This is a genomic window from Qipengyuania proteolytica (assembly GCF_019711565.1).
In the GTDB taxonomy this organism is placed as follows: domain Bacteria; phylum Pseudomonadota; class Alphaproteobacteria; order Sphingomonadales; family Sphingomonadaceae; genus Qipengyuania; species Qipengyuania proteolytica.
Map to the genome: position 1 here is coordinate 846,791 of NZ_JAIGNN010000001.1, position 224,797 is coordinate 1,071,587.

218 protein-coding genes, 6 tRNA genes and 3 rRNA genes (1 of these 227 only partly in view) are annotated in these 224,797 nt (G+C 64.9%); 117 read left to right on the forward strand and 110 right to left on the reverse strand.

All coding sequences use genetic code 11. From position 1 onward, the window contains the following. Positions 1-436: the start of a S41 family peptidase gene (locus tag K3172_RS04125; protein ID WP_221587231.1), read on the reverse strand. Its footprint begins 989 nt before the window's first position; the window shows 436 of its 1,425 coding nt (coding positions 1-436); it begins with the start codon at positions 434-436; the stop codon falls past the left edge of the window. Between the two features lie 231 nt (positions 437-667). Between K3172_RS04125 and K3172_RS04130 the strand changes: the two genes are divergently transcribed. Beyond that, complete coding sequence (locus K3172_RS04130; protein ID WP_221587233.1) at positions 668-1,252, forward strand: YbhB/YbcL family Raf kinase inhibitor-like protein; 585 nt, start codon at positions 668-670, stop codon at positions 1,250-1,252. Between the two features lie 25 nt (positions 1,253-1,277). After that, positions 1,278-1,529, forward strand: coding sequence for an SWIB/MDM2 domain-containing protein (locus K3172_RS04135; protein WP_160608914.1), 252 nt, complete (start codon positions 1,278-1,280; stop codon positions 1,527-1,529). A gap of 3 nt (positions 1,530-1,532) precedes the next feature. Here K3172_RS04135 and K3172_RS04140 read toward each other — a convergent pair whose 3' ends face one another. From K3172_RS04140 to K3172_RS04150, 3 genes are read right to left on the reverse strand one after another with little or no spacing between them, the layout of a single operon-like run. Further along, positions 1,533-1,931, reverse strand: coding sequence for a DoxX family protein (locus K3172_RS04140; RefSeq protein ID WP_221587235.1), 399 nt, complete (start codon positions 1,929-1,931; stop codon positions 1,533-1,535). Next, the gene (locus K3172_RS04145) at positions 1,928-2,365 is read right to left on the reverse strand and encodes a cupin domain-containing protein (RefSeq protein WP_221587236.1); all 438 of its coding nucleotides are present in this window, start codon (positions 2,363-2,365) and stop codon (positions 1,928-1,930) included. Before K3172_RS04145 ends, K3172_RS04140 begins: the two co-directional genes overlap by 4 nt. After that, positions 2,362-2,652 carry a DUF427 domain-containing protein gene (locus K3172_RS04150; RefSeq protein ID WP_221587238.1) on the reverse strand — a complete coding sequence of 97 codons (291 nt, stop codon included), beginning with the start codon at positions 2,650-2,652 and terminating at the stop codon, positions 2,362-2,364. Before K3172_RS04150 ends, K3172_RS04145 begins: the two co-directional genes overlap by 4 nt. A gap of 70 nt (positions 2,653-2,722) precedes the next feature. Here K3172_RS04150 and K3172_RS04155 point away from each other — a divergent pair, with 70 nt between their 5' ends. Next, a complete protein-coding gene (locus tag K3172_RS04155; RefSeq protein ID WP_221587240.1) occupies positions 2,723-3,991 on the forward strand; it encodes a dipeptidase in 1,269 nt (422 codons plus the stop codon). A gap of 10 nt (positions 3,992-4,001) precedes the next feature. On the opposite strand, the gene K3172_RS04160 is transcribed toward K3172_RS04155, so the two are convergent. The 9 genes from K3172_RS04160 to K3172_RS04200 all read right to left on the reverse strand — a co-directional run bounded on the left by K3172_RS04160 (position 4,002) and on the right by K3172_RS04200 (position 11,640). Further along, entirely contained in the window at positions 4,002-4,193 is a 192-nt protein-coding gene (locus K3172_RS04160; RefSeq protein ID WP_221587242.1) for a DUF3008 family protein, read from the reverse strand. Continuing rightward, positions 4,193-4,420, reverse strand: coding sequence for a hypervirulence associated TUDOR domain-containing protein (locus K3172_RS04165; protein WP_221587244.1), 228 nt, complete (start codon positions 4,418-4,420; stop codon positions 4,193-4,195). The genes K3172_RS04160 and K3172_RS04165 overlap by 1 nt, the downstream gene beginning before the upstream one ends. 16 nt (positions 4,421-4,436) lie before the next feature. Next, positions 4,437-4,763, reverse strand: coding sequence for a hypothetical protein (locus K3172_RS04170; RefSeq protein ID WP_247717919.1), 327 nt, complete (start codon positions 4,761-4,763; stop codon positions 4,437-4,439). An 83-nt stretch (positions 4,764-4,846) separates the two neighbouring features. Next, positions 4,847-5,671: a 2,3,4,5-tetrahydropyridine-2,6-dicarboxylate N-succinyltransferase gene (gene dapD / locus K3172_RS04175; RefSeq protein ID WP_221587246.1), complete on the reverse strand. Its 825-nt coding sequence runs from the start codon at positions 5,669-5,671 to the stop codon at positions 4,847-4,849. Between the two features lie 47 nt (positions 5,672-5,718). Further along, positions 5,719-6,798 (reverse strand): phosphotransferase family protein, encoded by a 1,080-nt coding sequence (locus K3172_RS04180; RefSeq protein ID WP_221587248.1) that lies wholly within the window; start codon positions 6,796-6,798, stop codon positions 5,719-5,721. Beyond that, entirely contained in the window at positions 6,798-7,886 is a 1,089-nt protein-coding gene (locus tag K3172_RS04185) for a Zn-dependent alcohol dehydrogenase (protein WP_221587250.1), read from the reverse strand. Before K3172_RS04185 ends, K3172_RS04180 begins: the two co-directional genes overlap by 1 nt. Then, entirely contained in the window at positions 7,886-9,220 is a 1,335-nt protein-coding gene (locus K3172_RS04190; protein WP_221587252.1) for an acyl-CoA dehydrogenase family protein, read from the reverse strand. The genes K3172_RS04185 and K3172_RS04190 overlap by 1 nt, the downstream gene beginning before the upstream one ends. A 90-nt stretch (positions 9,221-9,310) precedes the next feature. After that, positions 9,311-10,780 carry an MFS transporter gene (locus tag K3172_RS04195; protein WP_221587254.1) on the reverse strand — a complete coding sequence of 490 codons (1,470 nt, stop codon included), beginning with the start codon at positions 10,778-10,780 and terminating at the stop codon, positions 9,311-9,313. Beyond that, positions 10,780-11,640 (reverse strand): SDR family NAD(P)-dependent oxidoreductase, encoded by an 861-nt coding sequence (locus tag K3172_RS04200; RefSeq protein WP_221587256.1) that lies wholly within the window; start codon positions 11,638-11,640, stop codon positions 10,780-10,782. The genes K3172_RS04195 and K3172_RS04200 overlap by 1 nt, the downstream gene beginning before the upstream one ends. A gap of 179 nt (positions 11,641-11,819) precedes the next feature. Between K3172_RS04200 and K3172_RS04205 the strand changes: the two genes are divergently transcribed. The 3 genes from K3172_RS04205 to K3172_RS04215 all read left to right on the forward strand — a co-directional run bounded on the left by K3172_RS04205 (position 11,820) and on the right by K3172_RS04215 (position 15,071). Next, a complete protein-coding gene (locus K3172_RS04205) occupies positions 11,820-13,004 on the forward strand; it encodes an acyl-CoA dehydrogenase family protein (protein WP_221589005.1) in 1,185 nt (394 codons plus the stop codon). Between the two features lie 3 nt (positions 13,005-13,007). After that, entirely contained in the window at positions 13,008-14,147 is a 1,140-nt protein-coding gene (locus K3172_RS04210) for an acyl-CoA dehydrogenase family protein (RefSeq protein WP_221587258.1), read from the forward strand. 117 nt (positions 14,148-14,264) lie between these two features. Next, the gene (locus tag K3172_RS04215) at positions 14,265-15,071 is read left to right on the forward strand and encodes an SDR family NAD(P)-dependent oxidoreductase (protein WP_221587260.1); all 807 of its coding nucleotides are present in this window, start codon (positions 14,265-14,267) and stop codon (positions 15,069-15,071) included. 45 nt (positions 15,072-15,116) lie between these two features. On the opposite strand, the gene gmk is transcribed toward K3172_RS04215, so the two are convergent. From gmk to K3172_RS04230, 3 genes are read right to left on the reverse strand one after another with little or no spacing between them, the layout of a single operon-like run. After that, on the reverse strand, positions 15,117-15,764 hold the full coding sequence (gene gmk, locus K3172_RS04220) for a guanylate kinase (RefSeq protein ID WP_221587262.1): 648 nt from the start codon (positions 15,762-15,764) through the stop codon (positions 15,117-15,119). A 37-nt stretch (positions 15,765-15,801) separates the two neighbouring features. Next, positions 15,802-16,215: a hypothetical protein gene (locus tag K3172_RS04225; protein ID WP_221587263.1), complete on the reverse strand. Its 414-nt coding sequence runs from the start codon at positions 16,213-16,215 to the stop codon at positions 15,802-15,804. Between the two features lie 40 nt (positions 16,216-16,255). Next, complete coding sequence (locus tag K3172_RS04230) at positions 16,256-16,759, reverse strand: SspB family protein (RefSeq protein ID WP_221587265.1); 504 nt, start codon at positions 16,757-16,759, stop codon at positions 16,256-16,258. Between the two features lie 114 nt (positions 16,760-16,873). Here K3172_RS04230 and hisB point away from each other — a divergent pair, with 114 nt between their 5' ends. The 14 genes from hisB to pal all read left to right on the forward strand — a co-directional run bounded on the left by hisB (position 16,874) and on the right by pal (position 25,353). Further along, positions 16,874-17,467, forward strand: a complete 594-nt coding sequence (gene hisB / locus K3172_RS04235) for an imidazoleglycerol-phosphate dehydratase HisB (RefSeq protein ID WP_221587267.1) — start codon at positions 16,874-16,876, stop codon at positions 17,465-17,467. Next, positions 17,460-18,086 (forward strand): imidazole glycerol phosphate synthase subunit HisH, encoded by a 627-nt coding sequence (gene hisH / locus K3172_RS04240; protein WP_221587269.1) that lies wholly within the window; start codon positions 17,460-17,462, stop codon positions 18,084-18,086. Before hisB ends, hisH begins: the two co-directional genes overlap by 8 nt. Before the next feature lie 109 nt (positions 18,087-18,195). Next, a complete protein-coding gene (gene hisA, locus K3172_RS04245) occupies positions 18,196-18,924 on the forward strand; it encodes a 1-(5-phosphoribosyl)-5-[(5-phosphoribosylamino)methylideneamino]imidazole-4-carboxamide isomerase (protein ID WP_221587270.1) in 729 nt (242 codons plus the stop codon). Beyond that, positions 18,921-19,145 (forward strand): hypothetical protein, encoded by a 225-nt coding sequence (locus tag K3172_RS04250; RefSeq protein ID WP_221587272.1) that lies wholly within the window; start codon positions 18,921-18,923, stop codon positions 19,143-19,145. Before hisA ends, K3172_RS04250 begins: the two co-directional genes overlap by 4 nt. Further along, positions 19,142-19,915, forward strand: coding sequence for an imidazole glycerol phosphate synthase subunit HisF (gene hisF / locus K3172_RS04255; protein ID WP_221587274.1), 774 nt, complete (start codon positions 19,142-19,144; stop codon positions 19,913-19,915). The genes K3172_RS04250 and hisF overlap by 4 nt, the downstream gene beginning before the upstream one ends. A 70-nt stretch (positions 19,916-19,985) precedes the next feature. Then, on the forward strand, positions 19,986-20,147 hold the full coding sequence (locus K3172_RS04260) for a hypothetical protein (protein ID WP_221587277.1): 162 nt from the start codon (positions 19,986-19,988) through the stop codon (positions 20,145-20,147). 35 nt (positions 20,148-20,182) lie between these two features. After that, the gene (locus K3172_RS04265) at positions 20,183-20,497 is read left to right on the forward strand and encodes a phosphoribosyl-ATP diphosphatase (protein WP_221587279.1); all 315 of its coding nucleotides are present in this window, start codon (positions 20,183-20,185) and stop codon (positions 20,495-20,497) included. Continuing rightward, a complete protein-coding gene (locus tag K3172_RS04270; protein ID WP_221587280.1) occupies positions 20,497-20,877 on the forward strand; it encodes a histidine triad nucleotide-binding protein in 381 nt (126 codons plus the stop codon). The genes K3172_RS04265 and K3172_RS04270 overlap by 1 nt, the downstream gene beginning before the upstream one ends. 71 nt (positions 20,878-20,948) lie before the next feature. Next, positions 20,949-21,401, forward strand: coding sequence for a YbgC/FadM family acyl-CoA thioesterase (locus K3172_RS04275; RefSeq protein WP_221587282.1), 453 nt, complete (start codon positions 20,949-20,951; stop codon positions 21,399-21,401). Next, the gene (gene tolQ / locus K3172_RS04280) at positions 21,398-22,096 is read left to right on the forward strand and encodes a protein TolQ (RefSeq protein WP_221587284.1); all 699 of its coding nucleotides are present in this window, start codon (positions 21,398-21,400) and stop codon (positions 22,094-22,096) included. Before K3172_RS04275 ends, tolQ begins: the two co-directional genes overlap by 4 nt. Beyond that, on the forward strand, positions 22,097-22,576 hold the full coding sequence (locus tag K3172_RS04285; RefSeq protein ID WP_221587286.1) for an ExbD/TolR family protein: 480 nt from the start codon (positions 22,097-22,099) through the stop codon (positions 22,574-22,576). A 9-nt stretch (positions 22,577-22,585) separates the two neighbouring features. Then, complete coding sequence (locus tag K3172_RS04290) at positions 22,586-23,389, forward strand: energy transducer TonB (RefSeq protein WP_221587288.1); 804 nt, start codon at positions 22,586-22,588, stop codon at positions 23,387-23,389. Then, on the forward strand, positions 23,359-24,768 hold the full coding sequence (gene tolB, locus K3172_RS04295) for a Tol-Pal system beta propeller repeat protein TolB (protein WP_425594700.1): 1,410 nt from the start codon (positions 23,359-23,361) through the stop codon (positions 24,766-24,768). Before K3172_RS04290 ends, tolB begins: the two co-directional genes overlap by 31 nt. Before the next feature lie 75 nt (positions 24,769-24,843). Further along, positions 24,844-25,353 (forward strand): peptidoglycan-associated lipoprotein Pal, encoded by a 510-nt coding sequence (gene pal / locus K3172_RS04300; RefSeq protein ID WP_221587292.1) that lies wholly within the window; start codon positions 24,844-24,846, stop codon positions 25,351-25,353. Between the two features lie 83 nt (positions 25,354-25,436). Here the strand turns inward: pal and K3172_RS04305 are convergent, their stop codons facing one another. After that, positions 25,437-25,586 carry a hypothetical protein gene (locus K3172_RS04305; RefSeq protein ID WP_221587293.1) on the reverse strand — a complete coding sequence of 50 codons (150 nt, stop codon included), beginning with the start codon at positions 25,584-25,586 and terminating at the stop codon, positions 25,437-25,439. Between the two features lie 156 nt (positions 25,587-25,742). Between K3172_RS04305 and K3172_RS04310 the strand changes: the two genes are divergently transcribed. Continuing rightward, the gene (locus K3172_RS04310) at positions 25,743-26,276 is read left to right on the forward strand and encodes a J domain-containing protein (RefSeq protein ID WP_221587295.1); all 534 of its coding nucleotides are present in this window, start codon (positions 25,743-25,745) and stop codon (positions 26,274-26,276) included. Between the two features lie 6 nt (positions 26,277-26,282). Here K3172_RS04310 and K3172_RS04315 read toward each other — a convergent pair whose 3' ends face one another. The 4 genes from K3172_RS04315 to K3172_RS04330 all read right to left on the reverse strand — a co-directional run bounded on the left by K3172_RS04315 (position 26,283) and on the right by K3172_RS04330 (position 31,872). Beyond that, entirely contained in the window at positions 26,283-28,115 is a 1,833-nt protein-coding gene (locus tag K3172_RS04315; RefSeq protein WP_221587297.1) for a DUF1963 domain-containing protein, read from the reverse strand. A 51-nt stretch (positions 28,116-28,166) separates the two neighbouring features. Next, positions 28,167-28,898, reverse strand: a complete 732-nt coding sequence (locus K3172_RS04320; RefSeq protein ID WP_247717920.1) for an ATP-grasp domain-containing protein — start codon at positions 28,896-28,898, stop codon at positions 28,167-28,169. A 152-nt stretch (positions 28,899-29,050) separates the two neighbouring features. After that, on the reverse strand, positions 29,051-30,313 hold the full coding sequence (locus tag K3172_RS04325; protein WP_221587298.1) for a cystathionine gamma-synthase family protein: 1,263 nt from the start codon (positions 30,311-30,313) through the stop codon (positions 29,051-29,053). Between the two features lie 146 nt (positions 30,314-30,459). Next, positions 30,460-31,872, reverse strand: a complete 1,413-nt coding sequence (locus K3172_RS04330) for an SLC13 family permease (protein ID WP_221587300.1) — start codon at positions 31,870-31,872, stop codon at positions 30,460-30,462. 124 nt (positions 31,873-31,996) lie between these two features. Between K3172_RS04330 and K3172_RS04335 the strand changes: the two genes are divergently transcribed. After that, positions 31,997-33,925 (forward strand): S9 family peptidase, encoded by a 1,929-nt coding sequence (locus tag K3172_RS04335; RefSeq protein ID WP_221587302.1) that lies wholly within the window; start codon positions 31,997-31,999, stop codon positions 33,923-33,925. Positions 33,926-33,998: 73 nt separating this feature from the next. On the opposite strand, the gene infC is transcribed toward K3172_RS04335, so the two are convergent. Continuing rightward, entirely contained in the window at positions 33,999-34,517 is a 519-nt protein-coding gene (gene infC / locus K3172_RS04340) for a translation initiation factor IF-3 (RefSeq protein ID WP_221587304.1), read from the reverse strand. Positions 34,518-34,616: 99 nt separating this feature from the next. Beyond that, a complete protein-coding gene (gene pdeM / locus K3172_RS04345) occupies positions 34,617-35,321 on the reverse strand; it encodes a ligase-associated DNA damage response endonuclease PdeM (protein ID WP_221587306.1) in 705 nt (234 codons plus the stop codon). A gap of 123 nt (positions 35,322-35,444) precedes the next feature. Here pdeM and hemF point away from each other — a divergent pair, with 123 nt between their 5' ends. The 3 genes from hemF to K3172_RS04360 are packed head-to-tail and all read left to right on the forward strand — an operon-like array spanning position 35,445 to position 38,311. Then, on the forward strand, positions 35,445-36,302 hold the full coding sequence (hemF, locus tag K3172_RS04350; protein ID WP_221587307.1) for an oxygen-dependent coproporphyrinogen oxidase: 858 nt from the start codon (positions 35,445-35,447) through the stop codon (positions 36,300-36,302). A 25-nt stretch (positions 36,303-36,327) separates the two neighbouring features. Next, positions 36,328-37,659, forward strand: coding sequence for a TrkH family potassium uptake protein (locus K3172_RS04355; RefSeq protein ID WP_221587309.1), 1,332 nt, complete (start codon positions 36,328-36,330; stop codon positions 37,657-37,659). After that, entirely contained in the window at positions 37,649-38,311 is a 663-nt protein-coding gene (locus K3172_RS04360) for a potassium channel family protein (protein WP_221587311.1), read from the forward strand. Before K3172_RS04355 ends, K3172_RS04360 begins: the two co-directional genes overlap by 11 nt. 15 nt (positions 38,312-38,326) lie before the next feature. Here K3172_RS04360 and K3172_RS04365 read toward each other — a convergent pair whose 3' ends face one another. Next, positions 38,327-39,190, reverse strand: a complete 864-nt coding sequence (locus K3172_RS04365) for a glycoside hydrolase family 16 protein (protein ID WP_221587313.1) — start codon at positions 39,188-39,190, stop codon at positions 38,327-38,329. Between the two features lie 176 nt (positions 39,191-39,366). Here K3172_RS04365 and K3172_RS04370 point away from each other — a divergent pair, with 176 nt between their 5' ends. The 3 genes from K3172_RS04370 to K3172_RS04380 all read left to right on the forward strand — a co-directional run bounded on the left by K3172_RS04370 (position 39,367) and on the right by K3172_RS04380 (position 44,873). Next, positions 39,367-41,259, forward strand: a complete 1,893-nt coding sequence (locus tag K3172_RS04370) for a M1 family metallopeptidase (protein ID WP_221587315.1) — start codon at positions 39,367-39,369, stop codon at positions 41,257-41,259. 128 nt (positions 41,260-41,387) lie between these two features. Continuing rightward, on the forward strand, positions 41,388-42,689 hold the full coding sequence (locus K3172_RS04375) for a FecR family protein (RefSeq protein WP_221587317.1): 1,302 nt from the start codon (positions 41,388-41,390) through the stop codon (positions 42,687-42,689). A 27-nt stretch (positions 42,690-42,716) separates the two neighbouring features. Then, a complete protein-coding gene (locus tag K3172_RS04380) occupies positions 42,717-44,873 on the forward strand; it encodes a CHASE2 domain-containing protein (RefSeq protein WP_221587319.1) in 2,157 nt (718 codons plus the stop codon). Here K3172_RS04380 and K3172_RS04385 read toward each other — a convergent pair. The 4 genes from K3172_RS04385 to K3172_RS04400 all read right to left on the reverse strand — a co-directional run bounded on the left by K3172_RS04385 (position 44,864) and on the right by K3172_RS04400 (position 47,727). Beyond that, on the reverse strand, positions 44,864-45,412 hold the full coding sequence (locus K3172_RS04385; RefSeq protein ID WP_221587321.1) for a hypothetical protein: 549 nt from the start codon (positions 45,410-45,412) through the stop codon (positions 44,864-44,866). The two genes, K3172_RS04380 and K3172_RS04385, sit on opposite strands and share 10 nt — an antisense overlap. A gap of 25 nt (positions 45,413-45,437) precedes the next feature. Beyond that, complete coding sequence (locus K3172_RS04390; RefSeq protein WP_221587323.1) at positions 45,438-46,130, reverse strand: response regulator transcription factor; 693 nt, start codon at positions 46,128-46,130, stop codon at positions 45,438-45,440. Between the two features lie 608 nt (positions 46,131-46,738). After that, positions 46,739-47,086: an ArsR/SmtB family transcription factor gene (locus K3172_RS04395; protein WP_221587325.1), complete on the reverse strand. Its 348-nt coding sequence runs from the start codon at positions 47,084-47,086 to the stop codon at positions 46,739-46,741. Further along, entirely contained in the window at positions 47,083-47,727 is a 645-nt protein-coding gene (locus tag K3172_RS04400; protein WP_221587327.1) for a peroxiredoxin, read from the reverse strand. The genes K3172_RS04395 and K3172_RS04400 overlap by 4 nt, the downstream gene beginning before the upstream one ends. A gap of 76 nt (positions 47,728-47,803) precedes the next feature. Here K3172_RS04400 and K3172_RS04405 point away from each other — a divergent pair, with 76 nt between their 5' ends. The 9 genes from K3172_RS04405 to K3172_RS04440 all read left to right on the forward strand — a co-directional run bounded on the left by K3172_RS04405 (position 47,804) and on the right by K3172_RS04440 (position 55,575). Next, the gene (locus K3172_RS04405; protein WP_221587329.1) at positions 47,804-48,736 is read left to right on the forward strand and encodes an MBL fold metallo-hydrolase; all 933 of its coding nucleotides are present in this window, start codon (positions 47,804-47,806) and stop codon (positions 48,734-48,736) included. Beyond that, entirely contained in the window at positions 48,733-49,179 is a 447-nt protein-coding gene (locus tag K3172_RS04410) for a YeeE/YedE family protein (RefSeq protein ID WP_221587331.1), read from the forward strand. Before K3172_RS04405 ends, K3172_RS04410 begins: the two co-directional genes overlap by 4 nt. Beyond that, positions 49,179-49,589 (forward strand): DUF6691 family protein, encoded by a 411-nt coding sequence (locus tag K3172_RS04415; protein WP_221587332.1) that lies wholly within the window; start codon positions 49,179-49,181, stop codon positions 49,587-49,589. The genes K3172_RS04410 and K3172_RS04415 overlap by 1 nt, the downstream gene beginning before the upstream one ends. A gap of 13 nt (positions 49,590-49,602) precedes the next feature. After that, the gene (locus tag K3172_RS15725) at positions 49,603-49,935 is read left to right on the forward strand and encodes a protein tyrosine phosphatase family protein (protein WP_345725588.1); all 333 of its coding nucleotides are present in this window, start codon (positions 49,603-49,605) and stop codon (positions 49,933-49,935) included. Between the two features lies 1 nt (position 49,936). Beyond that, on the forward strand, positions 49,937-51,160 hold the full coding sequence (locus K3172_RS04420; RefSeq protein ID WP_345725589.1) for an NAD(P)/FAD-dependent oxidoreductase: 1,224 nt from the start codon (positions 49,937-49,939) through the stop codon (positions 51,158-51,160). Positions 51,161-51,167: 7 nt separating this feature from the next. Continuing rightward, positions 51,168-52,922: a SulP family inorganic anion transporter gene (locus K3172_RS04425; protein ID WP_221587334.1), complete on the forward strand. Its 1,755-nt coding sequence runs from the start codon at positions 51,168-51,170 to the stop codon at positions 52,920-52,922. A 72-nt stretch (positions 52,923-52,994) separates the two neighbouring features. After that, positions 52,995-54,455, forward strand: a complete 1,461-nt coding sequence (locus K3172_RS04430) for a cytochrome ubiquinol oxidase subunit I (RefSeq protein ID WP_221587336.1) — start codon at positions 52,995-52,997, stop codon at positions 54,453-54,455. Next, entirely contained in the window at positions 54,452-55,453 is a 1,002-nt protein-coding gene (cydB, locus tag K3172_RS04435; protein WP_221587338.1) for a cytochrome d ubiquinol oxidase subunit II, read from the forward strand. Before K3172_RS04430 ends, cydB begins: the two co-directional genes overlap by 4 nt. Next, positions 55,453-55,575 carry a DUF2474 family protein gene (locus K3172_RS04440; RefSeq protein WP_221587340.1) on the forward strand — a complete coding sequence of 41 codons (123 nt, stop codon included), beginning with the start codon at positions 55,453-55,455 and terminating at the stop codon, positions 55,573-55,575. Before cydB ends, K3172_RS04440 begins: the two co-directional genes overlap by 1 nt. Positions 55,576-55,585: 10 nt before the next feature. On the opposite strand, the gene K3172_RS04445 is transcribed toward K3172_RS04440, so the two are convergent. Together K3172_RS04445 and K3172_RS04450 are read right to left on the reverse strand one after the other, a co-directional pair. Then, a complete protein-coding gene (locus K3172_RS04445; protein WP_221587342.1) occupies positions 55,586-56,533 on the reverse strand; it encodes an acetoacetate decarboxylase family protein in 948 nt (315 codons plus the stop codon). A gap of 10 nt (positions 56,534-56,543) precedes the next feature. Continuing rightward, a complete protein-coding gene (locus K3172_RS04450) occupies positions 56,544-58,670 on the reverse strand; it encodes an NAD(P)-binding protein (protein WP_221587344.1) in 2,127 nt (708 codons plus the stop codon). Between the two features lie 143 nt (positions 58,671-58,813). On the opposite strand from K3172_RS04450, the gene K3172_RS04455 reads away from it, so the two are divergent. From K3172_RS04455 to K3172_RS04465, 3 genes are all read left to right on the forward strand, one after another. Continuing rightward, on the forward strand, positions 58,814-62,281 hold the full coding sequence (locus K3172_RS04455) for an AAA family ATPase (RefSeq protein WP_221587346.1): 3,468 nt from the start codon (positions 58,814-58,816) through the stop codon (positions 62,279-62,281). Between the two features lie 63 nt (positions 62,282-62,344). Further along, positions 62,345-63,370: a GTP 3',8-cyclase MoaA gene (gene moaA, locus K3172_RS04460; protein ID WP_221587348.1), complete on the forward strand. Its 1,026-nt coding sequence runs from the start codon at positions 62,345-62,347 to the stop codon at positions 63,368-63,370. Next, a complete protein-coding gene (locus K3172_RS04465) occupies positions 63,367-64,551 on the forward strand; it encodes a molybdopterin molybdotransferase MoeA (RefSeq protein ID WP_221587350.1) in 1,185 nt (394 codons plus the stop codon). Before moaA ends, K3172_RS04465 begins: the two co-directional genes overlap by 4 nt. A gap of 141 nt (positions 64,552-64,692) precedes the next feature. Here the strand turns inward: K3172_RS04465 and K3172_RS04470 are convergent, their stop codons facing one another. Further along, positions 64,693-64,932: a hypothetical protein gene (locus K3172_RS04470; RefSeq protein ID WP_221587352.1), complete on the reverse strand. Its 240-nt coding sequence runs from the start codon at positions 64,930-64,932 to the stop codon at positions 64,693-64,695. On the opposite strand from K3172_RS04470, the gene K3172_RS04475 reads away from it, so the two are divergent. Then, a complete protein-coding gene (locus K3172_RS04475; protein WP_221587354.1) occupies positions 64,919-65,701 on the forward strand; it encodes an alpha/beta hydrolase family protein in 783 nt (260 codons plus the stop codon). The genes K3172_RS04470 and K3172_RS04475 overlap by 14 nt on opposite strands. Positions 65,702-65,704: 3 nt before the next feature. On the opposite strand, the gene K3172_RS04480 is transcribed toward K3172_RS04475, so the two are convergent. From K3172_RS04480 to K3172_RS04490, 3 genes are all read right to left on the reverse strand, one after another. Continuing rightward, a complete protein-coding gene (locus tag K3172_RS04480; RefSeq protein WP_221587356.1) occupies positions 65,705-66,646 on the reverse strand; it encodes a porin family protein in 942 nt (313 codons plus the stop codon). 98 nt (positions 66,647-66,744) lie between these two features. Further along, the gene (locus K3172_RS04485; protein ID WP_221587358.1) at positions 66,745-68,463 is read right to left on the reverse strand and encodes an ABC transporter ATP-binding protein; all 1,719 of its coding nucleotides are present in this window, start codon (positions 68,461-68,463) and stop codon (positions 66,745-66,747) included. Further along, entirely contained in the window at positions 68,460-69,710 is a 1,251-nt protein-coding gene (locus tag K3172_RS04490) for a P-loop NTPase family protein (RefSeq protein WP_221587360.1), read from the reverse strand. Before K3172_RS04490 ends, K3172_RS04485 begins: the two co-directional genes overlap by 4 nt. A 346-nt stretch (positions 69,711-70,056) precedes the next feature. On the opposite strand from K3172_RS04490, the gene K3172_RS04495 reads away from it, so the two are divergent. After that, the gene (locus K3172_RS04495; protein WP_221587362.1) at positions 70,057-70,962 is read left to right on the forward strand and encodes a hypothetical protein; all 906 of its coding nucleotides are present in this window, start codon (positions 70,057-70,059) and stop codon (positions 70,960-70,962) included. Between the two features lie 2 nt (positions 70,963-70,964). On the opposite strand, the gene K3172_RS04500 is transcribed toward K3172_RS04495, so the two are convergent. Both K3172_RS04500 and acs read right to left on the reverse strand, forming a co-directional pair. Beyond that, positions 70,965-72,146 (reverse strand): CapA family protein, encoded by a 1,182-nt coding sequence (locus K3172_RS04500; RefSeq protein WP_221587364.1) that lies wholly within the window; start codon positions 72,144-72,146, stop codon positions 70,965-70,967. Positions 72,147-72,286: 140 nt separating this feature from the next. After that, positions 72,287-74,236: an acetate--CoA ligase gene (gene acs / locus K3172_RS04505; protein ID WP_221587366.1), complete on the reverse strand. Its 1,950-nt coding sequence runs from the start codon at positions 74,234-74,236 to the stop codon at positions 72,287-72,289. Between the two features lie 140 nt (positions 74,237-74,376). Between acs and K3172_RS04510 the strand changes: the two genes are divergently transcribed. Beyond that, positions 74,377-74,799 carry a hypothetical protein gene (locus K3172_RS04510; protein WP_221587368.1) on the forward strand — a complete coding sequence of 141 codons (423 nt, stop codon included), beginning with the start codon at positions 74,377-74,379 and terminating at the stop codon, positions 74,797-74,799. Between the two features lie 71 nt (positions 74,800-74,870). Here the strand turns inward: K3172_RS04510 and cysN are convergent, their stop codons facing one another. Together cysN and cysD are read right to left on the reverse strand one after the other, a co-directional pair. Continuing rightward, a complete protein-coding gene (gene cysN, locus K3172_RS04515) occupies positions 74,871-76,778 on the reverse strand; it encodes a sulfate adenylyltransferase subunit CysN (RefSeq protein WP_221587370.1) in 1,908 nt (635 codons plus the stop codon). Further along, positions 76,778-77,719: a sulfate adenylyltransferase subunit CysD gene (gene cysD / locus K3172_RS04520; RefSeq protein WP_282098603.1), complete on the reverse strand. Its 942-nt coding sequence runs from the start codon at positions 77,717-77,719 to the stop codon at positions 76,778-76,780. The genes cysN and cysD overlap by 1 nt, the downstream gene beginning before the upstream one ends. Before the next feature lie 59 nt (positions 77,720-77,778). On the opposite strand from cysD, the gene K3172_RS04525 reads away from it, so the two are divergent. Beyond that, complete coding sequence (locus K3172_RS04525; RefSeq protein ID WP_221587374.1) at positions 77,779-78,789, forward strand: helix-turn-helix transcriptional regulator; 1,011 nt, start codon at positions 77,779-77,781, stop codon at positions 78,787-78,789. 181 nt (positions 78,790-78,970) lie between these two features. Here K3172_RS04525 and K3172_RS04530 read toward each other — a convergent pair whose 3' ends face one another. Together K3172_RS04530 and K3172_RS04535 are read right to left on the reverse strand one after the other, a co-directional pair. Continuing rightward, positions 78,971-79,717: an acyl-CoA dehydrogenase family protein gene (locus tag K3172_RS04530; protein WP_221587376.1), complete on the reverse strand. Its 747-nt coding sequence runs from the start codon at positions 79,715-79,717 to the stop codon at positions 78,971-78,973. Between the two features lie 11 nt (positions 79,718-79,728). Then, positions 79,729-80,865, reverse strand: coding sequence for an acyl-CoA dehydrogenase family protein (locus K3172_RS04535; protein WP_345725590.1), 1,137 nt, complete (start codon positions 80,863-80,865; stop codon positions 79,729-79,731). A gap of 138 nt (positions 80,866-81,003) precedes the next feature. On the opposite strand from K3172_RS04535, the gene K3172_RS04540 reads away from it, so the two are divergent. Beyond that, complete coding sequence (locus tag K3172_RS04540) at positions 81,004-82,425, forward strand: aldehyde dehydrogenase family protein (protein WP_221587381.1); 1,422 nt, start codon at positions 81,004-81,006, stop codon at positions 82,423-82,425. Positions 82,426-82,492: 67 nt separating this feature from the next. On the opposite strand, the gene K3172_RS04545 is transcribed toward K3172_RS04540, so the two are convergent. The 6 genes from K3172_RS04545 to K3172_RS04570 are packed head-to-tail and all read right to left on the reverse strand — an operon-like array spanning position 82,493 to position 89,899. Beyond that, complete coding sequence (locus K3172_RS04545) at positions 82,493-83,131, reverse strand: isochorismatase family protein (protein WP_221587383.1); 639 nt, start codon at positions 83,129-83,131, stop codon at positions 82,493-82,495. Then, positions 83,131-84,327 (reverse strand): CaiB/BaiF CoA transferase family protein, encoded by a 1,197-nt coding sequence (locus K3172_RS04550; protein ID WP_221587385.1) that lies wholly within the window; start codon positions 84,325-84,327, stop codon positions 83,131-83,133. The genes K3172_RS04545 and K3172_RS04550 overlap by 1 nt, the downstream gene beginning before the upstream one ends. After that, positions 84,324-86,219: a hydantoinase B/oxoprolinase family protein gene (locus tag K3172_RS04555; RefSeq protein WP_221587387.1), complete on the reverse strand. Its 1,896-nt coding sequence runs from the start codon at positions 86,217-86,219 to the stop codon at positions 84,324-84,326. The genes K3172_RS04550 and K3172_RS04555 overlap by 4 nt, the downstream gene beginning before the upstream one ends. Positions 86,220-86,229: 10 nt before the next feature. Continuing rightward, a complete protein-coding gene (locus K3172_RS04560) occupies positions 86,230-88,278 on the reverse strand; it encodes a hydantoinase/oxoprolinase family protein (protein ID WP_221587389.1) in 2,049 nt (682 codons plus the stop codon). Continuing rightward, complete coding sequence (locus tag K3172_RS04565; RefSeq protein ID WP_247717921.1) at positions 88,278-89,222, reverse strand: hydroxymethylglutaryl-CoA lyase; 945 nt, start codon at positions 89,220-89,222, stop codon at positions 88,278-88,280. Before K3172_RS04565 ends, K3172_RS04560 begins: the two co-directional genes overlap by 1 nt. Next, positions 89,219-89,899 carry a GntR family transcriptional regulator gene (locus K3172_RS04570; protein WP_221587391.1) on the reverse strand — a complete coding sequence of 227 codons (681 nt, stop codon included), beginning with the start codon at positions 89,897-89,899 and terminating at the stop codon, positions 89,219-89,221. Before K3172_RS04570 ends, K3172_RS04565 begins: the two co-directional genes overlap by 4 nt. Before the next feature lie 114 nt (positions 89,900-90,013). Here K3172_RS04570 and K3172_RS04575 point away from each other — a divergent pair, with 114 nt between their 5' ends. Beyond that, positions 90,014-92,530, forward strand: coding sequence for a TonB-dependent receptor (locus K3172_RS04575; RefSeq protein WP_221587393.1), 2,517 nt, complete (start codon positions 90,014-90,016; stop codon positions 92,528-92,530). 11 nt (positions 92,531-92,541) lie between these two features. Here K3172_RS04575 and K3172_RS04580 read toward each other — a convergent pair. Further along, positions 92,542-92,633, reverse strand: a tRNA-Ser gene (locus K3172_RS04580). 206 nt (positions 92,634-92,839) lie between these two features. Here K3172_RS04580 and K3172_RS04585 point away from each other — a divergent pair. The 4 genes from K3172_RS04585 to K3172_RS04600 all read left to right on the forward strand — a co-directional run bounded on the left by K3172_RS04585 (position 92,840) and on the right by K3172_RS04600 (position 96,381). After that, complete coding sequence (locus K3172_RS04585; RefSeq protein WP_221587395.1) at positions 92,840-93,631, forward strand: DUF1134 domain-containing protein; 792 nt, start codon at positions 92,840-92,842, stop codon at positions 93,629-93,631. Between the two features lie 117 nt (positions 93,632-93,748). Continuing rightward, on the forward strand, positions 93,749-94,930 hold the full coding sequence (locus tag K3172_RS04590) for an amino acid aminotransferase (RefSeq protein WP_221587397.1): 1,182 nt from the start codon (positions 93,749-93,751) through the stop codon (positions 94,928-94,930). Between the two features lie 6 nt (positions 94,931-94,936). Beyond that, positions 94,937-95,476, forward strand: coding sequence for a GNAT family N-acetyltransferase (locus K3172_RS04595; RefSeq protein ID WP_221587400.1), 540 nt, complete (start codon positions 94,937-94,939; stop codon positions 95,474-95,476). Positions 95,477-95,610: 134 nt separating this feature from the next. Then, positions 95,611-96,381 carry a hypothetical protein gene (locus tag K3172_RS04600; RefSeq protein WP_221587402.1) on the forward strand — a complete coding sequence of 257 codons (771 nt, stop codon included), beginning with the start codon at positions 95,611-95,613 and terminating at the stop codon, positions 96,379-96,381. A 37-nt stretch (positions 96,382-96,418) separates the two neighbouring features. Here the strand turns inward: K3172_RS04600 and K3172_RS04605 are convergent, their stop codons facing one another. From K3172_RS04605 to K3172_RS04630, 6 genes are read right to left on the reverse strand one after another with little or no spacing between them, the layout of a single operon-like run. Next, positions 96,419-97,036 carry a riboflavin synthase gene (locus K3172_RS04605; RefSeq protein WP_221587404.1) on the reverse strand — a complete coding sequence of 206 codons (618 nt, stop codon included), beginning with the start codon at positions 97,034-97,036 and terminating at the stop codon, positions 96,419-96,421. A gap of 18 nt (positions 97,037-97,054) precedes the next feature. Further along, positions 97,055-98,029 carry a bifunctional diaminohydroxyphosphoribosylaminopyrimidine deaminase/5-amino-6-(5-phosphoribosylamino)uracil reductase RibD gene (gene ribD, locus K3172_RS04610; protein ID WP_247717922.1) on the reverse strand — a complete coding sequence of 325 codons (975 nt, stop codon included), beginning with the start codon at positions 98,027-98,029 and terminating at the stop codon, positions 97,055-97,057. Next, positions 98,010-98,459: a hypothetical protein gene (locus tag K3172_RS04615; RefSeq protein WP_221587408.1), complete on the reverse strand. Its 450-nt coding sequence runs from the start codon at positions 98,457-98,459 to the stop codon at positions 98,010-98,012. The genes ribD and K3172_RS04615 overlap by 20 nt, the downstream gene beginning before the upstream one ends. 59 nt (positions 98,460-98,518) lie before the next feature. Continuing rightward, positions 98,519-99,241 (reverse strand): M48 family metallopeptidase, encoded by a 723-nt coding sequence (locus K3172_RS04620; protein ID WP_221587410.1) that lies wholly within the window; start codon positions 99,239-99,241, stop codon positions 98,519-98,521. After that, the gene (locus tag K3172_RS04625; RefSeq protein WP_221587412.1) at positions 99,238-99,720 is read right to left on the reverse strand and encodes a YcgN family cysteine cluster protein; all 483 of its coding nucleotides are present in this window, start codon (positions 99,718-99,720) and stop codon (positions 99,238-99,240) included. Before K3172_RS04625 ends, K3172_RS04620 begins: the two co-directional genes overlap by 4 nt. Beyond that, positions 99,708-100,328, reverse strand: a complete 621-nt coding sequence (locus tag K3172_RS04630) for an SCO family protein (protein WP_221587414.1) — start codon at positions 100,326-100,328, stop codon at positions 99,708-99,710. Before K3172_RS04630 ends, K3172_RS04625 begins: the two co-directional genes overlap by 13 nt. Before the next feature lie 71 nt (positions 100,329-100,399). Here K3172_RS04630 and K3172_RS04635 point away from each other — a divergent pair, with 71 nt between their 5' ends. From K3172_RS04635 to K3172_RS04660, 6 genes are all read left to right on the forward strand, one after another. Further along, positions 100,400-101,002 (forward strand): ankyrin repeat domain-containing protein, encoded by a 603-nt coding sequence (locus K3172_RS04635; protein ID WP_221587416.1) that lies wholly within the window; start codon positions 100,400-100,402, stop codon positions 101,000-101,002. 2 nt (positions 101,003-101,004) lie between these two features. Continuing rightward, positions 101,005-101,664: a COQ9 family protein gene (locus tag K3172_RS04640; RefSeq protein ID WP_221587419.1), complete on the forward strand. Its 660-nt coding sequence runs from the start codon at positions 101,005-101,007 to the stop codon at positions 101,662-101,664. A gap of 56 nt (positions 101,665-101,720) precedes the next feature. After that, a complete protein-coding gene (locus tag K3172_RS04645) occupies positions 101,721-101,960 on the forward strand; it encodes a FeoA family protein (protein ID WP_221587421.1) in 240 nt (79 codons plus the stop codon). After that, complete coding sequence (feoB, locus tag K3172_RS04650; protein WP_221587423.1) at positions 101,957-103,831, forward strand: ferrous iron transporter B; 1,875 nt, start codon at positions 101,957-101,959, stop codon at positions 103,829-103,831. The genes K3172_RS04645 and feoB overlap by 4 nt, the downstream gene beginning before the upstream one ends. Positions 103,832-103,930: 99 nt before the next feature. Next, positions 103,931-104,473: a single-stranded DNA-binding protein gene (gene ssb / locus K3172_RS04655; protein ID WP_221587425.1), complete on the forward strand. Its 543-nt coding sequence runs from the start codon at positions 103,931-103,933 to the stop codon at positions 104,471-104,473. A gap of 170 nt (positions 104,474-104,643) precedes the next feature. Continuing rightward, positions 104,644-105,225: a hypothetical protein gene (locus K3172_RS04660; RefSeq protein ID WP_221587427.1), complete on the forward strand. Its 582-nt coding sequence runs from the start codon at positions 104,644-104,646 to the stop codon at positions 105,223-105,225. Positions 105,226-105,275: 50 nt separating this feature from the next. Here K3172_RS04660 and K3172_RS04665 read toward each other — a convergent pair whose 3' ends face one another. Further along, complete coding sequence (locus tag K3172_RS04665) at positions 105,276-105,812, reverse strand: YceD family protein (RefSeq protein ID WP_221587429.1); 537 nt, start codon at positions 105,810-105,812, stop codon at positions 105,276-105,278. Then, positions 105,809-106,327 carry a ubiquinol-cytochrome C chaperone family protein gene (locus tag K3172_RS04670; RefSeq protein ID WP_221587431.1) on the reverse strand — a complete coding sequence of 173 codons (519 nt, stop codon included), beginning with the start codon at positions 106,325-106,327 and terminating at the stop codon, positions 105,809-105,811. The genes K3172_RS04665 and K3172_RS04670 overlap by 4 nt, the downstream gene beginning before the upstream one ends. A 158-nt stretch (positions 106,328-106,485) precedes the next feature. Between K3172_RS04670 and K3172_RS04675 the strand changes: the two genes are divergently transcribed. From K3172_RS04675 to K3172_RS04695, 5 genes are read left to right on the forward strand one after another with little or no spacing between them, the layout of a single operon-like run. Beyond that, entirely contained in the window at positions 106,486-106,944 is a 459-nt protein-coding gene (locus K3172_RS04675) for an outer membrane protein assembly factor BamE (protein WP_221587433.1), read from the forward strand. A gap of 44 nt (positions 106,945-106,988) precedes the next feature. Continuing rightward, a complete protein-coding gene (gene hslV / locus K3172_RS04680) occupies positions 106,989-107,549 on the forward strand; it encodes an ATP-dependent protease subunit HslV (protein ID WP_221587435.1) in 561 nt (186 codons plus the stop codon). An 8-nt stretch (positions 107,550-107,557) separates the two neighbouring features. After that, positions 107,558-108,856 carry an ATP-dependent protease ATPase subunit HslU gene (gene hslU, locus K3172_RS04685; RefSeq protein ID WP_221587437.1) on the forward strand — a complete coding sequence of 433 codons (1,299 nt, stop codon included), beginning with the start codon at positions 107,558-107,560 and terminating at the stop codon, positions 108,854-108,856. 1 nt (position 108,857) lies between these two features. After that, the gene (locus K3172_RS04690; protein WP_221587440.1) at positions 108,858-109,262 is read left to right on the forward strand and encodes an ACT domain-containing protein; all 405 of its coding nucleotides are present in this window, start codon (positions 108,858-108,860) and stop codon (positions 109,260-109,262) included. Then, the gene (locus tag K3172_RS04695; protein ID WP_221587441.1) at positions 109,259-110,104 is read left to right on the forward strand and encodes a glycosyltransferase family A protein; all 846 of its coding nucleotides are present in this window, start codon (positions 109,259-109,261) and stop codon (positions 110,102-110,104) included. The genes K3172_RS04690 and K3172_RS04695 overlap by 4 nt, the downstream gene beginning before the upstream one ends. A gap of 6 nt (positions 110,105-110,110) precedes the next feature. Here K3172_RS04695 and K3172_RS04700 read toward each other — a convergent pair whose 3' ends face one another. The 5 genes from K3172_RS04700 to K3172_RS04720 form a co-directional block, all read right to left on the reverse strand. Continuing rightward, entirely contained in the window at positions 110,111-111,604 is a 1,494-nt protein-coding gene (locus tag K3172_RS04700; protein ID WP_221587443.1) for a SulP family inorganic anion transporter, read from the reverse strand. Between the two features lie 153 nt (positions 111,605-111,757). Continuing rightward, a complete protein-coding gene (locus tag K3172_RS04705) occupies positions 111,758-113,572 on the reverse strand; it encodes an ABCB family ABC transporter ATP-binding protein/permease (protein ID WP_221587445.1) in 1,815 nt (604 codons plus the stop codon). A gap of 47 nt (positions 113,573-113,619) precedes the next feature. Further along, positions 113,620-114,558 (reverse strand): retroviral-like aspartic protease family protein, encoded by a 939-nt coding sequence (locus tag K3172_RS04710; RefSeq protein ID WP_221587447.1) that lies wholly within the window; start codon positions 114,556-114,558, stop codon positions 113,620-113,622. Positions 114,559-114,635: 77 nt separating this feature from the next. After that, positions 114,636-116,093 (reverse strand): lipopolysaccharide biosynthesis protein, encoded by a 1,458-nt coding sequence (locus tag K3172_RS04715; protein ID WP_221587449.1) that lies wholly within the window; start codon positions 116,091-116,093, stop codon positions 114,636-114,638. Positions 116,094-116,104: 11 nt separating this feature from the next. After that, positions 116,105-116,998 (reverse strand): glycosyltransferase family 2 protein, encoded by an 894-nt coding sequence (locus tag K3172_RS04720; protein ID WP_221587451.1) that lies wholly within the window; start codon positions 116,996-116,998, stop codon positions 116,105-116,107. A 697-nt stretch (positions 116,999-117,695) separates the two neighbouring features. Here K3172_RS04720 and K3172_RS04725 point away from each other — a divergent pair. The 8 genes from K3172_RS04725 (at position 117,696) to K3172_RS04760 (ending at position 126,713) form a co-directional block, all read left to right on the forward strand. Further along, positions 117,696-119,181 (forward strand): 16S ribosomal RNA (locus K3172_RS04725). Between the two features lie 196 nt (positions 119,182-119,377). Continuing rightward, a tRNA-Ile gene (locus K3172_RS04730) sits at positions 119,378-119,454 on the forward strand. A gap of 17 nt (positions 119,455-119,471) precedes the next feature. Further along, positions 119,472-119,547: transfer RNA gene (locus tag K3172_RS04735), tRNA-Ala, on the forward strand. 266 nt (positions 119,548-119,813) lie between these two features. After that, positions 119,814-122,605, forward strand: a 23S ribosomal RNA gene (locus tag K3172_RS04740). Positions 122,606-122,721: 116 nt separating this feature from the next. Then, positions 122,722-122,836, forward strand: a 5S ribosomal RNA gene (gene rrf, locus K3172_RS04745). The 16S, 23S and 5S rRNA genes sit together here with 3 tRNA genes alongside, the layout of an rRNA operon. Before the next feature lie 112 nt (positions 122,837-122,948). Next, positions 122,949-123,025, forward strand: a tRNA-Met gene (locus K3172_RS04750). 246 nt (positions 123,026-123,271) lie between these two features. Continuing rightward, complete coding sequence (locus K3172_RS04755) at positions 123,272-124,354, forward strand: AAA family ATPase (protein ID WP_221587453.1); 1,083 nt, start codon at positions 123,272-123,274, stop codon at positions 124,352-124,354. Further along, complete coding sequence (locus K3172_RS04760; protein WP_221587455.1) at positions 124,260-126,713, forward strand: S8 family peptidase; 2,454 nt, start codon at positions 124,260-124,262, stop codon at positions 126,711-126,713. The genes K3172_RS04755 and K3172_RS04760 overlap by 95 nt, the downstream gene beginning before the upstream one ends. Positions 126,714-126,776: 63 nt before the next feature. Here the strand turns inward: K3172_RS04760 and K3172_RS04765 are convergent, their stop codons facing one another. From K3172_RS04765 to K3172_RS04775, 3 genes are all read right to left on the reverse strand, one after another. Beyond that, the gene (locus K3172_RS04765; protein WP_221587457.1) at positions 126,777-127,925 is read right to left on the reverse strand and encodes a hypothetical protein; all 1,149 of its coding nucleotides are present in this window, start codon (positions 127,923-127,925) and stop codon (positions 126,777-126,779) included. Between the two features lie 121 nt (positions 127,926-128,046). Next, on the reverse strand, positions 128,047-128,259 hold the full coding sequence (locus tag K3172_RS15820; protein WP_425594693.1) for a helix-turn-helix domain-containing protein: 213 nt from the start codon (positions 128,257-128,259) through the stop codon (positions 128,047-128,049). Between the two features lie 337 nt (positions 128,260-128,596). Beyond that, positions 128,597-129,742, reverse strand: a complete 1,146-nt coding sequence (locus K3172_RS04775) for a tyrosine-type recombinase/integrase (protein ID WP_247717923.1) — start codon at positions 129,740-129,742, stop codon at positions 128,597-128,599. Positions 129,743-130,087: 345 nt separating this feature from the next. Here K3172_RS04775 and moaC point away from each other — a divergent pair, with 345 nt between their 5' ends. Continuing rightward, positions 130,088-130,579, forward strand: a complete 492-nt coding sequence (gene moaC, locus K3172_RS04780; protein WP_221587463.1) for a cyclic pyranopterin monophosphate synthase MoaC — start codon at positions 130,088-130,090, stop codon at positions 130,577-130,579. Positions 130,580-130,582: 3 nt separating this feature from the next. Here the strand turns inward: moaC and K3172_RS04785 are convergent, their stop codons facing one another. Next, positions 130,583-131,218 carry a TetR/AcrR family transcriptional regulator gene (locus K3172_RS04785; protein WP_221587465.1) on the reverse strand — a complete coding sequence of 212 codons (636 nt, stop codon included), beginning with the start codon at positions 131,216-131,218 and terminating at the stop codon, positions 130,583-130,585. A gap of 73 nt (positions 131,219-131,291) precedes the next feature. Here K3172_RS04785 and K3172_RS04790 point away from each other — a divergent pair, with 73 nt between their 5' ends. The 4 genes from K3172_RS04790 to K3172_RS04805 are packed head-to-tail and all read left to right on the forward strand — an operon-like array spanning position 131,292 to position 135,571. Continuing rightward, on the forward strand, positions 131,292-132,425 hold the full coding sequence (locus K3172_RS04790) for an ABC transporter permease (protein ID WP_221587466.1): 1,134 nt from the start codon (positions 131,292-131,294) through the stop codon (positions 132,423-132,425). Continuing rightward, positions 132,425-133,168 (forward strand): ABC transporter ATP-binding protein, encoded by a 744-nt coding sequence (locus K3172_RS04795; RefSeq protein ID WP_221587468.1) that lies wholly within the window; start codon positions 132,425-132,427, stop codon positions 133,166-133,168. Before K3172_RS04790 ends, K3172_RS04795 begins: the two co-directional genes overlap by 1 nt. A gap of 1 nt (position 133,169) precedes the next feature. Beyond that, positions 133,170-134,165 carry an efflux RND transporter periplasmic adaptor subunit gene (locus tag K3172_RS04800; RefSeq protein ID WP_221587470.1) on the forward strand — a complete coding sequence of 332 codons (996 nt, stop codon included), beginning with the start codon at positions 133,170-133,172 and terminating at the stop codon, positions 134,163-134,165. After that, complete coding sequence (locus K3172_RS04805; protein ID WP_247717924.1) at positions 134,162-135,571, forward strand: efflux transporter outer membrane subunit; 1,410 nt, start codon at positions 134,162-134,164, stop codon at positions 135,569-135,571. Before K3172_RS04800 ends, K3172_RS04805 begins: the two co-directional genes overlap by 4 nt. Positions 135,572-135,580: 9 nt before the next feature. Here the strand turns inward: K3172_RS04805 and K3172_RS04810 are convergent, their stop codons facing one another. From K3172_RS04810 to K3172_RS04825, 4 genes are all read right to left on the reverse strand, one after another. Beyond that, positions 135,581-136,345 (reverse strand): SDR family NAD(P)-dependent oxidoreductase, encoded by a 765-nt coding sequence (locus K3172_RS04810; protein WP_221587472.1) that lies wholly within the window; start codon positions 136,343-136,345, stop codon positions 135,581-135,583. Positions 136,346-136,426: 81 nt separating this feature from the next. After that, a complete protein-coding gene (locus K3172_RS04815; protein ID WP_221587474.1) occupies positions 136,427-139,438 on the reverse strand; it encodes a TonB-dependent receptor domain-containing protein in 3,012 nt (1,003 codons plus the stop codon). 157 nt (positions 139,439-139,595) lie between these two features. Further along, positions 139,596-141,632 (reverse strand): 3-hydroxyacyl-CoA dehydrogenase NAD-binding domain-containing protein, encoded by a 2,037-nt coding sequence (locus K3172_RS04820; protein WP_221587476.1) that lies wholly within the window; start codon positions 141,630-141,632, stop codon positions 139,596-139,598. Further along, positions 141,629-142,867 carry a serine hydrolase domain-containing protein gene (locus K3172_RS04825; protein ID WP_221587477.1) on the reverse strand — a complete coding sequence of 413 codons (1,239 nt, stop codon included), beginning with the start codon at positions 142,865-142,867 and terminating at the stop codon, positions 141,629-141,631. The genes K3172_RS04820 and K3172_RS04825 overlap by 4 nt, the downstream gene beginning before the upstream one ends. Before the next feature lie 176 nt (positions 142,868-143,043). Here K3172_RS04825 and K3172_RS04830 point away from each other — a divergent pair, with 176 nt between their 5' ends. Then, positions 143,044-144,780 carry a class I adenylate-forming enzyme family protein gene (locus K3172_RS04830; RefSeq protein ID WP_221589013.1) on the forward strand — a complete coding sequence of 579 codons (1,737 nt, stop codon included), beginning with the start codon at positions 143,044-143,046 and terminating at the stop codon, positions 144,778-144,780. Beyond that, a complete protein-coding gene (locus tag K3172_RS15730; protein ID WP_221587479.1) occupies positions 144,777-146,003 on the forward strand; it encodes a TetR/AcrR family transcriptional regulator in 1,227 nt (408 codons plus the stop codon). The genes K3172_RS04830 and K3172_RS15730 overlap by 4 nt, the downstream gene beginning before the upstream one ends. 19 nt (positions 146,004-146,022) lie before the next feature. Here K3172_RS15730 and K3172_RS04840 read toward each other — a convergent pair whose 3' ends face one another. From K3172_RS04840 to K3172_RS04895, 12 genes are all read right to left on the reverse strand, one after another. Then, positions 146,023-147,093 carry an acyl-CoA dehydrogenase family protein gene (locus K3172_RS04840; protein WP_221587481.1) on the reverse strand — a complete coding sequence of 357 codons (1,071 nt, stop codon included), beginning with the start codon at positions 147,091-147,093 and terminating at the stop codon, positions 146,023-146,025. Between the two features lie 19 nt (positions 147,094-147,112). Next, entirely contained in the window at positions 147,113-148,324 is a 1,212-nt protein-coding gene (locus tag K3172_RS04845; protein ID WP_221587483.1) for an acyl-CoA dehydrogenase family protein, read from the reverse strand. 98 nt (positions 148,325-148,422) lie between these two features. Continuing rightward, on the reverse strand, positions 148,423-149,151 hold the full coding sequence (locus K3172_RS04850; protein ID WP_221587485.1) for a 3'(2'),5'-bisphosphate nucleotidase CysQ: 729 nt from the start codon (positions 149,149-149,151) through the stop codon (positions 148,423-148,425). Positions 149,152-149,239: 88 nt separating this feature from the next. Further along, positions 149,240-150,655 (reverse strand): sugar MFS transporter, encoded by a 1,416-nt coding sequence (locus K3172_RS04855; RefSeq protein ID WP_221587487.1) that lies wholly within the window; start codon positions 150,653-150,655, stop codon positions 149,240-149,242. A gap of 122 nt (positions 150,656-150,777) precedes the next feature. Then, a complete protein-coding gene (locus tag K3172_RS04860) occupies positions 150,778-153,174 on the reverse strand; it encodes a glycoside hydrolase family 3 protein (protein WP_221587489.1) in 2,397 nt (798 codons plus the stop codon). 82 nt (positions 153,175-153,256) lie between these two features. Further along, a complete protein-coding gene (locus K3172_RS04865) occupies positions 153,257-154,453 on the reverse strand; it encodes an MFS transporter (RefSeq protein WP_221587491.1) in 1,197 nt (398 codons plus the stop codon). After that, positions 154,440-155,501, reverse strand: coding sequence for a LacI family DNA-binding transcriptional regulator (locus tag K3172_RS04870; RefSeq protein WP_221587493.1), 1,062 nt, complete (start codon positions 155,499-155,501; stop codon positions 154,440-154,442). The genes K3172_RS04865 and K3172_RS04870 overlap by 14 nt, the downstream gene beginning before the upstream one ends. Before the next feature lie 68 nt (positions 155,502-155,569). Continuing rightward, positions 155,570-157,072, reverse strand: coding sequence for a tryptophan halogenase family protein (locus K3172_RS04875; RefSeq protein WP_221587495.1), 1,503 nt, complete (start codon positions 157,070-157,072; stop codon positions 155,570-155,572). After that, entirely contained in the window at positions 157,069-158,100 is a 1,032-nt protein-coding gene (locus K3172_RS04880; protein ID WP_345725591.1) for a cupin-like domain-containing protein, read from the reverse strand. The genes K3172_RS04875 and K3172_RS04880 overlap by 4 nt, the downstream gene beginning before the upstream one ends. Then, entirely contained in the window at positions 158,093-158,812 is a 720-nt protein-coding gene (locus K3172_RS04885; RefSeq protein ID WP_221587499.1) for a SapC family protein, read from the reverse strand. The genes K3172_RS04880 and K3172_RS04885 overlap by 8 nt, the downstream gene beginning before the upstream one ends. After that, positions 158,809-160,359, reverse strand: a complete 1,551-nt coding sequence (locus K3172_RS04890; RefSeq protein WP_221587501.1) for a tryptophan halogenase family protein — start codon at positions 160,357-160,359, stop codon at positions 158,809-158,811. Before K3172_RS04890 ends, K3172_RS04885 begins: the two co-directional genes overlap by 4 nt. A 113-nt stretch (positions 160,360-160,472) precedes the next feature. Then, the gene (locus K3172_RS04895; protein WP_221587503.1) at positions 160,473-163,454 is read right to left on the reverse strand and encodes a TonB-dependent receptor; all 2,982 of its coding nucleotides are present in this window, start codon (positions 163,452-163,454) and stop codon (positions 160,473-160,475) included. A gap of 223 nt (positions 163,455-163,677) precedes the next feature. On the opposite strand from K3172_RS04895, the gene K3172_RS04900 reads away from it, so the two are divergent. From K3172_RS04900 to K3172_RS04925, 6 genes are all read left to right on the forward strand, one after another. Further along, entirely contained in the window at positions 163,678-164,286 is a 609-nt protein-coding gene (locus tag K3172_RS04900; RefSeq protein ID WP_345725592.1) for a flavin reductase family protein, read from the forward strand. A gap of 57 nt (positions 164,287-164,343) precedes the next feature. Then, complete coding sequence (locus tag K3172_RS04905) at positions 164,344-165,321, forward strand: NAD(P)H-dependent flavin oxidoreductase (protein WP_221587505.1); 978 nt, start codon at positions 164,344-164,346, stop codon at positions 165,319-165,321. A gap of 3 nt (positions 165,322-165,324) precedes the next feature. Beyond that, on the forward strand, positions 165,325-166,467 hold the full coding sequence (locus K3172_RS04910) for an acyl-CoA dehydrogenase family protein (protein WP_221587507.1): 1,143 nt from the start codon (positions 165,325-165,327) through the stop codon (positions 166,465-166,467). A 10-nt stretch (positions 166,468-166,477) separates the two neighbouring features. Next, positions 166,478-167,215, forward strand: a complete 738-nt coding sequence (locus tag K3172_RS04915) for an SDR family NAD(P)-dependent oxidoreductase (protein WP_221587509.1) — start codon at positions 166,478-166,480, stop codon at positions 167,213-167,215. Positions 167,216-167,426: 211 nt separating this feature from the next. After that, the gene (locus K3172_RS04920) at positions 167,427-168,449 is read left to right on the forward strand and encodes an aldo/keto reductase (protein WP_221587511.1); all 1,023 of its coding nucleotides are present in this window, start codon (positions 167,427-167,429) and stop codon (positions 168,447-168,449) included. Positions 168,450-168,554: 105 nt separating this feature from the next. Further along, positions 168,555-169,229 (forward strand): response regulator transcription factor, encoded by a 675-nt coding sequence (locus K3172_RS04925; RefSeq protein WP_345725593.1) that lies wholly within the window; start codon positions 168,555-168,557, stop codon positions 169,227-169,229. A 527-nt stretch (positions 169,230-169,756) separates the two neighbouring features. Here the strand turns inward: K3172_RS04925 and K3172_RS04930 are convergent. Further along, positions 169,757-172,501, reverse strand: a complete 2,745-nt coding sequence (locus K3172_RS04930) for a TonB-dependent receptor domain-containing protein (protein WP_221587513.1) — start codon at positions 172,499-172,501, stop codon at positions 169,757-169,759. Between the two features lie 113 nt (positions 172,502-172,614). After that, entirely contained in the window at positions 172,615-174,192 is a 1,578-nt protein-coding gene (locus K3172_RS04935; protein WP_221587515.1) for a hypothetical protein, read from the reverse strand. A gap of 253 nt (positions 174,193-174,445) precedes the next feature. Here K3172_RS04935 and K3172_RS04940 point away from each other — a divergent pair, with 253 nt between their 5' ends. The 10 genes from K3172_RS04940 to K3172_RS04985 all read left to right on the forward strand — a co-directional run bounded on the left by K3172_RS04940 (position 174,446) and on the right by K3172_RS04985 (position 185,831). After that, on the forward strand, positions 174,446-174,820 hold the full coding sequence (locus tag K3172_RS04940) for a hypothetical protein (protein ID WP_221587517.1): 375 nt from the start codon (positions 174,446-174,448) through the stop codon (positions 174,818-174,820). A gap of 160 nt (positions 174,821-174,980) precedes the next feature. After that, complete coding sequence (locus K3172_RS04945) at positions 174,981-175,610, forward strand: lytic transglycosylase domain-containing protein (protein ID WP_247717925.1); 630 nt, start codon at positions 174,981-174,983, stop codon at positions 175,608-175,610. Positions 175,611-175,616: 6 nt separating this feature from the next. Continuing rightward, positions 175,617-175,916 (forward strand): TrbC/VirB2 family type IV secretion system protein, encoded by a 300-nt coding sequence (locus tag K3172_RS04950; RefSeq protein WP_221587519.1) that lies wholly within the window; start codon positions 175,617-175,619, stop codon positions 175,914-175,916. A 1-nt stretch (position 175,917) separates the two neighbouring features. Beyond that, on the forward strand, positions 175,918-176,202 hold the full coding sequence (locus tag K3172_RS04955; RefSeq protein ID WP_221587522.1) for a VirB3 family type IV secretion system protein: 285 nt from the start codon (positions 175,918-175,920) through the stop codon (positions 176,200-176,202). Next, positions 176,192-178,636, forward strand: coding sequence for a VirB4 family type IV secretion/conjugal transfer ATPase (locus tag K3172_RS04960; RefSeq protein WP_221587524.1), 2,445 nt, complete (start codon positions 176,192-176,194; stop codon positions 178,634-178,636). The genes K3172_RS04955 and K3172_RS04960 overlap by 11 nt, the downstream gene beginning before the upstream one ends. Next, on the forward strand, positions 178,633-179,808 hold the full coding sequence (locus tag K3172_RS04965; protein ID WP_221587526.1) for a TrbL/VirB6 family protein: 1,176 nt from the start codon (positions 178,633-178,635) through the stop codon (positions 179,806-179,808). Before K3172_RS04960 ends, K3172_RS04965 begins: the two co-directional genes overlap by 4 nt. Next, positions 179,808-180,584, forward strand: coding sequence for a TrbG/VirB9 family P-type conjugative transfer protein (locus K3172_RS04970; RefSeq protein ID WP_221587528.1), 777 nt, complete (start codon positions 179,808-179,810; stop codon positions 180,582-180,584). The genes K3172_RS04965 and K3172_RS04970 overlap by 1 nt, the downstream gene beginning before the upstream one ends. Further along, positions 180,584-181,717 (forward strand): TraB/TrbI/VirB10 family type IV secretion system protein, encoded by a 1,134-nt coding sequence (locus tag K3172_RS04975; protein ID WP_247717926.1) that lies wholly within the window; start codon positions 180,584-180,586, stop codon positions 181,715-181,717. Before K3172_RS04970 ends, K3172_RS04975 begins: the two co-directional genes overlap by 1 nt. Before the next feature lie 13 nt (positions 181,718-181,730). After that, positions 181,731-182,756, forward strand: coding sequence for a P-type DNA transfer ATPase VirB11 (gene virB11, locus K3172_RS04980; protein WP_221587530.1), 1,026 nt, complete (start codon positions 181,731-181,733; stop codon positions 182,754-182,756). A gap of 180 nt (positions 182,757-182,936) precedes the next feature. Beyond that, positions 182,937-185,831 carry a TonB-dependent receptor gene (locus K3172_RS04985; RefSeq protein ID WP_221587531.1) on the forward strand — a complete coding sequence of 965 codons (2,895 nt, stop codon included), beginning with the start codon at positions 182,937-182,939 and terminating at the stop codon, positions 185,829-185,831. A gap of 69 nt (positions 185,832-185,900) precedes the next feature. On the opposite strand, the gene K3172_RS04990 is transcribed toward K3172_RS04985, so the two are convergent. Further along, positions 185,901-186,635, reverse strand: coding sequence for a queuosine precursor transporter (locus K3172_RS04990; protein WP_221587534.1), 735 nt, complete (start codon positions 186,633-186,635; stop codon positions 185,901-185,903). Positions 186,636-186,696: 61 nt separating this feature from the next. Here K3172_RS04990 and K3172_RS04995 point away from each other — a divergent pair. Continuing rightward, positions 186,697-186,773, forward strand: a tRNA-Arg gene (locus K3172_RS04995). Positions 186,774-186,887: 114 nt separating this feature from the next. Here the strand turns inward: K3172_RS04995 and K3172_RS05000 are convergent. Continuing rightward, complete coding sequence (locus K3172_RS05000) at positions 186,888-187,574, reverse strand: type 1 glutamine amidotransferase domain-containing protein (RefSeq protein WP_221587536.1); 687 nt, start codon at positions 187,572-187,574, stop codon at positions 186,888-186,890. Between the two features lie 249 nt (positions 187,575-187,823). Here K3172_RS05000 and K3172_RS05005 point away from each other — a divergent pair, with 249 nt between their 5' ends. Genes K3172_RS05005 through K3172_RS05020 form a run of 4 tightly spaced genes read left to right on the forward strand, consistent with a single transcriptional unit; the run spans position 187,824 to position 192,623 of the window. Further along, entirely contained in the window at positions 187,824-188,453 is a 630-nt protein-coding gene (locus K3172_RS05005; protein ID WP_221587538.1) for a TetR/AcrR family transcriptional regulator, read from the forward strand. Next, positions 188,450-190,135, forward strand: coding sequence for an MFS transporter (locus K3172_RS05010; protein WP_221587540.1), 1,686 nt, complete (start codon positions 188,450-188,452; stop codon positions 190,133-190,135). The genes K3172_RS05005 and K3172_RS05010 overlap by 4 nt, the downstream gene beginning before the upstream one ends. Before the next feature lie 41 nt (positions 190,136-190,176). Next, the gene (locus tag K3172_RS05015) at positions 190,177-191,253 is read left to right on the forward strand and encodes an HlyD family secretion protein (RefSeq protein ID WP_247717927.1); all 1,077 of its coding nucleotides are present in this window, start codon (positions 190,177-190,179) and stop codon (positions 191,251-191,253) included. A 2-nt stretch (positions 191,254-191,255) separates the two neighbouring features. Further along, positions 191,256-192,623: an efflux transporter outer membrane subunit gene (locus K3172_RS05020; RefSeq protein ID WP_345725594.1), complete on the forward strand. Its 1,368-nt coding sequence runs from the start codon at positions 191,256-191,258 to the stop codon at positions 192,621-192,623. A 236-nt stretch (positions 192,624-192,859) separates the two neighbouring features. Here the strand turns inward: K3172_RS05020 and K3172_RS05025 are convergent, their stop codons facing one another. The 9 genes from K3172_RS05025 to leuC all read right to left on the reverse strand — a co-directional run bounded on the left by K3172_RS05025 (position 192,860) and on the right by leuC (position 199,275). Then, on the reverse strand, positions 192,860-193,642 hold the full coding sequence (locus K3172_RS05025; protein ID WP_221587544.1) for an NUDIX hydrolase: 783 nt from the start codon (positions 193,640-193,642) through the stop codon (positions 192,860-192,862). Between the two features lie 542 nt (positions 193,643-194,184). Beyond that, positions 194,185-194,514: a Grx4 family monothiol glutaredoxin gene (gene grxD, locus K3172_RS05030; RefSeq protein WP_221587546.1), complete on the reverse strand. Its 330-nt coding sequence runs from the start codon at positions 194,512-194,514 to the stop codon at positions 194,185-194,187. A 37-nt stretch (positions 194,515-194,551) separates the two neighbouring features. After that, positions 194,552-194,785 (reverse strand): BolA/IbaG family iron-sulfur metabolism protein, encoded by a 234-nt coding sequence (locus K3172_RS05035; protein ID WP_221587548.1) that lies wholly within the window; start codon positions 194,783-194,785, stop codon positions 194,552-194,554. Positions 194,786-194,789: 4 nt separating this feature from the next. Then, positions 194,790-195,113, reverse strand: coding sequence for a DUF1476 domain-containing protein (locus K3172_RS05040; RefSeq protein ID WP_221587550.1), 324 nt, complete (start codon positions 195,111-195,113; stop codon positions 194,790-194,792). A 69-nt stretch (positions 195,114-195,182) separates the two neighbouring features. Further along, positions 195,183-196,181: an NADPH:quinone oxidoreductase family protein gene (locus K3172_RS05045; RefSeq protein ID WP_221587552.1), complete on the reverse strand. Its 999-nt coding sequence runs from the start codon at positions 196,179-196,181 to the stop codon at positions 195,183-195,185. Next, complete coding sequence (gene leuD / locus K3172_RS05050; protein WP_221587554.1) at positions 196,178-196,783, reverse strand: 3-isopropylmalate dehydratase small subunit; 606 nt, start codon at positions 196,781-196,783, stop codon at positions 196,178-196,180. The genes K3172_RS05045 and leuD overlap by 4 nt, the downstream gene beginning before the upstream one ends. Continuing rightward, on the reverse strand, positions 196,783-197,619 hold the full coding sequence (locus K3172_RS05055; RefSeq protein WP_221587556.1) for an N-acyl homoserine lactonase family protein: 837 nt from the start codon (positions 197,617-197,619) through the stop codon (positions 196,783-196,785). The genes leuD and K3172_RS05055 overlap by 1 nt, the downstream gene beginning before the upstream one ends. A gap of 31 nt (positions 197,620-197,650) precedes the next feature. Beyond that, positions 197,651-197,809, reverse strand: a complete 159-nt coding sequence (locus tag K3172_RS05060) for an isopropylmalate isomerase (protein ID WP_221587558.1) — start codon at positions 197,807-197,809, stop codon at positions 197,651-197,653. Between the two features lie 14 nt (positions 197,810-197,823). Next, a complete protein-coding gene (gene leuC, locus K3172_RS05065) occupies positions 197,824-199,275 on the reverse strand; it encodes a 3-isopropylmalate dehydratase large subunit (RefSeq protein WP_221587560.1) in 1,452 nt (483 codons plus the stop codon). 89 nt (positions 199,276-199,364) lie between these two features. Here leuC and K3172_RS05070 point away from each other — a divergent pair, with 89 nt between their 5' ends. Then, positions 199,365-199,769, forward strand: coding sequence for an acyl-CoA thioesterase (locus K3172_RS05070; RefSeq protein WP_221587562.1), 405 nt, complete (start codon positions 199,365-199,367; stop codon positions 199,767-199,769). A 45-nt stretch (positions 199,770-199,814) separates the two neighbouring features. Beyond that, positions 199,815-200,336, forward strand: coding sequence for a sterol desaturase family protein (locus K3172_RS05075; protein ID WP_345725595.1), 522 nt, complete (start codon positions 199,815-199,817; stop codon positions 200,334-200,336). Positions 200,337-200,370: 34 nt separating this feature from the next. On the opposite strand, the gene K3172_RS05080 is transcribed toward K3172_RS05075, so the two are convergent. From K3172_RS05080 to K3172_RS05145, 14 genes are all read right to left on the reverse strand, one after another. Beyond that, positions 200,371-200,529, reverse strand: a complete 159-nt coding sequence (locus K3172_RS05080) for a YqaE/Pmp3 family membrane protein (RefSeq protein ID WP_221587564.1) — start codon at positions 200,527-200,529, stop codon at positions 200,371-200,373. Between the two features lie 76 nt (positions 200,530-200,605). Continuing rightward, positions 200,606-200,956, reverse strand: a complete 351-nt coding sequence (locus K3172_RS05085; RefSeq protein ID WP_221587567.1) for a YbaN family protein — start codon at positions 200,954-200,956, stop codon at positions 200,606-200,608. Between the two features lies 1 nt (position 200,957). Then, the gene (locus K3172_RS05090; RefSeq protein ID WP_221587569.1) at positions 200,958-201,365 is read right to left on the reverse strand and encodes a SufE family protein; all 408 of its coding nucleotides are present in this window, start codon (positions 201,363-201,365) and stop codon (positions 200,958-200,960) included. Between the two features lie 45 nt (positions 201,366-201,410). Next, positions 201,411-201,587, reverse strand: a complete 177-nt coding sequence (locus tag K3172_RS05095) for a hypothetical protein (protein ID WP_221587571.1) — start codon at positions 201,585-201,587, stop codon at positions 201,411-201,413. Next, positions 201,584-201,817, reverse strand: a complete 234-nt coding sequence (locus K3172_RS05100) for a hypothetical protein (protein WP_221587573.1) — start codon at positions 201,815-201,817, stop codon at positions 201,584-201,586. The genes K3172_RS05095 and K3172_RS05100 overlap by 4 nt, the downstream gene beginning before the upstream one ends. A 40-nt stretch (positions 201,818-201,857) precedes the next feature. Then, positions 201,858-202,136 carry a hypothetical protein gene (locus K3172_RS05105; RefSeq protein WP_221587575.1) on the reverse strand — a complete coding sequence of 93 codons (279 nt, stop codon included), beginning with the start codon at positions 202,134-202,136 and terminating at the stop codon, positions 201,858-201,860. Next, positions 202,133-202,444 (reverse strand): hypothetical protein, encoded by a 312-nt coding sequence (locus K3172_RS05110; protein WP_221587577.1) that lies wholly within the window; start codon positions 202,442-202,444, stop codon positions 202,133-202,135. The genes K3172_RS05105 and K3172_RS05110 overlap by 4 nt, the downstream gene beginning before the upstream one ends. Further along, positions 202,444-202,758 (reverse strand): hypothetical protein, encoded by a 315-nt coding sequence (locus tag K3172_RS05115; protein WP_221587579.1) that lies wholly within the window; start codon positions 202,756-202,758, stop codon positions 202,444-202,446. Before K3172_RS05115 ends, K3172_RS05110 begins: the two co-directional genes overlap by 1 nt. After that, entirely contained in the window at positions 202,758-203,096 is a 339-nt protein-coding gene (locus K3172_RS05120; RefSeq protein ID WP_221587581.1) for a hypothetical protein, read from the reverse strand. The genes K3172_RS05115 and K3172_RS05120 overlap by 1 nt, the downstream gene beginning before the upstream one ends. Continuing rightward, positions 203,096-203,401: a phage shock protein B gene (locus K3172_RS05125; RefSeq protein ID WP_221587583.1), complete on the reverse strand. Its 306-nt coding sequence runs from the start codon at positions 203,399-203,401 to the stop codon at positions 203,096-203,098. The genes K3172_RS05120 and K3172_RS05125 overlap by 1 nt, the downstream gene beginning before the upstream one ends. Positions 203,402-203,423: 22 nt before the next feature. Further along, the gene (pspC, locus tag K3172_RS05130) at positions 203,424-203,798 is read right to left on the reverse strand and encodes an envelope stress response membrane protein PspC (protein WP_221587584.1); all 375 of its coding nucleotides are present in this window, start codon (positions 203,796-203,798) and stop codon (positions 203,424-203,426) included. Next, positions 203,795-204,091: an envelope stress response membrane protein PspB gene (gene pspB, locus K3172_RS05135; protein WP_221587586.1), complete on the reverse strand. Its 297-nt coding sequence runs from the start codon at positions 204,089-204,091 to the stop codon at positions 203,795-203,797. Before pspB ends, pspC begins: the two co-directional genes overlap by 4 nt. 3 nt (positions 204,092-204,094) lie before the next feature. Then, a complete protein-coding gene (gene pspA, locus K3172_RS05140) occupies positions 204,095-204,922 on the reverse strand; it encodes a phage shock protein PspA (RefSeq protein ID WP_221589028.1) in 828 nt (275 codons plus the stop codon). A gap of 92 nt (positions 204,923-205,014) precedes the next feature. Further along, complete coding sequence (locus K3172_RS05145) at positions 205,015-205,167, reverse strand: hypothetical protein (protein ID WP_221587588.1); 153 nt, start codon at positions 205,165-205,167, stop codon at positions 205,015-205,017. 180 nt (positions 205,168-205,347) lie between these two features. Here K3172_RS05145 and pspF point away from each other — a divergent pair, with 180 nt between their 5' ends. The 15 genes from pspF (at position 205,348) to K3172_RS05220 (ending at position 220,270) form a co-directional block, all read left to right on the forward strand. Beyond that, on the forward strand, positions 205,348-206,382 hold the full coding sequence (gene pspF / locus K3172_RS05150) for a phage shock protein operon transcriptional activator (protein ID WP_221587590.1): 1,035 nt from the start codon (positions 205,348-205,350) through the stop codon (positions 206,380-206,382). An 82-nt stretch (positions 206,383-206,464) separates the two neighbouring features. Continuing rightward, complete coding sequence (locus K3172_RS05155) at positions 206,465-206,800, forward strand: hypothetical protein (RefSeq protein ID WP_221587592.1); 336 nt, start codon at positions 206,465-206,467, stop codon at positions 206,798-206,800. Positions 206,801-207,188: 388 nt separating this feature from the next. After that, positions 207,189-208,001 (forward strand): hypothetical protein, encoded by an 813-nt coding sequence (locus K3172_RS05160; protein ID WP_221587594.1) that lies wholly within the window; start codon positions 207,189-207,191, stop codon positions 207,999-208,001. 209 nt (positions 208,002-208,210) lie between these two features. Beyond that, positions 208,211-208,774: a ribosome maturation protein RimP gene (gene rimP / locus K3172_RS05165; RefSeq protein WP_221587596.1), complete on the forward strand. Its 564-nt coding sequence runs from the start codon at positions 208,211-208,213 to the stop codon at positions 208,772-208,774. After that, entirely contained in the window at positions 208,774-210,438 is a 1,665-nt protein-coding gene (gene nusA / locus K3172_RS05170) for a transcription termination factor NusA (RefSeq protein ID WP_221587598.1), read from the forward strand. Before rimP ends, nusA begins: the two co-directional genes overlap by 1 nt. After that, positions 210,419-211,132 carry a DUF448 domain-containing protein gene (locus tag K3172_RS05175; RefSeq protein ID WP_221587600.1) on the forward strand — a complete coding sequence of 238 codons (714 nt, stop codon included), beginning with the start codon at positions 210,419-210,421 and terminating at the stop codon, positions 211,130-211,132. The genes nusA and K3172_RS05175 overlap by 20 nt, the downstream gene beginning before the upstream one ends. Positions 211,133-211,168: 36 nt before the next feature. Next, complete coding sequence (infB, locus tag K3172_RS05180) at positions 211,169-213,673, forward strand: translation initiation factor IF-2 (protein ID WP_221587603.1); 2,505 nt, start codon at positions 211,169-211,171, stop codon at positions 213,671-213,673. Continuing rightward, positions 213,670-214,086, forward strand: coding sequence for a PaaI family thioesterase (locus K3172_RS05185; RefSeq protein WP_345725596.1), 417 nt, complete (start codon positions 213,670-213,672; stop codon positions 214,084-214,086). The genes infB and K3172_RS05185 overlap by 4 nt, the downstream gene beginning before the upstream one ends. A 3-nt stretch (positions 214,087-214,089) precedes the next feature. Beyond that, on the forward strand, positions 214,090-214,491 hold the full coding sequence (rbfA, locus tag K3172_RS05190; protein WP_221587606.1) for a 30S ribosome-binding factor RbfA: 402 nt from the start codon (positions 214,090-214,092) through the stop codon (positions 214,489-214,491). After that, on the forward strand, positions 214,491-215,069 hold the full coding sequence (locus K3172_RS05195; protein WP_221587608.1) for a thymidine kinase: 579 nt from the start codon (positions 214,491-214,493) through the stop codon (positions 215,067-215,069). Before rbfA ends, K3172_RS05195 begins: the two co-directional genes overlap by 1 nt. A gap of 24 nt (positions 215,070-215,093) precedes the next feature. Next, positions 215,094-215,786, forward strand: coding sequence for a site-2 protease family protein (locus K3172_RS05200; RefSeq protein WP_221587610.1), 693 nt, complete (start codon positions 215,094-215,096; stop codon positions 215,784-215,786). Next, positions 215,783-216,781 (forward strand): tRNA pseudouridine(55) synthase TruB, encoded by a 999-nt coding sequence (truB, locus tag K3172_RS05205; protein ID WP_221587612.1) that lies wholly within the window; start codon positions 215,783-215,785, stop codon positions 216,779-216,781. The genes K3172_RS05200 and truB overlap by 4 nt, the downstream gene beginning before the upstream one ends. Before the next feature lie 4 nt (positions 216,782-216,785). Next, complete coding sequence (gene rpsO / locus K3172_RS05210; protein ID WP_221587614.1) at positions 216,786-217,055, forward strand: 30S ribosomal protein S15; 270 nt, start codon at positions 216,786-216,788, stop codon at positions 217,053-217,055. A 174-nt stretch (positions 217,056-217,229) separates the two neighbouring features. Then, on the forward strand, positions 217,230-219,521 hold the full coding sequence (pnp, locus tag K3172_RS05215; RefSeq protein WP_221587616.1) for a polyribonucleotide nucleotidyltransferase: 2,292 nt from the start codon (positions 217,230-217,232) through the stop codon (positions 219,519-219,521). 68 nt (positions 219,522-219,589) lie between these two features. Beyond that, positions 219,590-220,270 (forward strand): spermidine synthase family protein, encoded by a 681-nt coding sequence (locus K3172_RS05220; RefSeq protein WP_221587618.1) that lies wholly within the window; start codon positions 219,590-219,592, stop codon positions 220,268-220,270. Positions 220,271-220,282: 12 nt separating this feature from the next. Here K3172_RS05220 and K3172_RS05225 read toward each other — a convergent pair whose 3' ends face one another. Both K3172_RS05225 and K3172_RS05230 read right to left on the reverse strand, forming a co-directional pair. Continuing rightward, entirely contained in the window at positions 220,283-220,810 is a 528-nt protein-coding gene (locus K3172_RS05225; protein WP_221587620.1) for a DUF1993 domain-containing protein, read from the reverse strand. A 71-nt stretch (positions 220,811-220,881) separates the two neighbouring features. Further along, positions 220,882-221,556 carry a GcrA family cell cycle regulator gene (locus K3172_RS05230; protein WP_221587622.1) on the reverse strand — a complete coding sequence of 225 codons (675 nt, stop codon included), beginning with the start codon at positions 221,554-221,556 and terminating at the stop codon, positions 220,882-220,884. A gap of 71 nt (positions 221,557-221,627) precedes the next feature. On the opposite strand from K3172_RS05230, the gene K3172_RS05235 reads away from it, so the two are divergent. Further along, positions 221,628-222,527, forward strand: coding sequence for an ABC transporter permease (locus K3172_RS05235; RefSeq protein WP_221587624.1), 900 nt, complete (start codon positions 221,628-221,630; stop codon positions 222,525-222,527). 19 nt (positions 222,528-222,546) lie between these two features. Here K3172_RS05235 and hspQ read toward each other — a convergent pair whose 3' ends face one another. Further along, complete coding sequence (hspQ, locus tag K3172_RS05240) at positions 222,547-222,927, reverse strand: heat shock protein HspQ (RefSeq protein WP_221587626.1); 381 nt, start codon at positions 222,925-222,927, stop codon at positions 222,547-222,549. Positions 222,928-223,088: 161 nt separating this feature from the next. On the opposite strand from hspQ, the gene K3172_RS05245 reads away from it, so the two are divergent. Both K3172_RS05245 and K3172_RS15825 read left to right on the forward strand, forming a co-directional pair. Next, positions 223,089-223,178: transfer RNA gene (locus K3172_RS05245), tRNA-Ser, on the forward strand. A 941-nt stretch (positions 223,179-224,119) separates the two neighbouring features. Next, entirely contained in the window at positions 224,120-224,767 is a 648-nt protein-coding gene (locus K3172_RS15825) for an Ig-like domain-containing protein (protein WP_221587628.1), read from the forward strand. Positions 224,768-224,797 lie beyond the last annotated feature (30 nt).

The window sequence follows — 224,797 nt, forward strand, 5'->3', positions numbered from 1 at the left end:
GCGCAAAGGCCGGGGCGCTCTCGAACGCCTCGACGACGAACACGCGGCGCGCGGCGGTGTCGTAGCTGAGGCGAATGCCGAAACCGGCGTTCGAGCCGTTCTGGATGAGGTCGTTCTCTTCCTGGATGGAGGTGATGTAAGTGAAATAGCGATCGCGGTTCTGCGCCCGCGCGGGCTGGACGAGGGCGTCGATATACGACTGTACGTCGTCATAATTCGCCTTGTTGACCGCTGTGTCGAGCAGATCCGGGAACAGGTACCACTCGTTCAGCTGGGACAGGACCCAATCCTGGCGATCGCCGAGCGAGCATCCGCTGCCGCCGGTATTGCCGCCTCCGCCACCGACGGTCCCGCCGCCTCCACCGTTGCCGCCGCCCCCGCAGGCTGAGAGCGAGAGGGCGAGTGTGGCGCTCAGAATGGTGCGACCCATGGTCATGGCATTGGCTCCCGGACTGTATGCGAACGACGTCGCTGCAGCCCTCTTCGATGCGCGATTAACCCGGGCTGATCAAGCAGAGCTGCGATTTCCGCTTCCGTCGAGGGCGATTTCGACGATTTAAGGGGGAAAACCCTGCAAATTTACCTCCGACGCATGGTTTTCGCTTCCTGCGTGTGCCTTAGTCCCGCCTCGAAGGGCCTAAGACGCGCCCTCGCCAGAGGAGTTGGGATGTCGAGCGGAGTACCGGGTTGGGTCGAACAGGCTGTCGGCGGAGGAGCGGTGCCCGCGGCGCTGACCCTTGCCAGGGTGGCCGACGAACGAGTCATGGGCCGTTCGGGCTTCGCCCTCACCAGCGTCGCCTTCCGCCATGGCGGAGAGCTCGACCCGTCGTTCACTGCCTGCGAAGAGGACTCGGTCGCGCCGCCGCTCGAATGGACAGCGCCGCCACCCGGCTCGCAGGAAATCGTGCTGGTGGTGGAAGATGCCGACAAGGGGCATGTCCACTGGACGGTTTGGGGCCTGCCGCCGCAAAAGGGCAAGTTGCTCGAAGGCGAGGTGCCCCCGCGCACGGGCAAGAACGCGCACGGCAATTCCGAATGGCTGCTGCCCGACCCGCCGCTGGGCGAAGAACACCGCTACGTATTCCAGCTTTTTGCGCTCGACCTCCCGCTCACATTGATGCCGGGGGCGACGCATGAGGAACTCGTCCAGAACCTGGACGGACACGTGACCGCCGCCGCGGTCCTCACCGCCCGTTTCGAAGGCCATGAGGTCGAGGAATGGGACGCTGATGATCTCGGCGACGATGACTGAAGCATAGCCAAGGAAAGGATTAGTCATGGCTGGCAAGAACAACGCACTGCAGAAGCCGGTGAACCTGACGCCGGAACTCGAAGCCGTCGTCGGCAAGGGGCCGATGACCCGCGCCCAGGTGACGTCGAAGGTGTGGGATCACATCAAGGCGAACAACCTGCAGGATTCCAAGGACAAGCGCATGATCAACCCCGACGCCAAGCTCGGCGCGGTGATCGGCAAGGACCAGATCTCCATGTTCAAGATGACGGGCGCCGTCTCGAAGCACATGAGCTAACGGTCATCGGCGGCGTAGCGGCCAGTCCGTTACGCCGCCGGTCCACAGCGCCAGCCAGACGAGGATCGGCTGCGCGAACATCCTCGGCACGTGATAGCCGAGCCCGAACCCGCCATCCGGGCGCGCCATGTCGAGCGCGAAGTGATGGATATTCGCGGGGAATACGCAGACCGCATAGGCGGCTAGCCCAATCGCCCCGGCCTTTCGAAGACTGGTGGAGAATGGCTGCAGCAGGGCAGCGGCTCCCAGCAATTCTGCGATCCCGGTCCACAGCACGATGGCCTCGGGCTCCGGCACCCATGGCGGCATGATCAGCAGAAACGGGTCGGGCCTCGCGGTATGAGCGTAACCCGCGAAAGCGTAGAAGATCGCCAGGAGCCAGCGAAGCGCGGAGCGGATCATGGGCCCGGTTCCCAGTCAGCTTCGGCCAGTTCGAAGCCCGCGAATTCGAAGCCCGGCGAGACTATGCACGAGACGAGCGTATAGCCATGCAATCCTTCCAGCGGTCGCGCAGCCTGCCACCAGCCCGCAGGGATGACATGCTGAGGGGTCTGTCCGGCAAGCACATCGGGGCCGAGTTCGATCGTCTCGGGAGCTGCCGCATCACCTTCGGCCAGGCCCAGGGCAATCGGGTCGCCCGTGTGCCACAGCCAGATTTCGGCGGCATCGACCTTGTGCCAGTGCGAGGCTTGCCCTGGTTCGAGCAGGAAGAGGATCGCCGTCGCACTCGCCCGCTCGCGATCGCCGGAGGGCGCGCGCCAGGTCTCTCGGTACCATCCTCCCTCGGGGTGCGGCTGAAGACCGAGCCGTTCGATGATCGCGCGAGCTTCGCTCACTCCTCGAGGACCTCGACGCCCTTCCAGAAGGCGATTCGGTCCTTGATCTCTGCGGCGGCCTCCTTGGGGCTGGGATAATACCACGCCGCGTCCGTGTTGATCGCGCCACCGGCGTTGATCGAATAGTAATGCGCGGTGCCTTTCCAGGGGCAGACGGTGGTGGTCTCTCTCGGCGCCAGCACGCCGCGCGCCACGTCGCTCGCCGGGAAATAGTGGTTGCCCTCGACGACCACCGTGTCGTCGCTCCGGGCCAGAGTTTCGCCGTTCCAGCTTGCAGTTACCGTCATCGTCGAAATCCTTTTCTTGCGCTGCGGGTTTGCTAGGACAGCCCGCAAGAAAGCCAGGGGTTCCTCAGACATGCGCCATTTCGCCCTCGCCGCCGCCGTCCTGCTCGCCGCCAGCCCGGCCATGGCGAAGGACACGCCCGAACAGGTCGCGGCAAGGGCGCTTGAGGCGGCGCCTGTGTGGGACGGGCATAACGACGTGCCGATCCAGCTGCGCGGCCGGTTCGGCAACCGGATAAACGGCTTCGATTTCGCCGATACGCTAGACACGGCCACCGCAGACAGCAAGGCCATGCACACCGACCTTGCGCGCCTGCGGATCGGCAAGGTCGGGGCGCAATGGTGGTCGGTCTATGTCAGCGCCAGCCTGCCGGAAGCCGAGGCGGTCCAGGCGACGATCGAGCAGATCGACGTCACTAAGCGACTGGTCGCGCGCTATCCCGAAGCCTTGCAGATGGCCCTGACGGCGGACGACGTCGAGGCGGCGATGCAGGCGGGGAAAGTTGCCTCGCTCATGGGCATGGAAGGCGGCCACTCGATCGGCTCGAGCCTGGCGGTGCTCCGCCAGATGTACGATCTCGGCGCGCGGTACATGACGCTGACCCACGGCAAGACCCTCAGCTGGGCCGATAGTGCAACCGACGCGCCGAAGCATGACGGGCTCAATGCCTTCGGCATGGACGTGGTGCGCGAAATGAACCGCATCGGCATGCTGGTCGATCTCAGCCACGTCAGCGAAGCAGCGATGCATGATGCGCTCGACGTGGCGCGTGCCCCGGTGATCTTCAGCCATTCGGGCGCGCGCGCTATCAACGGCCACCTTCGCAACGTTCCCGACAGCGTCCTTGCGCGCCTGCCGCAGAACGGGGGGCTGGTCATGGTGGTGGCGTTGCCGGCGTTTCTTACCGAGGACGTTCGCCAGCAGTCGGCAAATCGAGCGGCGGAGGAGGCGCGTCTCAAAGTGCTTTATCCGGGCCTGCCAGACGAGGTAGAGTCGCAACTTGCCAAGTGGGATGCCCAAAACCGTCCGCCCGTTTCCAGCATCGCCGACATGGCCGACCACATCGACCATATCCGCGATGTTGCGGGGATCGATCATATCGGCATCGGCGGGGATTACGACGGAATGCCCAACGGGCCGGTGGGGATGGAGGATGTGACCGGATATCCGGCGCTGTTCGTCGAACTCGCCAAGCGTGGGTATTCACAGCAGGATCTCGAAAAGATCGCCTCGCGCAACATGCTGCGCGTGATGCGAGGGGCGGAGGCCGTTGCCGCGAGCCAGACCCGGGTAGCGCCCATCGAATATCCGGCAGGCGAGCCGCGCGAGGCGGGCGACTGACGGCACCGGCTCAGTCGTCGCTGGCGGTGTCCGGCAAATCGGAGCGTTCGGTCGAGGCCATGTCTTCCAGCTCGGCTTCGGTCATGCTGTCGTACATATCCCCGGACGCACCCTGCAGGTCGCCGACATCGGCTTCGCCGCGCTTTGCGGCGAGTGCCGCGCCTGCAGCCTGCTGTTGCGCCTTGCTCCGCGCCTTTGCCATCAGCTGGCGGCCGACAGTTCCGAGCCGAGCTTGAGGACTTCGTCCCCGTCCTCCTGCTCGATCAGGTAGGCCGGGTCGTCTTCGGAGCCCTTGCGAGTTACTTCGCTCCCCTTCAGCGTGCGGGTCACCTTGCGCTCGAAGCGTTCCTTGACCTGCCCCTTGGCAGTCCCGCTGCCCCAGTCCCACTCGACGTGCTGGCTGGTTCGATACCTGTTGGAATTGCTCATGCGACCTCTCGGGTTATCAGTTTTCGATGACTTCGATCCCGTCTTCGGTCGTGGTCTGGTCCCCGATCGTCGGCTGGGTATCGTCGCCGAGATCGGTCGTGGGAGTGGTGCCGACAATGCTGTCGGTCCCATCGCCTTCGTCTTCCATCGACTGGATTTCACCGCTGACGGTGGCTTCTTCCTCGACGTCGCCCTGCATCAGCGCGGGGACGATCCAGGTGATCGACAGCAGGATGATGGCGAGCAGCAGGCCGCCGGCAAGGACCCAGCGAACCACGCCCTCTTTCGAGCCGCCGCTGGCTTCCTCTTCATCGAGATGTACGTGTCCGTCGTGTCGTTCCATGGCGTATAGCCCTCCCTTGTTGTGCGACCACAGCAGGCTTTACGCCCGGAATCGGCGAATGTTCCCCGTGCTGGGGCGTCAATTCAATCGCGCAGCAGGTCGTTGATGGCGGTCTTCTCGCGGGTTTGCGCGTCGACCGTCTTGACGATGACCGCACAGGCGAGGCCCGGGCCGCCGTCCTTGCCGGGCATCGAACCGGGGACGACGACCGAGTAGGGCGGAATGTGCCCGCGGATCACTTCGCCGGTGTCGCGGTAGACGATCTTGGTCGACTGGGTGATGAAGACGCCCATCGCGACCACGCATCCTTCGCCCACGATGACGCCTTCGACGATTTCGGAACGCGCCCCGATGAAACAATTGTCGCCGATGATCGTGGGGTTGGCCTGCATCGGCTCCAAGACGCCGCCGATTCCGGCCCCGGCCGAGATATGGCAGTTCTTGCCGACCTGCGCGCACGATCCCACCGAGGCCCAGGTGTCGATCATCGTCCCTTCGCCGACATAGGCGCCGATGTTGACGAAGCTGGGCATCAGCACGCAGCCGGGCGCGATGTAGGCGCCCTCGCGAGCGATCGCTCCGGGCACGACGCGGAAACCGGCCTCGCGGAAACGGGCATCGTCCCAGCCGGCGAACTTGCTCGGCACCTTGTCGAAGGCGGGGTGCCCGGCGCTGCCGCCGTCGATCACGCGGTTGTCGTTGAGCCGGAAGCTGAGCAGCACGGCCTTCTTGAGCCACTGGTTGACCTGCCACCCGCCCTGGCCGTCGGGCTCGGCCACGCGGCCCTTGCCGCTGTCGAGCAGCGCCAGAGCGGCCACCACTGCCTCGCGCACGTCGCCCGATTGCGGCGTGACGTTGGCGCGGTCGTCCCACGCGGCTTCGATGCGGCTTTCGAGGTCGGCGCTCATGTCATTCTCCGTCTGTGTGCGGAGCATCCGTTAGCAGGCGCGCCGCGCTAGTCCATCCCCGCGGCTTGCGCGAACTGGTAGGCGCGCTCGACCAGCGGCGCGACACGCTCGGACATCGACTTCGCATGGGCCGAAGACGCCGTCCCGTCGATCACGCGCTTCTTGATCCCCTGCATGATCCCGGCGAGCCGGAACAGGTTGTAGGCGAAATACCAGTCCATCGGCGGCACCGGATAGCCGGTCTTCGCGACATAGCGATCGACCGCTTCCTGCTGCGAAGGGATGCCAAGCGCATTGAGATCGAGCCCGAGCAGACCTGCGCGCCCGTCATGCGGATTGTGCCAGTTGAGCATGAGATAGCTGAAGTCGGCGATCGGATCGCCCAGCGTCGAGAGCTCCCAGTCGAGCACCGCGAGCACGCGGTTGGCGTCCTTCTCGAAGATCATGTTGTCGAGGCGGTAGTCGCCATGGACCACGCTGCTCTCGTGCTGCGGCGGGATGGTCTGCGGCAACCACTCGATCAGCCGCTCCATCTGCGGCATGTGCTCGGTTTCGGAGAGCTTGTACTGCTTCGACCAGCGCGAGATCTGGCGCGCGCAATAGTCGGTCGGCTTGCCGAAGTCGGACAGGCCGATTGCGTCGGGCTTGCGCAAATGCAGTTCGGCCATGGTGTCGATCATGGCGTTGTAGATTTCGCGCCGCTCTTCGGGCGTATTGTTGGGCAGCGACCCGTTCCACAGGCTCCGTCCGTCGGCGAGGCCCATCACGAAGAACTTGGAGCCGATGACCTCGGGATCTTCGCACAGGCCATAGGTTTTCGGCACGGGGAAACCCGTCGGGCCGAGCGCGTGCATGGCCTTGTATTCGCGGTCGACCGCATGCGCGCTGGGCAGCAGCTTGCCGAAAGGCTGGCGGCGCAGCACGTATGACCTGTTCGGCGTATCGATCCGGTAGGTCGGGTTCGACTGCCCGCCCTTGAACTTCGAATAGCTGATCGGCCCCTCGAAGCCCTCGACATTGGCCTCGAACCAGGCGGTCAGCGCACCCAGGTCCATCTTGTCCGCCTCGGACACCTCGGTCGTGCCGACCATTTCCTTGTCGAAATCGATCGCCTGCTCGTCCGCCATCAGTCGAACACCACCACGCTGCGGGCGGAGGTGCCCTGTTTCATCTTCTCGAAACCCTCGTTGATCTTCTCGAGCGGGATCCGCTCGGCGATGATCGTGTCGAGGTCGAGCAGGCCGCGCATGTAAAAGTCGACAAGGCGCGGCAGGTCGACGGGGAAGTGGTTCATTCCCATGATCGCGCCCTGCAGCTTCTTGCCGGAAAGCAGGTCCATCGCCCCGAGCCCGACTTTACAGTCCAATGGCATCATGCCGAGGATCGTCGCCGTGCCGCCGCGGCGCAGGACCTTGACCGCGAGGTCTGCCGAAGCCTGCCGGCCGACGGCTTCGATCGCATGGTGTACACCCCCGCCACTGATCTTCATCACCTCGTCGACCGCATTGTCGGCCATGGCATCGACCGTGTGTGTTGCACCGAGCACTTCGGCGAGGTCGCGCTTCTCCTTGATCGGGTCGATCGCGATGACCTTTCCCGCGCCGGCGATCTTGGCCGCATTAATGGCGGCCAAACCGACGCCGCCGCAGCCGACCACCGCCACGCTTTCGCCGGGCACCACTGAGCAGGCGTTGAAGATCGTGCCGGCACCGGTCGTCACCGCACAGCCGATCACGGCGGCCCGGTCCAGCGGCATGTCCTTGTCGATGGCGACGCAGGCGTGCTCGTGGATCAGCATCTGTTCGGCAAAGGCCGACAGGTTGAGCATCTGGGCGACAGGACCGCTGCCATCCGCGCGCATGATGCGCGGTTTGGCATCGGGGGCGCGGCGCGTATCCGCGCCCATGCACAGCGCCATCCGGCCGGTGACGCAGAACTCGCAGTGGCCACAGAAGGCCGAGAGGCAGGAGACCACGTGATCCCCCGGCTTCACGGTCTTCACTTCGCTGCCGACCGCGCGCACCACGCCCGCCGCTTCGTGACCTGGGATCGCGGGAAGCGGGTGCGGATAGGCGCCGTCGATGAAATGCAGGTCCGAATGACACAACCCGCAGGCCTTGGTGTCGATCAGGACCTCGTGCGGACCTGGATCGGCGAGCTCGACCTCGCCGATCGTGAGCCCGCCGACCTGCTCCAGGATTGCAGCCTTGGCCATCAGCGCGTCGCCCCCATGTCGCCCGAGCTGAGGTTGTCGTTGCCCGAGGTCGGGACAGCGCCTTCGCGCAGGGCATTGGCGGTCGGGCCCTGCTCCGGCATGTGCTTGGCGAATTCCATCCGCGCGATCGAGCGGGCGTGGACTTCGTCCGGCCCGTCGGCAAGCCGCAGGGTGCGCTGGTGGGCATAGGCACTGGCGAGACCATAGTCCTCGCTCACGCCGCCGCCGCCATGCGCCTGGATCGCATCGTCGATGATCCGCAGCGCCATGTTGGGCGCCTGCACCTTGATCATGGCGATTTCCTGCTTGGCGGACTTGTTGCCGACCTTGTCCATCATGTCCGCAGCCTTGAGACAGAGCAGGCGGGTCATGTCGATGTCGATGCGGGCACGCGCCACGCGCTCTTCCCAGACCGAGTGCTTGTAGATCGGCTTGCCGAAGGCCTCCCGCTCCTGGAGGCGCTTGCACATCTTTGCCAACGCTTCCTCGGCTACGCCGATGGTGCGCATGCAGTGGTGGATGCGGCCCGGGCCGAGGCGGCCCTGCGCGATCTCGAAACCGCGGCCTTCACCCAGCAGCATGTTGGTGACGGGCACGCGAACGTCCTTGAGCTCGACTTCCATATGGCCGTGCGGTGCGTCGTCATAACCGAAGACGGGCAGGTGGCGGATGATGTTCACGCCCGGCGCGTCGTTCGGCATCAGCAGCATCGATTGAGCGGCGTGGCGACCGGCGAAAAAATCGGTCTTGCCCATGACGATCGAGACCTTGCAGCGCGGATCGCCGAGGCCGGACGACCACCACTTGCGGCCGTTGATGACGTATTCGTCGCCATCGCGTTCGATACGGGTTTCGATGTTCGTGGCGTCGGAGGAGGCGGTGAAGGGCTCGGTCATGAGGAAGGCGGAGCGGATCTCGCCGTTCATGATCGGGGTGAGCCACTGCTCCTTCTGCTCGCGGGTGCCGTAGCGATGGAAGACTTCCATGTTGCCGGTGTCGGGGGCGGAACAGTTGAACACTTCGGAGGCGAAGCCGATCCGGCCCATTTCCTCCGCGCACAGCGCATATTCGAGGTTCGTCAGGCCCGGGCCTTCGAATTCGTAGGTCTCGTCGACATGGTGGTGCCCGTCGTTGCGCGGCGGCATGAACAGGTTCCAGATGCCTTCGTTCTTGGCCTTGGCCTTGAGCTCCTCGACAATCGGGATGACCTTCCAGCGGTCGCCCTCGGCATCCTGCGCCTTGTACGTCGGCACGGCGGGGCGGATGTGATCCTCGATGAAGTTCTTCACCCGGTCGCGCCAGTATGCTTGCCTCTCAGTGGGTTCGAAATCCATCGTCTTGGTCCTCTTCTCTCTTGATTCCGTTGCTAGGTGAAACTGGCACGCCCTGAAGGCCGCGCCAAGCCATGTTTCAGGTCAGGCGCCTCACGGGTGCATCCCTTCGGCGTCCGGGTCCATGCGCGCGGCGCCGCTCAGGATGGCGAGCCGTTGCTCGTGACTGGCGCGATCGATCGGGAAGCGGCGCAGCACGAACAGGCCGGTCACCCCGACCGCGACCAGCGCGATCACATAACCGAGCGCGAGATTGGCGATGATGCCTCGCGAGACTTCGCCCGGTGCCGAACCGATCGGGAAGGCGGCCCAGCTGATGATCTGCCCGGCCAGGAAGATGCCTGCCCCGGTCGCGCATTTCTGCATGAAGAAATAGCCCGCGAAGAACAGGCCTTCGCTGCGGCGGCCCGTTTCGGCCTGCGACGCCTCGACGACGTCGGCCATCATCGAGCTCGACAGCACCATCAGCACGATTGCGCCTGTGTTCACGAAGAAGGTCATAGCGAACATAGCCACCACCGACGGCTTGTCCGGCAATCCCGGGAACAGGTCGAAGTAATACAGCAGGAACAGCGATGCGTTGAAGGCCAGCGAGGTCGCGCCCGCCACCATCGCCGCTTCGCGCTTGCCCAGCCGTTTTGCCAGCGGCGGGATGATGACGAAGGCAGTCAGCATCGTTGCGAACAGCAGCAGGCCGTAAAGGACCTTCTCCAGCTGGGTAAACTGCCACAGGAAGCCGAGGAAGTAATTCGTCAGCGAGAAGGCGATGCCCTGGTTGGTGAAGGCGAAGAGCGCCGCGAACACCAGCCACAGGAACGCCCGGTTGGAGAGCGTCTTGCGCATTTCGCGTGCCACTTCGCGCAGCCCGCCCGCCTGCCTCGGCTGGGGTGGCGAGGGGTGGGCCACGCGCTTGTGCTGGCCCATTGCGGACACCAGCACGGCGACGGCCATCAGCGTCGCGCAGGCGATCGCATAGGGGCCGTAGCCGCGCGGGTCGGTCTCGCCTGCTTCGCGGAAGAACACGCCATAGGCGAGGATCAGCATGAGCAGACCGCCGGCCCAGCCGAACAGGAAGCGATAGCGCATCAGCACCGTGCGCTCGTCGTAATCGCTGGTCAACTCGGGCACGAGCGCGACCGAGGGAACCTCGCACATGGATACGAGCGAGCGGACCACGATCGCCCAGCCGATCAGCCAGGTGAGGACGAAGGCCGTGCTGCCTTCGGGCGGGCTCCACAGCATCATCCAGGCAAGCGCGAGCGGGATGGGCGCGGCATAAAGCCACGGCAGGCGGCGACCCCAGCGGGTGTTGGTGCGGTCGGTCAGCTCGCCGATCACCGGATCGACGAAAGCATCCGCGATCAGCGCGACCATGATGGCTGCGCCGACCAGGCCTGCGTCGATGCCGACCACCTGGTTGTAGAACAGCAGCAGGAAGGTGGCGAAGCCGTTTTCCTTCACGCCATAGGCGATCGACCCGAAGCCGTGGAACAGCTTGAGCCGCGTAGGCAGCTGCTCCGCCGGCGGCGGGGCGATCGTATCACGGGGAGCGGCGGTTGCCATCAGCCGGCTTGCTGGGCCTGTCTGGCCTGCTCTTCCATCGCCTCGAGCGCCGCGAACAGGCCCGGCTCTTCGGGGTCCCAGCTATGCCGCGGGCCGAGCGTGATGCCGCCGTCGACGATCATCGAGGCCCCGGTCATGAAGCTGGCCGCATCGCTGGCAAGGAAAGCTACCGCATTGGCGATGTCGATCGGCTGGCCCCCGCGGGCGACGGGCTGCGCGTCGGACGACATCTGGGCGATGGCGGCCTTGGCCATGTCCTTCATCTCGCCCGTGATCTCCAGGCTGGAGGTGAAGATGTTGGTGTTGATGAAGCCCGGCTGGATCGCGTTTACGCGAATGCCGAACTGCGCGAGGTCGGTCGCGGCGCATTTGGTGAGGTGCAGCACGCCCATCTTGGCGACGGCGTAGGCGGTGGGCGAATAGCCGGGGCCGACCGCGGCGACGCTCGAGACATTGACGATGCTCGCCCCCTTGCGCCCTTTCATGTGCGGCACGGCATAGCGGATGCCCATCGCGACGGACCGCAGCAGCAGGTCCATCGTGCGGTCCCATTCATCCGGCTCGATCTCGTAGATTGGCGGACGCGCGCCGCCTGCACCCGCATTGTTGAACACCACGTCGATCCCGCCGGTCTCGCTGGCCGCACGGTCCATCAGCGCCCTGATCGCCGCCGGATCGCAGACGCTGCATTCCACGAAGCGCACGTCGCCGTCGGTCTCCGCAGCCAGTCTCTCGCCGCCTGCAGTGTCGATATCGCTCGCGAAAACGGTCGCGCCTTCGCTGGCGAAAAGCCGCGTGGTTTCCGCGCCGATACCCGATGCGGCGCCGGTTATGACGACCGTCCTGCCAGAGAATCGCATGCCTACTCTCTCCCCGAATTTCTCCGCCGCCAGCTTAAGCGCGCTGCCCTGCTCGTCAACGCATTCCGGCTGACGCTACGGCAATGCGAGGCGTCGCGAGGGCCCTTGCACCGCTCATGCGAATCACCCTAACGTAAGCGTCAACATACCGGACTTTTAGAAGAGAGAGGATTCGGATGATGTCCGATAGCGACCTAGAGACCTTCCGCGCCGAAACGCGCGCCTGGCTCGAAGCCACTTGCCCACCCGAAATGCGCGAACCGGTCGAGACCGAGGACGACGTTTACTGGGGTGGTCGCAACGCGACCTTCAAGAACGACGCGCAGAAGGCCTGGTTCGAGGCCTGCCGCGACAAGGGCTACACCGTGCCGAGCTGGCCCAGGGAATACGGCGGAGCCGGTCTCTCGCCCGCCGAAGCCAAGGTGCTGCGCGAGGAAATGAGCCGCATCAACGCCCGCAGCCCGCTCCACAGCTTCGGCATCTGGATGCTCGGCCCGGCGCTGCTGCACTTCGGCACGCACGAACAGAAACTGCGCTTCCTCAACGAAATCGCGCGCGGGGAAATCCGCTGGTGCCAGGGCTATTCGGAACCGGGTTCGGGATCGGACCTCGTGTCCCTGCAGACCTTCGGCGAAGACAAGGGCGACCACTGGGTCGTCAACGGCCAGAAGATCTGGACCTCCTACGCGGACAAGGCCGACTGGATCTTCTGTCTCGTCCGCACCGACAAGGGAGACAAGTACCAGGGCATCACCTTCATGCTGTTCGACATGGCGAGCCCCGGCGTGTCGACCAAGCCGATCCTGTTGATCAGCGGCAGCTCGCCGTTCTGCGAAACCTTCTTCGACGATGTGAAGGTGCCCAAGTTCTATGCCGAAAACGTGCCGGCGCAGGCGGGCGAGGTCAATCGCGGCTGGGATGTCGCAAAGTATCTGCTCGGCCACGAGCGCTCGATGATCGCCGAAACCGGCGGCAACGATCGCGCCGTCTCGCTCGGCTCGATGCTGTCGCGCAACATCGCGCCCGATCCGGTGCTCCGCGCCGAACTCGCCCAGTTCGATGTCGACGCACTGGCCTTCACCGCCATGACCGAAAAGTTCATGGACGAGGCCAAATCGGGCAAGGGCCATCCCGCCCAGCCCAACATGTTCAAATACGCCGGGACCGAGCTCAACAAGCGCCGTCTCGAACTGGTGATGGCAGCGGGCGGCAGCGCCGCGCTGGAATGGGAGAGCGAGGCGACCGCCGGCGGCAAGTCGGCGCGCGACTGGCTCCGCACCAAGGCGAACAGCATCGAGGGCGGCACGTCCGAAGTGATGCTGAACGTCGTCGCCAAGCGTATCCTCGACCTTCCGGGAGCCTGATCCATGCCGCTTTATTACGACGACGACCAGACGATGCTGGCCGAAACCGCCAGCCAGTTCATGGCCGAGGAAGGTTCGATCAAGAAGCAGCTGCGCCATTGGCGCGACCGCAATTGCAAGGACGGGTTCGGCCACGGGCTGTGGCAGCAATTCGCCGAAATGGGCTTCACCGGCATGCTGGTGGGCGAGGATGACGGCGGGCTCGGCATGGGCCAGGTCGAAGCGGGCATCGTGCTCGAAGAGATCGGTCGCAATCTGACGCCCTCACCGTTCCTCTCGTCCTCCGTGCTGGCGGCGACGGCCCTGAAGCACGGCAGTGCCGATGTGAAAGGCCGCTGGCTGCCCGGACTGATCGCGGGCGAGAAGGTCTATGCCGTCGCGATCGACGAAGGGCCCAAGCATCGGCCGGAACGCATCGCCTGCAAGGCGGAGCGTTCGGGCAACGGCTTCCGCTTGTCGGGCAAGAAGGACTTCGTGGTCTATGGCGCATCGAGCGAGATGATCGTCGTGGCGGCCCGCACCTCGGGTAGCGAAGCGGATAGCGACGGGGTGACGCTGTTCGCCGTGCCGCAGGATGCGGCGGGCATGAGCCACGACAGCGTCCGCCTGGTCGACAGTTCGATGGCCAGCCACGTGACCTTCGACGGTGTCGAGCTCGATGGCGATGCGGTGATCGGCGAGGTCGACGGTGGTCGCGAAATCCTCGATGCCGTGCTGCGTGCCGGCCGGGTCGGCGCTGCAGCCGAAGGCGTCGGCGTTGCGCGCGGTGCGATGGACATGACCGTCGACTATATCAAGCAGCGCAAGCAGTTCGGCCGACTGATCGGCGAATTCCAGGCGCTGCAACACCGCGCGGCGCACCTCTACTCCGAGGTCGAGATCGCCCGCGCGGTCACCGTCAAGGCGGCCCAGCTACTCGATGCAGGCGACGAGAAGGCCGACCTCATGGCGAGTGTCGCGAAGGCCAAAGTGGCCAAGGCCGCCGGCCTGGCGGTCCGCGAAGGCGTGCAGATGCACGGCGGCATCGGCATGACCGACGAATACGACATCGGCCTCTACATGAAGCGTGACCGGGCGCTGCAGGAGTTCCTCGGCGACCAGTATTACCACGCCAACCGCGTGGCCGAGATGAGCGGCTACTAGGTCGTTCCTGATCCTTCGACAGGCTCAGGATGAGCGGTGTTGGGGCTCAGGCACCCCTTCCGCTCAGGCTGAGCTTGTCGAAGCCCACGCTTTACGGAATTCCCAGGGAGTTATGCAATGAACCTGCAAGACCTGTTCGGCCTCGAAGGCCGTGTCGCCGTCGTGACCGGCGGCAGCCGCGGCATCGGCAAGATGATCGTCGAAGGCCTGCTCGCCGCCGGTATCGCGCGCGTCTACATCGTCGCCCGCAAGAAGGAGCAGGTCGACGAAACCAGCGCCGAACTGGGCGAGAAGGTTATCGGCCTCGTGGGCGACCTCAGCCAGATGGACGGCATCCAGCAACTGGCCGACGAGATTGCCGCACGCGAGGACAAGCTCGACATCCTCGTCAACAACGCCGGGGCCGCCTGGGGCGAACCGTTCGAGGAATTCAGCGAGGCGGGCTGGCACCGCACGATGGACCTCAACGTCAAGACGCCCTTCTTCCTGACGCAGAAGCTGCTGCCGCTGCTCAAGAAGGCCGGGACCAAGGAGCGTCCCGCGAAGGTGCTGATGATCGCCAGCATCGACGGGATGAAGGTCAATCCCTGGCCGACCTATCCCTACCAGGCCTCGAAGGCCGGACTGATCCACCTCACCCGCCGCATGGCCGCCGAGCTGATCGAGCACAACATCGTGGTCAACGGCATCGGCCCGGGGGCCTTCCCCAGCGCGATGAACCGCGCGGCGCGCGACCATACCGAAGCGGTCGAGCGCGGCATCCCCTCGCACCGCGTCGGGGTGACCGAGGACATGGCAGGCGGGGCGGTCTACCTGCTGAGCCGCGCAGGCGATTATGTCGTCGGTACGACGCTTGCGATCGATGGCGGCGTGGTGAACGCCAACATGGGCGCGGGCAATTTCGTGGATCCTTCGGGGCACTAAGGAGGTTTCGCGCCGGGTTAGGGATCCGGCGCGGTTTGTCCGCGCTCAGCTCATCAGTTCGCGGACGAAGGGGATAAGCCCGGTCTGCCGCTGGCGCTTCATGCGTTCGGCGTCGAGGATTTCGCGGACCTTGGCGAAACACGCGTCCACATCCTCGTTGATCACGACATAGTCGTAGGCGTCCCAGTGGCTGATTTCGGCGCGGGCGCGTTCCATGCGGGCCTCCACGACATCCTCAGCGTCGGTCCCGCGGCTGCGCAGCCGGCGTTCGAGTTCGGCGATGCTGGGCGGCAGGATGAACACCCGCACCACGTCCTGCTGGTCCTTCTGGTAGAGCTGCTGCGTGCCCTGCCAGTCGATGTCGAACAGGAAGTCCTGACCTTCCTTCAGCGCGTTGCGGATGCGGCCCTTGGGAGTGCCGTAGCGATGGCCGAAGACGTGCGCCCATTCGTAGAAGTCGTCCTCCTCGACCATCCGGTCGAACTCGGCGTCGTCGACGAAATAGTAGTGGACGCCGTCCACCTCGCCCGGGCGTGGGGGGCGGGTGGTGACGCTGACCGACAGCTTGATCTCGTCGTCGGCCTCCAGCAGCATGCGGCTGATCGTGGTCTTCCCCGCGCCGCTGGGCGAGGAGAGGATGAACATCAAACCGCGCCGGGCGAGCTTGTCGGTGGGGGTCAGGGAATCGGCCATGTGCGCCTTTGGGCCAAGGCGCAGGGGCAAATCAAGGCTACTCGTCGGAGTTTGCTTGCTCGATCAGTTCGCGGTCGCCCTCCACTTGTTGGCGACGTTTGGATTTGCGGCGGTCGTACAGCGCCTTCGCGGCCGCGCCGCCACCGACGATCAGCGCGCCCGGCAGGCTGCGGCTGGCGACCTTGGCGAGACCGTAGGACACGACTGTCTGGCCGAGCGTGCGATTGCTCAGGATGTCGCTGGCGGTCTGCTTGCCGTAGCGACCCTTGAGGAAGCCCTTCTCGACGGTGCGGCGGACGATGTAGCTGCCCGCCCGGATGGCGACATCCGCCAGCATGATATTGGTCGCCGGATTGTCGGTCGGGCCCGGCACCTTGCGCTCGTCGTCGCGCTTGCGCCGGCGATCGCGCAGCTTCTGCCGCATGCTGGTTCTCGATGGCATTTTGGCCATGGTCCTGCCCCTCTTTCTGCCGGGACCGGCGCCCTGGCGCTTACTTCTTGCGGCCGAAATCGACCGTTACGACGTTGGAACCGTCGTCCGCTCCCTTAACGGCTTCACCATCCACCTGTTCCGACCCGTCGTTCTCGGGATGCTCGGTCGGGGCCGGAGCCATGTCGGCCACCGTCGCCTGGAACTGGAGGCCGAAATCGACCGCCGGATCGACGAACTGGGTGATTGCGGCGAAGGGAATGTCCAGCTCCGCCGGGACCTGGTTGAAAGAGAGTCCGACCGAGAATCCGTCTTCGCGCACGTTGAGGTTCCAGAACTTGTTCTGGAGCACGATGGTCATCTCGTCGGGGAAGCGTTCGCGCAGGCTGGCAGGGATCGTCACGCCCGGTGCATGCGTCTTGAAGGTGATGTAGAAGTGATGCGCACCCGGCAGCTCGCCGCCGGTATCCTCGATCTCTCCCAGCACCCGGCCGACCACTGCGCGCAGGGCCTCCTGCACGATGGAGTCGTAGGGGATCAGGCTGTCGGGCGTGTCGTCGCTCATGCGGGCCTAGGTGATACCCCGCGGCCCTCCGGTCAAGCGGTTTAAGGCGGACTTTACCCTGCAAGTAGGTGCATTTTCTTGCGCATTCGCCCCCGCGCCTCTAGCGCGGCCCCCATGCGAACAGGCCGTATCGAGCGCAACACTGCGGAAACGAAGATTCTGGTCGAGGTCAATCTCGACGGGACGGGCGCCTATGATGTCGCGACCGGCATCGGCTTCCTCGACCACATGGTCGAACAATTCGCCAAGCATTCGCTCGTCGATGTGACGATGAAGGTCGATGGCGATCTGCATGTCGACCAGCACCACACGACCGAGGACAGCGCGCTGGCGCTGGGCCAGGCGCTGGCCGCCGCGCTCGGCGACAAGGGTGGGATCGCGCGTTACGGCAGCGCCTATTCGCCGATGGACGAGACGCTGGCGCGCGTCGCGCTCGATATTTCGGGTCGCCCCTATCTCGTGTGGAAGGCCGGGTTCAGCCAGGAAAGACTGGGCGAATGGGATACCGAGCTGATCGAGCACTGGTTCCACTCGGTCGCGCAGACCTGCGGGCTGACGCTGCATGTCGAGCTGCTCTACGGCACCAACAACCACCATATCTGCGAGGCGATCTACAAGGGCTTCGCCCGCGCCATGCGTGCGGCGGTGGAAGTCGACCCGCGCAAGGGCGGGGCGATCCCCTCGACTAAGGGGCAGCTCGGTGGCTGAGGTTATCGCCCTCGTCGATTATGGCGCGGGCAACCTGCATTCGGTCGAGAACGCGCTGAGGAAGGTCGGGGCCAGCGTCAAGGTCACCGCCGATCCCGATGTCGTGCGCGCAGCTGACCGGATCGTGTTGCCGGGCGTCGGCTCGTTCAAGGCCTGCGCGCAAGGGCTGCGCGCGGTGAATGGCGTGGTCGAGGCGATGCACGAGCGGGTATTCGTGGGCGGCGCGCCGTTCCTCGGCATCTGCGTCGGCATGCAACTGCTCGCGACGCGCGGGCTGGAGCATGGCACCACGCCGGGGCTCGACTGGATTTCTGGCGAGGTGCGGCTGATCAGGCCGACCGACGAGAGCGTGAAGGTCCCGCACATGGGCTGGAACGACGTCGCGCTGACGCCCCATGCAAAATTCCACGAAGTGGTGGACGAGGGCGAGGCCTATTTCCTCCATTCCTACCACTTCCATGCCGACAGCGGGAAGGACGTGCTCGCCATGACCGACCACGGCGGCGGGCTGGTCGCGGCGGTGGGCCGTGACAATATGCTCGGCGTGCAGTTCCACCCGGAGAAGAGCCAGCACTATGGCCTCGCAACCCTGACCCGTTTCCTGGAGTGGAAGCCGTGATGCCCGTTTCGTCCTTGCCAGCCCGCTCCCCCACCCGGCCACCCACGGCACGGTGTCTTATGGGTGGCCGGGTGGGGGAGCGGGCCGGCACCGCCACGAAAGCAAAAACATGATCGTCTTTCCTGCCATCGACCTCAAGGCCGGTCAGGTCGTGCGCCTAGCCGAGGGCGACATGGACCGCGCGACCGTCTATGGTGACAACCCTGCCGCACAGGCCACGCTGTTCGCCGAGGCGGGGGCGGGGCACCTGCACGTGGTCGATCTCGATGGTTCCTTCGCCGGATCGGCGCAGAACCGCGAGGCGGTCGAAAGCATCGTTGCGGCCTTTCCGGGCTACGTCCAGCTGGGCGGCGGCATCCGCAAGCGCGCGGACGTCGAGGGCTGGTTCGATGCGGGTGTGGCGCGCATCGTGATGGGCTCGGCGGCGCTCAAGGACCCGGAATTCGTCAAGGACATGGCCCGCGAGTTCGAGGGCGGGATCGTCGTCGCTGTGGACGCGAAGGACGGCATGGTCGCGACCGAAGGCTGGGCCGAGGTGTCCGACGTCCCCGTGGTCGATCTCGCCCGCCGGTTCGAGGATGCGGGCGTCGCCGCGCTGCTGTTCACCGATATCGGGCGCGACGGGCTGCTCAAGGGCGTCAATATTGACGCGACCGTTGACCTCGCCCGCCGGGTCGACATCCCCGTGATCGCCAGCGGCGGGGTGAAGGGGCTGGACGATATCCACGTGCTCTCGCTCTATGCGAAGGAAGGGATCGAGGGCGTGATTACAGGCCGCGCGCTTTATGACGGGCGGCTCGATCTGGCGGCGGCGATTGCGATGGCGGGGCGGGCATGATTCTCGCTCTCCTCTACCTTGCTTTCGCAATCGCTCTGTTCGTCGGGCAGGCGAAAGTCATTATGAAAGCGGTTCGCTTGCGAAAAGCTGGGCTTGGGCGTTTGACCTATGCACTGGACGAGCAACCCATCGGCTTCTGGGTCATGCTCATCATCGAAACCGCAGGACTGATGATGGTCGCAACATACCTGCTCGGTACCTTGGGAATTACCCTCCAATGACCGTCCGTGTCCGCGTCATCCCCTGCCTCGACGTGCGCGACGGACGCGTAGTGAAGGGCGTAAATTTCGTCGACCTCAAGGACGCGGGCGATCCAGTCGAGCAGGCACAGGCCTATGACCGCGCCGGTGCCGACGAGCTGTGCTTCCTCGACATTTCGGCCAGCCACGAAGGGCGCGGGACGCTGCTCGACATGGTCCGGCGAACGGCGGCGGTGTGCTTCATGCCGCTGACCGTCGGCGGCGGGGTGCGCAGCGTCGAGGATGCGCGGGCGCTGCTGCTTGCGGGTGCGGACAAGGTGGCGGTCAACTCGGCCGCCGTCTCGCGGCCCGAGCTGGTGCGCGAGATCGCCGAGAAGTTCGGCAGCCAGTGCGTCGTCGCATCCGTCGATGCGCGGGCGCGGACCGAGGGCGAGGGCTTTCGCGGTTGGGAAATCTATACCCATGGCGGCCGCAAGCCCACCGGGATCGACGCGGTCGAGCACGCCGAGCGGTTGGCGGAGTTGGGCGCGGGCGAATTGCTTGTCACGTCGATGGATGGCGACGGGACCAAGCGCGGCTACGATCTCGAACTCACCCGCGCGATTGCCGACAGCGTCTCGGTGCCCGTCATCGCCAGCGGCGGTGTCGGCACGCTCGACCATCTGGTCGAAGGCGTGACCAAAGGCCATGCCAGCGCGGTACTGGCCGCATCGATCTTCCATTTCGGCGAGCACACGATTGCCGAAGCGCATGCCGCGCTGCGCGAGGCGGGGCTGCCTGCGCGCGGCTGAAACCGTCCCGCGGCGGTACGTTTTCAGCATTTTACACGTGCCCGCCACATGCGGGTGTAAAGGGCGCGGGATGACCAACCAGATCATCTCCCTCTCGGCCCAGTTCGCCGATCTCGGCGGGCCTGCCGGCATTGCCGCGCGCCTGACCGAGCCGAGCGGACTGACGATGATCGGCCTTGCGCTCGCGGGGATCGTGGTCGGTCGCTTCCTGCTCAATCGCAGCAGCCACTGATTGCACCGCCGCCCCGTGCCGTGCATAGCGCGGGCATGGATACGCTCACGCGCCTAGAAGCCACCATCGCCACCCGTCGCGGTGCAGATCCCTCGACCAGTTATGTCGCCCAACTGAACCATCGCGGCCTGCCCGTCATGGCGCGCAAGCTGGGCGAGGAAGCGGTCGAAACCATCACCGCAGCCCTCGCGGGAAGCCGCGAGGAACTCGTCGGCGAAGCGGCCGATGTGCTGTTCCACCTGATGGTGCTGCTGGGCGCCAAGAACGTGAGCCTTGCCGAGGTGCTGGCCGAACTCGACCGGCGCGAAGGCACCAGCGGTATCGACGAGAAGAATTCGCGGAGCGCATAATGCCGATCGACCCGACCCAGCCCTATGACGATAGCAATATCTTCGCGAAGATCCTGCGCGGGGAAATCCCCTCGACCAAGGTGTACGAAGACGAGTGGGCCTATGCCTTCGAGGACATCAACCCGCAGGCCGAAGTGCATATGCTGGTGATCCCCAAGGGTCGCTATGTCAGCTGGGATGATTTCAGCAAGCATGCTCCGGCAGAAGAGATTGCGGGCTTCATCCGCGCTGTCGGGACGGTCGCGCGCGACAAGGGGCTGGTCGAGCCCGGCTATCGCATGATGGCCAACATCGGCGCGCATGGCGGGCAGGAAGTGCCGCACCTCCATGTCCATATCTTCGGCGGGCAGCCGTTGGGCCCGATGATCCTGCGGCGCTAGTCGCTCAGAATACCCGCTTCGTCGTTTGCCGTTGCGGGGCGACTCGGCCCTCGGCTAGAGGCGGGGGACGCATGACCATGCCCAACCCCCCAGACGGAGTGATCGACGGCAGCCGCCACCTGTACGCGGTGCGTGTCTATTACGAGGACACCGACCTCTCGGGCATCACCTATCATGCCAACTACCTGCGCTGGTTCGAACGGGCGCGCAGCGACCTGCTGCGCCGGCTCGAGATAGACCAGCGCGCGGCGATCGAGAGCGGGGGCGGCGCCTATGCCGTCAGCGAACTGACGCTCAAATACCTGCGGCCCGCGAAACTCGACGACGACGTGCTGATCGAAACCGTCTGCACCGAGTTGCGCGCCGCATCCTGCCGCATGCGCCAGAAGGCCTTTCGTGGCGACGAACTCCTGGCCGAGGCACACTTGCGCGTCGGCTTCGTTTCCCCAGAGGGCAAGCCGATCCGGCAGCCCGACGAATGGCGCGCGGCCTTCGCGCGTTTTGGCACCCAAGAGGACCGATGACGACACTTTCCATGCTTGCCGCCGCGGCCCCGACCCGGCTCGATCCCGTCCAGCTGTTCCTCGACGCGGACATCGTGGTGCAACTCGTCATGGCGGGCCTGCTGCTCGCCAGCGTCTGGGTCTGGACCATCATCGTCAGCTTCAGCCTCCGCATGGCGACCCTGCGCAAGCGCACCATCGCCTATGAGACCGATTTCTGGCAGGCGGACAATTTCGACCGCTTCACATCCGAGCGCGGCAACAAGGATATTCCCGCCGCGCGCGTCGCCCAGGCTGCGGTGGCCGAGTGGCGCAAGTCGACCAAGACCGCAGTGCGCGACCCCGAAGCGCTGCGCGGACGGATCGCGACTGCCATGGACAGCCAGATCGCGCTGGAAGCCGACGATATCGCCGAGCGCCTGAACTTCCTCGCCACGGTCGGCGCGGTTGCACCATTTGTGGGCCTGTTCGGGACCGTCTGGGGCATCATGAACAGCTTCTTCCAGATCGGCGCGCAGGAAAGCAGCTCGCTCGCCGTGGTCGCGCCCGGTATTTCGGAGGCGCTGTTCGCCACGGCCATCGGCCTGTTTGCAGCCATTCCCGCGGTGATCGCCTACAACCGCTTTAGTCACCGCGTAGACCGCTACGAAGCGCGGCTGCAGCGCTTCGCCGACAAGCTCTCGGCCACCTTCAGTCGCCAGCTGGAGGCGCGCTGAATGGCGATGGGAATCGCCTCTGGCGGAGGGCGCAGGCGGCGCGGGCGCGGCGGCGGTCGCCGGCCGATGTCCGAGATCAACGTCACGCCGCTTGTCGATGTCATGCTGGTGCTGCTGATCATCTTCATGGTGACCGCACCGCTGCTGACCGCAGGCGTGCCGATCAACCTGCCCGACAGCCGCGCCGCAGCCCTGCCGCAGGAGCAGCAGCAGGTGACGATCAGCATCGACGAAGCGGGCTATGTCTATATCGACGACAACCAGGTCACAGTCGGAGGTCTTCCCGAAGCGCTGGCCGCACTGCCGCGCACGGGCGAAGGGCCGGATATCACGCTGCGCGCCGACCGCGCGCTCGATTACGGACGTGTCATGGCGGTCATGGGAGAGCTCAACCGCGCCGGGCTGAACCGCATTTCGCTCGTGACGAGCAGCGCGGGTGCCGGCGCGCCGGTCAACGCCCGTTCATCGGACGAGGAATAGCCGGTAACCATGGAGAGGACAGGCATCAGGGCAGAGGAACGCACGGGGCTGATCGTTGCCGTGGCGCTTCATCTCGCGCTGCTCGCCGCCCTCGTAATCCGTGCCATGCTGCCGCAGCCGGTATTCGAAAAGCCGGCGCGCATGACCGTCAGCCTCACCGAAGACGTCGGCCTGGAAGATACCGCACCCGAACCCGTGCCTGAGAGTCGCGCAGCCGTCGCTCCGACGATGTCCGATATCCCGGCACCCTCGCCGCAGGTCGAACAGCCGATCCCGCGCGAAGTTGCGCCCCCGGTGCCGCGCGTGCAGTCGACGATCCCTGCGCCCCGTGCGCAGCCGCGCGAGACACGCCGCCCGGATGCGCCGCGGACGCAGGCGCAGCCACGCAACCGCGAGCGCAGCGGCGGATCGCGCCTCGGCGACAATTTTCTCGAGGGTGCCGGTAGCAGCACGAGCACGAACGAGACCCGTGTGCCCGCCTCGCGGATCGGCGCGAGCGCCAAGGCTTCGCTCGTCCAGGCGATCGCGCGCAGGATCAAGCCGCGCTGGGAGCCGCCAAGCGGACCCGAGGTAGAGAAAATCACTACCTATCTGCGCTTCCGGCTCAATCCTGACGGCAGCCTAGCCGGCCGACCCGAGATGATCCGCCAGACCGGCGTGAACGACACCAACCGTGCACAGGCGAACCGGCATGCCGAACAGGCAATCCGCGCGGTCCAGCTGGCTGCCCCCTTCGACGACTTGCCGCCCGAATATTACGAGGCCTGGAAGCTCGTCGGCCCATTCGGTTTCGACTGGAGACTGTCCCAATGAAGTACGTAATTCTGGCTACACTCGGTTTTCTCGCGGCACCTTTGGCTGCGCAGAACCAGGATCTTGGCCAGCCCGTCCCCGAAGGCGGCGAGGTCGAGACGGTCGATGGGGGCGAGGGTTTGACCGGCTCGGTCAGCTTCGAAGGCAATCTCGACGACCTCGGGATCGCGATTCCCGGCTTCGCTACCGACGCTGACGTGCCCACACCGGCCAATTCCAGCGGCACTGCTGCGCTGGGCAAGGAACTCGCCCGGGTCATCACTGCCGATCTCAGGAACAACGGCCTGTTCAAGCCGACCGGGCCCGATGCCCTGCCGCAGCCGCGGTTCGCCGAGATCACCGCGCCGAACTACCCGACCTGGTCCAACCGCGGCGCGGAAATGCTCGTCCACGGTTATGTCCGTGCGCGCAGCGACGACAAGCTGACGGTGGGCTGCTATCTCTACGACATGGCGCTCGAGCAGCAGCTGGTGCGCGAAGGCTGGGTGGTCCAGCCGGCCGACTGGCGCCGCGCGGCACACAAATGCGCCGACCTCATCTATTCGCGCCTCTCCGGCGAGAGCCCGTTCTTCGACAGCCGCATCGCCTACATCGCCGAAACCGGCCCCAAGGATAACCGGACGAAGCGGCTCGCGATCATGGACAGCGACGGGGCGAACCACCGCTTCATCACCACCGGCCGTTCGACCGCGCTGACGCCGCGCTACTCGCCCGATTACAAGAAGCTGTCCTATCTCAGCTACGTCGACGGCAATCCGCGCATCTATGTCTACGACATCGGCACCGGTCGGCAGACGCTGGTGACGCAGAGCACCAATCCGACCTTCGCCCCGCGCTGGAGCCCGGATGGGCGGTGGATCCTCTATTCGATGGCGGTCAACGGCAATACCGACATCTACCGCGTGCCGTCGACCGGCGGCGAACCGCGCCGCCTCACCGATACGCCCGGCATCGATATCGGCGGGTCCTATTCGCCCGACGGCAGCCGGATCGTGTTCGAAAGCGACCGTTCGGGCAGCCAGCAGTGCTATGTGATGGACGCCGACGGTACCAACCAGCGCCGCATCAGCTTCTTCGGCGGGCGCTGCGCCACGCCCGAATGGAGCCCGCGCGGCGACCAGATCGCCTTCACCAATGCGAGCACTTTCAACGTCTCGGTCATGACGCCGTCGGGTGGCAGCGTACGCACTCTGACGCGTGGCTGGCAGGACGAGGCGCCGACCTGGGCGCCCAACGGCCGCATCATTCAGTTCTTCCGCACCGAACGGAACAGCGGCAAGACCGGCTTGTGGCAAGTCGACCTCACCGGCGAGAACGAGCGCCGCCTGGCGACGCCTGTCGACGGTTCGGACCCGGCGTGGGGACCGATCCTGCCGTAAGTGCATTGAAAGCTTCAGGGGATGGATTCGGGGGGGCAAACCGAGTTGACCACGCTGTTTAAAAGGGGACAGCCTATGAATACCCGCATTGCAACAGGACTGATGCTTGCTTCGACCATCGCGCTCGGCGCGTGTGCCAAGAAGGCACCGGAGGAACTGCCGCCGCCGCCGGTCGAGACCGCCACGCCGACGCCCACAGCACCCACCGGACCGAGCGTGGGAACGCAGCAGCACTTCGTCGATGCCGTGGGCGTGACGAACACGACTGTCTATTTCGACACCGACCGGTACAACATCGACGCCGAGGATTCGGCCAAGCTGCAGGTGCAGGGCCAGTACTTCAGCCAGTATCCGCAGCTCAATTTTACGATCGAAGGCCATGCCGACGAACGCGGCACGCGCGAATACAACCTCGCGCTGGGTGAACGCCGCGCCAATGCCGCGAAAAACTACCTGGTCTCGATCGGTATCCCCGCCAACCGTATCCGCACGGTGAGCTACGGCAAGGAACGTCCGGTCGCGCTGGGTTCGTCCGAGTCTGCCTGGGCGCAGAACCGCCGCGCCGCCACGATCGTTATCAACTAGGCTTAGTCATTCAGCCAGCAACGAAGAAGGGCTCCCGTCACGATGGGAGCCCTTCAAACTGTCGCTTGGGGGGATGGGACTGGTCAGCGACCGATAGTGAGTCCAACCAGCGGAGTCGCGCCGGGACGGTCCGCAGGCAGCTCCACATCGGAACCGCCGAAGGCCACCGCGAACACGAACACCGCCATAAGCGCGGTGCTGATATGGGCGGACAGGGACAGTTGCTTGCTCATGCTCTCTTCTCTGGCGGTGGCGATTGGCAGGGTCGGGTTAACAAAACTTACTGCAACGCAACATTTCACATTGAAACTGGTTCCCCAAGCTTGCGCGAAACGCCAGCGCGCCTAGATTGACCGCCATGCCACTTCGACAAACGACTTTTCCCGGCCATGCCTAAGGCCCGGCGCTCCAACGACTGGGGTTTCCCGCGCTGGCGCGGCTACGGCTCGTCACGGGAGGCGACCAGCGTGCGCATCTGCGACCGGCATGGTTGCGACGAGCCGGGCGACTGCCCTGCGCCCAAGGCCCCGAACAGCCCGGATCGATGGTACTTCTGCCAGAAGCATGCCGCCGAATACAATTCCAAGTGGGACTATTTCGAAGGCCTCGACAAGGCCGAGAAGGAAGCGCGCGCGAAGGCCGAACGCAGCGAGAATGCGGGCTATGCCGAGGCGCAGCATTATGGCTGGGCTGGCAGCGGCGACGGTTCGCGCAGCCGCGACGAGATGCGCGCGCTCGACCTCCTGGAACTGGAAGCGGATGCCGACTTCCCGGCGATCAAGAAGGCCTGGCGCGAAAAGGCCAAGCTGGTTCACCCCGATGTGAAACCGGGGGACAGCGATGCAGCGGCCGAGTTCCAGAAACTGCAGGTCGCCTACGAGGTGCTCAAGGTGGCGGAGGAGCGCCGCGAGTGGAAGGGCTGAAGCGCCTCAATAGGCGCTGATCACTGCTTTCACTTCGCCGAACTTGCGTGCGGCGAGGTCCGCTGGACGGATCAGATATTGCAGCACCCCTTCGCCGAAATGATGGCCCAGCGCATCGCGCGAGGATAGCTCGAGCAGGAGGATGTGGTCGTCAACCAAATCCTCGACGTAGCCCTGCACGTAGCTTGCGGGGCCGAGCATGCGCGGAGGATCGGGCGCGAAGACCTGCCGGACGATCGCCAGCTCGCCTGCCGCCTTGCGCTCTTCGTAGACCTTCGCAGCGTCGGGGATCGACCAGTCGGGATACTCGAGCCGGTCATAGGCATGCGCGATGGCATGGCCGAGCGAATTGCGATCGATCCATTCGCGAGGGATCGCCTCGACCGCGACGCTGCCGTTGCCGAGGCTGAGGTTCACCGACGCCAGCGTCGTGTCGCGCAGGTTCAGGCGGAACACCGGTTCGAGCTGTTCGACCCACTGCCATACCTGCAGCGAAAGGTCCGGATCGACCCGTCCGGTCGAGCACTGGTGCCCGGCGAACTCGTAGAGTTCCTTTGCCTGTTCGAGCCATTCGGAAAGCCGTGCGGCTTTCTGCTCTTCGGTCAGATCGGACAAGGTACCCGGGCGGCGGGCAAGCCGGAAGCTGGTGAGTTCGTCGATGGCTTTCGCGGCAAGAACCCGGATCGCGCCGAAATCGTGGGGGAAGGCCTCGAAGGGGCGATCGAAGGGGGACAATTTTTCGTCCGGCCGATGCGTCCAGAGCGGATCGCCGAGCGAATCCTGCGCGGCGAGCAGCCGCTCCGCGAGTTCCTCGCCGCCGCCCCAGAACCAGCGCTCTTGCGGGTCGTCGCTCTGGGGGGCAGGGAAATCCACCAACACCGGAGCAAAGGGGAAGTGCGGCATCAGCCGGGGGACGAAGCGGTCCGGATCGTCCACCTTGGCGGTGCATCCCGCCATCTGCCAAGCGCCCTGGTCTTCATGCACGGGGCCCAAGTCCCCGGGCGGGTGGATCTGCACCCAATCGTCCCCCGGGCCCGGCACGTGGAGAAACCGGAAGCCGTCGTCCTTCCCCCAGCGGAAGTCGAGGAAGAAATAGAGCGCGCCGCTTTTCGGAAACAGGCCGGTCGGGTCGATTGCCGCAAGGTCGGTACAGTCCCACTGCATCATGAAATGCAACGGCCGTCCATCCGCGCCACGGGGCCATGGGAATCCTTCGAAGGCCACCGGTAGCCCTCCGTAAAAGGACAGGCCCGCGCCTGGTTTGGGCGGATAGAGCTCACGCAACACGATCGCGTGCGCCCGCGCGGTCGATATGTCCGATGGCAGCGGGCCATCGTGGGGCGGAGGCGGCGCATTGGCCTCGACAATTCCGGTGAGCAGTGCCGCATAATCGTCCGTGTCGGCGGGGCGCGCATCTTCTGCTTCAGGCGACCCCTCCTGCGCGCCAAGAAGAATGGCGATTTCGCCCTTGGTTTGAGCCTTCTGGAGCTCATCTTCGCCGGCTGTAGTCCCTTCGACCGGCATAGCGAACGCACGGCGACGAGGCGGCGCAGCCGCCATCTCGGCCTCGACTGCGTCGTCTGCGGCCTTCGCCTCGCGCGCCATCCGGCGCTTGCGCAACTGGTTGAGTAGCGCCGCCGGCAGGATCGCACCGATGACGAGCGCTGCGGCTGTGACACCCCCAATCACGTCGACGACGAAGTGCAGGAAGCCGGTCAGCGGCTTTCCTTCCCACGGCAGGCCCGGAAGGCTGCCGAAATAGAGCGTCGCTGCAAAGATCGCCGCGCCTGCAAGGCAGGCTGCTGCGATCTCGAGGAGGGAGTAGTCACGCCATTCCATAACCGCCTCATACTCCCCAAGCGTTGAAGAAGACTTGACTTCGAAACAGCCTCACAGGTGCATGCGGACAATCGCCTTCGCCAGCAGCTCGCCCAGATGCGGCCCCTGCTGCGGATAGAGATACGGCTCGATCATCTCCGCCTCCATTACCGCGAGTTCGCCGGTGGGCAGGCGCGCCATGTCGATCCGGCAATAGAGCGGTGCGGGAAACGGCAGGGCGGCGACTACCGCCCGAGCCGTATCCAGATCCTCGGCTGTCGGCGCGTAGTCGCACTCGTAGCCGCCGTAGAGCGACTGGATGCGATACTCGCCCTCGGCGGCCCGCTTGAGCACGCCGTGGCTGAAATGGCCGTCGATGAAGAGGAAGGTGTATTCTCCTTCCTCGACCACGCTGGGCAGGAACGGCTGGACCATGCAGGGGCGGCCCATGCGCCAGTCCGCTTCGGGCAAAGCGGCGCGGCTGAAACTGTGCTGGCCGAGGCCGCCCGCGCCCACCTGCCGTTTCACCACGAGCCGGTCGGTCGCGAACTCGTCCATAGCCGCAAGCACGCCGGCGCAATCAATGTCCTCGCGCCAGAGGGTCGGGACAATCGTCGCGCCGCGCTCTGCAAGGTCGCGTAAATAGCGCTTGTTCGCGTTCCAGCGCACGACCTCGGGCGGGTTGCACACTGCAATGCCGCGCGTGGCAAGCGCCTCCAGCCGGGCGAGAAACTCGTTTGGATGATCCTGGTAGTCCCACGCGGTGCCGAGCAGGACCATGGCCATCGTGTCGAACTGCTCCATCGGCGCGCGCCAGTCGATCTCGACCAGTTCCAGCCCTGCCTCCGCAAAGGCAGGGCGCAGCGCTGCGACTTCGAGATCGTGCTCGAACGCGTCTCCCCGGCGCGGGCCTGCGCCGGGGAGGGTATCCGCGCAAGCTAGGAAGCCGATGCGGGTCAGACCGCCTCCAACGCCTGTTCGAAGTCGGCGATAAGGTCGTCCGGGTCCTCGATGCCGATCGAGATACGGATGAGGTTGTCGCCGATGCCCAGCGCCGCCTTGCGCTCGTCGGGGACCGAAAGATGCGTCATCGAGGCCGGGTGGCTTGCCAGCGTCTCGGTCCCGCCGAGGCTGACCGCGAGCTTGGCGATCTTCAGAGCGTCGAGGAAGCGGAAACATTCCGCCTCGCCGCCCCTGAGCAGCAGCGAGAAGGTCGATCCTGCGCCGAGACAGTGGCGATCGTAAATGTCCTGCTGCCGCGCATCCTTGATCATGCCGAGATAGCCAAGGCCTTCGACCTTCGGGTGCTTAGACAGGAATTCACAGACCTTCGCCGCATTGTCGCCCGCCCGCTGCATGCGCAGTTCCACGGTCTCGAGGCTGCGGCACAGCATCCACGCGGTGTTGGGATCGCAAATGCCGCCCATGGTGTTACGCAGCATCCGGACGGGATCCATCCACTTTTTCGCGCCGGCGATGCTGCCTGCGACGAGGTCCGAATGGCCGCCGACGTACTTCGTGAGCGAGTAGCAGACGATATCCGCGCCATGCTCCAACGGACGCTGCCACAGCGGACCGAGGAAGGTGTTGTCGATCGCGATCGGGCAGTCGAGGCCGGCCGCATCGACCGCGGCGCGCACCGCTTCGACATCGACCAGCGCATTGGTCGGATTGCCGGGGCTTTCGAGGTAGACCATCGCCACCTTGCCACCGTTCTCCGCCGCCTGCGCCTTTGCCCTGTCCAGCACCGCATCGATCTGCTCTCGCGTCGCACCGGCGGGGAAGTCGACATAGCTCACGCCCCAGCGCGACATCCACTTGGCGACGAAACCTTCGGTAGCGGCGTAGAGCGGGCCGGAATGAACGATCACGTCGCCTTGGCTGGCATAGGTCAGCAGGAGCACGCAGATCGCGGTCATCCCGCTGGAGAAGCTCAGCGCATCCTCGGCCCCGTCCCAGATCGACAGGCGGTCTTCGAGGATTTCCTGGTTCGGCGCGTTGAAGCGCGAATAGACGAGGCCGTCCGCGCCGCCCGGGCGCTTTCCGGTGATGCCTTCGAAATGGCGCTTGCCGTCCGCAGCGCTGGGAAAGGCGAAAGTGCTGGTGAGGAAGATCGGAGGCTTCAGGCTGCCTTCGGAAAGGACGGGGTCGAAACCGTGGCCCATCATCAGCGTGCTGGGCTTGAGGGGGCGGCCATTGATCGTGGTGGCGTCGCTCATGGGGCGAGCATCCTTCCTGTATCGTCGCTCCCAGGAAGGCGGGAGCCGATAGGGTTGCCGGGGCGCCCGTTCCTAACCTCCGCAGGAACGCTTCTCCGCCGCAACCTGGATTACGCGCGACCGATTACGAAGCGCGCTGCGGAAATTCAAGCGGCAAGACCGTGCATCCCCCACACAACGCCCACGATCATCAGGATGCCGAACAGGTCGAGCAACAGGCCCGCCTTGACCATCCGCTCGATCCTTATGCGTCCGGTCGACCAGGCGATCGCGTTGGGGCCGGTTCCCGCGGGCAGCATGAAGCCCCAGCTGGCAGCCAGCGCGGCAGGCATGGCGAGGAGGATGGGGTCGGCCCCGAGCGCCACGACGAGAGCGGCGACCACCGGGATGATGCCGCTGGCGGTGGCGACATTGCTGGCGAATTCCGTGATCAGCACGACCATCGCAATTACCGCTATGGCAACGAGCACCAGCGGCCAGGCTTCGAGCGGCAGCAGCGCCTGCCCCAGCCAGTCGGCGAGGCCGCTTTCGGCCATGCCCGCCGCCAGCGCCAGACCGCCGCCGAACATCATGATCACGCCCCAGGGCGCGCGATTGGCTTCGTCCCAGGTGAGCAGCGGACGGCCGGTCCCGTCGGGCAGCAGGAAGAGCGTAAGGCCCATCAGAATGGCGATTGTCCCGTCGGTCAGCGAGCCTTCGGGAAGGAAAGGCGCAATCCACATCTGCCCCATCCATAAGAGAAACGTGACCGCGACCACCGGAACGAGGCGCTTTTCGGCACTCGACCAGGCGGCATGGGTGTCGATCGCGGCGCGCGCCTTCCGGGCATCGAAGGGGTGCTCGCTCACTTGCTGCACTCGCGCGACCAGATAGGCGGCGAGCGGCACGCCGATGATCACCACGGGGAAACCGTAGAAAGCCCACTGCGCAAATGTGATGCGCGTGCCCGTCAGCGTATCGAGCAGGCCGACCGCGATGGCGTTGGTGGGCGATCCGACCAGCGTGCCGAGCCCGCCGATGCTCGCGGCGAAGGCGATGCCCATCGGGAGTGCGCCCGAAAGCCCCTCCGTTTCGCCATCGTCAACTCCTCCACCGACGAGCACCGCGACCGCCATCGGCATCATGATCAGCGCGGTCGAGGTGTTCGAGATCAGCATCGACAGGATTGCTGCTGTCCCCATGAAGGCGAGCAGCACGCCCGCCTGCCCGCCGCGCCCGCCGACGAGGCGCAACAAGGCGAGCGCGAGCCGCTTGTGCAACCCGGTTCGCTCGATGGCGAGTGCGATGAAAGCGCCACCGAGGATCAGGAACAGGATCGGCGAGTAATAGGCGCTCGCCGTGGCCTTGGCATCCATGACCCCGGCAAACGGCAGCACGAGGAACGGCATCAACGCGGTGGCGGTCAGGGGCAACGCCTCGGTCATCCACCAGGCCGCCATCAGCACGACGAGACCGGCGACAACAAACGCCTCCCGGCTCATGCCTTCCGGAGTTGGCAGGACAATGCTCAGCAAGAGCGCTGCGGCACCCAGTAGCAGCCCGATGGTCTTGGCAGTCACGACGGCGCGATCCCCTCTCGCCTGCGGGTGCTACCAGCGCCCCCGGCGCGGCGCAATCGCCGCGCTTGCAGGCATGGCGCAAGGGGAATACCCATCGGGTGCAAACGAGACCGGGAGACCATCCATGAAGCGTTCGACAGCACTGCTGGCCGCCATTTCGCTCGCCGCCCTGACATCCCCAGCCATGGTGATGGCGCATGAAGGCCACACTGCCGAGGCGCAGGCAACGAAAACCTACACTGCGGAGCAGTTCTTCGAATCCACCGCCTTCTCGGTCGGATCGCCCAGCGGCTACAACTTCTCACCCGACGGTAAACACGTCCTCGTGAACAGCGACGAGAGCGGGGTCTTCAACGCCTATCTGATGCCGCTGGAGGGTGGCGATCCCGTCCCGCTCACGACATCGACCGGGAATGCGACCTTCGGGTCCAGCTTCTTCCCGAACGACGGGCGGCTGCTGTTTACCGCCGATAACGGCGGGGACGAGCTCAACCATGTGTTTCTGCGCGCCGAAGACGGCACGGTCATCGACCTCACTCCCGGCGAAAAGGTGAAAGCCTCCTTCGCCGGCTGGAATGCGGCGGGCGACACGTTCTACATTCTTTCCAACGAGCGCGACCCGGCCGCATTCGACCTCTATGGCTATGCGGCGGACGGCTTCGAGCGGGCCCGCCTGTTCACCAATGAAGGCGGCTTCTCGGTCGACGCCATTTCGGACGACGGGCGCTGGGTGGCCCTGTCGAAGGCGATCTCGAGCGCAGACAGCGATCTCTATCTCGTCGACCTGGCCGCCGACGAGCCCCAGCCGGTGCTGATCTCCGAGCATGATGGAAACGTCAGCCATGGCGTCTACACCTTCACCCGCGACAATTCCGCGCTCATCTACGCGACCGACGAGCATGGCGAATTCAACCAGGCGTGGCGCTACGAACTCGCCAGCGGGGCGAAGAGCCCGGTCCTCGAAGCCGACTGGGACGTCGCCTTCCTGCAGTATTCGCCGAGCGGGCGCTACCGGGTGAGCGCGATCAACGAAGACGCGCTGACCGCGCTCACCATCCTCGACACGCGAAGCGGTGAGACGGTGACCCTCGACGGAGTGCCGGAAGGCAGTCTCGGCTCGATCCGCTTCGACCCACAGGAAACGCGCATCGCCTTCACCGTGACCTCGGACACCTCGCCGACCGACATCTACGTTGCAAATCTGGCGGGCGGGTCGGCCAAGCGCCTTACCACCGCACTCAACCCGGCAATTGACGAGACCGACCTCGTCACGGCGACTGTCGCGCGCTTCCCGAGCTATGACGGGGTCGAGATTCCGGGCATCCTCTACAAGCCGAACGGCGCGAGCGCCGCGAAGCCCGCTCCCATGGTCGTGCTGGTCCACGGTGGTCCGGGTGGCCAGAGCACGCGAGGTTACAACCCGATGGTGCAGCACCTCGTCAACAACGGCTATGCGGTGTACGCCATCAACAATCGCGGCTCGTCGGGCTACGGCAAGACCTTCTTCCACATGGACGACAAGAAGCACGGCGATGTCGACTTGCGCGACGTGGTCGCGGCGAAAGGGTTCCTTCAGGGACTCGACTGGGTGGCGGACGACCGGATTGCGGTGATGGGCGGTTCCTACGGCGGCTACATGACCGCCGCCGCGCTCGCCTTGCATCCCGAGGTGTTCGACGCGGGGATCAATATATTTGGCGTCACGAACTGGGTTCGCACCCTGAAATCGATCCCGCCGTGGTGGGGCAGCTTCCGCGATTCGCTGTATGACGAAATGGGCGATCCGGCAGTGGACGAGGAACGCCATCGCGCGATCTCCCCGCTGTTCCACGCCGCCAATATCATCAAGCCGATGCTCGTGGTGCAGGGCGCCAACGATCCGCGCGTGTTGCAGGTCGAAAGCGACGAACTGGTGGCTGCGGTCAAGGCGAACGGGGTGCCTGTCGAATACGTGCTGTTTCCGGACGAAGGCCACGGCTTCCGGCGCAAGGAGAACCGCATCACCGCATCCGAGGCGTACCTGCAGTTCCTCGACGAGCACATCGGCCGCTGAGCCCGGGCTTGGTGCAAACGAAAAAGGCGGGCCAGTGCGGCCCGCCTTTTCTGATTCAGGTGATGGGGGTGCCTTACTTCGGCGCGAGCACCATCACCATCTGGCGGCCTTCGAGACGCGGGAAGCTTTCGACCTTGGCCAGTTCTTCCATGTCGTCGCGCACGCGATTGAGAAGGTCCATGCCGAGCTGCTGGTGCGCCATCTCGCGACCGCGGAAGCGCAAGGTGCACTTCACCTTGTCACCATGCTCGATGAACTTGATGACGTTCTTCATCTTCACGTCGTAATCGTGATCGTCGATGTTCGGACGCATCTTGATCTCTTTGATTTCCTGCGTCTTCTGCGTCTTGCGCGCGAGGTTCGCCTTCTTCTGCGCCTCGTAGCGATACTTGCCGACGTCGAGGAACTTGCACACCGGCGGGTCCGCATTGGGGGACACTTCGACGAGGTTGAGGCCCAGTTCGTTGGCCTGCTCGACCGCTTCGCGGGTGTACATCACCCCCAAATTCTCGCCTTCGTGATCGATCACGCGGACCTTGGGGACATTGATCATGTTATCGTAGCGCGGGCCGCTTTTCACGGGCATTTGCATGCTGCGCCGGGGTGGACGGGCTATGGGGCATTCTCCTGATTCTGCCGATTGTCGAGGTGGCTATGTAGGGAGAAACTCGGGCTTTCGCCAGTGTGAAACTCAGGCCGCGCTGCGCCACAGGGTGAAGCGCGCGAGTTTGCCCCTGGCCGGGACGACGGCGTCGATCCGCTCCGCCGGTTGCAGCGCGGTCAGGATCGCCGGATCGGCGGCGTTCATCCCGCCGGTATAGGCGCCGAAGGCGGGCAGGATCATCCGGCCCGATGGCCTTCCATCCGCGCCTTCGTTGGCGCTGACCACGGCACAGGGCCGGCGAATGCTGCGATCGCGGACCTTGAGTTGCAGACGCGGATGGTAGTGGCCGGAGAGCTCCGGCCGGGTCTCTCCGCGCTTCGCCCGGTGGCGCAGGATCACGCCCCCGATCTCGAGTTCGTCGGCGAGTGTTCCGCCGTGGCGGGCCTCCATCTCGGGATCGTGATTGCCGGTGATCCACACCCAGTCGACCGCCTTCGTCAGCGCGTCGAGCATGCCCGCAGCATGCTCTTCGAGCCGCTGCGAACCGTCCGAATCGTGGAAATTGTCGCCCAGCGTGATCACCCGGCGGGCCCCCGTCTCGCGGATCGCCAGCGCCACCCGCTCGAGCGTCTCGCGGCTGTCGTAGGGTGGGACCATCTGCCCGTGACGCGCGAAGAAGCTGCCCTTCTCGAGATGCAGGTCGGCGACCAGCAACGCGTTTTCACGCGGCCAGAACAGCGCACGGCCCTCTGTCAGGAGCCATTCCTCGCCTGCGAACGAAAGGGGAACCATGCGCCGCTATTGCCGCAGCGCCGATGAGATGGCAAGCCCCGCCTCGGGCCTTGATCGATATCAAGGATGGACGAGCAGGAGCCGCCTAGTCGCGGTGCCGAACTGTAACCAACGAAGGACGTCATGACCGACTGGACACCCCATACCGCACAGGCGAAAGACTGGTTTGAATCGCTGCGCGACCGCATCTGCGCCGCCTTCGAGGCAATCGAACGCGAAGCGGGGTCCGACGCGGCTTTCCAGTACACGCCGTGGGAGCGCGAAGAGGAAGGCAATCCAGATCCCGGCGGCGGGGTGCAGGGCCTGATGAAAGGCAAGGTTTTCGAGAAGGTCGGCGTCAACGTCTCGACGGTGCGCGGCAGTTTCTCGTCAGAATTTGCAGGCCAGGTGAACGGCGCCAGCGCGGAGCAGCCCGGCTTTACCGCGACCGGGATCAGCCTCGTCGCCCATATGGCCAACCCGCATGTGCCGGCCGTCCACATGAACACGCGCTTCCTGACGACGCAGGCGGCGTGGTTCGGGGGCGGGGCGGATCTCAACCCGCCGATCCCCTATGAAGAAGACACTGCGGATTTCCATGCCCGCTTCCGGGCCGCCTGCGCGGCGCACAATCCGACCTATTACGAGCGGTTCAAGAAGTGGGCGGATGACTATTTCTTCATTCCCCACCGCGGCGTCCACCGCGGCGTGGGCGGGATTTTCTACGATCATCTCGAATGCCCCGACGAAGCTGCCTTCGAGCGCAATTTCGCCTTCACCCGCGATGTGGGCGAGGCCTTCCTTCACATCTATCCGAAGCTGGTCCGCCGCCGGATGGAGAGCGACTTCACGAGCGCCGACAAGCTGACCCAGCTCGAATGGCGCGGCCGCTACGCCGAATTCAACCTCGTCTACGACCGCGGCACGCTGTTCGGGCTGAAGACCGGCGGCAATATCGACGCGATCCTGATGAGCCTGCCGCCCGAGGCTGTCTGGAGCTAATCGCACGGCCACGCATTGTGCTGCCATGAAGCGCGCGCTTCGCGATCCCGTCCGGCTGATTCCCCTGCTGTTTGCGGGGCTGATCTGTATCGGCACGATCGTTCTGATGTTGCCTTGGTCCACGGCTGGGGGCGAGCCTGCGCCTTTTCTTACCGCGCTGTTCACCGCAACCTCCGCGGTTGCGGTTACCGGGCTCGTGACGGTCGACACCGGCGTTTACTGGTCGACCTTCGGACAAGTGGCAATCATGGCCATGTTCCAGATCGGCGGGTTCGGCATCATGGCCGCGGCGAGCCTGCTGGGGATGATCGCGGGACGCGGCTTCGGCCTGCGCGACCGGATGGCGACGCAGGTAGAACGAGAAGGTCTGAAGCTGGCTTCGACCGGATCGGTCCTCAAACTCATCCTCGTTATCACCCTCACAGTCGAACTGCTCCTTACCGCCGTGCTGGCGGTCCGTTTTGCGACTGCGTGGGACATGCAGCCATTCCAGGCCCTCTGGCAGGGGCTCTTCCACGCGGTCAGCGCGTTCAACAACGCCGGCTTTTCGACCTTTTCGGACAGTGTGATGGGGTTCCAGAACGACGCCCTGGTGCTCGTCCCCATCGCGCTCGCGGTAGTCGTTTCGGCGCTCGGCTTCCCGGTCATGGAAGACTGGCGTGAACATGGTGGCGACTGGCGCCACTGGACCCTGCATTCCAAGATGACGCTGGCAGGGACGCTGATCCTGCTGGTGTCGGGTTTCGTCGCCACCCTGGCGATGGAGTGGAGCAATCCCGCGACGCTGGGCCCGATGCCGGTCGGGACGAAACTGCTCAACGCCGCGTTTCATTCGGTCATGCCGCGGACCGCGGGTTTCAACAGCCTCGACATGGGTGCCTATCGCGAAGAGACGCTAGTGGTGAACTACGTGCTGATGTTCGTCGGCGGGGGCAGCGCCGGAACTGCGGGCGGCATCAAGATCACGACCTTCATGGTGCTGATCGCGATCGTGCTGGCAGAGGTACTCCGTCGCCGCGATGCCGGCATGTTCGGGCGCCGCTTCGGGCACGCGCTGGAGCGGCAGGCGCTGACCGTTGCCTCGATTGCGCTGCTGCTCGTCCTGTCTGCGACGATGTTCATTACCGCGGTCACGCGCCTGCCGCTGCACGATGTACTTTTCGAAACCGTTTCGGCCTTCGCCACGGTGGGCCTTTCGACCGGCATTACCGCACAGTTGCCGCCCTCGGCACTGGTCGTGCTCATCATCCTGATGTTCGTCGGCCGGGTCGGCACCATCACGGCTGCGACCGCGCTTGCCCTGGGCGGTAGCGACCGCCCCTATCGTTATCCCGAGGAGAACCCAATTGTCGGCTGAATCGCGCAAACCCATCATCGTCATCGGCCTGGGCCGGTTCGGCAGTGCGGTGGCCTGCACGCTCGAGCGGATGGGTCACGAAGTGCTCGGCGCCGATGCCGATGGCGAAATCGTGCGCGATCACAAGGACCTGATCACCCAGGTCGTCGAAGCGGACTGCACCGAGCCGGAAACCCTGCGCCGGCTGGGGGCGGGCGAATTCGAAACCGCTGTCGTCGGGATCGGCACGAACCTCGAAGCCAGCCTGCTGACCGTGCTGGCGCTGGTCGATCTCGGCCTGCCCAATATCTGGGCGAAAGCGAATACCGACCGCCATGGCCGGATCCTGGAGCGGACCGGGGCTCACCACGTCGTATTTCCCGAACAGAAGATGGGCGAGCGCGTGGCGCATCTGGTCAACGAGCGGTTGCTCGACTTCATCAGCTTCGATGGGCAATTCGCGATTGCCCGCCTCCGGGCGCCAGAGCCGATCATCGGCCTCCCGCTGGTGACCAGCCAGTGCCGGAAGAAATTCGACGTGACGGTCGTCGGCGTGAAGCGGAAGGGCGAAGACTTCATACACGCCGTGCCCGACACGATCATCATGCCGGACGACGAGCTGGTGGTGTCTGGCAGGATCGACCGGATCGAGCTTTTTTCGGCGATCGGCTAGGCCAGCGGGGGCGCGTTACTCCGCCGCATACACCCGCACCCAGTCGACCAGCATCGCCACTTTGCCAGTCTTCACCTTGTCGACCGTCTCCTGCGGCACGCCATTGTAGGGCTCCTCGATCCCGTTGGTCTTGAACGGGTATGCGCCGCCCATGGCGAAGTTGAGGATCAGGTACTTGGGGTTGTCGAAACGCCACTTGCCGTAATTCTCGACCATCGGTCGGGTCACGCGGTAGAGCGTGTGGCCGTCGATCTGGAACAACAGCTCGTCCTCGGTCCATTCGACCGCATAGACGTGCCAGTCGGTCACGTCCTGGCCTTCGGGGAAGAAGAACTTGTTCACCAGCGGGGTCTCGCCCGAATAGCCGGGGCCGTGGAGGGCGACGCCGATCCAATCCTTCTCGCCGACATATTCCATGATGTCGATTTCGCCCGTGTCGGGCCATTTGTCGTTGCCGAGCAGCCACCACGCGGGCCAGGTGCCTTCCGCGTCGGGAAGCTTGATGCGCGCCTCGGCGCGGCCATAGGTGAAGTCGAACTTGCCCTTGCTCTCGATCCGGCCAGAGACGAAGGGCGCCTTGCGGTCCGGATGCGGGTCGACTCCCGGCTTGTAGAGCGGGCGCAGCATCAGCACGCCGCCTTCCGCCCCTGCGGCACCATCGACGAAGCCGATCACCGCCGGATCGTCGACATAGGCCTGCTGTTCGTTGTTGACCCAGAAGTCCGGCCCGATCGTGATCCACTTGTCGCGATCGAGCGCGCCGTCGTTGAATTCGTCCGCGAACAGCAGCGTGCGCTCATTGGCGCCATCCTGCGCCTGCGCGAGTGCCGGGAACGCGAGCCCTAGCGCAGCGGCGAGGGTGAGGGTGCGACGGATCATGACGGCTCTCCTGTAATCTTGTGAACGTTATCATTACAGCTCGGGCGCCGGTTGGCCAGCCCTGCGGATACGTTTTCTCGCCAACGACTGGCGCAGGCGCGCTGGATCGGCAATAGGCTGGGCGCATTATGGAGACGAGCAGGGACCGACCTGCCGCCAGACCTTCGGAGACCGCCATGCGCCGCCTGCTTCCCCTTGCCAGCATCCTGCTTGCCACCAGCGCCTGCACCACCACCGACGTTGCCGTGGCGCCCGACGCGCGCGATCCGGTGATGATCGCGCCGATTCTGACCAGCGCTGACGCGCTGGACACGTCGACCTACGCGCAGCCGCAAGTCGCACGGGTGACGCATGTCGCGCTCGACCTCGATCTCGATTTCGAACGCAAGCGGGTGGCAGGCTCGGCCCTGCTCGACGTGCAGGCCGCACCGGGGGCCGATGAGATCGTGCTCGATACCAAAAAGCTGACAGTCATTGCGGTCAGCGATGGAGCTGGAACTCCGCTGGTGTGGAACATGGGGCAGACCGACGGCGAGAGGGGCGCGCCGCTTACCATCGCGATCGGCGATGCCCGCCGGATTTCGATCACCTATGCCGCCAGCGATGCCGACGCGCTGCAATGGCTCAGCCCCGAACAGACCGCGGGCGGGAAGCATCCCTTCCTTTTCAGCCAGGGTCAGGCCATCCTCAATCGCACTTGGATCCCAACGCAGGACAGCCCCGGCATCCGCCAGACCTGGGAGGCGCGTATTACCGCGCCCAAGCCGCTCGACGTGGTCATGAGCGGCATCGCGCAGGCGGAGCCGGAAGACCTCGGCGATGGCCGCCGTGCTTTCCGTTTCGTGATGGACAAGCCGGTCGCACCTTATCTGATCGCGATCGCGGCCGGCGATATCGACTTCGCCGCAATCGGGCCGCGCACCGGCGTCTGGGCGGAGCCTGCCACGCTCGAGCGCGCACGCTACGAAGTGGCCGATACCGAGGCCATGGTCGAGGCTGCCGAACGGCTCTACGGGCCCTATCGCTGGGGGCGCTACGACATGATCGTCCTGCCGCCTGCCTTCCCCTATGGCGGGATGGAAAACCCTGTGATGACCTTTCTCACGCCCACGTTCATCGCCGGCGACCGCAGCCTGACGGGCCTCGTCGCGCACGAACTGGCGCATAGCTGGTCGGGCAATCTCGTGACCAACGCGGTGTGGGGCGATGGCTGGCTCAACGAAGGCGTCACGTCCTATTTCGAGAACCGCATCGTCGAGGAGATCTATGGCGAGAAGCGCGCGAAGCAGGAAGTCGCACTCGACTACATGGCGATCATCGAAACGCTGGAAGAGGTTGGCTACGAAGCGCCGGGCACCGCGCTTCACCAGCCCGACGGCACGGATAGTGCGGGTTCGGCGATCGTCTACAACAAGGGGGCGGCCTTCCTGCGCACGCTGGAGCGGGAATACGGCCGCGAGCGCTTCGATGCGTGGCTGCGCCAGTGGTTCGACAGGCACGCTTTCCAGCCTGCGACCTCTTTGATGATATACGAAGACCTGAAGACCAATCTCGCCGGGAGCGAGGCCGAAGCTGAACGGATCAAGCTGCGCGACTGGATCTACGCACCGGGCTTGCCGTCGAATGTGGCCAAGCCCGACCCGGTTGCCTTTGCCGAAATCGACGCCGCCTCCGCTGACTATGCCGGGGCAGGGAGCATTCCGGGTGGCTGGCGCGACTGGACCAGCGCCGAGCGCCAGCGCTTCCTCCAGACTTTGCCGCAAGCCCGCACCGCGGCTGAACTGGCGCGGCTCGACGAGGCGCTGGGTCTTTCGACCACCGGCAATAACGAGGAGCTGTTCCTTTGGCTCGAACTTGCGCTGGCCAATCGCTACGCGCCCGCGGTGTCGCAGGCCGAGGCGTTCCTCGCCCGCGTGGGCCGCGCGAAGTTCGTCCGCCCGCTCTTCCAGACGCTGTGGGACCAGGGTGACTGGGGTCGCGAGATCGCCCGGCGCATTTATGGCGAGACACGCAGCAGCTATCATGCGGTCACGCGCAGCGGCGTCGACAGGATCATGGCGAAAGACTGACAACGCCTCCCGCGACCCCGAAAACTTGTAAAAACATGCGCTGTGGCAAGCGCCCTCTTGGTGCGGGCGGGAGAGGCGGTTAGGCTGTCCTGCGACATTGGCGTGCGCGGAGCGGGAAAGGACGTGCCATGAAGCTGGCGATGGGATTGCTCCTGGCATTGGCGGGGCTGGTCGGGCTGCAGACCCCGGCAGCGGCACAGTCAGGCGAAACGGTCGAATACGTCGTCCGGCGGGGTGACACGCTGAACGATCTGGCGCGCGAGTATTTCACCGGGCAGCGCGCCGTCCCCGCGGTCATGCGCCTCAACCGCATCCGCGACCCACGACGCATGCCGACGGGCAAGGTCCTCACCTTGCCGCGCAGTATCTTGCGATACCAGCCCGAACCGTTGCGGGTGCTGGCCTTCTCCGGCCCTGTGAGCATCACCCGATCAGGTGCCGAACAGGCGCTTGCGGTGGGCAACCCCGTGCTCGAAGGCGCGCGGGTCACAACGGGGCGCGACGGGTTCATCTCGATCGGGGGCAGGGGCAATTCGCGCGTCTCTCTGCCCTCCAATTCGGCGGTCGAGATCCGCCAGGCGCGGCGCTACGTGATCAACGATGCGGTCGATTTCGACGTGCGGGTGCTGCGCGGCCGGACCGAGACGGTAGCGCCGAAGCTCAAAGCCAACGAACGCTTCCGGGTCGGCACGCCAATGGCTGTTACTGCCGTCCGCGGGACCGAGTTCCGCGTCGCCTTCTACGAGGGCGAAGATCGCTCGCTGACCGAAGTGGTCGAGGGTGCGGTCGTGGTCGCCACCGGTGCAGCGGAGCAGGTGGCCGAAGCTGGACTAGGCGTAGCGTCTGTCGGCGAGCGGCTGGGTGATCCCGAAGCGCTCCTTCCGGCCCCGGACGTCGTCGATGCCGGCCGGATTCAGACCGGCGAAGTGCTGGAATTCGTGATCGAAGAGGTGGCGAAAGCCGAAGGCTATCGGACCCAGATCGCGCGCGATGCCGGTTTTATCGAGCTGATCGCGGAGGAGGTGAGCGAGGCCCCCGTCGCCACCTTTGAGGATATCGGCGACGGGCGGCTGTTCGTCCGCAGCCGGGCGATTGCCGAAAGCAAGCTGGAAGGATTCGCGGACACGCATTCCTTCCGCCGCAAGCGCGTCGGCGCCGCCGCGAGCGTCGAAAGTTTGCCCTATGACGATGCCTTCAAGTTCGTCTGGCTGCCTGAAGGCGAGGGGAAGAGCTATGCCGGTTTCCAACTGTGGAACGCGACCCGCCCCGACGCGATGATCGTCGACGAGATCGGCCTGCAGACCAAGGGCTTCTATATCGGGTCGCTCGCGCCCGGGAGCTACAAGTGGCGCGTGGCGACCTTCCAGATCGACGATGGCGACATCATCAAGGTGTGGGGGCCGACGCAGGACTTCACCGTCTCGGACTGACGGTTTTCAGCCGCAGGCATCGCCGCCATGAGCAAGTTCCGCCTCTTCGCCGAATGGCTGGTGTTGCTGGCGATAGCGACCGCGTTGGTGGTCTTCGCGCAGCAGCGCGAACTGACCCAAAGGCTCGACCTGTGGATCCTCGATGCCGTGCTGTCGGCATCCGGGTCGCAGCCGGACCCGCGGATCGTCATCGTCGAGATCGACGACCGCAGTCTCGACCGGCTGGGTGCCTGGCCGTGGGGTCGCGATACCCATGCGGCTCTTGTCAGGCGCATCGAGCAGGCGAAACCGGCGGTGGTGGGCATCGATATCCTCTTCCTCGACCGTAGCGAGGAAGCGGTCGATGCCGATCTTGCCTCGGCGATCGCAGAGGGCGGCAATGTCGTGCTGCCCCACACCTTTGCTGCCACCCCCGATGGCAGCGCCCTGCAACCCGTAACCCCGATCGCCCCGCTGGCCGAAGCCGCCGCGACTATCGGCCATGTTGCCGTGGCGCCCGATAGCGACGGATCGCTGCGACGGTTCGACCTCGTCCGCGTCGCCTCCGGCCAGCGCTTTCCGCATTTCGCCGGCCGCGTTGCCGAACTGGCCGGTGCGCCTGCGCCGGTTACCGGCAAGGACGCGGCGATCGTGCCTTTCGAGAGGGCAGGCTCCTTCCCTGCCGTCTCGGCTGGCGAGGTCCTCGACGGCGCGGTGCCGGAGGCATTCTTGCGCGACCGGATCGTCCTCGTCGGCGCGACCGCACAGGGGCTCGGCGACCGGTATTCGGTGCCGGGCTACGCAGGCGGCCTGATGACCGGCGTGGAAACGCAGGCGAACCTGTTGAGTGCCATGCTCGGCGGCAGGCTCGTGACCGAGTTCTCACGGCCCTGGACGCTGGTGCTGCACCTCGCGATCATTGCCGTCCTGTTCATCGCATTCTGGCGCCTTTCGCCGCGTGGCGGGCTCAACACCGCGATTGCGCTGATCGCCGTTCTGCTCGCCGCCGCAGCCCTCTCGCTCAGGCTCGCAGGCGTCTGGCTGGCCATCGGGCCGGCCATCATCGCCATCATCGTCGCCTATCCGTTGTGGGGCTGGCGACGGCTTGCCGCGGTCAGCCGCTTCCTCGAAGCCGAGGTCGCGGCACTGGGCGCGGTGGAGCAAGAAAGGCACGAGCCCGCCGATGGCTTCGACCATGTCGCGCGGCAGGTCCAGAACCTGAAGCGCCTGACCGGCGACATCACCAGCAACCTCGCCTTCGTGCAATCCGTGCTCGACGCCTCGCCCGATGCCATGGTCGTGCTCGAAGGCGATGGCATGGTTTCGATGACCAATGATGCGGCAGACATGTTGTTCGGGTCCGTGCTGACGGGTGGACCCTTACGGCTCGAGCGGGCCTATGCGGTGATCGGCGCCCATCTCGACGATGATGGCCGCGAGCTGGCCGTCGATGACGGGCGCTGTTTCCTTATCGCAAAAGCGCCGATCGATCACAGCGTGGGGAGCGAAGTGCTGGTGTTCCGCGACATTACCCGCATCAAGGAAGACGAGCGCCAGCGGCGCGAAACGCTCGAATTCCTGTCGCACGACATGCGCTCGCCGCAGGTTGCGATCATCGGGCTGACCAGCGAATCCGGGGCGACGCTGGGCGCGGACGAGCGCCTTGCGCGGATCGAAAAGCAGGCGCGTCGTACGCTCAAGCTGACCGACGATTTCGTCCAGATCGCCCGGCTGTCGAGCGAGGGGATCGTGAAGGAGGAAACCGAGATCAATGCGCTGGCGATGGAAGCCGCGGACCGCGCCTTTCCGCTGGCGCATCGCAAGCAGGTGAAGGTGGCCGTCCAGGCGAGCGACGACTTGCTTTATGCCCACGTCGACCATTCGGCGCTGTCCCGCGCGCTGGACAATCTGGTCGGCAATGCAATCAAGTTCGCGCCACCCGGCTCGCAGGTCGATGTCGTCGTCGGCCCGGGCGACGGGGCCCGGTTTGTGCTGATCGTGCGCGATCATGGCCCGGGCTTGCCGCCCGAGCGTGCCGAGGACCCGTTCGCGCGGTTCGGCGCACAAAGCGAGACGGCAGGCCCGAGCGCCGGGCTCGGCCTCGCCTATTGCAAGCAGGTGGTCCAGAGCCACGGGGGGGAGATCGAAATCGACACCGCGCCCGGCAAAGGCACGAAATTTCGCCTCGCTATCCCCTATTCCTGAACCGCTACAGGCGAGCCGGCGCCGAGCGCTTCGCGTACGAGCAGGTCGGCGAGCGCTTCAAGCTTCGAAAGATCGTCCGGACAACCGATGTAGTTTCCCTCGGACTTGCCGACGAGCGTGTTGCTCGCGCGGTCATAGAGGGCCAGCGAGCCCTTGACCCGGGTCGGCCTGCACTTGTGGTACCACTTGGCGGCCGGATCATTGCCGGCTGGCTGCGCGACGGGATTCCCGTCCTGCCCGACGGCCACGATCGTGGTGCCGGCATCATGCGAGGCGATGGCGAAATCGGCGATCCTGCTGCTGCCCTTGCGATCCGCAATACCGCGTTCAGCGAGGGACGACTTGAGCACGCCTGCAAACCGTGCGCGCAGGGCGCTTTCCTCTTCGGTCACCACGAATTCGACATCCTGCGGCGCAGAAACGTCGGCGGAACTGAAGGTCGTTACCGGATCACGCGCAATCGAGCAGCCCGCCAATTGAACCGCGCAAACAAGTGCAATCGATGCGCCGAAGGTGCTCGTCCTGCGTCCGTTGGTCATGGTCGGTCCCAATCAGTTGCTGCCGCTATTCATCATCAGCATACTGATCCATGCGATAACCAAAACCGAAAACTGTCCGGATAACAAAGCCGTTCTCGGGTGCGAGTTGCAGTTTAGAGCGCAGGCGCGACACGTGCATGTCGATCGTGCGGGTTTCGAGCTCGGCTTGTCCGCCCCAGACGCGCGAGAAAAGATAGCCGCGCGAGAGCGGCCTATCGAGATTTTCGAAGAACAGCTTGGCGAGCTCGAACTCCTTGGCGGTCAGCTGGACCGGCACGCCGTCGATGGTGATTGCGCGATCGAGCCGGTCGATACGGTAGCGGCCGCGCCAGACCGTGCGCTCGCCCTCGGGATTGGCGTTACGCCGCGCGGCGGCTTCGATCCGCGCGCGGATGACAGCGTCGGATTCGGGTTTGACGATATAGTCAGTCGCGCCCGCTTCGAGGCCGCGCACGATGTCGTCCTTGTCCTGCCGGCTGGTCAGGAGGATTATGGCAGGCGGTACGTCGAGGTTTTCGGCGGCCCAAGCGACCACCTCCAGGCCGGTCTTGCCAGGCATGTTCCAGTCGAGCAGCGCCACATCGTAGGTTTCCCGCTGGAGCGCGTTGACGACATCCACGCCGTTGGAAAAGCAGTCCACATCGTGGCCGGCATTCCGTACCACGAAGGACACGTGCTCCAGGATGTCCTTTTCGTCATCGGCCAGAGCAATCCGCATAGTGCCTCGCAACCTTCCCCGTTATTGCAACCGTGTTACAACCTCGGAACGAGTGCGCCAATGAATGGAGCCCTGCGTAGGGCCGGATTTACAAGTCTTTACATCGCTGGAAAAAGCGTGGCCTGCATCATTGTAGACACAGGCCACGCCCGTTCAGCCCTTACGGGTGCGACCCGATGGGCCCGAACTAGACGCCGCTTGCGGGCGGGCGCCTTTACAGTTCGGCGTTGGCATGGCGCCAATCGGTGATGCCGAACTTCAATCGATCCTGGTTCTGCCCATTGGCGGGGTTTCCGCCTGCGGCTAGCGCTCTCCTGCAGAAGCGCCCGCGTCAGGTTCACTCGCAATGGTCGGTGCGGCCGCTTCCCCGGACGTCTGGACGATCGCCAGGAGAAAGCACGCGATGACCGATACGGCCCCCAGCCCGATACCAAGGCGCAGGAGGTGAACGCTGCCCTCCGCCCGATCGTCTGCCTCGTTCATCGCGTGCCGGCCCCCGGTCGCACCATGCACCGGGCTTTAGCAGGACCGGGCGATTCTGTTTGTAAACTGTTGCAAACTGCGCCGACCGGCTGGTGGAGCGGCTTCGCGGGCCTTGAGGCGGGACGTCAGGGCGTCAGCCTGACCCGCGCGAAATGCGCTGCGCCTGCAATCGACCGGCGCGGGGCGGTGTCGGATTGCCCAGCGGGACGGGTGAGGCCGGCCAGGTTGTCGACGACCTTGCCTGTCGCCTGCGTGTCGAGCGAATAGAACACGAGCTTTGCTTGGCGCCGGGTCTCGACAAGTCCGGCCTTTCGCAGGACGGCGAGCTGCTGCGAAAGGCCCGGCTGGGCGATGCCGGTTGCCTCTTCAATCTCGCCCACGCTGAGCTCGCTCGCACGCAGCGCCTCGAGCACGCGGAAGCGGACGGGATGGGCGATGGCCTTCAGCAGATCGACGGTTTCGTCTGCGCTCATCCTTCCTGCTCCCTTGTGAACCATTCTCCCGGCGCCGCACCTGCGAATATCTGGTCGAGTTCCGTGCTGGCCTGCCGCAGCAAGGGCTCTCCGCTGTGCCAGTCTGCGGGCACGAGCGCATCGGTCGTATCGGCAGCCTGCAGCGCATCGAGCAGGCGCAGCATTTCGGGGATCGAGCGCCCGACATTGGCGGGATAGGTCGTGATGGCGCGGATCACGCCGTCGGGGTCGATGAAATAGGTGCTGCGGATGGTGGCGCTGTCGGCGTCTTCGCTGCCGATCATGCCATAGGCCCGGCCGATGACCATGGTCGGATCCTCAACGACGGGAAAGCGCACCTCGACCCCGAAAGTATCGCGGATCAGCCGCAGCCAGGCGAGGTGGGAAAACAGGCTGTCGACCGAAAGGCCGATCAGCGTGCAGTTGCGGTCGGCGAAATCCCGCTCGCGGCGCGCCAGGGCGACGAATTCCGTCGTACATACGGGTGTGAAGTCTGCCGGATGGGAGAAGAAAACGACCCAGCGGCCACGCAGCTCGTCGAGATCGACCGGACCGGACGTGCTGCGTGCGCTGAAGGCCGGGGCGCGATCGCCGATACGCAGGGGCGAGGTCGGGGCTGATCTCACTGATCGTTCGTCCATGCCGTCCACCTAACACTTGACACGACTCACTGCAAGACATATTCATAATATGTGTAAATGAAATGCGGAGAGCGCCATGACCGCCACCGACACTTCCCGCGACGCAGCGGCATGCCAGATCCAGCGGGCGATTGCCGATGAATCCCTGCGTCCGACGATCGCAGGATTCTTCGACGAAGCGACGAATACCGTCACATATGTCGTGAGCGATCCCGAAAGCCGCGAGGCGGCGATCATCGACTCGGTCCTCGATTTCGAGGCAGCCTCCGGTCGCACGTCGAACGGTTCGGCTGATCTCATTCTGGAATACATAGATAAGCAAAAGCTGAAAGTGACATGGCTTATCGAGACCCATGCCCATGCCGACCACATTTCCGCGGCACCCTACCTGCAGGAAAAGGTCGGCGGGAAGCTGGCGATCGGCAAAGACATCGTGCGAGTGCAGGAAGTCTTCGGCAAGCTGTTCAACGCCGGGACCGATTTCGAACGTGACGGTTCGCAATTCGATCACCTGTTCGCGGATGGCGAAACCTTCTCGATCGGCAAGCTCGAAGGGATTGCGCTGCACGTCCCCGGCCACACGCCGGCGGACATGGCTTTCATCATCGGCGACGCGGCCTTTGTCGGCGACACGATCTTCATGCCCGATTTCGGCACTGCGCGGGCGGATTTTCCGGGCGGCGACGCAGGGCAATTGTTCCGTTCGATCCGCCGGCTCCTGTCCCTCCCGGACGAAACGCGGCTGTTCCTGTGCCACGACTACAAGGCGCCGGGGCGTGACGAGTACGCCTGGGAAACGACCGTGAAGCAGCAGCGCGAGCACAATGTGCATGTGAAGGACGGCGTGACCGAGGCCGAATTCGTGGAAATGCGGACGAACCGCGACAAGACCCTGGCCATGCCGACGCTCATCATGCCGAGCGTACAGGTCAACATCCGCGGCGGTCGCCTGCCCGAGCCGGAGGATAACGGCGTATCCTACATCAAGATACCGGTGAACGCCGTATGATCCTGCCCGGTTTTCCTGATGCACAGCCGCTCGAGGGGCTGCTCGGCGGGCTGCTGATCGGCCTCTCGGCAGCGATCATGCTGCTGGGGCTGGGGCGGATTGCCGGCGTCTCCGGCATGTTCGCACGCGCGACCACGATCGAGGACGGCAGCCCGCCCTGGCCCATCGCCGCCCTGTTTGTGGGCGGGCTGGTGCTCGGTGCGATCGTCTATCGCCTGGTCCTGGGCCCGGTCGAGGCGGCCTATCCGCCGGGCTGGGGCTGGTTGGCCGTGGGCGGTTTGCTGGTCGGTTTCGGCACGCGCCTAGGTTCGGGCTGCACCAGCGGCCACGGCGTCTGTGGCATGTCGCGCCTTTCGCCCCGTTCGCTCGTCGCGACCGCGACCTTCATCCTGGCGGGCATGGCCACGGTGGCCGTCGTCAACATGCTCGGGGGAGGTTGGTGATGCGGCTGTTCCTTGCGCTTCTTTCTGGCGCCATCTTCGGCTTCGGCCTTGCGCTGTCCGGCATGATGGACCCGGGGCGCGTGCGCGGTTTCCTCGACGTCTTCGGGGCGTGGGACCCGACGCTCGCCTTCGTGATGGGCGGCGCGGTGCTGGTCATGGCGGTGACCTGGGTCGTCCAGCGCCGCATGACGCGGCCGGCCTTCGCGGTCGAATTCAACCTGCCCGGCACCCAGCTGCTCGATGCAAGGCTGATCGGCGGTTCGGCCATGTTCGGCGTCGGCTGGGGCCTGTCGGGCCTGTGTCCGGGGCCGGCAGTCGCCTCGCTGGCGACCGCGTTCCTCCCTGCCGCGATTTTTGTCGGATCGATGACCGCCGGGATTTTCCTGCATCGCATCGTCACGCGGGGCTGAAGGAGGCTGGTCCATGCAAATCGAGAAACTCTCCGATGCCCTGTCGGTAACCGGACAGGTCGATCCCGCTGAAACCGAGGCCATTGCGAAGCTCGGTTTCCGCTCCCTGATCTGCAATCGGCCGGATGGCGAGCAATCTGACCAGCCGAGTTGGAGCGCGGTTGAAGCTGCTGCGCGGAAAGCGGGCCTCGAAACGCGCCACATCCCGGTTGGTGGGGAACTGACGATCGAGGACCAGACGGAGGTCTTCGCCGCCGCACTCGCGCAAATGCCAAAGCCGATCCTCGCCTTTTGCCGCACGGGCAACCGGTCGACACAATTGTACCGGGCGCAGGGAGAGGCCTGACATGACGAATTCCCCGCACCACACCATCGTGATCGCGGGCGGCGGCTCGGCCGGGATAGCCACCGCCGCATCGCTGCTCCACCGCCGCGCCGGGCTCGACATCGCGGTGATCGAACCGCGGGAGCAGCATTACTACCAGCCCGGCTGGACGATGGTCGGCGGCGGGGTTTTCGACAAGGAAGAAACCTGTCGCAGCGAAGCTTCGGTCATGCCCGAGGCGGTGACCTGGATCAAAACGGCCGTGTCGGGCTTCGATCCCGATGCCAAGACGGTGGCTCTGCAGGATGGCAGCACCGTAACCTACGACCTGCTGATCGTCGCCATGGGCAACCGCCTGGCGTGGGAAGAGATCGCGGGGCTGGAGGAAACGCTCGGCCGCAACGGCGTCACCTCGAACTATCGCTACGATCTCGCGCCCTACACCTGGGAGCTGGTCCAGAGGACACGCACGGGCCGCGCTCTGTTCACCCAGCCGCCGATGCCGATCAAATGCGCCGGCGCGCCGCAGAAGGCGATGTACCTGTCCTGCTCCGAATGGGAGACACGCGGGGTCCTCAAGGATATCGAGGTCGAATTTCACAACCAGGGAGGCGTGCTGTTCGGGGTCGAGGCCTATGTGCCGGCATTGATGGAGTATGTCGCGCGTTACGGCATCCAGCTCAGGCTCGGCTCGAACCTCGTGCGGGTCGACGGCGCGGCGCAGAAAGCCTGGTTCGCCACGGCCGACGGCGAGGTCGAGCGAAGCTTCGACATGCTGCACGTCTGCCCGCCGCAGAAGGGTCATGCGGTCGTCGCGGCGAGCCCGCTCGCCAACGAGGCTGGCTATGCCGACGTCGATCAGCACAGCCTGCGCCATGTGAAATATCCCGAGGTCTTCGCGCTCGGCGATTGCAGCAGCACGCCCAATGCCAAGACCATGGCCGCCGCGCGCAAGCAGGCGCCCGTGGCGGCGATCAATGTGCTTGCAGTGCTGGATGGCAAGGCACCCACCGCCGCATACGACGGCTACGGAAGTTGCCCGCTGACGGTGGAGAACGGCAAGATCGTGCTGGCCGAGTTCACCTATGGCGGAAAGCTGGCACCGAGTTTCCCGAGCTGGCTGATCGACGGCACCAAGCCCTCGCGGCTGGCGTGGAAGCTCAAGGCGGATGTGCTGCCCGCGATCTACTGGAACGCGATGCTCAAGGGCCGCGAATGGCTCGCCAAGCCAACCGGAATGGCCTGAAAACGAAATGCTTCAACGCTATTTCCCGATCCTCGAATGGGGCCGGACCTACAACGGCACGGTTCTGACCAACGATCTTGTTGCGGCGGTGATCGTGACAATCATGCTGATCCCGCAGAGCCTCGCCTATGCGCTGCTCGCTGGACTTCCGCCCGTCGTCGGTCTGTATGCCTCGATCCTTCCGCTGGTTGCCTATGCCATTTTCGGGACGAGCCGGACGCTCGCGGTCGGGCCGGTCGCGGTGGTCAGCCTGATGACGGCGAGCGCAGCCGGAGCGGTCGCGGCGCAGGGGACGCCCGCATATCTCGAAGCGGCCATCACGCTGGCCGCGCTATCGGGCATCATGCTGGCAGTGCTGGGCCTGCTGCGGGCCGGATTCCTCGCCAATCTGCTCTCCCATCCGGTGGTCAGCGGCTTCATCACCGCGAGCGGCCTGCTGATCGCGACCAGCCAGCTCAAGCACATCCTCGGGATCAAGGCGGGCGGGGACAACTGGCCGGAAATGCTGGGTTCGCTCGCCACGTCGATCGGCGACACGAACCCGTGGACGCTGGCCATCGGCGTGCCTGCGACGCTGTTCCTCTTCTGGGTGCGCGTGGGAGCGAAGCCCGCCCTCCAGCGCCTCGGCCTCAAGCCCCGCGCCGCCGATATCGTCGCCAAGGCGGGACCGGTCGTGGCCGTGGCTCTGACGATCCTCGCCGCGATCGCCTTCGATCTCGAAGGACGCGGTGTCGCGCTGGTGGGCGAGGTGCCGCAGGGCCTGCCGCCCTTTGCGGTCCCCTCGACCGATCTCGACCTGATCCGGCAGCTGTGGGTGCCGGCGCTGCTGATCTCGATCATCGGCTTCGTCGAAAGCGTCTCGGTCGCGCGTACGCTCGCCGCCAAGCGGCGCCAGCGGATTTCGCCTGACCAGGAACTCGTCGGCCTCGGCGCGGCCAACATCGCCAGCGCCTTTTCCGGCGGCTATCCGGTAACCGGTGGCTTCGCCCGTTCGGCGGTCAATTTCGACGCCGGGGCGGAGACGCCTGCGGCAGGGGCCTATACCGCCGTCGGGATCGCCTTGGCCTCGCTCTTCCTGACCCCGCTGCTCTACTCGCTCCCCATCGCGACGCTGGCTGCCACCATCATCGTCGCGGTGCTGAGCCTCGTCGACCTCAAGACACCGGGTCAGCTTTGGCGCTATTCCAAGGCCGACTTCGCCGCCCATATCGCGACCATCGGCATCACCCTGCTGGCGGGCGTGGAGCTGGGCGTGATCGCGGGCGTCGCGGTCGGCCTGCTGCTCTACCTCTGGGCCGCCTCGCGCCCGCATGCCGCGATTGTCGGCCGCGTGCCGGAGACCGAGCACTTCCGCAACATCGCGCGCCACAAGGTCTTCACCGCGCCGCACGTCCTCTCGATCCGGATCGACGAAAGCCTCACCTACCTCAACGCCCACTGGCTCGAGGAATTCGTGATGGAGGAGGTCGCCGAGCATCCCGAGCTGCGCCACGTCATCCTCATGTGCAGCGCCGTCAACGCGATCGACGCTTCGGGCCTCGAGAGCCTCGAGGCGATCAACCACCGTCTCGCGGACGGCGGGATCAAGCTCCACCTCTCGGAGGTGAAGGGTCCGGTCATGGACCGGCTCGATCGGACGCACTTCGTCGAGGACCTGGGCGGCAAGGTCTACCTGTCACAGGCCAAGGCGTTCGCCGACGCGCTGGCCGACAACGGCGACGCCGACAGGCAGCCCGACGACCTTGCCCGCGGCATGATTTGATGCACCTTCATGCAACAAATCGTGCGCACAAGGCATTCGCCGAGAACGCGCTGAAACTGTAGGACCGTCGGCATGTTCGACCATCTCGACGCGCTCGTCCTGGCCCGCATCCAGTTTGCCTTCACGGTCAGCTTCCACTTCATCTTCCCGTCCTTCTCGATCGGTCTGGCGAGCTATCTTGCGGTGCTTGAGGGGTTGTGGCTGAAAACCGGCAAGCCGATCTATCTCGACCTGTTCAAATACTGGCTGAAGATCTTCGCCATCGCCTTCGCGATGGGCGTGGTGAGCGGGATCGTCATGTCCTACCAGTTCGGCACCAACTGGTCGGTGTTCTCCGACGTCGCCGGGCCGGTGATCGGACCGCTGATGGCCTATGAGGTGCTGACTGCCTTCTTCCTCGAAGCGGGGTTTCTCGGTGTCATGCTGTTCGGTATGGAGCGGGTGGGCAGGAAGCTGCATTTCGCTGCCACGCTGATGGTGGCGCTCGGCACGTTCGTCAGCGCCTTCTGGATCCTTTCGGTCAATAGCTGGATGCAGACGCCGACCGGATACGAGATCGCCGCGAATGGACAATATATGCCGGGCGAGAGCTGGCTGGCGATCATCTTCAACCCGAGCTTCCCCTATCGCTTGGTGCACACGGTGCTGGCAGCCTATCTCACCACCGCCTTCGTCGTCGGCGGGGTCGGGGCCTGGCACCTGCTCAAGGACCGCGCGAACCTGCATGCACGCAAGATGTTCTCGATGGCGATGTGGATGGCCGCGCTGGTCGTGCCGGTGCAGATTTTCGCGGGTGACATGCACGGGCTCAACACGCTCGAGCACCAGCCGCAGAAGGTCATGGCGATGGAGGGGCATTACGAAAGCCACCCCGACGGCGCGCCGCTCTACCTGTTCGGCATCCCGAACGACAAGGAGCAGCGGCTCGACTTTGCGGTCGGGATCCCCAAGCTGTCGAGCCTGATCCTGAAGCACGATCTCGACGCGCCGCTCGCAGGCCTGGACACGATTCCCGACGACGAGCAGCCGCCGGTCGGCATCGTGTTCTGGTCGTTCCGCATCATGGTCGGCATCGGCTTCGCAATGCTGGGCGTCGGGGCGTGGAGCCTGTTCGCGCGATACCGCAAGAAACTCTTCGACTGGAGCTGGCTGCACCGTGCGGCGGTGGCAATGGGGCCGAGTGGGTTCGTCGCCGTCATTGCCGGCTGGATCACGACCGAAGTCGGCCGCCAGCCTTATGTCATCTACAACCTGCTGCGCACCGCCGACGCGGCCAGTCCGCTCGACGCGCCGGCTGTCGCCACGTCGCTGATTGCCTTCGTGCTCGTCTACTTCGCCGTCTTCGGGGCGGGCGTGTGGTATATCCTGCACCTCATGCACAATCCGCCGCATGCCGGTGAATACGGCGTCAAGCGCGGCGACAAGGGGCCGATCCGGACAGCCGGGATCACCCCGGGGCCGACACAGGATCCGACCGACGAGACCAGCCGCGATCTGGCCGGATCCAAGCAGGAGCCGGAGGACGCACCATGACGTTCGACCTGACCACGATCTGGGCGTTCATCATCGCCTTCGCCGTCTTCGCCTATGTGGTGATGGACGGGTTCGACCTCGGCATCGGCATCCTCTTCCCGACCTTCGATCCGGGGCCAGAGCGCGACCGCGCGATGAACTCCATCGCGCCGGTGTGGGACGGGAACGAGACCTGGCTGGTCTTGGGCGGGGGCGGTTTGTTCGCTGCCTTTCCGCTGGCCTATGCCGTGATCCTGCCCGCGACCTATCCGCTCGTCATCGCGATGTTGCTGGGCCTCGTCTTCCGTGGAGTCGCCTTCGAATACCGCTGGCGCGATCCGGGGCACCGGCGCCTGTGGGACGCGGCCTTCACCGGCGGGTCCTTCGTGGCGGCAATGGCGCAAGGGATGACGCTCGGCGCGTTGCTGCAGGGGATCGAGGTCACCGACCGCGCCTATTCGGGCAGCTGGTTCGACTGGCTCACGCCCTACACGCTCATGACCGGAGTAGGCACGGTCGCCGGCTACGCGCTGCTCGGCGCGACCTGGCTGGTCTGGAAGCTCGATGGCGAGGGGCAGGCGCATGCCCGCCAGCTCGGCATCAGGGCAGCCTGGGCGACGCTGCTGCTGATGGGGGCTGTCAGCCTCTACAACATCTTCCTCAACGCCGACTATGCCGCCCGCTGGCTGAGCGCGCCGGAGATCTATTTCGCCGCGCCCGTGCCCATCGTGACCGCGATCGTCGCATTGTCGCTGCTGCGCGCGCTCAAGGCCGAACGCAACAGCAAGCCCTTCTGGCTGTCCATCGCTCTGTTCTTCTTCGGGATGGCGGGCCTCGGCGTGACCATGTGGCCCTATGTCGTCCCGCCGGGCATCACCATCTGGGACGCCGCCGCACCCGAGCGCAGCCAGGTGTTCATGCTGGTCGGCGTCGCGATCACCATGCCGCTCATCATCGCCTATACCGCCTGGGCCTATTGGGTCTTCCGCGGCAAGGTGGGCCACGAGGGCTATCATTGATGGCCGCCGAAACGCCCGGGCCGCTGTGGAAGCGGCTCGCCTGGATGGCAGCGATCTGGGCGGCGAGCGTGGCCGTGCTGGGTGCGGTCGGCGGTCTTATCCGCTGGTGGCTGATGCCTTGACGTCGCTGCGTCAGGTCGGCGCGACCCAGATCTGCTGACCCAGCTTCTGTTCGAAATCGAACTCGACCCAGCTGGCTTCGCCCGCGTCCTGCCAGCCGCTCTCGACCCCGAGCGCTTCCGCAAAGGGATGGCTGTCGTAGCTGGTGATGCGGACGTCGTAATGGTCCTGCGTGATCCCTGACCGGCGCATCTTGAGCACGCTCGCTTCGGATTCGACGACGCCCTGATAGCAGGCGAGATGCGGGTCGGGCGCATGCGGGAACTGCTTGAGGAATGCCATGGTCACGTTGCCCCCGGCAAGCACGGTGTTCACATGCGCGGCGATGTTGGCGAGCTCCCCGACGACGCGTTGCGCCATGTGTTCCGCAAAGGCTTCGAGACTGCCGAGGATGCCATGCTTGCGCTCGCTCTTCTGGCGCGGGCGCGCTTCGAAGATCGGGGCGAGCTGCGCCTTCGCATCGTGACCGAACGTCTCGACTACCTGGGTGGAGACGGTGAAGTCGCGCGCCGCCCCGGGTTCGGAAGTCTGCGGGCTGAAGTCGAACCTGCCGATCTGCTTGGGAAAACCCCAGACCTCGCGTCCGCTGGCCAGCGCTTCGCCCGAGTCCACGAAGAGCCAGCTTGGAATGAACCGCAGGTCGGTCGGCTTGCCCCCGACCTTCCGGGCGAGAATCCACAGCGCGGTATCGATCTCGCTGGTGTATCCCTTGCCACCCTCCGGCCCGACGGCTCGCAGCTCGGCGATTTCGGCAATGGCGAAGAACAGGCGGTCGCCCAGCGCCTCGTACCGCACCTCGCCGCCCGTCGGCTCGGCGAAGAGCTGGTCGAGCCAAGCCTGGATGCGCTGTTTCGAAGCAGGCACGCAGAAATTGTGCATTACCACGCCGTGCGCGGTGACCGGGAACAGCGCCGTGTAGAGATTGGCGTTGACGACAAGCTTGGGCAGGGTCGGCATCATCGTCCTCCGGTCATTCGTTCAGCGGTGGCAGCTTGCCGACCATGGCGAGCGCGCAGCGATAGCCGCTCCGCGCGGCGGACTCGGCGCAGCCCGAATTCAGACCGTTGCGGGTCCAGTCGCCGGCCGGGAACAGGTTGGTGAAGCCGGATTCATTGGCGTCCATGCGGTTGTAGACGCTGTTCTTGGGCGACTGGACGTAGAGGTCGGACGGCGCGCAGTTGGCCTTCACGAATTGCTGCGCGAAAGCACCGCCGTCGGCCCCCGGATCGGGGCAGTGAAGCAGGCCGGGCGCGAAGCCGAATTCGCTGTTGGCGCTGCCCGCTTCGGTCCAGTACCGCCCCACATTGTCCTGCAGCCACTTCTTCGCGTCTTCGCGCGCGATCCGGTCCGCCTCGGCCGGGGGCGCGTCGCCGGGTATCTGGCCGCACCAATAGGCGATGGCCAGCGGGCGTTCCTCGCCGGTCCAGTTCTCGCGCGAGAGCAGGTGCGACATGTCCGACCAGGTGCTGAACGGCTGGTCGGCGCCGGTCAGCGTTCGTCCGGCCGCCTGCGAGCCCAGGTCTTCCATCGTGCGGTTGAACCAGACCTGCATGGCGCAGGTCCGGGTGAGGGTGAGCGAGTCGAACATCGGGCCCCATTTCGAATGCGGCAGCCGCTCGGGCAGTTGCGAGCAGACCTGCTTCAAACCGCCTACCGAGATGCCGATGACGATCTCGTCGAAATCCTCGCCCTTTTTCAGCGTGAAGGGCCGGTCGCCGGCACCGGGGGCGCCGACATGGTCGGCCTCGAAATTGCGGCCTGCGGTCTTGAGCGCGGCACCATCCTTCAGCTGGTCCCACAGCGGCTCGTTGGGCCAGCCCTCGAGCGTGTTGTCGCCCCAGCCGGGCAGCGGGAATTCGACGAGCGGCCGGTAGCCCGCCTGCGGATCGGCCAGCTCGGCCTGCCTCACCATGTCGATCGAAGCGATCTCGTCCAGCACCGGGTTGGGATTGAGCGCGGTCACACGGGTGAAGTATTCGAACTTCACCCCGCGCTGCTTGAGCGCGAGATAGAGCGGGGCGATCACCACGTCGCCCATCGCACCGCGCATCTTCCAGAAGAAGTGCCCCTTGTAGCTGATCATCAGCATGAACGAACGCAGCGCGGTGCCGGCAGCGAAGCTGCGCATCGCGGTGTCACCGCCGTTGCCGAAGCCGAAGACGTAATCGTACATGGTCGCGACCGGCGCCCAGTCGATCAGCAGTTGCGCGCGCATGTGGGGATCGCCCCATTCGGGGTAGCGCTCCGCGATGACGACCGCGTTCTGGTAGAGCCACTCGCTGAACTCGTACTTGTCGAGGCAGTCGTAGCCTTCCTGGAGGACGTTATCCGCCGCCACCCCGTGCAGGATGGCCTGCACCATGTAGGCCGAGCGGATGAAGCGCGACATCATGATGGTCATGTTCTTGTCGACTTCGGACTTCGACAGCTCCTTCATCCGCTTCTCGATCATATGGATCACGTCGCGCATGATCGCTTGAGCCGCCAGCGCCTCGAGATGTCGCTCGACGTCCTTGGCCAGCTTCTTCAGCAGGTCGAGCGCGCCGTGCAGGAGACCGCTATGGGGCACGCTCGGCGGCGCCCCCGTGGGAGGCGCGAAGAGATTGTGCCGTGCATCGGGCGAGAAGTTGATCAGCGCTTCGACCAGCTTGGTGATCGCCACCTCGACCGAGGGGATGCCGAGATCGTCGCCGGGGACCGAGTCGTTGGGCTCGAAATTGAGATACCAGGTGAGATCGGGATATTGCTCGAAACTGTTGTCGACCAGCGCGATGGTGTCCTCTGGCGAGAACGCCTGCCACACGGTCCGATTGGGGTGGCCAGCGGGACGATCCAGCACGTCGTAGGCGCGGCGCAGCAGGTCGAAGGACTGGTCGTAGAAGCCAGCGAAGATGTGGAGCCCGTGCTCGATAATCCGGTTGCCATAGCCCGGCCGCATGTCGTGCCCGCTGGCGCATTTGCCGCCCAGCCGCCAGCCTTGCTGGTAGACCGTGATCTCGAACTTTTCGTCCCAGCCGGGCTGCTCGGTCAGGTAGAAAGCGGCGGACAGGGCCCCCACTCCGCCGCCCAGCACCGCGACGCGCTTCTTGGAACCCATGGTTACCTCCCCCGCAATTTCCCTTAGAATACGTTGCGCTTCGAGATCGGGGAAGGCAAGGTATCCCTAAGGGTCATCGGGGTGTCATACTGTCGGGTAGGACATTCGAGTTCGGGTCGCGCCTGTCATCACGGGGGAGAGACGTGCCTGACATCTTCATCTCCTACAGCCATGCCGACCGCGACCATGCGCGGCGCTTTGCCGAGCGGCTGCGCGCGACCGGCCTGGATGTGTGGTGGGACGATGCATTGCGCGGCGGGCAAGCCTTCGACCACGAGATCGAGGAGGCCTTGCGCGGTGCCCGGGCGGTCATCGTGCTCTGGTCGTCGCAATCGGTCACTTCGCGCTGGGTAAGGTCCGAGGCGGCGCTGGCGCAGGATCTGGGCACTGTGCTGCCGGTGACGATCGAGCCCTGCAGCCTGCCGGTGATGTTCACGCTGACGCATACCGTCGACATGGCCGGCTGGGACGGCAGCGACTCTCATCCTGCCTGGCAATCCTTCCTCGACGATCTCGATCACGTGCTCGCCGGCGAAGAGGCCGCAGCCCAGGCTGCACCCGCTCCGCCCCCACCTGCGGCGGGAACGCGGCGTGAAGTCGCGGTCCTGAGCATGGTGCCCGTGATGGACGGCGCCGCGCATGCCGCGATCGATCCGGAGGACTGGCAGGACTTGCTCGCCGGCTTTCAGAAAGACGCTGCGGCGGTGATCGAAGCGGAGGGGGGCGACCTGCGCCCCTCGGTCGGCGGTGCGATCGTGGGCTTCTTCGGCAGCGGACGCGTGCATGAAGACGATGCCCTGCGGGCAACGCGCGCTGCTGCCGACATCCGGACCCGCGCGGCAAAGGAGGGCAACGGCCTCACTATCCAGGCGGGCGTCGAGGCCGGGCTGCTCGTGCTGCGCGGTGGCGAGGCGTTCGGCCCCGTTATCGAAACCGCGGAAAGGCTGCGGTTGCACGCAGAGCCGGGCACGATCCTCGTCGGCCCGGTCGCGGCTCACCAGATTGCCGGATATGCCGAACTCGAAGCCGCCTCGGCAACGGCGTTCCGGCTGAAGGAATTGCAGAGCGACCGCTCGCGCTTCGACATCTCGCGCCTGCGCGGCCTGTCGCGCTTCGTCGGGCGCGAGAACGAGATGACCGCGCTCGAGCGCGGGCTGGAGCGCGCCTCGCTCGACGGCCTGCAGGTGATCGGCGTGGTCGGCGATGCGGGATCGGGCAAGAGCCGCCTGTGCTTCGAATTCATGACCAGCTGCCGCGCGCAGGGCGTGCTGGTGGCCGAAGGGCGCGCGACCAGCGCCAGCGGGATCAGCCCCTATGCCCCGATCGTCGGCCTGTTCCATTCTTTGTTCGGCGTGCTGCCCGACGAGACGCCGGAGGAGAAGCGGCGCAAGATCACTGCCTGGATCGAGGCGCTCGATCCCGATCTCGTGAACGAACTGCCCTCGCTCTTCGCCTTCATGCGCGTGTCGGACCCCGCCGTGCCGCCGTTGCCGATGGACGCCGGCACCCTGCAACGGCGCGTCCTTGCCATATTCAGGCACGCTCTCGCCAAGCTGGGACGCGAGAGTTCGATCGTGGTCTATCTCGAGGACCTCCACTGGCTCGACGATGCCAGCGGCCAGTTCCTCGAGCGCCTGCTCGATGCCGAGGACATTGCACCCGTTCTGGTACTCGCCAGCTATCGCCCAGAATTCGAGGCGCGCTGGCTGGGATCGTCGCGCTGCCGCCAGCTGGCCTTGCGCCCGCTCGGCTCGGGTGCCATCGACGCACTGCTCTCCGACCTGCTCGGCATGGACGAGAGCGTCGCCGCGCTGGGCGCCAAGCTGCAGGACGCATCGGGCGGCAACCCCTTCTTCCTCGAGGAAATCGTCCGCAGCCTCGCGCAGGCGGGCCAGCTGACGGGCGAGCGCGGGGCCTATGTCTTCGCCGGCTCGGTCGACGCCATCGAGATCCCCGGGACCGTCCGCGCGCTGCTGACGATGCGCATCGCGCGCCTGCCCGAGATGCAGCGGCGCCTGCTCCAGATCGCCGCCATCGCCGGCAAGCAGTTTTCCGAACCGCTGGTGGCCGAAGTCAGCCGCGTTTCGGAAAGCGAAGCGGCCGCAGCCCTTTCCGCGCTGGTTCGCCTCGGCTTCACCTCGGAACTCAGCCTCGTCCCCTATGCGCGCTACACCTTCGTTCATCCGCTCACGCTGGAAATGGCGGCGGCGAGCCTGCTCAAGGCCGAGGCGCGCGACTTCCACCGCGAGGTGGCGCGGGTCATCGAGCGCCGGCACGCGGACCGGATCGAGGAATTCGCACCCGAGCTGGCGCGCCATTACCAGGAGGCGGGCGATGCGCTGGTCGCGGCCGAGTGGCACCGGCGCGCGGCGGAGTGGGTCAGCCATACCGATTTCGGCATGGCCAACGGCCACTGGCTCGCCATCCGCGAACTGGTGCGCGATCTCGACGAGGAACCGGCAGCGATCAGGCTGCACCTGTCGGCCTGCATCCAGATGCTCTATTCCGCCCACCAGACTGCCTTGTCGATCGAAGAGGCGCAGGCCATCCTGGCGGAAGGCGATGCCCTGGCGGACCGCACCGGCAATCCCACCGCGCGTCTTATGCTGTCTTCGCTGTATGCTCGGGTGATCGGTGGTACCGGAGATGCGCAAGGCTATCTCGAACTGGCGCGTCGCAATCATGCGTTGGCAGCGAGTTCGGGCAGCCTCGCCGCCGAGGCATCGACCCACCTGATCCTGATGGATGCTCTGGCAGTTTCGTCGCATGTTTCCGATGCACTCGACCTTGCCGAGCAAGGCGTCGAGAAATTCGCCGGGCTGGACCGGGATTCCTGGCCGACGCCCGGCAATCCGGTCTCGTTTTGCCATTTCCAGGCGGCGGTAAACCTGATGTGGTCGGGCCGCGTGAAGGAAGCATTGGAGCGGTTCGACCTGTGCTGCCGGATGGGGGAAAGCGACGGTACGCCCGAAGTCCTCGCCTGGACCCACTGGATGGCGGGGATCACCCAGAGCCTTATCGGAAATCCCGAGGCAGCGCACCGACATGCCGATGCGCTCGCGGCGATCAGCGACAAGGCTGGTTCGAGCCAGTTGGCGGCCTTTGCACACACAGCCCGGGCCCGCGCGCAACTTGCCGAAGGAGACGCCGAAGCGGCCCTGGCCAGCGCCCGGCAGGCGGTCGCGATCTTCAAAGCGGGTGAACGCCTGTGGTTGGGCATCGGCGAGGGGCTTGTGGCCGAGGCCTTGCTCGAGGGCGGACACCTGGCGGAGGCAATCGATGCCGGGCGTACCGCTGTCCGCACATGCCGTGCCCATTCGACCAGGCAGTCCGAGGTCGTCTGTCTCGGCATACTCGCGCGTGCGCGGATGCGGCATGACGGAGTCGCTTCGATTGAGGAGACGCGGGACCTGCTGTTGCGGGCCGAGCAGCTGGTCGAAGAGAGCGGGGCACGCTTCCAGCAGGCCATGCTCAAGGAATGGCGCGCCGAGCTGTCTGACCTCGAAGGGAATCGCGATGCCGCGGCCCGCCTGCGCGAGGAAGCGGCCGACCTGCACGAGACCTTCGGCCACAAGGGCCGGGCCCGCGAACTGAGAATGCAGGCGGCCTAGCCTAGCGCGTCATGCGGGCGAGGCTGTAGCCAAAGGGGCGGCGCGAGCGTACCTGTTTCCTGGATGGATCAAGGGCCCACTCCTTTTGCCGCTCCGACGGACCGCAGGCTCGCGCTCGAAGACAGCTTCGGGCGGCGGTTTGAATACCTGCGCCTCTCGCTCACCGACCGGTGCAATTTCCGCTGCAGCTATTGCCTGCCGCAGGGATACCGCAAGGACGCGAGCCTGCCGCCCGAATTGTCGCGCCACGAACTGCGCCGTGCGGTCGCCGGTTTCGCCCGCCTCGGCCTGTGGAAGCTGCGGCTGACCGGCGGCGAGCCGACGGTGCGAAGCGATTTCGAAGCGATTGCGCGGGACCTGTCCGGGGTCGAGGGCATCCGCCGGATCGCAATGACAACCAATGGCTACCGTCTGACCGAGCGGGCGGAAACGTGGCGCGAGGCGGGCGTGCATGCGGTCAATGTCAGTATCGACACGCTCGATCGCGAGAATTTCGCGCGGGTGACGGGCCATGACCGCTTGCCGCAGATCGTTGAGGGCGTCGATGCGGCGCTTGATGCGGGTTTCGACGCGGTGAAGGTGAACAGCGTGCTGATGCGTTCGCTGGAACCGGAAGGCTGGGACAAATTGCTGGGCTTCATCGCCGCCCGGCCGGTTTCATGGCGCTTCATCGAATTGATGCGCACCAACGACAATGCCGGCTTCCATCGCCTGCAAGCGACAGCAGGCGATGCCATCGCGGAAAAGCTGCGTCAGGGCGGCTGGACGCCACTGGACCGCGCTACCGGCAGCGGGCCGGCGGTGGAATATGCCCATCCCGGTTTCGCGGGACGGATCGGCCTGATTGCGCCCTATTCGCCCGGTTTCTGCGACAGCTGCAATCGTCTGCGCCTGTCGAGCCGGGGCAAGCTCCACCTCTGCCTGTTCGGCGAACACGGCGTCGATTTGCGCGACCTGTTGCAGGAGGACCGGCAGCAGGACGACCTTGTTGCGCGCATCCTTGCCGCCCTGCCCGCCAAGCCGCGCGCCCACCGGCTCCACGAAGGGTCGAGCGGGTCGACGCCGCACCTGGCCTCGATCGGCGGATGATCGCCTATGACGAGGCGCTGGCGCGGATGCTTGCCGCTGTCGTTCCGCTGCCGGGGGAAACGGTCAAGATCGAGCAGGCGCAGGGGCGCTATCTGGCAGAGCCGGTGAGAGCGGCGATCGATGCGCCTCGCCACGATGTGTCGACGATGGACGGATATGCCGTGCGCCATGCAGATGCGGCGGCTGGCGGATGGCAGGCAATCGTCGGCGAGGCCGCGCCGGGTGCGCCTTTCGCGGGGTCGGTGGGTCGGGGCGAAGCGGTCAGGATTTTCACCGGCGCCCATGTGCCCTCCGGTGCGGACTGGGTTGTGATCCAGGAAGACGCCGAGCGCGAGGGCGATCGCGTGCGGTTCGGCCAAGAACTGGGACCGGATCGCTATATCCGGCAACAGGGCAGCGACTTTCGCGAGGGCGACACGATCCTTGCGGCAGGTGCGCCGCTCGTGCCGACGGCGCTGGTCGCGCTTGCCGGGGCAGACCGGGCGAAGGTCTCGGTCGCACGGCGTCCGCGTGTGGCCATGATCGCCACCGGTGACGAGCTTGTCGCGCCGGGCAGCGCGGCGGCAACACCGTATGCGATTCCCGATTCCGGCAGCGTCGGCGTCGCGGCCATGGTGGCGCAAGGCGGCGGCGCGCTGGCCGGCAAGGCGCGCGGCCGCGACCGGCTGGAAGAGCTCGCGGCCTTGGCAGAGGCTGCGCTTGCCGGTTCGGACCTCGTCGTCGTGCTGGGCGGTGCCTCGGTCGGGGACCGCGATTTCGCCAAGCCGATGTTCGGCGATCTCGGCCTAGAGCTGCATTTTTCCAAGGTGGCGATCCGGCCCGGCAAGCCGGTGTGGTTCGGCAAGGTTGGCGAGACCTGCGTCCTGGGGCTGCCGGGCAATCCCGGCTCCGCCATGGTCACCGCGCGCCTCTTCCTTGCGCCGCTGCTGGCTGCGCTGCAGGGCGGCGCGGGGAAGGACTGTGTAGCGACCTTTCCGCAGAGACTTGCGGCCGACCTGCCGCCCTCCGGCATGCGCGAAACCTTTACCCGGGCACGCTTGGGACAGGATGGCCTTTCGCCGGTGTCCAACCAGGACAGCGGCGCTCAGTCCCCGCTCGCCGCCAGCGACTGGCTGATCCGGCGCGCACCCGACGACGGAGCGCGCAGAGCGGGCGAGTGGGTGCGTGCCATGCCGTTCTGACCGCCGCCGGCGTCGCCCGCACTTCGGCGCACGCGCGGCGCGGGCTGCCGCAAAGCTGTCGAGCGGTTAGGTTTTTGGTCAGCTGCCGCTGCGATGGGCATTGCCACGCGCCGGGTCCCTGCCGGATAGGAAAGGCCGGGCTCACGGGTCGTTGGACGAGGGACAGAAAATGCCGGTGAGGCAGTCGAGATCGGCGGCGATGTTGCTGGCAGGCGCCGCGGCCTGTCTGCTGTCGGCATGTGGCGGATCGGGCGACAACTCGCCGGGGCCGCCGCCGACGAGCGGGACACCTGCGCCGTCGCCAACGCCCACCTCCTCGCCCACGCCTTCGCCCACTCCGACACCCGCCCCTACAATCCCGGCGGGGGTGGGGACCTTCACCTTCGCCAATTGGGCGGGGCCGGCGATCCCGGTGCATTATTACCGGCCCGCGACGGTCACCGCAACGACCCCGGTGCTGCTGGTCTTCCATGGCACCAGCCGGACCGCCGGCAGCTATCGCGACGCCTGGGTCGATGCCGCGACCGCTGGGCATTACATCGTCCTCGCGCCGGAGTTCAGCGAGCAGGACTTCCCGGAATCGCTCGCCTATCAGGAAGGCCATGTGCTCGATGCCGCCGGCCAGCTACGCCCGCGCGAGCAATGGAGCTTTGCCGCGATCGAACCCTTGTTCGATGCCGTCCGCACCGCCACGGGCACGCAGGTTTCGCGCTATGCGATGTACGGCCATTCGGGCGGGGCGCAGTTCGTCCACCGGTTCCTGATGCTGATGCCCGAAGCGCGCTATTCACGCGCGATTGCTGCAAATGCCGGCTGGTACACGCTCCCGCAGATGTCGCGGGCGTATCCGGTTGGCCTCGGCGCAACCCCCGTCACGCGGGACGATCTCGCCGCGGCGCTGCGCAAGCGCCTGATCATCCTGCTGGGGACCGAGGACACCGATCCCAACGATCCCACGCTGCCCACGTCGAGCGTCGCGATGGAGCAGGGGCCGAACCGGCTCGAGCGGGGGCGGTATTTCTTTGCCCGCGCGCAGGAGGCGGCAGCGGACCAATCCGTGTCGCTCGTCTGGCGGATCGAATATGTGCAGGGCGTCGGGCACGACAACCGCGGCATGGTCGCCGCGGCGAAGGACCTCGTCTGGAACTGACGCCTAGCGGGCGATCCAGAACCGCTTTTCGAGCGACAGGACCCCGCGATAGACCGTGCGGTCGTAATCGGGGTCGTTCGAATTGCGCCAGATGATCGAGCCACCGCCGCTCAGCGTCCAGTCGTCGCCGAATTCGTAGGTCAGTTCCACTTCGGGAGCGATCGAGCTGGCGGTGCGCTTTTCGGTGCCGATCAGGCGGAAATCGTTGTCCCAGTCGCGCCAGCGCAGGCCCAGATCGAGGTCGAGATCGCGCGACAGGCGCACGCGTCCCGCACCGCGCACGGTGACCCGGTCGTAGGTCAGCCGCTCGATATCGGAATCGATGGCGTCGTAGATCACTTCGGCGAGAACGAAGTTCCCGCGCCCGATGCGATAGCGGTATTCGATTTCCGCCATCGGGCCGTCGCCGGTGCCGGTATCGCGGTCCTGATAATTGCGCCAACGCCAACCGCCCGTCACGCGCACACGGTGGTTCCCGTCCTGAAAGGCGACGCGCCCTTGCAGGCGGGCTTCGTCGGCCTCGCGGCTCTCCAGTGTCGACAGCCGCGTGGCGGCGCGTCCGCGCAGGCTCAGCTGCACGGTATCCGAGATGTCCCGGCCATAGGCGAGGGACAGCGCATTGCTCCACCGGTCGGAGCGTTCCTCGTCCGTGTAGGCGTAATAACCGGTCGATGCGATGGCGTCGAAATGGTTGGCACCGGCGTCGCGGTCCCATCCCAGTTCGGCACGGAAGAGCCCGCCCGATCGGTCCTCGTCCTCGTTCGCGTCGAAGGACCGGCCGGACGCAGCCACGCCGGTCGCCGAAAGGTCCAGCCAGGCCCGTTCGCGGACGTCCGTCTCCAGCTCGTCATCCGCGTCCTGCGCCCAGCCGGCGGAGGCAAGGAGGATGCTGGCGAGGGCCGTTGCCCGTGCCAGGCGACGGGCGTTCACATGCAAAGGTTTCATGGCGTTATCACTAGTCCTGCCGAGTCCGTCACGCAAAGTCGCGGCCGAAGTCGATGGTGGAAACCGTGGCCCCCTCCGACGCCGGCCATGATGGCCTGTCAGGCAACCGAAGCCAGCCGCAGGAACGCGGGCATGGCAGGCTGGCGATCGCGCAGGTACTGGCTCGCGGCGATCTCCTCTACCACGGTACCCCGTTCGACCCGCCATACGGTGTCCGCGATGGCAAGGTCGTCCGCGTTCTCGCTGACGCTCAGGATCGTACCGGCATAGCGTGCGATGACGCTGCGGAAGACCGTGCGAGTGTCGTCGTCCAGTCCGTCCATCGCCTGGTCAAGCAGGAGGATCGGCGGGCTGCCGAGGAGGGCGCGGGCAAACCGGATACGCTGGCTTGCGCCGCCGGGCAGGTTGGCGCCGCCTTCGGTCAGCCAGAAATCGAGGCCGCCCGGAAGCTCGTTGACGAGGTCGTTGAGGTGGCAGCTGTCGAGCAGGGCCTGCACGTCCTCGTCGGTCGCGGAAGGATTGCGATAGGTCAGGTTGCGCCGCAGCGTCCCGCGCATGAGCGGAAGTTGCGGGCTGACCATGCCGACCCGGCGATAGATCGTGTCGAGCTGGCAGGTCGCGAGATCCTGGTCGCCAATCGCCACGGTACCGCTTTCCGGATCGGCAAGACGGGCTACGAGGCCGAGCACGGTCGACTTGCCCCCGCCGCTCGGGCCGACGAGCGCAACGTGGCGTCCGGCGTCCACCCGTGCCGAGAACGGCGTGGAGCCGCCCGCCAGCACGACGTTGTCGAAGCAGATAGGGGCACGGCGATGGCGCAGCGGTTCCTGCTCGACGTGCGACGGCGTGCGGCTGGAACTGTTGAGGAAATCCTCAAGCTTGCTGCGCGAAATCTGCGCGCGGCGCCAGTATTCGTGCGAATTGGCCAGCTGTCGCACGTAGCCGTGCATCAGGCGGATGGCGAGGAGCGTCACGAACAGCGAGGCAAGGTCGATGTCACCGTTCAGCAGCAGGCGGGTGCCGACCCACAGCGAAATGACCACGGCAGTCCAGCCGGCAAAGTCGGAAACGCCGCGCAGCATGCCGCGCAGCCGGGCTTCGCGAGACAAAGCCTCAGTCATGTGCTCGCTCTGGCGCGAGAGACGTTGCGTCTCGCCCGCGGTCCGGCCGAAGACCTGAACGACCGCCAGCGCATGGACCTGCTCGTCGATATTGCTCGTCAGGCGCGAGCGGCGCCGGCGCACCGCCTTGGTCCATTCCTGCAACCGCCGGCCGACGAGGGTCGACACGATGGCAAAGCCCAGGAAGGTTGCGGTGATCACCCCTACCAGCAGCAGGCTGAAATAGGCCACTACGCCCAAGCAGGCCAGCAGCGAGAACACCGCGACAAGGCCGCGCGAGAAACCGCGGGCCAGCCAGGTCCGCAGCATGGTGAGGTCACCGGTGAGCCGCAGGATCAGGCTGCCGCGCGAGCGGTGGCGGATCTGGTCCGGCGCCATTCCCGTCATGTGGTTGTAGAGGTCCATCCTCAAGCGATGGGTCGCGTTGAAGCTGATCGTTTCCGAAACCGCGAATTCGGCGCCGCGAAGGATGGCGAAGACCACCGTCGCGCCCGCGAGGACCGCCAGCGGGAACAGCAGCAGGTCCGTCACCCCTTCAACCGCCGTGGTCTCGAGGATCTGGAGGATCCTGCGGACGGCGAGGATGAGGACACCCGTCGCCGTGGCCGTGGCCAGTGCCATCAGCACGACGATCGCGATCTCCTTGCGTGTCAGACAGTCGCTGAAACGCAGCTTGCGGCGTGGTTCCTCGCTCATTGGTCGCTCCAGCCGAAGACGCTCTTGCCGTTCTTGTCGGAAAGCTCGTGGGGCAGGGGCGCCTCGAGGGTCGCGTCAAGCACTTCCCCGAGGGCGATTTCGGCGGTCTCCAGCTCGCGCTTCGACAGGATGCCGACCGGCAGTGGCTGCGCGAATTCGCGCAGGGAAAGCGAGGACATCGTCACGCGGCCCGACAGGGCGACGACCGGGAGTCCAAGCTCCTTGAGCACGGCGAGGCCGTGCACCGCGCCGAGCGAATCGCCCGCTGCGAAAACGATGCGGTCGACGGCTTCCCTGAACACGTCCGACCGGATCAGTTCGCTGTTCTGCGCCTGGAAGATGCCGTCGGCAATCTCGAGGACCGCCACATCGACCCCTTGAGCGGTGGCATGGGCGAGCAGGTCGACCAGCAGGGTTTCCAGCTCCGCGAGGTTGAGCTTGTATGTGGCGGAGAAACCGACGTCGGTGAAATCGGCCACCACATGCGCGCCAGCATCGACCATGGCCCAGTAATCGCCGCCCGAACCGGTGCCGGTGACCTTGATCCCGGCCACCCGCTTGCCGGCAGCCCTCAGGCCGCGGATCAGCGACTTGCAGACCGTGGTCTTGCCCGAATTCATGCCGGTCCCGAGAACCGCGATCGTGCCGGGACGGTTGGTCCCGGGCATGTCGGTGGTGAGCTTGAGATCGTGCAGATTGATCGGATCGCCACGCAGGTTGCCGAGCAACCCGATCGGGGTGATCTGCGTGGCCGATCGCATGGCCGCGTTGCGCGACACCATGGTCGCGGCGACGCCCCCGGTGGCGATCAGGTTCGTCGGGCCGAGGTCGAACGGGACCAGCCCTTCGTACTGATCGGTTGCATAACGGTTGCCGTAGGCCACGATGATCTCGTCGCCCCGGTGGAGGAGCGCCTTGCGGCCGTTCGCGAGTTCGATGCGGCGATGATACCGCAGGCGGTCGACCCGTGCGAGGACGAGGTCGCCGGCGCGCGGCCGGATCGGGCCTTCGATCAGGCTGGTAACGTGGGCGAGATCGAGCCGCCGGGTCGCGAAACCCTGCCGCGCATCGCGCAGGCGCTGCTGTTCTACGGGCGTGATCTTGAGGCGGCGCTTGAGGCCGACCTTGGCTTTGGCGGATGTCGGCAGTGGCTTTTCGGGTGCGCGGACATCGTCCGGGAAATCCACCAGATCGGCTACCGCCGGATCGGCCAGATCGAGCACCTCGGTAGCATCGTCTTCTGCCATGTGCGCATTGCTACGCAGCTTTTCCAAACGCATTGAGCCCACGAAACTTCCCCTGTCCAATTTGCGCGCGACTCGATGTTCTGGTGATTATTTCGTTAAACTAAGTGTTTACTAAACGGTTTACCAGTAAACTCGATTAGACGAGGCTGGTCGGGGCGCAAGGAGGCTGCGGGCAGCGTCCCAAAATTGGGCGATTCCCTAGGCGGAAGTAACCGATTGGCGAATTTGTAAAATCTTTCGTCGATATAGCCGCAGGGCGGGTGTTTCGCCTGTTTCGCGGGTTTTGACATGATGCCGGGGCTGCGGCTAATTGCCATGCGCGCCTTGCGATCCGGGGGCGTTTATCGTGCCATCCAAGCTGGAAGGTGTAGTGCTTGATCCGGTCACCCGCCGTCGTTTCGGATCCCTTGCCGTGACGCTTCTGGCCGGCGCTGCCGCCGCAGGAGCCTGCGCGGGATCGGACGGCTCGCCAGCCGGCTTCGAGCAAGTGGAACTGGACGGGTGGGGCGGACCGCGCCTGCAGGCTTATTTCCACCGCGCGGACGGCTGGGACGAAAGCTGGCCCGTGGTGATCGTCCTCCACGGCGCCAATCGGAACGTCGATTACACGGCATCGACCTGGTTGCCTTTGGCCGGGCAAATGCAGGTCATGCCGGTAATCCCGCATTTTAGCGAGCACAGGTTCCGCGGCGATCGCTATGCTCTGGGCGGCATCCGGCGTGGATCGATGGGGCCGAAATCGGCATTCAACGCCATCGAACCCCTGTTCGACGCCGTGTGCGACGCGACCGGCAGTCGCAGCCCGCGTTATTCGCTGTTCGGCCATTCCGCCGGCGCCCAGTTCGTGGAGCGGTTCCTGCTGTTCAACCCCGATGCCCGGGTCGCCCGTTCGGTGATGTCGATGGCCGGATGGTACACTCTGCCCGATACGCGGCTGCCGTGGCCCTACGGTCTGGCGCAGGTCTCGCTCGGAGAAGATTCGTTCGCGCGCCTGCTCGCGCGCGAGTGCATGGTCGTGCTGGGCGTCGAGGACGACGATCCGAGTGACGAGCGCCTGCGCCGCACCTCGCTCGCAAGGCGGCAGGGCGCCCACCGGCTGGAACGCGGGCTCAATTTCTTCTCCCGCGCGACCCGCTTCGCCGAGATAAACGGATTGCCGATGAAGTGGCAGCTCCGCGTCCTGTCGGACGTCGACCACGACAGTCGCGCCGCGGCTATCGCCAGTGCGGAGTGGCTCGCCAACGGCGCGTGAGGCTACCGGCTCGGTTCGAGCTCGTAATAGGCACCCAGTTCGGTCTCGCCGAAGGTCCCCGCCAGCCCGTTGGAGCCCTCGCGCGCCTGGATCGCACTCATTACCCTGCGGGCTTCGCGAATGTCGACCGGACGGGCCTGGAAGCCGGTGGTGCGGTTGTTCGCGGCAATCGGGAACAGACGCACGCGCGGCGCGCTGCCCTTCTCTCCCGGGAATGCCAGTTGCGCGGCAAACCCGTAGGGCTGCACCTTGGTGAAATCCTTGTACCGGCCGGGCGCGAGGAAGATGAAATTGCCGAGCCCGTACACGATCCACTTGCCGCGATACCGCTCGATCTCCTGCACCGTGTGCGCATGATGGCCGAGCACCATGTCGGCACCTGCATCGATCAGGGCGCGGCCCAGTTCGATTTCCTTGGTGTAGACCCATGCATAGTTGCGCCCCCAATGCGGATAGGCGATGACGAACAGATCAGGATACTGAGCGCGCAGGCGGGCAATTTCTCCGCGCAAGTATTTCGGGTCGACCGGCGCGAGGCCGGGCGCATCGGCTCCGGCGTAGGAATCGAATCCATCTGGCGCCGGAATGTTGGGCGCAAACCCTGCGAAGACGGCCACCGCCGCTTGGGATCCATCGGCCCGGTCGAAAGTGTAGACGAAGGGCGCGCGCGCCTCTGCGAGATCGGCGCCGCCACCGAAATGGGCCGTGCCTTGTGCGTCTAGTTCGGCGATGGTCTGTTCGAGGCCGGCCACGCCCTGGTCCATGCCGTGGTTGTTCGCCAGGCTGACCACGTCGATCCCGGCGAATTTGATCGCGCCGGCGGCTTCCTCGGGCCGCGACCAGTGCAGATATTCGCGCGTTGCGGCGAGCGGATTGTCCGGCTGCGGGAGCGACAGCGGCCCTTCGAGATTGGCGATGGTCAGGTCCGCGTCTGCGATCAGCGGCATCAATCCCTTGAGGCTGTCGCGATAGCGCCCCTCGAACGTATGCGGGCCGTCCTTGAGCCGCCCATCGGCAGTTCGCTCGTAGCTCTCGGCAAAATGGAGGTCGCCGCCGACGAGGATGGTTGTGGCGGGGGGAGAGGCGGGTTCGTCGGTCGCGGCGGGGCCGCAGGCGGATATGGCGCCCACGGCAAGGGCAAAGAGCGCCCGGCGCATCCAGCTTGCGTAGCGGCTTTGCATCATCTCCCCCCCTCTTCGATCATCGGGCAGACAGGGGTGGACTATCGGACCGGCTTTGGAAAGGGCCGGAGGCCGTCGAACCTGCCGCCGACCCATAGCAAGACAGGTGCGGCGCCAAGCGGTTGGATGCCGTAGCAGCCGGCCTAGCGGTTCTGCCGCCCCCCGATCAGCGCCTCGACGACCGACGGGTCTGCCAGCGTCGAGGTGTCGCCCAGAGAGCCGAAATCGTTCTCCGCGATCTTGCGCAGGATCCGCCGCATGATCTTGCCCGAACGGGTCTTGGGCAGGCCGGGGGTGAAATGGATGTGGTCGGGCGTGGCGATGGGGCCGATCTCCTTGCGCACCCACTGCCGCAGCTCGGCAGCGAGTTCATCCGACGGCTCGTCGCCCACCTTGAGCGTGACGTAGCAATAGATGCCCTGACCCTTGATGTCGTGCGGGAAGCCGACCACCGCAGCCTCGCTGACGCGGGGATGGAGCACCAGCGCGCTTTCGACCTCGGCCGTGCCCATGCGGTGGCCGCTGACGTTGATCACGTCGTCCACCCGGCCGGTGATCCAGTAATAGCTGTCGGCATCGCGCCGGCATCCGTCCCCGGTGAAATACTTGCCCTTGTAGGTGCTGAAATAGGTCTGCACGAAGCGCTCGTGGTCGCCATAGACGGTGCGCGCCTGGCCGGGCCAACTGCGGGTGATGCACAGGTTCCCCTCGGCTGCGCCGTCCAGCACCGCGCCGTCATTGTCGACCAATTGGGGGGAGACGCCGAAAAAGGGCTTGCCCGCGCTGCCCGGCTTCATGTCGTGCGCGCCGGGCAGGGTGGTGATCATGGTGCCGCCGGTTTCGGTCTGCCACCAGGTATCGATCACCGGCGTGGTGCCGCCACCGACGTTGTCGTGATACCAGCGCCAGGCCTCGGGATTGATCGGCTCGCCGACCGAGCCGATCAGCCGCAGCGCGGACAGATCGTGCTTCGCCACATGCGCCTCTCCCTCGCGCATGAGCGCACGGATCGCGGTGGGGGCGGTGTAGAAGATGTTGACCTTGTGCTTTGCGCACACCGCCCAGAAGCGGTCGTGATCGGGATAGTTTGGCACGCCTTCGAACATCAGCGCGGTCGCGCCGTTCTGAAGCGGGCCGTAGACGATGTAGCTGTGCCCGGTGACCCAGCCGATGTCCGCGGTGCACCAGTAGACCTCGCCCTCCCGGTAATCGAAGACGTAGCGGAAAGTGGTCTCGGTCCAGACCGAATAGCCGCCGGTCGTATGCAGCACGCCCTTGGGGCTGCCGGTCGATCCGGAGGTGTAGAGGATGAACAGCGGGTCCTCGGCATCCATCGGCTCGCAGGGGCATTCGGTGCCGACATCCGCCGACAGCTCGTGATACCAGTGGTCGCGACCTTCCGTCATCGCCACGTCGCCGCCGGTGTGGCGGATGACGAGCACCGCCCTGGCCGAGGCCTTTGCCAGCGCCGCATCGACATTAGCCTTGAGCGGGATGGTCTTGGAACCCCGCAGCCCCTCGTCGGCGGTGACGATCCAGTCGCTCCTGCAATCCTCGACCCGGCCCGCGATCGCATCGGGCGAGAAGCCGCCGAAGATCACCGAATGGATCGCCCCGATCCGGGCGCAGGCGAGCATCGCAAAGGCACCCTCGGGCACCATCGGCATGTAGATCGTGACCCGGTCGCCCTTTTGCACACCCATCTTGCGGAGCGTGTTCGCCATGCGGACCACTTCGGCCTTGAGTTCGGCATAGGTGATGGTGCGGATTTCAAAATCCGGGCTGTCCGGCTCGAATATCAGGGCCACGCGATCGCCGTTCCCGGCCGCGACATGCCGGTCGACCGCATTGTGGCAGATGTTGAGCTTGCCGTCGTCGAACCACTTGATAGCGACAGGGTCGAAGCTCCAGTCGGCGATGGTCGTCGGCTGTTCGAACCAGTCGAGCCGCTTCGCCTGTTCCGCCCAGAACGCATCCGGGTCGGCGAGGCTTTCGGCATACATGCGCTCGTAATCGGCGGCCGTGCAATGCGTCCCCTCGGAAGCGCTCGCGGGCCGCTTGACCCATTCGCCGTCATGCGCGGTGTTGCTCATCGGGGGCTCTCCTGCGTAATCCTTATCCGCCGGTTATTCAGAACCGGACGCGGCACCGCAAGGGCGAAAACGCCCGATTCTTGCTGTGTTAAGGCTCCCGGTGTAGAAGGCGGGCAACGACCAGCAAGCGGGAAGCAGACATGCGCAAGGTTCTCATCGGTGTTGCGGCCATGGCGACGCTCCTGACGGGCGGTGCTACGGCGTTCGCCCAGAACGAAGCTGACCAGGCGATCGCATCCGACCAGACAGGCGCGCTAGATGCGCCGGAAACGTGGAACTGCCGCAAGATCCAGCCCGAATATTCGGACTGGCTGGAGGATGGCAACGCGCCCGAAAGCTGGCGCTATGTCGGCAAGACCTATCGCGATGTCGCGACCGGGGAAACCTACACCTGGCAGGATTGGCTCGACTGGGCCGACCGCGCCAATTGCGCCGCGCTGGCCGATCCGGGGACGACCGCCGGTGCATCGCAAAGCAGGCTACTGATCGGCGCGGCGATCACTGCGTTCGGGACCGGACTGATCGGGGCGAGCGGCGGGTCGGGGCCCAAAAGCCCGGGCTGATCGCGGCCCGACCCGCACGAAAAAAGGGGCGCCTTGCGGGGCGCCCCTTTTCGTTTGTCAGTGGCCGGTGATCACTTCAGCGGGAGGATTTTGCCGATGATGTAGTCGGCCGCCTCTTCGGGGCTCATCTCGACCGTGTTGACCCGGATTTCCGGGTCCTCCGGCGCTTCGTAGGGGCTGTCGATCCCGGTGAAGTTCTTGAGCTTGCCCTCGCGCGCCTTCTTGTAGAGGCCCTTGACGTCGCGCGCTTCGGCAACCTCCAGCGGCGTGTCGACGTGGATCTCGATGAACTCGCCTGCGTCGATCATCTCGCGCACCAGCTGGCGGTCGGCCCGGAAGGGCGAGATGAAGGCGGTGAGCACGATCAGGCCCGCATCGGTCATCAGCTTGGCGACTTCGCCGATGCGGCGGATGTTCTCGATCCGGTCGCTCTCGGTAAAGCCGAGGTCCTTGTTGAGGCCGTGGCGGACATTGTCGCCATCGAGCAGGAAGGTGTGGCGGTTCATGATCGCCAGTTTCTTTTCCACCTCGTTGGCGATGGTCGACTTGCCCGAGCCGGACAGGCCGGTGAACCACAACACGCGCGGCGTCTGGTTCTTCATGCCCGCGTGATGCTCGCGGGTGATGTCGGTCGCCTGCCAGTGAACGTTCTGGCTGCGGCGCAGGCTGAAGTGCAGCATGCCGGCGCCGACCGTGTGGTTGGTGATCTTGTCGATCAGGATGAACCCGCCGAGCGCGCGGTTCTCCGCATAGGGATCGAACACCACGCGCTTGTCGGTGGTGATCTCGCACACGCCAATCTGGTTGAGATGGAGCGTCTGGCTGGCCAGATGGTCCATCGTGTTGACGTCGATCTCGTACTTGGGATGCGCGACGGTGACGCTGACCATCTGCGTGCCGAGCTTCATCCAGTAGGCGCGGCCGACGACGAGCGGTTCGTCGTCCATCCACACGATGGTGCTCTCGAACTGGTCGGCAACTTCCGGCGGGCTGTCGGCCGCGGCGAGCACGTCGCCGCGCGAACAGTCGATCTCGTCCTCGAGGCAGATGGTGACCGACTGGCCGGCCACCGCCTCGTCGAGATTGCCCGACATGGTGACCACGCTCTTGACCTTGCTGGTCTTGCCCGAAGGCAGCGAGCGCAGCGTGTCGCCGGGCTTCACGGTGCCGCTGGCGATCAGGCCGGAGAAACCGCGGAAGTCGAGGTTGGGGCGGTTGACCCACTGGACCGGCATGCGGAAGGCCTTGTCGACATCGCCCGCAGCGTTGACTTCGACGCTTTCGAGGTGGTCGACCAGCACCGGGCCCGAATACCACGGCGTGTTGGCCGAATGGGTGGTGATGTTGTCGCCCTTGAAGCCCGAGATCGGGATCGCGGTGAAGCTTTCGATACCGATGCTTTCCGCGAAGTGCGCGTAGTCTTTCACGATCGCGTCGAACTGCGCCTGGTCGTAATCGATAAGGTCCATCTTGTTGACCGCGAGGACGAGGTTCCTGATGCCCAGCTGGTGGCACAGGAAGCTGTGGCGCTTGGTTTGCACCAGCACGCCCTTGCGCGCATCGATGAGGATCACGGCGAGGTCGGCGGTCGAGGCACCGGTCACCATGTTTCGCGTGTACTGCTCGTGGCCCGGACAGTCGGCGACGATGAACTTGCGCTTCTCGGTCGCGAAAAAGCGATAGGCGACGTCGATCGTGATGCCCTGTTCGCGCTCGGCGGCAAGACCGTCGACCAGCAGCGCGAAGTCGATTTCCTGCCCCTGCGTGCCGACCTTCTTGCTGTCGTTCTCGAGCGCGGCCAGCTGGTCTTCGAAGATCATCTTCGAATCGTACAGCAGGCGGCCGATCAGGGTCGACTTGCCATCGTCCACGCTCCCGCAGGTGATAAAGCGCAGCATCGACTTGTTCTGGTGCTGCTCGAGATAGGCGTCGATGTCCTCGGCGATGAGGGCGTCGGTCTGGTAGATGGGGTCGGTCATCAGAAATAACCCTCCTGCTTCTTCTTCTCCATCGACGCGTCGCCCGCGTCCTTGTCGATCACGCGGCCCTGGCGTTCGCTGGTGGTGGTGAGAAGCATTTCCTGCACCACCTCGCTCAGCGTGGCGGCCTCGCTCTCGACCGCGCCGGTCAGCGGGAAGCAGCCGAGCGTGCGGAAGCGGATCGATTTCTCGGTGATTTCGGGGCGGTAGCCCATGACCTTTTCCAGCCGCTCGAGGTCGTCGGCCATGAACAGGCCGCCTTCGTATTCGAAGGTCGGGCGCGGCGCGCTGAAATAGAGCGGCACGATCTCGATGTTCTCGGCCATGATGTACTGCCAGATGTCGAGTTCGGTCCAGTTGGAGAGCGGGAAGACGCGAATGCTCTCGCCCTTCTTCTTGCGCGCGTTGTAGAGGTTCCACAGCTCGGGGCGCTGGTTCTTGGGGTCCCAGCCGTGCGAGGCGGTGCGGAAGGAAAAGATGCGCTCCTTGGCGCGGCTCTTTTCCTCGTCGCGGCGGGCGCCACCGAAGGCCGCATCGAAGCCGTATTTGTCGAGCGCCTGCTTGAGGCCCTCGGTCTTCCACATGTCGGTGTGGAGGGGGCCGTGGTCGAACGGGTTGATGCCGCGCTCGACGGCTTCGGGGTTCTGGTAGACGAGCAGTTCCATGCCCGCGTCCTGCGCACTCTTTTCGCGCAGCGCGTACATGTCCTTGAACTTCCAGGTCGTGTCGACGTGGAGCAGCGGGAAGGGCGGCGGCGAGGGGTAGAACGCCTTCTTGGCCAGGTGCAGCATCACGGCGCTGTCCTTGCCGATCGAATAGAGCATCACCGGCTTGTCCGCCTCGGCAACCACTTCGCGCATGATGTGGATGCTCTCGGCCTCGAGGCGCTGGAGATGGGTGAGGGTTGTCGCGTCGCTCATCGGAACTCCTTTTCGGTTCAGATAGGTAGCGATTGAGGAATCCGTTGGACCTCCCAAATGGGAGGTATTACAGGGCCCGCATGCGTATTCCCAATATCGGCGAGGTCGAGCTGCTCGTGCCGCTGCAGGACGGCGTGTTCGAACAACCGATGTGGGGGACGTTCTTGCGGCGGCTCAGGCGCGTGGCGGGCGTGTCGGCGGCGGTGCTGAAGGTGCGCCTGCCGGGATCGCGCGACCCGCTGCTCCTGTCCGATGGCGAAACGGAGCGCGCGCAAGAACTGCTGCATGCCGACATGCGCGAAGGCCGGGTCTATTCGGGTGACGAGCTGGCACTGGGGCAGGGGACAGACATACGTGCCCTGCGCCTCAGCGAGGAGAGCGGCGTCGAGGCATGGATCGCGCTGGTCGGCGTGGACCTCGACGCGGAGCATTCGAGCCTGCTCACCGCGCTCGCACCCTATCTGCGCGTCGCGTTGCGCGTCCTCGCCAGCCTCGAGCGCGAGAAAGCCCGCGCTTCGCTGAGTGCCGATGCGCTGAGCCGCATGAATTTCGGCTGGATCGCGCTCGACGAGCGATGCCGGATCGTGGAGTGCGACCCGCAGGCCGAGCGATTCCTCGCCCGCTCCGGCGCGCTGCGGCGCGGGCCGTACAACCGCCTGACGCCGTCTTCCCCCGCCATCGACCGCCAGCTGACCGCGCTCGTCCGCGAATGCGCGACCGACCGGCGGCTGCGTCCCCGCGCGCTCAACCTCAGCCGCGACCCCTGGATCGAGGTGCTGGTCTCGCCCGTCCATGTCGAATCGCTGGCGGGAGACAGCCGGGCGGTGGCGATGGTCTACCTCCGCGGCGACCGTTCCTCCAGCGCGGACCGGCACGAACAACTGGCCGACCTGTTCGACCTGACCCCGGCGGAAGCGCGACTGGCGTGGTCGCTGTCGCAAGGGCTGTCCATCGCCGAGGCGGCCGAGCAGCACGGGCTGACCGTCGAAACAGCGCGCTACTATTCGAAAAAGATCTACGCCAAGACCGGCGCGCGGGGGCAGGTCGACCTGGTGCGCAACATCCTCACCGGCGTGCTCGCGCTGGCATGACTTTCCTACAGGGCGGGAGACGCGCTAGGACGGACGCCGCTCTTTCTCGTGACCAAGTTCCCAAGCCACCCCCCGAAAACGGGCAATGTGTCGCCTTCGGCCCGATCTGGTCGAAAAACACATGATAAATCAATCGAATATTCCGGACGAGCAAAGGCGACACCGAGTCGCCTTTGTCGCCTTAGTCGCGCTGCTCCGGATCGGTGCGTGCGGTCAGGTCCGGCCAGAAGGCGTCCGCGCCGCGCGCGATCACCGCTTCACCCAGCACCTTGCTCCAATGCGCATCGCCGCCGAAGTCGCTGCGCCACTGCCACAGGCGGCGGGTGAGTTCGTGCAGGCCGTATTCGCGCGTGAAACCGATGGCGCCGTGGACCTGGTGCGCCACGTTCGTGCCGATCCCGACCGCGCGATTGGCGCGCAGCTTGGCGGCGGCGACTTCGAACCGCGCCTCGCCGCGGTCGAGCGCCTGCGCCGCGCCCATCGCCGCGCAATTGGCGGCTGCCGCTTCGCAGGCGAAACTCGCGAGGCTCTGCTGCACCGCCTGGAACTTGCCGAGCGGGCGGCCGAATTGCTGGCGCTCGTTGACGTAGGCCACCGCGATGCCGAGCGCCGCATCGAGCGCGCCGGCGATCTGTGCCGAACGGGCAAAGGCGCCAAGCAGGAAATGCGTGTCGCTGCCTTCCTCGGCCCGGCTGGCGATAATGGCCTCCGGCAAGGGCAGGGCGAGGGCATGGAAGCCTGCAAGGCGGAACACGACGAGCGCGTCCTCCCAGCTACCGCCGAAACCGCCGTCCGCTTCGCTCACCAGTAGCTGCGGCAGGCCCAGTTCCTCGATCCGTGGCCAGTCGCGCTCCATAGTCGCGCCCGGGCCGAGTTCGGCGAACAGCGGATCGGCCATCTCGGCCAGCATGCGGCGGGTATCGTTCATCCCAGTCCCCGTCATCGAAGCCCGAGCCCCCGCGCGATGATGCCCTTGAGGATTTCGCGCGTCCCCCCGCGCAACGAGAAGCTGGGCGATACCTGCAACAGATACGCCGTGACCCGGGCGAGCGCCTCCTCGCCCGCGAGGTCCATCTCCACCGCAGCCTGCACCAGTTCGGGGATCGCCTGTTCGTAGGAATTGCCGAGGTCCTTGACGATGGTCGCCTCCAGCGCCGGGTCCTCACCGCGCGCCAGCTTGGCGGCGACCGAGGCGCTCATCAGGCGCAGCGTCCACGCCTCTGCCGCCAGCCGCCCGACGAGGTCGCGCACCGCCGGATCGGGATGCGCTTCGGCATGCCGCACCAGTTTGAGGAACAGCACCATCGACGAGAGGTACCGCTCCGGCCCCGAGCGTTCGAGCGAAAGCTCGGCCGTCGCCTGCCGCCAGCCCTGGCCTTCCTCGCCCAGCAGGGCCGAGGCGGGGAGGCGCACGTCCTCGAAGAAGACCTCGTTGAACTCGTGCGCACCGGTCAGGTCGATGATCGGCTTCACCGACACGCCCGGCGCATCCATCGGGATGACGAATTGCGAGAGGCCCGCCTGCCGCTCGCTCCCTGCCTCGCTGCGGATAAGCGCGATCATGAAATGGCTGACATGCGCTCCCGTGGTCCAGACTTTCTGGCCGTTGATGACCCACTCGTCCGCATCGCGCCGTGCCGATGTGCGCACCGAGGCGAGGTCAGAACCCGAACCCGGTTCGGACAGGCCGATGCAGGCGAAGGCCTCGCCGCGTGCAATCGCGGGGACCCAGCGGCGCTTCAATTCCTCGTTTCCCAGTCGAAGCAGCAACGGGCCGCTCTGCCGGTCGGCGATCCAGTGCGCGCCCACCGGGGCGCCTGCCGCAAGTAGTTCCTCGATCACCACGTAGCGTTCGAGCTGGTCGCGCTCGTGCCCGCCGTAGTCCTTGGGCCACGTCATGCCGAGGAGGCCAGCCTCGCCCAGCTTCCGGCTGAATGCGGGGTCGGCCTTGGTCCAGCAGTTCGCGCGGCGCACCGGGTCGCCCTCGCCGTGTTCGGCGACCAGCGCGCGGACCTGTTCGCGCAATTGCACGGCCGTATCGGGCCATTCGATCGCTTCGGTGGCGAAGGTCTGCACGCGCTCTCCTCTCCCTGCCTCTCTCACCAATTTGCCGCCGCATCGCAAGACCCGTTGCAACGAGCAACGAATCCCGACAGTGTATCGGCAAGAGAGACGAGTCCCCCCTGATCCCCAAGACTCCCGAGGAGAGAACCCATGACCGACTACAAGAACCTGATCGACGGCGAGATGGTCGACAATGGCCAATGGCTCGACGTGGTGAACCCGGCGAACGAGCAGGTCATCGCCCGCGTGCCCGCCTGCGGCAAGGACGAGCTCGACCGCGCTGTCGCCGCCGCGCGCCGCGCGTTCAAGGAGTGGAAGAAGACCTCGCCCGAAGAACGCCAGAAGGTCGTCCAGGGCATCGCCGCCGCGATCAAGGACAATGCCGACGAACTGTTCCGCCTGCTGACGAGCGAGCAGGGCAAGCCGCATGCGCAGGCGCAGCAGGAAATCTACGGCGCGGCGGGCCTTGCCGCGGCCCAGTCGACGCTGACGCTCGACGACGTAATCAACCAGGATGACGAGCAGCGCCTCAGCCGCACCCGCCGCGTGCCGGTGGGAGTGGTCGGCGGCATCGTGCCGTGGAACTTCCCGGTGATGATGGCGATCCAGAAGATCGTGCCCGCGCTGGTCGCGGGTTGCACTATCGTGCTGAAACCCTCGCCCTTCACGCCGCTCACGACGCTGCGGATCGCGGAACTGATCAAGGACGTGGTTCCGGCCGGGACGGTCAACATCATCACCGGCGAGGACAGCCTCGGCCCACTGATCACCGAACACCCCGACATCGACAAGATCACCTTCACCGGCTCGACCGCGACTGGCAAGAAGATCATGGAAGGCGCCGCGGGCGACCTCAAGCGCATCACGCTGGAACTCGGCGGCAACGACGCCTCGATCGTCCTGCCCGATGCCGATGTCGAGAAGGTGGCCGAACAGCTGTTCTGGTCGAGCTTCTCCAACGCCGGCCAGATCTGCGTCGCCGCCAAGCGCGTCTACATCCACAAGGACATCTACGATGACCTGTCGAAGGCGATCGCGGACTACGCGAAGAGCGTCGTCGTGGGCGATGGATCGCAGCAGGGCACCGGCGTCGGTCCGATCCAGAACAAGAAGCAGTTCGACCGCGTGTGCGAGCTGATCCAGGACGCCAAGGACCAGGGCTACCAGTTCCTGACCGGCGGCAATGTCGATCCTTCGGGGACCGGTTATTACGTGCCGATCACCATCCTCGACAATCCGCCCGAAGACGCGCGGATCGTCGCCGAAGAGCAGTTCGGCCCGGTCATGCCGCTGATGAAGTTCGACACGGTCGACGAAGTGATCGAGCGCGCGAACAATTCGGAATACGGCCTCGCCGGTGCGGTCTGGACCAAGGACACCGAGAAGGGCCTCGAGATCGCCGAGCAGCTCGAGACCGGGACGGTGTGGATCAACGAATTCCTCCACCTTTCGCCCTTCGCGCCCTTCGGCGGGCACAAGCAGTCGGGCTTCGGCGCGGAATACGGCGTCGATGGCCTCAAGGAATTCACCTACCCGCAGGTGATCACGATCAAGCGCGACGCGATGGTCTGATCGCCGAGTGACAAAAGTGACATGAGCTGCGCCGGCAGCGGGGTATCCTAGAGCTCCGCTGCCGGCGTTACTTTTGCGCCGTGCCGCGCAGGATTTGTGCAGCGATGTCCTGCGAGATGACTTCGGCATACTTTGCCTGGAGGTCGAACAGGTTCGCCTCGTGCGGTGTCTCGTGCCGGTCGGCGCAGGCCTCGCGCACGACGAAGGGCGCAAAGCCGTACTGCAGTGCGTCGAGCGTGCTCGCGCGGACGCAGCCCGAGGTCGAGAAGCCGCCGATCACAAGTGTGTCGACGTCCCATTCGCGGAGCCGCTCGGCGAGAGCGGTCCCGAAGAAGGCCGAGGGGTACTGCTTGGTGACAACCAGATCGTCGCCCTGCGGCTGGAGGCCGGCAGGGAATTCGCCCAGCGGGGATCCCGCGTCGAAAGCCTTGAGGGCGGGGACCTTGCGGTAGAATAGCCCGCCATTCGCGCCGCCAGGCTCGTATTCGACAGTGGTGAAGATCACCGGGAGGCCGGCCGAGCGCGCCGTGGCGGCAAGCTGCGCGGCGACCTCGACCGCCGCACTGGCGGTGGCGCAATAGAAGGGCGATCCTTCGGCGGTATAGGCGCGCACCATGTCGACCAGCAGCAGGGCGGGGCGGCTGCCCGGCGTCAGGTGCCCGTCGTAGGTCGCAGCGTAGTTGGTGCCGAGGTCTTCGCCGGCCATCAGATCACGCCCTGCGCCTGCATCGCTTCCAGCTCCCGCGCACCGATGCCGAGCAGATCGCCATAGACCGCGGCATTGTCCTGACCGGGTTCGGACGGCGCGGGCCGCCTGACCGACGAGGGCGTCTTCGAGAATTTCGGGAAGGCGTTCTGCATTTTGATCGGGCCGCGTGTCTCGGTATCGACCTCGATGATCGCCTCGCGCGCCTGGAAATGCGGATCGGCCAGCATGTCCTTCGCCGTATAGACGCGGCCCGCCGGGATCGAATGCTCGATCATCAGCGCGTCGACCTCGTCGATGGTCAGGGTCGAAGTCCAGGCGTTGACGCGTTCGTCGAGTTCGAGCTGGTTCTCGCCCCGGGCGAGGTGGGTGGCATAGCGCGGATCTTCGGCGAGGTCCGGTTGCCCCATCGCGATGGCTAGGCGGGCGAAGATCGCGTCCTTGTTTGCGCCGATCATGAAGGGGCCGTCCTTGCAGCTATAGACGTTCGACGGCGCGATACCCGGCAGGATGGAGCCAGAGCGTTCGCGAATGAAGCCGTTGAAGTCGTATTCGGGGACCAGCCCCTCCATCACCTGCAGCACCGCCTCGTAGAGCGCCGTGTCGATCACCTGCCCTTCGCCGGTCCGTTCGCGGTGGTGGAGTGCGGCGAGCACGCCCATCGTGCCGTAGGTCGCGCACAGCGTATCGCCGATGGAAATGCCCATGCGCGCCGGCGGCCGGTCGGGCTCGCCTACGACGTAGCGCCAACCGCCCATCGCCTCGCCGATGCCGCCGAAGCCGGCGCGGTCCGAATAGGGGCCGTCCTGCCCGTATCCCGACATGCGCGCGATGATCAGCGAGGGCTTTTCCTTCAGCAACTCGTCGGGCCCGAGGCCCCATTTCTCGAGTGTGCCGGGCTTGAAGTTCTCGACCAGCACGTCCGCTGTCAGGATGAGCCTGCGCGCCAGCGCCTGCCCTTCGGGAACGCGCAAATTGCAGGTCACCGAGCGCTTGTTGCGCGCGATCACTTCCCACTGCACCTTTTCTTCGCCTTGGCCCCATACGCGCATGGGATCGCCCGCGCCGGGCGGCTCGACCTTGATGACTTCAGCGCCCATGTCGCCGAGCAGCTGGCCGCAGAAGGGCCCGGCGAGCAGCTGGCCGAGTTCGACCACCCGCAGGCCGGCGAGGGCACCGGGCGACACCGAAGTCACTCCGCCGCCTCCGCCATCTGCACGTGACCCCACTCGGGCTGGATCGGCGGTTTTAGCCCGGTCTCGGCCTCGCAATTGGCGCGCAGTTCCTCGATCGAGGGACCGTAGTCGAACAGCTTGTCTTCCGTGCGCGCGCTGCGCATCTCGTCACGCAGCGAGGCCGTCGCGGCCCCGTCGACCGTGCCGCTGGCGTCGGCCACCACGCCATAGTCACGCGCGCCTTCGGACGTCACGAGCCCCTGCCGGATCTCGAGCCCGACCGTCGCTGGATCGCGGTCGAGCGGATCGCCCCAGCCGCCGCCACCCCAGGTGATGTAGTGCAGCTGGTCGCCCGCGCGCACGGCGATGTCGTCGGTCTTGTTGCCGACGATCTCGGTCGTGCCATCCGCGCGTTCGAGCACCTTCCTCGCCCGCTTGCCCGGCAGGCCGTTGTTGACCCCCCAGGGCGGGACGAACCAGCGGTCGTCGTGGATGCCGATCTGCCCGTCGGCGAGGAAGCGGTACGTCATGTGGATGCCGTTGCCGCCGCGGTGGAGGCCCGCCCCGCCACTGTCGGGCTCGGTCTCGTACCGCTCGATCCGCATCGGGAAATAGCGTTCGAGGAATTCGTTGGGCACGTTGGTGAAGCCGGGCCAGAGCGAGTGCCCGTCCGGCCCGTCGCCCAAGGGGCGGCCGGGGATCCCGCCGAAGCCGATCTGGAACAGCTGGAACCAATCGCCCTCGCGTCCCTCGCGGTTGTCCCACCCCGAATAGAACAGGTGCGGGGAGGAGCTGAAACCCGCGGCATTGAGGAACTCCGGGGTCTTCTGCCCCAATAGTCCGCCGAGGATATCGAAGATACGCCCGAGGGCGTGGGTGCGACCCGACAGGGCTGCCGGGAACTTGGGCTTGAGGAGCGAACCTTCGGGAATGCGCACCTCGATCAGGTCGTAGAACCCGTCGTTGAACAGGATCTGCGGGTCGAAGACCATGATCATGTAGATGCCGAAGAACATCTTGAACATGTTCTCGTTGAGATAGAAGTTGATCGAGGCGGCGGACTGCGGATCGGTGCCGTCGAAGTCCAGGATGACCTTGTCGCCGTCGCGCCACATGGTGCACTTGATCTTGTAGGGGCCGTAGCCGAGCCCGTCGTCGCAGATGTAATCCTCGAAGCTCACCGGCTCCTCGGCCACCGCCATGCCGATCAGCGCCTTCATCGCGCGGTGGTTGCGCGCCAGCAGTTCCTTCGTCGCCGAGACATAGACATCGTCGCCGAAGCGGTTCGCCATCTCGACCACGCGATTGGCGGCGACGCGGCAACTGGCGATCAGCGCGTTGAGGTCCGCCTGGCACCAGTCGGGCTTGCGCGTCTGGTGCATCACCAGCTTCATCAGGTCTTCGTTGTATTCGCCCTTGCGCCAAATCTTGACCGGCGGGATGCGCACGCCTTCCTCGAAGATCGACTTGGCATCGATCGGCATGGAGCCGACGACCTTGCCGCCGATATCGCTCTGGTGGCCGAACATGGCGGTCCAGGCGAGCAGGCGACCGTCCTTGTAGACCGGCAGCAGCACCAGCCAGTCGTTCGAATGGCTGATCGCGCCTTCGCAGGAATAGGGATCGGACAGGAAGATCATGTCCCCGTCCTCGATCGTCCCGTCGAAGCCCTTCAGAAAGCCGTCGATGAAACTGCCGAACTGGCCGACGATCATCTTGCCGTCCGGATCGGCGATCAGCGGGAAGGCATCGCCCTGTTCGCGGATGCCGGGCGACATGGCGGTGCGCACCAGCGTCGCATCCATCTCGATGCGCGCGTTGCGCAGCGCGTTCTCGATGATGTCGAGCGTGACCGGGTCGATCGCGACCTTGCCGAAGGGGGTGGTGTTTTCCTGGATGATCTGGGCGGGCATGGCGTCGTCCTCAGGCGGGATTGATCAGGATATTGCCGACGGCATCAACGGTGGCAACGCAGCCGGTTTCCACCAGCGTCGTCGAATCCATCTCGGTGATGATGGCGGGTCCGGGGATGGTGTCGCCCTGTTTCAGGCGCGCGCGGTCATAGATGGCGGCGGGCAGTTCCTTGCCGTCCATCCACAGCGTGTGGTCGCGGATTTTCGCGGCGGAGGGGTCTCCGTCGCCCTTCTCCAGCTCGGCCGCGGGCAGTCGCGGGGCCTCGCCCAATGCCACGGCGCGCAGGTTCACGATCTCGTGCGGCGTATCCATGTTGAAGGTGAAAAGACGGCGATGCTCCTCGTCGAAGCGGGCGAGGATGCCCTCGATGCCCTTCTCGCGCAGGGTCGCCTGGTCGATGGTGAGCGGCACTTCGAAGGCCTGCCCGGCATAGCGTACGTCGACCTCGAACTCGCTCGCCACCTGGCTTTCGGGAATGCCGTCATTGGTCAGCTCGGTGCGCGTCTGGGCTGCCATCTCGTCGAGCACTGCGACGAGTTCCTCGACCCTGGTCTCGGTGGCGAGGCGGTTGAAGCTGCGCGCGGTCTCGGTGCGCATGCGGGTGGTGGCATCGCCGAGTGCGCAGAGAACGCCGGGCGAGACGGGGCTGATCGCGGGCCAGCTGCCCATCAGCTTGGCGACCGCGTTGACGTGCAGCGGACCCGCGCCGCCGAAGCCCATCAGCGCGAAGTGGCGTGGATCGTAGCCCTGCTGGACCGAGATCATCCGCAGTGCGCCGAACATGTTCTCGTTGACGATGTCGATGATCCCGCGCGCGGCCTCCATCAGCGGGATATCGAGCGCGTCGGCTATGGTCTGGACCGATTTCTTCGCGCCCTCGCGATCGAGCTTGAACGATCCGCCCAGCAGGTCTTCGGGCAGGTAACCGAGGACGACATTGGCATCTGTCACCGTCGGCTTGTCGCCGCCCTTGCCATAGGCGACCGGGCCGGGCACGGCGCCCGCGCTTTCGGGTCCGACGCGCAAGGCGCCGGTCAGTTCGGGAACATAGGCGATCGAGCCGCCGCCCGCGCCCACCGTCTTCACGTCGAGCGAGGATGCGCGGACCGACAGGTGGCCGACCTCGGTCGTGCGGACCCGTCGCGGCTCGAGGTTCTCGATCAGCGCCACGTCGGTCGAGGTGCCGCCCACGTCGAGCGTGAGGATGTTCTTGAACCCCGCATTCTTCGCGACCCAGAGGGCTCCCGTCACGCCGCCGGCCGGGCCGGACATCAGGATGTTGACCGGATGCTCCTCGGCCTTCTGGCTGCTCATCAGGCCGCCGTCCGAGCGTAGCAGCGAGAGCTTGCCGGTGACGCCGGCATCCTCGAGCTTGGTGCGCAGGTTGGAGACATACTTGCCGACCACCGGGCGGACCGAGGCATTGGCCACGGTCGATAGCGTGCGCTCGTATTCCTGCATCTCGGGCAGGACTTCGTGGCTGAGCGAGACGGGCACGTCCGGCATGACCTCGGCGGCGATTGCGCCGATGCGCTGCTCGTGCCGGCCGTCGACATAGGCGTTGATCAGGCTGACGGTGATGGCTTCGACACCTGAGTCGCGCAGCTGGGTCAGCTTGCGGCGGATTTCGTCCTCGTCGAGCGGGCGGACTTCCTTGCCGTCGGCGTCCATTCGCCCCTTGACCGTGACCGTGTCCTCGAGCGCGGCGAGCGGTTGCGGCTTGGGCCAGACGATCCATGCGGCAAGACCGCCCGGCACGAAGCTGCGCGCGATCTGCATGATGTCGCGATAGCCTTCGGTGGTGACCAGCCCGACCCGGGCACCCTTGCCTTCGAGCACGGCATTGGTCGCGACGGTCGTGCCGTGGAGGAAGAACTCGATCTCGCCCGGATCGACACCGGCAGCCTGCGTGATCGCGGTAACGCCGTTGAGGATCCCCTCAGAACTGTCATGCGGGGTAGAGGGCGTCTTGTCGCGCCAGAAGCGGCCCGTCTCGTTGTCGAACAGCAATAGATCGGTGAAAGTGCCGCCGACATCGACGCCAAGCCGGTAACGCATCAGGCCAGTTCCTCTTTTCGTTCTGTCTCGGGGCGCGGGAAGCCGCCCGCCTTGCCCACCATTGCGGGCAGTTGCTTGTCCATGACGCCGGCGAGCCAGCGGTTCGTTGCGATCAGGCTGTCGAGGTCGAGGCCGGTCGAAATGCCGGCCCGCTCGAGCATGTAGGCGACGTCTTCGGTTGCGACATTGCCGGCGGCCCCGGGGGCAAAGGGGCAGCCGCCGAGGCCGCCGATCGAGGCGTCGACAATGGATGCTCCCGCGCCGATCGCCGCCCAGACATTCGCAAGGCCGGTTCCGCGCGTGTTGTGGAAGTGAACCCGCACGGGCAGGGGGGCAATCGTTTCGCGAACCCGGGTCACGAGCCTCTCGACATGCACGGGATTGCCGACACCGATGGTATCGGCGAGCGCGATCTCGATCGGTCCGGCCTCCGCGATCGCCTCGGCCATGGCGACCACGCGGTCTTCCGCGACTTCGCCCTCGAAAGGGCAACCGAAGCTGGCGCCGATGGTGGCCTGCGCTGTCAGCCCTGCGTCCTTGGCGCGGCGGATGATGTCTTGCGCGGCCTCGACCGATCCGTCGCTGGTCTGCCCCTGATTGGCCATGGCGAAGGTGTCGGTGGCAACCGCCACGGCACCGAGCTGGTCGATCCTGCCGGTAGCGATGGCCCGATCCGCCCCGCGCGCGTTCATCACCAGGCCGATGAAGGTGACATCGCCGCGCTGCGGCAGGCCTGCACATACCTCTTCCGCATCGGCCATTTGCGGGACCGCCCGCGGATTGACGAAACTCGTGACCTCGATCCTGCGCACGCCGGACTCGATGGCGCGCTCGATCAGCCCCAGCTTGTGCGCGGTTGACACAATTGTACGCTCGTTCTGCAGCCCGTCGCGCGGGCTCACTTCGACCATTTCGATCGATGCTGTATACATTTTACCGCTCATGCCGTGCGCCTCCGTGCCCGGTTGTCGATGGCGGTGAGCCCGCGATGGGCGTCGGCATAGGCGTGGAATGCGCGGCGGATATGGCCCGACATGATGGCATTTGCCCAAGCACCGTCCCTGCGTGCGAAGGCCGCGAGCAGTTCGTCGTGCTCGCCGCAGGATCGGCGGAGCTCTTCCGCTCCATAGTGATGAGCGGTGCGCCAGACTACCGGCTGCTCGATCACCGAGGCGAGCAGCGAGACGAGCTTGCGCGAACCGGCGGCCTCGATGATCAGGGCATGGAATTCCTTGTTCCGTTCCAGAAAGCGGTCGACGTCGGGCGGGCTGGCCTGGACGGCATCGCGCAGGGCGGAATTGCAGCGTCTGAGCGCTTTCAGCGTGCCATCGTCCATCCGCTCGGCGGCACGCTGGGCGGCATGACCCTCGAGCATCGCGCGCAGTTCGAACACGTCGGCGATATCGTCGAGCGACCAGTCGGCGACAAAGCTGCGCTGGGTATCGGTGCGGCTCACCAGCATGTCCGCCTCGAGCCGCCGCAAAGCATCGCGCACCGGCGTGCGCGAGACGCCGCAGCGCTCCGCCAGTGCTTCCTCGCCGAGCGGATCGCCGGGCGCGAGTTCGCCCGACATGATCATCTCGCGTATCGTGCTGTAGGCGCGATCCGATGCGCGCGACATGGTTCTCTCCTGACCGCTTGACCGACTCGAATTGTATACAATAAGGATGTTGCGTCGCAAGTCACATTTGCCGTCCCGAAATTTCGCGGGACCGACAAACGGGGAGATTTCCTTATGCGTGGGTTCAAGACGCTTCTGCTTGCCAGCATTGCCGCCAGTCCGTTCACCGCCACTGCCGTTGCTGCACAGGAACAGGGCGACGCGGACACGGAAGTGACCGAAGGCGAGGTCATCATCGTCACGGCGCGCCGGCAGAGCGAGCGCCTGCAGGATGTGCCTGCCTCGGTCTCCGTCCTCACGGCCGACGCCTTGCAGAAGACCGGCGCCGACAGCGCCGACGATTTCGCGCAGCTCACGCCCGGCGTCACGATTGTGACCGGCACTGCCGAAGCGGGCGACACGCAGATCAACATCCGCGGCATCAATGGTGCGCGCGATGCGGAAAGCTCGGTCGCGCTCGTGGTCGACGGGATCCTGAAGACCAACACCGCGCAGCTCAACCAGCCGCAGGGAACGCTCCAGCAGGTCGAAATCCTCAAGGGCCCGCAGGGCGCGCTCTACGGGCGCAATGCGGCGGCGGGCGCGATCGTCCTGCAGACGCTCAAGCCCGGCGACGTCTTCGAAGGGGCGGTCCAGGCCTCCTATGCGAACGAGAACACCTTCGAAGCGACCGCCCATGTGGCGGGCCCGATCGCCGAGAACCTCGGTTTCGTCCTGTCCGGATATTACCGCACCACCGACGGGTTCTACCGCAACACCTTCCTCGATGCGAAGGTCGTCGACGACCAGGAAGTGTGGACGGTCGACGGGCGTCTGGTCGCTGATCTCGGAGAAAACACAGAACTCGACGTCAAGGCGCGCTACTCACAGCTGCGCGGCGCCTCGATCAACTTCAACGCCTCGTTCCACCTGCCCAATTTCGCGGCAGTCAACCCGGCTTTCTACGAGGACGTCAATCGCCACGAATTCAATTATTATAGTAATATCCGCCCGACCAACGAGCAGGACAGTTTCGATATTTCCGCGAAGGTCGAACACCGCTTCGGCGGCGACCTCGTCCTGACCGCCTGGGCGCTCTATTCCGATATCGCGCAAAGCCTGATGGCCGACGGCACCTCGGCGGACTTTGCCCGCTACATCGCCGCGGCCGATCCCGCGGGCGCAACAGCTGTCAATTCCTGCTTCGCCTCGACCGCTTCCCTCACGGGCTTCCCGGTCAACCAACCGGGGTTCATCGGGCAGATCCCCGTCCCGTTCATTTTCGCCCCGGCCAACGGCTCGACCTTTGGCGCCTACAGCCCCTCGACTTGCGACGGTACACAGCTGCAAACCCGCGACCAGCGCGACATCAGCGCCGAAATCCGCCTGGCGTCGGACAGCGGCGGCCCGCTCAACTGGCAGCTCGGGGTCTACTATCTCAACATCGACCGCGAGACCGGGGTGAGCCTGGGCGCCGATACCGGTGCGGGCGTGCTGCCGACGCTCTACAACGGGCCGAACAGTTCCAACCCCACCTCGCTGCTGCTCAACGACAGTTTCAAGACCGATGTCTATGCGGCTTTCGGGTCGATCGACTACGCGGTCACGCCGGAATTCGATATCGGGCTGGCACTGCGCTACGATATCGAGGATCGTTCGACGGCCTCGCTGGTGCCGACCGCGACAGACCCCTTCACCGGCGGCCCGATCAACCCCGGTCAGGCGTTCGGGACGCTGAGCCCCAAGGATGCGACCTTCAAGCAACTCCAGCCCAAGGTCAGCCTCAGCTACCGGCCGATGCCGAACCTCAACCTCTATGCCAACTGGGGCATCGGCTTCAAATCGGGCGGCTTCAACAACCAGGGCTCGGCGGCCATTATCGATCAGAACTTCAACCAGTTCATCGGCTCGAACGTCACCATCGAGGACCAGTACCGCAAGGAAACGTCGAGCGCCTTCGAGGTCGGTCTGAAAGGCAGCACGGCAGGCGGACGCCTGACCTTCGATCTCGCGGGCTATTACACCGAGATCGACGACATGCAGTTCTTCGAATTCTTCGTCGGGCCCTTCGGCCTGCTGCGCGTGGTTTCGAACATCGACAAGGTCAAGGTGAAGGGCTTCGAAGCCAATATCGGCGCGGAGATCGTCGACGGCTGGATGCTCTACAGCGCGCTCAACGTGACCGACAGCGAGATCGAGGCGAACAGCTCCCGCCCCGACACGGTGGGCAACAAGTCGCCCTACACGGCCGACTGGACGCTCAATATCGGGACCGAGATCGATACGCCGCTGACCGATACGATCGACCTCATCCTGCGCGCGGATTACCGCCTGACAGGGCCGACCTGGTTCCACTCGGTCCAGGACCAGGAGCGCCCGACGCTGTTCAGCGGCCTGCTGCCGATCTCGGCGCTCGGTCTGCCGGCCTTCGTCGGCAATGCGCGCTACGACGTGGCGCAGCGCGATACCTTCGGCGTGCTGAACGTGCGTGCGGGCCTCGAATTCGGAGACTTCAGCGCCGCCGTCTTCGCCAACAACGTGCTCGACGAGGAATATCTCAACGAGGTCATTCCGGCGATCGAGTTCGGCGGTTCGTTCATCTCGCCCGGCGCGCAGCGACTGGTCGGCGTCGAGCTGGGCTACAGGTTCTGACGCACAGGAGGTGGCGGAGACGGAGGGATTCGAACCCTCGATACCCCGATAGAGGTATGGCTCCTTAGCAGGGAGCTGGTTTCAGCCACTCACCCACGTCTCCGCATGTCGCCGGCCAGAGCTTCGCCGTGCGAGGGGCGGCCTATAGCCACGGGTATCGCACCCTTCAAGGGCTGATTGCGCCGCATGTCGGACTCGGCTGGACGCATTTTCGATTCGGTTCATCGCCGTTTCATTGCGGGGTGTGTGAAAGGGGATTCTTCTGACGATGCAGCTGCCTCGCCCCCGCGCGCGGGCAGGGAGGGAACCATGACGAATTTTGCCGCACACCTGTCCCGCTTCGGCCTCGCGCTGGCCGCCTTGGGTCTCGCTTCCGCGCCGCTGGCCGCGCAGGTCGAGACGATCGATCCCGACACGGCGATCGACGGCGACTTGGCCGAACAGCCGGGCGACCAGCCGGTCTATGCCGACGAACAGCCGGACAGCGTGACCTATACGCAGGAACCCGATGCGGCCGCTCCGGCGGACAGCTATCCCGAACAGGACGGCTGGTCCGAACAGGGGGCGGAGGCTGCGGCGGAAGCGGCCGTCAAGGACGCGGCGACCGAAGACGCCTCGACCACCTATCGCGAAGACGACCTGATCGGCGCCGCCGAGGGCGTGTTCGGCAAGGGCGCGAAGGGCGTCGCCGAGATGATCCAGAAGCTGCTCAAGGAGCAGGGCGAACCCAACGCCTACATCGTGGGGCGCGAGGCTGGCGGTGCCTTCATCGTCGGTGCCCGCTACGGCTCGGGCACGCTGTATCACAAGGTGGAGGGCGAGCGCCCGGTCTACTGGACCGGCCCGTCGATCGGCTTCGATGCCGGCGCCAATGCCGGCAGCACCTTCGTTCTTGTCTACAATCTGTGGGACAGCGAGGAACTCTACGAGCGCTATCCGGCGGGCGAGGGCCAGGCCTATCTGGTGGGCGGGCTGACCGCGAGCTACCTCAGGAAAGGCGATGTGGTGCTGATTCCGATCCGCGTTGGCGCCGGGCTGCGGCTCGGGATCAATGCGGGCTATATGAAGTTTTCGAAGAAGCAGCGCTGGCTGCCCTTCTGACCGGAACACGACCGGACAAGGAGCCCTTCGGGTCGCGATAGAACAAAACCGAAGAGCTCCGGGGCCGCAACGGGATTTCCTGTTGCGGCCCCACGCATATTTGGCGAATAGGCGCGCATGCTCGACCGACTGAAAGCCCAGGCCCCCGACGCGCTGCTCGCGCTGATCAAGATGCATGCGCAGGACCCGCGCGAGGACAAGATCGACCTCGGCGTCGGTGTCTATCGCACGAACGAGGGCGCGACCCCTGTCTTCCGTGCGATCAAGAAGGCGGAGCAGAAGCTGATCGACGAGCAGGACAGCAAGTCCTACCTCGGCCCGGAAGGCGACACCGGCTTCACCACCGCGCTGATGCCCTATATCTTCGGCGCAGACGCGACGATGGGCGGCCGCATCGAAGGCATGCAGACCCCGGGCGGCACCGGCGCGGTCCGCCTCGCGGTCGCGCTGGGCAAGGCGGCGGGCGTTACGCGCATCCACATGGGCACGCCCAGCTGGCCGAACCATGCCCAGATCCTCGCCGATGTCGGTGTGGAATTCGTGCCCTTCGCCCATGCAAAACCCGACGGCAGCGCAGATCTCGACGCGGTCCTCGGCGCGATCCGCGGCGCCGCGCCGACCGATGCGGTGCTGCTCCACGGATGTTGCCACAACCCGACCGGCGTCGACTACACCGCCGACGAATGGGCAGCGACCGCCGAAGCCTTTGCCGAAACCGGCGTGCTGCCGATTCTCGACGTCGCCTATCATGGGCTCGGGCACGGGCTGGAAGAGGATATCGCAGGCGTCCGCACCGTGCTGGCCGCCGTGCCCGAGGCGCTCATCGCCTACAGCTGCGACAAGAACTTCGGCCTCTATCGCGACCGCGTGGGGGCCTTCTACATGATGGCGAAAACCGGCGACCAGCTGCCGGCGATCGTCTCCAATGCCAATGCGCTCGCTCGGGCCAACTGGTCCATGCCGCCCGACCATGGCGGCGCGGCGGTGCGCAACGTCCTGCGCGACGATGCGCTGACGAAGGAGTGGCACGAGGAACTCGACGAGATGCGCGAACGCATGCGCCGTGTGCGCGCGCGCCTGGCGGCGGCGGACAATGAAGCGCCGGGCCTCAACCTTGCGGCCCTGGGCGAGCAGAACGGCCTCTTCGCCATGCTGCCGCTCGACAAGGACCAGATCGCGAAGTTGCGCGAGGACCACGGCATCTACATGGCCGGGTCGGGTCGCATCAACGTGGCCGGTCTCCATGCTGGCAATACCGAGAAGTTCATCGCCGCGCTGGCGGATGTGACCAGAGGCTGATCCCCGGTGGACCGCCAGCCGACCCTCGAGACCGAGCGGCTGGTCCTGCGCCCCCTTGCAGAGGGCGACCGCGAGGCGCTCTTCGCCATCGCCTCCGATCCGATGATCTGGGAACAGCACCCGATCCACGACCGCTGGCGGCGCGAGGTCTTCGACGCCTTCTTCGACGAGGGACTGGCGAGCGGCGGCGCGCTGGCGGTCGTGCGCAAGAGTGACACGCGGATCTTCGGCTCGACCCGTTATGACAGGCTCGACCCCGAAGAAGGCGGCGTGGTCGAAATCGGCTGGACCTATCTCGACCGGGCCTGCTGGGGGAAGGGCATCAACCCAGAAATGAAACGCGCCATGCTGGCCCATGCGTTCGCGCAGGTCGCGCGGGTCGAGTTCCGCGTCGGCGACACCAATTACCGCTCACGCAATGCGCTCGAGGCGATCGGGGCAGAGCGGACCGACCGCTACGAACTCGGCAAGTATCAGGGCAAGCGGGTGGTGCATCTCGTCTACGAGATCACCCGCGAAGGGTTTGCGGCACGCGCCGGACACTGACGGTCGGCCCCTTGCAGCCAGCCTAGGCATTCCCCCTCAATTGATCGCTGCACAGCCGTCCGGCAGGTTTTCTGCGGGGGCGATCAACAGTCGATAGCGCGCCAGGCGCATCGTCTTCTCACGGGAGAATAATCATGGCTGTCCTCAAGAATGCGATCGAAGCGCTGGATCCGGCACCGGACAAGAAGACCCAGATCACCCTCGCGCTGTCGCTGCTGTCGGAGCTGTGCGAGCAGAAGGTGAGCCAGTTCACCCAGCAGATCGAGAGCGAGCTGCGTACCGCGGGGACGATCGAGAACCGCACCATCCCGGTCACCGAGATCCTCGCCACCCATACCGAATACCGCGCCTATATCCGCGACGATGCCGGCAAGATCGCGGAGGAGGTGACCACGGCGATCAAGAAGTTCATCGCCGGGACCGCCGACAGCATCCTCGACGGGATCGCCAGCATCGTGACCACCGGGATCACCGCTATCATCGGCGCCGGATCGGGCGTCCAGCAGGAGATGCGCAGCTACTTCGTCGTGGTCCAGGGCTTCAGCATCGTGCGCTTCGACATCCGCATCTGGTGCCGCCAGATCGAGGCCGAGGGGATCACCGCCAAGATCGAATCCGCGCTGGCGACCGCGGCCTACAAGTCGAGCGTCGACATCCGCAAGATCTCGCTGAACACCTTCCTCAGCACCTACCAGGACCAGCTGGTCAAGATCGGCATCCCCGAATCCGACTGGAAGAGCTACCTCGACACGGCCGAGGAAATGTACGAACGCCTGAAGGGCGAGATGAACCAGCTCGGCAGCGAACCGCCCGCGCCGCTGCTTGCAACCGGGGGCCACTTCGTCGGCCCGGCGACGCTGGTCGGAACGCCGTGGAAGCGCGCCTGCCGGGTGTTCGACAGCTAGGCCGCCGCGCGGACGCTGCGGGCCTGCGGGGGTACGATTACCCCTGCAGGCTCTGCATGCGCTTGAGATAGCGCGCGAGCACGTCGATCTCGAGATTGACCATGTCACCCTCGGCAAGCTGGCCGAGCGTCGTAACCTCGCCCGTATGAGGGATGATGTTGACCGCGAAGTCGCAGGTGCCGTCGGCCCGGTCGCGCACGTCGTTCACGGTCAGCGAAACCCCGTCGATGGTGATCGAACCCTTGGGCGCGACGAAGGGCGCAAGGTCGCGGCCGATGCGGAAGGCGAGCTTGCGCGAGCCGCCTTCGTCCCTGGCCAGAACAACCTGCCCGACCGAATCGACATGACCGGTGACCAAGTGGCCTCCCAGCTCGTCGCCCAGCTTCAGCGCGGGTTCGAGGTTGAGCCGTTCTCCCTCGCTCCACATGCGCGGCTTCGTGCGGCTGACGGTCTCGCCCGAAACGTCGAAAGTGACGCGTGCGTCGCCCGCCACTCCGCCGAGCGATACGACGGTGAGGCATACGCCGGAACAGGCGATCGAGGCGCCGATATCGATGCCCGCCGGATCGAAGGGGCACGCCACGGTCACGCGCAGATCGCCCCGTTGCTCGACGCTGGCGATGGTGCCGATGGCGGTTACGATGCCGGTAAACATATGCGTGATTACTCCCTGTCAGCGCGTGCGGCTGTAGGCTTCGTAGGTGTCGCTGCCAAGCTGGCGGCGTTCGGCGAATGCCCAGCGGCCATGCGCTTCGGCGAGTCTGGCAAGCCCGATGTCGCCGAGTGCGGGGCGGCCTTTGCCGATGACGATGGGCGCGCGATAGAGTTCGATGCGATCGACGAGGTCGTCGGCAAGGAAGCTGGCGGCGACCTGCGCGCCGCCTTCGACATAGAGATATTGCGCCTCGCCGAGGCGGTCGATCTGGGCAGGGGCGTTGATCACCTTCACCCCGTCCGGCGGCACGCCGCGGGTCAACAGCACGCGCTGCGGGCTTCGGCTCTCGAGGCCTGGCAGGCGCACGTCGAGGCGCGGCTTGTCGGCGCGCCAGGTGCCGCCGCCGACCAGGATCGCATCGGCCATCGCGCGGCGCGAATGGACATGCGCCCGCGCCGCCTTGCCGGTGATCCACTGGCTGGTCCCGTCCGCCATCGCGATGCAACCGTCGAGCGATGTGGCAAGCTTGAGCGTGATGTGAGGGCGGTTGTGGCGGGCGCGGGTGAGATAGCCTGCTAGGCTTTCTAGCGCCTCGGGCGAAGGGAGCAGATCGGCTTCGATGCCGGCCTTGCGCAGGCGAACCAGCCCTTCGCCCGCGGTGCGCGGGTCCGGGTCCTCCACGCCGATCACGACGCGCGCGAGTCTCGCCTGGGCAAGCAGGTCGCTGCAGGCCGGGCCGCGCTTTGAGAGATGCGCGCAGGGTTCGAGCGTGACATAGGCCGTGGCACCTTCGGCCGCAGTTCCGGCCTGATCGAGCGCCACCGCCTCGGCATGGGGACGGCCGCCATCGCCGGTCCAGCCGCGCCCGACGACGATGCCCTGTCTGACGATCAGGCAGCCGACGGCGGGATTGGGCCTGCTCAGCGGGCGACCGCGCGCCGCAAGGCGCGCCGCCGCAGCCAGCCAGCGTGCGTCACTCGGCGTCGTCGGCAACCGTCTGGCCTGCCTGGTAGAGTTCCTTGCGGCGTGCCTCCTCGGCGGCAGCTTCGCGCGCGTTCTCGATCGCGGCCTTGCGGGCCATCTCGTCGACATCGAGCCCCGTCGCCCGGCCCAGCGTCTTGTAGGCTTCGACCTTCTGCTTGCGCAGCGCCTCCAGTTCGGCCTCGCGCTCGTCCTTGCGGCGCTGGTTTTCGAGGTTGCTCTGGCGAATTTCGGCGTCGGTCCGGCCTTCGGCAAAGGTGCTGATGAACACCACCTTGGGCGGGTCGGGCGGGCGCAGATAAGATTCCTGCGTCAGCGCCAGCACGCCGGCAACGGGTATCATCACCGAGACGAGTAGCAGCGTCCAGCGAAACGGCCGCGGCTCGCGGAGATAGTCCCACAGGTCGGTCACACCCGACTTGACGTGAAATCTGCTCTTCATGCGCATGGGGCTTAGATAGGCATGTTTGCTGAACCGCGCCAGTACGCGACTGGATTGGTTCAACCGAAGGCGGCGTAGAGCGAGCGGCCATGCTTGCCGAGCCAGCTGTTCGCTTCCTCGATATCGCCTTCGAACAGGCGATCGAGCAGTGCGTGGAAGGCCGGCGAATGGTCGAAATGGACGAGGTGCGCGACCTCGTGCGCCACGACCGAGCGGCGGACGAGATCGGGTGCCTGCACCAGCCGCCAGTTGAGCCGCAGCACGCCCTCCGAAGAGCAACTGCCCCAGCGGCGCCTCGCCCGCGTCAGCCGAGCCGCGGTCGGCGCGAGCCCGCCCCGCACGCAATAGTCGCGGGCGTCGGCGGCGAACAGCGCGAGGGCCTCCGCTTCGAGCCAGCGTTGCAGCCGCCGGTTGAGCGTGTCGCGCGGGCCGCCGATGCCGAGTTCGCCTTTCGCCAGCTTCGGCTTGCGCGGCGCATCTTCCCGCCAGGCGATCCGCACTTCCTCGCCCCGATAGAAGAGCACGCCCTCCTGTGCCGGATCGCGCGCCTGGGGGACCTTGGCCAATTGCTGCGTCAACCACTCCGCGCGGGCATGGGCGAAAGCGATCGCCTCTGCACTGCGACACCATTGCGGCAGGGTGATGCGCACCGCGCTGCCATCGGGCGCGAGCCGCAGGGTCAGGCGCTTGGCGCGCCGGTTGCGACTGAGTTCGATCGGCAGCGTGCGCCCCGCGATCTCCAGCTCCGGTTCCAGGTTCTCGCGGCGCATCCAGTCGATCATGCGGCGAAATCCTCGTCGGCATAATCGTCGTCATCGTCATCGTCGCCCCAATCGACGATGTGGTGCTCCAGCGGGCCGGCCTCGCTCTCGCGGATGACCCGTCCTGCCACCGAAATGCCGGCCGCGACCACGCTCTCGCGGTCGCCGCTGATCAGGTAATGCCAGCTCGGCAGCGGATCGCCGTCGGCGCGCAGGCGGTAGGCGCACGTCGGGGGAAGCCAGTGGACACTGTCGACGATCTTCAGTGTAAGCCGCAGGCAGTCGGGCACGAAGGCCTTGCGATGCTTGTAGTCGGAACACCGCGCCGTCTGCGTATCGAGCAGCTGGCACGCGACATTGGTGTGCTCGATCTCGCCGGTGTCCTCATACTCGACCTTGTGCAGGCAGCAGCGTCCGCAACCGTCGCACAGCGCCTCCCACTCCTCGGTCGAGAGCTTCGCCAGTGGCAGCTCCCAGAAGCGGTCCCTCAGTGCACCCATTTTTCCAGTTCCGCGGCGACCGCTTCGGGTCCCTGGTCGGTAGGTAGAAAAGCAATCGGTTTGCCGTCAGGGCCCATGAGGTAAGTGATGAGCGGGTGGTCCATCAGATAGCCGTCAGCATTGGATGTCGGGACCTGACTGTATGTACCGGCATAGTCCTTCACCACGCCTTTCAAAACCTCGTCAGGCCCGGTCATGCCGATCAATCGTGGATGAAAGTTGTCGGTGAATTCTCGCAGGACCTCCGGGGTATCCCGTGCTGGATCGATGCTGACAAAGAGAGGCTGCACCATCGCTCCCCGTTGAGGGAATTCTCTTTCGAAGAGCTTCAGGCCGGCCATGGCACGCTGGTTGTCGGTCGGGCATGCATCGGGGCAAAAGGCGTACCCGAAGTAGATCGTGCGATATTTACCGTCGAAATCGGAGAAACTGACCGGCTGGCCGTCCTCTGCCGTCAATGTGAAGTCGCCGCCGATCGCCGCACCCTGCAGCGGTGGCGGGTCGGCCGGAGTGGGTAGCATGTCGTTGCACGCCGCCAGCAGCGCATATGCAACAGCGGCGAGGGCGAGGGCGGGGCGTTTCAGGCTAACCATGGCATCCCGGTTCATGGTCTGCTAACCGCGGCTATTCAAGGGAACACCCCACACGGACTTGCGGAAAAACAGGGATGCAACAGGTGATGATGCGGATTGTCCAGGCGATCCTCGGCGCGGCGGCGCTGGCCATGGTGGCCGCGCCCGCCCAAGCGCAGAAGAAGCGCGAAGGCTACGAGTTTCTCGAAGCGGTCAAGGATCGCGACGGAACCAAGGCGACCGAGATGCTCAGCGCGCCCGGCAACGTGCTGGTCAATGCGCGCGACCTGACCAGTGGCGAGACCGGCCTGCACATCGTGACGCAGCGCCGCGATGCGGTGTGGATCCGGTTTCTGCTCGGCAAGGGGGCGAACCCCAATCTGGAGACCAAGGACGGCATGACCCCGCTCGAGATCGCGGTCCAGCTCGGTTTCGTCGAAGGCGTCGAAGCATTGCTCAAGGGCGGGGCATCGACCGACGTCACCAATCTGGCGGGCGAAACGCCGCTCATCTCGGCGGTGCATCGCCGCGATGTCGAGATGATCCGCTTGCTCATCGACAAGGGCGCCGACCCCGGGCGAACCGACAATTCGGGGCGCACGGCGCGCGACTATGCCCAGCTACATGGCGCGCGCTCACAAGTGCTCGCCGCACTCGACGAAGCCATCGCCGACAAGGGCAAGGACGCGCCCGTATACGGGCCGAACTGAACATGGACGTCGCCGACCTCACGCTCGACGAACTCCGTCTCGCTCTCGCACCGGGCATCGCCGATGCGGCGGTCTTCGATGGCTGGACTGACGCCGCGCTCGACATGGCAGCGGACCAGCTCGGCGCCGACCGCGATGTCGCCCGCCTCGCCTTCAAGGATCACGGCGCGATGGGCATGATCCGCGCCTGGATCGAGACGATCGACCGCCAGATGATGCTCGACTTGCCAGCGGAGAAGCTGGCCGGGATGAAAATCCGCGAGCGGATCCGCAGTCTCGTGCAATACCGGCTCGACGCGGTCTTGGGGCTGGAGGAATCGCTACGCCGCGCGCTGGCGATCATGGCCATGCCGCAGAACGTGCCGACCTCGCTCAAGACCGGCTGGAACAGCGCCGACGTCATGTGGCGGCTCGCGGGCGATACCGCGACCGATTACAACCACTACACCAAGCGCGCGATCCTTGCCTCGATCTACGGCGCGACACTGGCGGTGTTCGTCGAGGACGAGAGCGAGGACAAGCAGGAGACCCGCGCCTTCCTCGAGCGCCGGATCGACGGGGTGATGCAGTTCGAGAAGGTGAAGGCCAAGTGGCTCAACCCGGACCGCGAAAGCTTCAGTGTGACGCGATTCCTCGGCCGCCTGCGATACCCGGCGCGCTAAGCTGCGCTATTGATAATCGGTTGCAATAAGGCCGCGCATCTGGCAGCGGCGAAGTCATGACCCTCGACGCGTTCGAACACGAGAAAACTGCGCGCATCACAGCCGTGAACTGGGCCGTGCTGGCCGAGGACGAGGCCAAGCGCCTGAAAGCCCTCGGCGTGGACGAGGGGGCGGAAGTCGCCGTGATCCACCGGGGCATCTTCGGCACGCGCGATCCGCTGGCGATTCGCATCGGCCGCATGACCATCGCCCTGCGCCGCAGCCACGCGCTCGCCATCGAGGTGGAACCCGCATGAGCCGCGACGATCCCGCGCCTGTTACGAACCGCGTCCGGACGGCCGCGCTGGTCGGCAATCCCAATTCGGGCAAGTCGGCGCTGTTCAACGCGCTGACCGGCGCGCGCCAGAAGATCGCCAACTATCCCGGCGTCACCGTCGAGCGGAAGGCCGGGCGGCTGGCCCTGCCGGGGCAGGAGCCGGTCGAACTGGTCGACCTTCCCGGTGCCTATAGTTTCGATGCCGCGAGTCCCGACGAGGAAGTGACGCGCAAGGTCGTCCACGGCGAATTCGCCGGTGAGCCGACGCCCGATGTCCTCATTCTCGTGCTCGACGCGGCGAACCTCGAACAGCACCTCGTCTTTGCGCAGGAGGTACTCGAGCTGGGCCGGCCCACCGTGGTCGCGCTCAACATGGTCGACCTGGCCGAGCGCGACGGGCTGACGCTCGATCCCGCGGCGCTATCCGAAGCGCTCGGTGTGCCGGTCATCCCGACCGTCGCCGTACGCCGCAAGGGCCTCGCCGAACTCACCGCCGCCATCGCCGAGGCCGAAACCCATGCGGACGAGGAAGCTCGTAAGCGCTGGCACATCACGCTGCCCGAGCGGCGGCTTGCGGCCAAGCATATGTCCAAGGCCGCGATCCTCTCCAAGTCGACTCGGCACACGATCGAGAACGGTATCGATCGCGTGCTGCTCAATCCGTGGGTTGGGCCGGTCATCCTGTTTGGCCTGCTGTTCGTGATCTTCCAGGCGGTGTTCGCCTGGGCGACGCCCTTCGCCGATGCGCTGGAAGGCGGAGTGGGAGCCATATCCGAGGCAGTTACCGCCAGCATGGCATCGGGCTTCATCCGCGATTTCCTCACCGAAGGCGTGCTCGCAGGTGTGGGGTCGGTTGTAGTCTTCCTGCCCCAGATTGTGATCCTGTTCTTCTTCATCCTCGTGATGGAGGCGAGCGGCTATATGGCGCGTGCAGCCTTCCTCATGGACCGGCTGATGGCCGGCGTGGGCCTGTCCGGCAAAAGCTTCATTCCGCTGCTCTCCAGCTTCGCTTGCGCCATTCCCGGTATCATGGCGACGCGCAGCATTCCCGATGCGAAAGACCGGCTGACCACCATCCTGATCGCGCCGCTGATGACCTGTTCGGCGCGCCTGCCGGTCTATGCGGTGATCATCGCCGCGGTCATTCCGGAGACCACCGTCGGCCCCGGCGTCGGCCTGCAGGGGCTGGTGCTGTTCGCGCTTTATGTCGCAGGGATAGTCGGCGCGATGGCGGCGGCGCTGGTGCTGCGGCGCACGGTGGCCAAGGGCGCGGCGAGCGGTTTCATCATGGAAATGCCGCGCTACCAGCTGCCGCGCCTCAAGGACCTCGCCATCGGCCTGTGGCAGCGCGCCTGGGTGTTCCTGCGCCGCGCGGGCACGATCATCTTCACCGTTACCATCGTGCTGTGGCTGATGCTGAGCTTCCCCAAGGCCGAGCCGGGCGAGGGCCAGATGGACGCGAGCTTTGCCGGCATGGTGGCGGATGGGCTCCACCCGATCCTCGAGCCGATCGGCTTCAACCGCGAGATGAGCCTCGCGCTGGTCCCCGCCATGGCCGCACGCGAAGTCGCGGTTTCCGCACTTGCCACCACTTACGCTGTGGACGCCGCGGACGAGGATGTCGCGGCCGAGGGCGTAACCGACAAGATCGCCGCGCTGTGGAGCCTGCCCACCGCGCTTGCCTTCCTCGCGTGGTTCGTCTTCGCGCCGCAATGCATCTCGACCATCGCGGTCGCCCGACGCGAGACCAACGGGTGGAAATGGCCCGCCTTCATGGTCGGCTACCTCTTCGCGCTGGCTTACGTGTTCGCCGGCCTGACCTATTGGGGCGCGGTGGCGCTGGGGCTCTAGCGATTGCCTGCGGAGCGGTGTGGAAACTCCGCTCCGCCCCTAGAAGCGGGCCGCGCCCTCCGTTAGGCCCGTTGCCAACAGATACGAAGGGACGATTCGATGGCCGGTAGCCTCAACAAAGTCATGCTCATCGGAAACCTCGGGGCCGATCCCGAGATCCGCAGCTTCCAGAACGGCGGCAAGGTCGCCAACCTGCGCATCGCGACGAGCGAGACGTGGAAGGACCGCAATACCGGCGAGCGGCAGGAGCGGACCGAGTGGCACACCGTCGCGATCTTCTCCGAAGGTCTCGTCGGCGTGGTCGAACGCTTTCTGCGCAAGGGCTCCAAGGTCTACATCGAAGGCCAGCTGCAGACCCGCAAGTGGCAGGACCAGTCGGGTAACGACCGCTACTCCACCGAAGTCGTGATCCGCGGCATGAACGGCACGCTCACCATGCTCGACGGAGCATCCGGTGGCGGCGGTGGCGGCGGCCAGCGCGGCGGCGGTTCGTGGGACCAGGGCGGCGGCGGACAGCAGAGCGGCGGCGGCGACAACTGGCGCAGCGGCGGCGGCCAGAGCTCGGGTGGTTCGGGTGGCAGCTCGAGCGGTTCGGGCGGCGGCTCGAACTACGACGACCTCGACGACGATATTCCGTTCTGAGGTGCTCGCAGCCCAATAATCGCCTAAGGGGGATTTAGTGGACTATTGTTCGTGGTCTAGCGTCTGACCTAAAAGGGGTTGTTCTCAGGCGAACAACGTCTAGATGGCGAAAGATGCATGTATTTTCAAATCTTGAGGACTTAGACGACGGTCTTCCTCCACTGTGCGACATGTCTTTCGAGATTGTCGAAAAGATTTTCGTCGAAAAAGAAGGTGTGTGGAAGCTGGGTCTGTGCGCCGATGCGGCGCCCTACCAGCCAGTGGGTTTCTATGCGGACATCCCAACGGTCGGCTGGAACGAGCAGGTCGACGGTGAGGGCGATGATGCCTTCCATAGTTTCTGGGGGCCGGTCACCCTGCGCTCGCGAGGCGAGGATAGCGACAGGATGTTGGCTTTATTGGCCGAGTATTACGGCGCCTCGTCGCCCCGACAGACAAGTCAAGGTTGGCTGCCTAAGCTGTTTCGGCGCGACGATAAACTCTTGGCACAGGGATGGACTTTCCCGCAAACGATCAATTGCTTAGCCGTGGGTATTGAAAGCAATCCGGCCCTTATCGCCGATGAAGCAGTGCGTATGAAGCTGTTCTTCGACGATGGCCTCGAGAATGGACACTACGCGGAGGTGTTTCTCGAGATTGATTTGCCCAGAGGGCTTGGCGCATTGAACGAGAAAGATGAGGAATACCGCGACGAGCTAATTCACTGGTTGTCGCGACCTGGAAATGTCGACGCCAACCCTTATTCCAGATAGGTGTAGTTACTTATCCGAGGACAATCAGTCGGAATTTCGTCCGACTTTGGTCATTCGCCGCCGCCCTTAAGCGCCGCCAGCGCATCCGCCAGTGGACCGCTGGGCAGCTTGTCCTCGTCGCTGACGATGCCCGCCGCTTTCCGCGCCTCGTCCGCGCCCGGGCCTTCGCGGTAGGGGTCGATCGCCAGCGCCAGCGTTTGCGCGATGGCTTCGCCGAGGTCGAAGCTGTCGCCCTCGTATTCGATCTCGTCGAGGTCCTCGCTGTCGAGTTCGATCTCCTCGTCGGGCGCATAATTCGCGACCGATCCGGCGGGGACGAAGCGCAGGGTTAGGGGCTCGTCGACGTCGTAGGTCAGCGGATCGCGGGTAATCGCGCAGGGTTGCTCGATGGTCGCCAGCAGCCGTCCGGTGGCGAGCACCGCGCCGTCCTTGGTGTCGAATTCGACATGGGCATTCAGCGCCTCGATCGCAGTCACGCCGAAGCGTTTGGCCAGCGCCTCGCGTTCGGCGGTGTCGGCGGTGATCGTCATGGCTCCGGCGGGCAAGGCGCGCGGCTTGACCAGGCGGACGAGTTCGGGATCGCTCATGCCGCGATCTCGCCGGCGCGCAGCTGGTCGACTGTGGTCCGTTCCAGCCGCGCGTGGAGCGCCGCCATGCGCTGGACCAGCGCCTCGGCCTCGTCGGGCTGGGCCATGGTGACGTTGCGGCGCACTGCGTCCACCAGCACCTGCGGGTCGCTGCGCAGCCCTTCGCGATAGGCACCGATGCGGCCGTTCATGCTGGCCATCACCGCGGCGAGCTTCTTGCCCACGGTGGGATCGCCGATGCCGGCCTCGCGCAGCTGGCCTTCCATGTCCTCTGCGAACAGCTCGGTCAGGCGGGCGGTGGCATTGCTGCCGGTCTCGGGCTCGTTCTCCAGCCGCAGCATGACGAGCGCGAGCACCAGCGTGATCATGTCGTAGCGCCCTTCGATGGAATCGGCGACGCCGCACATGCGGTACCAGTCAGGGTCGCGCGCTTCCTCCACCGTGCGGTGCCACAGCGCGCGCCATTCCTCGCGCGGGTCGGGTCCAGTGCCGAAAAGGCGTGCGAAAAAGGACATGGTCTCTCCGTTCAGCGGCAATACAGGCCGCGATCCCCAAGCGATTGGCCACTGGCACGTTGCATGGCCGCACGCTTTCGGACTAAGGCGTTGGCCGAGCATATAGGGGCGCCGCCGCCAGCGGCCAAGCGCCCGGACAACGGAGATTTGCTGTTCCCATGAACAGAGTGAAAATTGCGGGCCTCGGCGCCATCGTTCTTGCCGCCACGACGCTGGGCGGGTGCCAGGCGATCCGCGAAACGCGCGGCTATATCGTCGATCCGGTGCTGACCCAGTCGATCCAGCCGGGCATCGACAACCAGCAGTCGGTCGCAGGCACGCTCGGCCGCCCGACCTTCACGAGCCAGTTCGGCGATCCGACCTGGTATTACGTGTCCAGCACCACGGGCCGCAAACCCTTCGTGCGTCCGCGCATCCAGCAGCATCAGGTGCTCGCGGTGAAGTTCGACGCGGCGGGAAACGTGATCTCGGCGGAGCGCAGCGGGGTCGAGCAGGTGGCATACCTGACCCCTGATGGCGACAAGACGCCGACGCTGGGCCGCGAGCGGACCTTCCTCGAGGACTTGTTCGGCAATATCGGCGCGGTCGGCGCGCCGGGCACTGCGCCGGGCCAGTAAGGTCGTTCCTTGACCCTTTCGCCGCGCCCCCCATATCGCGCGGCATGAGCGGAAACAGCGACAGCCACGGCCTCGTCCAGTGGCACTCCACCACCATCGTCGGCGTCAAGCGCGGTGATAAGATCGTGATTGCCGGGGACGGACAGGTCTCCATGGGCAACACGGTGATGAAGCCCAATGCCAAGAAGGTTCGCCGGATCGGTGCAGGAGGCAGCGTCGTCGCCGGGTTCGCCGGGGCGACCGCCGATGCCTTCACGCTGTTCGAACGGCTCGAAAAGAAGCTCGAGCAGTATAACGGCCAGCTCCTGCGTGCCGCGGTCGAGCTGACCAAGGACTGGCGCATGGACAAGTACCTGCGCAATCTCGAAGCGCTGATGATCGTGGCGGACAAGGAGAACCTCCTCGTCCTCACCGGCAATGGCGACGTGCTCGAACCCGAAGGCGGGATCGCCGCCATCGGCAGCGGCGGCATGTACGCGCTGAGCGCGGCCAAGGCGCTGTCCGATTACGAGGACGATCCCGAGGTCATCGCGCGCAAGGCGATGGCGGTGGCCGCCGAGGTCTGCGTCTTCACGAACAACAATTTGACCGTCGAAACGGTCTGAGGATCTTCATGGACAATCTGACCCCCAAGGCGATCGTCGCCGCGCTCGACGAGCATATCATCGGCCAGAAGGACGCCAAGCGCGCCGTCGCCGTGGCGCTGCGCAACCGCTGGCGCCGCCAGCGCCTGCGCCCCGAGCTGCGCGACGAGGTAACGCCCAAGAACATCCTCATGATCGGCCCCACCGGCTGCGGCAAGACCGAGATCAGCCGCCGCTTGGCCAAGCTGGCCGAGGCGCCGTTCGTGAAGGTGGAGGCGACCAAGTTCACCGAGGTCGGCTATGTCGGCCGTGACGTCGAACAGATCGCCCGCGACCTTGCCGAAGAGGCGATCCGGCTGGAAAAGGAGCGCCGCCGCGAGGCGGTGCGCGAAGCCGCCAGCGAAGCGGCGATGGGGCGGCTGCTGACCGCGCTCGTCGGCGACAACGCCAGCGAGGCGACGCGCGAAGCTTTCCGCGCGCGGATCGTCGACAATTCGATGAACGACACCGAGGTCGAGATCGAGGTGAAGGACGTACCCCAGAGCTCGATGGAAATTCCCGGCATGCCCGCCAATGTCGGCATGATCGACCTCAGCGACATGCTCGGCAAGGCGATGGGCCGCTCGAACCTGAAGCGCCGCAAGCTGAAGGTCCCCGATGCATGGGACCGTCTGGTCGAGGAAGAGGCCGAGAAACGCATGGACCAGGACGACGTCAACCGCGTCGCGCTGGAGAATGCGGAGACCAACGGCATCGTCTTCCTCGACGAGATCGACAAGATCGCCGTGTCCGACGTGCGCGGTGGCAGCGTCAGCCGCGAAGGCGTGCAGCGCGACCTGTTGCCGCTGATCGAGGGCACCACGGTGGCCACCAAATACGGCCCGATGAAGACCGACCACGTGCTCTTCATCGCCAGCGGCGCGTTCCACGTCGCCAAGCCGTCCGACATGCTGCCCGAACTCCAGGGCCGCCTGCCGATCCGCGTCGAGCTGCGCGCGCTGACCGAGGAGGACTTCGTGCGCATCCTCAAGGAAACGCGCGCCAACCTCGTCGACCAGTACACTGCGCTGCTCGGGACCGAGAAGGTTTCGCTCGACTTCACCGACGAGGCGATCGCCGAAGTCGCGAAGATCGCCGCGCAGGTGAACGAGACGGTCGAGAACATCGGCGCCCGGCGCCTGCAGACGGTGATGGAGCGTCTGCTCGAGGACATCAGCTTCGAGGCCGAAGACCGCGCAGGCGAGACGGTCACGATCGACGCCGATTACGTTCGCGAGCGTCTGGGCGACCTGGCGGGCGACGCCGACCTGTCGAAATACATCCTCTGACATGGGCACCGTGCGCGATGGCAGGGCGATGATCGCGCAGATGGACCCGTTGCTCGACGAGGCGCGCTGGTGCTTCGTCGCGGTCACGCCGGATCGCGCGCCCGAATGGCTCGGCGCCGCGATCGGCACCTTCCGCGAGGATGAGGGCGTCAGCGCGATCGTTCCCGCAGCGCTCGCGCCCGAAGGCACGCCGCAGTTCGCGCGCATCACCCTGCAGGTGCACTCCGACCTCGAAGGCGTAGGGTTGACCGCAGCCGTCGCGAACGCGCTGGCCGAGGCGGGCATCGCCTGCAATATGGTGGCCGCGCTTCATCACGATTATGCGTTTGTCCCCGCCGGTGACGCCAACCGGGCGGTGGAAATGCTTGAAGGATTGCAGGCCGGAGCGCAGAACCGCGCCGGATGACGCCGAACCTCCCGATCATCGTCACGGTCCTCGCGCATAACGAGGAGCGCCGGATTGCGCGGTGCCTCGAGAGCCTCCCGCTGGACGATCCGGCCTATGCCGTGCATGTCGTGGTCAACGGCACAAATGACCGCACGGCCGAGATCGCTGACGGCTTTGCCGATGTGACCGTCCACGACTGGGAGCAGGGTGGCAAGGCGCGCAGCTGGAACCGCTTCATGCTCGATACCCCCGGCATCGATGGGCGGCATTTTGTGTTCGTCGATGGCGATGCGGAAGTGGTCTCGGGATCAATCCCTGCGCTGGTCGCCGCGCTCGACGCGAACCCGATCAATGCGGCCACGGCCTATCCCGCCAATGGCCGCCGCGTCGAGGCCTATCGCGAACAGATGGCACGCGAGCACGGGCTGTTCGGCGATCTCTATGCCCTGCACGGCGATTTCGTCGCGCTTATGCGGGGCGAGGGGATCCGGCTGCCGGAGGACCTGATCGGCGACGACGGGTTGCTGTGCGCGATGGCGAAGACCGATCTCTCCAATGAGAACGACTGGCAGGACGCGCGGGTCATGCCGGTCGAAGCGGCCGGCTTCCTGTGCGATCCGGTGAGCCTCACCCCGCGCGATCTTGCGCTGCAGGCACGGCGGATGCGCAATTACTCGGTGCGCCACTTCCAGAACCGGATCATCAGCGACATCATGCGCGGCGCGGGGCCGAAGAGCTTGCCGCAGCGGCTCGCCAGCCTATATCCGCAATATCTGCCCGGCTTCAGGCCGCGCCGCGATCCGACCATCTGGTGGTTCGACCGGCAGGCACTCAAGGCTATGCGGCGCGCCGCCGGATAGACGCGCTCAGGGATGCGGCGCGAGGCCGATCTCGACGCCCGTCTTGTCGGTCAGCGCAAACTTGTCGACGAGGTCGGCGCTCGCACGGTTCAGCCCGACGACCTGCACGCTGCGCCCGTTTCGCCGCATCCGCTCGACCACCTTGTCAAGCGCGCCGACCGCGCTGATGTCCCAAAAATGCGCCTTGCTGACGTCGATCACGACGTGGTCCGCGGGATCGGCCTGGGTGCTCTCCGGACCGAGTGCGGCTTCGAACCTTTCGACGCTGGCGTAGAAGATCTGGCCCTTCGCCCAGTATGTCGCCGTGTCGCCCTCGCGCGTGCGGGTCACCTCGAACATGGTCATAACCTTGTGGGTGAAGAACACGCCCGACAGGATCACGCCGGCCAGCACGCCGAGCGCGAGGTTGTGTGTCGCGACCACGACCACGACGGTGGTCAGCATCACGACGCTCGACTGCCAGGGGTGCTTGCCGATGTTGGGGATCGAGTTCCACGAGAAGGTCCCGATCGAAACCATGATCATGATCGCCACCAGCGCGGGCATCGGCACCTGGCCGACGAGGTCGCCGAGCACGGCGAGCAGGATCAGCAGCGCCGCGCCGGCGGTTAAGGTCGACAGCCGGCCGCGCCCGCCGCTGGTCACGTTGATGACGGACTGGCCGATCATCGCGCAGCCGCCCATGCCGCCGAAGACGGCTGCCACGATATTGGCGACGCCTTGTCCAGCGCTCTCGCGGCGCTTGTTCGATCCGGTGTGGGTCATGTCGTCGACGATCTGCGCGGTCAGCAGGCTCTCGAGCAGGCCGACCGCCGCCATCGTCGCGGAATAGGGCGCGATGATCGCCAGCGTTTCCCAGCTCAGCGGCACGTCGGGCAGGGCGAAATAGGGCAGGCCCTCGGGCAGCTCGCCCATGTCCGTCACCGTGTTGACCGGCGCATTGATATAGATCGACAGCGCGGTCAGCACGACGATCGCCACCAGCGGGCTGGGCACGGCGGTGGTCAGCCTGGGGAAGAGGTAGATGATCGCCAGCGCGGCGGCGACCATCGCATAGGTTTCCCAGCCCACATTGGTCAGCTGCGGCAGCTGCGCCATGAAGATCAGGATCGCGAGCGCGTTGACGAAGCCGGTGATGACCGAGCGGCTGACGAATTGCATCAACAGGTCGAGCCGCAGCAGCGCCGCGATTCCCTGGAAGATGCCCATCAGGATCGTCGCGGCGAAGAGATACTCGACCCCGTGGTCGCGAACCAGCGGCACCACGACGACTGCCACCGCGGCTGTCGCCGCGCTGATCATGCCCGGCCGCCCGCCGGTGAATGCGATCACCATCGCGATCGCGACCGAGGCGTAGAGCCCGACGCGCGGATCGACGCCCGCGATGATCGAGAAGCCGATCGCCTCCGGGATCAGCGCCAGCGCGACCACGAGGCCGGCGAGCATGTCTGCGCGGATGTTGGAAAGCCAGTCGCGGCGAAGCGTGCTTCGGTCGAGCATGGGACGGGTCCGTTCGTCAGGATTGGATGGCGCGGGACGGGTTTGCAGCGCCGGGAGTTGGCGGCCTCATGGCCCATGTTGCACTGCAACACAACCCGCGGCCGCCGGATTCGGGACTTCCGCGGCCGCGCTACCGGGAAGCGGCGCGGCGGGTCAGGCCGGGATTTCCGCCGGACGGTCTTCCGCCTGTCGGGCCCACATCTCCGCATAAAGGCCGCGGGTGCGCAGCAGTTCGGCATGCGAGCCGCTTTCCACGAGCCGCCCCTGGTCGAGCACGAGGATCGCGTCGGCATCGGCAATGGTCGAGAGGCGGTGCGCGATGGCAAGCGTGGTACGGTGTTCGGAGACGCGGCGCAGAGTGCCGAGAATGTCCTGCTCGGTCCGGCTGTCGAGCGCGCTCGTCGCCTCGTCGAGCAGCAGGATCGGCGGGTTCTTCACCAGCGTGCGGGCAATGGCGACACGCTGCTTCTCGCCACCCGACAGCTTGAGGCCGCGCTCGCCCACTTCGGTATCGAAGCCGTCGGGCAGCCGTTCGATTAAGGGCAGGATCGCCGCCGCGCGCGCCGCTTCGACGATCTCGTCGCGCGTCGCGCCGTCGCGGCCATAGGCGATGTTGTAGCCGATGGTGTCGTTGAACAGCACGCTGTCCTGCGGGACGATCCCGATCTGCTCGCGCAGGCTCGCCTGCGTCACCCTGGCGATATCCTGGCCGTCGATCAGGATGCGGCCCGCTTGCGGATCGTAGAACCGGAAGAGCAAGCGCCCGATCGTGCTCTTGCCCGCACCCGAGGGGCCGACGATGGCGACGTGGTTGCCCGCCGGCACCTCGAAGCTGAGGCCGTGCAGGATCGTGCGGTCCTCCTCATAGCCGAAGACGACATCCTCGAACGCGACGGTGGGCCGCTTCACGACCAGCGCGGGTGCGCCGGGCGCGTCGCGCACCTCCGCCTGGGTGTCGATCAGCGTGAACATTGCGCCCATGTCGATCAGCCCCTGGCGGACGGTGCGATAGACCATGCCGAGCATGTCGAGCGGGCGGAAAAGCTGGATCAGATAGGTGTTGACCAGCACGAGGTCACCGGTGGTCAACGTGCCCTTGCTCCATTGCCAGACGGTAAAGCCCATCGCCCCGCCCATCAGCAGGTTCATGATCAGCGCCTGGCTGATGTTGAGCATGCCGAGCGAATTTTCGGACTTGATCGCGGCCTCGGCAAAGGCGCGCGCCGACTGGCCGTAGCGTTCGCGTTCGCGCGCCTCGGCGGAGAAGTATTTCACCGTCTCGTAATTCAGCAGGCTGTCGACCGAGCGGGCGAGGGCGGTGCCGTCGAGCTCGTTCATCTGGCGGCGTAGCTCGTTGCGCCATTCGGTGATCAGGCGGGTGACGAAGATGTAGGCGCCGACGGTCACCGCGGTCGCAGCGACCAGTTCCCAGCCGAAGTTCAGGTAGAAGATGATCCCGACCGCGGTCAGCTCCAGCGCGGTGGGGGCGATGTTGAACAGCAGGAAATAGAGCATGATGTCGATGCTCTTGGTCCCGCGATCGATCGTCTTGGTGACCTCGCCCGTGCGGCGCGCCAGATGGAAGCGCAGCGAGAGCTGGTGCAGCCGGGCAAAGGTATCTTCCGCCAGCTGGCGCGTCGCATCCTGCCCGACCCGCTCGAAGGTAATGTTGCGCAAATTGTCGAACACCACCGCGGCGAAGCGGCCGGCGGCATAGGCGATGACGAAGGCCAGCGCGACCATCGCGGCCTCGTTCGCCGGGGTCGTCATCGAATCGATTGCGCGCTTGTAGGCAAAAGGCAGCGCCAGCGTGGTCGCCTTGGCCGCCAGCACGAACAGCATCGCGCCGACGATGCGGCGCTTCAGCTGCGGATTACCCGCCGGCCACAGGTAAGGCAGGAACCGCCGGATGGTCGCCCAGCTTTCGGTTTCCTTGGGAAGGTCGGACGGGGCGGTATCGGGCGGCATGGTCCGCCCATCTGGGGGCGGTAGGCGGTCGTGGCAAGTCGCAGCGCCTAGCTCGGCCGGTGCGCGTCCCGTTCGCGCTCCGCCCGGCGGCTCGGCATGTCGAACAGGATCCGGCTCCTGGAGAAGTCGATCGCCACCCGGTCGAACACCCGCAGCGTGTTCATGCCGAGCACCAGCGCGGGCTGGTCGTCGAGGCCCAGCGCGGCGAAGATCGGACTGTCGGAAAAGCCGACCTGGAGGTTGGTCAGCTCGGCCCGGCCGATCTGCAGGTTGGGGAGGTAGGTGGCGCTGCTGACGAGCTCGGTGCCGAGCACGTCGACACTGGTGATCTCGTGCCGCTCGCGCGCGCGCAGCTTGCGCAGCAGCACCGGGTTGCCGATGCTGGTCTGCGCGCCCGTGTCGATCACGACGGCCACACGCTGGCCGTCGATGCGGGCATTAGTGATGATCATCTGCCCGATCTTCTTGCGCGCGCGCACGACGATCTCGTAGCCGGAGTTGCTCTCTTCATATTCGGAATCGGCAATCGCCATGCTCCGCTCGCGGAAGTCGATCAGCACGCGCGTGTCCTGCAGGCTGTCGAGCCCGAGGATCCCGTCGGCGCCGACGTGGCTGGCTTGCAGCAACGGCGAGACCAGGCCGCTGACCGAGCGGTTCGCGAACTCGAGGTCGTCGAGCTCGACCGTCTCGACCGTGCGCGAACTGCCCATCGCGACGAGCAGCGCGGTGCCGCTGCGCCGCAGGGCGAGATCCTCCACCAGCTCGTGGGTGACTACGGTGGCCTGGGCGCCGGTGTCGATCAGGAAGCGATAGGGTCCGGCCCCGCCGATGGTCACGGGCACGGTCATGCGGCGATTGCGGTCCGCGGTGATCGCGGCTTCGTCGGTGGGTGCATTGCCCAGCAGGCTGCCCGCATCCTCCTGTTGCGCCGAAACGCCTCCCGCTGCGAGCAGGGCGCACGCGGCAATCAGGCTACGCAGGGACATGGCGGCTCCTCTCCGGTCAGGGAGAATACCACGCCGCCGCTGCAATGGCCAACCGCCCGTCGATCCGGCCCGGCTGTTCAGCGATTGCGGACGAGCGCCACGAATTCGGCGAGCCGCTCGCGCGCGAAGGCGAAGAGCCACCCGAGGTAGACCGCCCCGCCGGTCGCGACCAGGACGCCGAGGCGCAGGGCGGGGCTCGCAAATGCCAGCTGCCGGTCCACGAGATAGACCGTGACTGCCATCACCAGCCCGGCCAGGGCCGCGGGCGCCACGGCTCCGAGCACCTGCCGCGCCGATACGCGGATCGCGCCGAACGAGTTTGCAGCGGTGATCGCGGTGATCAGCGGATAGGTCGCAAGCCACGCCCAGGCCATGCCGACGATGCCCCAGCGCACACCGATCAGGAAGGCGATGGGCATCAGCACCGCGCCGATAACCGAATTGCGCATCGCGATACCCGGGCGGCCGACCGCGTTCGTGGCCGGCGCGAACAGCACCTGGAGCGTCATCCACGGCATCGCCAGGCCAAGGACCTGGAGGACGGGCACTACGCCGAGCCATTTCTCGCCCAGCACCACATGGACCAGCGGGTCCGCCGTCACTGCGAGGCCGAGGCAGAAGGGAATGGCGAGCAGCATGATGCCGCGCACCGAGGTAAGGAACCCGCGCGCAAAGGCTTCGTGGTCCGCCTGGATGCGGGCGAGTGCCGAGAAGGCGACTTCGTTCAGCGGCGGCACAATCTTGCTGACGAAGATCTGCGCGAGAAAGAGGGCCGTCGTATAGAGGCCGACGGTATAGGCGTCGAAACTTCGTCCTGCGATGATCACGTCGGATTGCGTCTGTACGAAGTAGAACACGCTCGACAGCGTGACCGTCCCGCCGAAGGCCGCGATGCCCCAGGTGCCGCGAAAGTCGAAACTTGGCCACATCAGCGCCCGTGCCGCCACGGTCATCGCGATCGCGCGCGTAACGAAGACGGACAATGGCGCTGCGACGAGGGTCCACACGCCCAGCCCGGCGAGGGCACCCCCCAGCGCAACAGCGGCCCCCAGCAGCGAAGTCGAAAGGTTGACCTGCGCCTGCTTCCTGAAGTCCATCTCGCGCGAGAGGATGGCGTAACCGAGCGCGAGGAAAGGATTCGTCAGGAACACCAGCGCAAGAACGCGCAGCAGCTGGGCCACCTCGGGCTGTTCGTAAAAGGAAGCGATCAGCGGTGCGGCGGCAAACTGGATCGCTGCCAGCGCACCATTGACCACGAAGAGCATGCCGAACAGCTGGCGCAATTGGTGGCGGCTCACCTCCTCGCGCTGGATCAGGGCGTTCGACAGGCCATAACCGTTGAGCAGGCCGAGCAGGGTGAGCACCACGGCGGCCATTGCATAGAGGCCGTAGTCCGACGGATCGAGGATGCGCAGGACCAGGAAGGTCGATGCCCAGCTGATGACCTGGCCGATTATCTGCGAGCCCGAACGCCAGATCACCGCATTGCGGACCAGCGCCCGGAAGCCCTGCGTGTCGATCTTGGCTGCGCTCACTCGCCGTTCCGTCAGGTCAGCCGGACGCGCAGCGCGAAGCGCATCCAGGCGAGAATGTCACGCAGATGCTTGAACGGGGTCGATGGGTGGTCGCGGAAGGAGCGCCACAGCAGTCCCCAGCGCATGGTATAGGGATCGCGCGTCGCCAGCTTGAGATAGGCATAGGCGCGCCAGGGCGACTTGGGCAGCGCCTCGATCGACTGGAGCATGATCGGCCCCGACAATTCGTGGATGCGGCGCGCGCGGGTCGCGGTCAGGCTGCCGCCATGCCGGCGGTAGCTGTAGATTTGCTCGTGGATGGCCTGGTAGCGGAACCCGTGGCGCTCGGCGCGGAGCCAGAAGTCGTAATCCTCGACCCCGAACAGGTCTTCGTCATAGCCGCCCAGCGCGGCGTCGACTTCTCTCCTATATAGAAAACAGCACCCGATCGGATTGCCGACCACGATATCGCGCGGCTCGCCGACGCGGATCGTGTCGACGGTCCGGCCATCCGCATCGATGATCCGGAAGTCCGCGTAATAGATGTCGGCCTCGCCGGCCCGGGCTGCGGCATGCAGCCGCTCGAGCGTGTCGGGGTCCAGAGTGTTGTCGTCCGAGGTCCAGCTGAACCATGCACCGCGGGCGACGCGAAACCCGTTGTTGAGAGTCGCGGGCAGCTTCGCATTCTCGGCATTGGTCACCACACGCATATTGGGATGACGGGCGGCATAGTCTGCCAGGATGCGCGGCGTGGCGTCGGAAGAGCAGTCGTCGACCGCGATCAGCTCGAAGTCGGTGAAGGTCTGCGCGAAGATCGAATCCAGCGCCTCTACCAGGTACCGCTCGCCATTATAGACCGGCAGCACCAGCGAGACGGCCGGCGCGACCGGCGCCACCTCACCTGTGCTGGCTTGCTCAGAACCCATACGACCCCGTTCCCCCTAGATAGGCGTTGGCAGGGCTTTACCCACGAATCGTAAGGAAAGCGAGAATCGCCTGCGGGGGGATTCGACCCCATGATTCCTTTTTACGACCGGGATTCACCGGTGAATCGGGGGCTGAATCGCGAGTCAGCGGGGGTGAATCGGCGTTTCGATCGCGACTTCACGGGGCTTGCGGTTGAACGTTACCACAGGCTTCCTATCTGTGTAGGGGCTTCTATGCGTCAGAAACCGCGGAATTCTGCGGCTTTGCGAAAAAGGCGCAATAAAATTGCAAAAAGGCGTTGACCGAATCCAACACCACGCCTAGATGGCCCTCACCGACGCGGCGCTGGCGGCTTCCACCGCCCACCGCAACGGTCGCCAACATAGAGAGACAGCCGGTCCCCCCGGTATCAATCGGGGGAACAAAAGCTGTCCCCTCTAGCATTGTTGAGCGGCTCTTTGACATTGTTAGTTTTTGATGAAGGGACATGTGGGCGACGGCGCCCGGTCCGGGGACCTCAAGGCTCCGGTAACCGGTTAACTCAAGCCGACGCCACATCCTGATCACCTCCACAGGTGGTCTGTGATGAAGCATGTTCATTCGTATCCATTACGTTTGACAGTGCAGGTATCGGCTCCTTGATACTCTGGCTGGTCGGGCTAGCGGGTTTTCCCGTGCTCGATTGGTTAGTTTCACAAACTTGAGAGTTTGATCCTGGCTCAGAACGAACGCTGGCGGCATGCCTAACACATGCAAGTCGAACGAGACCTTCGGGTCTAGTGGCGCACGGGTGCGTAACGCGTGGGAACCTGCCCTTAGGTTCGGAATAACAGTTAGAAATGACTGCTAATACCGGATAATGTCTTCGGACCAAAGATTTATCGCCTTTGGATGGGCCCGCGTAGGATTAGCTAGTTGGTGGGGTAAAGGCCTACCAAGGCGACGATCCTTAGCTGGTCTGAGAGGATGATCAGCCACACTGGGACTGAGACACGGCCCAGACTCCTACGGGAGGCAGCAGTGGGGAATATTGGACAATGGGCGAAAGCCTGATCCAGCAATGCCGCGTGAGTGATGAAGGCCTTAGGGTTGTAAAGCTCTTTTACCAGGGATGATAATGACAGTACCTGGAGAATAAGCTCCGGCTAACTCCGTGCCAGCAGCCGCGGTAATACGGAGGGAGCTAGCGTTGTTCGGAATTACTGGGCGTAAAGCGCACGTAGGCGGCGATCCAAGTCAGGGGTGAAATCCCGGGGCTCAACCCCGGAACTGCCCTTGAAACTAGGTTGCTAGAATACTGGAGAGGTGAGTGGAATTCCGAGTGTAGAGGTGAAATTCGTAGATATTCGGAAGAACACCAGTGGCGAAGGCGACTCACTGGACAGTTATTGACGCTGAGGTGCGAAAGCGTGGGGAGCAAACAGGATTAGATACCCTGGTAGTCCACGCCGTAAACGATGATAACTAGCTGTCCGGGCTCATGGAGCTTGGGTGGCGCAGCTAACGCATTAAGTTATCCGCCTGGGGAGTACGGTCGCAAGATTAAAACTCAAAGGAATTGACGGGGGCCTGCACAAGCGGTGGAGCATGTGGTTTAATTCGAAGCAACGCGCAGAACCTTACCAGCCTTTGACATCCTAGGACGACTTCTGGAGACAGATTTCTTCCCTTCGGGGACCTAGTGACAGGTGCTGCATGGCTGTCGTCAGCTCGTGTCGTGAGATGTTGGGTTAAGTCCCGCAACGAGCGCAACCCTCGTCCTTAGTTGCCATCATTTAGTTGGGCACTTTAAGGAAACTGCCGGTGATAAGCCGGAGGAAGGTGGGGATGACGTCAAGTCCTCATGGCCCTTACAGGCTGGGCTACACACGTGCTACAATGGCATCTACAGTGGGCAGCGAACTCGCGAGGGTGAGCTAATCTCCAAAAGATGTCTCAGTTCGGATTGTTCTCTGCAACTCGAGAGCATGAAGGCGGAATCGCTAGTAATCGCGGATCAGCATGCCGCGGTGAATACGTTCCCAGGCCTTGTACACACCGCCCGTCACACCATGGGAGTTGGATTCACCCGAAGGCGGTGCGCTAACCTTTTAGGAGGCAGCCGACCACGGTGGGTTCAGCGACTGGGGTGAAGTCGTAACAAGGTAGCCGTAGGGGAACCTGCGGCTGGATCACCTCCTTTCTAAGGATGGTCTCGAAAGCGCCAGCGCTAGCCGCTGGAAGAGCTTCGCGACTTCCAAAGAACATTGCCGTCGTCCTCATGTCCTTTCATCACTGGAGATCGCAGCAAGGCACAGCCTTGCATGCGAGACGCCTGAGCTGGCTCACGCCGCCCGCGGCCTGACCTTCTTTCGAGGAGGGGCCAGTGCGGCAGGGATGGGCCTGTAGCTCAGTTGGTTAGAGCGCACCCCTGATAAGGGTGAGGTCAGAGGTTCAAATCCTCTCAGGCCCACCATCCTTACCAGGCTGTACGGGGCCTTAGCTCAGCTGGGAGAGCACCTGCTTTGCAAGCAGGGGGTCATCGGTTCGATCCCGATAGGCTCCACCAGCCTCTAACGAGTCCTCCAGAGATGAAACGAAAGCGGATCTCGCCGTAAGGCGAGTAGGCGACATCGGTCGCCGTCTTTGACATTGTGAATGGGTTTTTAAATCGATGCCGTGGCGCATGGATTTGCAAGGGTCGGCTTTATGCCGATCTGCGCGATCGATGTGACACACAAGATCAATCAAAATGATTATCTGGCTGAGATATCCTCCGCATCATCTTCAAGCGGCCGACTTTTATGCAGGTCTGTCGTTGATGGTGTGGATTCTCAAGCGTGAGGTAAGAGCATTTGGTGGATGCCTTGGCATGTGCAGGCGATGAAGGACGTGGCACGCTGCGATAAGCGTCGGGGAGTTGTGAGCAAACTTTGATCCGGCGATTTCCGAATGGGGAAACCCACCCTCACCATTTCCTTTCGATTGCCCCTCGGGGCACTCGGAAAGAGGTGGATAGGGTATCACCAGACTGAATACATAGGTTTGGTGAAGCGAACCCAGGGAACTGAAACATCTCAGTACCTGGAGGAAAAGACATCAACAGAGATTCCCGTAGTAGTGGCGAGCGAACCGGGACCAGGCCAATGCTTCTTCGTTAATTAGCGGAACACTTTGGAAAGAGTGGCCATAGCGGGTGACAGCCCCGTACGTAAAAATGACCGAAGAAGATTCGAGTAGGGCGGGACACGTGAAATCCTGTCTGAACATGGGGGGACCACCCTCCAAGCCTAAATACTCGCACATGACCGATAGCGAACACAGTACCGTGAGGGAAAGGTGAAAAGCACCCCGATTAGGGGAGTGAAACAGTACCTGAAACCGGATGCTTACAAGCAGTTGGAGCCCCATAGGGGGTGACAGCGTACCTCTTGCATAATGGGTCAGTGACTTAATCTAACATGCAAGCTTAAGCCGTTAGGTGTAGGCGCAGCGAAAGCGAGTCTGAATAGGGCGACAGAGTATGTTGGATTAGACCCGAACCCCGGCGATCTAGGCATGGCCAGGTTGAAGGTGCGGTAACACGCACTGGAGGACCGAACCGGTGAATGTTGAAAAATTCTCGGATGAGCTGTGTTTAGGGGTGAAAGGCCAATCAAGCCGGGAAATAGCTGGTTCTCCGCGAAATCTATTGAGGTAGAGCGTTGGATGTATGCCGATGGGGGTAGAGCACTGGATGGGCTAGGGCTGCGCGAGCGGTACCAAACCTAACCAAACTCCGAATACCATCGAGTCTTGTCCAGCAGACAGACGGCGGGTGCTAAGGTCCGTCGTCAAAAGGGAAACAGCCCTAACCTACAGCTAAGGTCCCCAAGTCATATCTAAGTGGGAAAGCATGTGGGAATCCCAAAACAACCAGGAGGTTGGCTTAGAAGCAGCCATCCTTTAAAGAAAGCGTAACAGCTCACTGGTCTAAATAAGGGTTCCTGCGGCGAAGATGTAACGGGGCTAAAGATATGCACCGAAGCTTAGGGTTCAGAATTTATTCTGAGCGGTAGCGGAGCGTTCCGTAAGCGAGTGAAGGCGAAGGGTAACCGACGCTGGACGTATCGGAAGTGCGAATGCTGACATGAGTAGCGACAAAGAGGGTGAGATGCCCTCTCGCCGAAAGACCAAGGGTTCCTGCGCAACGCTAATCGGCGCAGGGTTAGCCGGCCCCTAAGACGAGCCCGAAGGGGGTAGTCGATGGGAACCACGTAAATATTCGTGGGCCTGGAGATGTGTGACGGATCGTGGAAGTTGTTCTCACTTATTGGATTGTGAGGGCGGCCAAGCGGTTCCAGGAAATAGCCTCTCCGTATAGACCGTACCCGAAACCGACACAGGTGGTCAGGTAGAGTATACCAAGGCGCTTGAGAGAAGTATCCTGAAGGAACTCGGCAAATTGCCTCCGTACCTTCGGAAGAAGGAGGCCCCATTATTGCGCAAGCAGTAGTGGGGGGCACAGGCCAGGGGGTAGCGACTGTTTAGCAAAAACACAGCACTCTGCTAAGTCGGCTTCAAGACGACGTATAGGGTGTGACGCCTGCCCGGTGCTCGAAGGTTAAGAGGAGGAGTGCAAGCTCCGAATTGAAGCCCGAGTAAACGGCGGCCGTAACTATAACGGTCCTAAGGTAGCGAAATTCCTTGTCGGGTAAGTTCCGACCTGCACGAATGGCGTAACGACTTCCCCACTGTCTCCAGGATATGCTCAGCGAAATTGAATTCTCCGTGAAGATGCGGAGTACCCGCGGTTAGACGGAAAGACCCCGTGCACCTTTACTGCAGCTTCAGAGTGGCATTAGGAAAGAGTTGTGTAGCATAGGTGGGAGGCTTTGAAACGTTGGCGCCAGCTGACGTGGAGCCATAGGTGAAATACCACCCTGCTGTTTTCTGATGTCTAACCACGCACCGTTAGCCGGTGTTGGGACCCTCTGTGGCGGGTAGTTTGACTGGGGCGGTCGCCTCCTAAAGAGTAACGGAGGCGCGCGATGGTAGGCTCAGGACGGTTGGAAACCGTCTGCAAGAGTGCAATGGCATAAGCCTGCCTGACTGCGAGACTGACGAGTCGAGCAGAGACGAAAGTCGGTCATAGTGATCCGGTGGTCCCTCGTGGAAGGGCCATCGCTCAACGGATAAAAGGTACGCCGGGGATAACAGGCTGATGATTCCCAAGAGCTCATATCGACGGAATCGTTTGGCACCTCGATGTCGGCTCATCACATCCTGGGGCTGGAGCAGGTCCCAAGGGTTTGGCTGTTCGCCAATTAAAGTGGTACGTGAGCTGGGTTCAGAACGTCGCGAGACAGTTTGGTCCCTATCTGCCGTGGGCGTCGATTGTTGAAAGGAGTTGCCCCTAGTACGAGAGGACCGGGGTGAACGTACCTCTGGTGTACCTGTCATCCTGCCAAGGGTGCCGCAGGGTAGCTATGTACGGACGGGATAACCGCTGAAAGCATCTAAGCGGGAAGCCTCCCTTAAGATAAGCAATCTTCGAACCGTCGTAGACCACGACGTTGATAGGCCGGGTGTGGAAGCGCAGTAATGCGTGTAGCTAACCGGTCCTAATAGTTCTTTTCGCGCTTGTAGGATCCATACCATCAACGACAGCCCTGTGCTGTCTGCGATCGGAGGACATCTCCAAAGCCGGATAAGCCCAGAAAGCTCAACAGCATCGATTTAAGCCCGCCCGCCTGCTTTATTGCTTGGTGGCTATAGCGTCTGTGACCCACCCGATCCCATCTCGAACTCGGCCGTGAAACCGGACTGCGCCGATGGTACTAGTGCCTAAGCACTGGAAGAGTAGGTCGTCGCCAGGCATTACAGCAGGCGGGTAGGTATAAACCCATTCACGATTTCAAAAGCCGCTGCCGGTGCAAACCGCGCGGCGGCTTTTTCGTCTCTGGCCTCCGTGGCCAAGGCAAACGGTGCCGCGGGGTGGAGCAGTCCGGTAGCTCGTCAGGCTCATAACCTGAAGGTCGTTGGTTCAAATCCAACCCCCGCAACCACCGTTTCAAAGACTTACGCTCCATTTCCACTTCAAGCAATTGACTGTGTCCGCGGTGTGTCCGTAATCGGCCCATCATTAATCTGTCGGGCTGCAGCCGGCTCTGTTCAGAGACAGCTGCCGCGTTGTATTTCGATAGTTTGATCTCAGCGTGCTAGTTTTTGCTAGCGCGACTGGCCGCAAATGCGATACTCAATATCAAACAGGGGGGTGTGTTGCGGGAGAAGCCGCGATACATGCTGAGGGTATGGCGTCTGCACAACAGCTCATAGGACTCGTTAAGAGCCACGCGGAAGGCGACGTCGATCGCTTTTTTGATCTCGCTATGCAGCTTTCTGCCGCGGAAGAGCAGAAGGGGCACACCCGGCTAGCAGAGCAACTTCGACAATGGGCAAATGCAGGTCGCGCGCCATCGACGTCGCAGCTTCCTAAACTGACTCCAATCGCTGCGCCTCGCGGTGATCTCGCCCAATTTCTTGTCGCCTCTTATCCAGCTGAGCGCCTCAACAATGTCATTGTTCCGGCTGCGATCTCGGACGAACTTGCACAAATCGTTGTCGAAACTCGGCTGAGCGAGAAGCTCGAGGAGAAAGGCCTCAAGCCAAGGCGGCGGCTCCTCCTATCCGGTCCACCTGGAACGGGAAAAACATTGAGTGCCCATAGCTTGGCGGGAGAACTCCAATTCCCGCTTTTCTCTGTCATGCTCCACGGCCTCATAACGAAGTTCATGGGCGAGACTGCTCAGAAACTGAAGCTCGTCTTTGACGCAATTAAGACCACTCGCGGAGTGTATCTTTTTGACGAGATTGATGCCCTAGCGGCCGCACGTGGAGACGGGAATGACGTCGGCGAAGCACGCCGAGTTCTAAATTCCTTTCTGCAGTTTCTTGATGAAGATACCGGCCCGTCTATCGTGGTTGCGACCACCAACCTGGCTGAAATCCTTGATCGTGCAGTCTTGCGCCGTTTCGATCTGGTCCTCTCATATGAGCTTCCGGACGCAACCTCGATTAGGCAGGCGTTGGAACGTCGCTTGATCGGTTTTTCAACCGCACGCTTGGGTTGGACGAAGGTGACGGATTGCGCGCTGGGGCTATCCACCGCAGACGTGATCGCAGCGGCAGAGGACGCCGCGCGTAGGGCAGTGCTCGACGACAGAGAACGCATAACGACAACTGATCTGCTGGACTCGCTAATGCGGCGACGGTCGCTGCAGGGATTAGGAAGTGGGGTCAATGCCGCGAAATCTAAGTCACTTTCTCCTAAAAAATCTCGGCAACCCACACCCGTTTCAAGCCAAGCGCGGAGGCGGCGGAAGGGCGCCGACTGACGTTCTCGATCGGGCCGGGCACGCCCAAGCACTTCTGCAAGCTATCGACGCGCTGCCAGCGATCACGGCGGAAAACCCTGCGGGTGTCTATCTTGAGGTGGAGAGCCGGCCAAATGAACGGCTAGCAAAAGGCAGTCTTGATGCCAGCGGTTTAGAATTGCTGCGCTATTCGTCTGCAGCAGACAACAACGATAACACGGAGACCGCTACGGTTTTCGCATCACCCAAGGGCCTAGCGAGCCTTCGGAAGAAGGTAGAGCAGTTCCAATACGAAGACACCAAGCCTCGGGAGAAGGACGGGGAGATCATCCCTGGCCGACCGAAAAATGCCAACTTGGTCCAAAGCCTTGGGGCGATCGCCGAGGCCGGACTACGGGCTCTATGGCGCGGGCCGCAGGCGAAGTTTCCAGGTGATGATGAAACTGCTCATTGGGAAGTTTGGCTTGATCCCGAGAGTGCAGATCCTTTCATCACCGGCGCAGCCGAATTTGGCGTCGACTTTGGAACCGACCGTCTCACTTTTCCTGAAGACACTGTGGCGGTAGCTCGTGCGACCCGCGAGAATCTCGCGTTGGCGGTCCGCCGTTTGCGTGGCGTGCGCGCGCTTGCTGCTCCCGCGACCACTGCTGATTTTTTTGATGGCCTTGGCGTTGCCGAACAAGCCGAATGGGTCGACGAAATGCAAGAGCGCACGACCTATGCAGAGAATGCGGACATCGGATATGTCACGCTTTTGGATACTGGCGTCAGTCGCGCTCACCCACTTATTGCTCCTGCGCTAGACGCAGCTGATCGCCACGCCGCCCAACCCGCTTGGGCAGTCGACGATGTAAAAGGGCACGGCACACAATTGGCCGGTCTCGTGCTCTACGGTGACCTTACGACACCGCTCCAGAGCGCCCATCCTATCGCTGTCACTCACCGCCTCGAGTCTGTAAAGCTCCTGCCTGATGCAGGCCTGAATCCACATCACCTCTTGGGAGCCGTCACAAGGCAGGCCGTAAATGCAGCGGAAGTGACGCAGCGCCGCCGCACCTTCACTATGGCCGTGACGACCGACGAAGATACACCTCACGATGGAGCCCCGACTTCTTGGTCGACCGAAGTAGACCAGCTTGCCGTCGGCGTATCGGGTAATCGCAATGGACAGCGTCTATTTCTCGTTTCAGCCGGGAACACCGATAACAACAAATTCGGGGCAGGAAATTATCTCGATCATTGTGACCATGAGGATCACGAGATTGAGTCACCCGCTCAAGCGTGGAATGCCCTCTGTATCGGCGCTTATACCGAGAAGACACTGCTACCCGAAGGTTCGGGACTTACTGCCATTGCTCCGGGCGGTGATCTTTCTCCAAGCTCGCGAACAGCATCTTGGACGTCGACATGGCCCCTAAAGCCAGACGTCGTTCTTGAGGGAGGGAATTGGGTCGCGTGCAATCCGCCGCCGCCAATGCAGCACGGGTGGCTGTCGTTGCTAAGCACTCACCACTCGTACCCTGTCCGCTCTTTTTGCTTCACGCACGACACAAGCGCTGCCACAGCTCTGGCGGCAAAGCAGGTCACCGAGCTATGGTCGGATTATCCGACGCTGTGGCCTGAGACGGTTCGCGGCCTCTACGTGGCCTCCGCGCGTTGGACGCCTCAAATGTTGTCGCATCTGCCCGCAAACCCGAACAAGGGAGACTACGCCCGACTTTTCAGGCGCTACGGCTACGGTGTTCCTAATCTTGAACGTGCACGCCGTAGCGCCGCAAATGCTCTCACGCTGGTGGTTGAAGACGAAATCGTTCCATACGGGCTCTCAGAGAAAACTGGTCACGATGTACACAAGGAAATGCGACTTTTTGAGCTGCCTTGGCCAGTTGAGGAGTTGCGCAGGCTCGGGACGGCACTCGTCACTCTTCGTGTTACTCTCAGCTCTTTCATCGCGCCTAATCCCTCGGAAGCGTCGCGGGGGTCGCGCTATGGATACGCTTCACACAACTTGCGCTTCAAGTTGAACCGAGCCAACGAAAACGCACAGCAGTTCATGGCCAGGATTAGCAAGGCTATCGACGCAGACGGGCCTCTTTTCGAAGAGGAGGACATGTGGGAATTTGGCAGTAATCGGCGCGATGTTGGGTCATTGCATATCGACCAACTAACTTGTCCGGCTTCAGATCTTGCGCGACGCAATTTGATCGCGGTTCATCCGGTGGCTGGTTGGTGGAAGTCGAAAGCACGTCTCAAAGAAGGACTGCCCACGGTACGATTCTCGCTTCTCGTCGAAATTGACGCTGAGGAGCTGGAAGCGGAACTTTATGCGGAGGTATACGCCGCGGTAGAGGCAATGGCGGCAACATCCATTAACATCTGAAGTGTGCTTTCATGAGATTGGCTCGCAAAGCGGCCTGCCTAGGATAGGGACGCGATACGGATCTCAGAATTCAACATCATATCGCTGCGCGCTCCTAAGCAGCTTGCCTTCCACTGCCTCGGAGTTCGATGCAATCTCTTGAGCGGCTGCCTGGCCCTCGGCCAACGCGAAAGCGGCAAGGTCATCAATTCCTATGTCTGTGATAGCTGCGCGGCTCACAAGTAACCCTAAGCTTTGCTTCGCCAGCAACCTCATGTGGGCTTCTCTATGGACGCGCCTGATCGTGCCAGGAGGTGCAAAGTTTCGCATCTCAAAGAGGTCAGACTGCAATTCGGTTTCAATGAGATTCCAGAATTGGCTGTTCTGCCAACGGGATCTATTGCTATCCCTAGAGGGTTCCGTGAGGCGCACCGCACTTACTGCGTCCAGCGCAAAATCACCGAACCGGCAGTCTAGATCGAACCAACTCCGAATTCCCCATTGCTCTTTTAGGTGCTTTTTCCCGGCGCGAAGTTCGGCTCGCCAGACTCTGCTGTTCGTGGCGTCGTCAATGTCGAGCTTAGGAAGGCCCATACGCTCACAGCTGGCGTTCCAAATCTCGACCCACGCCCACTTGTGCTTTGCTATTATCTCGGTCCGCTTGTCGTACACGATGACTTGTCGGCCTGGCATCTTGCCAATGGTCACCGAGGTGACCCGACCTGACTTACCATTCACCGCCACTTCGCCAGCCTCAAAATGGTCCGCTCTGTTTGCATTGGAGTGCATCACAAAGTTCTCGGGGCGCAGTGTGAGTTCCGGAGCGAGGATATCTACAGCGAAATCAACGCGCCCTATGCTTTCGCCGCCGTCTTCGACTCTGACGCCGAGCCGATCCATGAAGGCGTACAGCTCAGCTCTGGATCGGCCCAACCCGTTCTCCGCAAGCATGAATGATGAGCACGACACGCGGACACCCCAAGGATCATTGGGGTTGGGCTTTTTGAAGAACCAAGTCGCGCCCGTTCGACCAGTGCTCACTCGGTACGCATATCCGCCCCGCGCGCCCGACGCCGCGACCAGCATCCTCTGTCCAGCATAGGGCAGACAAGTATCGCTTTGCGTCGTAAGCGCGTGCAGCTTCGCCTCTTCCAAAGCAGCTTCAAACTCGGGATTTATCTGCGCGCGAAAGCTCACGTCTAGGCCGTCGAACCCCCGATACAGCGGTATCATCGGTTCATCCTCCTGATGTATTTCTGGAGGGGGGTGCTACAGAGACCCCCCTCTTTAACGACCAAGTCGCGCCGCGCGGTACGTTCCTCACTCGCGTTGCGGTACGCCTCGCGCGGCACGACTAGACTCCAACCGGATCGACTGTGTTGGCCGCCACCCATTCCCGCAGAGACGTGAGTGGATATAGGATTCGGCCGCCGTGCTTATGGTAGCAAGGTCCTGTTCCCTCAGCTCGATAGCGGGTGAGCGTACGGGGACTACATCGTAAGATTTGAGCTGCCTCTTTGGGCAGCAAGAATTCGTGATCGAAGAGATTACGCGCCACGGTACACATCCTCCAGGTGCTCTTGGCGCGCTGGCCAGCATGCACCTTGTCTAAAGGGTGGAAGCGGGACGTGGTTCTATTCTGACCCACTCTCCGGGGGCTAGCCAATCATTCAAGACAGCTGATCCGTTTAGGACCTCTCTGGGTCTCGCTGGGCCAATCTCTTCGGGCTTCACCAGCGAGCCGTGGGCACACCACCAAGGCTTGTCTTCGGGCTTTTTGAAACGCCATCATATCACCGGAGACCATCTGATCCCGCAGCACGAGAAAGACATATCGTTCCAATGAGTACAAGCCCCAAGTAATAGCGCGGCGCTTGCAGGGCACAGAATGTCCGAATTTGTCTCTATTTGTCTTCCATCGTCCTAGAGACGTCCGGGTGCCCTCGCGCTGACAAGGTGATGCAGCTAGCAACGTCCTCCGCAGCACTTCTCAGCGGATCGTCGTAAAGATTGGCGTATCGTTTCGTTGTTTGTGTCGATGAGTGGCCAAGCAGCTCTCCAACGACAAAAAGTGACCGGCCAGACGACGCAACAAGGCTCGCGAATGTGTGTCGCAAATCGTGAATTCGGACCTTTTCGAGCCCTGAGGCATCACATGCCGATTTCCATGTCTTGCGAACTTCGAGCAAAGGCGCGCCGAGCCTTCCGGGGAATACATAAGCCCCGTCAGTCTCGGCGCGCCTTCGAGCGAGAATGTCCGCCACAGTTGAAGAGTAAGGCACTCGGTGCTCTCGCCGCTGTTTCGTTTCTGCGCTTGGTTTGACCCAGATGCGGGCATCCAGATGAAACTGCTCCCAACGCGCGCCGAGCGCCTCGCCACGCCTGCAGCCGGTAAAGAGCATGAACAGCAGAGCGTCCGCCGAAATGCGCTCAGAGTGCGCCTCCAACGCAGCGATCAAGCGTTGGATCTCGTCCGGCTGCAAATAGCGATGCCGCTTGTGCTCGGTGTTGCGACGGCAACCCGTTGCGGGGTTTCGGTCGATCCAGCCCCAGCGCGTGGCGAGGTTCAAAGATTTTCTGAGCACTTCCATGACCCGATTGGCACGCACCGGCCGATCGCGAGAAATCCTGCGATGGAGGTCATCGCAATGCGACGGCGTCAGGTCAGCGACCTTGAGATTGGCCAGAACTGGCAAAATGTCATTTGCCCACATTGAGCGATCATCTTTGGCAGACCGCGGTGCCTTGGTGGGGAGATGTTCTTCATTGTACCGCTCGAACAGCTGGCGGACTGTGGGCGCAGTCCGTTCGTTGTTGCGATGGTCTAGTGGATCGGACCCCAGGTCGATATCGCGGCGGAGGCGCTGCGCCTGGTTCCGTGCCGCTTGCGCTGACCATGTTGGAAACTGTCCGATTGTGATTCGGCGCTCACGACCCTTGAAGCGGTAGTTGAGTATGAACGACCGTGCGCCCTTGGCTGTGACACGCAAACCGAAGCCCGGAAGCCGCTCGTCATAGATAACTACATTGCCGATGGGAGGTGCAGCCAAGCGACGGGCAAGAGAGTCGGTCAGGCGAGTTTGCTTCCTTCGTGTCCGTACCGTGTCCGTATGATGCTGTGTATTTGTTGGCATTTCATGTCTCCGCCTGTCTCGCTTTGGCGCAGTAAAATGCTGCAACCTCAGCAGGTTACATCAAATTTCGGCGGATTTTCAAGTCTCTAGAGCGACGTCAAATTCCGGCTCATAACCTGAAGGTCGTTGGTTCAAATCCAACCCCCGCAACCACCGAAACCCAACAAAAGCCCGCCAGCTCCCTCCGGAGCGGCGGGCTTTCGTCGTTTATGGTGCAATCAGCGCTTGGCGCGTGCGTGTCGCGAAGGCAGGGTGCGGGGCATGAGCAAGCTCTCCCACCTCGACGCAGCCGGCCGCGCCCGCATGGTCGACGTCTCGGCCAAGGCCGACACCAGGCGGCGGGCGATCGCCAGCGGCCAGCTCGTCTGCGCGCTCGCAACGCTCGAGGCGGTGAGCGAAGGGCGAACGCCGAAGGGCGCGGTCATCTCGACCGCCGAACTTGCGGGGGTCATGGCAGCGAAGCGCACTGCCGAGTTGATCCCGCTCTGCCATCCGCTCCCATTGGCGAAAATCGCAGTGTCGATCGCGCCCGACAGCACCCTGCCGGGCTTCATCATCGAGGCCGAGGCGGTGACCACCGGTCCGACGGGCGTCGAGATGGAAGCGCTTACCGCCGTATCCGTCGCGGGCCTGACGCTGTTCGACATGCTGAAGGCAATCGATCGCGGGATGGTCATCGGCGCGATCCAGGTCAAAGCGAAAACTGGCGGCGTGGGTGGTGACTGGGCGCGCGACAGTGAGAGTGGCGGATAGCTTCTAGCAGCCGCCTTTTGTGGCATAGGCCCGACAGAATACGTCCACCGCGCCGACGATCCGCTCGCGGTTGCGGACGGGATCGAGTGGCATGCCGAAGCGCCGCTCAAGATCGCCCATGCCCTTGCACATGCTGACGAATTGTTCTGCGGCGAGTTCCGGGTCGCCGACCACGAGCTCACCTGCCTCGGTCATGGCCGTTATCAATCCAGCGAATGCGCGCTTCATGCGGTGGGGCCCTGCCGCGAGGAAGGCGGTGCCGAGCTCGGGTTCGTGCTCGGTTTCGGCGGCGATCCGCCTTTCGAACTGGACCATCTCCGGGCGCGAGAGGAAGGCGACCATCGCCTCACCGATGGCGGTCAGCCGCTCGCGCAGTGAACCATGCGGGATCTCGCCGATCGAGAAATGCCCTCGCATCATTTCGCATCGGTTCTCGACAGAGGCCGTGAACAGGCCCCGCTTGTCGCCGAAGTGATTGTAGACGGTCACCTTCGAAACACCCGCATCGGCGGCAACCTGCTCGATCGAAGTCGCCGCAAACCCGTGTTCGAAAAAGGCACGGGTCGCGGCGGCGATAATCGCCTCGCGCTTGGCCGCATCCGCCGGCCGGCCTGCCTTTTTCGTGCCATCGGTTGACAAAGTGAACGGTCCCGTTCAGTTGAACGCCTGCGTTCACTAATGGACGAGTCGTACCGGGAAGGCAACCGCACGCATGATCTGGATCGCTATCCGCATGCTCACCGGAGACGCCCAGAAGTTTTACGGGCTCGTCTTCGGCATCGCCTTCTCTACCCTACTCATAACGCAGCAGCTGACCATCTTCGTCAACCTGATCGAGCGCGGGGCAAGCGGGGTATACAACGTCTCGAATGCCGATGTCTGGGTGATGGACCCTGTCAGCCGCACCACCGATGTCGCCTATGCGATGCCTTCGACCGCGCTCGACAAGGTCCGCAGTGTCGAAGGAGTCGAATGGGCGGTCCCCCACATTCGCGCGCAGGCGGCGGTGCGAACATCGACCGGCGATCTCGAGGGCGTGGCGGTGATCGGGGTGGACGATGCAACGCTGATCGGCCTGCCCAAGCGCATGCTGGAGGGCGCGCCCGACGTGCTAGACCAACCCGACAGTGTGATCATCGACGACGTCGGCACCACGCGCATGTTCCCCGACGAAAGCCCGATCGGCAAGCGGCTCGAACTCAACGACCAACGCGCCGTCATCCGCGGCGTGGCGGACGCGATCCCCAGCTTCACCAGCACGGTGGTGCTCTACACCAAATACAGCCAGGCGCTGCGTTACGTCCCCGGCACGCGCAACCGGTTGTCCTTCGTCCTCGTCGGTGCGGAGCATGGCGTGTCCGCGGACGAGCTTGCGAAGCGGATCACCGACCAGACCGGCCTGCGTGCCCGCACGCGCGACGAATTCGCGCAGGACGGCGTCGATTTCATCATCCAGAACACCGGTATTCCGTTCAACTTCGGCATCACGGTGATGCTCGGCTTCATCGTCGGGATCGCGATCGTCGGGCTGACCTTCAGCCTCTTCATCCGCGACAACATCAAGCAGTTCGGCGCCTTGAAGGCGATCGGCGTGACCAACGCCAAGATCCGCCGGATGGTGGCATCGCAGGCGGCGCTGGTGGGGCTGGTCGGCTATGGGCTCGGGATCGTCGGCACCGTGCTGTTCATCTGGGGCTTTGCGGGCAACCCGACCTTCAAGGGTTTCTACGTTCCCTGGCAGATCCCGCTGGTGAGCCTGGTGGCCGTCTTCCTCATCCTCGCCCTGACCGGGTGGCTGGCCTTGCGCAACGTGCTCAAGACCGAGCCTGCGTCGGTGTTCCGGTGATGGTCAGGAAACTCGACACCACCGCCATCGGCGGCTGCAATCCCGAAGCGGCCATCTGCGCGCGCGGAGTGACCCGGGACTTCACCGCAGGGCAGCAGACGATCACCGTGCTGCACGGGATCGACGTCGACATCCGGGCAGGCGAGCTGACCTATCTCGTCGGCGAAAGCGGTTCGGGCAAGACCACGCTGATCTCGATCATGTGCGGCATCCTCTGGCCGACCGAGGGCGAGGTGAAGGTCTTCGGCACCGACATCTACGCTCTCGGCGATACCGAGCTGGTCGAATTCCGGCTGCAGAACATCGGCTTCATCTTCCAGCAGTACAATCTCATCCCCTCGATCGACGCGGCGAGCAATGCTGCCGTCCCGCTGATCGCACAGGGCATGGATCGCCATGAAGCGCGCGAGCGCGCCGTGGCCATGCTGGAGAAGCTCAATATCGGCAACCAGGCGCACAAGCTGCCCAGCCAGCTTTCGGGCGGCCAGCAACAGCGCGTCGCCATCGCCCGGGCGCTCGTCCACGAGCCGCGCCTCGTCGTCTGCGACGAGCCGACCGCGGCGCTCGATGCGGCATCCGGCCGCCGGGTCATGGACCTGCTGCGCGAAGTGGCCGTGGCGGAGGACCGCGCCTGCATCATCGTGACGCACGACAACCGCATCTTCGATCTCGCCGACCGCATCCTCGTGCTCGAGGACGGACGGATCACGCATGACGGCAGCGAAATGCCGGAAGGACACTGACATGGCCCTCGAGTGGAAGAACCTCAGCTTTTCGCGCCAGATCCTGCCGGTGATCGCGCTGGTCGGGCTCATTGCTGCGGTCATCTTCATCTTTACCGGCCTGCCCGATCGCGCGCTGACCGAGCCCGATCGCGAACCGCCGCGCGCGCCGGACGCGATGGCCGAAACGGCGCGCGTTGCCGGATCGGGCGTGGTCGAGCCGTCGAGCGAGGTGATCCAGATCGGCTCCGCCCTCTCCGGCCTCGTGACCGGCCTGTTCGTCGAGCCCGGCCAGCGCGTAGGCGAGGGCGAGGCGCTGTTCACGGTGGACGACCGCGCGGCCCGTGCGGCGTTGCGCGAGGCACAGGCGAGCATCACGGAGGCCCGTGCATCCATCGCCGAGGCCCGCAATGCGCAAGCCATCGCAGCGCGCCAGCTCGCGCTCTATCGCAATGTCGACGATCCCGCCGCCGTCAGCCGCGCCGAAGTGATCCGCGCCGAGGGTGAGACAAGCTCGGCAAGCGAGCGGCTGAAGCTGGCGCAGGCGCGGTTGCAAGCTGCCGAAGCGCGGGCGAACTCGGCACGGACCGAGATCGGCCGGCTCACCGTACGGGCACCGATAGCGGGCGAGATCCTGGCGGTGAACATCCGCAAGGGCGAATATGTCAGCACGATGGGGGGCGGCGGATCGCAGCCCTTCATCGAGATGGGCCAGACGCAGCCGCTGCATGTCCGGATCGACATCGACGAGGAGCAGGCCCCGCGTGTGGCGCTGGGCGAGCCTGCCACGGTCAGTCCGCGTGGCGCGGCCGAGCGGCAGGTGAAGGCGACCTTCGTGCGCGCCGAACCGCTGGTCGTGCCCAAGCGCTCGCTGACCAATTCGGCCGCCGAACGGGTCGATGTCCGGGTGCTGCAGGTGATCTACGCGCTGCCGAAAGCCGACGGGCTGTTCCGCGTGGGCCAGCAGGTCGATGCCTATATCCCGGCCAATTCCGCGGCGGGAGGCGAGGCGGAATGATGCCGCGCCTCTTCGTCCTCACTGCAAGCTCGCTGGCGCTGGCGGCCTGCGTCGCGGGCCCCCCGCCCGAGGTTGCGACCCCGGCGCCAGTGCTGCCGCCCAGTTTCTACTATGCGCCCGATGCGGCGACCGGAGAGTCCGTCGCTGCCCTCCTGCCGACGCAGGACCCGGCCTTCGATACGCTGGCAGCGCAGGCGCTGGCCGGTTCGCCGTCGCTGGCCGAGGCCGCTGCACGGGTCGAACAGGCGCGCGCCGGCGCCGACCGTGCCGGGGCAGAGCGGCTGCCCACGATCGGCGCGAATGCGGCGGTGACCGGCCAGCGCACCAATCCGGCGCAGTTCGGATCGGGCCTGCCGCCCGGCGTCGCCTTCGATACGGAGCGCGTGTCCTACGCAGCCAATGTCACCGCGCGCTGGGATCTTGACATCTTCGGGCGGCTCAGGGCGCAGGAGCGGGCCGCGCTGGCGCGCGTCGATGCGGCGGATGCGTCGGCGCGCGGGGTGCGCATTGCGCTGCTGGCGGAGATCGCCGCGAGCGTGATCGACTGGCGCACGCTGGCGGCGCGCGACGCTGCCGTGCGCGAGGACCTTGCCGCCGCCGAGGATCTCGCGCGTCTTTCCGGGATTCGCGAGCGGGCGGGGATCGCGCCCGGTTTCGACCGCGTGCGCGCGGAAAGTTCGGCCAGCGCCTCGCGCAGCAGGCTGGCGGCCCTCAAGAGCGAGCGGGCGCGGCTTGTCGGGCGACTGGTGACGCTCACCGCCCAGCCTGCGCCGCAGGTGCGTGCTGCGCTGGTCATGGACAGTGCCGGGGTGGAGCTGCCCGCAGCGCCTTCCGCGCTGCCGTCCGAGCTGCTCGCCAACCGGCCCGACGTGCTCGCCGCTGCGGCGACGCTTGCCGCGGAAGATGCCGATCTGGCAGCGACCGCGCGCCGCCGCTTTCCCGTCTTCGACCTGTCGGGGGCGATCGGCCTGCTGGCATTCGGGCTGGGCGACCTGTTCGATAGCGAGTCGCTTGTCGGCTCGCTCGCCGCGTCGGTTACTGCACCGTTGCTCGATTTCGGGCGCATACAGGCGGAAATCGACGGCGCGGCGGCGGAAAAGAAGGCCGCCTTTGCCGCCTATCGCGATGCGGTCTACACCGCCTTGGGCGATGCCGAGGCAGGCTATGGCCTGATGGCTGCTGCAGACCGCGAAGCGGATGCCGCGCGTGACGAAGCCGCCAGCCTGCAACGCGCCGCGCGCCTGGCAAATACCAGATATGAGGCGGGCCTCACCGATTTCCTCACCGTGCTCGAGGCGCGTCGTGCCGCTGATGCCAGCGGCGAACGGGCCGCAGCTGCGCTGGGCCGCGCGCAGCGGGCGCGCGTGGTGCTGTGGCAGGCGCTCGGCGGGAGCGATTTGCCTTAGCCAAATGGCCTAGATCGTCGCGCCGCCGTCAACAACGATGGTCTGACCCGTTGTCCAGCGCGCGGCAGGCGAAGCGAGATAGACAGCCGCGCCCGTAATGTCGTCGGGATCGCCGATCCGGCGCATGGGCAGGGCCTTTTCGGTCGCGGCGAGCGCTTCGGGATTGTCCCACAGCGCGCGCGCGAATTCGGTCTTCACGAGGCCGGGGGCGATGCCGTTCACCCGAATGCCGTGCTTGCCGTTTTCCGCGGCGTAATTGCGGACCAGCTGGAAATCGGCGGCTTTGGAAATGCAATAGGCACCGAGCGTGGTCGAAGCGCGCAGCCCGCCGATCGAGCTGATGATGACGATGGCACCGTCGCCGCGCTTTCGCATGTCGGGCAGGGCGAGCTGGACCAGCCAGTGGTTCGATAGGACGTTGTTGTCGAGCGTCTTGCGGAACTGCTCGTCCGCGATTCCGTCCATCGATCCGAAATAGGGATTGGTGGCGGCATTGCAGACGAGGATGTCGACTGCGCCGAGCCTGGACTTGGCCTGCGCGAACAGGTCTTCGAGCTGCGCTTTTTCCGAAATGCTGGCGGCAATCGCGACTGCGGTGCCGTCGCCGTGCTCGGCATTAATCGCGGCGGCGACCTCTTCGCAGGCATCCTGCTTGCGGCTCGAGATGACGACGCGCGCGCCCTGGGCTGCCAGGCCTTCGGCGATGGCGCGGCCGATCCCGCGGCTGGAACCGGTGACGACGGCGACCTTCCCGGTCAGGTCGAATGCGGACATGGGTAATCCTCCTGTGCTCTCAAAGGAAAGGGGCCCGAAGCATGCGCCCCGGGCCCCTCCTGTTTCCTGTCGGCGGCCGGCTCAGAAGCGGGCGCGGATGCCGAGGCGATAGTTGCGACCGATGGCGTTGCCGATGAACGGGTTGTAGCTCAGCGGCAACTGCGCTTCGGCAGGTTCCTCATCAGTGAAGTTCTCGACCGAGGCCTGCAACTGCAGGTCCGCACCGGCGATCTGAAGATCGTAAGTCAGCGAGAAGTCGTGCTGCATGTACGAACCGCTTTCGACACCGAAGTTGCTGCCGACGCCGCCTGCGGTCGAGAAGCACGGATCGCGCCGCGTACCGTCCGTATTGATGCAGCGATCATCCAGCACGCCGTCGATGTACTGCATCGAGTAGCGTGCGTTGAGATCGCCGAAGCCCAGGTTGACGAAGGCATTGGCGCGCCATTCCGGAACCGTGTTCGGATCGCGGAAGTAGTTGCCGAGGCCGACGGCATCATAGGCTTCAAGGACGGTGACGCCCTGGACCACGAAGTCGTCGAACTTGTAGCCGAGGTTCCACACGGCGTTGCCGCCGAAGGACAGTTCCGTGGTTTCGCCAAGCGGCACATCCACGTTGAGCGCGAAGTCCAGGCCCGTGATCTTGACGTCCGGACCGTTCACGAAATCGACGCGCACACGGCTGATGTCGATGCCGCGCGTGCCCGGGCCGGTGGGATTGTTCGGATCGCCCTGGATACACTGATTGCCCGAGAAGGTGATCAGGTTGGCCAGCGGGCTGGAGCAGTTGACGAACGCCTGACCGGTGGTCTGGCCGTTGGCGACCAGGCTGGCGATGGCGTTACCCGGGGTGATCGTGATCCGGTCCTCGAGATCGATCGACCAGTAGTCGGCCGAGAAGGTCACGTTGGCCGCCCCCAGCGGCGCGGAAATGATCGCGCCGATGTTATAGGTAAACGCCGTTTCCGGGGACAGGTCGGTCGGGTTGCCGTAAATGTCCTTCGACTTGTAGTTGCCGCCCGCCGCGGTGAAGCCTTCGAGCGCGGTGACGAAGTTGGGCGACACGTCCGAGGCCAGCGGCCCGCGGAAGGTCGTGCCCACCGAGCCGCGCAGCGTCAGCCAGTCGGTCGCCTCGAAGCGGAAGGAACCCTTGGGGTTGATCGTCGAGCCGACCGGATCGCCGTAATCCTCGAACCGGATCGCTGCGGACAGCTCGATGCGGTCGGTGATCGGAGCGTTCAATTCGGCAAAGAACGCATAGACGTTCTGCGAGAGCCTTACCGGGCGGCTGCCGCCGAGGAAGATGAACGGACCGACGCCCTCGGTAGCGGTGCCGACGCAGCTCGTGTCGCCTTCACGGAAGCACGGGTTGATGTCGAGATTGGACTCGTCGTTGAGCGGGCGCGAGCTGTATTCGTTGTCGCGGACCTGCGCACCGACCGCGAAGGCCAGCGGGCCTCCGCTGAACTCGATGCCGGTCTCGCCCGAGAGGACCATGTCGAGCACGATCTGCTGTTCGTACTCACGCGTTCCGTTCGGGACCTGCAACCATGCCACGAGCTCTTCCGTGTTCTCGTTGCCGGGCACGTAATACGGGTTCGCGATGTTGAACGTCCCGTTGCCGGGGCCCGCATTGGTGAAGGGGTTGAACCACAGGCAGCCATTGGCGCCGGGGGTGGTGCCGGTACAATCCGGACCGCCGAAGCCGTTGAGCGCCGCCTGCAGGCGCGAACCGACGATGCCGGGGGCGTAGAAGGTCCGGCGCGATTCCCAATAGGTGCCGTCGACTTCGAGGCGCAGGGCCGGATTGATCTCCCAGTCGAAGCCGCCGCTGATGCGCCATGCGTCGTTGGAGGCAAAGCCGGTGCCGGCGCCGCGATCCGGGTCGCGCGGATTGCCGAGGAAGCCGAACGGACGATAGAGCACGTTGGTGACGCGGAAGACCGGGTTGGTCGCGGTGCCCTGCGGCAGTCCGACCTGGTCGAGGAAGGCAGCGACGCCTGGGTTCTGCGGCGATGTCGTGAACGCACTGACGAAGCCCGAACCGTTCGGCCCCTGCGTTGGCGGGAAGGCCGGCGAATAGTTCAGAGATTCGAGGTCGCTGCGCGCCCACATACCATCCACCTGGAACTGGATGTTGTCGGCAAGGTCGACCGTGAACTGGCCGAACACCTGGTAACGATCTTCGTCTTCGGTGATGTTGTCGAACGGGACGTAGGTGAAGTAGCACCGGCCCACGTCGATCGTGCCACCCAGTTCCTCGCAGCCCACGTCGGGGACGATGGTGGTGCTCGGCGTGAAGGTCGCCAGGTCGAGATAGGTGACCGCGAACAGGCCCGGGGTCGCGAGCGCCGAATAGGCCGACGGGTTCTGCTCATAGCCGGGCGTGACGAAATCGCGCTTGTTGGCGCCCAGTTCCGAACGGTGCTGCCACCCGGCGCCGACCACCAGGTTGGCATTGTCGCCGAGTTCGAACCCAGCCAGGCCGCTGAGGCTGTAATTGCCGTCCGAACCATCGATGAAGGTGTAATCGCCCTGCACTTCGAAGCCGGTGAAGGTCGAGCGGGTGATGAAGTTGGCCACCCCGGCGATCGCGTCCGAACCGTAGGTCGCGGCGGCGCCGTCCTTAAGCAGTTCGACGCGCTCGAGCGCGAACAGCGGGATCAGCTGGGTGTCGACGAAGCCCGAACCCGGCGACTGGATCGTGCGCTTGCCGTTGACGAGCACCAGCGTGCGCTGCGGGCCGAGGCCACGCAGGTTGAGCGAGCCGACGCCCTGGAAGCCCTGTGCGTCGGTGGAGAACTGGTTGGTGTCGCCCAGCGAGGCGCCGACCGAGGGCAGTTCCTTGATGAATTCGAGCGGGCTGTCGACGCCCTGTTCGGCCAGATCGTCGGCGGTGAAGACGTCGACGGGGAGCGCCGCATCTTCGGGCGTGCCGCGAATGAACGAGCCGGTAACGACGATTCGCTCGCCTTCGGGATCGTCGGCGCCGGCCTGTTCGGGTTGGACCTGGGCGAAGGCCGGGCTGGCAGCAAGTGCGGCAATGGCAAGGGCGCCGAAAGCGCAACTGTGGCGCAAACCGAGTCTGGTCATGTATCTCTCCTCCTTGGGCCGTGCCCTGTAGCACGTACCCTCTCCTCGAAATTCAATTCCCAATCGACGTTTGTGTCAAGGTTTGCGGGACCAAACGTCTCCAGATTTCTTCAAATTGCGTACCCGCGTTTCAAAAATGTCGCATGTCGGACCGCTGTCAGTCGAACTTACCGTTACCTTCGGCTCGGGCGCGAAGATAGTCACTCACTGACAGGCCGTGCTTCTCGAGGCCGGCCACGACCGTCTCGAGCCCGATCGTCTCTGCCCAGAACATCGGGCCGCCGGTGTAGAGCGGCCAGCCGTAGCCGTTGATCCACACGACATCGATATCGCTCGCGCGCTGCGCCATGCCTTCCTCGAGGATCTTGGCGCCCTCGTTGACCATGGGGTAGAGCAGCCGTTCGCGGATCTCGTCCTTGCCGATTGCGCGCTGTTCCTTCCCTTCCTTGGCGGCGAAGTCGGCGATGATCGCCTTGACCTCGTCCGAGGGCGTGCGGTTGCGCGCCTCGTCATAGTCGTAAAAGCCCTTGCCGGCCTTCTGGCCGAAGCGGCCCACCGCGCACAGCGCCTCGCGCACGGTCGTCACCTTCGACGGATCGCGGTGCCAGCCGATGTCGATGCCGGCGAGATCGCCCATCTGGAACGGCCCCATGGGAAAGCCGAACTCGAGCAGCACGTCGTCGACATCCCAGTAGTTCGCCCCTTCCATGATCAGCGCATTGGCCTGTTCCTGTCGCTTCGAGAGCATGCGGTTGCCGATGAAGCCGGGGCAGACGCCGGAGACCGCGGCGACCTTGCCGATTTTCTTCGAGAGCTTCATCACTGTGGCGAGCACGTCGTCGCGGGTCTTCTCGCCGCGCACGACCTCGAGCAGCTTCATCACATTGGCGGGCGAGAAGAAGTGCATGCCGAGCACGTAGCCGGGTCGCTGCGTGGCAGCGGCGATCTCGTTCACGTCGAGATAGCTGGTGTTGGAAGCGAGGATCGCGCCCTGCTTGACCACCCGGTCGAGCGTACCGAAGACTTCCTTCTTGACCTCCATGCTCTCGTAGACCGCTTCGATTACGAGGTCGCAATCGGCGAGATCGTCATAGGACAGCGTCGGGGTCAGCAAGCCCATCGCCTGTTCGACCTGGTCCGCTGTCATCCGGCCTTTCTTGGCGGTGTTCTCGTAATTCTTGCGCATGACGCCCGTGCCGCGGTCGAGCGCTTCCTGGCTCATCTCGAGGATCGTCACCGGAATGCCGGCGGAGAGGAAATTCATCGAAATGCCGCCGCCCATCGTGCCGGCGCCGATCACGCCGACCTTGGCGATGGGGATCAGCGGCGTGTCCTTGGGCACGTCGTCGATCTTGTTCGCGGCGCGCTCGGCGAAGAAATAGTGGCGCATGGCGGCCGACTGGGTGCCCGACATGAGCTGCATGAAGAGCTCGCGCTCCTTCTTCACGCCCTCGGCATAGGGCAGCTCGCCCGCCGCCTTGACCGCTTCGATGGCTGCATTGGGCGCATCGAAGCCGCGGATGCGGCGCGCCTGCGAGGCGCGGAAGCGGTCGAACAGGTCGGGATCGCGCACGCCGTCCTCATTTGCGTTGCCCTCGGAAGCGCGCGGGACCGGCTGGCCGATCTTCGATCTGGCGAAGGCAATGGCGTCGGCTTCGAGGCTGTTCTCGCCGACGATGGCATCGATGAGGCCAATCGCCTCGGCCTTCTTCGCGGGGATAGGATTGCCGCCGACCACGAGCGGGAGCGCCGCTTCGGCCCCGACAAGGCGCGGCAGACGCTGGGTTCCGGCAGCACCGGGGATCAGGCCCAGCTTCACTTCGGGCAGGCCCAGCTTCGCACTCGGGACCGCGACGCGGTAGTGGCAGGCGAGCGCAACCTCGCACCCGCCGCCCAGCGCCGTGCCGTGGATCGCGGCGACCACCGGCTTGTCGCTCGCTTCCATCGCGTCGAGCGTTTCGGGCAGGTTGGGGCCGACCGGCGGTTTGCCGAACTCGGTGATGTCCGCGCCGGCAAAGAAGGTCTGGCCATCGCAGCGGATGACGACCGCCTCGATCCCGTCGTCGGCCAGCGCTTGTTCGATCGCGTCTTTCAGGCCGGCACGGACGGCCTGACCCAGCGCGTTGACGGGCGGATTGTCGGAGATGACGACGAGGACGTTCTCGTGGCGCTCGGTGCGGATGGGGCTGGTCATGATGCGTAGCTTTCGGTGAGGGCAGAATAGATCAGCGTCTTGAGCTGGCGGCGGATGGGGTAGGTCGAGGAGGGGTAGACCTGCGTCATGAAAACACAGGTGATCTGCTCGACCGGATCGACGAAGAAGGCGGTCGAATAGGCGCCGCCCCAGTAGAACTCGCCGAGGCTCGACGGCATCAGTGTCTTCGCCGGGTCGATCACCATGGCGAAGCCGAGGCCGAAGCCGGTTCCGGCGTTGTTGGCTTCGGAGAACAGGCTGCTCGACATTTCGGTGAGGTCGGCATTGTTCGGCAGATGGTTGGTGCGCATCAGGCGCAGCGTCTTGGGGCTGACGATCCGCGCCCCGTCGAGCTCGCCGCCGTTCAGCAGCATGGTGGCGAAGCGGTGATAGTCGGCGATTGTGCCGACGAGCCCGCCGCCGCCGCTGTCGAATGTGCCGGCCTGACCCAGCTTGCTGGTCGCGCCCGCGCTGATCATGCGCGGCGACTGGCCGGGACGATAGGCATAGGCATCGACCAAGCGCTCGAGGTCGCTCTCCTTCACCCCGAAGCGGGTGTCGTGCATGCCGAGAGGGGCGAAGATGTGCTGCTCGAAATACTCGCCAAGCCGCATGCCGCTGATCCGCTCGACCGCGATGCCGAGCACGTCGGTCGAGACCGAATAGTTCCACCCCTGGCCCGGCGCGAATTCGAGCGGCAGCTTGGCGAGCCGCGCGATGAACTCGTCGCTGTCGAGATGGTCGCGGGCAAAATCGAAATTGTGCTCGCGATAGACGGCATCGATGTTGTTGCGGTTCTGCAGGCCATAGGTGAGGCCCGACATATGCGTCAGCAGATCGACGAAACGCATGGGGTGGGCAGGCGCGCCCGGCGCGAAGGGGATCGAACCGCCGCCACCCGCATAGACATGCAAGTTCGCGAACTCGGGGAAGACCCGCGTGACGGGTTCTTCCAGCGCGACCTTGCACTGCTCGACCAGCTGCATGAAAGCGATCGAGGTGATGGGCTTGGTCATGCTGGCGATGCGGAACAGCGCATCGTCGCGTAAGGTCTGGCCATCGTCGCCCATTACGCCGAGCTTGGTGTAATGAACCGGCTGGCCATTGCGCGCGACCACCAGCTGTGCGTTGGGCAAGCGGCCGCCATCGACATAGGTTGCGCTCAGAAACGGCGCGATTCGGGCCAGCCTCTCGGCGTCGAATCCCTGCGCTGCGGCCTCGGCCAGCTCGAACATGCGTCTCTCCCTCTCGCGCATACCTATGCTTCGGTTTTGCCCGAATAGCGATTCCATTCGCTCTTGCCACCCTCATACCTCACCTTCGAAGCTGGCTTGCAAGCGGAGGGGAGGCGGGTTTAGGTAGGGGAATGGAGAGGGAGTCGCCGACACAGGCGACACATGAGGGGACGCAGATGAACGATCTCGCGAGCGCGATCGGATGGGTACCGCCCGCCGGCTGGCCCGCCATGGGCCGCGCGGAGTGTACCGCGAGGCTGACCGCACCGGGCGAACGCTTCGAAATGGAGACTGTCGAGATTCGCGGCGTGCCGACCCGGGTCTGGAAGAACTCGCCGGAGAACCTGCGAGCGATCGCGCTTGCCGGCCGCACGCATGGGGACCGGGCTTTCACCGTCTATGAGGACGAGCGGGTCAGCTACGACGCATGGTTCCGTGCGGTGGCGAGGCTGGCTGCCGAGTTTCAAGCGCGCGGCGTCGAGAAGGGTGACCGCGTCGCGCTGGCCATGCGGAACCTGCCCGAGTGGCCGGTGGCCTTCTTCGCCGCGACCTGCATCGGTGCGATCTGCGTGCCGCTCAATGCGTGGTGGACCGGGCCGGAACTGGCCTTCGGCCTCGCCAATTCGGGCACCAGGCTGCTGGTCTGCGATGCCGAGCGCTGGGAGCGGATAGCGCCTCATCGCGGCGAGATGCCCGACCTCGGGACCGTGTTCGTCTCGCGCAGCGAGGGGGCGCCGGAAGGGGCCGAGACGCTCGAGAGCATCCTCGGGACCCCCAACGACTACGCTGCACTGCCCGATGCGGAACTGCCCGACGTCGCCATCGCGCCCGACGACGAGGCGACGATCTTCTACACCAGCGGCACCACCGGCCAGCCGAAGGGCGCGCTGGGCACGCATCGCAACCTCGTCACCAACATCCTCTCGGGCGCATGGAGCATCGCCATGGCGGCGCTGCGGCGCGGGGACGAGCCGCCCGCACCGGCGCAGAAGGTCAGCCTGCTGGTCATCCCGTTGTTCCACGTCACCGCCTGCTCCGCAGGGCTGATGGCGGCGGTGGTGGCCGGGCACACCATCGTGATGATGCACAAGTGGGACCCGCTGGAAGCGTTCGGACTGATCGAGCGCGAGGGGGTCAACACCACTGGCGGCGTGCCCACCATCGCCTGGCAGCTGATCGAACATCCCGAGCGAGGCAGGTTCGACCTCTCCAGCCTTGAATCGATTTCCTATGGCGGCGCGCCCGCCGCGCCCGAACTCGTCCGCAAGATCTACGAGACCTTCGGCGCGCTGCCGCACAACGGCTGGGGCATGACCGAGACCATGGCAACGGTCACCGGCAACAATTCCGAAGACTACCTCAACCGTCCCGCAAGCTGCGGCCCGCCCGTGGCGGTAGCCGACCTCAAGATCATGGACGAGGCAGGCGAGAACGAGATGCCGGTAGGCGAGGTAGGGGAACTCTGGGCGCGCGGCCCGATGATCGTGAAGGGCTACTGGAACCGGCCCGAGGCGACTGCCGAGACCTTTGTCGACGGCTGGGTGCGCACCGGCGACCTCGCCAAGCTCGACGAAGAGGGCTTCTGCTACATCGTCGACCGCGCCAAGGACATGATCATCCGCGGCGGCGAGAACATCTATTCGTCGGAGATCGAGAACGTCCTCTACGACCACCCGGCGGTGACCGACGCGGCGCTGATCGGCATTCCCCACCCGACGCTGGGCGAGGAACCCGCGGCAGTCGTCCATCTCGCGCCGGGCACTTGCGCCACCGAAGACGAGCTGCGCGAATGGGTCGCGGCGCGGCTGGCCAAATTCAAGGTGCCGGTGCGCGTGGCCTTCGTCGAGGACACGCTGCCGCGCAACGCCAATGGCAAGATCCTGAAGAAGGACCTCGGGAGCTTCTTCTCGTGAGCAAGCCCGCCTCCACCCGCAAGTTCGACGAGAAGCGCGAAGCGATCATCCATGCCGCCTCGGTGCTGATCAACGACGTCGGCGTGCAGGCGACCACGCTGGCCGAGGTCGCGCGCGCGATCGGCCTCAACGCCACCAGCGTGACCTATTATTTCCCGCGCAAGGAGCAACTGGTCGTCGCGGTCTATGACGAGACGCTCGACCTGATGGAACAGATGGCGGCGGAGGCGCTGGCGCAGCCCGATCCGGCGGCGCGGCTGCGGCATTTCATCGCCTCGCACGTGGCATTGCGGAAGCGCATCCGCGGCGGGGAGCGGGGGCTGACGACGGCGCTGTCGGAAATCCGCACGCTCGACCCGGAACCCTATGATACACTGATGGCGCATTACCTGCGCGTGGTGGAGCTCGTGCGGCGCTTCTTCGGCGAATGGCGCGACAATGCGGAGCGCACGTTGTTCTCGGCCCGCGCGCATATCCTGCTCGAAGCGATGATGTGGTGGCCGATCTGGTCGCTGCGCTATTCGGTCCGCGACTTCGGGCGGATCGAGGAGCGGCTGTTCGACGTGCTCGCCTATGGGCTGCCAGCGAAGCGCGGCCGGTTCGAGCCGCGCGAGCTAGCCGGCGAATGGCGCACGGGCGGGGGCGGCAACGCGGGGCAGAACGAGGCCTTCCTGCGCGCTGCTACGGTGATGATCAACCGGCTCGGTTATCGCGGCGCCTCGGTCAACCGGATTGCCGAGAGCCTCAACGTCACCAAGGGCAGCTTCTACCACCACCATCAGGCCAAGGACGATTTGGTCCTCGCCTGCTTCAAGCAAAGCTACGACCGCATGTCGGCCGCGCAGATCGCGGGGCTTGAGCTGGAGGCGGATTACTGGACGCGTCTGTCGAGTGTGCTCGCCGAGCTGGTCGACCTGCAGTTCTTCGACAGCACGCCGCTGCTGCGCACCACCGCGCTGCAGGCGCTCGAGGCCGATCACAAGAGCGACGTCGTGACGCGATCCAACCGGCTGGCCCAACGCTTTGCCGGGATGCTGATCGACGGGATTGCCGATGGATCGGTGCGGGCGATCGACCCCCTGATCGCCGGGCAGATGATGATGTCGACCGTCAATTCGGCCTATGACGCGCGCCACTGGGCGGCGCGGTTCGACGACCCGCGCGACGCGACGCGGATCTACCTGTCGGCATTGTCGGAAGGTTTGCTGGCGGACCCGCGCTGAGCGCGAGCCCGCCGCAGGATCAATAGCCCGAGAGCCTGGCGAAGCGGTCCTTCAGCCAGCTCGACGAGCCGAAGCTCGCTTCGAGCACGCGGGCGCGCTTGAGGTAGAAACCGACGTCGTATTCGTCGGTCATGCCGATGCCGCCGTGGAGCTGGATGCCTTCGTTCGCCATCTTGTGCATGACGCGATTGGCCTCCGCCTTGGCGATGGTTGCCGCGCGGGCAACGCCGAAGCCGCCGTCGACCGCCTGCAGGCCCGCCTCGACTGCCGAACGCATCTGCGCGAGGTCGGCGAAGAGATCCGCCATGCGGTGCTGGAGCGCCTGGAAGCTCGCCAGCACCTGGTTGAACTGCACGCGCTGCTTCAGATAGTCGAGCGTGTCGTCGAACACCTGCTGCGCCATGCCGAGCATTTCGGCAGAGACCAGCACGCGTGCCCGGTCGAGCACGTCGTCGAGCAAACTATCGCCGCCCTTGGCGAGCTTGTCCGCCGCCGCACCGTCGAAGGTGACGTCGGCATGGCTGCGCTGGTCGGTCAGCTTGCGGGTGGTGAGCGAGACGCCGTCGCCTTTCTCGACCAGGTAGAGCCCGTCCTTCGCCGCGACGACGAACAGGTCCGCGCCATGCGCTTCGTGGACGAAGGCCTTGGTGCCGCTGATCTTTCCGTCCGAGACGGCGGTCGCGATCTCGGCAGGATCGTGGTTCGGGCCCTCATCGACCGCGAGCGTGGCGATCGCCTCGCCGCTGGCGAGCTTCGGCAGCCATTTGGCTTTCTGCTCATCGCTGCCGCCCAGGACGATGGCCGACGCGGCCACGGTGTTCATCACCAGCGGGCTGGCGGTGAGCGTCTTGCCGAGTTCCTCGACCACTAGCCCGGCGGACAGGAAACCGAAGTCAGACCCGCCGTGCTCTTCGGGGATGATGACCCCGGCCCAGCCCATCTGCGCCATCGTGGCATAGGCGTCGCGATTGAAGGCTTCGGGTTCGCCCGAAGCGCGGACCTTGCGGAATTCGGTGACCGGGCTTTCGTTGACGGTCCATTCGCGCGCCATGTCGCGCAGCATTTCCTGTTCTTCGTTGAGAACTGCCATTGTCTGTGTCCCTCTCGCCTTACTGGTGGTCGAGCATGCCGAGCACGCGCTTGGCGATGATGTTGTTCTGGATTTCGGTCGAGCCGCCGTAGATCGTGGTCGCCTTGCCGAAGAGCCAGGCGCGCACCGCCTCGAGTTCGCCGCCAGAGAAGCCGTCGCCTTCCCAGCCGAGGCCTTGCAGGCCGCGGATTTCGATCAGCAATTCGCTGCGCTCCTGGCTCAGCTTGGTGCCGAGCTTCTTGAGCACCGAGCTGATCTCGGACACGCCGCCGGCCGCCTTGCTTTCCTCCATCGCGCGCCGAGCGGTGAGCAGGAAGCTGTTCCAGCGGATTTCGAAATCGGCAATCTTGTCGCGCAGCACCGCATCGGCGAGTTCGCCGTCGGCGCCCGTCGGCTGGTACTTCTTGGCAATGTCGCCGAGGCTCTGGCCCATCAGCCGCGCAAGGCTGCCGCCGCCCGAGATATTGGTGCGCTCGTGCTGGAGCAGGCGCTTGCCGATGGTCCAGCCCTGGCCTTCCTCGCCGACGAGGTTTTCCTTCGGCACCTTCACATCGGTGAAGAAGGTTTCGCAGAACGGGCTGGTCCCGCTGATCATGGTGATCGGGCGAACTTCGACACCGGGCGTGTCCATGTCGATCAGCATGAAGCTGATGCCCTTGTGCTTGTCGCTCTTGTCGGTTCGCACGATTGCAAAGCACTTGTCGGCCCATTGTCCGCCGCTGGTCCAGGTCTTCTGGCCGTTGACGAGGTAATGGTCTCCCTTGTCCTCGGCAAAGGTCTGGAGGTTGGCAAGGTCGGAGCCGGCGTTGGGTTCCGAATAGCCCTGGCACCAGCGCACTTCGCCGCGGCAGATCGGGGGAATGTGCTCCTTCTTTTGCGCCTCATTGCCGTATTCGAGCAGCGTCGGGCCGAACATCATCACGCCCATGCCGCCGATCGGGTTGTAGGCACCCGCCTTGGCGAATTCCTGGTCGATGATCTTGGCCTGCGCCTTGCTGAGGCCGCCGCCGCCGTATTCCTTGGGCCAGGTGGGGGTGCCCCAGCCGCGCGCGCCCACGGCTTCGCGCCACTTGGTCTGCGCCGGGGTTTCGTCGGTGGGGCCATCCACGCCGGCCAGTGCGTTGGACTGGCCCTTGAGTTCGGCGGGGAAATTGTCGGCGAGGAATTGCTGCACTTCCGTGCGGAAAGCCTCCTCGTCGGTCCGGGTCTGGGGTTCGAGCTGGGTCGCCATTGCGCTGTCCTCTCTGGTTTGCGGCGACTCACATACCGCAATTCGGGACAGGCTTGAAATACGTTAGGGCAGGGCGGGTTTGCGCCCGTGCCCGGGCCTCAGAGCCGGGCCACTTCGGCAAGGACTCGCTCAGCCCATTCGGGGCGGCAGATCAGCAGGTCGGGCATGTAGGTATCGGCCTGGTTATAAGTCAGCGGGCTGCCATCGACGCGGCTCGCATGAAGGCCGTGGGCGAGCGCGACCGCGGCGGGGGCGGCGCTGTCCCATTCGTACTGGCCGCCGGTGTGAAGGTAGATTTCCGCCTCGCCGCGCACCACGGCCATCGCCTTGGCACCGGCCGAGCCCATCGGCACCAGCTCCGCGCCGATCGCTTCGGAGACGGCGACCGCCTCGGCTGCGGGCCGGGTGCGGCTGACGACCATGCGCGGGGTTTCCGCGGCTCCGGGCACGGCAATCGGCGCATCGGTACGCAGGACGCAGTCGAGCCCGGGCAGGGCGACCGCGCCGATCTCCGGCTTGCCATTGATGCACAGCGCGACATGGACCGCCCAGTCGGTGCGCGCGTCGCCATATTCGCGCGTGCCGTCGACCGGGTCCACGATCCACACGCGCTCCATGCCGAGCCGGGCGGCGTTGTCCTTCTCCTCTTCGGAGAGGAGGCCGTCCTCGGGCCGCTGCTGGCGCAGGGCATGGCACAGGAATTCGTTCGCCGTGGCGTCGCCCGCCTTCCCGAGGCTCTTGCCTTCGAACATGCCGCTATCGCGCACTCCGATCAAAAGCTTGCCGGCGACTTCTGCGAGATGGGCGGCGAGTTCGGCGTCGGTCATGAAATTTCCCTGTGGTCGAAAAGGTTTCGGGGGCCGCATGGCAGACCGAAGCCCCCCTGCGAACCCCCGAATGATGGCTATTGCGAGATCAGGCAGGCTTGCGCGCGAAGATCCCGAAACCGGCGATGATGGCATAACACGCGATCGGCAGAATCATCGCCGTCGCGAGGCTGCCGCTCGCATCGGCCAGCATGCCGGTCAGCAAGGGGATCACCGCCCCGCCGAAAATGGCGATGTTGATGATGCCCGATCCGTCGGCTGCCTTGAGGCCGAGCTTTTCGCAGGCGAGCGAGAAGATCGTCGGGAACATGATCGAATTCATCAGGCCGACCGCGAGCAGGCTGTAGGCCGAAACCGAGCCGGTCGTGTTCGTGGAGACCAGCACCAGGGTGATCGCACCCAGCGCCACGCCGGTCAGCACCAGGCCGGGGCTGACATAGCGCAGGATGAGCGACCCGATGATGCGGCCGACGAGCGCGCCGCCCCAGTACATGAAGATCATGTCGCCCGCTGCGCGTTCGGTCAGGCCGAGCACGCTTTCCTGCATCAGATAATTCACGATGAGCGAGCCGATCGCGACTTCCGCCCCCACGTACAGGAAGATGCAGAGCGCACCGAACGAGAAGCGGGTGCGGCTGAGGAGGCTGTTGCCCCACAGCCAGATCGCAGGACCGGTCAGCAGCAGGAGAACGCCCGGAACCTCGTTGCCCTGAATGACCAGCCAGCCGCCGATCACGATGGGTACGATGCCGATCAGGTAACGCGGCATGGACGTCAGCGCGTCGCCCTTCATGGCGGCGGCATCATGCGGCAGCTTGCTGCGATTGAGCCAGACGACCAGCGCAATCACCGCCAGAGCGACTGCAAGGCCGATATAGGTCGATACGATCGCTGCGCTTTCCGCAGTGCGATAGGCCTGCAGTTCCTCGCCCGAGAGCTCGGCTGCGGTCACCCCGGCAAGGCTGCCGAGAATGAGTGCGGAACCGACGATCGGGAAAATCGTCGTGCCGAGGCTGTTGAAGGCCTGCGCGAAGGTCAGGCGGCTGTGGACCGTCTTGGCCGGGCCGAGCAGCGAGATCAGCGGATTGGTCACGACCTGCACGATCACCACGCCGCTGGCGAGGATGAACAGCGCGCCCAGGAACAGGCCGTAGGTCGCGGTCTGGCTGGCCGGGATAAACAGCAGGCAGCCGGCCATCATGATCAGCAGGCCAGCGACCGCGCCGCGCATGTAACCGATCCGCTTGACCAGCTCGGCCCCCGGAATGCCGATCATCAGATAGGCGGTGAAGAAGCAGAACTGCACCAGCATCGCCTGCGTGTAGGTGAGCGTGAACAGCTCCTTCAGCTTGGGCAGGATCACGTCGTTGAGCGAGGTGATACCGCCGAAGATGAAGAACAGCGCAAACACGAAATACTGTAGGCCGGGCGCGTTGACGTGCGTGCCTTCGGCTTCGATCGGATTCGGATCGGTGCTCGACGAAATGTCGGGTGCCAGTGCCATTACCAAAAATCCTCCCACGTGCCGCACGCGTGCTTGCGCGTCGGCGTTGTCCCTGACGCCCTGTCTGGCAGCACGTCGCTGTCAGGCAAAGCGAATTTCGAATGCACTCGTGCTCGCTCCGCTCAGAAGGAGCAGGCGGTCCCCTCGGCCACATCCTCGCGCGTGACGCTGGAAATGCGGAAGGTGATCTTGCCTTCGGTGTCGAAGCGGATGCGATTGCCGAGGCCCGGCGCGCAGGCTTCGGTGATCAGCATTTCGCGCCAGCCCTTGCCCTCGGCGACCGCGAAGGGCTGGGTGAGGTCGACCACTGCATTCTCGCCGACGCGCAGGACGATCGGTGCGACAGGCCGCGTCACGACCTCGTAGGCGATGCGGTAGGCGCCGCCGCTGTCGGGCTCCTGCGCGAGACCGAAGCGCGCACCCGGCTGCAGGGTGATTTCGCGGGCGTCTTCCTGCGCGTTGCGGTCGTAGCCGCGCGCCGTGACACCCGAATCCGTGAGGTCGCCGCGCATCTGTGCGAGCAGTTCGCCATTGCCTTCGACGTTCGGCTTGACCGCGAAGGCGACCGCGCCGTCGGCGAGGCGGCCCTGTTCGAACAGGGCGCGGGTCGGGCCGGCCTCGAGCGGGGCGCAGTCCTCGCCCAGCACCGGAGTCGGCGCGGTATCCGCCAGCGAACGGCCATAGCCGACCGGGAAGAGCGCGCCGTCAGGGCCGTTGAGCGGGCCGAAATCGCACGTTGCCGGCCAGCTGAAGCCGAGCTTCCCGGTCGCGGGCGTGGCGCCGGTCAGGACGTCGGCAACGCCTGCGCCCTCGCTGCCCGGCAGCCAGGAAGCGACGAAGGCGTCGGCCAGGTTCATCTCGCGATTGACCCACATCGGGCGGCCCGAAAGGAAGACGGCCACCGTCGGGACGCCATCGGCCTTGAACTTGCGGAGCAAATTCAGTCCCTCCGCATCGGTGAAGCCGAGGTGCTTCCGGTCGCCCGCGAATTCCGCATAGGGTTCTTCGCCGAACACGACGACGGCGACATCGGGCTTGGCGGAATAGCTGCCGTCCGCGGACAGCGCGGCGCTGCCGCCGCTGGCTGTCACGGCGTCCTCCAGGCCCTTCCAGATGGAGGTCGCACCCGGGAAATAGCTGTTGTCGAGATCGCCGCCACCCTGCCAGGTCAGCGTCCAGCCGCCCGCGGCCTGCGCGATATCGTCCGCCGCGCTGCCTGCGACCAGCACGCTGGCACCGGGCTTCAGCGGCAGGACGCCGTTGTTCTTCAGCAGTACCTGCGACTTGGCGACGGCCTCGCGCGCGATGGCGCGATGAGCGGCCGAACCGAGCAGTTCGTACCGGCCGGCATTGGGCCGGTCCGATGGCTTCACCTGCTCGCCGAGCAGCCCGGCGCGCATCTTCACGCGCAGGATGCGGGTCACGGCCTCGTCGAGCCGGCTTATCGGGATGGTCCCGTCGTTGACCTGCGCCACGGTGGTTTCGAGCAGCGCCTTCCAGTCGTCCGGCACCATGTAGATATCGAGCCCGGCGAGGAGCGATTTGGGGCAGTCAGAATTCGTGCAGCCCTCGACTTGGCCATGCGCGTTCCAGTCGCCCACGACGAGACCGTCGAAACCGAGCTCGCCGCGCAGTACGTCGGTCAGCAACATCTCGTTGCCGTGCATCTTGACGCCGTTGATCGAATTGAAGCTGGCCATGATCGCTTCGACCCCGGCCGCGATTGCCGCGGGGTAGGGGGCGGCGTGGATTTTCTTCAGCGCCTCGATATCGCCGTTGACGTCGCCTTGGTCGACGCCCTGCGAGGTGCCGCCGTCACCGAAGAAATGCTTGGCGGTGGCGATGACATGTCCCGCGCCCAGGCGGTTCGGGTCGCCCTTGCGGCCCTGCAGGCCCTCCACCAGCGCCGCGCCGAGCGGGGCGACGATCGCCGGATCTTCGGAATAGCTTTCGTAGGTCCGGCCCCAGCGGTCGTCCTGCGCCACAGCGATGGTCGGCGAGAAGTTCCAGTCGATGCCGGTGACCTCGATCTCGACCGCCGTGGCCGCGCCGATCCGCCGTAGCAGGTCCGCATCGCGGGTCGCGCCGAGGCCGATGTTGTGCGGGAAGATGGTTGCGCGGACCACATTGGTGTGGCCGTGAACCGCATCGGTGCCCCACATGGTCGGGATCACCGGCTCGCCATTGGCCATCGGCGCGACCGAGGCGAGATACATTTCGTCCGCCAGCCGCAGCCATTCCGACGCGGGCGCGAATTCGTCGCCATAGGGGCCGCCATTGCCGCCGTTGAGGTAGCTGCCGAAGCGGTAGCGGCGCATGTCTTCGGCGGTGAAGGAGTTGATCTGCGGCTGGATCAGCTGGGCGACCTTGCGCTCCAGGCTCATCCGCGCAACGAGGTCGGCTATGCGCGCATCCTGTGACGCGGGAGCGGCGGCTACGACCGGCGGTACCTCCGCAATCGTCTGCGTGCACCCGGCCAGCGCACATGCGGCCGCACCAGCGAAAACCCAACGTTTCATCTGCATTCCCCTCCGCGTTCCCGATTCACATTGAGAACGTTCTCAATATGGGGTGCCACGGGTCACGGGAGAGGTCAAGCCGCTACGTGCGGCGTATCGTCACAAGGATCAGGCAGGCTGCCGCGCACAGGCCGGCCAGCAGCAGGAACAAGGCGCCGTACCCGAACACCGGGACCAGCGCGAGCGTCAGCCAGGGCATGATCAGCGAGGGCACGGTGTTGGTCAGGTTGAACAGCCCGAGATCGCGCCCGCGCGTGCCGGGGCGGGGGAGCACGCGCAGCGTCTGCGCGGAATGGAGCGCCAGGAACACGCTGGTGGCGAGCCCGAACAGGACATAGCCCGCGATCGCCATCGGCAGCGAACCGGCGAAGGCCATGACGAGCAGGCCGATGGCGCCGAGGCCCGCGCCGGTGAAAAGCGGGAGGAAGGGCCGGTTGTCGCGATCGGACCAGCGCCCTGCCGCCAGCGCGAGCGGGACCGACAGGCACAGCACGATGCTGAAAACCGTGGCGGTGTCGTTGTCCGTCACGCCCGGGTCGATGCTGCGGAACCAGAACAGCAGGAACGCGAACAGCGCTGCCTCGGCAATCTGCACCAGCAGCCGCGCAAGCCACATGCGGGCAATGGTCTGCCGGGGCTGGGCGGGCTTCACCGGCTCGGCGGGCCTGGGTGCCATCAGTTGCGGCATCGGGTGAGGGGTGCCGAACAGCAGCACCGGCAGCACCATTGCGACCACGAGGCAGGCCACGATCAACAGGCGCACATCCGCCGAAGCGAGGCCGGGCAGGGTCACGATCGCGCCCGAAAGCGCGCCCAGCGCCGGCGCGAGCGACAGCAGCCCGCCGAGAAACCCCTTCTGCGCGTCGGGCACCATGTCCCCCGCCCAAGCGGACAGCGGCCCCAGCATCATGTTGAGCGCGCATTGCCAAACGATCAGCAGGAGGATCAGCGTCGGCAGGCTGTCGACCTCGCGCATGGACACCAGCAGCGCGCTCGACAGCAGAAGGCCGCCGACGATCCACGGCTTGCGCGTTCCCGTCCGGTCGCTGGCCCAGCCGAAACCGATGTTGGCAAGGCTGGCGGCAATGGCTCCGGCGAAAGCGCCGTAGGCCAGTACCGTTACCTTCCCGTCTCCGGCGAACTGCGCGATGCGCTCGGGCAGGAGAATGGTTAGAAAGGGCACATATGCGACCGCGCCGCCTGCCGCGGCCAGCGCGTAGAGCCACAGGAAGCGGGTCGACTGCCGGGCAGCCCCGGCGGCGGCCTCAGCCGACGGCACGCAGTGGCGCCCGGGCAGTCGATCCGCGGATGACGAGATCGCCCTTCAGCACGACCGGCTCGCTCGGGGCGGGCTGGCCCTCGCCGTCGATCAGGATCTCGACGGCCTTTGCCGTGGTGGCGGCAATCGGCTGGTCGAGCGCGGTCAGCGGCGGCTGGGTAAAGCGTACGATGGGCGTGTTGTCGAAACTGATCAGCGACAGGTCGTCGGGCACCGCAAGGCGGCGTTTACGGGCGACCTCCAGCGTCGCCAGCGTCATTTGGTCGCTACTCGCGATGATCGCGGTCGGCGGGTCGGGCTGGTCGAGCAGCGCTTCGGCCGCGACGATGCCGCTGTCGTAACCGAAGTCGCCGCGTTCGCAGAGGCCCGCGCTATCGAGCCCCGCTTTCGCCATGGCCGCCTCCCATCCGTCGATACGCCATCCGGCCAGGCTGTATTCCTCCGGCCCCGCGATGAAGCCGATCCGGCGATGACCCAGCTCGACCAAGTGGTTGGTCGCCAGTGCGGCGAGATATTCGTCGCCCATGGTCATCGCGATGCCCGGTCCCTCCTGCTTCGAACCGATCCGCGCAAAAGGGATGTTCCGTTTCGCCAGCAGGCCGGTGATCAGGGGGTTTTCCGAGTGCGGCGGCGTCAGCACGACGCCGTCGGGCTGGAGCGCGGCGATCGCTGCGCCGAGCTCGCGTTCCACGTGGTCGTTATGCGTATCGACCAGCTCGACCAGCATGCGATAGCCGCGGTCGGCGCAGGTCAGCATCCCGCCGAGCAGCATCTGGTCGACCCAGTCGGTCCCCATGCGCGACGTCCAGTCGGCGATGGTGCGTTCGCGGTCGTTGATCGCGAGGATGAGGTATGATCGCGACCCGCTCATTCGCTGGGCGGCGATGGAGGGGACGTAGCCGAGCTTGTCGATACTCGCCTGAACCCGTTCCTTCATGGCGGGGCGCACGTTCGGCTCGTTGTTGATGACGCGGCTCACCGTTTGCAGGGAAACCCCTGCATCGGCGGCTACGTGCTTGATGGTCACTGCCTGGCGGCGCCGAGCCATGATAGTTTCTAAACCCCCGTATTACCGTCCAGTTTTAATCCGATCCCGCGGGGTCGGCCAAGTGCGCCTCAGGCCCCCTCGGCTTCTTTTGCACCGCAATATTGCGCCACGTAGGCATGGTGATCCGGCATGGCGTCCACCGTTTTCGTGACGTTTTCGCGCAAGCCCCTGAGAAAAGCCGCGAGTTCGTCGTCCGGCATCTTGCGGGCGATCGGATGATGGGCTTCGGGCATGATGCCCTGGCCCAGCATCACCTGCACCCAGCTGTTCTCCTGAAACAGTTCCTCGTTCTTGCGGAAGACCCGGCCGGTTTCGCGGAACAGCTCGATCTTCTGCTGCAGCGTCTCGGGGACGTCCATTGCCGCGCACTGGCGCCAGAATGGGCTGTCGCGCCGGTCGGTGGCCTTGTAATGCAGGATCAGGAAATCGCGCACCTGGATCATGTCGGTCAGTTGCTGGTCGTTGAATTCGGCCACATCGCGTTCGCTTACCCGCCCTGCGGGCATCATCCGCAGGATGCGCAGGATGGCCCGCTGGATCAGGTGGATGCTGGTCGATTCCAGCGGCTCGAGGAACCCGCCCGACAGGCCGATCGCCACGCAGTTGCGATGCCACTGCTTGCGGCGCGCGCCGGTGACGAAGGGGATCGCGCGCGGTTCGGTCAGCGGCTCGCCCTCCAGGGTCGACATCAACCGGTGCTGGGCCTCGTCATGCGACAGGTACCGGCTGCAATAGACGATGCCGTTGCCGCCGCGGTGCTGCAGTGGGATGCGCCACTGCCAGCCCGCGTCGTGCGCGATCGCGCGGGTATAGGGGATCGGGGGACGGGCGCTTCTGGTCTGCACCGCAATGGCGGCATCGCAGGGCAGGTAATGACGCCAGTCGTCGTAGCCGACATGCAGCGCCCCTTCGATGAGGAGCGCCCGGAAACCGGTGCAATCGAGGAACAGGTCGCCTTCGATCCGACGCCCGTCGTCGAGCAGCAGGGCGGCGATGTCGCCGCTGGCGTCGTCGAGCTGGACCTCGTCAATCTTGCCTTCGATGCGCACGCAACCATCCTGTTCGGCAAGGCGTCGGAGGAAGGCGGCATAGCGCGTTGCGTCGAGCTGGAAGGCGTAGTTGACCCGCCCGTCCGGCAGGTGCGCAAACTTGTTGCGGTAGGCGGCCTGCAATTCGAGGCAGTAGTCGTCGTAGCTTTCCGTATGGCCACGCTCGCGTCCCTCCATCCAGAAATGCTGGAAGCCCGCGGTCCAGTGATCGCGGCCGGTCGTGCCGAAAGAGTGGAAATACTTCTCTCCGTCGACCCGCCAGTTCGCGAATTCGATGCCGAGTTTGAACGTCGCCTGCGTTTCCCGCATGAACTCGTTCTCGGGGATGCCGACGATGCGGTTGAAATTGACGAGCGGTGGAATGGTGCTCTCGCCCACGCCGACGGTGCCGATCACGTCGGATTCCACCAGCGTCAGCTCGACCGAATCGCCCATCGTCCGGGCAATCGCGGCAGCGGCCATCCAGCCGGCGGTCCCTCCGCCGGCGATCACGATGCGCTTGCGCGGGTGGGGGCTGGTCATTGGTTGAGTGTCCTCAGCAGATAGGTCCGCAGCTGGCTTGCGGTTTCGGGGGTCAGGCGCGCGAGGATGCCCTGCGCGGCCTCGGGAATGTGGTCGGTCACCTCGGGCCCGGCGGTGAAGACGTAATGATCGAACAGCTCGCGCCAGATCGCCTTCTCTTCGGCCGGTAGGTCGCGCAGCGTGAGAATGGCATGGTTGAGCGCATCCTGCGGCTGCCCGAGATAGGCCGGCGTGTCGCGCCACCAGTAGTTCACGAGGATGTTGAAGGGCTCGAGGCCTTCGACATGGTGCCACCACAAGGAGGGGATATAGATCGCATCGCCCGGTTCGAGCTCGACCACTTGCGCATGTTCGAGCGCTTCGGCGAAGCGCGGGTATGCGTCGAGATCCGGCGCATGCAGGTCGACCATGCTGACCGGGCGCCCGGCCGGTGTGTTCTCCAGCGGGCCGAGATAGAGGTTGCGGAACTGTTCGGGCGGGAAGATCGTGAACCGACGCCGGCCGACAGCGCAACAGGCGAGGTTGCGCGGGAAGTCGTTATGCGCGGCGACGCGCGTGTCGGTGCCGATCCAGATGCGCTGGTGCGGCTGGCGGTCCAGCACGGGCGACGGATTGGCTTCCACGAGCCCGTCGAAGAAGCTCACCATGTCGACCGAGGTCAGGTAGATCGCCGGGGCATCGGCGCGCCCCTCGTTGTCGTCGAAGCCGCGGAAGATATCGGGCAGTTTCCCGCGGGCCGTACGGAAATTCATGCCGAAGTCGTCATTGTAGAACAGGCGGCCGTCGCGCCCCGGTTCGCCGATCGTCACGGTGAAAGGGGCCGGACGGGCATGGTCGAGCAGATAGGCGCGCGCGGCGCGGGCGCTTTCCTTGCCTGCCTGCACCAGCGGCCAGTCGGCCACGAGGCCGCGGACCACGAACGGGGCGCCGGCTTCGTCGAGCAGGGCGGACAGCGCGGCGGCATCCTGCGCCTCGCGTTCCTCGACCCGCTTCATGGCCGAAAAGACGGTCGTATCGGCCTCAGCCACCGGCCCGCCCGGCATTCTTGCGCGCGACCAGTTCCGAGAACTGCGACAGCGAGGCGAGCGCCATGAAGATCGGCAACAGGTGGTCGTGCGCATGCAGGTCGCCCAGCGCATCGCCATCGAGCGCGCGGACCTTGCCTTCGTCGATGATGTGAAAGCCGACCAGCGAATTCTGCGACCCGTCGCTCAGCGGCACCTGCAGCGTGAAGGGCTCGAGCAGCTCGTACCGCTCCAGCGCGGCGAAGAAGTCCGCGCTGCGCCGGTAGCTTTCGTCCAGGTCGCCCAGTTGCCGGGCAATCTGTTCGAGATAGGGCGTGGGCCGCCCGGTCTCGTCGAACACGCGCGTGCCTTCACCATTGCCCGCTACGCGCGGGTGATCGAGGTCGATATGGACCTGTCCCTCGCCCTCGCCCGAGGCGGGGCGGCCGATCAGAAAGGGCTGGATCGCGAGCGACAGGGGCCGGTAGCGCGTATCCCACCCGTCCTTGCCGAGGAACAGGTTCTCGCCATTCTCGAACCCGAACAACGCGAGCGCGGAGAATTTGCCGCTTGCCTGGTCGCGCTTGAACAGGATCGGATATTCGCCCTGCACCTTGCGGAATTCGTCCGGCACGACAAGCGCGGCCATGACGGCATCGCCCAGCGCGGCATCCGCGTGGGTATGGACGCGCAGCTCGCCGTGCTCGCCGCTGTTGAGGATGCGGTGGTTGGTCATGATGTGGCTAATTCTCCTTGCGCCGCTTCTGGCGGCGACGCTGTGTTGAGGGCATCGAAATAGACGCGGTTGGCGGGCAGGGCCGAAACCATCGCCCGCGTGCGTTCGCGGACTTCGGCGAGGCGCGCAAGAGCTTCGGGCGCCGGCTGCGTGCCGTGTGCCGGGGGTACGGGAAAGCCCATGCCGTAGAGCACATATTGCTGGCTGGCCGCCGAGAACACTTCGTCCACCTGCGGGAAGTCCCAGTGCGAAGGCGGCTGTTCGCGCCACAGGACGAGCTGGTCGGCAAGGCGCTGCGGGATGGAGGCGGGATCGCGCTGCGCGGTCCAGTAGGGTTCGGCGCGCTCGCTCAGCACGTAATGGAGCTTGAGAAAGTCGACGATCCGCTCCCAGCGATAGCGGAACAGCGCGTTGAACCTTTCGGCATGGATCGCCAGCGTGGCGCGCGTTGCCGGAAAATTTTCCGCCAGCGCCTTGAGCGAGAGCTCGACCATGACGATGGCAGATGCTTCCAGCGGCTCGATGAAGCCGGCCGATTGCCCGATGGCCAGGCAATTGCCGCGCCAGAATTGTGTCCGATGACCGGTGGCGAAGGTAAGCTTGCGCGGGGTCAGGCTTGCGGGGGCCGCCCCCGGCACATTGGCGGCGACATAGTCGCGCAGGATGTCCTCGGCGCGCTCGTCGTCAAGGAAGCGCGAGGAATAGACGCAGCCGATCCCGCGGCGGGTGGGCAACGCGATGTCCCACAGCCAGCCCGCTTCATGCGCGGTCCCGATGGTCTGCGAGGCGATGGGGCTGTCCGGCTGGACCGGCACCTGCACCGCCAGCGCGCTGTCGTTGAAGGAGATGTGCGACAAATCGGTCCAGCCGCTGCCGAAGTGGCCTTCGATCAGGATCGCGCGGGCGCCGCTGCAATCGATGAAGAAATCGCCCTCGATTCGGCCGCTTTCGGCCAGATTCAGCGCTTCGATACTCTCCTGCGTGCCGACGACACCCGCCACGCGGTCGCGCAGATGGATGACGCCCAGGCGCGAGGTCGCGTGCCGTTGCAGCATCGCGGCGAGCTTGCCCGCGTCGAGGTGGTAGCCGTAGTTGAGCGCGCCGGCATAGCCCGGCATCGCCCGCTGTCGCGGCGCGAGATCGCGCGCGCAGGCGGCGGCCTGCGGTGTCATCGCGTGCGCGAAATCGAGGCCGGAGGCGTCCTGCCGCCACGCGGCGAGCAGTGCGGCCATGTCCCCCGGCGGGGGCGGCGTGAACGGGTGGAGATAGCTGTCGCCCTCGCGCCCGGTGGTCCAGCCGTCGAACCGCGAGCCCTGTTTGAACGAGGCGTCGCATTCGCGCAGGAACTCGTCCTCGGCGATGCCGATCGTGCGGAGTGTTTCGCGCAGGGTCGGCCAGCTGCCTTCGCCGACGCCAATGGTCGGGATGTCGGGCGCCTCGACCAGCGTTACCGAAAGATCCGGTCGCCGGGCGGCCATGACGCAGGCCGCCAGCCAGCCGGCGGTCCCGCCGCCGACGATCACCAGTTTCTCGATCCTGTCGGTCATCTTGCCTACCTTAACCCCTAATCCGCCACCCGCAAAAGAGAAGAGCCGCACTGCTTGCGGGCAGTGCGGCTCTCTCGTTCAACCGGGGGAGGGCGAGGAGCCGTCCCGTGCGGTTACCAGGTGAAGCGCACCCCGGCAGCGTAACGGGCATAGCCCGGTGCCGCGAAGAACTTCGCCAGTTCGTTGCGGCGGTAGCCGTTGCGATCGTCGTTCAGGATGTTGATCCCTTCCGCGAACACCGTGATCCCGCCCGGGAACTCGTAGCTCGCACTCGCATCGAGCTGCCCGTAGGAGTCGATGAAGTACGGATCGAAGTCGTACCCGCCCAGGAACTTGTCGCGCCAGTTGTAGGCGACACGGGCCTGAAGGCCGTTCTTGTCGTAGAACAGGACGGCGTTGGCGCTGTCGCTGACCCCCTGTACGGCGAACTGCGGCACGGTCCACGGCTGCGTCACGTCGTACGGCGTGTCGCTCTTGACGATCGTGTAATTCAGGATCGCACCGAAGCCGGTATCCCAGAACGTGTGCTGCAAGGCAAATTCCCAACCCCACAGCCGCGCGGTCTGGTCGCTGTTTATGGCCTGTCCGAGGGTGAAAATCACGTCCGGATCGGCCGCGAAGCCAAGGATGCCGCCGGTTACCGGATCGATCCGGTCGGGATAGTTGGCAGCAACGTAGTCGCGGATGGCGGCGTACGAAACGGCCCCGGCAGCCCTCGCTTCCAGCACCGGAGCGCTTTGCGACGGATCATCGAGATCGAACAGCGTGGTCTGGGTCGTCTGGTTGACGATGAAGTTGCTGACGTTCTTGTTGAAGAAGCCAACCGAAACGTAGCTTGCATCATCGTAGTACCACTCGGCCGACACATCGATGTTCTTCGACTTGTAAGGCACCAGGCCCGGATCGCCGGTATTCGCCTGGCTGCCGCCGGCACCTACGCGCAGGGGCTCTGCAATGACCAGCGAGCCGAGGTTTCCGTAGCTCGGACGGGTGATGGTGTGGCTGTAGGACGCACGCAGGATCAGTCCATCCATCGGCTCGAGGCTGAAATCGACGGCCGGAAGCCAGTTGTCGTAGGTTCCGCTGGCGCTCGTGAACGAGCCCGGCGGGCTGATCAGGCTGATTTCGTTATCCGAAACCCACACAGTGCCTGTGGGATTCGGTGCAAGCGAAGACGACGAAATGTCCGTCGTCTCGTAGCGCAGTCCGAGACGGGCAGTCGCTTCCATGCCGCCCACGTCGAACCGGTTGAGCAGCTGGACATAGGGCGCAAGCGTCTTTTCCGTGATCCTGTTGTCGGTCCTGTACTGCGCCAGACACGTCCCCGGCTCCTGAGCGGCCGCGCAGATGCCGAGCCGGTCGTTGAGCAACTGGATCAGGTTCTCGGTGTCGATCTGGAAGTAGGTCGGGATGATCGAAGGATCATTGCTTCCGGCCAAGCCGGCGAGGTCCGACGGCAGGTCGCGCGGGATGAACAGATCGTCCGGCGTATCGGCAGCCGACAGCGTACCGCCCCAGGTGTCGTTCTGGATCACGCCGAAGGCGCTGCGCACCTTGTTCTCGATATAGCTGGCGCCGAAGTCGAGGCTTTCGATGAAGCCTGCGTCGAAATCGTAGCTACCGCGCAGGGTGACTTCGGTGATCTCGTCCTTGAAGTAGGCATTGCGGAACGCGTTGCCGGCCGGACGGATGTTCGAAGCGTCGATTTCCGCACCCGGATACATGTCGACCGAAATGACCGGCATGTCGGTGGTGTAGTCGACAGACTGCGACTGGACGCCGAAGATGGCCGTCCCGACCGCCTGGCCGCTGCCATAGGGCGAAGTCGGCTTGGATTCGGCGCTCGAGCGGTGCGCGTCGAGTTCGAAGCGGAGACCGCTGTCGCCTTCCCAGGCGATGTTGCCGCCGATCGAGTGGTTGATGCTGCGGTTCGCGCCGACCGCACCGGTGATGGCGAGGTCCTTGGGACCGCAATTGATCGGGTCCGCGGCGGGATCGCAGAAGTTTTCGGCATAGAACAGCGCGCCTGCCGCCGGACCGTCGGTCCATGCGCTCGAGGTGTCGCCGTGGTTGAACCACACGCCGATGCTGCTCTGGCGGCTGTCGAACGTGTTCTGCGAGAACAGGTAATCCGCCGTGATCGTCAGGTTGTCGGCCGGCTTGTACTGCAGGACGGCCTGGCCGTTGATACGCTCGCGTTCGAAGTCGAAGAAGTCGTAGGCGACGCTCTGCGGCACCTGGTAGACGTCGGTATCTCCGGGGCGGTTTTCGATGTTGGCGTAACGCGGGTCGCCCGGCTGGGCGAGCGTGCCCCAGTTGTTTTCCGCGCCGGTGTAGCCCGGGCGCCAGTTGCCGGTGACGAACTGGGCCTGGCTGCCCTTGCGCTGCTGGTACGAACCGGCGATCAGGATGCCGACGGTGTCGTCCGCGAAGGTCTTCGAGACGATGCCCGAGATTTCGGGGGTAATGTCGGTGCCGTCGAAGCGCGAGGTGTCGTAGACGCCCTTGACGCCGATGCTGCCCTGGAAGCCGGGACGATCGAGCGGCCGGGGCAGCTTGATGTTGATGACCGAGCCGATACCGCCGGTCGGCAGCGAGGCGCGACCCGACTTGTAGACTTCGACGCCCGCGACGCCCTCGGCCGCAAGGTTGCCGAAGTCGAAGCTACGCGAAGACGGGGCCGAGAAGCCGTCGCCCAGCGTCGAGGTCGGCATCTGGCGGCCGTTGACGACGACGAGGTTGAAGTCGGGGCCGAAGCCGCGGACGGTCACGGTCGAGCCTTCACCGCTCTGGCGGTCGATCGACACGCCGGTAATGCGCTGGAGCGATTCAGCCAGGTTGGTGTCGGGGAACTTGCCGATGTCTTCGGCCGAGATCGCGTCGACCACGCCGACCGCGTCGCGCTTGATGTTCATGGCGTCCTGCAGCGAGGCGCGGATACCCGAAACGACGATCACGTCGCCTTCGTCCGCCACGGCTTCCTGGGCCGTCTCGTCGCTGTCCTGAGCCATCGCGACCTGGGCGGTTGCGCCCAGTGCGACTACGGATGCCCCCGCCATGAACCTGACGAGGGAAGGCTTGCGCTTCCAATTCATTACCGATTCTCCTCCCAAAACCATGCGCTTAGGGCGCACGGGTAGTCCGAATGTGAACGTTCACCTATTTGATAACGTTCACTGGGTCAATCTTGCAGCCCCTGCAATCAACACAAAATTGCACCAACTGTGGCATTCATGTTGCATTTTTTGCGCACCATGTTCGATGCCGGAAATGTCCGCGTCACTTGCAGCGCAACGCGTGTTGCCCTGCGCGCGAGCCGTGAGTACCGAGACTGCAATGTTCGACGCACAAGCCTTTCGCGATGCCCTGGGGTCCTTCGTGACCGGCGTCACCATCGTCACCGCGCGGGACGCCGATGGACAGCCCTTCGGACTCACGGCGAACAGCTTCAATTCGGTCAGCCTCGACCCGCCGATGGTGCTCTGGAGCCTGTCGCTGCAATCGGGCACGCTGCCGGTCTTCCGCGATGCCGAGAACTGGGCGGTCCACGTGCTCTCTGCCGACCAGCAGGGCATGTCGGACCGCTTCGCCCGCGCCGGGGCGGACAAATTCGCCGGGCTAGCCGTATCCGATGGTCCGGAGGGCGCGCCGCTCATCGAAGGCTATGCCGCCCGCTTCGGCTGCCGGGCGCGTTTCGAATACGAGGGCGGGGACCATGCCATCTTCCTTGGCGAGGTGGTCGACTTCGACCGGCGCGAGGCGGAGCCGCTGATCTATCACAGCGGGCGCTACGGCCGCGTCATGCGCGCGCCGACGGGCGAGGATCTCGAACGCGAAGGGCTGGCCGAGCGGAGTGACGACGCGCTTTCCCTTACGGCGCGCGGTCACGACCTGCTCGCGGCGCTGCAAGGGCTGGCGAAGCGCTAGACTCTCGGCCCGCGCCTCGATACCGGTTGCGAAAAGCAACTGTGAGAGAGGCAGCCCATGAAGACCCGCATCACCGAACTCTTCGGCATCGAGCATCCCATCATCCAGGGCGGCATGCATTATGTCGGCTTTGCGGAGATGGCGGCGGCGGTCTCCAACGCGGGCGGCCTCGGCATAATCACCGGCCTCACGCTCGGCACGCCGGAAAAGCTCGCCAACGAGATCGCGCGCTGCAGGGACATGACCGACAAGCCCTTTGGCGTGAACCTGACCTTCCTGCCCACCGTCAACGCGCCGGACTACCCCGGCCTCGTCAAGGCGATCATCGACGGCGGCGTGAAAGCGGTGGAAACCGCGGGCAACAATCCCTCGCAGGTCCTGCCCTATTTCAAGGACGCCGGGGTCAAGGTGATCCACAAGTGCACCAGCGTGCGCCACAGCCTCAAGGCGCAGTCGATCGGCTGCGATGCGGTGTCGGTCGATGGCTTCGAATGCGGCGGCCACCCGGGCGAGGACGACATTCCCAACATGATCCTGCTGCCCCGCGCGGCTGACGAGCTGGAGATCCCCTTCGTCGCCAGCGGCGGCATGGCCGACGGTCGCAGCCTCGTCGCCAGCCTCGCCATGGGCGCGGAAGGCATGAACATGGGCACGCGCTTCATCGCCACCAAGGAAGCACCGGTGCACGAAAACGTGAAGAAGGCGATCGTCGCCGCATCCGAACTCGACACCCGCCTCGTCATGCGCCCGCTGCGCAACACAGAGCGTGTGATGACGAACGACGCGGTCGAGGAACTGCTCCGGATCGAGAAGGAGAAGGGCACCGACCTCAAGTTCGAGGACATCATCGAACAGGTCGCCGGCGTCTATCCGCGCATCATGACCGAAGGCGACATGGACGCGGGCGCCTGGTCCTGCGGCATGGTCGCAGGCCTGATCGACGACATCCCGACCTGCAAGGAACTGATCGACCGCATCATGGCCGAGGCCGAGGAGATCATCACCGGCCGCCTTGCGCGCTTCCAGGGAGCCTGAGCCATGCTCGATACCAGCTATCGCACCGCCTATAACGAGGACCACGAAGCCTTCCGCGACACCGTGCGCAAGGTCTTCGCCGAACACATGACGCCACATCTCGATCAGCACGAGGCGGACGGCATCGTCCCGCGCTCGGCATGGAAGGCGCTGGGCGAGGCGGGCATGCTGTGCCCGACGGTCAAGGAAGAGAACGGCGGCCTCGGGCTAGATTTCGGCTTCAACTGCGTGCTGTGCGAGGAGCTGTCCTACCTCGGCAGCTCCGCCGGCTTCACGCTGCAGAACGACATCACCGCCAACTATTTCGAGCGCCTCGGCAGCGACGAGCAGCGCGCGAAATACCTCCCCGGCATGGTCAGCGGCGACATCATCACCGCCATCGCCATGACCGAGCCGGGTGCGGGCAGCGATCTACAGGGCATCCGCACGACCGCGATCGAGGATGGCAACCATCTCGTGATCAACGGTTCCAAGACCTACATCACCAACGGGCAGAACGCCGATTGCGTGATCGTGGTCGCCAAGACCGACCCGACGCAGGGCGCCAAGGGCACCAGCCTCGTGCTGGTCGATGCCGACACGCCGGGCTTCGAGCGCGGGCGCAATCTCGACAAGATCGGCCAGCACTCGGCCGACACGTCGGAGCTGTTCTTCAACGACTGCCGCGTACCCAAGACCAATATCCTCGGGCAGGAAGGCCGCGGGTTCATACACCTGATGGAAGAACTGCCGCAGGAACGGCTCGGCATCGCGGTCGGCGCGCAGGCCAGCGCGCAGCGGGCGTTCGACGAAGCGGTGAAGTTCACCAAGGACCGCAAGGCCTTCGGCAAGACCGTGTTCGAATTCCAGAACACCAAGTTCACCCTCGCCGACTTGAAGGCCAAGCTGCAGGTCGGCTGGGCGCATCTCGACTGGGCAATCAAGAAGCACCTCGCGGGCGAGCTCACAACCGACGAGGCCTCAGCCGCCAAGCTGTGGCATACCGACCTGCAATGGGAGGTCTGCGATGCGGCGCTGCAGCTGCATGGCGGGGCGGGCTACATGAACGAATACACCATCGCCCGCCTGTGGCGCGACGCGCGTGTGACCCGCATCTTCGGCGGAACGAACGAGATCATGAAGGAAGTGATCAGCCGCTCGATCTGAGGAGGTGCCTGTGTCCGATCCGCTCGATTTCACCGGCAGGACCGTCCTCGTCGTCGGCGGGACGAGCGGGATCGGCAACGGCATCGCGCACGGCTTCCGCGAGCGTGGTGCGGCGGTCCATGTGACCGGAACGCGCGCATCGCCTGGCGACTATGCGGCGGAGGAGGGAAGCGACCTTGCGGGGCTGACCTTCCATTCGCTCGACGTGTCCGACCGCGAGGCGGTGGCGGGGTTCGGCCTGCCCGACGCACTCGACGTCGTCGTGCTGTGCCAGGGCACGGTCCGCTACCGGCGCGAGGAGTTCGAGCGCGAGGGCTGGGACGCGGTGATGACGGTCAATCTCGACTCGCTGATGGATTGCGCGCGCGCGGTGCGCCCGAAACTGGCCGAGGGCGGTGGCTCGCTGATCATCGTCAGTTCCGTCGGGGCCTATCACGCGATGATCGGGAACCCCGCCTATGCGGCGAGCAAGGCGGCGGCGGTCAGCCTCGTCGGCAGCCTTGCCGAAGCCTGGGCGGGCGAGGGCATCCGCGTGAACGGCATCGCCCCGGGCCTCGTCCCGACCAAGCTGACCAAGGTGACCACCGACAATGCTCAGCGCGCCGCCGGGGCCGTCGCGCGCATCCCGGCAGGCCGCATGGGCACGCCCGAGGACATGGCGGGCGCGGCGCTGTTCCTCGCCTCGCCGCTGGCGGATTACGTGGTCGGCCAGACCATCCGGGTCGATGGCGGCATGACGCTGTCCTGACCGGGCGGAAGCGGGCTTTCCTACAGCGCGCGCCTCTGCCACGGTGCGTGACAAGGCCGAAGCTGCCCGGGGGCGGGGGCGAGTGACCGGGCGGCTGTCGCCGAGAATGCAATTTTGATGAATAAAAATAGATAGATAACGCGATAGGCGCCGGGCGACAGGGTGTCGCCCTTGTCGCCCGACTGTCGCCCGACCGTGGAAGGAACCACCCGTGGAATACGTCAATCTCGGCCCCAGCGGCCTCAAGGTTTCGCGCCTGTGCCTCGGCTGCATGAGCTATGGCGACACCAGCCGCGGCTGGCACGGCGACTGGGTGCTGTCCGAGGACGAGAGCCGCCCCTTCATGCGCGAGGCGGTGGAGGCGGGGATCAACTTCTTCGACACCGCCAACATGTACTCGATGGGCGCGTCCGAAGAGGTTTTGGGCAAGCTGCTGCCCGAGTTCGCCAAGCGTGACGAGATCGTGCTCGCGACCAAGGCCTTCCTGCCGTGGCGGCAGGCCCCCAACACCGGGGGCAATTCGAGGAAGAGCCTGTTCCAGGCCGTGGACGACAGCCTCGCGCGGTTGAAGATGGACTATGTCGACCTGTTCCAGATCCACCGCTGGGACGACACCACCCCGATCGAGGAAACGATGGAGGCGCTGCACGACATCGTGAAGGCGGGCAAGGCGCGTTATATTGGGGCTTCGAGCATGGCCGCGTGGCAATTCGCCAAGGCGCAGGAAGTGGCGCGGGCGAATGGCTGGACCCGCTTCATCTCGATGCAGAACCACGTCAACCTGCTCTACCGCGAGGAGGAGCGCGAGATGATCCCGCTGTGCCGCGACCAGGGTGTCGGCCTGATCCCGTGGAGCCCGCTCGCGCGCGGCAAGCTTGCCCGCGCGTGGGACGAGAGCACGGTGCGCAGCGAGACCGACGGCTTCGGCAAGCTGCTCTACACGCAGACGCAGGAGGCGGACCGTTCGATCGTCGATGCGGTCGGCGCGATTGCCGAGGCGCGCGGCACCTCGCGGGCGACGGTGGCGCTGGCATGGCACTTCGCCAAGGGCATCACCGCGCCGATCATCGGGGCGACCAAGGACGGCCATATCGCCGCGGCGATCGCGGCGATGACGCTCGATCTGTCCGACGAAGAAGTCGCTCGGCTGGAAGAACCCTATCGCCCCAAGAATCCCGTCGGGATCGCCTCCACGGCTCCGCGCAACTGGTCGCTCACGCTCAAGGACGGCTAGGAAAATCGCCTTTCCGCGCGAAGTGTTACACTCGGCGCGGGCAGGGTCACAAACGCGTCACATCGCCGCGCCATCGCTCATCCGACAGGGTGGGATTCGAACCGCGTGCAAGCCATCAATATCTTTCTTACCGACCGGTTGGGCGAACTGATCGAGGACTTCATGCATGGCGAGACGCGCTATGCCTTCGGCCGGCTCTATCCCGACGGCCCGCACCGCGTGGTGGAGGGGCCGGTCTGCGCCTTCGTCGACTGGGTGATGGACGACCTCTCCGGCCTCGAGATGTGCCGCCGTCTGCGCGCCGATCCGCGCACGGAAGAGGCCCACATCACCATCGTGCTCGAAGAGGACGATGCCGAGGACAAGCGCCGGGCGCTGCGTGCGGGGGCGGACGATTACATGATCGGGCCGGTCGACCGCACCAGCGTGCTCGACCGCGTCATGGCGCTGCAGGCCGGCGGCAGCCAGCCGGGCGTCGCGGAACGCCTCCAGCTGGGCGAACTCACCATCGACGCCGCTGCCTTGCAGGCGCGCTGGGCCGAGCAGGCGCTGGAGCTGCGGCCCAACGAATTTCGCCTGCTGCGCTTCTTCGCCCAGAATCCCGACCGCGTGCTCAGCCGTGCCGACCTGATCGAGGCGCTCGGCAAGCAGGAACCGCCGATCGACGAGCGCACCGTCGACGTCTGGATCGGCCGCCTGCGCAAGGCCCTGCGCGACAAGGGCGCCGGCGACCGCGTGCGGACGGTTCGCTCGCTGGGGTATGTGTACGACTCCCACTAGACGCGGTTGGTGTCCGAAAGCGGACCGGCAGTGATCGACCCGATTGCGGACCTTGGAAATTGCCGTAGGTAATAGCGATAGCCATTCATGGCAGAGCGGCAATGAGGTTTTCGTGGGCGTAGGATTGTTCTTGTTCGGATCATGCGCGGCCGCATTCGTGGCAAGTTTTCTTGCTCACGGCTTTCTGACTTCAACGCGCTGGAAGTTAGTGGCTGCTGTCGCCTTGGTTCCGTGCTTAGCCTCACTCGCAGCAGGTTCCGGATCGGTTCGCTTCACTGCATTCGCCTTCGGTTTCAGCCTTACAGGTTCTACTCTTGGAGCTCTTACGGTTGCTTGCCTTAGGTTGGTGAAAGCTCGGCTCGGATAATAATTCCGAAGGTCCGCTTACCACCCATAACCAGACGCAGCAGCGCGTCTTCGTTGATGCGGAAACCGGACATGCTGGCCTGAGCGCAGCCCCACGCCCCCCTACCAAAAAGGGCCGCCCTCGCAGGCGGCCCTTTCCGGGAAGAAAGGCTGAGTGAGCCTTAGAACTCGGCGGAGAGCGACACGCTGAAGGTCGTGCCGACATCGTAGCTGTTGATGTCGATCCGCCGTGTGCCGTTGTCCTGGTATTCCTGGTAGTCGCGGCCGGTGATGTTGCGGACCTCGAACTTCAGTTCCATGTCTGCGCCGCCCATCTCGAAGCCCTGGCGCGCGACGAAATCGAGCCGCAGGCCGGGGTTCTCGATGATGTCCGGCAGGCTTGCCGTGCCGCGGCTGGTGACGCGTTCGCTGGCATAGCTCAGCAGGATCGTCGCCTGGCTGACCTTGTCGAGATCCTCGATGCCCAGCTGGACATTGACGAGGTGGTCCGACTGGCCGGTCAGCGGCACGCCATCGCGGAAGTAGTTGGTCGCCGGCTGCGGCGCGGAGGGGAAGACCTGCGCGATGTCGCCGTCGGCCACCTTCAGCTCCGACTGGGTGTAGGTGTAGTTCGCCACCGCGACGAAGCGCTTGCTCTCGAACCATTCGCCCAGCGAATAGAGGTCCTTGTTCCACTGCATCTCGAACTCGGCGCCGTAGAGCTGCGCCGCCGGGGCGTTGGCGAAGCCGCTGACCTGTTCGTTGTCCGAGAAGCTCGAGAATACCTCGATCGGGCGCTCGATATCCTTGTAGAAGCCGGCGAGGCTGACGCGGCTGCCCGAGCCCCAGTAGTATTCGAGGCGGGCTTCGTAGTTGGTCAGCTCACTGTCGACCAGCTGCGGGTTGCCGTTGAACTGGCGGTTGGTTTCCGGATCGAAATAGGTCTGGAAGATCAGCTCGCGGAACTGCGGGCGGGCGATCGTCTTCGACGCGTTCAGACGGAACTGCAGGCTGTCGGCCACTTCCCAGGTCAGCGTACCGGCCGGGAGGAAGTAGTCGTTGGCGATCAGCGTGGTGTTGGCCGATCCGCTGGGTGCATCGTCGAGGCCGAGCGGGATCACTTCCTGCACCGCGTCTTCATAGCGCACGCCGAGGTCGAGCGAGAGCGCTTCGATCGGGGCGACGCGGGCCTGCACGTAGCCGGCCTTGATCTCGAGACCGGCTTCGAAGGCCGGGTCCGACCCGGTGGTGTCGAAGATCGTGTAGGTGAACGGACCGATGCCCGCAGCGATCTGCGCGTCGCGGTCGTAGCCGAGCTCGATCAGCGCATCGCCGAGCAGCGCATCGGGGCGGAAGGCGCCGAACACGTCGGGATAGTCGCCCTGCGCGCGGATATCGAATTCGCGGCGGGCCGAGATGCGCTTGGTGTCGGTATAGGCGCCGCCCACCGTCACGCCGAGCCAGTCGGCGAGCTGGTAGCTCACGTCCACGCCGCCGTAATAGAGGTCTTCCTTCAGGTCGGAGAAAGAGACCACCGCGCCGCCGCGCTGCGGGTCGAGCGTGTTGAGGAACAGGTTGCCGAGCGGGTCGCCGGCATTGTTCGTGCGCGAATAGGTGAAGGTCCACTCATAGGGCGCCTCGCGTTGCGTCTGGGCGTAGCCCGCGCGCAGGTCGATGCCGAGATCGCCGAACTTCAGCTCGCCGGTGAACTGCGTGTCGAACAGCTGGCGTTCGAACCACGAGGTGTTCTGCACCTGGTCGGTATCGTCGTCCTGCAAATCCTGCGTTTCGGACAGCGAGGCGCGCTTCAGCGAGTCGCGGATGAAGAGGTTGGTGAAGCGGAAGCGGTGCTCGCCCACTTCGAGCCCGAGCCCGAGCATGGCGTTCACCAGCACGCGGTTGTCGGTCACGAATTCGCGGCCGTCGCTGTCGAGATCGAGGTCCGCGTTGATCGCCGACTGCTTGGTGATGAAGCGGTTGCGCCACTTGTTGCTGATACCCGCGGTGGCGATGATGCCCAGCTGGCCGTCGCCGAACACGTCGATAGCGGTGCCCGCGGTTATATTGCCCGAAAAGTTCACCGGCAGCGTGTCGGTGCTCTGCAGCAGGATCAGGTTGGGATCGCCCAGTTCGAGCAGGATCGCGCGCTGGTCGACCTCGGGGTCGTTGATCTGGAGTCCGCTGTCGAGATAGTTCTGCAGCTGCGGACGGATCGTGCGGCGACCGTCGTCGAAGCCGAACCAGTCGTAGCTCGAACCGTAATAGGTGTAGCCGGTGCCGGCAGTCGTCTCGGTGTCGGTGCCGATGCTGCCGCTGATCTTGACGAAGGTTTCCTGCGGAATGGCGCGGGTCGTGAGGTTGATCACGCCGCCGCCGAATTCGCCGGGATAATTGGCCGAATAGGTCTTCTGCACGAGGCTGGAGGCGACGACGCTGGTCGGGAAGATGTCCAGCGGTACGACGCGGCTGAGTGGCTGCGGCGAGGGAAGGGGCAGGCCGTTGAGCAGGGCGAGCGAATATCGATCGCCCAGGCCGCGCACGAAGACGAGGCCGTTGCCGACGGTCGAGAGGCCGGTGACGCGGGTCAGCGCGCCGGCGATATCGCCTTCGCCGGTCCGCGCGATGCTGGCGGTGTCGAGCACCGAGACGACCTGCGTGGAGGCGCGCGTCACGTCCTGGCGGCGGCGGCCGGTCACGACGATCGCACCGCCCGGAACCGAAACTTCGGGCTCCTCGTAGGCCTCTTCCTGCGGGGTATCGTCGACCCCCTCCACCTGCTGCGCGAGTGCTTCGTCGGTGGCTTCGTCTTCGCTCGGGACAGCTTCCGCGCCCGTATCGGGAGCGGTTGTCTGAGCGTAGGCGGTGCCGGGAACGCTGAGCGCGGTGGTGAGCAGGAGCAGCGAAGCGAGTTGCTTGCCGGTCGACATGGTTCGAGACCCCCTCATAGTCAGGCCTTGTAAGAGCGCGGAGCCGGCGGGCTCCGGTGAAAGAAAAGAAGCCGCGGGGCGCGCAATCTCGCGCCCCGCGGCGGTAGTTCGGCTTAGTTGTAGACCGGCAGGCCGGTGCAGTTCGTCACGGCGGTATCGAAGGTCACCGTGCTCGAGTTGCAGGTCCAGCCTTCCACCCAGCTGGCGTTCGACGCGTAGACGGCGCCGATTTCGTCCGGGAGGACGAAGAAGCTGGAGATGGAGGTTGGGTCGAAGACCACCACGGCGCTTTCGTTCGACCCGTTCATGAAGGTCATGGTCAGCGTATTGGTGAAGTTCGCATTGTTGTTCGAACCGGCGTTGTAGCGGTTCTGGATGTCAGCCGCCGTGACCCCGCCCGAGCTGTCGCGGAAGTCGACGGCACAATCGAGGACGAAGGAGTTGAACACGAGCGGCCCCGCTTCGTTGGGCGCTGCGCCGGCGGCACGGTTCAACGTGCTGGTGCCATCCACGCGCAGGCACGGGGTCGCCCCGGTGGCATCGACGAGGATCGAGTTGACGATCGTGTAGTCGGCGCTGCCGCGGATGCGGATGGCCTGGTCCTGGTCGCCGCCATTGTGGATGAAGGTGGCGTTCGAAATGCGCGTGTTCTGGCGCGGGGCGTCTTCTTCGAAGGCGTTGGTCGAATCGGCTTCGATGATCGTGTCGCCGGCACCGGCACGCTGGACCGCGATTACGAACTGCATGTCCGCCTTGACGCCGGTGTCGGTATCGATGCTGTCGTCTTCCGCGCCGACCACGATGAGGTTGCCGACGTTGAAGTCGCCGCCGAAGAATTCGACGCCGTCATCCGAGCTGTTGAAGCTCATGATGTGGTTGAGCGTGGTGCCCGAGCCGACGCCGCCGGTGGTCAGCGACTGCAGTTCGTTGTCGCCCGACAGGACGAAGCCCGAATAGCGGATCTGGACGTAGCTCATGCTGCCCGAGCTGTCGGTCGGCGTCGCGCCGCCGAACAGCGCCGGCTGGGCCGCGCCTTCGACCTGGCGCTCGCAGGCGGTGGTGCCCGGCGTCGCGCCGGGGGCGATGCAGTCGGTGACGGGCGCGCGGCCCGACAGGACGACGCCGCCCCACTGGCCCGACGAATTGTTCGTGTTGAGACCCTGGATGTTGTCGCGGCTGGTGAAGATGATCGGGCGGTCGGCAGCGCCGTTCGCCTGGATGGTGTTGCCGCGGTTGACGTTGAGGAAGCTCGAGCCCGAAGCGTAGATAATGACGCCCGGTTCGATCGTCAGTTCGACATTGGTGTCCGCAGCCGTAGCGGTCGGGCCGCCGTCAGTGCCCACATCCACGCGGCCGTCCATGCGATAGACCAGGCCCCGGATATAGGGGAGGGTCGAACTGGCGGTGAAGCGCGCGGGCAGGGTGCAGATGCGATATTCGCCGGTCGGTCCCGAGATCGTGCCGCTGTCGGTCAGGCCGGTCGGATCGGAAATCGTCGGGCAGCCGTTGGCCGGGGTCACCAGTGCCGAGGTCGGTGTCGGGGTGGGGGTCGGCGTCGGAGTCGACGTGGCCGGCGGGTTGTTGATGGTGATGTTCCCGCCGGTGCCGGGCGAGACGATTTCGTCGGCGCCGCAGCTGGCAAGAGCCAGCGCACTGCAGCCGAGCACGAGCGAACGATGGAAGTTGGTCACGGGTAACGGTCCCCTCAAAAACCGGGTGAATCGGAAAAGATGTCGCGAATTCGTTGATCGCGACTCGCCCGCTACGGACCGTTCGTGACAGTTTGTGTCGCTTCGTGACCGTTGTGTTGCAGTTTCAACAGATTGTTCGGCTTCCTGCGACGAACAGGGCACGTTTCAGAAATATGACAATGTTTCAGTTTTGTTGCAGTCGACGACCGGTGCCCATATTCCTGCTGCAACGAGACCAAAGGGGAGACTTGTCATGGCGCTTGCCACCACACTTGCACTGGCATTCATGGCACAGGGGGCCATCGACGCGCCGGCAACCGTTTTCGACGTCGGCTATGAAGAGCTCGTGCAGGGCGAAGATCGCGCCGCAGCCGAGGCGATCGAGGCCTGCACGCAGCTCGAGGCGGACGATCCGGCCCGTTTGATCAACCACGGCATCGCGCTCGCCCGGATGGGTCGCTTCACCGAGGCGCGCGCCGATTTCGAGGCCGCTGCGAATGCCGACACCAGTGTCGAGCTCGAAACATCGACCGGCGACTTCGCGGATTCGCGCCATCTCGCCCGTCGTGCGCTTGCATCGCTCGAGCGTGGCGAGTTCGCCCGCTATTACGCCATGTCCATGCGATAAGAGAGCCACCGCATTCAGGCTTCTCAAGGCCCGCGTTTCCACAGGGGACGCGGGCTTTTTCGTGCCGGACGGTGTCTTCTTTGCGATATATTCAGCATATTCACCTTACGGTCACTCCTTTGTCATATAAAAGGGCCAGCGGGACCGGACGGAGGGTGCAATGATTCTCGCACGCTTGGCGCTCGGTATGGGACTGGCCTGTACGGCGCTGATCGCCTTCCCCGTGAAGGCGGATGTCATGGAGATCGATGGTGACGGAGCGCGCTGGGTAGCCGGCGGGGGCACCGCGCTTTCGGCTGCGCCCGCTGGACCGGCGGAATTCGAACCGGTGGGCGAGCTGCCCGCCGAGATCTTCGTGCCCGATGTCGCTGTCGCCTATCCCGACGCGCCGGGTGCCGCCATCCCGGTGACCTACCAGGCGAAGGTTGCCGAACTGTCCACCCGCTACGATCTCGCCCCCGCGCTGATCGAGGCGCTGGTGTGGCAGGAGAGCCGCTGGAGGCATGGTGCGGTGTCGCCGGTGGGCGCGCGCGGTCTCGCCCAGCTCATGCCGGGCACGGCGCGCGATCTGGGGGTCAATCCGGACGACCCGTTCGCCAATCTGGAGGGCGGGGCGCGGTACCTGCGCGAACAGCTCGACCGGTTCGATGGCGACTTGGAAAAGGCGCTCGCGGCCTATAATGCGGGACCGGGAAGGGTCGAGCGCGCGGGGGGGATTCCGCGCATCCGCGAAACTCAGCTCTACGTGGCAGCGATAATGGGTCGCCTGTCCGATCACTCACGGGAGTAACACCAGTTGAAGCGTAGTCTTTCTGTTCCGGCCCTGTTGGCCCTGCTTGCAACCCCCACCGCCGCCTTCGCGCAGGCGACCGATCCGGCCGGGTCGGGCCCGATCGTGGCCGCGCTCGGCTGGCTGCAGGGCACCTTGCTCGGCAATGTCGCGACCGCGGTGGCGGTCATGGCCGTGGCTGCCGTGGGCTTCATGATGCTGACCGGCCGCCTCAACTGGCGTTTCGGCGCTACCGTCATCATCGGCGTCTTCATCCTGTTCGGCGCGGCTTCGATCGTTGCCGGTATCCAGGGCGTGGCGGCATAAGATGACCTCGCTCGTTCGCCATCCCGTCCACCGTGCGCTCACGCGTCCGCAGATGTTCGCGGGCGTGACGTACAATTATTTCATCATCAACGGGATGGTGACGACCGAGGCTTTCCTGATCACCGGCAGCTGGCTGGCCGTGCTGACCTTCGCGGTGATGCACGGCATCGGCTATTTCGCCTGCCTGCGCGAACCGCGCATCTTCGACCTGTGGATCACCAAGGTTTCGAAGTGCCCGCGTGTGAAGAACTTCCAGCGCTGGGGGTGCAACAGCTATGCCGCGTGAACGCAAATGGATGGGCGCTGCGGCGTGGAGCGCGAAGGAAGCGCGGGCGGGCGACCGCCTGCCTTACGCACGCCTGATCGACGAAAGCACGTTGCTGCTGCGCGACGGTTCGGTGATGACCGCGATCCAGGTCCCCGGCCTGCTGTTCGAGACCGAGGATAGCGAGGCGCTCAATGCCCATGCGGCGACGCGCGAAGTGGTGCTGCGCTCGACACTGGATGCCCGGTTCGTGCTCTACCACCACGTCATCCGACGCCGCGTCTCGGTCGATCTCGAGGCCGAGTTTCCCGATCCCATCAGCCGCCACATCGACGCGCGCTGGCGCGAGCGGCTGGGGTCCGGCCAGCTCTTCGTGAACGATCAGTTCATTACCCTGATCCGTCGCCCGGCGCGCGGCAAGGCGGGTCTGGTCGAACGCGTTGGCAAGGGCTTCAGGCGCAAGGGGAAGGGCAAGGAGCGGCTCGAAGCCGATCCCAAGGACCTGCGCAGCTTGCGTGCCGCCTCGCAGGGTCTGGTGGCTTCGCTGCAGGCCTATGGCGCGACGCCGCTGGCGGATTACGTCGGTCCGCAGGGCAATGTGAACTCCGAAGTGCTCGAGCTGCTGTCGGCGCTCTACAATGGCGAGATGCGGCCCGTCCGCAAGCCGGCGGACGACGTCGATCTGGGCTATATGCTGCCCTATCGCCGCGTCAGCTTCGGCCTCGATGCGATGGAGATGCGCGGGTCGGGTTCGCCCGATTTCGCCGGTATTCTCGGCCTCAAGGATTATCCCGAAGCGACCAGCCCCGGCCTGCTCGATAGCCTGCTGCGCCTGCCGTACGAAATGGTCGTGAGCGAAAGCTACGCGCCCGCCGAGCGCCAGACCGCGCGCGAGCGGATGGACCTCGCGATCCGCCGCCTGAAGAGCGCGGACGAGGAAGCCGCCGCCGAACGCGCCGACATGCTCGCCGCGCGCGATGCGCTGGGCAATGGTGCGGTCGGCTTCGGCGACCATCACCTGACCGTCATGGTCAAGGAACGCGACCTCGGCCGCCTCGACGATGCCATGGCCGCCTGTGCCGCCGCGCTCGCCGATACCGGCGCGATCGCGGTGCGCGAGGATACCAACCTCGAGCCCGCCTTCTGGGGCCAGTTCCCGGGCAACGAGGGTTACCTCGTCCGCCGCGCGCTGATTTCGAGCGCCAACATGGCGAGCTTCGGTTCCCTCCACGGCTTTGCCCTCGGCCAGGCGCAGGGCAATCACTGGGGCGATGCGGTGACGCTGCTGGAAACCACCAGCGCGACGCCATTCTTCTTCAACTTCCACCACGGCGACCTCGGCAACTTCTCGGTCATCGGGCCGAGCGGATCGGGCAAGACCGTAGTGATGAACTTCCTCGCCGCACAGGCGCAGAAGTTTGCCCCCCGCACCATCCTGTTCGACAAGGATCGCGGTGCCGAGCTGTTCGTGCGCGGCATCGGCGGGCGCTACGACAGCATTCGCGCGGGCGAGCCGACCGGGTTCAACTCGCTTGCGCTGCCCGATACGCCGGGCAACCGCGCATTCCTGCGCGACTGGCTCGGTGTGCTGCTCAAGGCCGAAGGGCCGGAAGAAGAGCAGACCATCGCCGGCGCGGTGGACGCAGCTTACGCCAACGATCCCTCGCTGCGCCGCCTGCGGCACTTCAAGGAACTGCTGTCGGGCACCCGCCGCCCGCAACCCGGCGACCTAGCCGACCGGCTCGGCGCGTGGATCGCGGAAGGCGAGCATTCCTGGCTGTTCGACAATGCCGAGGACCGGCTGGACCTGACCGCTCGCGTGCTCGGTTTCGACATGACCGCGCTGCTCGAGAACCCGCGCCTGCGCACGCCGACGATGATGTACCTCTTCCACCGGATCGAGGAACGTCTGGACGGCAAGCCGACGATGATCCTGATCGACGAGGGCTGGAAGGCGCTCGACGACGAGGTCTTCGCTGCGCGCATCCGCGACTGGCTCAAGACGCTGCGGAAACGCAATGCACTGGTTGGCTTCGCCACGCAGAGCGCGCGCGATGCGCTCGAAAGCCGTATTTCGACGGCGCTGGTCGAGCAGACTGCGACCATGGTGTTCATGCCCAACTCGCGCGCCCGGCCGGAGGATTATTGCGACGGCTTCGGCCTGACCGAACACGAGCTCGCGCTGATCCGCACGCTGCCCGCGCACAGCCGCTGCTTCCTCGTCCGCCAGCCCGATGCGAGCGTCGTGGTGCGCCTCGACCTGTCGGGCGCGCCCGAGGTGCTGACGCTGCTGTCCGGCCGCGAGAGCACTGTCCGCCGGCTCGACCTGCTGCGCGAGGCACTCGGCGATGCACCGGCAGACTGGTTCCCCGCGCTCACCGGCACCAGATGGCCGGGCGGCGCGAACGATAGCGGGGAGGCCGGCGACATCCCGCTCGGCCTTGCGGCGGAATGACGAGCGCGACCTGCCAGCAGGCCGCCGAACAGGTCGGCAACGGCGTCGCCGCCGCGCTCAAGGGCGTGGACTGCGTCGCGGGCGAGACCGCGGCGGCTGCCTTCGGGCGCCTGTTCGCTTCAGGCGGCGCGCTCGGCACTACGCTCACGATCCTGCTGACGCTCTACATCGCGATCTTCGGCTTCCTGCTCCTGACCGGGCGGACGAACATCGGCGTGCGTGCACTGGTGCCGCGCGCGATGACGCTCGGCTTGGTGCTGACCTTCGCGACCAGCTGGGTCGCTTACCAGAGCGTGGTCTGGAATCTCGCGGTCGGCACGCCCGACTATCTCGCCGGTATCCTGACCGGTACGCGCGGCAGCGCGACCGAAGTTTTCGCGCAGAAGATCGACGTCGTCTTCCAGGCGATCCAGGAAGCAGGCGGGGGCAGCGAGGACTTCTCCGCCTTCTCGCCCGAGGGAATGATGTGGCTGGGCGCCATGCTGTTCATGCTCGGCACCGTCGGCCTGCTGGTGACGACCAAGATCGCGCTCGGCGTGCTCGTGGCGCTGGGGCCGGTGTTCGTGGTGATGGCGCTGTTCAACGGCACGCGGGGCCTCTTCACCGGCTGGATCAAGGGCCTCACCATGTGCGCGCTCGCGCCGCTGTTCGCGGTGCTCGGTGGCAGCATCATGCTCGAACTCGCGGTGCCGGTGCTGACCGCGCTGGTCGCCGTGCCGGGGCAGGTCGATGCGCAGGCCGCTATGGGATTTTTCATGATCGGCGCGGTGCATGTCGCGCTGATGGTGCTGGTGCTGAAGGTCGCCGGCGCAATGGTCGCGGGCTGGAGCGTTTTCGGCCTCGTCCCGCATAAGGAAGACAGCAGTTCCGCCGCCAGTGCACCCGCGCCACAATACGTCCAGCAGCAGGCTGCGCTGGCGCAGGCGCAGGCGGCGAACCAGGTGAGCGCAGCGGCTCGCCGGATCGACGTGTCCGCCGTGCCCACCGCCGCAGCCGCCAACGATGCTGGCGGCGCGGGCGGGGGCAGCCGCACGACCAAGGTTTTCGCGACCGCTTCAGGCAACGGTCAGGTCGCGCCGCCTAGTTTCGGGCCCACCCGGGCGATGGGCATCGGCAGCCGCTTCAAGCCCGCCCCGCCCAAGGCCCTCGACCGTTCCGTGGAGAAACGCTGATGAACCGCGCGCTCTATCCCGCGCTTGCCCTGGCCTTGCTGGCCGCACCCGCCACCGCCAAGGACCCGCGGCTGGTGGAGGTCTTCTATGACGAGGCGCAGGTCGTGCGCATCGAGGGCAAGGTTACCGTCCAGGCGTCGATCGTGTTCGGCGACGACGAGACGATCGAGAACGTCGCGATTGGCGATTCTCAGGCCTGGCAGGTAACGCCCAACAAGCGCGCCGACATCCTGTTCGTGAAGCCGCTCGCCCCGCGCGCCTCGACCAACCTCACGGTCATCACCAGCAAGCGGACTTACCTGTTCGATCTCGTCGCCAACCCCAACGGCAAGCCGCTCTATGTGCTGCGCTTCGATTATCCCGAAGAGCCCGAGGACGAGACGCAGCTCGCGCAGGCTCCGGGCGCTGCAGAACAGCCGGCCGCAGGCAATCCGTTTGCCACGATCGACCCCTCCGACCTGAATTTCGCATGGGCCTCCTCGGGGGACAGCGACCTGCTGCCCGAGAATACCTTCGACGACGGCGAGGCGACCTTTCTCAGTTGGCCCGAGGGCAAGGAGGTCCCGGCGATCCTCATGACCAATGCCGAAGGCGTCGAAGGTCCGGTCAATTTCACCGTGCGCGGCAACACCATCGTGGTCGAGGGCGTTCCGCGCACGCTCGTCCTGCGCTCCGGCAAGGATCGCGCCGAACTCGTCAATACCGGGCCGGACCGCGCCGCCGCCCCGGAAGCCTCGCGCGGCCAGCCCGCGCTCGCCCAGAGAGGGGATAGCTGATGCGCCTCGCCATGCGCCTGCCCGAGAAGACTGCGGGCACCGAGAAATTCGCCAACGATATCGATCCGCGCGATGAGGCAGATGCGGAGGTCATCGACCTTGCGCAGCGCAATGCCTTTCCCGCGGTCGCGCGCCCCGGGGGCAAGTCCGATGCGCTGGGCCTGGTGGCCGGCATCGCGGTCGTGGCCGGCCTCGGCATCGTCACGCTGTGGAGCATGAACGCCGCCCGCGTGGCCCCGCCGGAAACCATCGGCGGCCAGCAGGCACCTGTGGAAGTCGTTCCGGCCTTGCCGCCCGAGGCGATCACGCCGGTCGTTCCGGTCGATGAAACCGTGGCCCCGATGGCCGCCGCGCCGGCACCGCAGCCGGTTTATGCGGCAGCGCCTGCCCCCGATATGGGGGAGGCGGTCAACCGCTTCGCCAGTCCGACGGTTGTGTTCGACTCCGGTGCGGCCCCCGGCGGGGTTGCGGTGCTCGAAGGCGCGACAGGCGGCGATGGTGGGGCCGCGAGCACCACCGGCAATTCCGCATCTGATTTCGCCAGTCGTGTTGGCGGTGTGGGCGGCGCGCCGGCCCGCGCCAGCGCGATGGTCAATCCCGCGACCACGGTCACGCAGGGCACGCTGATCCCGGCAGTGCTGGAAACCGCGATCGACACCAACGTGCCCGGCTTCGTCCGCGCCGTAGTGAGCCAGGACGTGCGCAGCTTCGACGGCACCCGCGTCCTCGTGCCCCGTTCGAGCCGCCTTATCGGCCAGTACCAGTCGGGCCTGCAGAACGGCCAGAAGCGCGCCTATGTGATCTGGACCCGCCTGATCCGGCCGGATGGTGCCTCGGTCAACCTCGCTTCGCCCGCAATCGGTTTCGACGGGACGACCGGGCTCGAAGGCAAGGTCTCCGGCAACAGCTTCTTCAAGCGCTTCGGCTCCGCGATGCTGCTGTCGGTCGTCGGCGGCCTCGGCACCATCGCCACCGGCGGCGCGGGCGGCGTGATTGTCGGCGGTGCGAGCCAGTCGGCGGCGGCGACCGCGGCGCAGCAGGACGGCCAGCGCGGCCCGACGGTGCGCGTCGGCATCGGCGCCCCGATCCGCATCTTCACCAGCCGCGATCTCGACTTCTCCTCGGTCAATTGAGGCAGTTCGGGGCGTGACGGCGGACATTCACCCCTTCCTTCCGGACGAGCATCCGGACGAGGACGCGCCGCCGGTCGACCTGCAAGGCGAGCGCAGCGTCTATCTCGACGCCTATCTCGCGCCGTTCCGCGAATGGCTCGAGCGCGACACGGTGACCGAGATCCTCGTCAACCGCCCGGGCGAGGTCTGGGTGGAAGACGCGGCGATGGGGGGCATGCAAAAGGTTGCCCGGCCGGAGATCGACGACCGGCTGGTTCAGCGCCTCGCAGAGCAGGTCGCGCGGGTCAGTCACCAGGGCATCAATCGCGAACATCCTTTGCTCGGCGCCACGCTGCCCGATGGCGCGCGCGTCCAGTTCTGCGGTCCGCCTGCCGCGCGCAAGCACTGGGCGATGGCGATCCGCCGCCACCGCCGGCTGGACCTGCCGCTTGACGCCTACGACACCGGGCCGCTTGCTCCGCTCACCCGGGGCGCCATGCCCGATGCGCAGGCACAGCCTGTCGCTTTCCTGCGCGAAGCGATCCGCCAGCGTCGCACCATCCTGGTCTCGGGTGGCACAAGCACCGGCAAGACGACCTTCCTCAACGCCATGCTCGGTGAAATCCCGAAGCACGAGCGCGTGGTGCTGGTGGAGGATACACCCGAACTCAAGCTGCCGGGCGAAAACGGCGTCGGCCTGGTCGCAGTCAAAGGCGAGCTCGGCGAGGCCAAGGTTACTGCAAACGAATTGTTGCAGGCTGCGCTGCGCCTGCGTCCCGACCGCATTGTACTCGGCGAATTGCGGGGCGCGGAAAGCGTCAGCTTCCTGCGCGCAATCAACACCGGCCACCCGGGCAGCTTTTCGACCATCCACGCCAACAGCCTGCGCGGCGCGCTCGAACAGCTTTCGCTGATGGTCATGCAGACCGGGATTGGCCTTACTCGCAGCGACACGATTTCCTATGCGGCGAGCGTGATCGACGTGATCGTGCAACTCGGGCGTGATAATTCGGGCAAGCGCGGCATTTCGCAGATCGCCGAGAGCCATACGCTGGTCTGAGGCACTATCCGGCCATGCCGTAGCGTCATCTGCGGGGTTGCCTGCGTTGTCGGAACAACAGTTGCCAAAAATCAGCGGGTAATGGCGCAACAATCGTGCGTGCGCGCTTGCGTGCATACGAATGTGTGATAGCTTCTATCTCCGAGACCGCATCAGACGGTCCATGGAGAGGAGAGGGTAATGAGGGCACGGGCTACCTTGCTCGCGGGCATTTGCGCGAGCGCGATTTCATTTCCGGCATTTGCACAGGACACCAGCGGCGAGGACGAGGGCGATCGGCCCTTCGTAAGCCAGAATACCATCGTCGTTACCGCACAGCGCCAGGCGCAGAGCCTGCAGGAAGTGCCGATCGCGGTCAGTGCTTTCGATGCCGAAGCGCTCGAAGCGCAACAAATCGAGAATGCGAGCGACCTCCAGCTGACGCTCCCGAACGTCTCCTTCACCAAGTCGAACTTCACCTCGTCGAGCTTTACCATCCGCGGCATCGGCGACCTGTGCGTCGGCGTGTCGTGCGACAGCGCGACCGCCATCCACACCAACGGTTCGCCGCTTTTCGGAACCCGCCTGTTCGAAACCGAGTATTTCGACCTTGAGCGCGTCGAGGTCCTTCGCGGACCGCAGGGCACGCTGTTCGGCCGCAACGCGACCTCCGGTGTGGTCAACGTGGTCACTGCCAAGCCGGACCTGTCGGGCTTCGCTGCCGCGGCCGAGCTCGAATACGGCAATTACAACAGCATCAAGGCCAAGGGCATGGTCAACGTGCCGGTCGGCGAAGCCATCGGCCTGCGCGTCGCCGGCTTCTACCTCAACCGCGACGGCTTTACCCGCAACCTGTTCGACAACAGCCGCATCGACGATCGCGACATGTACGCGGTCCGCGGTACGCTGCGGTTCGAGCCGGGGCCGGACACCACCATCGATCTCATGGGCTATTACTTCCGTGAGAACGACAACCGCATGCGCATCCAGAAGCAGCTGTGCCAGCGCGACCCCACCGGCATTCTCGGCTGCCTCAACAACCGCCGCGATTTCGACAAGACCAACGCCAACTCGACCTTCACCGGGACGCTGGGTTCGTCGGAATTCCTCGCCATTAATGGCATTCCGGGGACGTTCGGCCTCAATAGCCTTTATGGTCCGGACGCCTATGCGAACTTCGACGAGCCGGATGACGTGCGCGTCGTGAACACCCAGTTCACCCCGGAATATTTCGCCGACGAAATGATCCTGCAGGCGAACATCGACCACAGCTTCGGCGGCATCAATGTGTCGCTGAACGGCGTCTACCAGGAAACCAGCGTCGATTCGCGGCAGGACTACAACAACGGCGTCGGCGAGATTCCGAATGCGGCCACCGCCTTCGCCACGCTCAACGCTTTTGCCAACCCGCTGGTTGTGGGGCCGGTGATCGCATCCTACTTCCAGCCGATCGTCGACGCGCTCTTCGACGGCGATAACCTGTGCGTGTCGGACACCAACCTCGACAACACCGGTGCCTTCGAAGGATCGCGGATCTGTACGCCGGACGGCACGCAATTCGACCGGTCGAACCAGGACAACAAGGCCTGGTCGGTGGAAGGCATCGTCGCCTCGGACTTCGACGGTCCGTTCAATTTCCTGGTGGGCGGCATCTATGCCAATTCGAAGGTCAGCGAGAACAGCTATTATGTGAACGCTTTCGCCATCGACTACATCACCGGGGTGCTCGGTTCGTTCACCTCGCTCGGTGCAGGGCTGCCGCCTTCCTATCTGGCGACTTCGTTCTTCCGCAATAACACGCGCAGCTTCAATCTCGACAGCTTCGGGATTTTCGGTGAGGTCTATTTCGACATATCGGACCGGCTGAAGTTCACCGGTGGCCTGCGCTACAATGACGACACCAAGTCGATCACTGCGCGTTCGACGCTTGCCAGCTTCCTCAATCCCTACAGCAACGACGGCAATCCCTTCGATTCGCCGTTCGTGGGCAGCTTCGATGCGGATCCGGGCACGCCCGGCAACCAGCTGGAACAGGTACGGGAAGTCAGCTTCAGCGAAATCACCGGCCGCGCGGTTCTGGATTTCCAGATTTCGCCCGACCACCTTGTCTACGCATCCTACTCGCGCGGCTACAAGTCGGGCGGGATCAACCCGCCGTTGCAGCCGATCTTCGAAGTTCCGGACAGCTTCGGTTCCGAATCGATCGACGCCTTCGAAATCGGTTCCAAGAACACGCTGCTCGACGGCACGCTGCAGCTGAACGCGACGGCCTTCTACTACAAGTACAAGGACCTGCAGCTCAGCCGCATCATCGCGCGCACGTCGGTCAACGACACGATCGATGCCAATATCTGGGGCGTGGAGCTCGAATCGATCATCCGTCCGAGCGACAACTGGCTGATCAACGCCAACTTCAGCTACCTCAACGCGGAAGTGGCAGGCGACCAGTTCTTCTCCGACTCGCGCGATCCCGGTGGCGGCGATCCCGATGCCGTGATCATCAAGGACATCACCAACGGCGCACTGTGCGCGGTGACCGGGGCCGGCGCCAATGCCTTCGTCAACGCGGTCAATCCGGCTCTGGGCCTGCAGGGTACCACGGCTTTCCCGGACGATTCGGGTATCGCATCGCGTGGCGCCTTCAGCATCTGCTCGGTCCTGGCCGATCAGGCGGAGGCGATTGGCGGCCTGTTCGGTGGCATCGAAGTCCTCAGCCCGGGTGTCGAAGTGAACCTCAAGGGCAACAAGCTGCCGCAGGCCCCCGAAATGAAGGCCTCGGTCGGTGTCCAGTACACCGCCGAGTTCTCCAACGGGATGACGCTGGTGCCGCGTGTCGACGTCGCCTTCACCGGCGAGCAGTACGGCAACGTGTTCAACGGCAACGTCAACCGGATCGAACCCTTCGTCCAGGCGAATGCCCAGATCCAGTTGAACTCGGCCGACCAGAACTGGTTCGTCCGCGCCTTCGTGCAGAACATCTTCGACAGCGACTCGGTGACCGGTCTCTACGTCACCGACGCCAGCTCGGGTCTGTTCACCAACGTGTTCACGCTCGACCCGCGGCGCTTCGGCGTTGCCGTGGGCGCGAAGTTCTGACGCGATCGACCTGACAAAGGGGGAGGAGGGGCGGCCTGCGGGTCGCCCCTTTTTCTGCGGAGCGGGCGATCAGCCCTTGCTCGAAGCGAAGGGCGAGAAGTCTGTATCGGTATCGTAGATCTCGACGCCTTCGGCTTTCTTGAGCGATCCCACCACGAGATAGGTAACCGGGGTCAGCAGGGCCTCCCACGCCGTCTTGATCAGCCATTGCGACAGGACGACCTGCCACAGGAGCTCGACCGGCCAGCCGGCGAGGCCATAGAAGGCCAGCGGATAGAAGATCAGGCTGTCCAGGCCCTGGCCCACTACGGTCGAACCGATCGTCCGCATCCACAGGTGCCGCCCTTTCGTCCACACCTTCATCTTCGCGAGCACGAAGCTGTTGGCAAACTCGCCCGCCCAGAACGCGACCATCGAGGCAAGCACGATGCGCCAGCTGTTGCCGAAGACGAACTCGTAGGCTTCCTGCCCCGGCCAGCCTTCCGCGGGCGGGAGTTGCACGACCACCCACGCCATGAAGGCCATGAACAGCAAAGCCGCAAAACCGGTCCAGATCACCCGCCGCGCACGGGCATAACCATAGACCTCGGTCAGCACGTCGCCGATGATGTAGCTCACCGGGAAGAACAGGACGCCCGCACCGAAAGACCATTCGCCGATGCCCGGCAGCGTGACGTAACTCGGCTTGGACGCGCCGATCAGGTTCGACAGCAGGAGGATGGTGACGAATGCCGCCATCACGAGGTCGTAATAGCGGAAGCGCGGCGCCTGCGAGGCGGGCGGGAGCGGAGTGTGGTTTTCCATGGCAAAGCTGCCTAGAGCCGATTGGCGCTGCGCGAAAGCGGCGTTATGGCAGGCCCAGCGCGCGCCCGTAGTTCAACTGGATAGAGCACGAGCCTTCTAAGCTTGGAGTTGCAGGTTCGAGTCCTGCCGGGCGCGCCAGACCATTCATGGGGCTCTTGGGACAACCTCGCCGTGGCCCAATCGCGAAGATTTTAATCGCAAGTTCGCGCGGTAGCAGGCCGGCGGGCTCCGCTGAGACGCCGGCCCGGGAAATCACTCCTCGGCGGCGAGCGCTTCGAGCAGCTTTTCCGCAGCCGGCTCGCTCGAAGGCGGGTTCTGGCCGGTAATCAGCAAGCCATCTTGTACGACATAGGGCTCGAATACGCCGTCCTTGGAAAAGTCGCCGCCTTGCTGCTTGAGGACGTCCTCGAGCAGGAAGGGGACCACGTCGGTCAGGCCGACCGCTTCTTCTTCCTCGTTGGTAAAGCCGGTGACCTTGCGGCCCTTCACGATTGGATCGCCCTCCGGCGTGCTGACATTCTTGAGCACGGCAGGTGCGTGGCAGACGAGCGCCACCGGCTTGCCCGCCGAAAGCGCGCCTTCGATGGTCGCCTTGGAATCGGCGCTTTCGGCCAAGTCCCAAAGGGGACCGTGGCCGCCCGGGTAAAACACCCCGTCGAAGTCGGAGACGTCGATTTCGGCGAGCTTGCGGGTCGACGCGAGATGGGCCTGGGCCTCCTCGTCCTCCTTGAACCGCTTGGTTGCATCTGTCTGCGCATCGGGCTCGTCGGACTTGGGGTCGAGCGGGGGCTGCCCGCCGGCCGGGCTAGCCAGCGTGATGTCGTGGCCGGCATCCTTGAGCACGTAATAGGGCGCGGCAAATTCCTCGAGCCAGAACCCGGTCTTCTTGCCGGTATCGCCCAGTTTGTCGTGGCTGGTGAGAACCATGAGGATTTTCATGCGCGTAGTCCTTTGATCGAGAGAGTTGCGCCCGTTGCCTCAGGGCCGGGCCTCGCGAGGAAAACACGCGAGCGCCAGTTCGGTTTCTAAATGCAATTTTCGGGTCCGGTTGAACCGTGGGCGGGGCGGGGCTCATGCATGGATGACGGGTCGCTCCGCGGTGTACGCAGCCGACTCTAGTCTAATTATTCAACAGACATTGAATAATAGGCGGCAGGTCCTTATGTTGCAGCGCACAAGGACACGTTAATGACCGAGCGACGCGGGCGCGGACGCCCCAAAGTTACCGATACCGATACCAGTGTGGCGATTGCGCGCGCCGCGCTGCAGCGCTTTGCCGCCCAAGGTTTCGAGGCGACCTCGCTGCGCGAGATTGCCGGCGATGCCGGTGTCGACGTTGCGCTGATTTCCTATCGTTTCGGCGACAAGCTTGGCTTGTGGAAGGACATCGTGTCGCAAGCTGGAGCGCACCTGCGTGAAGCGCTGGAAGAGGCGCTGGACCAAAGTGAAACCGCCAGCGCACAGCAGCAGCTCGATCATTCGGCCCGCGCGTTCCTCGCCTATCTCCTCGCTCGTCCCGAGATGCCTCGCCTTCTGCTGCGCGACATAACGATCGATAGCGACCGGTCGCAATGGCTGCTCGAAACGCTCTCGCTGCCGCTGCACCGGCATTTTATCGATCTCGCGCAGGCGGCTGCAGACGCGGGCAGCGAGCAGCCCTCACACCTCCAGTTCAGGGTAGCGAATTTCATCTATTCCGCGGCCAGCGCGGTGGCGCGGCGCGAACGGCTCGGCAAGCTGGTCGATGGCTTGGGAAGTGATCTCCAGTTCGCTGACGCGCTCGAAGAAACGCTCGTCAGGGGAGGGCTCATGCCGTGACCGGCCGCGCCCCCCTCATCGACCAGGTGGATGGCTACCGGTTCAAGCCGCACGAGATGCCGATCCTCCCCGGCTCTCCCGCCAATCCCGATCACCCTCCCGCGCGCCGCGCGGCCTATCTCGCGATCGGGGTCTTCATGGCGCTGGTGGGAGGCGCGCAAAACGGTTTCCTGCTGGCCAACGCCCCGGCACTTCAGGCCGAATTCGCCCTGACCCCGGTGGAGACCGGCTGGCTGACGGTGGCCTTTTATTCGACTTACGCGACGATGAGCATGCTGTTGTTCCGCGTACGGCAGGAATTCGGTATCCAGCCCTTCGTCCGCTGGGCCATGGCCGGACTGGTCGCGGCAAATTTCATCCAGATGATCGGCCCCGGCTACTATCCCGAGCTTGCCGCGCGGGCAGTCGCGGGCATCACTGCCAGCGGCCTGTCGGCGCTTGCCATCTATTACCTGATGCAGGGCCTTCCGCCCGCCGTGCGCGTCGGCGGGCTGGTAATATCGCTCGGCCTCACTCAGGTCGCGTTCCCACTGACGCGCGCTTTGTCGCCTGCGCTACTGGTCGATGGCGACATCACGCACATATTCCAGTTCCAGTTCGCGCTTTCGCTGGCGGGTTTCGGCATGGTCTATCTGCTTCGCCTGCCGCCCGGCATCCGCAAGCAGACCTTCGAGAAACTCGACATCCCGAGCATCACACTGTTCGTCATCGGGGTTGCAGCGCTGTGCGCCTTCCTGATCCAGGGCCGCATCCAGTGGTGGGACACGCCATGGCTCGGCTATGCACTGGTTGTCGCAATAATCGCGCTCGGCGGATGCGTCCTGATCGAAGCGAACCGCAAGAGCCCCATGCTCGACCTAAGCTGGCTGTCGAGCCGCTCGATCCTCGCGCTTGCGCTGATCGGCGCCACGGTGCGCATTCTCGTTGCCGAACAGGGGTTCGGGGCCAGCGGACTGTTCGCCGCGCTGGGTTACGGGAACGAGCAACTGACCGGCTATTTCTGGGTCCTTGCCGGGGCGACCTTCGGCGGCTTGGCGCTGTCTGTCGTGCGGCTCGATCCGAAGGACCTGACCCGGCCCGTGCTCTTCGCGATCCTCGTCATCTGCATCGCCGCCTTTGCCGACACCCGCACCGGGGTGATGACGCGGCCGCAGGACCTTTACCTTACCCAGGCCGCTATCGCATTCGCTGCGGTCTTCGCCATGGGACCGATCATGATGGAAGGGATGCTGCGCGCATTGGCCGCGGGGCAAAGCTACGTCATCAGCTTCACTGCGATATTCTCGCTCTCGCAATCGATCGGCGGCCTTGCGGGCATCTCGCTGCTGTCCGCCTTCCATACCGTGCGCCTGAAGACCCATCTCATCGATGCGGGCGGTACGCTTACCCTTGCCAACCAGCAGCTTGGCCAAGCTCTCGGCAATGCCGCCCGGCGTACAGCGCCGCTCCAGGGCGACCCCGCGCTCCAGCAACAGTCCGCTGCGTCGAGTATCTCGGCAGAGGTGGGCCGCGAGGCCGCAGTGCTCGCCTTCAACGATGTATTCTTCCTCATCGGCACGCTGTCGGCGGTGACTTTCGCCGTCGTCTTCGTCCCGTGGCTCATCAACAAGATTGGCGGGCGCAACCCGCTCGCAAAGGAACTGGCCTTCATGGAGGCCATGCTCGCAAGGACCAGACAATGACCGATCCGAACACGGCCGAAACCGGAGCCGAGACCGAACCCATGTTCGACGACGCACCGGCTCCAGAACAGGAAAAGGGTTGGTCGCCCAATCCTTCCCGCCGCCGGATCGTGGTGGCGGTCGGGGCGATCCTTTTCGGCGTACTCGTGGCGCTCTTCGCCTGGGACTTGCCGCCCTTCGCAGGCAGCGATGAAACCACCAACAACGCCTATGTCCGCGGCCGCACCACGGTCGTTAGCCCGCAGGTAGCAGGCTATCTCGTCGAAGTGCCGGTGACAGACTTCCAGCGCGTGGAGAAAGGCGAGCTGCTCGCCCGCATCGACGACGCGCCTTATCAGCAAAAGCTGCAGCAAGGCGCGGCCAATACGGCAGCACAGCAAGCGACGCTGGCCAATAGCGCGCAAAGCCTGCGCTCGGCTCAGGCTCAGCTCGATCTGCAGGATGCAGCCGTCGCGGCTGCCCGCGCCGGGCTGCAGAAAGCGCAGGCCGACATGAACCGCATTGCCGAGCTGGTCGACGAAGGCTCGGTATCGCTGCGTGAACGCGATCAGGCCAGCGCAGCGCTGCAACAGGCGCAGGCGGGCGTCAGGCAGGCGCAGGCGCAGCGCGCGATCGCGGCGGAGAACGTCCGATCGGTCTCCGTGGGTCGAGGCGCGCTCGAAGCGCAGGTGGCTGGCGCCGAGGCCTCTAAAGGCCTCGCCGAGATCGAGCTTTCCCGCACCGAGATCCGCGCGCCGCGGGCCGGGCGGCTGAGCGAGGTCAGCGCACGCGTCGGCCAGCTGGTCACTGCCGGGACCCAGCTGATGTACATCGTCCCCGACGATCTGTGGGTGGTGGCGAACTTCAAGGAAACGCAGACCGCGAACATGGCAGTCGGCCAGCGCGCCACGCTCGAAATCGATGCGCTTGGCGGCATCGAACTCACTGGCCGCGTGCAAAGCATCGCGCCGGCGGCCGGCAGCGAATTCAGCCTCGTCAAGCCTGACACCGGCGCAGGCAATTTCGTGAAGGTGCCGCAGCGCATCGCCGTGCGCATCGTTCTCGACAAGGGACAGGAGGCGGCAAAACGGCTCGGCCCGGGCATGTCTGTTGTCGCGACTGTTCATACGGAGGATTGATCGTGAAGCGCAGATCGTTCGCTCTCATGGCCACCACGGCGATTGCCCTGTCTGCCTGCGCTCCCGCGCTGCAGGAGGCCCCTATCGGTAGCGCCGTGGCGCCGCCGGTCGAATGGCGAACAGACCTCCGTGTCACGGCGCCGGTCGAACGGGACTGGTGGAACTCGTTCGGCGACCCGCAGCTTTCGCACCTCGTCGAGAAGGCGCAGGCCAACAACGCGGACGTGCAGGTCGCCGCTGCTCGTGTCGAGGAGGCCCGCGCAACCGAACTGGGTTCGCGCGGCTACCTTCTCCCTTCGCTCGGGGCTGGGGCACAAGGCGGTGTCCGGCGGGAAGTTTCCCCGTTCGGACAGGCGCAGACTTCCGTCGCCGCGCAGCCCGCCTTCCGGGCGTCTTACGAAGTCGATCTCTTCGGCAAGAATGCCGCCCGCATCGATGCCGCCGAAGCTGGTGTCGCAGCCAGCGAGGCGGGCGCGGAGGCGGCGCGGCTATCGGTGGGCGCGGCGACTGCCAGCGGCTATATCACCCTGCTGGCGCTCGACAGCCGGCTCTCCGTGTTGGAAGAAACGGTGGCTGCACGGCAGGAAGCGGTGAAATTCGCGCGAGACCAAGCCGAGGTTGGCTACACCTCCCAGCTTCCCCTCAGGCAGGCAGAGGCCGAATACCAAGCCACCGCGCAACTCGTCCCGCAATTGAAGGCGCAGATCGCGCGGCAGGAAAACGCCCTCTCGGTCCTGACCGGCGAACTACCCGGTGCGATCGAACGGGGCGGGACATTGGAGGACCTGCGCCGGCCCGCCGCGCCTGCGACCCTACCTGCCGAGTTGCTGCGCCGCCGTCCCGATGTCGCAGCAGCGGAATATCGCATCGCCGCAGCCGACGCGAAAATGCGCATGGCGCGCGCCGACTTCATGCCTTCGATAGATCTGGGAGCGACGGCAGGGCTGGTTCTCTCCGACCTGCTTGCAGATCCCGTGGGTGTATGGTCGCTGGGCGGCAGCATTCTCGCTCCCATCTTCCAGGGCGGAAAGCTGCAGGCGCAGCTCGAAGGAGCGACGGCGCAGCGGGACCAAGCGGTCTGGGCTTACCGCTCCACCGTTCTCGAAGCGTTCAAGGAAGTCGAAGACCGCATGGCGGTGCTGGCCAATCTGCAGGACCAGGAAGCTGCGCTGGTAGCCCAGCAGACTGCCGTCGCTGACGCGCTGCGCCATGCGCGGAACCGGTACCGCGCCGGCTATTCGCCCTATATCGAGCAGGTCGATGCACAACGCGCCCTGCTGGGTGTGGAACTGTCGCTGATCCAGGTTAAGTCCGATGAACTCACTACACTGGTCGGGCTCTATCAGGCTGTTGGCGGATCGCCTGAGTGAGAGAACGCAAAGGGCTTGTGCTTTAAGGGTGCTTTGTAGTCGCCCACGAAAAATCAGACTTTCATGGTTGCTTGGCGAATGGAAAAGCGACCGGCCGGCCTGCAGAGGATTTTCGGAAGAGCCCGAACGTTCGAGATAAGTACGCAAAGCTGCCATCATCAAGGCGCAGTGACCACAATCTCCAGTTGATCATGGTGCCCATCATTTCGATGCTTGGCGTGCCAATGTCTCTCGGCTTACCCGCGAGCGACGCTCTCCAGCGGTTCGCCGGTGACGGGATAGCCGAGGTCCTCGCCGATCTCGAGCCAGCTCTTGCCTTCGCGCTCCCCCATGAAAGGCGTGATCGTGCGGACCGGAATGCGTTCGGCCTGCGCCTTGGCTTCGGCGAAGCTGCCGAACAGCGCGAGGCGTTCGAGGTTGCGGCGGGTGGGAAAGATGACCTTGATCTCGCCGCGCTCGGCCGCATCGAGCGCGCCTTGCGCCGTGGTCCAGAACAGGTGGGTGTTCTCCGACAGATCGGCTTCGATCTCGACCGCTCCGGTGCCGAGGTCGGCAAGATAGAAGCGCGTATCGTAGACGCGCGGGATGCGCTCGTTCTTGGGAAACCAGCGCGCGAACGGCGTCAACTGCTCGAGGTCCAGTTCCCATCCGAAATGGTCGAGTACAGGGGCAAGCTGCCCGGTCTGCTGGAGAAAGTCGCGCGCCGCGCGGGCACGCGCCGCATCGATCTCGCCCCTTAGGCCGATGGCGAGACCGGTCTCCTCGAGCGTCTCGCGCACCACCGCAATCTGGTGCGCAGCCTCGTCCGGCTCGAGCGGCCCGCCGATCATCGCACCCAGTTCGAAGTCGGCAGGGTCCACGCGCCCGCCGGGGAAGACGGCCATGCCGCCCGCGAACACCATCTCGCGCGAGCGGATGGTCATCAGGATTTCGGGTGGACCGTCCTCTGCGCCCTTGCGAAAGATCACGACGGTAGCGGCGGGAATGCCATCGGTGGCGTTGTCGGGCGAAGCGGTCATGGTCTGGTTGTGGCCTGCCTTGTCACGCTTGCCAAGCGGCCTTGTCAGTTCGGCCTGTCGGAAAACCTTACAGATAGCCCAGTTCTTAAAGGGGCGTTAACTAACGAAATTCCTGTCGATGCGCGACTTCGCGATTTTGGCACGCGACCTGCATTACTCCATTTGTCCCGTTCAAGTCTTTGACGGGGTGAGCGCAGTCCCTGGTTCCTTTGCGCCGCCCCGAGACAAAAAGGCCCGCCTGGTAGTCCCACCAGGCGGGCCTTTCCCGTTCTTGTCTCGACCCGCGCAACCGCGCGTGTGTCCTCGGTGTTGATCTTCGCTCGCTCAGGCACCTGCTGGCGGGCGCTTTCCCTTGCCTCGCTTCGCTCGGTGCTCGGGGAGCCGCGATGAAAGCGCTGAAACCGGGCCGACGGAGGCCCGGCAAGTGCGGAAGCGTAATCGAAGACGCAGCTGGGCCAAAGGCCACCTGCATGCGCGCCCGCAGCGGGCGCAGCTTGCTGCGCGTCGAGCGAGGACGCACCCGCGGAGGCGGGTGCGCAAGACTATGAAGCCTTGGCGACCTGCTTTTCGTCCATCATGGTCTGGAGTTCGCCCGCTTCGAACATCTCCATCATGATGTCGCTGCCGCCGACGAATTCGCCCTTCACATAGAGCTGGGGGATGGTCGGCCAGTCGGAGAAGCTCTTAATCCCTTGGCGGATTTCCATGTCCTGCAGCACGTCGACGCTCTCGTAGGCGACACCGCAATGATCGAGGATGGCGACTGCGCGGCTGGAAAAGCCGCACTGCGGGAACAGCGGCGTGCCCTTCATGAACAGCACGACGTCATTGGTCCCCACGATGTCGGAAATACGGGTGTTGATATCGGACATAGCGGTCCGTCCTTTGTTCAGCGAAACTTGTGCGGAATCAGGTGGGGGCTTGGGTGGTCAGTTGCAAGGCGTGCAGCTCGCCGCCCATCCGGCCGCCAAGCGCCTCGTAGACCATCTTGTGCTGTTGCACCCGGCTTTTGCCCGCGAATTGGGGTGCGGTGACCTTGGCCGCCCAATGGTCGTTGTCACCCGCGAGGTCGCGCATTTCGACCTCGGCGCCGGGCAGGGCGGTGGTGATCGCCTCGACGATGTCCGCGGCCGCCATCGGCACCGGATCAGCCCTCGCTCATATACTGGCGACGGGCTTCGACCGCGCATTCGTCCAGCTTGGTGCGGATGTCCGCTTCGCTCACATCGCAGTCGGCTGCGGTGAGGTCGCCGAGCAGCTTGCGGATCACGTCCTCGTCGCCCGCTTCCTCGAAATCGGCCTGCACGACGGCCTTCTTGTAGGCGTCGGTTTCCTCTTCGGTGAGCCCCATCAGGCCCGCGGCCCATTCGCCCAGCAGGCGGTTGCGGCGTGCAGCGATCTTGAAAGCGGTTTCCTGGTCGAAGGCGAACTTGGTTTCCTCGCCGCGCTCGCGATCCTTGAAGTCGGTCATGTCATGTCCCTTTGGGATGTGTGTCTGGCGCAGGTGAATAGGCGCGGCCTATCCGCCCCGCAAGGCTGCTTAACCCATCGTCACGACGAGCTTGCCGATCGCGCCACGGTTTTCCAGCTTGGCGATCGCTTCATGCGCGCGCTCGATCGGATAGGTCTCCGACACGAGCGGGTTGATCTTGCCCGCCTTCCACAGGTCGAACAGCTCGGCGATATTGGCGTTGTTGCGCTCCGGCTCGCGGGCGGTGAACGCGCCCCAGAAGACGCCGCGAATGTCGCAGCTCTTGAGCAGCGTCAGGTTGAGCGGCATCTTGGCGATGCCCGCCGGGAAACCGATCACGAGGAAGCGGCCTTCCCACGCGATCGAGCGCAGCGCGGGCTCCGAATAATCGCCGCCTACGATGTCGTAGACGATGTCCGCGCCGTTGGGTCCGACAGCCGCCTTGAAGGCATTGGCAAGGTCCTTCGAAGTGTCCTTGTCGAAGGGCGCGCGCGGATAGATGACGACCTCGTCTGCGCCTGCCTGCTTTGCGACTTCGCCCTTCTCCTCAGTGGAGACTGCAGCGACCACGCGGCAACCATAGGCCTTGGCCAGTTCGACCGCGGACAGGCCGACACCGCCCGCCGCGCCGAGCACGAGGACGGTTTCGCCCTCCTTGATGTCGCCGCGATCCTTGAGCCCGTGGATCGTGGTGCCATAGGTCATGAGCAGCGCGCTGGCCTGGACGAGGTCGATGCCTTCGGGCACCTTGAACAGGCGCGCTGCGGCCACCGCGACCTTTTCCTGCAAGCCGCCATTGCCGACGCCGCAGATCACCTTGTCGCCGACCGCGAAGCCTTCGACGCCTTCGCCCAATGCCTCGATCGTACCGGAGATTTCGCCGCCGGGGGCGAAGGGGCGGGGCGGCTTGAACTGGTACATGTCGCGGATGATCAGCGTGTCGGGAAAGTTGATCGCGCAGGCTGCGACCTTGATCAGCACTTCACCCTTGCCGGGCGTCGGCTCGGCAATGTCTTCGACGACGAGGGTTTCGGGGCCGCCGGTTTCCTTCGACAGGACTGCTTTCATGCTGCGTCTCTCCTTCGCGGCGCGTCAAGCCAGGGAAGGGCCTGCGCGCGCTGTTTCTCATGGGTTTCGATGGCCGCACCGCTTTCGAGCGTGAGGCCGATTTCATCGAGGCCTTCCAGCAGGCAGTGCTTGCGGAATGGATCGACTTCGAAGGCGAAGCGATCCTGGAAGGGGGTGGTGACGGTCTGGGATTCGAGATCGATCGTGATCGGATGGTCTGCCGCGACTTCGAGCAGGCGGTCGACCTGCTCCTGCGGCAGGACCACAGTCAGGATCCCGTTCTTGAAGGCATTGCCGGAAAAGATGTCCGAGAAACTTGGCGCGATCACCGCATTGATGCCGAGGTCGAGCAAGGCCCAGGCAGCATGTTCGCGGCTCGAGCCGCAGCCGAAATTGTCGCCCGCGATCAGGATCGGCGCGCCGGCGAAATCCTCCACGTCGAATGGGTTGCCGGGCGCTTCGCGGATGCTCTCGAACGCGCCCTTGCCGAGGCCTTCGCGGCTGACCGTCTTCAGCCAGTGGGCAGGGATGATGACGTCGGTATCGACATTCTTGAGGCCCAAGGGGATCGCGCGGCCTTCGATGGAGCGGACAGCTTTCATTATCGTGCAGCCTCCGGGAAAGTCGGCAATCTGTCGAGATGTCGGGGATCGTGCTGGATCACGACGGTTGCGTCGAGAGCGCGAGCCATTCGGTCGAACCGGTCCATCGACGCCAGCGTGTCGGCCCGGTCGGTGTTGAACTGGGGCACACCGCGGTTTTCGACCTGCTCGGCAAAATGGTAGAGATCGCCGGTCAGCATCACGGGTCCTGTCTCGGGAAGCCGGACGAGCAACGAACTGTGGCCGCCGGTATGACCGGGAGTGGCGATCATCACGACCGATCCGTCACCGAAGATGTCCTTGTCCTTGGCAACTCGGGTGAGCTTGGCTGTCGGCTCTGCGCCAAACCATGCGGCAAGATCGGCGAGCACGTCCTTGTCTGCCCCCGCTGCGATGGCGTCTGCGTCTGCTTCACCGATAATGAGTTCGGCCGTCGGGAAGTATTTGGCTTGGCCAACGTGATCGAAATGCATGTGGCTGACCCCGATCAGGTCGATGTCGGCGGGAGCAAGCCCGAGTTCGGCAAGTTGATCGGCCAGAGTACGGTTCACCGACAAGGTATAGACCGACCAGATGAATGGCTTCGCGGCATACTCCGCGCTCAATCCGGCGTCCCACAGCATGTGCCGGTCGCCGTGTCGGATGAGATAGCAACTGTCCGTCAGTGTGCGAGGGACGCCATCGTAGAGGTGTGCGTCAGAGAATGATTCGCTGTCGCTGAGTTCGAGCGTGCCGCAGTCCAGCCGCCACATTTCGATTTCAGGCGTATCCTTGGCAAAGGCAGGCATGGGAGCGAGCAGCGCGGCGGCTGCAATCAATCCAGCAAGTCTCACCATGATCTTTCCGCCTCTCTCCGGCCGTCTCGGCTCAATCGGTTTCTGGTTTTTCGCCCGAGGGAATCGGCCCGGGCTGCTTGGGCTCGTTGGTCTTGTCCTTGCGCTTGTTCACGTAGAGCAGCGCGGCGGCGATGGCGGCAGACCCGATCGCACCGGCGATGGCGGCCTTGCCTTTGGGGAGCTTGGTCATGCCCGTCTCAATGGTCAGGCATCGACCGCTTGGCAAGAGGCGAGCTTGCGCACATCGGTAAGATGCCCGGTGACGGCGGCGGCAGCGGCCATGGCCGGGCTGACGAGATGGGTACGCGCGCCCGGGCCTTGCCGGCCGACGAAATTGCGGTTGCTGGTCGACGCGCAGCGTTCGCCGGGAGGCACCTTGTCGGGGTTCATCGCGAGGCACGCCGAACAGCCCGGCTCGCGCCATTCGAAGCCGGCGGCGGTGAAGATCCGGTCGAGCCCTTCTTCTTCGGCCTGCCGCTTGACGAGGCCCGAGCCGGGAACGGCGATCGCCCAGCGCACGCCCGGCGCCTTGGTGCGGCCCTTGAGCACCTCCGCGGCGGCGCGCAGGTCCTCGATCCGGCTGTTGGTGCAGCTGCCGATGAAGATGTTCTCGATAGCGATATCCTCGATCCGCTGGCCGGGTTCGAGGCCCATGTAGTCGAGGCTCTTGCGCGCGGCGGACTGCTTGGATGGGTCGCTGAAGCTTTCGGGGGCGGGCACGACATCGCCCACCGCTACCACGTCTTCCGGGCTGGTGCCCCAGCTGACGGTCGGCTCGACCGCCGCAGCATCGATCACGACGCTGGTATCGAAGGCGGCACCTTGGTCGGTGTGGAGGGTTTTCCACCACGCCAGCGCACGGTCCCATTCCTCGCCTTGCGGCGCATAGGGCCGGCCCTCGAGATACGCAAAGACAGTCTCGTCGGGCGCGATTAGCCCGGCGCGGGCACCCGCCTCGATGCTCATGTTACACACGGTCAGGCGCCCCTCGACGCTCATCCGTTCGAACACCGGCCCGCGATATTCGATGACATGGCCGGTCCCGCCGGCCGTGCCGATCTTGCCGATGATATGGAGGATCAGGTCCTTCGGCGTCACGCCGGGGCCGAGTTCCCCCTCGACACGGACTTCCATCGATCTGGACTGGCGCAGCTGCAGCGTCTGCGTCGCGAGCACATGTTCGACCTCGCTCGTGCCGATCCCGAAGGCGAGCGCGCCGATCCCGCCATGCGAGGCGGTGTGGCTGTCGCCGCACACGATCGTCGCGCCCGGGAGCGAGAAACCCTGCTCCGGGCCGACGACGTGGACGATCCCCTGCTCGGGCGCGGCGCTGTCGATATAGTCGATGCCGAAGGCCGGGGCATTGGCCTCGAGCGCGGCGAGCTGGGCGGCGCTCTGCGGGTCGGCGATCGGCAGCTTGTTGCCGCTCGCATCGAGCCGCGGCGTGGTCGGCAAGTTGTGGTCGGGTACGGCCAGCGTCAGGTCTGGGCGGCGAACCTTGCGCCCGGCCAGGCGCAACGACTCGAAAGCCTGTGGGCTGGTCACCTCGTGGACGAGGTGGCGGTCGATATAGAGGATGCAGGTCCCGTCATCGCGGCGTTCGACGACGTGGGCGTCCCAGATTTTCTCGTAAAGCGTGCGCGGTTTGCTGGCCATGGGGTCAAGGTGCGGCAGGAATGTCACCAGCGCAAAAAGGCAAATCCAGAGTCTTCCAAACTTAACCTTTCTCTGCTCTATTGACACTCATGTCAGCAAAGCCGTTCTCCTTTCCGATCAAAGTGATTCCCTCGGACATCGATTTCATGGGGCACGTAAACAATGCGCGCTACCTGAATTGGGTGCAGGACACGGTGCTCGCGCATTGGCAGAAACTGGCCCCGGCGGAAGAGGTGGCGAGCAAGGCGTGGGTCGCGCTCAAGCACGAGATCACCTACCGCAAGCCCGCTTTCCTCGACGACGACGTGATCGCGGAAACCGTGCTCGAAAAGATCGCCGGCGCGCGCTCCTTCTACAACACCGTCATCCGCCGCGGCGAAGAGGTGCTGGCCGAAGTGCAGAGCATGTGGTGCTGCATCGACGCCGAGAGCCTGCGCCCCGCGCGCATCAGCCGGGATGTCGCAGAAAAGTTCTTCGGCCTACCGCGCAAGTAACGCGCGCCCTTTGCCGGGAGCGCGACCAGCGACTATAACGGTCCGGTGAACACGATCCTGATCATAACAGCCATCGTCCTCGCCACCTTCCTCGCGATGGAGTGGGTCGCCTGGGCGAGTCACAAGTACATCATGCATGGCTTCGGCTGGGGTTGGCACCGCGACCATCACGAACCGCATGACAAGGCGCTCGAGAAGAACGATCTCTACGCGGTGGTGGGCGCCGCAATGAGCATTTCGATGTTCATGCTGGGCAGCGACGTCGTCGCTGGCGCCTATGCCTGGTGGCCTGCGACGTGGATCGGCGTCGGCATCCTGCTCTACGGGATAGTCTACACGCTGGTGCACGACGGCCTCGTCCACCAACGCTATTTCCGTTTCGTACCCAAGCGCGGCTACGCCAAGCGGCTGGTGCAGGCGCACAAGCTGCACCATGCGACGATCGGCAAGGAAGGCGGGGTCAGCTTCGGCTTCGTCCTCGCGCGCGATCCGGCGAAGCTCAAAGCGGAACTCAAGCGCCAGCGCGAAGCGGGCGAAGCGGTGGTACGCGAAAGCGCCGGAGCCTGAGGCCCCGGCGCTTCGGTCCGGTCAGCGCGAGCGCTTACCTGGCGTAGTTCACATACAGTCCGTGGACGAGGCCGGGGATGAAGCCCAGCAGCGTCAGCACGAGGTTGATCAGGGTCGTCTTGCCCAGACCGTGCTTGGCGGCAACGCCGAGCGGGGGGAGCAGGATCGTCGCGATCAGGATGAGAATTGCCATGTGAGAGTGTCCTTTCGTTCACCCTCCCGTCGTATGCAAAGCCAACGATGTGGCAGGTGGCAGGTTCCCCCGCCGATTATTCGTTGCGCGTCGCGATCCAGCCTCCGCAGATGACCAGGATCGCGAGCGAAATCCAGTACCAGGGTGCTCCCAGCGTGTACCAGGTGAAGACCGCCCCGGTCGCCATCGCGCCGATCGCCATCGTCTTGGACCGGCGACTGATCGCGCGCCGTTCGCGCCAGTCGAGCACCTGCGGTCCCCAGTGCGGATGGTCGAGAATCTTCCGTTCCCATTCGGGATTGCTGCGCGCGAAGAAATAGACCGCGAGCAGCAGGAACGGCACCGTCGGCATGATCGGCAGGAACGCGCCGACCGCGCCGAGGCCGACGCTCAGCAGGCCCAGCGCCGAGTAGATCGGTCGCTTCATGTCACCCGGCGGCGATGCGAGCGGCGTGCTCTTTCACGAGCGCGATCATGTTGGGGACACCTTGCGTGCGATTGCTCGACAGCTGGTTCCTGAGGTCGAAAGGCTCCAGCGCGGCGGTGATGTCCATCGCGGAGACCTCGCGCGCCGGGCGGTCCTGCACCGCGGCGATGACCAGCGATACGATGCCCTTGGTGATCGCGGCATTGCTGTCGGCGAGAAAGTGCAGGCGGTCCGCATCGCCAGTCGGATAGACCCACACCGCGGCCGAACAGCCGCGCACCAACGTCGCGTCGGTCTTGAGCGCATCGGGCATGGGTTCGAGATCGCGCCCGAGCTCGATCAGCAGGCGATAGCGTTCGTCGCCTTCGAGGAACGCGTATTCGTCGGAAATGTCGGGAAGGGTGCGCATGGCGGGGGCCTTAGCGGGGCGGCACGCGCAGGTAAATCGGGACGGTCAGCCGGCCAGGCCGCCGGGCCGGGTGAAGGCGAAGTAGATCACGTAGAACCACCCGAAAAAGCCGTGGATGATGGCCCACACGATCGAGGAATGCAGGCTCCAGCTGATCGCCACCGCGATGGCGCTGCCGAGGCCGATCCCCGCGCGCGCGGCATCGGTGCGGGCGGCGGTCACAGATCGACCCCGCTGGCGATGGCCTCGAGCTTGCGGATACGCTCCCTGAGGTCGGCGATCTCGATGCGGGCGGCGCCCATGGGGGAGCCTTCCTGGCGCTGCGGAGTGCCATGCTCCAGCTCGCGGCTGCGCAGGTCGAGCCAGCCACGCCAGCCCTGAAGCAGTGCGGCAGCCACGATGACCAGACCGATCAGCGATGCTCCGGCGATCACGATTGTCGGTTCGAACATTTCCCTCATGTCCTCCTTGAACCAGGTTTCCCTTGTTGCCTCAGTCGGCCTGCTTGTCGCGCAGGGCGTCGATCTCAGCGGCTATTCTTTTCGTTTCCTGGGCGTCGAGCGAGTTGCCGTCGGTGGCGATCCGCTCGAGCACCTTGATGCGTTCGCGCAGGTCATTTATTTCATGCCGCTCGGCAGCAGACAGATCATGCTCCTGCCGGGGTGTGCGACTTTGCTGTCCGATCCGGCCCATCGCCTTGTAGCGTTCGATGAACACGCCGGAGATGGTGCTGATCGCGACAATCAGGACGATTGCGGTCCAGAAGCTCATCTCGCGGCCTCCGGCGTGCGGACATTCTCGGTCGCATCCAGAGCGCGAAGCTCTTCGATCTGCGCGGCGAGCGCGTGGTCGCCGTCGGTGGCGATCCTCTCGAGCACGCGGACACGTTCCTCCAGCTTGCGGTAATCGCCAGCTTCCTTTGCGGCCGTGCCCGCTTTCGCTTCGGCAATGCGCGCTTCCAGCTCGAGCCTCTGCAATTTGTGCATCCGGTCCCGCTTCCCGGCTATCGATCCGAAGGTCAGTACGACCAGGACGATAACCAGCACGAAGCTGAAGATCAGGATCAGGTCCGGATCCATCAGTTGATCTCCCCGGGCTCGCGCAGCCGGTCGATTTCATGGGTCAGATGGTACCCGCTGTCGGTGACGATGCGCTCGACATTGGCGAGCCGGTCCTTGAGCGAGCCGACTTCGGCACGCAGCTGGGCGTTCTCCTGGGTGAGCAGCGATACACGCTCCTCGGCCACGGTGCTCTTGGGGTAGATCGCCTTGCCCCAGCTGTTTTCGAGCGGGTAGCCGTTCTTCACGCGGATCCAGGTGTTGACCACCCAGGCGAGCGACATGCTGACCACGCCGACGCCGATGACGGCCGGGGTGAGAATTGCGAAGTCCATCACACCTTCTCCTTCTTTCCGATATCCAGCGGTACGCCCGCATCTTCATTCCGCTCGTCCCGCAGGGCTTCGATTTCTGCGGCCACGGAGTACCCCTTGTCGGTCACGATCCGCTCCAGCACCTGCATGCGCTTGTCGACTTTGCCGAGCAGGGCGCGCAGCTCTTGGTTTTCGGAACGCAGTTGCGTGGCATCTTCGCTAACCTTGCGCTCGGTCTTCCCGCCCCACTCGTCTTCGAGCGAGTAGCCATGCCTGGCGCGGATCCAGTTGTTCATCAGCCAGCCGATCGTGCTGATCGCTACCAGCGCGACGACGAAGCCCGGTCCACCCCAATCCATCACGCTTTCTCCTTCGATCCGACATCCAGCGGGACGCCGGCACCGTGGTCGTCGACGCGGCGCTGGTCGCGCAACGCTTCGATCTGGGTGGCGACGTTGTAGCCGCCGTCGGTCACGATGCGCTCGAGCACCTGAACGCGGTCTTCGAGCTGCTGGACCCGGCTGGCGTATTGCGCAGCCTTTTCCGAGCTGGCTTCAGCCGTCGCCGCGATCCGCTTTTCTTCCAGCTTCCGGTTGTTCACCAGCCAGATGATGCCGAGCACCATGATGAACGGTGCGAGCGGTATGAGTATTGCGAGATCCATGGTCCTTCCCCTCCCTCGTGGCTCAGCGCAGGCGTTCGATTTCGGCCGTGAGGCGCGGATTGCTGCTGACGTAGAAGGTCTCGACGTCGGCGAGGCGGCGATCGATGTCCTTCATCCGGCTGCGGATTTCGCGCGCCGTGCGCTTGGGGTTCTGCCGGACGCGCTGCCAGTACTTGGTTTCGTCCTGGTCGACATAGAGATGCGACGGTTTCTTGTTCAGCAGCAGGCCGGCCACGAAATAGGCGAGGATCGGCCAGCCCATCGAGAGCGCGAGGATCAGGAAGCCGATGCGGACCCAGAGGGCGTTGACGCCGGTGTAATCGGCGATGCCCGAGAGAACGCCCATGAACTTCGCATTCTGCTTGTCGCGGTAAAGCGTGGTGCGGGGGCTGTTCACTTCATGGCTCCTTTCTTCTCGGCGATCAGCTGTTCGAGTTCGCGCAGCTGCTGGTTGTCCTGCTCGCTGTCATGGACGAGGCGGGCGGGGCGGAAATCGGGGTTGTCGCTGGCGACCAGGCGTTCGACAGTGTCCATGCGGTCGTCCAGGCGCTTGGCGAGGTTGTAAAGTTCCTCGAGCAGCACTTCGTCATCCGTGGTGATCGTCGCAGAGGTCTTCCACTTGGTGACGTAATGGAGGACCAGCCATGGCAGGGCGATAAAGATCGCCACGATTGCAAAAACTTCGTCCATTGATCAGTCCTCCTTGGGTGCGCTCTTGCCGAGCGCTTTTTTCATCTGTTCAAGCTCGTCGTCGATGGCATCCTGGCCCTCCAGCGCGGCGATTTCGTCCGCGAGGTTCGGTGTGCCGCTGCCATCGGCGATCTGCAGGGCGTCAGCGCGCCCCTCGGCGTAGTCGACGCGGCGTTCCAGCTGGTCGAAGCGGCTGAGCGCATCGTCCACGCGTTCGTTGGTCATCAGGCTGCGCAGCTTGACGCGGTTTTCCGCGCTCTCGAGCCGGGCGGCGATAGCGGTCTGGCGGCTGCGCGCTTCGCGCAGGCGGTTCTGCAGCTTCTGGATGTCCTGTTCGTAGGCGCGCAATGCATCGTCGAGCACCGCGATTTCCGTCTTGAGCTGCTCGCTCATGTCGGCGGCCTTCTTCTTCTCGACCAGGGCGGCGCGGGCCAGGTCCTCGCGGTCCTTCGACAGCGCGAGCTGGGCCTTCTCGCCCCAGTCGGCCTGCAGTTTGTCGAGCTTGACCGTGTGGCGGTGCATTTCCTTCTGGTCGGCGATGGTGCGCGCGGCGCTGGCGCGGACTTCGACCAGAGTTTCCTCCATCTCGAGGATGATCATGCGGATCATCTTCTGCGGGTCGTCTGCCTTGTCCAGCATATCGTTGAAGTTGGCGGCGATGATATCGCGCGTACGGCTGAAAATACCCATCAAAGGCGCTCCACTGGAAAAGAATTCATTGATCTTCGCATTGACCTTGTCGGCATCGACCCAGTCGCTCGCCCGGTCCTGCCGCTGCGTCGGGGTGGGGGAACGACGGAGCCGTTCTACCTCTTCCTCGATCCGCGACAAGCGTGGCCCGTTCCTGGGGCGGCCCGGAGCGTCCTGGGGACTGTCGGGGGAGGTGCGCTCCGGGCCAAGGGGGTCGTGCTCGATCGTCATGATCATGCGATCTCGACCTGTTCGACGGTCGCCAGCGCTGGCGTCGGCGCGGTGACGGCGATCTGCGAGCTCAGCATGACGAAGGCCGACATGGCGACGATGCTGGCGAGTGCGGCCTGACCGAGTTGCGAACGGAAAAAGCTGCGATCGTACATGGTGGGGTCCTCCCGTGTGGCCGTCCGATGAACCGTTGGGCCGATGTGCTGTTGTCCCATGTTCAGCAAAGGGTGTGCCAAACGCGCAAAACGGGAGAAAATGGCGCTCGCATGGGTTTTCGACGAACGACACGTTGGGGGTGATTGCCAACCCTTGGTGATATTTCCTATAACTTGGCTATGGAGCGGGACAATCAGTTCATCGGGCAGTCCGGGGCCTTCCTGGATGCGGTGGAGCGCGCCAGCCGCGCCGCGCCGATGCGCCGCCCAGTACTCGTCATCGGCGAACGGGGCACCGGCAAGGAATTGATCGCCGAACGTCTGCATCGCCTGTCCACCCGCTGGGACGAACCGCTCGTCACCATGAACTGCGCCGCCCTGCCTGAAACGCTGATCGAAGCCGAGCTGTTCGGCCACGAGGCCGGCGCATTCACGGGTGCTACCAGACAAAGGATCGGTCGGTTCGAGGAAGCCGACAAGGGGACACTTTTTCTCGACGAACTGGGCACTTTGTCGATGGGCGCGCAGGAACGCCTGTTGAGGGCGGTCGAATATGGCGAGGTGACGCGGATCGGTTCGAGTCGCCCGGTGCGGGTCGATGTGCGCATCGTCGCCGCCACCAACGAGGACCTGCCAGCCAAGGCCGAGCGCGGCGAATTCCGGGCCGACTTGCTCGACCGGCTGAGTTTCGAAGTCATCACCCTGCCGCCCCTGCGCGTGCGCGAGGGCGATATCGAAGTGCTGGCGGACTATTTCGGGCGCCGCATGGCGGCAGAGCTCGGCTGGGAAGGCTGGCCGGGTTTCGCCGGCCACGTAACCGAGCAGATGGTGAGGCACGACTGGCCCGGCAACGTGCGCGAACTGCGCAACGTCGTCGAACGCGCGATCTATCGCTGGGACGATTGGCACGAGCCGATCGGGCACGTCGTGTTCGATCCGTTCGACAGCCCGTGGAAGCCGGTCGATTCCGTCAAGCGCGCGCCGCAACCATCGCCCGCCGCTGCCGGTGGGGCAGGGGTGCCGTTCCAACCGGTGGCCGATCTCGAGCATATCGACGACCTCAGGGCCGCCGTGGACGAGCACGAGAAGGCGATCGTCGAACATGCGCTTGGCAAGCACCGCTGGAACCAGCGCCAGACCGCCAGGGCGCTGGGCCTCAGCTACGACCAGCTGCGCCACTGCATCAAGAAGCACGGGCTGATGCAGGAAGAATAGGCGCCGGAATCGCTCCCCGTTTAACGAATTGTTCGACATGCTTTTATAGTCGTTGGGTGCACTCGAACCCGGGGGACGAAGAATGCAGGCACTTGTCGATCTGGTTGGCGGTATCGTCGGCAGCATCCAGAAACTGATCATCCTGATGCTGGTATTCGGGGCGGTCATCTGGGCGATCACCATCTTCGGCTTCAGCTCCGCTGCGCCAGTGGTTGCCGACAAGATGGCCGAACGCGCCGAGCGTGTCGGGGAGAAGGCCATCAAGGCTGCAGTGGAGGAACGCCGGGCGCGCGAGCTGGCACGGGATGGCTGGGGCTATTCGGAATCGAGCACCGATTCCTACGGCAGCGGATCGCCCCGCGAAGGTGCCGAGCGCGATGCCAGTGGCGATGTCGTCGGCGGCTGGGGCAGCGAATAAGGCAACGCGCCGCACGCCGCGCCCATCTGCTGCAGCCGGGGCGCGGCTCGAGGATGGCCGAGTCGGGCCCGTGTGCGAGCCTCCTTTGGCTGCATACGGTGCAGAACTATCCTAAACGGCATCTCGACTCGTCTGGCGGCCCGAACGTCACAGCGATGGATTTGCGCCATTTCTTGGCCTCCCTAACAAGCGCCGCAGTAACGGTGTGGTTACCACTCTTGCAAAGGGGGCTGAAGCCTGACACATCTTTCCTCGGAGGGTTGGCCGAAGTTCTGGCGTCAATAAAACGGCCTCGTTTTTGTTCAGACAAGAGGACGCGCCTGCATCCTTTGCAGTATAGCCAATTTCTTTTTCTCGCTAGAATTGAGTTAAAGTTAGGGGACTGAACATGACAAAAAGGAATATCGTCGCAGCCGGCGCTGCCGCAGTGGCCGCCATCGCAATGGTCGCCTCGGGCCCGGGCCTCGCGAACCATTCGTGGAACGGCTATCACTGGCAGACCGTCTCCGGCACGGCCACGCCGCTTGTGGTGGACAACACGGTCGGCGCGTGGAAGCCTCGCGTTGCGCTGGCGATGCAGGACTGGAACCAGTCGCAGCATATCGACAGCCAGCTGACCACCGGCACCACCAACCAGAAGCGTTGCGCGATGACGCAGGGCACGATCCAGGTCTGCAATGCCTCCTATGGCCAGACCGGCTGGCTCGGCATCGCTTCGATCAGCCTGTCTGGCGGCCACATCGTCGCCGGTTCGACCAAGCTGAACGACACCTATTTCGCGCTCCAGCAGTACAATACCGAAACCTGGAAGCAGCTCGTCACCTGCCAGGAAATCGGCCACGACTATGGTCTCGGCCACCAGAACGAGGACTTCTCGACCGATCTCACCACCTCGTGCATGGAATACACCAGCCAGCCGAGCGGTAACGAGCATCCTGACTCCCACGACTACCAGCAGCTCGCCGCGATCTACAACCACGGCGAAGGTGGCAGCAGCACTAGCGGTGGCAGCAGCGGCGGCCCCGGCAAGGGCAAGCCGCTCGGCATCGAGCCCGGCAACGGTCCGGCAGAGTGGGGCAAGGCGATTGGCCACGACAAGGCCGGCCGTCCCAACGAGTATGTCCGCAACTTCAACGGCTACACGATCATCACGCACGTCACCTGGGCGCCGCACGTGAAGGTGCCTGAAGTCCGCCACTGATCGATCGGTCCTTCTGGACGGTATTACGAGAGGGCTCGGCCGCGGCCGGGCCCTTTCTTTTGGGGCGCTACCGCTTGCGTATTGCTTTCTGTGGCGACTCCTCCTATCTGCCCCCCATCCCGACATTGTCGCGACACTGAAGGGCTGGCGCCGCAAGGGGCCGGCACCAAACCGCTGTGCAGCACAAGGTCATGCAAACCGGAGACCGAATGGCAGACATCGCACGCCTGATCGAAGTGATCGAACCCGAAGCGGCAGCGCTGGGTTTCGACCTCGTACGCGTGAAGATGATGCCGTCCGAAGCCGGTGACGGGGGCGAGGCCCTGCAGATCATGGCCGAAGACCCGGCGACCGGCCAGCTCATCATCGACCAGTGCGCCGCGCTCTCGCGCCGCGTGTCCGACCGGATCGACGCGCTGGAGGAGCAGGGCGAAGTGCTGATCGAAGGGGCCTACCATCTCGAGGTCAGTTCGCCCGGCATCGACCGCCCGCTCACTCGAGAGAAGGACTTCGCCAACTGGGCCGGCCATGAAGCCAAGATCAGCATGGTCAAGGGCTATGACGGCCAGCGCAACTACAAGGGTGAACTCAAGGGCATCGAGGGCGACGAGGTCGTTATCGAGGATGCCAAAGCGGGCGAGGTGAAGCTCGACCGTAACCAGATCCATTCGGCAAAGCTCGTCTTGACCGACGCGCTCATTGCCGCCACCCAGCCGCTCGATACGAGTGGTGCCGACGAACTCGTCGAAACTGAAGAAGAGGCAGACGACTGATGGCCAGCGCCATTTCCGCAAACAAGGCCGAACTCCTTGCAATCGCCAATGCGGTCGCATCGGAAAAGATGATCGACAAGGCCATCGTGATAGAAGCGATGGAAGAGGCGATCCAGAAGTCGGCCCGCAACCGCTACGGTGCGGAGAACGACATTCGCGCCAAGCTCGACCCGCAGACCGGCGACCTGCGCCTGTGGCGCGTCGTCGAGGTCGTCGAGGAAGTCGAGGACTACTTCAAGCAGGTCGACCTCAAGCAGGCGCAGAAGCTGCAGGCCGATGCCAAGGTGGGTGACTTCATCGTCGATCCGCTGCCGCCGGTCGATCTCGGCCGTATCGACGCCCAGAGCGCAAAGCAGGTGATCTTCCAGAAGGTCCGCGACGCCGAGCGCGAGCGCCAGTTCGAGGAATTCAAGGACCGCGCCGGGGAAGTCATCACCGGAGTGATCAAGTCGGTCGAATTTGGCCACGTGATCGTCAACCTCGGCCGCGCCGAGGGCGTTATCCGCCGCGACCAGCAGATCCCGCGCGAAGCCGCCCGTGTCGGCGAACGCGTCCGCGCGCTGATCACCAAGGTCGAACGCAACAACCGCGGCCCGCAGATTTTCCTCAGCCGCGCGCACCCCGACTTCATGAAGAAGCTGTTCGCGCAGGAAGTGCCCGAAATCTACGACGGCATCATCGAGATCAAGGCTGCCGCCCGCGACCCGGGCAGCCGCGCCAAGATCGGCGTGATCAGCCACGACAGCAGCATCGACCCGGTCGGCGCCTGCGTCGGCATGAAGGGCAGCCGCGTGCAGGCCGTCGTGCAGGAGCTGCAGGGCGAGAAGATCGACATCATCCCCTGGTCGGAAGATGGCGCGACCTTCATCGTGAACGCGCTTCAGCCGGCCACCGTCAGCCGCGTCGTACTCGACGAGGAAGAGGGCCGCATCGAAGTGGTCGTGCCCGATGACCAGCTGTCGCTCGCCATCGGTCGCCGCGGCCAGAACGTGCGTCTCGCCAGCCAGCTGACCGGCAACCAGATCGACATCATGACCGAGGAAGAAGCCTCGGAAAAGCGCAGCAAGGAATTCGCCGAACGCTCCAAGATGTTCGAAGAGGAACTCGACGTCGACGAAACGCTCTCGCAGCTGCTCGTCGCCGAAGGCTTCGTCGAGCTCGAGGAAGTCGCCTACGTCGAGCTCGAGGAACTCGCTTCGATCGAAGGCTTCGACGAGGACCTCGCCGAGGAACTGCAGAATCGCGCGCTGGAAGCGATCGAACGCCAGGAAGCTGCGCACCGCGAGGCACGCCGCGAACTGGGCGTCGAGGACGACCTCGCCGAACTGCCGCACATGACCGAAGCCATGCTGGTCACGCTGGGCAAGGCGGGCATCAAGACGCTCGACGATCTGGCCGACCTCGCCACCGACGAACTCATCGCCAAGAAGCGCGAAGCCCCGCGTCGCCGCAACAACGCCGACGGTCCGCCGATGCGGCGCCCCTCGGTGCGCGAGCAGGACAAGGGCGGTGTGCTGGGCGAGTACGGCCTGACCGAAGAGCAGGGCAACGAGATCATCATGGCCGCCCGCGCGCACTGGTTCGAGGACGAGGAAGCAGCTCCGGCTGCTCCCGCCGAAGACGCCGCAACCCAGGAGGCCGCCGATGCGGACTCCACCCAATGAGCGCCTGACGTCCGACATCGCTGACACGCCCAAGGCACGGAAAGCTTCCGAGCCCGAGCGGCGCTGTGTGATTTCCGGGGAGACCGCCCCGCGCGAGACACTCGTGCGGCTGGCGGTTTCGCCGTCCGGCCTGGTGCTGCCCGACGCGCAGGAAAAGGCGCCGGGCCGCGGGGCGTGGATCGGAGTCGACCGGGCGGGGTTGGAAGCCGCCATCGCATCGGGCAAGCTGAAGGCCGGGCTTTCGCGCGCCTTCAAGACGGGCGATCTCGAAATACCGGCCGAGCTGCCGCAGATGGTGGAAGATGCGCTCAAGCGCGTGCTGCTCGATCGGCTGGGGCTCGAAATGCGCGTCGGGCACCTTATCTTGGGCACGCAGCGCATTGCCGAAACGGCGCGCGGCGGGGCTGTAGCGCTGCTCGGTCACGCCAGCGATGCGAGCGAGGACGGGCGCAAGAAGCTCGATCAGGCCTGGCGCGTGGGGCGCGAGACGGAAGGCTCGGGAGAGCGGGGGATCACACTGCCTCTGGACCGCGACGCACTGTCTGTGGCATTGGGCCGCGACAATGTCGTCCATCTGGCGCTGGCGCACGATGCTGCGGCCGCGCGGGTGCTCAAGCCCCTTGTACGCCTCATGCTCTACATGGGGCACGATATGCCTGACGCAGATGGGCGCGCAATCGCGCGCGCCGAATGACGATTTGAACGATACGAAGAAGAGAAACGAGCAAGAATGAGCGACGACGACAAGAAACCGGCCCGTAAACCGCTGACCCTGAAGGGCGCGCAGCCGGGCGAGGTCAAGCAGACCTTCAGCCACGGCCGCACCAACAAGGTGGCGGTCGAGGTGAAGCGCCGCCGCAAGCTCGTGAAGCCGGGCGAGGCTGCGCCTCCGCCGCCGCCGCCCGCGCCCGAACCCGCGCCCGCTCCGGCCCCTGCTCCGGTCGCCGAAAAGCCGGCCCCGAAGAAAGCTGTCCCATCGGGCGAGACCCCGCAGGAACGCGTCGCCCGGCTCCAGCGTGAGGCCGAGGAAGATCGGCTGCGCGTCGCCGAGGAAGCCCGCAAGCGCGAGGAACAGGAAGCTCGCGACGCGGCTGCGGAGGAAAAGAAGCGCGCCGAGGATAATCGCAAGGCGGAAGAAGAAGCCGCCAAGCAGGCCGCCGAAGAGGCGAGCAAGCCCCAGGAAGAGCCTGCGCAGGATGAGGCGGAAGAGGCTGCCGAGGGCGACACCGGTGCCGCTGTGCCCGCGCCGCGCAAGTTCACGCCGGTCGCGCGCCCCGAGCCCAAGAAGCCCGAGCGCAAGAAAAAGGAAGAAAAGCCTGCGCGCGGGGCAGAAACCCCCGACAAGCGCCGTTCGGGCAAGCTCACCGTCAACCGTGCACTCAACGACGACGAAGGTCGCCGTGCCCGCTCGCTGGCGGCGCTGAAGCGTGCGCGCGAGAAGGAGCGCCGGTTGCAGGGTGGACCGCAGAAGGCCCGCGAGAAGCAGGTCCGCGACGTGGTCGTGCCCGAAGCGATCACCGTGGGCGAACTCGCCAAGCGCATGGGCGAGAAGGGCGCCGACCTCGTGAAGGAACTCTTCAACCTCGACATGATGGTCACCGTCAACCAGACGATCGACCAGGATACGGCGGAGCTGCTGGTCGAACAGTTCGGCCACAATATCCAGAAGGTGTCCGAGGCCGATGTCGACATTCAGAATGAAGAGGATGTCGATCCGGAAGAGACGCTCAAGCCGCGTCCGCCGGTCGTCACGATCATGGGTCATGTCGATCACGGCAAGACTTCGCTGCTCGACGCGCTGCGCGGCGCCAATGTGGTGAAGGGCGAAGCCGGCGGCATCACGCAGCACATCGGCAGCTACCAGGTGAAGACCAAGGGCGGCGATACGATCACGTTCCTCGACACGCCGGGCCACGCCGCCTTCACCGAAATGCGCCAGCGCGGCGCCAACGTGACGGATATCGTGGTGCTCGTGGTGGCGGCGGATGACGGGATCATGCCGCAGACGATCGAGGCCATCAATCATACCAAGGCCGCGGGCGTCCCGATGATCGTCGCCATCAACAAGATGGACAAGCCGGAAGCCGATCCGAACAACATCCGCAGCCGCCTGCTCGAACACGAAGTTATAGTGGAAGCGATGTCGGGTGACGTGCAGGACGTGGAGATCTCCGCCAAGGCGAAGACCGGTCTCGACGACCTGCTCGAAAAGATCGCGCTCCAGGCCGAACTGCTCGAACTGAAGGCTCGCCCGGACCGCATGGCCGAAGCGACCGTGATCGAAGCGCAGCTCGACAAGGGCCGCGGCCCGGTCGCGACCGTGCTGGTCAACCGCGGCACGCTCAAGCGTGGCGACACCTTCGTCGTCGGCACCGAAAGCGGCCGCGTCCGCGCCATCGTCAACGACCAGGGCAAGCAGATCAAGGAAGCCGGCCCCTCGATGCCGGTCGAAGTGCTCGGCCTCGGCGGCGTGCCGCGCGCCGGCGACCTGCTGACCGTGGTCGAAAACGAGCAGCGCGCCCGCGAAGTCGCGGCCTATCGCCAGGAAAAGGCGACCGAGAAGCGCACTGCACTCGCCCCCACCAGCTTCGACACGATGTTCAACAACCTCGCGTCGAACGTCATCGAATTCCCGGTGGTGGTGAAGGCCGACGTACAGGGGTCGGTTGAAGCAATTGTAACCGCCTTGCACAACCTCTCGAACGACGAGATCAAGGTCCGCGTGCTGCACGCAGGCGTGGGTGCGATCACCGAAAGCGACGTGACGCTGGCCTCGGCCTCGAACGCGCCGATCATCGGCTTCAACGTCCGGCCGAACGCGAAGGCGCGTGAACTCGTCAAGCGCGATGGCGTCGAGATGAAGTATTACGACGTCATCTATCACCTGACCGAGGAAATCGCGAAGGAGATGGCGGGCGAGCTTGGTCCGGAGCGGATCGAGAACGTCGTCGGTCGTGCCGCGGTCAAGGAAGTGTTCCGCTCGGGCAAGAAGGACAAGGCCGCCGGCCTGCTGGTCGAGGAAGGCGTCATCCGCAAGGGCCTCCACGCCCGCCTCACGCGCGACGACGTCATCGTTTCGGCGACCACCATCGCCTCGCTGCGGCGCTTCAAGGACGATGTGGACGAAGTGCGCGCCGGCCTCGAATGCGGTGTGGTCCTCGCCGACACGAACGACATCAAGCCGGGCGACCAGCTGGAAGTCTTCGAGGTCGAGGAGCGTGAACGCACGCTGTGAGCGGGGATCCGACCGAACACGCCCTGGGCCATGCCCATGCCGAACTGATGGGCGTGCAATTCGACAGCTTCGATGCGGAGCGTGAGGAAATCACGCTCCGCTTCCACGCTCCCGACAGCTTCATCACCCCGCGCGGCAGCGTGCAGGGCGGCCTCGTCGCGGGCTTCCTCGACGAGGTGATGGGCTGGGCGCATGTCTGGGCGACCGAGCAGCGCGAGGCGCCGCTCAACCTCGAGATTTCGATGAGCCTGCTGAAGCCGGTGCTTGCCGGACCACTGATCGGCAAGGGCCGGGTGGTGCGGCGTGGCCGCAAGGTCATCTTCCTGGAGGGACAGCTGTTCGACGAGGCTGGCAATTTGCTCGCCCGTTCGACCAGCACCGCCATCCCGACCCCGAGGCCGGTGAAGGAGTAAGCCGTGGCGAAGCACCAGCAATCCACCCCCGAACAGCAGTCGGTCCGCGTCCTCAAGGTGGGCGAGCGGGTGCGGCACATCCTGTCCGAACTGCTCGCGCGCGGCGAGGCGCATGACGACGTGCTGCGCGCGTCGCATATCTCGGTCACCGAAGTGCGCATGACGCCCGACCTGCGCAACGCCAAAGCCTATGTGAAGCCGCTGCTCGGGCAGGATGAGGCGGCGGTCATCAAGGCGCTGCGGACGAATACAGCCTTCTTCCAGAAGGAAGTCGCCAAGCGGCTGGGGCTGAAGTTCGCGCCCAAGCTGTCTTTCCAGCCCGACGAAAGCTTCGACGAGGCCGACCGGATCGAGCGGCTGCTGAACGATCCCAAGGTCGCGCGCGATCTCGACGACGAGGCCTGATGGCCAAGCTCTATTTCTACTATGCGAGCATGAATGCGGGGAAGAGTTCGACGCTCCTCCAGACCGCGTTCAATTACGGCGAGCGCGGCATGCGGGTGTCGCTATGGACCGCGGCGCTGGACGACCGGCCCGGCTTCGGCGCGATCTCGAGCCGGATCGGTCTCGCCAGCGATGCCCATCGCTACGAGCCGGAAACCGATATCGAGGCGCGGGTCCTGAGCGATCACGCCGAAAGCCCGCTCGCCTGCGTGCTGGTGGACGAGGCGCAGTTCCTGACTCGCGACCAGGTGTGGCAACTCGCCCGGCTGGCGGATGAGGGCGGGATACCGGTGCTTTGCTACGGGCTGCGCACCGATTTCCAAGGCGAGCTGTTTCCCGGTTCGGCCGCCTTGCTCGGCATTGCGGATGCGCTGGTCGAGATGAAGGCGGTGTGCGATTGCGGGCGCAAGGCGACGATGAACCTGCGCGTCGATGGGCAGGGCAAGGCCGTGAGCGAAGGCGCGCAGACCGAAATCGGCGGCAACGACCGCTATGTCGCCATGTGCCGCAAGCATTTCTGCGAAGCGCTGGCGGGTTAGCGCGCGCGACCCTATCTAGCGGGCATGACGGAAACTCTCATCTATGCGGCGGTCCTCGTACCCTGCCTGATCGTGGCGATCGTGTTCCACGAGGTGGCGCACGGCTATGTCGCGATGCTTCTGGGCGATCCCACTGCTAAGGAGCAGCGGCGGCTGTCGCTCAACCCGCTGCGGCATGTCGATCCGGTCGGCACATTGCTTGTGCCGGGCGCGCTGGCGCTGTTCGGCGGGCCGATCTTCGGCTGGGCTAAGCCTGTCCCGGTCAATGCCGCGCGGCTCAACAACCCGCGCTACGGCATGATGGCAGTCGCGGCCGCCGGGCCGGGGACGAACATCCTGCTGGCCCTGGTGGGTGCGGTTCTGGTCGGAATCCTTGCAGGTTTGGCCGTCACCTGGGGCACTTCGCTCCCCGAGTGGCTCATCACCATGTTCGGGGCGTTTATCACGATCAACGCCTTCCTCGCCTTCTTCAACCTGTTGCCGATTCCGCCGTTCGACGGCTCGCACATCCTCGGCGGCCTGTTGCCGCGGCGCTGGGCATCGCAATGGCAGAAGCTGCAGGCGATGGGCATGCTGCTGTTCATCGTCCTGATCGCGGCGACCTGGGCCTTCCCCAATGCGCGCTGGATCGAGAACACCGTGCTTCCGCCGGTCGAGTGGATCAGTGGCCTGTTCTTCTCGGTCGCGAACGGCATCGCCCAGTTCGTCGCCGGATGAGCGACCGCAAACCCGCCCCCCACGGCTGGCTGATCCTCGACAAGCCGCGCGGGCTCGGCTCGACGCAGGCGGTTTCCGCAGTCAAGCGCGTGCTGCGGCAGGGCGGCTATGCGAAGACGAAGGTCGGCCATGGCGGCACGCTGGACCCGCTCGCTGAAGGAGTCCTCCCCATCGCGCTGGGCGAAGCGACCAAGCTTGCCGGGCGCATGCTCGATAGCGACAAGATTTACGAATTCACGGTCCAATTCGGGGCGGAGACTGATACGCTCGACACTGAAGGCCAAGTGACCGAGCGCAGCGACCGGCGGCCGCCCATGGCCGCCATTGCCGCCGTCCTCGAGCATTTCACCGGCGAGATCGACCAGGTCCCGCCCGCCTATTCCGCGGTCAGGATCGACGGCAAGCGCGCCTACGACCGCGCCCGTGCGGGCGAGGAGGTCGAGATGAAGACGCGGCGGGTGACGATCCATTCGCTCACAACCGGGATTGGTGCGCGTACCGAGCCGCTCTATTCGACCTTTGCGACGACCGCGACGCGGCCCGATCCGGAGATCGGCTACGAACCGCTAGAACTGGCGGAGAGCATCACGCTGACGGCCCACGTGTCCAAGGGGACGTACATCCGTTCGCTTGCACGGGACATCGCGCGGGCGCTTGGAACCCTTGGTCACGTCACCTATCTGCGGCGTATCAAGGCTGGGCCCTTCCGCGAGGAACAGGCGATTTCGCTGGACAAGCTGGAGGAAATCGCTAAGGGCGCGGCCATTGAAAACCTCCTCCTGCCGCTCGAGGCGGGGCTGGACGACATCCCGGCCTTGCAACTCGATCCCGACAGCGCGCAGGCGGTCCGTCAGGGCCGGGTATTGTCGGGGCTGCCCCACACTGACGGGCTCTATTTCGCGAAGCTGGAGAAAACTCCGGTGGCGTTGATGGAACTCAGCGGAGGCATGGCCATGGTGGTCAGGGGCTTCAACCTACCGGATGTCGCGGAGTAAATGAATGTCGGTTACCACCGAGCGTAAAGCTGAAATCATCAAGGACAATGCGCAGGCCAAGGGCGACACCGGTTCGCCCGAAGTCCAGGTCGCCATCCTTACCGAGCGCATCCGCAACCTGACGGAGCACTTCAAGGACAACCACAAGGACAACCACTCGCGCCGTGGTCTTTTGATGATGGTCAACAAGCGCCGCAACCTGCTCGCCTATCTCAAGAAGAAGGATGTGGAGCGGTACAATGCGCTGATCGCGAAGCTGGGTCTTCGCAAGTAAGAGTTTCCGAAGGGGCGGCTCGCAAGGCCGCCCCTTCGTCTATCCGGCCCCTGCGCAATCCGGCGTGGGTGCCAGTCATGGGGGCGAAGACAGCCCCGCACCGGACCGGGACGGCATACCCGGCACTGCAGGCCCCGCACCGCAATCAGGCGCTGCGGGTCATAAGGAAAATACATGTTCGACACGAAAACCGTATCGCTGGAGTGGGGCGGAAAGACCCTCACTCTGGAAACCGGCCGCATTGCCCGTCAGGCTGACGGCGCGGTCCTCGCCACTTACGGCGAAACCGTCGTTCTCTGCGCGGTCACTGCCGCCAAGAGCGTCAAGGAAGGCCAGGACTTCTTCCCGCTGACCGTCCACTACCAGGAAAAATTCTCTTCGGCCGGCCGTATCCCGGGTGGCTTCTTCAAGCGCGAACGCGGCGCGACCGAAAAGGAAACGCTGACCAGCCGCCTGATCGACCGTCCGGTGCGCCCGCTGTTCCCCGAAGGTTTCTACAACGAAATCAACGTCATCGCGCAGGTCTTCAGCTATGATGGCGAGTGCGAGCCCGACGTTTTGGCGATGATCGCCGCCTCGGCTGCGCTGACCATTTCGGGCGTCCCCTTCATGGGCCCGATCGGCGCTTGCCGCGTCGGCTTCGCCAATGGCGAATACATCCTCAACCCGAAGCAGACCACCGCGCTGGCCGAAGACGGCCGCCTCGACCTGGTCGTCGCCGCCACGCACGACGCCGTGATGATGGTGGAATCGGAAGCCAAGGAACTGACCGAAGACGAAATGCTCGGCGCGGTGGCTTTCGCCCACGACAGCATCCGCCCGGTCGTCAAGGCAATCATCGATCTTGCCGAACAGGCTGCCAAGGAACCTTGGGAAGTGGCCTCGCAGGACGGCAATGACGACATGAAGTCGGCCATCAAGGCGATGATCGGCGACGATATCGCCGCTGCTTATAAGCTGACCGACAAGTCGGCCCGTTCGGACGCGCTCAATGCAGCGCGCGAGAAGGTCAAGGCGCACTATGCCAGCGAGGAATTCGACGGCCAGCAGCGCATGACCGCGATCAAGCTGACCAAGAAGATCGAAGCCGACATCGTGCGCGGCGCCATCCTCAAGGACGGCACCCGCATCGACGGCCGCAAGCTCGACCAGGTCCGCCCGATCGAAGCGATCGTCGGCGTGCTGCCGCGCGCACACGGTTCCTCGCTCTTCACCCGCGGTGAAACGCAGGCGCTGTGCTCGACCACGCTCGGTACCAAGGACAGCGAGCAGATGATCGACGGCCTCGAAGGCCTGTCGTACGAACGCTTCATGCTGCACTACAACTTCCCGCCCTACTCGGTCGGTGAAGTGGGCCGCTTCGGCGCTCCGTCGCGTCGCGACACGGGCCACGGCAAGCTGGCATGGCGCGCGCTGCACAACGTGCTGCCGAGCCATGACGACTTCCCCTACACCATCCGCGTCCTGTCGGACATCACCGAGTCCAACGGCTCGAGCTCGATGGCGACCGTGTGCGGCGGCTGTCTGTCGATGATGGACGCCGGCGTTCCGATCGAACGCCCGGTTTCGGGCATCGCGATGGGCCTGATCCTCGAAGGCGACGACTTCGCGGTCCTGTCGGACATCCTGGGTGACGAAGATCACCTCGGCGACATGGACTTCAAGGTCGCGGGCACCGAAGCCGGCATCACCACGATGCAGATGGACATCAAGGTCGCCGGCATCACGCAGGAAATCATGGGCAAGGCACTCGAGCAGGCGAAAGCCGGCCGTACGCACATCTTGGGCGAAATGCAGAAGGCCCTCGGCACCGCGCGTACCGAGGTCAGCAAGCATGCTCCGCGTATCGAGACGATCCAGATCGACAAGTCGAAGATCCGTGACGTCATCGGTACGGGCGGCAAGGTGATCCGCGAGATCGTCGCCGAAACCGGTGCCAAGGTGGACATCGACGACGAAGGCGTGATCAAGATATCCTCGTCTGACAGCGACCAGATCGAAGCCGCCAAGAAGTGGATCCTCGGCATCGTCGAGGAACCGGAAGTCGGCAAGATCTACGAAGGCAAGGTCGTCAACATCGTCGACTTCGGTGCATTCGTGAACTTCATGGGCGGCAAGGACGGTCTCGTCCACGTCAGCGAAATGAAGAACGAGCGCGTCGAAAAGCCGACCGACGTCGTGTCGGAAGGCCAGGAAGTGAAGGTCAAGGTCCTCGAGATCGACCAGCGCGGGAAGGTCCGCCTGTCGATGCGCGTCGTCGACCAGGAAACCGGCGAAGAGCTGGAGGACACCCGTCCGCCGCGCGAACCGCGCGGTGACCGTGGCCCGCGCAGCGACCGTGGCGGTGACCGTCGCGGCGGTCGTGGCGGTGATCGTGGTGGACGCGGCCCGCGTCGCGACCGCAGCGACCGCGACGGCGGCAACGGCGGTGGCGACAACCACGTGCCGGACTTCCTGAAGGACTAAGCCTCCGGGTATCGAAACAGGGAAGGGCCGCTCGACAGGGCGGCCCTTTTCGTATCTAGGATCTGCCCATGCTGCCCCGCGAGACCCTTGCCACCGCTGAAATCCCCGACGGGGACACGCTGACGCTGGTCAGCCACGGGCGCGATTTCATCATCATGCTCGGGCGCGACGAACTGATGGGCACGCGCATGCAGTTCTCCGAGGAACAGCTGGCTGTCCTGACCCTTGCGGAGCTGGAGGCGACCAAGCCGCGCGTGCTGATCGGCGGCTATGGCATGGGCTTCACCTATCGTGCCGCGCTCGACCGCCTGCCTGAGGGCGGAACGGTGGTCGTGGCCGAGATCGTGCCTGAGATTCTCGATTGGGCGAAGGGGCCGCTCGCGCATCTGACCGGCGACACGCTTGACGATCCGCGCGGCGAGATCGTGCTGTGTGACGTCGCGGCGCTGATCGACGATGCCAACGACGGCACCACCGCCAAATACGATGCGATCCTGCTCGACGTGGATAATGGCCCCGACGGGATCGTGCGCGATGCCAACTATCGCATTTACAGCAAGACCGGCCTCGGCAAGGCGCGCGACGCGTTGCGCCCGGGCGGGATCCTGGCGGTCTGGTCCGCTGCGCCCGACCACAAGTTCACCGTCCGCCTCAAGGAAAGCGGCTTCGACGTCGAGGTGCGCGAAGTGCGTGCGCGGCCCAACAACAAGGGGCCGCGCCACACGATCTGGTTTGCGCGCAAGCGCTAGTCGTCAGGACGCCTAGGCTGGCGGGCTGATCCGCACCCGGCCCATGAAATCGCGCTTGCCCACGGGCACTCCCTTCATGCGCAGGATGTCGTATGCCGTAGCACAGTGGAAATAGAAGTTCGGCTGGCTGAAGCTGAGGAGGAAATCCTCCGCCTTGAAGTCCATGCCGTTGCCCTTGAATTCGAAGCGCATCGGCTGGCCCATGAAGGCTTCCATGTCCTCTTCGGTCAGCGCTTTCATCGCTTCGACCGCCCCGGCGAGCTTGGCGCGCAGAGCGTCGAAAGTCGCTGGCGGGGGGGTGAGATCGGGTGAATAGACACCCTTGCGCACGCCTTCGATCGACCCTTGCGTATGCTCGGCCACGCATTTCACCTGATAGGAAAATGGCAGCATGTCTTCGTAGAGACAGGTCGCAATCATGTCGGCTTCGGACATGGCATTCTCGCCGCACCATTTTTCTGCCGTGTCGACGAGATGCCGGGCCGTACCGAGCATCTGCAGGGCGCTGGGAACATAGGCTGCGTGAAGCGAAATCGGCATTCAATTCTCTCCCTCGGGCAATGAAAAAGGCCCGGCGGTCTCGCGACTGCCGGGCCCTATCGGTCTGAGTTTTAGCGCACCCGCGGGCCGCCGAACGGCAGCGGGGGTGGGGGACGGCGCGCACCGCGCGGCAGCTGGGCCTGGTAGGCCCGGCCGCAATGTTCGACGCAATAGGGGAAGCCGGGGTTCACCTGCTCGCCGCAGAAGTGGAAGTCCGGTTCGCCCGGATGGCCCATCGGCCAGCGGCAGACCTTGTCCGACAGATCGAGCAGGCTGGTCTTGTCGGCAATCGACGGGTCTGGCTTGGCCGGCACGAGACGGCGCGGCGGGGCCGGCGGAATCGGGGCCTGCTGGTCGCCCGGGCCCTGGCGCAGGAAGCCGCCGGGGCCGACCGAGACGATCTTGGGCAGGTCGGGCCGCTTGTCCGGCAGAGGCTGCGTCGGGATTGCGGCATCCGCCTTGGGCGCGGGCTTTTCGGCAGGCTTCGCCGGAGCGGCAGCCTTGGGCGCGGGCTTGGGGGCGACAGGCTTGGGCGCTGGCTTGGGCGCTGCCGCCTTGGGCTTGGGCGCGGCCTTCTTCTCGTTCGCCTTGACCGGTGAGGGACGCGACTTGAGGCCGAGGCGATGCGCCTTGCCGATCACGGCATTGCGGCTGACGCCGCCCAGTTCATCGGCGATCTGGCTGGCGGTCGAGCCGCCTTCCCACATCTTCTTCAGCGTTGCGATCCGTTCGTCGGTCCAGCTCATTCGCGAATCCTGTATCCTTCAAGCCCACCGGCGCTTGCCAAGGTGGGGTAGGTGGCCGTAGGCGCTGGGCCATGGCCGATCAAGTCAATCCCGCCCCTGCAGGTGCCGAGCATTCCGACGCATCCTTAGTCGAAGGAGAAGGCGGAAACAGGGGGCGTTTCCCCGCTCGCGGTGTGCCGGTGATCACCGGGATCAACCGCGTGGGGCTGTGGAGCCTCTATATTAAGGAGGTCCGGCGGTTTCTCAAGGTCCAGACGCAGACAATCTGGGCTCCGGCGGTGACCACTCTGCTGTTTCTCGTGATCTTCTCGGTCGCGTTGGGACGCGGCGGGCGCGAGGTGCTGGGCGTCAATTTCCCGACCTTCGTCGCGCCGGGCCTGATTGCGATGGCGATGATGCAGAACGCCTTCGCCAATTCGTCGTTTTCGCTTCTCTCCGGAAAGATACAGGGGACGATCATCGACCTGCTCATGCCGCCGCTCTCGGAAGGCGAGCTGATGCTGGGCATCGTCGGCGCCGCCGTGACCCGCGGGATCGCGGTGGGCTTCGTAGTGGCGGCAGCCATGCTGCTCTATCCCGGCGTGAGCCTGGCCATGGCGCATCCCTGGGCTGTGGCGTGGTTCGGCCTGATGGGCACGGTCATGCTGTCGCTGCTCGGACTGATGGCGTCGATCTGGGCGGAGAAGTTCGATCATAACGCTGCGGTCACGAACTTCGTGATCTCCCCGCTGGCGATGCTTTCGGGGACCTTCTACATCATCGACCGGCTTGCCCCCACGTTTCAGGCGATCAGCCGCGCCAACCCGTTCTTCTACGTCATTTCGGGCTTCCGATACGGTTTCCTGGGCCAGAGCGACATCGGCGACGCCGCACATGTAGCGGGCGCTTCGCTGGGCTTGCTGGCATTCAACGCGCTTCTGGCGCTGATCGCCTACCGGCTGCTGAAATCGGGCTGGAAGATCAAGAACTGACGCAGGCGGCGCCGGCCGCTCAGTGCGTCAGGCTGCGACGCATGCGATAGCGCCCGTTCTCGAACTGCTGGAAATAGGCATGCACATCTGGGTGCTCGACCGGGCCGGCGATGGAATCGTTCAGCAGGTTCTGCTGGCTGACATAGGCGACGTAGGTATTCTCGTCGCTCTCGGCGAGCAGGTGGTAGAACGGCTGGTTGCGATCGGGCCGGATGTCCTCGGGGATCGCTGCGTACCACTCCTCGCTATTGGCGAAGACCGGGTCGATGTCGAAAATCACCCCGCGGAAGTCGAACACCTTGTGTTTGACGATATCGCCGATGGCGAAGCGGGTTTTCACGCGGCGCGGCGCCTCGATCGTGCGGCCGGCTTGGGCGGAGAAAAACTGTGCGCGTTCCATGTCTGAGCAGAATATGGTGCGCTGCGGCAGGGAAACAAGCGGACGACCTGCATCATCCCCCGATTTCACGCGGAAAAGGGGTTGGCAAGGGCGGGTGCCTCGGCTAATCGGCGCGCCTCGCTTCGACCTAGGGCTCTGGCCCGGAAGCGCACCCGACATGCGGAGAGGTGGCAGAGTGGTCGAATGCGCTGCACTCGAAATGCAGTATAGGGGCAACCCTATCGAGGGTTCGAATCCCTCCCTCTCCGCCATCGACGCTACACGCGACCGAAACCCGCAAGCGCTTCTTTCCTTCAACGCCCGTAGTAAAATGCTCGCTGAAGAGTCTCTCGACGAAGGCAGGTGAGCGCTTGGCTCGCTGGGTCCGCCAAAAGCTTCGGATCGCCGATCGGTGGTTCAGCCACACCATGCAGAGTGGCAGCGCTTCGAAACCTTTGCCCGGGATCGTCGCATGGCTGTGTATGAATGTCGCTTCGGTGGCGGCTTAGTGATCGACCGCCGTCAGTGTGTGGACTTTTCAGTTCAGACCGGAGTCCGCGAATGATCGTCGCGAACGGCGCAACTAGGTCGCAACGTGCAGTTCGGAAGGCACGAGAGAAAGCCTCGCCTTCGGCATCGTCCTTGGCAAGGTCAGCGGGTCTGGCTGGTTTGATAGGGCGGATAGTTGGCTTCAGGACCAAGAGCGAATTCCTCTTCTGGCGAAGCTGATTGAGCGAAGATCGCGTGTCCGCGCCGGGGCAGTGTCGACTTCCGCCCGGATCAAGACGGGGCCGATCTCGGCGATTCCCCCGTTGGCTTGATTTGACTGGAGGAGGCTGAAGTCCTTGCTGGCCACTCAACTGAGCGCGACTTCGCCGCCGTCCCAGATTCGAATCGGCTAACGCTCCTCTCCGATCCTGCACGGAGTGGCGGTCACGGGGCCACAGTCATCCAGGAAAAAATGCATCGATGCATTGCTGCGGCCCAATTTCGAATGCGGCGCACATTGTGCCGGAGCTGACAAAAACTACAAAGTAAAAGAAGAAAAAAAGAATTACAAAAACAAGAATCGCGATTTATTTAATAATTAACGAATCTAGTTGCGACGGAGGTGGAGAGAAATATAAAATTCCTAAAGGTTGCATTTTAGGTATTGAATGGTGCAAATAATTTTGCGATCTTCAAATAATTGAAGTCCAACAGGGGCACATTCATGTATCGTTTCGCGCTTTTTGCGGGCTGTTCGCTCGCTTCAATTTCGTGTGCCTCGTCGGTGACTGCTCAATCGAGCACAGAGTCTTTCAGTTATGATAGCTTGGGGAGGCTGATTAAGGTCGTTACCACGGGCTCTGGAAGTCAGAACAGTGGAGAGACGCAGTCAATCTGTTACGACGAGGTCGGAAACCGCACTCAATACGTCGCGAATACAAGTAGTGGAGCGACGGTTTGCACTAGCTCCGCATCGCCTCCGCCTCCTCCTCCTCCTCCTCCTCCTCCTCCTCCTCCTCCGCCGCCGCCGCCGCCTCCTCCTCCACCTCCCCCGAGCAACAGTCCGCCTGTAACGGGTGATGATTCTGTTTCGTCTTTGGGTTGCACAGGCTTCCTGTCGGCAAACCTGACGGCCAACGACAGCGATCCGGAAGGCAACACTCCGCTTGTCTTGAGGGCTATCGCGACGACCTCCGGCGGAGCAACGGCGAGCATTACTTCTTCGAGCAGCGTGCGAATTACGCTGAGTGGTGTCGCCTGGGACTACACGACATTCACCTATACGGTGGCCGACTCTCTTGGCGCCACTTCAACGGGATACCTCGATGTTTCTGCAGGAGGCTGCGGCGGAGGCCCGGTCGAAAACTTCTAACTGTCGCTGCCAGCCCACAGACATTCCTTC

What these genes read in the sequence shown, in the direction of transcription:
- K3172_RS05175 (WP_221587600.1), top strand. Translation starts at nt 210,419, where the DNA reads ATGCGGACTCCACCCAATGAGCGCCTGACGTCCGACATCGCTGACACG.
- K3172_RS04510 (WP_221587368.1), top strand. Translation starts at nt 74,377, where the DNA reads ATGCGCAAGGTTCTCATCGGTGTTGCGGCCATGGCGACGCTCCTGACG.
- K3172_RS04765 (WP_221587457.1), bottom strand. Translation starts at nt 127,925, where the DNA reads ATGATACCGCTGTATCGGGGGTTCGACGGCCTAGACGTGAGCTTTCGC.
- K3172_RS04415 (WP_221587332.1), top strand. Translation starts at nt 49,179, where the DNA reads ATGCGGCTGTTCCTTGCGCTTCTTTCTGGCGCCATCTTCGGCTTCGGC.
- K3172_RS04660 (WP_221587427.1), top strand. Translation starts at nt 104,644, where the DNA reads ATGTCTTTCGAGATTGTCGAAAAGATTTTCGTCGAAAAAGAAGGTGTG.
- K3172_RS04150 (WP_221587238.1), bottom strand. Translation starts at nt 2,652, where the DNA reads ATGACGGTAACTGCAAGCTGGAACGGCGAAACTCTGGCCCGGAGCGAC.
- hspQ (WP_221587626.1), bottom strand. Translation starts at nt 222,927, where the DNA reads ATGGAACGCGCACAGTTTTTCTCCGCCCAAGCCGGCCGCACGATCGAG.
- K3172_RS04930 (WP_221587513.1), bottom strand. Translation starts at nt 172,501, where the DNA reads ATGTCGACCGGCAAGCAACTCGCTTCGCTGCTCCTGCTCACCACCGCG.
- K3172_RS04155 (WP_221587240.1), top strand. Translation starts at nt 2,723, where the DNA reads ATGCGCCATTTCGCCCTCGCCGCCGCCGTCCTGCTCGCCGCCAGCCCG.
- K3172_RS04400 (WP_221587327.1), bottom strand. Translation starts at nt 47,727, where the DNA reads ATGGACGAACGATCAGTGAGATCAGCCCCGACCTCGCCCCTGCGTATC.
- K3172_RS05230 (WP_221587622.1), bottom strand. Translation starts at nt 221,556, where the DNA reads ATGAGCTGGACCGACGAACGGATCGCAACGCTGAAGAAGATGTGGGAA.
- K3172_RS04630 (WP_221587414.1), bottom strand. Translation starts at nt 100,328, where the DNA reads ATGAACCGGGATGCCATGGTTAGCCTGAAACGCCCCGCCCTCGCCCTC.
- K3172_RS04450 (WP_221587344.1), bottom strand. Translation starts at nt 58,670, where the DNA reads ATGGGTTCCAAGAAGCGCGTCGCGGTGCTGGGCGGCGGAGTGGGGGCC.
- K3172_RS05125 (WP_221587583.1), bottom strand. Translation starts at nt 203,401, where the DNA reads ATGGATCTCGCAATACTCATACCGCTCGCACCGTTCATCATGGTGCTC.
- K3172_RS04335 (WP_221587302.1), top strand. Translation starts at nt 31,997, where the DNA reads ATGAAGCGTTCGACAGCACTGCTGGCCGCCATTTCGCTCGCCGCCCTG.
- K3172_RS04205 (WP_221589005.1), top strand. Translation starts at nt 11,820, where the DNA reads ATGTCCGATAGCGACCTAGAGACCTTCCGCGCCGAAACGCGCGCCTGG.
- leuD (WP_221587554.1), bottom strand. Translation starts at nt 196,783, where the DNA reads ATGAAAGCTGTCCGCTCCATCGAAGGCCGCGCGATCCCCTTGGGCCTC.
- K3172_RS05015 (WP_247717927.1), top strand. Translation starts at nt 190,177, where the DNA reads ATGTTCGACGACGCACCGGCTCCAGAACAGGAAAAGGGTTGGTCGCCC.
- K3172_RS04760 (WP_221587455.1), top strand. Translation starts at nt 124,260, where the DNA reads ATGCCGCGAAATCTAAGTCACTTTCTCCTAAAAAATCTCGGCAACCCA.
- K3172_RS05080 (WP_221587564.1), bottom strand. Translation starts at nt 200,529, where the DNA reads ATGGCAATTCTCATCCTGATCGCGACGATCCTGCTCCCCCCGCTCGGC.
- K3172_RS04825 (WP_221587477.1), bottom strand. Translation starts at nt 142,867, where the DNA reads ATGTTCGAGCTGGCCGAGGCCGCAGCGCAGGGATTCGACGCCGAGAGG.
- K3172_RS04985 (WP_221587531.1), top strand. Translation starts at nt 182,937, where the DNA reads ATGAGGGCACGGGCTACCTTGCTCGCGGGCATTTGCGCGAGCGCGATT.
- K3172_RS04375 (WP_221587317.1), top strand. Translation starts at nt 41,388, where the DNA reads ATGAAGCTGGCGATGGGATTGCTCCTGGCATTGGCGGGGCTGGTCGGG.
- K3172_RS05025 (WP_221587544.1), bottom strand. Translation starts at nt 193,642, where the DNA reads ATGACCGCTTCGCCCGACAACGCCACCGATGGCATTCCCGCCGCTACC.
- K3172_RS05090 (WP_221587569.1), bottom strand. Translation starts at nt 201,365, where the DNA reads ATGCGCACCCTTCCCGACATTTCCGACGAATACGCGTTCCTCGAAGGC.
- K3172_RS04830 (WP_221589013.1), top strand. Translation starts at nt 143,044, where the DNA reads ATGAACGATCTCGCGAGCGCGATCGGATGGGTACCGCCCGCCGGCTGG.
- leuC (WP_221587560.1), bottom strand. Translation starts at nt 199,275, where the DNA reads ATGGCCAGCAAACCGCGCACGCTTTACGAGAAAATCTGGGACGCCCAC.
- tolQ (WP_221587284.1), top strand. Translation starts at nt 21,398, where the DNA reads ATGACGACACTTTCCATGCTTGCCGCCGCGGCCCCGACCCGGCTCGAT.
- K3172_RS04590 (WP_221587397.1), top strand. Translation starts at nt 93,749, where the DNA reads ATGCTCGACCGACTGAAAGCCCAGGCCCCCGACGCGCTGCTCGCGCTG.
- infC (WP_221587304.1), bottom strand. Translation starts at nt 34,517, where the DNA reads ATGCAAATGCCCGTGAAAAGCGGCCCGCGCTACGATAACATGATCAAT.
- K3172_RS15820 (WP_425594693.1), bottom strand. Translation starts at nt 128,259, where the DNA reads ATGTGTACCGTGGCGCGTAATCTCTTCGATCACGAATTCTTGCTGCCC.
- K3172_RS04285 (WP_221587286.1), top strand. Translation starts at nt 22,097, where the DNA reads ATGGCGATGGGAATCGCCTCTGGCGGAGGGCGCAGGCGGCGCGGGCGC.
- K3172_RS04200 (WP_221587256.1), bottom strand. Translation starts at nt 11,640, where the DNA reads ATGCGATTCTCTGGCAGGACGGTCGTCATAACCGGCGCCGCATCGGGT.
- pal (WP_221587292.1), top strand. Translation starts at nt 24,844, where the DNA reads ATGAATACCCGCATTGCAACAGGACTGATGCTTGCTTCGACCATCGCG.
- K3172_RS04820 (WP_221587476.1), bottom strand. Translation starts at nt 141,632, where the DNA reads ATGACCAGCCCCATCCGCACCGAGCGCCACGAGAACGTCCTCGTCGTC.
- K3172_RS04625 (WP_221587412.1), bottom strand. Translation starts at nt 99,720, where the DNA reads ATGGGTGCACTGAGGGACCGCTTCTGGGAGCTGCCACTGGCGAAGCTC.
- K3172_RS04885 (WP_221587499.1), bottom strand. Translation starts at nt 158,812, where the DNA reads ATGACCAACCACCGCATCCTCAACAGCGGCGAGCACGGCGAGCTGCGC.
- K3172_RS04850 (WP_221587485.1), bottom strand. Translation starts at nt 149,151, where the DNA reads ATGACCGACGCCGAACTCGCCGCCCATCTCGCAGAAGTCGCCGGCAAG.
- hemF (WP_221587307.1), top strand. Translation starts at nt 35,445, where the DNA reads ATGACCGACTGGACACCCCATACCGCACAGGCGAAAGACTGGTTTGAA.
- K3172_RS04600 (WP_221587402.1), top strand. Translation starts at nt 95,611, where the DNA reads ATGGCTGTCCTCAAGAATGCGATCGAAGCGCTGGATCCGGCACCGGAC.
- K3172_RS04965 (WP_221587526.1), top strand. Translation starts at nt 178,633, where the DNA reads ATGACGAGCGCGACCTGCCAGCAGGCCGCCGAACAGGTCGGCAACGGC.
- K3172_RS04315 (WP_221587297.1), bottom strand. Translation starts at nt 28,115, where the DNA reads ATGGAATGGCGTGACTACTCCCTCCTCGAGATCGCAGCAGCCTGCCTT.
- K3172_RS05195 (WP_221587608.1), top strand. Translation starts at nt 214,491, where the DNA reads ATGGCCAAGCTCTATTTCTACTATGCGAGCATGAATGCGGGGAAGAGT.
- K3172_RS04870 (WP_221587493.1), bottom strand. Translation starts at nt 155,501, where the DNA reads ATGGCTCGGCGCCGCCAGGCAGTGACCATCAAGCACGTAGCCGCCGAT.
- K3172_RS04370 (WP_221587315.1), top strand. Translation starts at nt 39,367, where the DNA reads ATGCGCCGCCTGCTTCCCCTTGCCAGCATCCTGCTTGCCACCAGCGCC.
- K3172_RS05155 (WP_221587592.1), top strand. Translation starts at nt 206,465, where the DNA reads ATGCAGGCACTTGTCGATCTGGTTGGCGGTATCGTCGGCAGCATCCAG.
- K3172_RS04800 (WP_221587470.1), top strand. Translation starts at nt 133,170, where the DNA reads ATGGCCCTCGAGTGGAAGAACCTCAGCTTTTCGCGCCAGATCCTGCCG.
- K3172_RS04365 (WP_221587313.1), bottom strand. Translation starts at nt 39,190, where the DNA reads ATGATCCGTCGCACCCTCACCCTCGCCGCTGCGCTAGGGCTCGCGTTC.
- K3172_RS04695 (WP_221587441.1), top strand. Translation starts at nt 109,259, where the DNA reads ATGACGCCGAACCTCCCGATCATCGTCACGGTCCTCGCGCATAACGAG.
- K3172_RS04940 (WP_221587517.1), top strand. Translation starts at nt 174,446, where the DNA reads ATGGCGCTTGCCACCACACTTGCACTGGCATTCATGGCACAGGGGGCC.
- K3172_RS04260 (WP_221587277.1), top strand. Translation starts at nt 19,986, where the DNA reads ATGACCAACCAGATCATCTCCCTCTCGGCCCAGTTCGCCGATCTCGGC.
- cydB (WP_221587338.1), top strand. Translation starts at nt 54,452, where the DNA reads ATGACGTTCGACCTGACCACGATCTGGGCGTTCATCATCGCCTTCGCC.
- K3172_RS04585 (WP_221587395.1), top strand. Translation starts at nt 92,840, where the DNA reads ATGACGAATTTTGCCGCACACCTGTCCCGCTTCGGCCTCGCGCTGGCC.
- K3172_RS04230 (WP_221587265.1), bottom strand. Translation starts at nt 16,759, where the DNA reads ATGAGCGACGACACGCCCGACAGCCTGATCCCCTACGACTCCATCGTG.
- K3172_RS04380 (WP_221587319.1), top strand. Translation starts at nt 42,717, where the DNA reads ATGAGCAAGTTCCGCCTCTTCGCCGAATGGCTGGTGTTGCTGGCGATA.
- K3172_RS04385 (WP_221587321.1), bottom strand. Translation starts at nt 45,412, where the DNA reads ATGACCAACGGACGCAGGACGAGCACCTTCGGCGCATCGATTGCACTT.
- K3172_RS04755 (WP_221587453.1), top strand. Translation starts at nt 123,272, where the DNA reads ATGGCGTCTGCACAACAGCTCATAGGACTCGTTAAGAGCCACGCGGAA.
- K3172_RS05005 (WP_221587538.1), top strand. Translation starts at nt 187,824, where the DNA reads ATGACCGAGCGACGCGGGCGCGGACGCCCCAAAGTTACCGATACCGAT.
- K3172_RS05040 (WP_221587550.1), bottom strand. Translation starts at nt 195,113, where the DNA reads ATGACCGACTTCAAGGATCGCGAGCGCGGCGAGGAAACCAAGTTCGCC.
- pnp (WP_221587616.1), top strand. Translation starts at nt 217,230, where the DNA reads ATGTTCGACACGAAAACCGTATCGCTGGAGTGGGGCGGAAAGACCCTC.
- K3172_RS05100 (WP_221587573.1), bottom strand. Translation starts at nt 201,817, where the DNA reads ATGTTCGAACCGACAATCGTGATCGCCGGAGCATCGCTGATCGGTCTG.
- K3172_RS04305 (WP_221587293.1), bottom strand. Translation starts at nt 25,586, where the DNA reads ATGAGCAAGCAACTGTCCCTGTCCGCCCATATCAGCACCGCGCTTATG.
- K3172_RS04790 (WP_221587466.1), top strand. Translation starts at nt 131,292, where the DNA reads ATGATCTGGATCGCTATCCGCATGCTCACCGGAGACGCCCAGAAGTTT.
- K3172_RS04705 (WP_221587445.1), bottom strand. Translation starts at nt 113,572, where the DNA reads ATGCCGCCCGATACCGCCCCGTCCGACCTTCCCAAGGAAACCGAAAGC.
- K3172_RS04270 (WP_221587280.1), top strand. Translation starts at nt 20,497, where the DNA reads ATGCCGATCGACCCGACCCAGCCCTATGACGATAGCAATATCTTCGCG.
- K3172_RS04640 (WP_221587419.1), top strand. Translation starts at nt 101,005, where the DNA reads ATGGACGTCGCCGACCTCACGCTCGACGAACTCCGTCTCGCTCTCGCA.
- K3172_RS04265 (WP_221587279.1), top strand. Translation starts at nt 20,183, where the DNA reads ATGGATACGCTCACGCGCCTAGAAGCCACCATCGCCACCCGTCGCGGT.
- K3172_RS04355 (WP_221587309.1), top strand. Translation starts at nt 36,328, where the DNA reads ATGAAGCGCGCGCTTCGCGATCCCGTCCGGCTGATTCCCCTGCTGTTT.
- pspF (WP_221587590.1), top strand. Translation starts at nt 205,348, where the DNA reads ATGGAGCGGGACAATCAGTTCATCGGGCAGTCCGGGGCCTTCCTGGAT.
- K3172_RS04565 (WP_247717921.1), bottom strand. Translation starts at nt 89,222, where the DNA reads ATGAGCGGTAAAATGTATACAGCATCGATCGAAATGGTCGAAGTGAGC.
- K3172_RS04485 (WP_221587358.1), bottom strand. Translation starts at nt 68,463, where the DNA reads ATGAGCGAGGAACCACGCCGCAAGCTGCGTTTCAGCGACTGTCTGACA.
- K3172_RS04815 (WP_221587474.1), bottom strand. Translation starts at nt 139,438, where the DNA reads ATGACCAGACTCGGTTTGCGCCACAGTTGCGCTTTCGGCGCCCTTGCC.
- K3172_RS04540 (WP_221587381.1), top strand. Translation starts at nt 81,004, where the DNA reads ATGACCGACTACAAGAACCTGATCGACGGCGAGATGGTCGACAATGGC.
- K3172_RS04710 (WP_221587447.1), bottom strand. Translation starts at nt 114,558, where the DNA reads ATGTCCCTGCGTAGCCTGATTGCCGCGTGCGCCCTGCTCGCAGCGGGA.
- K3172_RS04420 (WP_345725589.1), top strand. Translation starts at nt 49,937, where the DNA reads ATGACGAATTCCCCGCACCACACCATCGTGATCGCGGGCGGCGGCTCG.
- K3172_RS04805 (WP_247717924.1), top strand. Translation starts at nt 134,162, where the DNA reads ATGATGCCGCGCCTCTTCGTCCTCACTGCAAGCTCGCTGGCGCTGGCG.
- acs (WP_221587366.1), bottom strand. Translation starts at nt 74,236, where the DNA reads ATGAGCAACACCGCGCATGACGGCGAATGGGTCAAGCGGCCCGCGAGC.
- K3172_RS04430 (WP_221587336.1), top strand. Translation starts at nt 52,995, where the DNA reads ATGTTCGACCATCTCGACGCGCTCGTCCTGGCCCGCATCCAGTTTGCC.
- K3172_RS05225 (WP_221587620.1), bottom strand. Translation starts at nt 220,810, where the DNA reads ATGCCGATTTCGCTTCACGCAGCCTATGTTCCCAGCGCCCTGCAGATG.
- K3172_RS04675 (WP_221587433.1), top strand. Translation starts at nt 106,486, where the DNA reads ATGAACAGAGTGAAAATTGCGGGCCTCGGCGCCATCGTTCTTGCCGCC.
- K3172_RS04405 (WP_221587329.1), top strand. Translation starts at nt 47,804, where the DNA reads ATGACCGCCACCGACACTTCCCGCGACGCAGCGGCATGCCAGATCCAG.
- hslV (WP_221587435.1), top strand. Translation starts at nt 106,989, where the DNA reads ATGAGCGGAAACAGCGACAGCCACGGCCTCGTCCAGTGGCACTCCACC.
- K3172_RS04645 (WP_221587421.1), top strand. Translation starts at nt 101,721, where the DNA reads ATGACCCTCGACGCGTTCGAACACGAGAAAACTGCGCGCATCACAGCC.
- K3172_RS04210 (WP_221587258.1), top strand. Translation starts at nt 13,008, where the DNA reads ATGCCGCTTTATTACGACGACGACCAGACGATGCTGGCCGAAACCGCC.
- K3172_RS04425 (WP_221587334.1), top strand. Translation starts at nt 51,168, where the DNA reads ATGCTTCAACGCTATTTCCCGATCCTCGAATGGGGCCGGACCTACAAC.
- K3172_RS05105 (WP_221587575.1), bottom strand. Translation starts at nt 202,136, where the DNA reads ATGAGCTTCTGGACCGCAATCGTCCTGATTGTCGCGATCAGCACCATC.
- feoB (WP_221587423.1), top strand. Translation starts at nt 101,957, where the DNA reads ATGAGCCGCGACGATCCCGCGCCTGTTACGAACCGCGTCCGGACGGCC.
- K3172_RS05000 (WP_221587536.1), bottom strand. Translation starts at nt 187,574, where the DNA reads ATGAAAATCCTCATGGTTCTCACCAGCCACGACAAACTGGGCGATACC.
- K3172_RS04575 (WP_221587393.1), top strand. Translation starts at nt 90,014, where the DNA reads ATGCGTGGGTTCAAGACGCTTCTGCTTGCCAGCATTGCCGCCAGTCCG.
- K3172_RS05110 (WP_221587577.1), bottom strand. Translation starts at nt 202,444, where the DNA reads ATGGATCCGGACCTGATCCTGATCTTCAGCTTCGTGCTGGTTATCGTC.
- K3172_RS04910 (WP_221587507.1), top strand. Translation starts at nt 165,325, where the DNA reads ATGCTCGATACCAGCTATCGCACCGCCTATAACGAGGACCACGAAGCC.
- K3172_RS04860 (WP_221587489.1), bottom strand. Translation starts at nt 153,174, where the DNA reads ATGAAACGTTGGGTTTTCGCTGGTGCGGCCGCATGTGCGCTGGCCGGG.
- K3172_RS04945 (WP_247717925.1), top strand. Translation starts at nt 174,981, where the DNA reads ATGATTCTCGCACGCTTGGCGCTCGGTATGGGACTGGCCTGTACGGCG.
- dapD (WP_221587246.1), bottom strand. Translation starts at nt 5,671, where the DNA reads ATGAGCGCCGACCTCGAAAGCCGCATCGAAGCCGCGTGGGACGACCGC.
- K3172_RS04570 (WP_221587391.1), bottom strand. Translation starts at nt 89,899, where the DNA reads ATGTCGCGCGCATCGGATCGCGCCTACAGCACGATACGCGAGATGATC.
- K3172_RS05055 (WP_221587556.1), bottom strand. Translation starts at nt 197,619, where the DNA reads ATGGTGAGACTTGCTGGATTGATTGCAGCCGCCGCGCTGCTCGCTCCC.
- K3172_RS04130 (WP_221587233.1), top strand. Translation starts at nt 668, where the DNA reads ATGTCGAGCGGAGTACCGGGTTGGGTCGAACAGGCTGTCGGCGGAGGA.
- K3172_RS04440 (WP_221587340.1), top strand. Translation starts at nt 55,453, where the DNA reads ATGGCCGCCGAAACGCCCGGGCCGCTGTGGAAGCGGCTCGCCTGGATG.
- K3172_RS04525 (WP_221587374.1), top strand. Translation starts at nt 77,779, where the DNA reads ATGCGTATTCCCAATATCGGCGAGGTCGAGCTGCTCGTGCCGCTGCAG.
- K3172_RS15825 (WP_221587628.1), top strand. Translation starts at nt 224,120, where the DNA reads ATGTATCGTTTCGCGCTTTTTGCGGGCTGTTCGCTCGCTTCAATTTCG.
- K3172_RS05160 (WP_221587594.1), top strand. Translation starts at nt 207,189, where the DNA reads ATGACAAAAAGGAATATCGTCGCAGCCGGCGCTGCCGCAGTGGCCGCC.
- K3172_RS04615 (WP_221587408.1), bottom strand. Translation starts at nt 98,459, where the DNA reads ATGAAGAGCAGATTTCACGTCAAGTCGGGTGTGACCGACCTGTGGGAC.
- K3172_RS04560 (WP_221587389.1), bottom strand. Translation starts at nt 88,278, where the DNA reads ATGCGTTACCGGCTTGGCGTCGATGTCGGCGGCACTTTCACCGATCTA.
- pdeM (WP_221587306.1), bottom strand. Translation starts at nt 35,321, where the DNA reads ATGGTTCCCCTTTCGTTCGCAGGCGAGGAATGGCTCCTGACAGAGGGC.
- K3172_RS04895 (WP_221587503.1), bottom strand. Translation starts at nt 163,454, where the DNA reads ATGAATTGGAAGCGCAAGCCTTCCCTCGTCAGGTTCATGGCGGGGGCA.
- rimP (WP_221587596.1), top strand. Translation starts at nt 208,211, where the DNA reads ATGGCAGACATCGCACGCCTGATCGAAGTGATCGAACCCGAAGCGGCA.
- K3172_RS04690 (WP_221587440.1), top strand. Translation starts at nt 108,858, where the DNA reads ATGGGCACCGTGCGCGATGGCAGGGCGATGATCGCGCAGATGGACCCG.
- K3172_RS04410 (WP_221587331.1), top strand. Translation starts at nt 48,733, where the DNA reads ATGATCCTGCCCGGTTTTCCTGATGCACAGCCGCTCGAGGGGCTGCTC.
- K3172_RS04490 (WP_221587360.1), bottom strand. Translation starts at nt 69,710, where the DNA reads ATGGCAGAAGACGATGCTACCGAGGTGCTCGATCTGGCCGATCCGGCG.
- K3172_RS04445 (WP_221587342.1), bottom strand. Translation starts at nt 56,533, where the DNA reads ATGATGCCGACCCTGCCCAAGCTTGTCGTCAACGCCAATCTCTACACG.
- K3172_RS05045 (WP_221587552.1), bottom strand. Translation starts at nt 196,181, where the DNA reads ATGAAAGCAGTCCTGTCGAAGGAAACCGGCGGCCCCGAAACCCTCGTC.
- hisA (WP_221587270.1), top strand. Translation starts at nt 18,196, where the DNA reads ATGATCGTCTTTCCTGCCATCGACCTCAAGGCCGGTCAGGTCGTGCGC.
- K3172_RS04215 (WP_221587260.1), top strand. Translation starts at nt 14,265, where the DNA reads ATGAACCTGCAAGACCTGTTCGGCCTCGAAGGCCGTGTCGCCGTCGTG.
- hslU (WP_221587437.1), top strand. Translation starts at nt 107,558, where the DNA reads ATGGACAATCTGACCCCCAAGGCGATCGTCGCCGCGCTCGACGAGCAT.
- K3172_RS04810 (WP_221587472.1), bottom strand. Translation starts at nt 136,345, where the DNA reads ATGTCCGCATTCGACCTGACCGGGAAGGTCGCCGTCGTCACCGGTTCC.
- K3172_RS04845 (WP_221587483.1), bottom strand. Translation starts at nt 148,324, where the DNA reads ATGGCGACCCAGCTCGAACCCCAGACCCGGACCGACGAGGAGGCTTTC.
- K3172_RS04795 (WP_221587468.1), top strand. Translation starts at nt 132,425, where the DNA reads ATGGTCAGGAAACTCGACACCACCGCCATCGGCGGCTGCAATCCCGAA.
- rpsO (WP_221587614.1), top strand. Translation starts at nt 216,786, where the DNA reads ATGTCGGTTACCACCGAGCGTAAAGCTGAAATCATCAAGGACAATGCG.
- K3172_RS05235 (WP_221587624.1), top strand. Translation starts at nt 221,628, where the DNA reads ATGGCCGATCAAGTCAATCCCGCCCCTGCAGGTGCCGAGCATTCCGAC.
- K3172_RS04670 (WP_221587431.1), bottom strand. Translation starts at nt 106,327, where the DNA reads ATGTCCTTTTTCGCACGCCTTTTCGGCACTGGACCCGACCCGCGCGAG.
- K3172_RS04840 (WP_221587481.1), bottom strand. Translation starts at nt 147,093, where the DNA reads ATGGCAGTTCTCAACGAAGAACAGGAAATGCTGCGCGACATGGCGCGC.
- K3172_RS04905 (WP_221587505.1), top strand. Translation starts at nt 164,344, where the DNA reads ATGAAGACCCGCATCACCGAACTCTTCGGCATCGAGCATCCCATCATC.
- K3172_RS04665 (WP_221587429.1), bottom strand. Translation starts at nt 105,812, where the DNA reads ATGAGCGATCCCGAACTCGTCCGCCTGGTCAAGCCGCGCGCCTTGCCC.
- K3172_RS04530 (WP_221587376.1), bottom strand. Translation starts at nt 79,717, where the DNA reads ATGAACGATACCCGCCGCATGCTGGCCGAGATGGCCGATCCGCTGTTC.
- K3172_RS04135 (WP_160608914.1), top strand. Translation starts at nt 1,278, where the DNA reads ATGGCTGGCAAGAACAACGCACTGCAGAAGCCGGTGAACCTGACGCCG.
- infB (WP_221587603.1), top strand. Translation starts at nt 211,169, where the DNA reads ATGAGCGACGACGACAAGAAACCGGCCCGTAAACCGCTGACCCTGAAG.
- K3172_RS04500 (WP_221587364.1), bottom strand. Translation starts at nt 72,146, where the DNA reads ATGATGCAAAGCCGCTACGCAAGCTGGATGCGCCGGGCGCTCTTTGCC.
- K3172_RS04320 (WP_247717920.1), bottom strand. Translation starts at nt 28,898, where the DNA reads ATGGAGCAGTTCGACACGATGGCCATGGTCCTGCTCGGCACCGCGTGG.
- moaA (WP_221587348.1), top strand. Translation starts at nt 62,345, where the DNA reads ATGGATCAAGGGCCCACTCCTTTTGCCGCTCCGACGGACCGCAGGCTC.
- K3172_RS04975 (WP_247717926.1), top strand. Translation starts at nt 180,584, where the DNA reads ATGCGCCTCGCCATGCGCCTGCCCGAGAAGACTGCGGGCACCGAGAAA.
- K3172_RS04140 (WP_221587235.1), bottom strand. Translation starts at nt 1,931, where the DNA reads ATGATCCGCTCCGCGCTTCGCTGGCTCCTGGCGATCTTCTACGCTTTC.
- K3172_RS04700 (WP_221587443.1), bottom strand. Translation starts at nt 111,604, where the DNA reads ATGCTCGACCGAAGCACGCTTCGCCGCGACTGGCTTTCCAACATCCGC.
- K3172_RS04635 (WP_221587416.1), top strand. Translation starts at nt 100,400, where the DNA reads ATGATGCGGATTGTCCAGGCGATCCTCGGCGCGGCGGCGCTGGCCATG.
- K3172_RS04160 (WP_221587242.1), bottom strand. Translation starts at nt 4,193, where the DNA reads ATGGCAAAGGCGCGGAGCAAGGCGCAACAGCAGGCTGCAGGCGCGGCA.
- truB (WP_221587612.1), top strand. Translation starts at nt 215,783, where the DNA reads ATGAGCGACCGCAAACCCGCCCCCCACGGCTGGCTGATCCTCGACAAG.
- K3172_RS04545 (WP_221587383.1), bottom strand. Translation starts at nt 83,131, where the DNA reads ATGGCCGGCGAAGACCTCGGCACCAACTACGCTGCGACCTACGACGGG.
- K3172_RS04890 (WP_221587501.1), bottom strand. Translation starts at nt 160,359, where the DNA reads ATGACCGACAGGATCGAGAAACTGGTGATCGTCGGCGGCGGGACCGCC.
- K3172_RS04955 (WP_221587522.1), top strand. Translation starts at nt 175,918, where the DNA reads ATGACCTCGCTCGTTCGCCATCCCGTCCACCGTGCGCTCACGCGTCCG.
- K3172_RS04165 (WP_221587244.1), bottom strand. Translation starts at nt 4,420, where the DNA reads ATGAGCAATTCCAACAGGTATCGAACCAGCCAGCACGTCGAGTGGGAC.
- K3172_RS04620 (WP_221587410.1), bottom strand. Translation starts at nt 99,241, where the DNA reads ATGATCGACTGGATGCGCCGCGAGAACCTGGAACCGGAGCTGGAGATC.
- K3172_RS04990 (WP_221587534.1), bottom strand. Translation starts at nt 186,635, where the DNA reads ATGGAAAACCACACTCCGCTCCCGCCCGCCTCGCAGGCGCCGCGCTTC.
- K3172_RS04465 (WP_221587350.1), top strand. Translation starts at nt 63,367, where the DNA reads ATGATCGCCTATGACGAGGCGCTGGCGCGGATGCTTGCCGCTGTCGTT.
- K3172_RS04250 (WP_221587272.1), top strand. Translation starts at nt 18,921, where the DNA reads ATGATTCTCGCTCTCCTCTACCTTGCTTTCGCAATCGCTCTGTTCGTC.
- K3172_RS04960 (WP_221587524.1), top strand. Translation starts at nt 176,192, where the DNA reads ATGCCGCGTGAACGCAAATGGATGGGCGCTGCGGCGTGGAGCGCGAAG.
- K3172_RS04605 (WP_221587404.1), bottom strand. Translation starts at nt 97,036, where the DNA reads ATGTTTACCGGCATCGTAACCGCCATCGGCACCATCGCCAGCGTCGAG.
- K3172_RS04170 (WP_247717919.1), bottom strand. Translation starts at nt 4,763, where the DNA reads ATGGAACGACACGACGGACACGTACATCTCGATGAAGAGGAAGCCAGC.
- K3172_RS04225 (WP_221587263.1), bottom strand. Translation starts at nt 16,215, where the DNA reads ATGGCCAAAATGCCATCGAGAACCAGCATGCGGCAGAAGCTGCGCGAT.
- K3172_RS04390 (WP_221587323.1), bottom strand. Translation starts at nt 46,130, where the DNA reads ATGCGGATTGCTCTGGCCGATGACGAAAAGGACATCCTGGAGCACGTG.
- K3172_RS04310 (WP_221587295.1), top strand. Translation starts at nt 25,743, where the DNA reads ATGCCTAAGGCCCGGCGCTCCAACGACTGGGGTTTCCCGCGCTGGCGC.
- cysN (WP_221587370.1), bottom strand. Translation starts at nt 76,778, where the DNA reads ATGACCGACCCCATCTACCAGACCGACGCCCTCATCGCCGAGGACATC.
- K3172_RS05220 (WP_221587618.1), top strand. Translation starts at nt 219,590, where the DNA reads ATGCTGCCCCGCGAGACCCTTGCCACCGCTGAAATCCCCGACGGGGAC.
- pspB (WP_221587586.1), bottom strand. Translation starts at nt 204,091, where the DNA reads ATGGACGAAGTTTTTGCAATCGTGGCGATCTTTATCGCCCTGCCATGG.
- K3172_RS04275 (WP_221587282.1), top strand. Translation starts at nt 20,949, where the DNA reads ATGACCATGCCCAACCCCCCAGACGGAGTGATCGACGGCAGCCGCCAC.
- nusA (WP_221587598.1), top strand. Translation starts at nt 208,774, where the DNA reads ATGGCCAGCGCCATTTCCGCAAACAAGGCCGAACTCCTTGCAATCGCC.
- K3172_RS04480 (WP_221587356.1), bottom strand. Translation starts at nt 66,646, where the DNA reads ATGAAACCTTTGCATGTGAACGCCCGTCGCCTGGCACGGGCAACGGCC.
- K3172_RS04555 (WP_221587387.1), bottom strand. Translation starts at nt 86,219, where the DNA reads ATGCCCGCCCAGATCATCCAGGAAAACACCACCCCCTTCGGCAAGGTC.
- K3172_RS15725 (WP_345725588.1), top strand. Translation starts at nt 49,603, where the DNA reads ATGCAAATCGAGAAACTCTCCGATGCCCTGTCGGTAACCGGACAGGTC.
- K3172_RS04180 (WP_221587248.1), bottom strand. Translation starts at nt 6,798, where the DNA reads ATGGCGGACGAGCAGGCGATCGATTTCGACAAGGAAATGGTCGGCACG.
- K3172_RS04195 (WP_221587254.1), bottom strand. Translation starts at nt 10,780, where the DNA reads ATGGCAACCGCCGCTCCCCGTGATACGATCGCCCCGCCGCCGGCGGAG.
- K3172_RS04190 (WP_221587252.1), bottom strand. Translation starts at nt 9,220, where the DNA reads ATGGATTTCGAACCCACTGAGAGGCAAGCATACTGGCGCGACCGGGTG.
- K3172_RS04970 (WP_221587528.1), top strand. Translation starts at nt 179,808, where the DNA reads ATGAACCGCGCGCTCTATCCCGCGCTTGCCCTGGCCTTGCTGGCCGCA.
- hisB (WP_221587267.1), top strand. Translation starts at nt 16,874, where the DNA reads ATGCGAACAGGCCGTATCGAGCGCAACACTGCGGAAACGAAGATTCTG.
- K3172_RS04185 (WP_221587250.1), bottom strand. Translation starts at nt 7,886, where the DNA reads ATGGCCAAGGCTGCAATCCTGGAGCAGGTCGGCGGGCTCACGATCGGC.
- K3172_RS04325 (WP_221587298.1), bottom strand. Translation starts at nt 30,313, where the DNA reads ATGAGCGACGCCACCACGATCAATGGCCGCCCCCTCAAGCCCAGCACG.
- moaC (WP_221587463.1), top strand. Translation starts at nt 130,088, where the DNA reads ATGAGCAAGCTCTCCCACCTCGACGCAGCCGGCCGCGCCCGCATGGTC.
- K3172_RS04720 (WP_221587451.1), bottom strand. Translation starts at nt 116,998, where the DNA reads ATGGGTTCTGAGCAAGCCAGCACAGGTGAGGTGGCGCCGGTCGCGCCG.
- K3172_RS05060 (WP_221587558.1), bottom strand. Translation starts at nt 197,809, where the DNA reads ATGACCAAGCTCCCCAAAGGCAAGGCCGCCATCGCCGGTGCGATCGGG.
- K3172_RS04875 (WP_221587495.1), bottom strand. Translation starts at nt 157,072, where the DNA reads ATGACCAGCCCCCACCCGCGCAAGCGCATCGTGATCGCCGGCGGAGGG.
- K3172_RS05200 (WP_221587610.1), top strand. Translation starts at nt 215,094, where the DNA reads ATGACGGAAACTCTCATCTATGCGGCGGTCCTCGTACCCTGCCTGATC.
- K3172_RS05115 (WP_221587579.1), bottom strand. Translation starts at nt 202,758, where the DNA reads ATGGACTTCGCAATTCTCACCCCGGCCGTCATCGGCGTCGGCGTGGTC.
- K3172_RS05085 (WP_221587567.1), bottom strand. Translation starts at nt 200,956, where the DNA reads ATGAAGCGACCGATCTACTCGGCGCTGGGCCTGCTGAGCGTCGGCCTC.
- K3172_RS04290 (WP_221587288.1), top strand. Translation starts at nt 22,586, where the DNA reads ATGGAGAGGACAGGCATCAGGGCAGAGGAACGCACGGGGCTGATCGTT.
- K3172_RS05070 (WP_221587562.1), top strand. Translation starts at nt 199,365, where the DNA reads ATGTCAGCAAAGCCGTTCTCCTTTCCGATCAAAGTGATTCCCTCGGAC.
- K3172_RS04395 (WP_221587325.1), bottom strand. Translation starts at nt 47,086, where the DNA reads ATGAGCGCAGACGAAACCGTCGATCTGCTGAAGGCCATCGCCCATCCC.
- K3172_RS05145 (WP_221587588.1), bottom strand. Translation starts at nt 205,167, where the DNA reads ATGTACGATCGCAGCTTTTTCCGTTCGCAACTCGGTCAGGCCGCACTC.
- hisF (WP_221587274.1), top strand. Translation starts at nt 19,142, where the DNA reads ATGACCGTCCGTGTCCGCGTCATCCCCTGCCTCGACGTGCGCGACGGA.
- grxD (WP_221587546.1), bottom strand. Translation starts at nt 194,514, where the DNA reads ATGTCCGATATCAACACCCGTATTTCCGACATCGTGGGGACCAATGAC.
- K3172_RS05120 (WP_221587581.1), bottom strand. Translation starts at nt 203,096, where the DNA reads ATGGATTGGGGTGGACCGGGCTTCGTCGTCGCGCTGGTAGCGATCAGC.
- ssb (WP_221587425.1), top strand. Translation starts at nt 103,931, where the DNA reads ATGGCCGGTAGCCTCAACAAAGTCATGCTCATCGGAAACCTCGGGGCC.
- gmk (WP_221587262.1), bottom strand. Translation starts at nt 15,764, where the DNA reads ATGGCCGATTCCCTGACCCCCACCGACAAGCTCGCCCGGCGCGGTTTG.
- K3172_RS04855 (WP_221587487.1), bottom strand. Translation starts at nt 150,655, where the DNA reads ATGGCACTGGCACCCGACATTTCGTCGAGCACCGATCCGAATCCGATC.